Origin of the sequence: Spirochaeta thermophila DSM 6192 (assembly GCF_000147075.1) — a bacterium.
In the GTDB taxonomy this organism is placed as follows: Bacteria; Spirochaetota; Spirochaetia; order Winmispirales; family Winmispiraceae; genus Winmispira; species Winmispira thermophila_A.
Genome location: NC_014484.1, coordinates 2061473 through 2292158, shown reverse-complemented (window position 1 = coordinate 2292158; position 230686 = coordinate 2061473). Strand labels below are relative to the sequence as shown.

Here is a 230686-nt window from a genome sequence, read left to right as displayed (position 1 = left end):
GATCTTCGAGGGCGATGAACGGTGGCGGGGACTCGAGGGAGGGGAGGGGATCCTGTTCTCATGGGACGAGGCCTCGACCTACATCAGAAAGCCGCCTTTCTTTGAACTGGAGGGGCTTCCCGAGAGGATCGAGCGGGCCCGTGTCCTCGGGTTCTTCGGTGATTCCGTGACCACCGATCACATCTCCCCCGCAGGGGCGATCCCTCCCGACTACCCTGCAGGCCGGTACCTCCAGGAACTCGGGGTGCGGCCCGAGGAGTTCAATTCCTACGGATCCCGCAGGGGGAACCACGAGGTGATGATGCGCGGCACCTTTGCCAACATCCGCTTGAAGAACAGGCTCACCCCCGATGTACCGGGCGGCTACACCCTCCTCTTCCCCGAGCGGACGCAGTCCTTCATCTACGATGCCGCGATGGAGTACCGACGAAGGGGGGTGCCGCTCGTCGTGCTCGGAGGACGGGAGTATGGTACCGGTTCCTCCCGCGACTGGGCAGCGAAGGGCACGCGCCTGCTCGGCGTGAGGGCTGTCCTCGCCCGGTCGTTCGAGCGCATACACAGGAGCAACCTCGTGGGGATGGGGGTGCTCCCGCTCTGCTTCCCCGAGGGGAAGTCGGCCGAGGAGCTCGGGCTCACCGGCGAGGAGGAGCTCACCATAGAGATAGGCGCGCTCACTCCCCGGAAGCGGTGCCTGGTGAGGGCAGAGAGAGACGGACGCGAGGTGGCGAGGTTCGAGGCCGAGGCCCAGGTCTTCTCCCAGGTGGAGGTCGCCTACCTCGCCGCAGGTGGCCTCCTGCCGTACGTACTGGGGAAGCTGGGGGGATAACTGTATCGCATAGGTGGCGAAGACAAAGAGAGGCCCGGCGCCAGGTGCCGGGCCTCTTATGTGCAAGAAGAGAACCTACTTACGGAAGCGGGATGATGGCCTGGATGAAGAGTGATCCGAAGTCGAAGAGGTTGCTGCTGACCAGCACGTCCAGCCGGATGTTGTCAGGCAGGTAGAAGTTGAGGATGAAGCTGTTTTGGATACCAAACGACCAGTCCGCCGTGGTTCGGGAGGTGCCGTAGGCGCCTTCTACCTTCGTGGTGATGGTTTCGCTCGTGGTCATACCTGTCCCATCCTTGACAACCACTTTCCTTTCATAAGTATATCGTTTGTCCGACTCGAAGGAGATGGTGGGGGTCATGAACATCCCACTTGCCAGGGTGACGCCGAAAATCCACTCCTTCTGCTTCCACTTGAAGGCCGTAACGAGGCTCACAGGGAAGGAGATCTCCACCGGATCCCCGTCGTTGTTGTTGTAGTAAGTGGTAGTCGTGGTAGTCACGCTGTCTACAGCATCGTTGAAGTCCCCGTCGTTGTTTCCGTCATTCTTTACCGTCTGTTCGGAGGATTTCGAGTAGTAATCACTTGAAGGCCAGTACCGTAGCCCCAGTCCGATTCCTGGATTGAGGGCCAGCTCCGCCCAGTCTCCGAATGGGAAGTAGAGTGGGTGGTTCGCTCCTATATCGAGGCCGTATTTGAATATCCCCGCCCGCTCCGTAGTGAGGTCGGTCTGGGTGTAGCTGTTGATGGTGGCGAGACTCCCGATATTGGGATCCACATCCTTGTCCACATCCTGTTCTGTATACTTCCCGGGCAGGGGAAGCCGCGTATCGAGGGAGAGGGTCACATCCAGCCTGTTCTTTGGATCGCTTCCGAGGAGGGGCTGGAGGGAGAGGGTGGAGTCGATGCCGAGTTCAAGCGCGTTGAGTACGTCCTCAGTGAAGTCGTCGTGGAATACGAAGGAGCCTCCGGGATCGGTGTACTTGGGAGTGGTCATTTCTGTTTTGTAACTCGTGGAGTAGTTGTAATTTTCCCAGCTGAGCCGCACCGAGGCACCGATGCCCTTTATGGGACCTCCCAAGGGCATAAAGAAGGGGACCATGACCGAGAGATTCGTGTAAGTGCTGGGAGCCGTGTATGTCGTTGTCTCCTTGTAGTCCTCCTCCATCTTGGGTGCTTCTGCTGCACCAGCGATGTCATTATAGTAGGTGGTGGTCTGCGTATAGTTTTGGTCGGCGTAATTGTCTGCTGTTCCAAAGGAGCGACCGCTTTCGAACGCAAAATTCAAGGCCGCCGCTAGTACCATTGGTCCCATCTTCTTGAGCCCGCCCAACGTGAGAGAGATGTCTTCCTTTTGAAGCGCAGAGTAGGTCGTTTCGGTTTGGTCGGTGACGTAGGTATAGTTGGTGGTTTTAGTCCCAGACGTGACGGGTTTGGTGGCAGTATTTGCCGTGGTGCCGTTCTCCCTGGTAGAGATCTCGGGGTCCGAGAAGAACTCGAGCCCCGCAGAGAGGCCGAGAGGGTGGAGGTATCCGCCTACGATGAAGGCTGCACTGGCAGAATCCAGTGTTTGCAACCAATAGGGATTTGCAAGTCCTGCGAAGATGTACGATCGATTGAGGTCTTGTATCCCGGGGTCGTTCCGCAGATCATTCGCGTCGAAGGCAGCGTCGATCTCGTTGGTAAAGAGGCCAAAGCTAAAAGAGGACTCGAAGGAGGAGAAGAAGGGCAGCCTCTCCTGGGCGAAGAGAGAACCACTTACTAGAATAAGGGCTAACAGTACGAAGCATACGTTTCGTTTCATGTACAACCTCCTTTTAATAATGAAATGAAAGTGGAGAATACTTAACATATATATTTTATCGATTCTTGAAGAAGAAGTCAAGCAGAGCCTTTTGCGGGCACTGTCAAGGAGGAGTGTTGAAATTGAGCTGGAGCTGATAAGGGGTGCGTCTCCCACACTGCGTGTGTATCTGCATGCCCACCACGTAGAGGCCTACCGCCTCATCCGCATGGGCACGGCTCATATACCCAGGATACCGTCGAAGAAATGTCCTCATGTGCCGAAAGAGGTTCTCCACAAGGGCGTTCGTCCTCACCTTCTCCTTCCACTCATAGGGCAGCTCCAGATAGGAGAACAGTCGGTCCTTCCGCCACAGGAGTGCGGCACTCATCCGCGGCGCACGGGCTCCCCACTCCTTCCAGAACCCCTCAAGGGCCTTCTCCGCCTCCTCCTTCTCTCGTGCCGCCAAAAGCTTCCGGTAGGCATCCCGAAATGCCCGCCGCATCTCCTGTACGTGCCTCTTCTCCTTACCTCTCAGTTCATTGAGGAGCGTCCGCTCAAGGGTCCGCTCAAGGTGCCAGAGGCATACCTGCTTCTTCGCCTCAGGATACACCGTCTCCACGGCCTGCCAGATCCCCTCAGCCTCATCGGCCACCACCAGCTCCACCTCATGAAGCCCCCGCTCATAGAGCCTGGTAAGCAGTCGCTCGTAGCTCGCTCGCTCCTCCCGCTCCGCAACGACCCAGTCGAGGAGCTCATGAGACCCGTCCTCCTTCACCCCCACGGCACTCAAGACCACCAGCCCCCTCCTCCCTTTTCCCCTCAGCTTTCCCCACACCCCATCCAGCACGAGCGCCTTCACCCCACTAAGCGGCCGCCTCCGCCACCGCTCCTTCTCCTCACGAAGACGCTTTATGATCCGTAAGATCGTCTGAGGGTGGGCCTCGCCTATCCCTCACTCCCGTAACAGGATGGCATATCTCCGCGCGCTCATCCCTCCCACATACCCAAGGAGGAGCTGCTCGGTGAGGGCCACGAGCCTCTGCTCATAGGCGACCAACTTCACCTCCTTCCCCCCGCCGGTGCGGATCCGGGGCACGCGTACCTCCTCGATCGGCCCCCATGGGGTCTGCACACTCTTCCACTTCCTGTAGCCGTACCGGTAGTACGGTGGCTTCTCAGCCTCCCCTCGTGCATATCGCGGTCGCCCTACTGCCTCCTCTCTCAGTGCCTCAAGGAGGTGCTCCAGGTACGTCTTGTAGGTGTGGCGTACCTCCTCCCGGAGTTGGGCCTCCACTTGCTTCATGAGGCCAGAGAGGGTATACTGTGTCTCAGTCAGTGCGCGTGTCTTGCCGCGCTTCATGGGGTATCTCCTCCTTGAAATAAAGGATTAGGGTGGTGGGAGATACCCCTTATCTTTTTTTCCCGCGTTTTTCAACACTCGATGTTACAGGCCCCTTTTGCGAGCCTTTTGGGCTGTACTGCTTTTTTTAGTAAGCCAACGGGAATCCTGGGCGACAAGGCTCTGTAATGCCTGCTTAGGGTGTCACCGTTACCGTATTCTTATCCGGAATAGTGCTCAGAACGGTACAATATGCACGATGGTTCACTCGCGTTCTCTCCAGCACGGCGGTTCTGTATTCAAACCGGACACACCTGCCCTCAGGATTCCTCAAGGGAAAGTGGATGCTGGGGATCGGTTTCGGTAAGACCGCTCGTTAGGCCGCAGGCCTGACCAGGGAGCGCATCTGGTTCGGCTGGTTCTCTCGCACTCGTCCCAGGGCAAGGGCACTCATGACAGAGAACACCAGCGTAAGGTGAACCGAGAGTTTCTCCTGCCCCCGGATCGTGTGGAGTTCCAGGCTAAAGCTTCGATCCAGCCGGCTGTGGATCCGCTCCAAGGCCGTTCGCTTGGCATACTCCCGCTTCCACCGATACGAAGATCGGGCGATAGGCGTGAAGACTCTGCGGTCCGTGGAGAGGGGGATCCGGATACAGGAGGCCAGGGGACAGGAGGCTTTGCCTGCACACTCATACCCATAGTGCACCGCAGGACAGCCGTACTTCAACGTTCCCCGCTTTTCTTCAAACCCCCGGTAGGCCATCTCCCGCTGCGTCCCCGTGGCCATACAGACACAACTCACCGTCCCCTGGTAGTCATACACCACGTTCGGTGTCCCTGCCACCAGCTTCGTCTCCTCTCCATCTTTCCATGCATTACGAATATCGATGACCGGTTTGATCCGGTGCTCGTGCCACAACAGATCTATCAACGTGCCATCATCATAGCCCCGGTCGGCCGTGAACACTTCTGCCGCCTTGAGTATATGCGGCCGATGGCGATCCAGGGACCGAATCAGCTTTCGCATCACCGGCACCTCGTGCTTTGAGGCCCGACTCACCGTAAAGGCCACCGGCAGTTCATACTCTGTATCCGCAAGGAGGTGCACCGTAAACCCAAACCATTTCTTTACCGACTTCTGCACCTCCCCCCGTTCATTCTGATACACATACTCATGACACCCCCCAGTCCGCATCGTGCTCCCCTCGCCGGTCTCCGGCACCCTTCCCCCTTCGACGGGCAACACTTGCTATCCCCTTCCCATCGGCTCCCAGCCGCCGCCCGAATCCAGGCAGCTCCCGGTAGCACTGATCCACCAGGGCTGTACACACCTTCACCAGTGCCGTTCGGATCGTCCGCTTCCTCAAGGTGGAAAGAAACCGGCTGTACGCGCTGGCACTGGGTACCGCATCGCTTCCCCGGGTAGGATCAAATCCACACAGGTCCCTCAACTGCCCGTTCCGCAAGAGCTCCCGGCGTAGCTGCTCGATGCTCGGGTGCTGAAACACGATCCCCGCAACGAGCGAGTTCCACATCGCCCGTACCGGATACTCATTCCGGCCTCTCCCTCGCCTCTGTTCAAGCTGCTGCATCAGTTCCTCATCCGGCAGGTTCTCCAACACCAGCCGAAGCCGATGTAAATCCCCCAATTCTTCTACATCGTGCCAGCAAAAAAGTGATTTCTGTGCTATACGTGCCATGGGCCCCTCCGTCGGTCTTTTGCTACCATGATTCTATCATGGAAAAACCGGGGGGCCCTCTTTTTTGGGGTCACTTTTTCAACTCCGACCTCTTTTTCCCCTTCTATCGCACCTGTAGACCGTGTTTTTGGGGTAACATAAATCCCCACCCGCTTGTAATTCCTTTACCTATCGTTGCGTGAAAACAGCGCAAAAGGCTCTAATTGTTTCTGAAATATATAGTTAGAGATTTTAGACGTTCTAGAGTTTTTGGAAGTTACACCATCCCCTTGGGGTCCACGAGCCGGTCGAACTCCTCCTCGGTGAGGTACCCCAGCTCGCGGGCGGCTTGCCTGAGGGTCTTTCCCTCTTCGTAGGCCTTTTTCGCCACCTGCGCGGCCCGCTCGTACCCTATGTGCGGGGTGAGGACGGTGACCAGCATGAGGGTCTTCTCGAGATACTCCTGGATGCGCCGGGTATCCGGCCGCACGCCTTCAAGACACCGGATCCTGAAGCTCTCCATCGCCTCGGAGAGGAGGCGGATCGAGAGGAGGATGTCGTGGATGATGAGGGGCTTGTAGGTGTTGAGTTCGAGGTGGCCTTGGGAGCAGGCAAAGGTGACGGCCTGGGAGAGGCCCATCACCTGGAAGCACACCATGGTGAGGGCTTCTGCCTGGGTGGGATTGACCTTGCCGGGCATGATGGAACTACCCGGTTCGTTGGCGGGCAGGATGAGCTCGCCGATCCCACAACGGGGGCCGGACCCCATGAGCCTGATGTCCGAGGCGAGCTTGTAGAGGGCAGCGGAGAGACGGGAGAGTGAGCCTGCGAGCGAGGCGAAGATGTCGTGGGCCGCGATGAGGGCGTACCGGTTACGCGCAGGTCTCACCAGGAGGTGGGTCTGCTCCCGCAGGTAGGCACAGGCCTTCTCTGCAAACCCCTCCGGCGCATTGAGGCCTGTTCCCACCGCCGTGCCTCCCAGGGGGAGCTCGCACAGTTCCTCGGCCGCGGCAGAGAGGGCCTCGCGCGCGCTCCTCACCTGATGGAGATACCCCGAAAACTCCTGCCCCAGGGTGAGCGGCACCGCGTCCTGCAGATGGGTTCTCCCAACCTTCACCACCTCCTTGAAGGCCTCTACCTTCTGGGAAAGGGTGGTGAGAAGGGCGTCGAGTGCAGGGTAGAGCTGCTCGTTGAGGGCCATGAGGGTGGAGAGGTGCATGGCCGCGGGGAAAGTGTCGTTGGAGGACTGGGACCTGTTCACGTGATCGTTGGGGTGTACGGGGGTCTTGGAACCCCGGGGGGCGCCGAGGATCTCGTTCGCCCTGTTGGCGATGACCTCGTTGAGGTTCATATTGGTCTGGGTGCCGCTCCCTGTCTGCCACACCTTGAGGGGGAACTGGTCTTCCCACTTCCCCTGGATGATCTCGTCGCAGGCCTTGGAGATGGCCCCGGCGAGGGGAGGCTCCAGCACGCCCAGGGCCTGGTTGGCCCGAGCAGCCGCCTTCTTTATGTGCGCATAGGCCCTGATGAAGAGGGGAGGGAAGGACTCCTCCCCTATGGGGAAGTTCTCGAGCGAACGCTGGGTCTGGGCCCCCCAGTAGGCCGAGGCGGGGACCCTCACCTCTCCCATGGTATCGGTCTCGATACGGTAGTCCATGGTCGGAGTGTAGCAGAAACCGTGGAAAAAGAGGAGGGTATGAAAAAAACCCGCCCTACGGCGGGGTTACGCCCAAGAGGATTCGAACCTCTGACCCGCTGCTTAGAAGGCAGCTGCTCTATCCAGCTGAGCTATGGGCGCACGGTCTCGGGATGAGAGGATTCGAACCTCCGATCTCCTGCTCCCAAAGCAGGCGCCTTAGCCACTAGGCTACATCCCGGTGCACAAAAGTATACAAAAACCTTCTTTCTCAGGTCAAGACAATGACTCATAGGCGATCAACCCGAAAGTTTAGCCCCTCACCCTCGAAGTTTATTCTCTTTATCCCGTCCGGATGGTAACATGATACAACAAACCATCGTGGGGAGGTGTTCTATGAGACAGCTCTACTATGGAGGATGCCTAAGTGTCCTCATTCTGAGCCTTCTTGGGTGTTCCCTTGGCCTCGTAGATGTGGCAGGGGAACGCGCAGGTCTCTCTCGAGCAGTGACTACGGTCACCGCCACGAGTAGCAACCGGTATCCCTCGGCCACTATCGATTCCGACGGGGATGGTCAGACGAACTGGGTGATTGAGCCTAACCTCTGGAATGTGGTGGGAGGTTCCGGAAGCGTCACCATGACGTTCGACGATGCGGATGGGTTCGATCTCGACGTGCAGATCGATCTCTCCAACATCCAACAGGAGGATCCGTCCGGTTGGGTCCACGCCTATCCCGAGATATGGTACGGGATCAAGATCTGGAATACCGTGGGTCCTGCACAGGACGGGCCGGTACCTCTGCCCAGGCGGCTCTCCGAGCTCAACGACTTCTACACCACGGTCGACTTTTCGATTCAGCGCCTCGATCCCCAGCTCCCCTTCAATTTCCCGTTCGAGACCTGGCTCACCAGGGATACCAGCCGGGGAAGGGACGTGCGTTCGGACGAGGTCGAGATCATGATCTGGTTCAACTACTACGGCCTCCAAGGAGCAGGTTCCCAGGTTGATACGCTCACAGTACCTATTGAGGTGAACGGTCAGATGCGGGACATGACGTTCGAGGTGTGGCGGTCGGATGCAGTAGGGAACGGAGGATGGGAGTACTTCGCCTTCAGGCCCACCACTCCCATAAGTGAGGGAACGGTGCGCTTCAACTGGGCTCCCTTCATCCAGAAGGCACGATCCCTCTCCAACAGGGCCGACTGGGAGAATCTCTACTTCACCAGTGTGGAGCTGGGGACTGAGTTCGGGACGCCCGACTATCTCAACGCGCAGCTCGCATGGCATGTGTACGACCTCCAGCTCGAGTACACCACCACTCCCATCCTCGGAGGTGGTGGAGGGACGACCCCCACTCCTACGCCGACTCCGACCCCCACCGCCACGCCCACACCGACTCCAACACCTACATCCACGCCGACTGCCACTCCCACGCCTACTCCCACCCCTTCCGGGCAGTACACCGAGATCGCGCTTCCCTTCAGCTACGATGGGGCGGGTGAGTACTACTGGAAGACCGATCAGTTCTCCACGGATCCGAACGACTGGAGCAGGTACGTGAATTCCTGGAACCTGGACCTGCTGGAGATCAACGGGACGGACTATACCAACGTGTGGGTGGCGCAGCACCAGATCACGCCTGCCTCTGACGGGTACTGGTACATCCACTACAAGGGCTCCTATCCGTGGAGCCACGTGGAGATAAAGTAACGCAGACAAGGGGGAAGGGGGTCTTCCCTTCCCCTGATTCTTTCTTAAGGAGGGTTGTATGAAACGGTGTGTCACCGTCATTGGTATGCTGGGGGCCTTCCTCCTCCTCTTTGCCTCCTGTGGGGTGTTCTTTGAGGGGGAGATGGGCTCTTCCGGTGTTCGTTCGCGTGCTGCAGCTTCGTTCAACTATGTGGATGCCTTTGCAAAGTCCATCCTCTTCTACGAGGCGAACTGGTGTGGTCCTGATGCAGGGGAGAATCGCCTCGCGTGGCGTGGCCCCTGTCACTGGGAGGATGGGGCCGATGTGGGGCTCGACCTCACGGGGGGGTTCCACGACGCCGGGGACCACGTAAAGTTCGGACTCCCTCAGGCCTATGCCGCCTCTACCCTTGGCTGGGCCTACTACGAGTTCAAGGATGTCTTCGTTGAGACAGGCCAGGATCAGTACATCCTCAAGATCCTCAAGCACTTCACCGACTATTTCCTCAAGTGTTACCCCAATCCCACGACGTTTTACTATCAGGTGGGTGACGGTACAGTCGATCACAGCTACTGGGGGCCTCCGGAGCTTCAGGACACCGATCGGCCTGCGCTCTATGTGGCTACGCCTGAGACCCCTGCCTCGGATATCGCAGGTGGGACTGCGGCGGCCCTGGCCCTCATGTACCTCAACTACCAGGATGTTGATCCCTCCTATGCCCAGCAGTGCCTCGATGCTGCGCAAAGCCTCTACGAGTTCGGAAAGACCTATCGCGGGTTGAGCGAGAGCGGCGGGTTCTACGGATCTTCCGGCTATCTGGATGAGCTCACCTGGGGGGCGATCTGGCTCTACATCGCCACTGGGGATGAGTCCTACATGCAGGATGTGGAGGGGTTTCTGGAGGAGAAGGGCATAAACGAACAGAATGGATACAACAACAGCTGGACCCACTGCTGGGATGATGTATGGGGTGGGGTATTCGTCAAGCTTTCGGAGATCAGTGACAGACCGCTCTATAGACAGATTGCTGAGTGGAACCTCAACTACTGGATGAACGATATACCGCGCACCCCAGGGGGACTCTGCTACCTCAACTCCTGGGGAGTGCTCCGATATGCCGCGGCCGAGGCGATGCTCGCCCTCGTCTACTATGACAAGGTCTCTCATGACGAGGCCTACCTCGATTTTGCCAAGTCACAGATCGACTACATCCTGGGCGATAACCCCGCAGGGCTCTCCTATGAGGTGGGGTTTGGAGAGAACTACCCCAAGTTCCCGCACCACAGGGCAGCGAGTGGCCGGCTGGAGGCTCCTCCTGCGAACGAGTCCAAGAAGGATCCCGAGAAGCACCTCCTCTATGGGGCCCTTGTGGGTGGACCTGACATGAACGACGAGTATGTCGACGACATAGAGCAGTACGACCACTCCGAGGTGGCAATTGACTACAATGCGGGATTCGTGGGTGCCCTTGCCGGTATAGTCAAGTACTACGGCGCAGGACAGACCCCGGAACCCACGCCCGGCATCGAGCCTGAGGATCATGTCCCCTACTTTGTGAGCGCCTATGTCTACGAGAGCACGAATCAGGCCACGGTCATCAAGGCCTACATCCACAATGACTCGCTCCTTCCTCCTCACTGGGAGACAGGACTCTCCTTCAGGTACTTCTTCGACCTCTCCGAGCTCTACGATGCCGGGTATACCGTGGAGGATGTGACCGCCTCGGTCTACTATGGACCGGCAAATGGGACCCTCTCTGAAATTCAGCCGTGGGACGAGGCCAACCACATCTACTATGTGGAGGCGAGCTGGCCCGGTTCAAAGCTCTATGGAAAGGTGGAGTTCCAGTTCGCCCTCGCCTGCTACAATGCCTCGGTGTGGGATCCTACGAACGACTATTCGTTCCAGGGGCTCCCCTCAGCAGAGCCGGATGTGATGACAGAGTACATCCCCGTCTACAGAAATGGAGAGCTGATCTTTGGTGTGGAACCACCAAAAGGTGGGGCGAGCACGCCGACACCTACTCCCACGGCGACCACGACTCCTACTCCGACTCCCACACCCACTCCAACACCCACGCCCACTCCCACGCCTACTCCCACCCCTTCCGGGGAGTACACCGCGATCGCCCTTCCCTTCACCTACGATGGGGCGGGTGAGTACTACTGGAAGACCGATCAGTTCTCCACGGATCCGAACGACTGGAGCAGGTACGTGAATTCCTGGAACCTGGACCTGCTGGAGATCAACGGGACGGACTATACCAACGTGTGGGTGGCGCAGCACCAGATCCCTGCTGCCTCGGACGGCTACTGGTACATCCACTACAAGAGTAGCGTCTCGTGGGGCCACGTGGAGATACAGTGAGGGCTAAGGAGGGAGGCGGTGCCTCCCTCCTTATATCACCCATTTGGTTTATTTACGACACCAAGCAGCATGCTATAATAAAAGACGCCCTAGGGCAAAGTAGAGATTTTGGAGGTTTTATATGAAGCAGAGATTTTTTAGATTTTTGGGTCTCCTCCTTACGGGGGGAGTACTCCTGCTCGCCTCGTGTGCCTTTTTCTCTCCTGAAGGAGAGGTGAAAGGTGCAAAGGCTGTCTCCCGAGGGGTAGCCCAAGCGGGAGGCCACTTCAACTATGGAGAGGCGCTCCAGAAGGCCATCTACTTCTATGAGGCCCAGCAGGCCGGTCCCCTTCCCGAGTGGAACCGCGTAGAGTGGCGCGGCGATGCCACCATGCAGGATGCGGTACTCGGTGGCTGGTACGATGCCGGTGACCACGTGAAGTTCAACCTTCCCATGGCCTACACCGCGAGCATGCTCCAGTGGGCCATCTATGAGTACGCCGATGCCCTTGCCGATGCGGGCCAGCTGGAGATCCTCAAGCGGAACGTGAAGTTCACCCTCGACTACCTGGCCAACTGCTGGGATGGGAACACCTACATCTACCAGATCGGAGACGGCGGGAACGATCACAGCTGGTGGGGTCCGGTCGAGGTGATCCACCTCGAACAGCAGGCGGGGAACCGTCCGGCCTACTCTGCGAGCCACGGCCTCTCTGCGGTGATGGCGCAGACTGCGGCTGCCCTGGCCCTCGGTTACTACATCTTCGGCGATACTGTGTATCTCCAGAAGGCGGAGCAGCTCTTTGCGCGCGCGGACGAGGACAGGAACGACGACAACTATACCGCAGCTTCGGGTTACTACAATTCCTGGAGCGGTCCCATCGACGAGCTCATGTGGGCTGCGATCTGGCTCTACATCGCCACGGGTGATAGTACATACCTCACCAAGGCTGAGAGCTACGTACCCCTCCTCAACCGACAAGGTCAGACCGAGGATATCGAGTATCAGTGGGGTCACTGCTGGGACGATGTCCACTACGGCGGACTCCTCCTCCTCGCAAAGCTCACAGGAAAACAGGAGTACATCGATTTCATCCACATGCACCTCGACTGGTGGGTGGACGGTGCCAAGGGGTACACTCCCGGTGGTCTTGCCTGGCTCGATCAGTGGGGGAGTTTGCGATACGCCACTACGGCGGCCTTCCTCGCCTTTGTGTATTCCGACTGGTCGGGCGCAGATCCTCAGAAGGCACAGGTGTATCGTGAGTTTGCCGAGAAACAGATCAACTACGCCCTCGGTATGAACGAACGGAACGGGAGCTATGTGGTAGGATTCGGCGAGAATGCGCCTCAGCATCCTCACCACAGAACCTCCCACGGTTCGTGGGCCGACAGCCAGAGTGTTCCTCCCTATCATAGGCACATCCTCTACGGGGCGCTCGTGGGTGGGCCGGATCAGAGCGGGAACTACACCGACGACATAAGCAATTACCAGACGAACGAGGTGGCGTGCGACTACAACGCGGGGTTCGTCGGAGCCCTCGCAAAGATGTACCAGCTCTACGGTGGGCAGCCGCTCGCAGACTTCCCGCCGCCTGAGCCGCGTACCCACTACGAAGATGATGAGTTCTTCACCGAGGCCTGCCTCAATGCTTCAGGGAGCAACTACACCGAGGTGAAGGTCCTGGTGAACAACAGGTCGGCATGGCCTGCAAGGGTGATCGAAGACCTGCGCTTCAGGTACTACATCGATCTCTCCGAGGTCTTTGCAGCAGGGTACACCGTGGACGATATCACCATCAGCACCAACTATGTGGAATTTCCCGCTACCATCACAGGGCCGGTGCACTACAGCGGAGATATCTACTATGTCGAGGTGAAGTTCAACGACGGGACGCAGATCTATCCCGGTGGGCAGAGCGAGTATGCGGGTGAAGTCCAGTTGAGGATCTCCGCTCCCAGCGGGACCAGCTTCTGGGATCCGACGAATGATCCTTCCTACCAGGGACTTCCTCAGAGTTCAAGCGAGATCACCAAGACGCCCAATATCCCGGTCTACGACGGCACCACCCTCATCTTCGGCGTGGAGCCTGATGGGTCCCAGCCTACTCCCACACCCACGCCCACCAGCACGCCGACACCGACGCCCACTCCCACACCGACTCCGACGCCTACTCCGACTCCCACACCCACATCAACTCCTACTCCGACTCCCACACCCACACCAACTCCTACGCCGACACCTACTCCCACGCCCACTCCGACGACTACTCCGACTCCCACGCCGAGTCCCACACCTTCCGGTGAGTACACCGCGATCGCCCTTCCCTTCACCTACGATGGGGCGGGTGAGTACTACTGGAAGACCGACCAGTTCTCCACGGATCCGAACGACTGGAGCAGGTACGTCAACTCGTGGAACCTGGATCTGCTGGAGATTAACGGGACGGACTATACCAACGTGTGGGTGGCACAACACCAGATCACGCCTGCCTCGGACGGGTACTGGTACATCCACTACAAGGGCTCCTATCCGTGGAGCCACGTGGAGATAAAGTAGAGGTTTGACCCCGAGGGGGTGGTGGTCCCCACCGCCCCCTCTTATATGTCCATGTATGGAGGGTTGCGATGAAATACCTACGGACGATCCTTCTTAGCCTTTTGGTGTTCCTCATCACGCTGGGGTGTTCGCTTCCGTTCCTCGATGTGTCGGGGAAGGGAGGGACGGCCGCACGGGCTACGGAGCTCCGGGTAGGGAGACTCACCGGCGTGAACTGGTTCGGGTTCGAGACCGGCAACCATGTGGTGCACGGGCTCTGGGCCAGGGATTACAAGTCCATGCTCAAGCAGATAGCGGATCTCGGGTTCAACTGTATCAGAATCCCGTGGGCCAACGAGATGATAGACAAGGCACCGAACAGCATTCAGATTAATCCCTCGGGTGTGGATCCCTACACCGGGGAGCAGGGACTCAACCTGGATCTCGAAGGGCTTTCCTCCCTTGAGGTCCTTGACAAGATCATAGAGGAGGCCAACCGTCTCGGCCTCTACGTGATCCTCGACAACCACTCCCGTGCCGCTGATGGCTATATGAACGAAACCCTCTGGTATACCGACGAGTATCCTGAGGAGAGGTGGATCTCGGACTGGGTGATGATGGTGCGTCGGTATAAGAACTACCCCAATGTGATAGGGGCCGATCTCAACAACGAGCCGCACGGGAACACTGGGACCGGGATGAAGCCGCCGGCTACGTGGGGATACACCCTCCCCGAGTACGGCGATACCGACTGGAAGGCAGCTGCCGAGCGGTGTGCTGCGGCCATCCTCGCGGAGAACCCGAATCTCTACATCATCGTGGAAGGGGTAGAGGAGTATCAGGGCGATACCTACTGGTGGGGCGGCAATCTCAAAGGCGTGAGGGACTATCCCATCACCTCCATCCCTGCGGAGAACCTCATCTACTCCCCTCATGAGTATGGACCCGAGGTCTACAACCAGTCCTGGTTCAGCGATCCTACCTTTCCTGACAACATGCCTGCGATCTGGGATGAGCACTTCTGGTTCATCTACAAGGAGAACATCGCCCCTGTGCTCATAGGGGAGTTCGGCATCAAAGAGGCGTCTGCGGCTGATCCCTCCTCGGTGGCCTACCAGTGGTTCACGACCTTCATGGCCTATGTGGGGGACAAGGCATCGTGGACGTTTTGGTCCTGGAATCCCAACTCTGGGGATACAGGGGGGATCCTCAAGGACGACTGGGTGACGGTGAACGAGGCGAAGTACAACCTCATCAGGCCCTATCTGGCCAATCCGCCGCAGCCTACGGCCACACCCACGCCCACCGGCACGCCGACACCTACTCCCACGCCCACACCCACTCCTACGCCGACGCCTACTCCAACTCCCACACCAACTCCCACAGCGACGCCCACTCCCACACCGACCCCCACTCCCACGCCGACTCCGACCCCCACCGCCACTCCCACACCTTCCGGGGAGTACACCGAGATCGCGCTTCCCTTCAGCTACGATGGGGCTGGTGAGTACTACTGGAAGACCGACCAGTTCTCCACGGATCCGAACGACTGGAGCAGGTACGTCAACTCGTGGAACCTGGATCTGCTGGAGATTAACGGGACGGACTATACCAACGTGTGGGTGGCACAACACCAGATCCCTGCTGCCTCGGACGGCTACTGGTACATCCACTACAAGAGCGGCGTCTCGTGGGGACATGTGGAGATAAAGTGAGGCGGGGACTCTTAGAGAAAAGAGGCGGAGGGGGCGTACGCCCCCTCCTTTTCTTGCGCTTGTGTGCATTCAGGATCTTTACTATAACAGTTAAGTATGCACGAGAGACGAAAGCGGTTCGAGCGCCTCTATGGGATACTCGAGGAGGAGTATCCCGACACCTCTTCCTTCATCTCGTTCGCCGAGCCTTTCCAGCTCCTCGTGGGGGTGATCCTCTCGGCTCAGTCCACGGACAGGCAGGTGAATCTCATCCTTCCGGAGCTTTTCGCACGATTTCCCACTCCCGGGGATCTCGCCGAGGCACCGGTGGAGGAGATCGAAGCCCTCGTGAGAAGTGTGGGCTTCTTCCGGATGAAGGCCCGAAACATAAAGGAGACCGCGCGGCTCGTGCATGAGCGGTGGGGAGGACGCGTGCCTGAGCGGATGGAGGATCTGCTCCTTCTGCCCGGTGTAGGGAGGAAGAGCGCGAACGTGATCAGGGGCACCATCTATGGAAGACCTGCGATCATCGTGGACACCCACTTCGGCCGCGTGGTGAGGAGGCTCGGCCTCACCGAGGAGCATAGCCCTGAGCGGATCGAGCGGGACCTGGCCTCGTGGATTCCTCCCGAGAAGCAGTACCCCTTCTCCATGCGGGTCAACCGCCACGGCCGGGCGGTCTGCACTGCGAGGAGACCTGCGTGCGCCTCCTGCAGGCTCGCACCGTTCTGTCCGAGGTGTGGGGTTGCCCTGAAGGGTGAGGAAGGGCGGGGCGGTGAAGGAGACGGGCCTACCACTGCGGCCAGAAGCGGTGGAAGTCCTCGAGCGAGGTGAACCCCTCCTGCGCCATGTAGGAGGTGATCCCCTTGAGGATGCGAGAGGGGGTGCGGGGGTCCACGAAGAGGGCCGTGCCCACCTGGACCGCGGTGGCGCCGGCCAGGAGGTATTCGATGGCGTCCTCGGGCTCCATGATGCCCCCGATCCCGATGATGGGGATCCGTACCGCGGTGCGCACCCGATAGACCGCGGCCACCCCGATGGGTTTTATGGCAGGCCCGGAGAGTCCGGCCGTCTTCTGTGGGATGACGGGCCGTTTCTTCCTGATGTCGATCGCCATTCCCACCACGGTGTTGATGCACGAGAGGGCGTCGGCCCCTCCGGCCTCGGCGGCCCGGGCGATCTCGGCGATGTCGGTGACGTTGGGGGTGAGCTTCACGATGAGGGGCTTGGTGGTGAGGTCCCTCAGGGTCCGGGTGAGGCGCTCCACGGTGGTGGGATCGGTCCCTATGGTGATGCCCCCCTTCTTCACGTTGGGACATGAGATGTTGATCTCATACCCCCAGAGATCGGTGTGGGCCTCGAGGAACGAGACGACCTCCGCATATTCCTCCGGATCGCTCCCCGCAATGTTGCCGATGACCGGGCAGGGGAGGGTCTTGAGGTAAGGCCACTTCTCGGTGACAAACCGCTCCATGCCCACGTTGGCGAGCCCTATGGAATTGAGCAGGCCGGCCGTGGTCTCCACGATGCGGGGGATGGGGTTGCCCTCCCTCGGCTCGCGGGTGATGGCCTTGGTGTAGAGGGCGCCGAGGGTGCGATAGTCCACGAGTGCCTCGTACTCACTCCCATACCCGATGGTGCCTGAGGCAGCCCCCACCGGGTTGGGAAGGGCCTTCCCGCCTATCTTCACAGAGAGGTCCATGCGATCTCCTTTGCGTCGAAGACAGGGCCTTCGGTGCACACCCGGGCGTAGCGGGTGCTCCCCGTGGTGGGCACCACGCACGAGAGGCAGGCCCCCACCCCGCACGCCATGGTCTGCTCGACCGAGACCCACAGCTGCGCACCTGCGGCCTCCGCCAGCCGTGCGAGGGCCTTGAGCATGGGGGTAGGCCCGCAGGCATAGACCACTGTGTTCGGGACGAGCCTTTCCGCGGAGGAGAGGTAGTCCACCGTGGTGCCATGGAAGCCCGTGCTCCCGTCGTCGGTGCAGAGGACGAGCTCCGTCCGGGGGCCGGGCCGGTGTGGCGGGAGGAGGTCGGCGCTCCGGGCCCCGAGGAGGAGCAGGTGAGGTCTCCCCTGTGCCTCGAGGACCCTCGAGAGGAAGAGGATGGGACCTATCCCGATGCCCCCAGAGACGAGGACGGGTGGGTGTGGGGAAGGGGCCTCGAGGGGGAAGGGCCTCCCCAGAGGGGCGATGATGTCCAGCACGTCGCCCGGACGGTAGGTGGTGAGCATCGTGGTGGCCCGGCCCCTCCGCTGGTAGATGCACGCCGCCTTGCCGTCGGTGTACGAGGAGAAGGCGAACGGTCTCCTCAGGAGGGGCACCGGGCCGTTGCCTATCCGCATGGTGAAGAACTGGCCGGGGTTCGGTGCCGGTGCGGTGGAAGGATACGAGAACTCGAGGAGATAGTAGCCCCGGGCGATCTCCCGCTGCCCCAGTATCTCAACCGAGGTATATGCTGTGTGAAGAGGGTGGTTCATACCTTTCCTGAGTATAGAGGAGAACGATGCTTCCTCCAAGGGAGGGGGGTTGAGGAAGGGAGGAGGAAAAGGGTATATTTCTTGGAAACCGATTTCTATTCATGGAGGTTCCCATGTATCGCTCGGTGGGATGGGGTGTTGCGCTCATTTGTCTGGGATCGTTGATACTCTCCTCCTGTGTGAGCCCGTCAGGGGGCGGGAAGTGGCCTGAGGGACTGCTGGCCGAGGAGTCCTGGATAGACGTCGCCCGGTGGGAACTCGTACGATCAGGCGGGGTGGAGGAGGCATCCCTCCGTGCCGAAGGAGGGGGACTCGCCGTGTCGTTCGCCCAGCAGGGCGAGGGATTCGTTGAACCGAGGCTTCTGCTCGGAGGGGCGGATTTCTCCTCCTGTGAGGCGCTTGCCCTCAGGTTGGAGAGCCGTATCGAGGCGCGGCTCATGGTCTCGCTGGTCTTGTATGAGGGAGGAAGGGTGTGGGAGACCCCGGGGAAGAGCCTCGAGTCCGGAACCCACCTGGTGGTGTTCGACCTGTGGGGCGAACTCTTCGTTCCGGGAATGGAGCTTCCTGAGGGGAGTAACCCCCTTTCGAGCGTGGAAGCGCTGGGAGTGAGGATCGGCGGCCTCGAGAACCCTGCAGGCACCGTGTTGCTCGAGGGGATTGCGAGTGCGAGGAGCGACGAGCCTCCCCCCTGGACGTTTCTCGTCGGAGGGGACTCCGATGGGAGGGAACTCCTCTCGGAGGTCAGGGTCGTCCACACCCCTTCTCCTGAGGACCCGCTCGTGGAGCTCTCGATTCCTTTAGGGGTGATACCGGATAACCCCTATGACCCCGATGAGGTGGACGTGGAGGCGGTATTCGTCTCGCCGGGAGGAGATTCGTACCGGGTGGCGGGGTTCTACTATGTGCCTTTTCGCAGCATCAGGAGGTCCTTCGGTACCTTGCTCCGCATGGCTGGTCCGGGCGAGTTCAGAGTGCGCTTCATAGCCCCGGAAGAGGGGACATGGGTCGGGTACGTTCGGGTCAACTATCGGGGTCAGGAATCCCGGAAGCCGCTTCCACCCTTTCAGGCCCCCGCTCCCGGAAAGGGGTATGTGGGACGCTCCAAAAGGGATCCGCGATACTTCTCCTTCCAGGATGGGACGCCCTACATCCCCGTCGGTTCCAATGTGGCCTGGTACGATCACCGAGGCATCGCCGCTTACGATGTCTGGTTCTCCGAGATGGCCCGCTATGGCGCGAACTTCGCCCGAGTCTGGATGCCGAGCTGGGGGTTCGGGATCGAGTGGAGTGACACGGGTCTGGGAAATTATCATCGGAGGCAGCGTCAGGCCTGGGAGCTCGATCGGGTGCTGCGACTCGCAGAAGAGAACGATATCTACGTGATGCTCTGTCTCCTCAACCACGGTGCCTTCAGTACGAGTACGAACCCCGAGTGGTCCGAGAACCCCTACAGCAGTACGCTCGGTGGACCGCTCGAGAGCCCGGGAGCGTTCGTGAGCGATGCCGAGGCATGGAAGTATTTCTCTCGACGGCTCCGGTACATCATCGCCCGATGGGGATACAGCACCCACATATTCGCATGGGAGATATGGAACGAGACAGATCTCGCCACCGGGATCTTGCAGAATGAGGCCTTTCCGCGCTGGCTGGAGGAGGTGGCGGAGTACATCAGGAGAGAGGATCTGGGACGACACCTCGTGACCACCAGTTACAGCGTACCGGTGGATGCGGGGGATCCCCTGTGGTACTCCATGGATGTCGTACAGGAGCACCGGTATGGGCTCCAGGAGTGGGCTCCCTACATGGTGGGAAGGGTGCTGAGGGCGAGGGAGAAGACCGACAAACCCTATCTCTTCGGAGAGTTCGGCATATCGGGAGACGTGCCTGATCCGGAGGGGATCCACTGGCTGGACGGTCTGTGGGGAGGTATCTTCTCCGGTGCCGCCGGTAGCGGGATGCTGTGGTGGTGGGACCTCTATCTGGAGCACCACGATCTCTTTCCTCTCTACCGGGGGATCTCGCGATTTCTCGAAGGCGAGACCCTCGAGGGGATGGAGCCCCACGAGGTGGAGTACCTGGGCCCCTACCAGATCCACATGCTCACGAGGGACGGGGAGGTGTGGATCTGGATCAAGGACCGGACGTTCTCCTTCGAGGGCCTCGTCTCCAAGGCCATGGGAGTGGGGCTTGAGAACGTGACGTGGGAGCCGCTCCCATCCACGGTACTCCGCCTTCCCTTGGGGCCGGGAGGCTATCGGGTGGAGTGGTACGATCCGCGGACCGGAGAGCTGATAGGGGAAGATGAGGCCTCGGCCTCGGATGATGTCCTGGAAGTGGTCGTGCCTGAGTTCACGCAACACCTTGCAGGAAAGGTGAGGCGGGTGGAGTGATGCTGGTGGTTTTCACGGTCGCGTGAAAAAAAGTTTGACAACAGGGAAGAGTGGGTGTATACTGGTGTGCGTGTACGATAACGCAGAGGACCAACAGAGAGCACCCGAGGAGCAGGGTCGGGTGACGATCCGCGAGATCGCGCGGCGGGCGGGAGTCTCCATAGGGACCGTCGATCGGGTGCTCCACAATCGCGGGAGGGTTGCGCCCGAGACGCGGAAGCGTGTAGAGGCCCTCATCGAGGAGCTCGGGTACACACCCAATCCCATCGCACGCCACCTCAAGCGGAGGAAGGGGTATCTCTTCTACGTCTTCCTCCCCCGGAAGGACGAGGACTCAGGCTATTGGAGGCTCATCTGTAAAGGGGTGCATCGGGCGGCGGAGGAACTGGGACCGTTCGGAATCCAGGTGCGGTTCGTCGAATACGATCGTTACAGCGGATCCTCCTTCTCCAAGGCCGCCGAGACCATCCCCTTCGAAGGGTGCGACGGGCTCCTCCTCGCGCCCGTCCGTCCTGCCGATTCCCTCGCCCTTCTCCAACGCCTTCCCTCTCACCTTCCGTTCGTGTTCTTCGATGCCACCATCCCCCATGTGCGTCCTCTCACCTCGATCATGCAGGACCCGTTTGCGGGAGGTTTCCTTGCGGGAAAGCTCCTCTATCTGTTCGGGATGGGTCGGCCGGGGACCTACTGTGTGATAGGTCCCCATGGAGAGGATTTCCACATCAGGAGGAGGATCGAGGGCTTCCAGACGTTCTGGCAAGCGAAGGGGAGGGATTTCAGGATCCTGGTGCGTACCTGTGAAGACCTCGACCACAAGAGGACGCGGGAGGCCTTTCTCACGACGTTGTTCGAGGAGATCCCCGACCCGAGGGGGATCTTCGTGGCCAATGCCTCGGTGCACCGCGTGGCGGAGGTGGTGAACAGGAGCGGGGGCCGCCACGTTCCCATCGTGGGATACGATCTCGTTCCGGAGAACGAACGGCTTCTTCGGGAGGGGAAGATAGACGCGCTCATCTCTCAGCGGCCTGCCTATCAGGGATACCAGGCCGTGTACCAGCTCTACCGGAAGGTGGTCCTTCAGCAGCACGTGCCCGCATCGATCCCCGTGCCCCTCCATATCTACATGAAAGAGAACCTTCCGGCAGGAGCGGTGCCCGATCTCGAGTATGAAGGGTTGGCTTTTGCATCGGAATGACTCGAGATGTGAGCGATACGCCCGTTGGGCGTCACAATATTTTATCCCTTGTGAGGAGGGAATATGAAAAGGATTCTTGGTGTCTTGATGCTCCTCGTGCTCGTCACCGGGATGGCCTTCGCCCGTGGTGGACAGGAGGAGTCGGGGAAACCCGTCCTCGTGATGGTGACGAAAGGAGTCCACCCCTACTATGAGCCGTGCTTCGAGGGCTTTAAGGACGCTGCCGAGAAGTATGGCGTCATAGCCGAGAAGGTGGACCCCCAGAAGTTCGAGCTTCCTCTTCAGGTGAAGGTTATCGAAGATCTCATCGCACGTAAAGTGGATGGGATCGCCATCTCCGCGCTCGACGACAAGGGGCTCGTACCGGTGATCGACGAGGCCACCAAGGCGGGGATCAAGGTCATCACCTTCGATGCCCCTGCTCCTTCCAGTGCAGCCCTCACCTACATCGGCACGGACAACGAGAGCGCCGGCTACGAAGCAGGGAAGAAGATGGCCGAGCTCATGGGCGGCGAGGGTGAGATCATCATCCTCCAGGGCGGACTGGGCGCCACCAACCTCAACCTCAGGACCAAGGGCTTCAAGCGTGCCATTGTCGAGGTGGCTCCCAACATCAAGGTGCTCGATGTGGTGGACGTGCAGGGAGACTTCGCCGTGGCCGTGAACAAGACCGAGGCGGTGCTCCAGGCCTACCCGAACCTGAAGGCCATCTTCGCGGTATCGGCCGAGGGTGCCCCTGCAGCCGCGAGCGTGCTCAAGCAGCAGGGTAAGGCGGGTAAGATCATCCTCGGAGGGTTCGACGACCTCAAGGATACCCTGGAAGGGATCAGAGACGGTTCGGTGGCCTTCTGTGTGGTGCAGAAGACCTACAAGATGGGATGGCTCTCGGTGGAGATGCTTCTCAAGGCTCTCAAGGGGGAGGAGATCCCCAAGGTGATCGACACCGGTGTCCTGTTCGTCACCAAGGAGAACGTGGATACCTACATGGAAGAGATGAGAAAGGAATTCGCCGCGCAGTGAGGCGACGGCGCCTCGAGGGTTCCGCCCCAACGGTGGGGTGGAACCCCCTTTACCTTTAGTTGAGGAGGAATGAATGAAAGAGACGCTCGTGGAGAGTCGTACAGGGATCGTGCGGAGGGTGTTCGCCTTGAGGGAGTCAGCCATCTTTCTCGCCCTCATCCTTCTCATGGCGGGGATCTGGTTCTTCGCCCCTACGTTCCTCACCGGGAGCAACCTCTATCTGGTGTTCCGCCAGATATCCTTCGTGGCCATCGTGGCCATGGGTGAACTCTTCGTGATACTGAGCGCAGGGATCGACCTTTCCGTGGGCTCGATCATGGGGTTGTCCGGCATCATCGCCGCGGGGGCCATGGCCATGGGCTTGCCCATCTGGTTGAGCGTGCTCGTGGGCCTCGCGAGCGGTGTGCTCCTCGGTCTCATAAACGGGGTGCTCATCTCGTATGTGGGGATCGCCCCCTTCATCGTGACCCTGGGTATGCTCTCGTTCGCCAGGGGGACCATCCTCATCCTCACCAAGGGGTGGCCCATCACCGAGATACCGAAGCCCTTTCTCGTCGTGGGTCAGGGTGATTTCCTCGGCATCCCGATCCCCGTGTGGGTCATGATCGTCCTTGCGGTGGTGGCTCACTTCGTGCTCCAGTACACCTCCTTCGGGAGACGGCTCTACGCAATCGGAGGAAACGAGGAAGCGGCCTTTCTCTCCGGGGTGAGGGTGAAAAAGATAAAGCTTGCCATTTACATGATCTCGGGGCTCGCCGCTGCCGTGGTGGGCGTGATCCTGGTGGCCCGTTTCAATTCGGCTCAGCCCGACACCGGTACCGGATGGGAGCTCGACGCCATCGCCGCGGCGGTGATAGGTGGTACCTCCCTCTCGGGCGGGAGCGGCACCGTGCTCGGGGTGCTCATCGGTGCGGCGATCATGGGAGTGATCCGCAACGGGCTCGTGCTCATGAAGGTGTCTCCCTACTGGCAGACCGCGATCATCGGTATCATCATCGTGCTCGCCGCGGTGCTCGACAGGATCAAGAACAGGAGGGCTGCATGAGCCGTCCGGTCGTTTCCCTTCGTGGGATAAAGAAATCGTTTCCCGGGGTTCAGGCCCTCAAGGGTGTGGACCTCGAGATCCATCCGGGAGAGGTGGTGGGTCTCCTGGGTGAGAACGGTGCGGGCAAGTCCACGCTCATGAAGATCTTGAGCGGTGTGTACGCACCCGACGAGGGGGAGATACTGTGGGAGGGAAGGCCCGTTCAGTTCCAGAGCGTGTTCGATGCGCAGCGACAGGGTATCTCCATCATCTTCCAGGAGTTCAACCTCTGCCCCAACACGAGTGTGCTCGACAACCTCTTTCTCGGGAGGGAGGTCTCCAGAGGTCTGTTTCTCGACTACCGGAAGATGAGGGAGGAGGCCCGGGGGATATTCTCCTACCTCGACGTGGACATTCCTCTCGACAGGCCGGTGGGCGAACTCTCGGTGGCCCTCCAGCAGATGGTGGAGATCGCGAAGGCCCTTCTCATGAAGGTGAGGGTGCTCATCATGGACGAACCCACCTCGGCCCTCACCGAGAAGGAGATCGCCAAGCTGTTCCAGGTGATAAGGGATCTCAAGGAACAGGGGATCTCGGTGATCTTCATCTCCCACAAGCTGGAGGAGGTGCTCGCCATCACGGATCGGGTCGTGGTGCTCAGGGATGGTGAACGGGTGGGGGAGACGCCCACCCGTGAGGCCACCGAGGAGTCCCTGGTCCGTCTCATGGTCGGGAGGGAACTCTCCGACTTCTTCTCGCACCGGCGGAAGAAGCCGCAGGAAGAGGTGGTGCTCGAGGTGGAGGGACTCTCCGGACCGCCGTACATCGAGGATGTGGGCTTCACCCTGAGGAGAGGGGAGATCCTCGGGGTGGCCGGACTGATCGGAGCGGGACGTACCGAGACGGCGCTCCTGCTGATCGGGGCCGTTCGTCCCACTGCCGGCACGATCCGACTCAACGGCGAAAGGGTGGAGATCCCTTCCCCCGCCGATGCGGTCTCGCGCGGTCTGGTCTATCTTTCGGAGGACAGGAAGAACAAGTCCCTCATCCTCGAGATGTCCGTCCGTGAGAACATGAGTATCAGTGTGCTCGACAGGCTCTCGGAGTTCCTCCACGTGATCAACCGGAAGAAGGAAGACGAGCTGTGCAGGCGGTACATCGATCTTCTCCAGGTCAAGACTTCGGGACCTTCCCAGAGGGTGAAGAATCTCTCGGGCGGGAACCAGCAGAAGGTGGTGATCGCCCGTTGCCTCGCCGCCGAACCCCTCATCCTCATCCTCGACGAGCCCACCCGGGGGATTGACGTGAATGCAAAGGCGGAGGTGCACAGGATCATCACCGAGCTCGCGGACAACGGGGTGTCCATCATGCTCATCTCGTCCGAGCTCCCCGAGATACTCGCCCTCTCCGACAGGGTGCTCGTGATGCACGAAGGGAGGGTGAGAGGCGTCCTGGAGAACGACGGGAGCCTCTCTCAGGAGGACATCATGAACACGATACTCCGAGGAAGGGAGGAAGTACATGACAGGTAGCAACGGCGATCTCGTCCTGGGGATGGATTTCGGTACCGACTCCTGTCGGGCGGTGCTCATCGACCTCTCGAACGGCAGGGAGGTGGGGTCCCATGTCGCCTACTACCGGCGTTGGAAGGAGGGGGCCTTCTGCAATCCCCGGGAGAACCGGTTCCGTCAACACCCCCTCGACTACGTCGAGGCGATGGAGGAGGCGGTGAGGGGTGCGGTGGAGAAGGCGGGATCCGGCGCGGGAGACCGGGTGGTGGGGATCGGCATCGATACCACGGGGTCCACCCCCTGCGCGTGTGACGAGAAAGGCAGGCCGCTCGCCCTGGATCCCTCCTTCGCGGAGGATCCTGATGCGATGTTCATACTCTGGAAGGATCACACCGCGGCGTTCGAGGCGGTGGAGATCACGAAGAAGGCGGGGACGTGGGGAGGGCCGGACTACACGAAGTTCATAGGCGGGATCTACTCCGCGGAGTGGTTCTGGGCGAAGATCCTCCACGTCTTCCGGACGAACGAGCGGATCATGAGGGAGGCCTACACCTTCATCGAACACTGCGACTGGATGCCCGCCCTCCTTACCGGTGTGGAGGAGGCCGCCTCGGTGAAGCGGAGCCGGTGTGCCATGGGGCACAAGGCCATGTGGCACAGGGAGTGGGGCGGCTATCCCTCGGCCGAGTTCCTCTCCCTGTTCCACCCCGAGCTTTCCCGGATCAGAGAGACCCTGGGGACGGAGACATGGACGAGCGATGTGAAGGCGGGCGAGCTCACTCCCGAATGGGCGAAGCGGCTCGGCCTCAGGCCCGGTATCGCGGTCGCGGTGGGTGCCTACGATGCGCATATGGGTGCAGCGGGGGCGGGGGTGAGGCCGGGGGTTCTGGTGAAGGTGGTGGGGACGAGCACGTGCGACATCACCGTGGGGCCCCGACCCGAGGGTCCGGAACACGCCGTGGGAGGGATTTGCGGACAAGTGGACGGGTCGGTGATTCCCGGGCTCATCGGATACGAGGCGGGACAGAGTGCCTTCGGTGATGTCTACGCCTGGTTCAAGAGGATGCTCCTCTGGCCTCTCCAGGTATATGCGGATAAAGGTGTGCTCTCCCGGGATGCCCTCAGCAGGATCGAGGAGTCCCTTCTCGTCGATCTCGAGGCGGCCGCCGCAGCCCTCGATCTTCATCCCGAGGATCCGGTGGCCATCGACTGGTTCAACGGGCGCAGGACCCCCTACGCGAACCAACTCCTCACCGGCGCGGTGGCCGGTCTGGATCTTGGCGTGGATGCCGCCCTGTTCTACAGGATCCTCATAGAGGGGACGGTGTTCGGTTCGAAGGCCATCGTGGACCGCTTCAGGGAAGAAGGGGTGGAGATCGAGAACATCGTGGGGATCGGCGGGGTGGCGAGGAAATCCCCCCTCGTCATGCAGATGATGGCGGATGTGCTCGGAGCGCCGATCGACGTGCTCGCCAACGATCAAACCGTGGCGATCGGGGCGGGGTTGTTCGGCGCAGTGGCTGCGGGCGTCTTCTCCTCGGTGGAGGAGGCGCAGGAGGCCATGGTGCCCCCCGTGGAACGCACGTACGTGCCGGACAAGAGCAAGGCAGATCTGTACGGCCCTCGATATGAGAAGTACCGGATGCTCGGGCGTTTCGTGGAGTCCGAGTTTACCACTTATCCCGAAGAAGGGAGGGAGTCATGATAGACCTTTCCAGGTATCGTTTCTGGTTCCTCACCGGCAGTCAGTACCTCTATGGCATGGAGACACTCGAGAAGGTCGACGAGCACGCGAAGCGGATGGTAGAGGGGCTCAACGCCGATTCACTCCTGCCGTGTCCCATCGAATGGAAACCGGTGTTGAAGAGTCCCGACGAGATACGTCGGGTATTCGAAGAGGCGAACGTCGATCCCTCGTGTGCCGGAGTGATCACGTGGATGCACACCTTCTCCCCGTCCAAGATGTGGGTGGGCGGCCTCTCCATCAACAGGAAACCGCTCCTCCACCTCCACACCCAGTTCAATCGTGACATCCCGTGGGATGCCATCGACATGGACTTCATGAATCTCAACCAGTCGGCGCATGGAGACAGGGAGCACGGTTTCCTCCACGCGCGGATGCGGCTTCCACGAAAGGTGGTGGTGGGCCACTGGGAGGCCCCCCACGTGAGGGAGCGGATCGGGGTGTGGATGCGTGTGGCCTGCGCGGTGGCGGACGGTCGGGAGGGACAGGTGGTCCGTTTCGGAGACAACATGCGTGAGGTGGCCGTCACCGAGGGCGACAAGGTGGCGGCGCAGATCAGGTTCGGATGGTCCGTGAACGGATGGGGGGTGGGGGAACTCGCGAGGCTCCTCCAGGAGATCCCGGAGGGCGAGGTGGAGAGGACGCTCGCTGCCTACAGGGAGCGGTATGAGTTCCCCGAGGACGAGGGCGCCCTGGCCTCCATACGCGAGCAGGCGCGGATCGAATGCGCCCTCAGGAGGTTCCTCGAGGAGCACAGGGGGATCGCCTTCACCACCACCTTCGAGGACCTGCACGGACTCCCCCAGCTCCCGGGGCTCGCCGTGCAGCGCCTCATGGAGGATGGGTACGGTTTCGGTGCGGAAGGAGACTGGAAGACGGCCGCCCTGGTGAGGGCGGTGAAGGTCATGTCGACCGGCCTTCCCGGCGGAACCTCGTTCATGGAGGACTACACGTATCACCTCGAGTCGGGAAAGGAAGCGGTGCTGGGGGCCCACATGCTGGAGGTGTGCCCCTCGATCGCCGGGCGCACGCCCAGGATAGAGGTGCACCCGCTCTCCATCGGGGGGAAGGCCGATCCGGCGCGACTCGTCTTTGAGGCGGCTCCTGGCCCTGCGCTCAACGCCTCCCTCATCGACCTGGGCAACAGGTTCCGCCTCCTCATCAACGAGGTGGAATCCATTCCTATCCCTCAGCCCATGCCGAAGCTCCCGGTGGCACGCGTGCTCTGGCGTCCGAAACCCGACTTCCTCACGGCGGCCGGGGCATGGATCCTCGCCGGAGGCGCACATCACACCGTGTTTTCCACGTCCATCACCAGGGAGTATCTTGAGGACTGGGCGGAGATGATGGGCCTGGAGTACGTGCTCATCGACGAAAGGCTCGACGATCTCGAGACCTTCAAACGGGAGCTCAGGTGGAACGAGGTGTACTGGTCACTCACCTCAATGAACCAGGGGGGATGATGAACTCTTATGAGGAACTGAGAAGGGAGGTGTGGAAGGCCAACCTTCTCCTCTCGGAGCACAAGCTCGCGCTGTTCACGTGGGGGAATGTCTCAGGCTATGACCCCGATGCAGGCGTGGTGGCCATCAAACCGTCCGGGGTGCCCTACGATGCGCTCACTCCCGAGGACATCGTGGTGGTCTCCCTCGAGGGAGAGAAGGTGTGGGGATCGCTCAAGCCCTCCTCGGATACGCCCACGCATCTCGTGCTTTACCGTGAGTTCCCCGGCCTGAGGGGCGTGACCCACACCCACGCTCCTTTCTCCGTCTCCTGGGCCCAGGCGGGTGAAGATGTGCCGCTCTACGGTACCACCCACGCGGATCACTGTGTGGGGCCGGTGCCGTGTACCCCCTATCTGAGCGAGGGCGAGGTGCAGGAGGCCTACGAGGAGGAGACGGGACGACTCATCGTCCGGACCTTCAAGGCACGGGGGGTTCAACCTCTCCATACCCCCATGGTACTTGTCGCGGGCCACGGCCCTTTCACCTGGGGGAGCAGCCCTGAGGAATCGGTCCGGCACGCGGTGATCCTCGAGGAGATATGCAAGATGGCCCTGTGGACGAGGGGGATCAATCCGGAGGCCTCCTCCCTCCCCTCCTACATCGCCCGGAAGCACTGGGAGCGGAAGCACGGGCCTCACGCCTACTACGGGCAGGGTTCCTGATGGGCTGGGAGAGGATCACCCCTCCTCCGTCTGCATGATGAACCCGCTGCAGAGGACCTCGTCGCCCACGTAGGCCGCGAGGAGCTGGCCCGGGGTGACGGCGCGCTGGGGTTCGTGAAACCTCACCCGGATCCGGTCCCCCTCATGGGTGAGTACGGCCGGCGCCGCGCGATGGGCGTATCGGATCTGGGCGAGCACCTCCACCGGACCCGATGGAGGCGGTGCGAACCAGTTCACCCCTGCGGCCTCCACCACCCGATGGAGGAGGGCCTCCTCCCGGTCCGTGACGATCACCGCGTTCCGTTCGGGATCTATGGCCTTCACGTAGACCGGGCGGCCGAGCGCAACCCCGAGCCCTCTCCGCTGGCCTATGGTGAAGACGTGGATCCCTCTGTGGCGCCCCAGGACGTTGCCCCGTTCGTCGAGGATGGGGCCGGGCTCTCCCCCTTCCTCGAAGAACTCCTCAAGGAACTCCCCGAACCTGAGGCCCGTGGTGTTGAAGCACACGTCCTGGCTCTCCGGCCTCTCGGCCGTAGGGATGCCATGGTGCCGGGCGTAGGTCCGTATCTCGTCCTTGGTCTGGTCTCCGAGGGGGAAGTAGGCGTGCCGCAGATCCTCTGGTCTCGTCTGGGCGAGGAAGTAGCTCTGCTCCTTGGTTCCGGCCTTCCCCCTCATGAGATGGACGCCTCCCTCCGCGTCGACGTAGATGCGGGCATAGTGACCGGTGGCGATGCCGTCCGCGCGCAGCACCTCCCGTGCGTATCGTACCAGATGTCCGAATTTGAGGGTGCGGTTGCAGAGCACGCAGGGGTTGGGGGTGCGCCCCGACCGGTATTCCTCCCATGCACGCCGAAGTACCCGCGAGGTGTACAGGTCGTGGAGGTTGAGCACGTGGTGTTCGATCCCCAGGTGTGAGGCCACCTCCCGGGCGGCCCTCGCCTCTTCGGAAAAACCCTCGTGGTCCACCTCTGCAGGGGTGTTCACGCGGATGAAGGTGAGGCCCACCACCTCTATCCCCGCCGAGAGGAGGAGGTGGGCGGTCACGGAGGAGTCGACCCCCCCGCTCATCGCCACTACAAGACGCCGGGGTCTCCGTGTGTCACGAATATCCTGAAACGGTGTGTGATGCTCACTTGTGTGGATCATGATTGGGAAATATACCTCATCTTTTTACTCATGAACAGATGGGACGGAGGGGGCGTACCTCACGAAGAGTCCCACATCGGTGTATTCCTGATGGATGATGACGGCGCGGGAGAGGACTTCGTGGGATTCCCCCAGCCTGTGATAAGGAAGCTCCAGGGTTTCTATGGGGTAGTGGCGTTCCATCTCCCGGACGATGAGGGAGAGGAGTCCCTCGATCCCCTCCCCGGTCTTTGCGGAGACGAGGATCTCCGGATGATCCGAAGGGGGAAGGAGGGGGTGGGGGGAGGATCGATCGGCCTTGTTGTAGACCCTGATTCGTGGGATGTGGTGGGCTCCTATCTCGGTGAGGACCTCCTCGGTGGTGGAGAGGTGGAGGAGGAGGTTCGGGCTCGACAGGTCGACCACCTCGAGGAGGAGGTGGGCGTCGCGCACCTCCTCGAGGGTAGCGTGGAAGGCATCGACCAGGGTGTGGGGCAGATGTTGGATGAAACCCACGGTGTCGCTCACCACCACCCGCCCCCATCCCGGGATCAGGCACGTCCGGGTGGTGGTGTCCAGGGTGACGAACGGTCGGTCCTGTATACGCACGGCTTGGCCGGTGAGGCGGGTGAAGAGGGAGGATTTCCCTGCATTGGTGTAGCCCACGAGCGAGACGCGGGGGATGCCTGCCTCGAGACGCCGGGAACGGGTGGTGGTCTGGTGGCGCTCTATGGCCTCCATCTCCCTTCGTATCCTCGCGAGTCTGGAGAGGATCATCCGTCTGTCGAGTTCGATCTGACGCTCACCCTCACCCCTCGTACCTCGGGCACCGCCCCGTTGTCGGTCGAGGTGTGACCAGGCCCCCCTCAGTCGTGGGAGGAGATACTCGAGACGGGCCTTCTCTGTCTGAAGCTGGGCCTGCTTGGTCCGGGCATGGCGGGAGAATATCTCGATGATCACCTCGGTGCGATCCATCACCCGGCTCTTCACCAGGTGTTCCCAGTTGCGCTGTTGCGCCGGGGTGAGGTCCTCGTCGAAGACCACGAGCTCGATCCCTCGCATACGGGCCTCCCGTGCTACCACCTCTGCCTGCCCGGGCCCGAAGAGGAACTTCCTCTCTGGTGTTCGGAGAGGGAAGGAGAGGATCGTCTCCGGGATATAGCCGAGTTCTTCCACGAGGAGGGAGAGCTCCGGAAGGGAGGATGTCTCCTCCCTTCCGGTTTTGCGTCCTACGAGGATGCAGCGTGGGGCCTCTTGCCCCGTGTCGTACATCGTGCCTCCATTCCTAGATGATGAGAGCCGATTTCGCCCAGTCGTAGTGGTGGCGGCGCAGCTCGTCCATCGATTTCATGGGGTAGAAGACGATCCCGTCCTTGTTCCCTACGTAGACTCCGGTGTTGATGATCTGGTAGGAGAACGACCCGATGTGGGACCGTTCGATGGTCTTGGTGGGTTTCTCTTTGTTCTCCACCACGGTCCTGATACAGTCCTCGAGGTGTTCGATATTTCGGTCGTAGATCGCCCCTATGTTCCCGGTCTCCTCGGGGTGGTCGAAGTCGATGGTCTTGATGTCTGCGAAGGCGATGGTGGGGACGTAGATCTTGCTCGAGCCGTCGGAGATCTTGGCGGCGAAATCTCGAGGGGGAAGGGAGCTCACCACCAGGGGGGTGATGGGACAGAGCTCCTGGTAGAGGTAGTACGACCGGGGTGCACCGGGGCGATAGGGAGCCTGTTCCAGCTTGAGGGTGCGACCATCACGGGTGGTGAGGTAGAGCTCCTTCAGGTTTTCGAGGGGGATGTGCTCGAGCACTCTGTAGACCCCCAGGTACACCGAGTGCTTTGGTTCCCCGTCTGGATGGGGGACACAGCGCGTTCGCGCGTACTCCCAATCGAAGAAGCTGCCGAACCCGCCTTCTACTTCGATGAACATGATCCCCTCGTAGGCCCCTTTCCTCGTCCCGGTGGCCATGTAGGCCCCGAAGTCCTCGGGTGAAAGCTGTGATGCGATGAGTCCCTCCGTGGGGAAGATGGAAAGGTAGTACCGTACCATGCTCGCTCCTTTTTCTTGTGGCTGTTGAAAAGTGTAGATCAATGGAGCCGAAAAGTAAAGTGAGCGTTTTTCGGTTGGGGGTTTGAATAATTATCTCTTTTTTGGGGAATAAAATAAAAAAAGGTGTGGACTATCGATCACCGGATGCCCTTGAAAAGGTTCTTCAAAGGTGCTACAAGGTATGCATAAATATTCATCCTTACGAGGAGCGACGTATGCAGGATCAACTCTTGCTCCTGTTCCCCCTGGGAGCAGGACTGGCGGCACTTGTAGTTGCGTTCTTCCGTTATTTCTGGATAAAGAAACAGGAGACAGGGGCGGATCGCTTGCAGGAGATCGCCGCTGCCATCAGGGCGGGGGCGATGGCCTTCCTGGCCCGTGAGTACAAGGTGATCGTCCTGTTCGCAGCCGCGGTGACGATGGTGCTCGTCCTCGGAGAACAGGGGTACGAACGACTGGTGGCGGTGTCCTTCCTCGTGGGCGCCCTCATGTCGGCCCTCGCGGGCTTCGTGGGTATGCGGGCGGCCACCCAGGCCAATGTCCGTACCGCCCACGCCGCCGAGAGGGGGCTGGTCCCGGCCCTCACGGTGGCGTTCAACGGCGGGAGCGTGATGGGCCTCTCGGTGGTGGGGTTTGGGATCCTGGGACTCTCCGGACTCTTCCTTATCTATTCGAGGGTCTTCGGCTCGGAGGTGCAGGTGCTCAACGGCCTGGTGATCCCCATCATCTCGGGGTACTCGATGGGCGCGAGTTCCATCGCCCTCTTCGCCCGTGTGGGCGGGGGCATCTTCACCAAGGGGGCCGACGTGGGCGCCGACCTCGTGGGAAAGGTGGAGGCGGGTATCCCCGAGGACGATCCCCGCAATCCTGCGGTGATCGCCGACAACGTGGGCGACAACGTGGGCGATGTGGCGGGCCTGGGATCCGATCTCTGCGAGTCGTACATCGGGGCGATCATCGGTTCGGTGGTGCTCGGTGGTGCCCTCGGGTCCTTCCGGCTCGCGATCCTCCCCCTCCTCATAGCAGGCGTCGGTATCATCGCTTCGATCATCGGGACCTTCTTCGTCCGGACGAGGGAAGGGGGGCATCCGCAGAAGGCCCTCAACCTGGGGAGCTTCGTGGCCGCAGGGCTCATGCTCCTCTTCACGTACCCTGCCGTCTTCTGGATCCTCTCTCCGGAACAGGGAGTCGTCGTCACGCCCCTGGGACTCTTCCTCGCCGTGCTCTCGGGGCTCGTGGCCGGGGTGCTCGTGGGGATCATCACTGAGTACTACACCGGTGACGGGAAGAAGCCCGTGCTCGCGGTGGCGCGCTCCTCGCACACCGGGACGGCGACCAACATCATCGCGGGGATAGAGGTGGGGATGCAATCGACCGGTCTCCCGGTGATCGTGCTCGGACTGGCCACGTACCTCGCCTACCTCGCCGCCGGACTCTACGGTATCGCCATCGCGGCGGTGGGCATGCTCTCCACCGTGGGGTACCAGGTTTCGGTGGACGCCTACGGCCCCATCGCCGACAACGCGGGCGGCTTGGCGGAGATGGCCAAGCTCGATCCCGAGGTGCGGATGAGGACCGACAAGCTCGACGCGGTGGGCAACACCACGGCCGCCATCGGGAAGGGGTTTGCGATAGGGTCGGCCACCTTCACCGCCCTCTCGCTCTTCGTGGCCTACGAGGAGGCCGCAGGGCTTCCCGGGATCGACATCACCCAGCCGAAAGTCATCGTGGGCGTGCTCATGGGGGCCATGCTCCCCTACGTGTTCTCCTCGTTCGTGATCGGGGCGGTAGGGCGGGCGGCCTTCGCGATGATCGAGGAGGTGCGCCGGCAGTTCCGCTCCATCAAGGGGCTCCTCGAAGGCAAGGAGAAGCCCGACTACGTGGCGTGTGTGGACATCGCCACCAAGGCAGCGATCCGAGAGATGATCATCCCGGGACTCTCCGCGGTGGTGATACCTCCTCTCGTGGGGTACCTGGGAGGGGCCGAGATGCTCGGAGGCGTGCTCGTGGGGGCCATGGTCTCTGCGGTGATGCTCGCCCTGTTCATGGCGAACGCCGGAGGGGCCTGGGACAACGCCAAGAAATACATCGAGGGCGGCGCCTACGGCGGGAAGGGTTCGGAGTCTCACAAGGCGGCGGTGGTGGGTGACACCGTGGGGGATCCCTTCAAGGATACCGCGGGACCCGCCATGGACATCGTGATCAAGCTCATGAGCGTGGTCGCTTTGGTGATCGCTCCCAACCTGCGCTAGGGGGCTGGGCTTCGGAATCAGCGGGGCGGCCGGGTGGCCGCCCTTTTCGTGTATGGGGCTTGAAGGATACCGTGGTGTCGGGGTATAGAGAAGATATGGCGGGAGCCAGGGTGCCGTACTGTCCCGCGTGCAGGCACTTCAGGGTGAGCTGGGATCCCCGGTTCCCCCGCGCCTGCACGGTCTTCGGGATCAAGAGCAGGGAACTCCCGAGTCTCGAGGTGCTCCGTGCCACGGGCCGGGCATGCCCGGTGTTCGAGGAGTCCCCGAGGATAAGGAGGGAACGTGGACCACGGGCTCGAACAGGGGGGGAGTGAGACCTGCGTCCTGGTGGACGACCAGGACAGGGTGGTTGGCACGGCTCCGAGAGAGGCCTGCCACAGGGATCCGGGACTCATGCACCGCACGGTGCACGTGGTGGTCATGAACCGGAGGGGAGAGGTGCTCCTGCAGCGGCGTTCCATGCGGAAGGACGTGTGCCCGGGGCGGTGGGATACCGCTGTGGGCGGTCACGTCCGGCCTGGAGAGGACCACGAGGAGGCCGCGCGGAGGGAACTCAGGGAGGAGCTCGGTCTGGAGGGGCTCCCCCTCGGATGGGTGGGGCGCATGAAGGTGGAGACCCCCTGGGAGACCGAACTCGTGGGGGTGTTCATCACGGTCCACGATGGGCCATTCTCTCCCGATCCAGAGGAGATAGAGGAGCTCAGATTCTGGAAGAAGGAGGAGGTGGAGACCTCGGTCGGCGACGACCGCGTGACCCCTGGACTCGCCCGGGAGATTTCCCTCCTCAAACGATGCGGATACTGGTGAGGTGCCTATGGTGCCGACGATCTCGTTTGACGTGGACCTCATCGCGGCCCGGCTCTCGGGTCTCGAGGAGACCATCATCGCTCGTTTCCTGGACAGGGCCCAGTTCCACGAGAACAAGGTGGCCTACGAGAAGGGGAAGAGCGGCTTCGAGGGAGGTGGGGAGGCCTCTCTGTTCGAATTGCGCCTCAGATACCAGGAGGAGATGGACGCGGTATTCGGGCGCTTCTGTGTGCCCGAGGAGCGCCCCTTCTACCGGGATCTCCCCGCGCCCAGGAGAAAGGTCATCCTTCCGGACTACGGGCTGGGGGTGGACGACTACGACACCGTCAACCTCATGCCCCGCATCGTGGAGGCCTACCTCGCCGCCATCCCTTCGTTCTGTCCTCCAGGGGATGACGGCCAGTATGGTTCGAGTGTGGAGCATGACGTGATGGTGCTCCAGGCCATCTCACGAAGGGTGCACTTCGGCTCGTACTTCGTGGCCGAGGCCAAGTATCGAAAAGATCCGGCCCTCTATCGGCCCCTTATCGAAAAGGGCGATCGGGAGGCCATCCTCGCCCTCCTCTCCAGGCCCGAAGTGGAACAGCGGATCCTCGCCCGCGTGCGGGAGAAGGCTGAGTGGCTCCAGTCAAAGGTGGACAGGCGGATCCGGAAGGTGGTCGATCCCGAATTCATCCTCTCGTTCTATCGCGACGTGATCATCCCCCTCACCAAGGAAGGACAGGTGCGCTATCTCCTCGCGAGGGGATCTTCCGAGGCGGGCCGAACATGAAACACACCGTCCCGGCCGGGACGGTGTGCGGTTTCCACCACGTGTCTTTCTCCTTCGGCTAGATGAGCCCCATGGCCTTGCCCACCCTCCCTGCGATCTCCAGGGTGGCCTCCAGTTCCTCGTCGGTGTGGGTTGCCATGAACGAGGTACGGATGAGAGCCCGGTTGGGCGGGACCGCCGGTGAGATCACGGGGTTGGTGTAGAGCCCTTCCTGGTACATGGTGTACCAGAACTTGAAGGTCTTCTCGTTGTCGCCGATGATGAGGGGAACGATGGGCGTCTCGGTGTCCCCCACGTCGAACCCGAGGTCCTTGAACCCCTGAATCATCCTCCGGCCGATCTCCTGAAGCCTGTGTACGCGTTCCGGCTCCTTTTCGATGATGTCGAGTGCCGCGAGGGCTGCGGCGATCTGGGCGGGTGGCATGCTCGCGCTGAAGATGAGCGGCCGGGAGTGGTGCTTGATATAGTCGATGACCTCTGCATCCCCGGCGATGAACCCGCCGATGGAGCCGAATGACTTGGAAAAGGTGCACATCACCAGGTCCGCGAGGTTGGGATCTCCGTAGTGCTCGAGGGTCCCCCGTCCGGTCTTTCCCAGCACCCCTATGGCATGCGCCTCGTCGAGGTAGATCCTGGCGCCGAACTCATCGGCGATCTTCTTCATTTCGGGGAGCTTCGCGATGTCCCCCTCCATGCTGAAGACCCCGTCGGTCACGATGAGCACCGGCTCGTCCGGCGGGATGCGGGAGAGCACCTCCCTGAGATCGTCCATGTTGTTGTGCTTGAACCGGTGTATGTTCCGGCAGCGCGTGAAGGCGGAGCCCAACATGATTCCATCCATGATGGAGGCGTGGTTGAGCTTGTCGGTGACGATATGGCCGTTCGTCTCCATGAGGGCCGAAATGGCGCCGAGGTTGGTCTGATACCCGGTAGTAAAGCAGAGTGCCGCCTCTTTCCCGACGAACCTGGCGATGCGGTGTTCGAGTTCCTCGTGGAGGGCGAGGGTGCCGTTCATGAATCGAGAGCCCGAGCAGCTCGTCCCGTAGCGTTCCACGGCCTTCTTCGCAGCCTCTATCACCCTCGGGTCCTGCGACAGACCCAGGTAGTTATTCGATCCCGCCATGATGAACTTCTTCCCCTCGATGATCACTGTGTTGCCGTGGTTCTCGTTGATGGGTCTGAAGTAAGGATACCACCCCTCCTCCCTGGCCTTCTCTGCTTCCTTGAACTCGTAGCACTTTTTGAAGATATCCGTGCGTGTGGTCTGTGCCATGCTCTCCTCCGTTTAGTGATGTGCTGTTCTTTTCACTTGTGCCTGATTGATCGTATAGACGAGGTTCGGGAAGTGACGGTTGATCTTCTCTATGAGTGTGCCCTCGAGCCCCGGAGTGATGAGAAAACGTCGTTTCCTCATCCCCTTGAGGAGTTCCCGGGCCACGAATTCGGGCGGCACGGGTTTCACCGTACCACTCACGGCCTTGGTCTCGGGCGGCTTGGTCTTCTCCTCTTCGTGGAGCTGGGGGGTGTCGGTGTCCGGGGGACAGAGCACCGAGACGGTGATGCCGTGCAATTCCGCCTCACTCCTGAGGCACGAGGCGAAGCCGATGATGCCGAACTTCGAGGCGCTGTAGGCGGTGTACCCGAACACGCCGATGTAGCCTGCCATCGAGGAGACCATCACGATGTAGCCACTCCCCCTCTGCTTCATGGCGGGGTACAGCGAGTGCACCGTGTACCAGGTGCCCTTGAGGTTGGTGTCGATGGTCCGTTCGAACCACTCGTCGGGGATACGTTCGAAGTAGTTGGGATAGGCCACGCCAGCCGAGGTGATGAGCACGTCCGGGCCGGGGTGTTCCCTCATCCACTCCCCGAGGGTCTCACGGATCCGAGCCCCCTGTGAGACGTCGAGGGGGAGCGTGAGTACCTCCTGGTTCGAAGTCCTGCAGGCGGCGGCCACCTCCTCTTGTGCTCGGGCGAGGCGCTCCTGGTTCCGGGCGATGAGCACGATGTGCGCCCCTTCTCCGGCGAAGAGACAGGCGCAGGCTTTCCCTATCCCGCTCGAGCCGCCCGTGATGTAAACCCACCTGTTTTCGAATGATCTCATAGCCTGATCCTAGCACAGGGATGCGTGGTCCATCCAGTACTATCCTCCCAGGAGGTGGAGCAGCCCGAGGGAGAGGGCCGGAACATAGGTGATGAGCAGTACCGCCGTGAAGAGGACGAGGAAGAAGGGGATTACCTGCTTGTATATGGAGAGGAGATGTTCCTCAAACCTGTAGGATGCCAGGAAGAGGTTGAGTCCCACCGGAGGGGTGAGGTATCCCACGGCGAGGTTGGCGAGGAAGAGCACCCCCATGTGGACGGGGTGGATGTCGTAGGCCTCCGAGAGGGGCACGAGGAGCGGGGCGACGATCATGATGGCCGAAAAGGTGTCCATGAGGCACCCAGTGATGAGGAGGATGATCGTCACCAGGAGGAGGAAGAGATACTTCGAACCGACGTGCGCCTTCATCCAGGCGGTGAGCACGAGGGGGAACTGGGTGTCGACGATGTAGTAGGAGAGGGCCTTCGCCGCTCCCAGGAGCAGGAGGATGCCTCCGATGATGGGGAGTCCCCGTTCGATGGTCTTCCAGGCATCCCTGAAGGAGACCTCCCTCGTGATGAATACCTCCACGATGAAGATGTAGACTACCGAAAAGGCCGCGGTCTCCACCAGGGTGAGGATGCCGCTGAAGAAGCCCACTACGATGATGCATGGGAGGAGCACCTCCCATACGACGTCGACCAGCCTTCCCCTGGTTTCGTCCTCTGTCCCGGTCCCGCCTTCGGGAGACGGGTGCCGCAGGCTCCACACGATGCTGTAGACGATGAGGGAGCCCACCAGGATGAGACCGGGGATGAATCCGCCGATGAAGAGGTCCTTGATGCTCACATGGGCCACCGAGCCGTAGATGATGATAGGGAGGCTGGGAGGAAAGAGGAGTCCTATGGTGCCGGAGGCGGTGAGCAACCCGTGGGTGAAGGGCCGCGAATACTGTCTGCTCTGGATCATCACATAGGACAGTACGCCACCGAGGGCGAGGATGGCCACGCCAGAGGCACCGGTGAAGGTGGTGAAGAAGGCCGACACGAGAATCGCCACGATCGCCACGCCTCCCGGGAGGTGGTGGAAGAGGCGTCTGAAGAAGGCGATGAACCTGTCGCCGGCTTTGCTCACCGAGAGGAGGAATCCCACCAGGGTAAAGAGCGGGAGAGGGGGAATGGGGGTGTCGGTGAGGAGGGTGTAGACTTCGTCCGGAACCACTTCGGGGACGCCCCAGCTCCCGAGGAGGAGGAAGAGGCTGATCCCGGCGATGCCCACGAAGAGGGGGAGTCCCAGGAGGATGAGGAGGACGAGGCCGAGGACCACCCAGACCCCGTGGCGCGCCGAGAGGGCCACGATGGCCTCGGAGACGGCGGTGAGAAGCGGGTGTTCCAGGCCCCCCGCGGAGAGGAGGTTGGAAATGGCGGGGGCGCCGAGGGCGAGACCTGCACACAGTCCGGCCCCCATGAGGAGGGTGCGGGCCGAGGGTGAGGAGACGGGTGCCCGAAGGAAGAACCTCGCTGCGATCACCGAGAATCCCAGGGGGATCACCCAGGTGATCGCTCTCAAGGGGACCCCCTCTATGTGGGCATGGGGGTCGAAGGCGAGCACATAATGGGAGACGGCACTGAGGGCGAGCACCGTGGTGAGTACGCCGGCGAACCAGGAGATGAGGACGAGGAGCACGGTCTTCCACCTGCGGGGGAGGATGCTCTCAAAGAAGGCGATGGAGAGATGACTCTTCGTCCTGCTCCCCATCATGGCACCGAAAAAGGTGACCCAGATCACCAGGTGATGGAGGAAGTCGCCGCTCCCCGGGATGCCGGTGGAGAAGAAGACACGGGCTCCCATTTCAAGCAGAGGGAGCGTAGTGAGGAGGAGGAGGGCACCCCCTCCCAGGATGCTCTCTATCCTGCGAAACAGGTCTCGGGGGGAGGTATCATCGATCCTCATGGTCGGCCCTATAGTCTTCTATGTGGCGGATGATCTGTTCATAGATTTCACGGGAGAAGAGCGTCCCGGCGAGTCGGGCGAGCCCTTTCCTGCTTATGGCCTCCCACTGGGCGATCTCCTCTTGGGTGGCCTCGTGTATGACGAGTCCGTGCTGTTTCATGATGGAAAGTGCCTTCTCGTCCACCTCCTTCACCTTGTCGTTCAGGGCCTCCGCCGCCTCGGCGGCCGCCCTCCTGAAGGGATCGCGGTAGCGTTCGGGGATCCGGTTCCAGGTACGTTCCTCTATCACGAGCGCACCCACCACCGGTGCGAATTTGAGCGTGTTGTAGTGGGGTGCGAGCGCGAACCACTGCAGCGTAGCGACCAGCACGGGGGGGGCGTACACCGCCTCCACGATACCGGTCTGGAGTCCTGCGAGCACCTCGTTCTGGGTGAGGGGGACGATGTGGAATCCGAACTCCTTGAACGTCTGGTTCATCTCCGGTTCATCGGGGTAGGTGCGTAACTTGAGTTTTTTCAGTTCGTCAGGAGTATAGGCTGGGATCTTCGTAAAAAAGTTGACCCATCCCGCCACCTGCCACACCACGGGGACGAAGCCCTTCTGGACGAGAAGCCCTTCCCAGCGAGGACCCATCTTCTCGAGGAGATAGGAGACCTCCTCATCGGTTCGAGTGACCAGAGGGAGCGCCATGGTGATCATGTCCGGGTGAATCTTATTGAGACCCACCGAGGTGAGAACCGCGCCCTGCAGCTGGCCGAGCCTCATCTTTCGAATCACGTCGATCTCATCGCCTGCGATCCCTCCCGGATATATCTTCATCTCCACCTCACCGTTCGAGAGCTCCGCCCACTTTTGGGCCACCTCTCTGAGGGCATCGTCCCAAGGTGTTCCTACTGGCGCCAGGCTCGCCACCTTGATGGTGAGAGCCCACAGAGGGATCCCCAGGAAGAGGAAGAAGAGCTTGACCAGGTGTCGCATAGGCACTCCTTTTTCTAGAAGAATCGGTCGTCGAGGGTCTCGAGAAGCCACTCCGCCTTCTCCCGTGCAACGGCGTTCTCCAGGGCGTGCTCCGGTGTGTCGCCGGGAGGTATGGAAAGCGCCCTCTCGAGCAGGTTCCGGTAGGCATCCTTGTCCTGCCTCGGATACACGATGCTCTCCGCGTACGTGATGTAGGGGGAGAGCTTCTTCCCCCCGCTCAAGGCCACCGCCCGCTCGAAGTGGTGGCGGGCCTTTCCCTCGGGAGTCGCGTCGGCCAGACCTTCGCTCTCGTAGTAACGGCGGAGCCCCTCCACGAGGAGCGCCGGAGGGTTCGGTCCCCACCACAGGGCCTCCGGGAGGCCCCCATAGAGGGAGATGAACATCTCGTGGACCGCCCCCTCCTGGGAATCGGGAAAGGAGAGCAGGATCGTCGCAGCCAGGCTCACGGCCTTGGGTATCGAGAGCGAGAGTTCCGGATCCGACGGGTCGAGGGAGATGGCTGAAAGGAGCCCTGCGGCCCCCCAGTAGAGGGCGGCGACGTCCTCCTCTCGTACGGTGCCGAGAAAGGCCGAGAGGTTCCCCCCTTCCCATTCGGTGTAGGCCCGGGGGTGCGCCTCCTCCAGGGCGTGGAGGGCGTAGCGTGTCCCCCGGAGGTAGAGGAGCCTCGCTCTCCGGTAGGCCTTCTTCTGCGCGGCGTACGAGGAGAGGGGGAGTCTACGGGCCGGTTCCTCCACGAAGGCCTTCGCATAGGAGACGTAGCCCCGGGCGAGGGTGAGGAGCAGCTCCCGGTTGTCGGGATCCGACTGGAGGAGGGTCTCGTAGAGTTTGAGGGCGAAGGGCAGGGCCTCTGCTACGAGCTGAGGATCTTCCTCGGTCGAGAAGGGGTCGACTCCTCCCGTGCCGAGAGAAGAGACCACCGCGCGGGTGATCATCTTGTTGAGGGAGCAGGAGGGAAAGACCGCCACCATCACGCACACGAGGAGAAATAGAAAGAAGAGCCTCCGCATAGGTATATGATGTATCAGATTTTCTCTCTGCGCAAGGGTTTTCTCTCGGGTTGCAGGGGCATGTCCGTGGAGATGAAAAGAGGCGCCGGCCGGATTCGAACCGGCGAATAAGGGCTTTGCAGGCCCCTCCCTTACCACTTGGGTACGGCGCCCCGTTCGATATAGAGTATTACTAAAAAAAGAGAGCTTTGTCCACTCCCCGCGTTGTCAGTGATGGCCGTTTTTCGTACTATAACAGGGAGGAGTATATAGTATGGAGTTGCGATATCTTGGAGACGAGATCCTGAGGAAGCGTGCGGTCCTCGTTCCGGAGATAGACGGACGGGTCGCCCGGGTGGTCGAGGGGATGTTCGACCTCATGCACGAGGCCAACGGGATAGGGCTCGCCGCCCCTCAGGTGGGGATCTCGCAGCGTTTCTTCATCTGTCACGTCCCCGAGGGGGAACCTCTCGTCTTCATAAACCCCGAGATCACCGCGACCTCACCGGAGCTCACCACCTTTGAGGAGGGGTGCCTCAGCATCCCCCAGATCTACGCCGACGTGGTGCGGCCTGCCGCGGTGGAGGTGTCTGCCTGGAACCTGCAGGGAAAACCGTTCAGGATGGAGGCCGATGGCATGCTCGCCCGGGTGATCCAGCACGAGTTCGATCACCTCAACGGTGTGCTCTTCCTCGATAGGCTTCCCTCCAAAAAACGTGAGAGACTGGAGCAGCTCTATTGGAGACGAACGCGCGTGGCTCGCTGAGGGTCCTGTTCGCAGGCACCCCTGCGTTCGCCGTCCCTTCGCTCCGGGCGGTGGCCTCACGCTTTCCTGTCGTGGGGGTGCTCACCAATCCCGATGCCCCTCGCGGGAGGGGACGCCGCCTCCAGAGCCCTCCGGTGAAAGAGGAGGCCCTCAGGTTGGGGCTTCGTGTCTTTCAGCCTGAACGACTCGATGCAGCGTTCCGTGAGCAGGTGGCCCGCCTGGCGCCCGACATCCTGGTGGTGGTGGCGTACGGAAAGATCTTCGGCCCGAAGTTTCTCGCGCTCTTCCCCAAAGGGGGCATCAACCTCCATCCCTCCCTGCTTCCCAAGTATCGGGGACCTGCCCCCATCCCCGCAGCCATACTCAACCTGGACCCTGAGACCGGCATCACCGTGCAGAAGCTCGATCTCAGGATGGATGCCGGTGACATCATCCTTCAGGAACGCATATCCCTCACCGGCCGGGAGACCTCGGAGAGCCTCTCTCGCTGGGCCTCGGAGCGGGGGGCCGAGCTCCTCGTGGAAGCCCTCAGCCTCATCGAGGAAGGGAAGGCCTCGCCCGTCCCCCAGGACGAGACTGCGGCCACCTACTGTACGTTGTTGAAGAAAGAAGACGGACTCATCGCCTGGGAGGAAACAGCCGTCAGGATCGATGCGAAGGTGCGGGCCTTCTACCCCTGGCCGCGGGCCTACACCTCCCTCAACCGGCACAGGCTCTATCTTCTGGAAACCGTCCCTCTGGAAGACCGGGAGGCGGATGCATCTCCCGGTACGGTGGCAGGAGTAGACAAGGACTACGGAATTCTGATACAAACCGGGAAGGGCCTCCTCGGGGTCCTCAAGCTCCAGAGAGAGGGTCGCAACCCCCTGGGATGGAAGGAATTCCTCAACGGTATGCCGGATCTTGTCGGGCTGCGGCTGGGAGGAACTGGTGAAACGACTGGTCCGTAAGGTGCGAGAAGCGATTCCCCGTTCTCCTGATGAACCGGCGAAGAAGTGGTTCTCGTTCTTCATCTACGCGAGCATCTTTCTCATGCTCCTCATGGCCCTGGGAGGGGTAGGGGCTTTCATGCTGGCTATCCGAGCGCCGGAAGAGGTGCTCGTGCCCGCCGTGGAAGGCCTGGAGCTCGAAGACGCCCTCCTCGCCCTCCAGAAATACAAGCTCTATCCCTACGTGCAGCTCAGATACAGCTCTGACCCCACCACCAAGGGGAAGGTCGTCGCACAGAGCCCTCCACCCGGTTCTCTCATGAAGGTGGGCAAGGAAGTGACGCTCGTGGTGAGCAGGGGGGCCGTGGTGGAAGAAGTGCAGGACTACAGGGGCAAGCTCGTCGAAGAAGTGTCGCTCGAGCTCAGGAGCCTCTTCGCACCCTATGAACCCCTCATCACCATAAAGCAGCCCCTCATCTACGTGTACAGCGACAAGCCTGTGGGAACCGTGCTCGAACAGAAACCCGAGCCTGGCACCCGGATCACCGGTCCCGTGGAGCTCGAACTGGTGGTGAGCCGTGGGCCTGCGCCGCAGCGGGTGACCGTCCCTCAACTGGTGGGTAAGCTCCCGGATGAGGCACTACAGATCCTCGCCTCCCTCGCCCTTCCCTTCACCTTCTCTCCCGTGGAGGAAGAGGACGGCCCATCCGATCCGGGTGTGATCAGGGAGCAGCTCCCGGAGGCGGGTACGAGGGTCGCTCCCGGCACGAGGGTGGAGCTGAAGTACGTACCCTACCGCAACACCCGGACTGCGATCGCCGGTCTCTTCGACTATGCCCTTCCGACCTATCCCGTGCCGGTCGACCTCTCGGTTGAGGTGATCGTCCCCGGTGGAGAGCGGGAGGTGCTCTTCTCCATGAAACATCCGGGAGGACGGCTGAGCTTCCCTTACCTCCTTCCGGCCAATGCCGAGATAGTGGTGAAGGTGTACAACCGGGAGATCATCCATCACCTCGTGACGCAGCCTCAGTGACCATTCGGCCGGGGGTTCGCAGGACCAGGAGAGGTGCACGACACAAAACGAGAGGGCCGTCCGCGACGGCCCTCTTCTCTTTCCCGGTGGAGGTCCTTTCCCCTAATCCCTCCGGCTCCCCATGATCCTGAGGAGGAAGAGGAAGAGGTTGATGAAGTCCAGGTAGAGCTTGAGTGCGCCCATGATGGAGAACCTCACGTAGACGCTCTCGTCGGACGGATCGATCTGGGTGGCCCACTGTTTGAGGACCTGGGTGTCGTACGCCGTGAGTCCCACGAAGATGAGCACCCCCACGTAGGAGATGACGAGGGAGAACCCTTCGCTTCGCAGGAAGATGTTCACGAGAGAGGCGATGATGAGTCCCCACAAGGCCATCCCCACGATGCTCCCCACCCTGGAGAGATCGCGCTTCGTGAGATAGCCGTAGGCGCTCATCCCCGCGAAGGTGGCTGCGGTGATGAAGAACACCTGGGCGATGCTCGTTCCCGTGTAGACGAGGAAGAGGGGGGCGAGGGTCACCCCGTTGAGCGCCGAATAGGATGCGAACGCCACCGTGGCGGCGAAGGGGCTCATCTTCTGTATCCGGAGAGAGAGGTAGAAGACGAGGGCGAGCTCTCCTCCTATGAGGAGGAAGAAGATGAGGGGATTGCTGAAGAACGCCCTGAGGAGTGCCGGTGAACTTGCCACGCCCAAGGACACCACGCCGGTAAGGGCGAGGCCTCCCGTCATCCAGAGGTAGACATTGGTGAGGATCCTTTGAAGCGCACCGGTCTGAGGCCCGGTGAGTGCCTGTGGTCGTGCGAGCATGGCTCCCTCCCTGATCTGTGGTCTCTCCTTACACTCTACTCAAAAAAGAGAGTGCCGGAAAGGGGCTTGTGTAACTTTCCCCTCCTTCCGATGTTTATAATAACGTAAAAGGAGAGCGCGTCGCGCTCTCCTTCAGCCTCCTTTTTTTCTGGCTTCCGATAGTGTCACCTCCTCGCTATCGGAAGCTTTTCTTTTTTTCGATGTGCTATTGTACCCCGATTCTACGGATTCGTCAAATTTTCAGTCCACCATCTGGCGTCTGAGCCTGCGCATCCCGAACCATCCTGCTGCCGCAATGAGGGCCACACAGTAGACGAGGTCCCACAGCTGGGTGAGGCCCATGTCACCCATGGAGTATGTCCTGAGGAGGCGGACAGGGTGGGTGAGGGGGAAGACCTCCGCCACAGGCTTGAGCCAACTCGGGAGCTGTTCTATGGGGAAGACCACCCCGGAGAGGAAGAACATGGGTTCCATGAATCCGGTGAAGAAGAAGTTGAACTGTTCGAGGTTGTCCACGATGGAAGTGATGATGAAGGCGATGGTGGCGAACATGCTCGCGGTCAGGAATCCCACGAGGGGGGCTATGATCACCTGGAAGGGGTTCAGGATGCCGAAGATGCTCACCACGACGAGCACGCTCAAGGAGAAGAAGAACCCCTTGGTTCCCGCCCAGAGGATCTCCCCGATGAGGAGATCGTGTGCGGTGAGAGGGGCGGCAAGCATGCCGTCGTAGATCTTTTCGTACTTGAGCCTGATGAAGGTGCCGAAGGTGCACTCGTAGGCCGCCGTGAACATGGCGGGTGTCACGATGATCCCGATGGCGAGGTACTGGACGAACGGCTGTCCGTTGATGTCGGGGACGAAGCGGCCCAGTCCCAGGCCGATCCCGATGAGGAAGATGATCGGCTCCACGAAGGGAGGAAAGGCGTTGGCGAGGAGATTCTGGGAGTACACGCGCACGTGCCTGAACCACACGCTGTAGATCCGGTACAAGAACGGGGCGTGAAGGGAGAGGGCTTCATTGACCATCTTTCAGCCTCCTTCCGGTGATCTTGAGAAACAGGTCCTCGAGTGTGGACGGGCGGATGAAGTAGCTCCCGGCCGGGAGCTCCGCGGTCAGGGCTTCGAGTTTCTCTCTCGAGGGGGCGTAGATGAGGGTCCTCTCCTCGGAGTGTTCCACCCTGAGGGAATCACCCGACGGCAGGGTGTAGGAGGGGATGAGCACCTCTACGACGTGAGGTTCTATGTGCTTCTCCACGAGCTCGCGGGGGTTGCCTTCGAGGAGCGACGTGCCGTGGTCCATGATGATGATCCTGTCGGCGATGTGGTAGGCCTCCTCCATGTAGTGAGTGGTGAGGAGCACCGTGACTCCCTGTCTGGTGAGGGCCCGAATCCTGTCCCAGATGAGCTGGCGCACCTGCGGATCGAGCCCCGTGGTGGGTTCGTCCAGGAAGAGAAGCTCGGGCTGATTGAGGAGGGCCCGGGCGATGACGAGTCTCCGCTTCATCCCGCCGGAGAGGGCCTTCACCGGCTGATCCCTCTTCTCCGAAAGCTCCATGAACTCCAGGAGCTCTTCGATGCGCGTCCTGGCGCGGGAGGGTTTCATCCTGTAGAATCGTGCGAAGATCTTGAGGTTCTGCACCACGTTGAGTTCGTCGTCGAGGTTGTTCTCCTGCTGCACCACGCCGGTACGCTGTTTGATGGCGAGCTCGTCCACCTCCGGGTCGAGGCCGAAGACCTCCACCCGGGTCTCGGGATGCGGATCGCGGCGTGCCTTGCCGTAGAGGATCTTGATCATGGTGGTCTTTCCCGCCCCGTTGGGACCGAGGAGTGCCACGCACTCGCCCCGCCCGGCGGAGAAAGAGAGATCGGTGAGGGCCCGGAAGGTTCCATAGGTCTTGTGACAGTGTTCCACCCGTACGATCGTTTCCATGGTATGGAAGATACCGCAAAAACACTGTACTGGAAAGGGTTGACAGGAGAGGGACGTGGATGCACCTTATGAGCCGAGGAGGTGTGCATGCCGCGTCTCTATAAGGTGGAGTGTTACGTGCCTGTGGACCATGCGGAGCAGGTGAAGGAGGCGGTCTTTGCCGCCGGAGCCGGGCGGTACGAGGCCTACGACAGTTGTGCCTGGCAGACCGAGGGAACGGGCCAGTTCCGGCCCCTCGAGGGGAGCGATCCGTTCATCGGCGAAAAGGGAAAGGTGGAGCACGTACGGGAGGTGAAGGTGGAGTGCATCTGCAGGGAAGAGGTGCTGAAGAACGTGTTGCGTGCCCTCGTGGAGGCCCACCCCTACGAGGAACCGGCCTACGGCGCCTTTCCCCTCATCACGCTGGAGGACCTCACGTAGGGTCGGGCCCTCATGACGAGGGGAACATGCGGGAGAGCACCTCGTCGTGGAGGGCTTGGTCCTGGGACCGGTAGAGGACGAAGACGATCCTCTTGGGGTAGGTGAGTCCCCTCTCGATCACCGATTTGATCGTGGCAAAGGCCACCTCGGCCGCTTCCCTCATGGGATAGCCGAAAACCCCGGTGGAGATGGCCGGAAAGCCCACGCTCTCTATCCTGTGCTGCTCGCAGAGACGGAGTGAGTTCTCGTAGCACCGCGAGAGGAGGTCTGCCTCGGGCCTGTCTTTCCCATACACAGGACCGAGGGTGTGGATGACGTAGCGATTGGGGAGGTTGTGACCTCCGGTGATCACCGCCTCACCGGGCTTGATGGGCGCGTATTTGCGACACTCCTCTGCGAGCCCTGGGCCTGCGGCGCGGTGAATGGCACCTGCTACTCCTCCACCCGGCATGAGCATGGCATTGGCCGCGTTCACGATCGCCTCGAGGTCCGGCTGTGAGGCGATGTCCCCCTGTCGTGTCTCTATCACGATGTCCCTGTAGGTGATCCTCGCCATAGTCCCTCCTCTGGATGGAAGGTATGAAAGAAGTCTACCATGTGAAGAGGAATGTGGGGAGTGCTTGACTGTTGAGTCTCTAGAAGATAGCCTATTGTAAAACATTTGGAAAAAGGAGGGTTGAATTTGGATGAACAGATGGGGAAGTTTCTTGGTATTCTTGTCATTCCTCGTCTCACTTGTTTCTTGTGGAGGAGAGGAAGTGTCGTATCGTGAGGAGGTAAAGAGAATCACCTCCACGTCTGAGACCCCGGGAGAAGCGAAGGAACGCCTTCTTGCCATTGACGGCCGATATCCCGAGAAACCGCTTGCCAAGATTCATCTTGGTGTTCTCTATCTCATGGAGGGGAGGCTTGAAGAGGCGGGGGCTTATCTGGAAAGGGCTCTCGCTTTTGAAAAGAAGGAGAAACTCACGGAGGAGGAGTATTACCTCCTCTATGGAGCACTCTCGGACTACTATACCCGTAAAAAGGACTATGCCTCTGCCCGATCCTATGCGGAGAGAGCCTTGGCTCGATCAGCAGAGGATGCACTGGGTATAGGAGTACTTCTTGCCCGAAGCATGGTGCATCTCGATGATACAGAGGGTGCGGGGGCCCAGTATCGAGCGCAGTGGGAAACCAAAAGAGACTTTTTCACACAAGAAGACCTCACCTACTTCATGAGATACCTTCAGGAGAAAGGGGAGTGGAAACCTCTGAGAGAGGTAGCACTCTATTCTGTAGAACGGTACGGGTATAGAAGGGGGGATGGACTCATCCTCTCTTCTATTGCTGAAAAGGAGGGAGACTGGGAAGAGAGTATCCTCTGGGCGTTCCTCGATCTCTGGTTCCTCTATAAAGAAGGCCTATATGATCGGGGTGCAGTAGTATCTCGCCTGAATTCCGTAAGGGAAACCCTTCTTGAGAATCGGGTGAAGGAAACTGAGTTCTCTTCCGCACTCCTCTTCTGCCGTCGAATCATCGAGGAAGAATGGGATCTTGGCGCTTCTTTGCTGGAAGAGTTCAAGACCGATAATCGTACTCTCCCGGTGAGTGAGTTTTTCAGATGTATTGTCGCATTCCATCGGGAGCGGCCTGTGGACATCAGCACGCTTCAGGAGTATGTAGAGCTGGAACCCTTCTTCAAGACACAAGGGATCTTCTATTACTATCTCTGGTGGGCCATGTCGAAGGGAGAGGGAAAGTATACCTTCTCTACTGTGCAGAAGGTATTGGAGAAGGCGATATATCTCCTCCCCGCCGATTCTGAATATCAAAAAGAAAGTCGTAGTGAGATCGTCAGACTCCTTGGCCTTTCTCCTGAGACCACTCGCTACCTCCTCGTCACACCCGAGATAGATCGTACTATAGAAGCCTTTCGTCAGAGCGGAGAGAAAAGCCTCTTGAGACCTCTTGCCTATCTCCTTACCCTCGAGAACAATCCATATGTAGACTATGCGATTCAGCAGCTTAGGCAGTTCTCCTCATTTTACGATGTAAAAGCCTATTTCGAGAAGATCATACCCGATCCTCCTGCACGATATCGGATAAGGCTTCAGGAGATTTTCGGCTCGTGAGCGAGGGGAGAAAAAGAGGGACAAACCAGAAGGTGAAGAGGAACGCGCCTGCGAGGCCGATGAAAAGCGTATAGGCGAGAGAAGTGGAGAAAGGGTTTCTCGTCCAAAACATGGGAATGGCCCCTATCATGCTCGTAGAGGTGGAGAGGAAGAGCGATTCGAACCTGTGGTTGAGACTGAGGAGCAGGGCCTTATAGTGATTCGTGCATCGCTTTTTGAAAAAGAGGAATCTCTCAGAGATGAGGATGAAATTATTCACGCATATTCCCGAGAGGAGAATGAGTCCAAGGAGGATGGGAAACGAGAGAGATCTTCGCGCGAGGAGAAGTCCTAAAAGAGGAAACAAGAGTGAGGGAGGGATGATACTCAACACGAAGAGGGGCTGGACCACACTGTTCGATTGGATAATAAGTACGGCCAAGATAAGGAATGCAGCGAGAATGAGCAGAAGGAGAAGCAGGCTGTAGCTCTTCTGGGTCGTGGCTATGAGGGGATCGGGGTGAAACGCATAGCCAGGAGGAAGCTCAAGGGAGGAGAAAAACCCCTTGAGGAGAGTGGAAAGTCTCTCCAGGGGCATCGGGGGGACGCGAAAGGAGAAGGCAAGGGCGTTCTGTCTGTTGTAGCGATAATACCGGGAGGGGAGAGTAGATGTAGTGGTCGAGAAGAACTGGCGGACTGTGTACGTGTTCTGGGAGGAGGCGGGCAAAGGAAGAAAGGAGAGATCCTGAGGGGAAACCGATTCCGGGGCCATGCCTACCCTGAGATCCAGCTCTTTCCCATTGAAGAGCCACTTGAGTGCTACGGGGCGCTGAATGAACCACCGTAGGGTGTTGCCCATCTCATCGGGAGCCACCCTGTAGAAGGAAGAAGCCATAGAGGGCTTAAGGATGAGGGAGGGAGGAGGATCCTTGAAATGAAGCACCACTTCCGAGACCCAGTGTTGCGCTGAAAGTCTCTTGGCTATCTGGGAGATATGACGCTTCAGCGTGTCGTAATCATCCCCTGTGAGCACGTACTCCAGTTGGATACCCGTCTCTTCTCCACTTTCTTCGGTGAAGACCTTTCCCTTTCCGAGAAGACTCTCCCCTTTTTCGGTGAGGTCCTTCAATTCTTCCGGGTAGATGCGGGAAGGGTCGAATTTGAGCGAGATGTTGGCGCTCGCCCGTTCAGCTCTTGATTCCACCAGGAGGATCCCGGGCTGCTGAGAGAGATACCCGAGATACGGCTGAATGAATCTGTCCACTGCCTCGATGGTCGTGCCCGGAGGGTATTCCACTCTGAGGAAGTACGTATCGCGGAGCTGCGGAGGGGTGATCTCTTTAGGGAGGAGGAGAAGCAGTATGAGGGAAAGAACGGATATGCCCGCATAGCCTCCCCACATGAGAGCCCGCCGTACTCGATTTTCAGGATACGCTCCATGAGCGAGTGAGAGGAAAAACTTTCTCAGAGGGGTGAGTGGCAGGAGAGGTCGAATATTCCTTACCCGAAGGAGGGACTGGGAGAGCGGAGGATCGAGGAAGAAGAAGTGAATAATGAACGAGAGGGAGAAGAGGAATATAAACCCCATGATGAGCGATTCGATCCATACGTACTCGTATCGTAGGTACCACAGGGGCAAGAGAGTGATGAGCGTCGTGAGCGAGGAAGCAATGACCGGGGGAATGAGAGGAGTAAGAGGAGTGTGAAGACTATGTCGGCGGTGCTCGAATATCACGAATGAGGTATCGATGATGAGCCCTACTCCCAGTGCAAGAGACGAAAGGAGATAGGTATGGACGGTGATCCCTAAGAGAGAGAAGAGAGCGAAAGCTACAAGAATGGTGAGGGGGAGGGGTAACGAAAGGGAGAGAGTGAGACGAAGGTTTCTTGTGAAAAGGAACATGAGAACCACGAGAGAGCCGATACTGATCATTACTGCTGTGAAGAGTCTTTTTACCTCTTCCTCTACCTTTGCTCCCTGGTCATATACGACGAGAGGCTGGAGCTCTTCATATCCGTTGACGAAGTTTCTTATATTTTTGGAGAGCAACAGGATATTCGCCTCGCTGGAGGCATGGATGTAAAGCACCACTCGTGTTTCCCCGTTGATACGACTGATTCTCTCAGGTTCTCGGTATCCCTTCTCCACCGAGGCGAGGTCTTTCACTCGGATGAGCGTATCCCTTTCGTAGAGAAGAGGAAACTCGAGCATGTCCTCAAGAGAAGTAAAAGAACTATCGAAAAACACCGGGATCTGGGAGCTTCTTGTCCGGAGTTCTCCCAATGGCTGGCGGAGGTAGGCTTTCTGGAGATTCCTTACCAGTTGGGAGATCGAGATCCCGTAGGTAGCCATTCGATCGGGGTATGTGGAGATCCTTACCTCTTCTACCGCTTCACCCCCGATGATTATCTCCCCAATCCCGCTGAGTTTCTGTAGCTCAGGGACAAGCTTTTCTTTTACGTATTCTGCGAGCCTGGGTAAGGGGAGAGCAGGAGAATAGAAACTCACGATGAACACAGGCTCTCGTGTGGTATCGGAGTAGAAAATTTGGGGTCTCTGTACTGCCCTGGGAAATCTGGAGCTCACAAGGTCCACTTGTTCTCTCAGATCGAGATAGAACTCCTGAGCCTCGGTGGTGGGGTGAAGTGTGACGAAGATGCGGGAAGTGTTCGTCTCACTGATGCTTTTTATCGTTTTTATTCCCGGGAGTATGCTTATAGCGTTCTCCAGAGGAATGGTGATCACCTTCTGGATCTCCTCGGCATCGACCCCGTAGTAATGAGTGGTGATGGTGAATACCTTTTCGACGGAGGGAGGGTTACCGATCTCGAGCCTGCTCACAAAGAGGAGGGAGATGACAATGAGGGAAAGGAGGAGGAGCACATACCGAGTGGGATGCTCTCTTAAGGCTTCCATGGAGGGTTCTTCCTCCTCCTACCGAAGAATCGCATGAAAATCGAGGGGAGGATGAGGAGTGAGAAAAAGGTGGAACACAAGAGACCTACAAGAATAGAAAGAGCCATGCTTCGTTGGGCATTCTTCCCAAAGAGGTCAAGGGCAAGGGGGAGGAGGGCGAGGAGGGAACTCCCTACTGTGAGGAGGATGGCGCGCAGCCTTTGGAGAGAGCCTACATAGGTTCGGGAGATGAGGTGGAGAGGGCTCTTGATTCTCTGTGAGAGAATCTCAAAGAGGATGATACCGTTATTCACCGCGGTACCTATGAGGACGAGGATCCCAAGAAAGGTGTTGAGGGAAAGGGGTGTATGGGTGAGCAGATAGAAGGGGCCTATTCCAGAGAAGCCTACGGGGATCGTAAGCATGATGATGAAGGGAAGAAAGAAAGACTCGAACTGGTAGCCCAGGAGCACGTAGAGGAAAAGGATCGCGAGAAAAAAGAGAAACATGGTCTCCTTGAGCTGTTGCGACCATTGAAGCTTTAAGACATCGATCACCCTGGGTTCTCTCTCCAACATATGAGAGAGGTGGAGGGTCTCCTTTGAACGAGCACATGAGAGGATAAATATATCTTTCCGATCGTGTCTGAGGAGGTAAGGGTAGTCCTCTCTTTGTTCGAATCGAACCAGCTGGGTAAACAGAATAGAGTCTCCCCCCTCGGTGGGTAAAGAAATCCCTTCAATGAGTGCACGTTCTTCCTGGAATTGTGGGGGCGCCTTTATCCGGATCGGAATTCTCCTTCCCTCTTCTTTTACGCTTCCTCCATAGGTACCCCACAGCACTGTTCTGAGTGTGGAGGCCACGGTCTGGACATCAAGTCCGTATTGCAGGACTCTTTCCATAATCGGGGAGACCACCAGGGAAACCCTCTTCTCCGAGGGGAGAACCTGGACGTCGGGGATGGAGTATGTTGAGAGGATGTGCTGGGCGAGAGCCTCTGCTTCCTCTGGTGTCTTACCACTCACATAGAAGAGAGAGCGGCCTGTATCGGGGAGTCCGAGTGCCTCTATGAGGAGGTTCGAGGAGGTGGTGATGTTGATCGTACGGGCGAGAGGTACGGAGAGCGTCGAAAGAAGGGAGCGGGGAGTATATCCATGATGTGGCGGGAGATGGGCTACCACTTTCAACGTGGTAGGAGCATCGGGGTTTTCTGCGATGGCATAGGGATCTTCAGGGTTGTACCCCCCTAGGAAATACGCTTCTATGTCGTGGGCGGTGCAGACTGCTTCCAGCTCTGAGGCTACCTCTTTCAGTGATTCCAATTTCGTGTTCTGCGGGAAGGTGTATTCGAGGAGATATGTCTCACTTTGAGGAGTCTCGAGCCATAAGAAAGGGGTGTGGATGAGACCGAGGATCCCTATACCCATGGAAAGCAAGACTACGATGCTGGTGAGTACCGGTGCCTTTGTGCCGAGGGAAAAGAGGATTTTGAATACCCGTTTGGGTGTGCGAGAAAGAGAAGGGGATGATATCTCCCCGGGAATGAGAAAGAGGAAGAGTGGCACTATTGTAATGGAGACGAGATAGGATGAGAGAAGGGTGAGGCACACAGAAGCAGCGAGGGGAGAGAAGACCTTCCCGATAATTCCGGGGAGAAAAAAGAGAGGGAGAAACACGATTATTGTGGTGGTTGTGGAAGCCAATGTGGAACCTGCCACCTCTGCAGTGGCATGGAGGATATACTCTTTTGTCCTCTTCTGAGGGAGCCGTAGGATGTTTTCGAGGATTACGGCGCTGTTGTCTACCACCATGCCTACTGCGATGGCGAGTCCCCCAAGGGACATTACATTGATAGTGAGTCGGAAGATGGGGAAGAGGAGAAAGCTGAGGGTCATGGAGAGGGGAATGGTGAGGATAAGGAGGAGTGCAGGAAGGAGATGTCTCATTAAAAGGAGAATAAGGAAGAATGCAGCCCCCATTCCCAGGAGTGCGGAGAAGAGGAGGCTGGAGAGGCTTTCTTGGATGAGGATCGAATTATCCTGAACCACCACGATTTCCACGTCATGGCTGTATGATTCCATAAGTGCAGGGATGCGTGTTCTGATCTCCTGCGCAATCTTTATAGGACTATATCCTGCTTGTCTCCTTATGAGGAGGGCGACCCCTTCCTTACCCCGGTAGAAAAAGAAAGACCGTTGTTCTAAGGAGTCTCTGTGTACTTCCCCTATCGAGGTAACAGGCACGGGCTGTAGAGGGGTGGGGATGAAAAGGGTAGGGAGATCCTCCGGTTCCTCCGCAAGGGGTTCCACCTTCACGATGTATTCTGTTGTCTCCTCTTTCATGAATCCTGCCGGTATTTCCATGGTGAATGAGTTGAGAGCCTGAACAAACGAGCTGAAGGAGAGTCCATACGAGGTAAGACGGTGAGGATCAATGATGATATGTACTTCCTCCTCCCTTCCTCCGAGCACCTGGACGGATCCCACCCCTTCTATCTGTTGGAACGCAGTAGAGAGTTCTCTCTCTACGAGATTGGTGAGTCGTTCGAGGGACAATTCCCCTGTCGGGAGGACTCCCAGGATCATCACCGGTTGTTCGCCGGGATCGGCGGGAAGGATCATGGGTTTGGATGCCTCGTGGGGAAGCCGGGTATAGGCCACGTCGATGAGTTCTTTAGTCTGGGCCGCGGCGATCTCCATATTGGTACCCCATGAGAACTCGAGAGTGAGGATCGCGAACCCGTCGCGGGAGGTGGAGGAGATGTGTCGGAGCCCCTGGACTGTAGAGAGGGTATCCTCCAGAGGGAGCGTGATGAGGTCTCTCACTTCCCGGGCGGGGAGACCGGTGTAGGAGCATACTACCGTGAGCCTCGGTACCGTGAGGGGAGGGAGGAAATCCACAGGGAGGAAGAGGACGCTCAACACCCCCAGGAGGAGCAGGAGAAGGGCTATCATGAGGGCGCTTACAGGTCTTTCAAGGGTGAGCCTTGTGAGACGTATTGGCACGTGCTTCCCCTTTTAGTCAGGTTAGTTGGTGGTGTACGTGATGAGCTCCCAGTCTTCCCCCATAGCGTTTCCCAGGGAGTCTTCGAAGTCTCCGGCTATTGTAATCTTGAACTCTCCTCCGGCAGGAGTACTCTCCTGATTATCCACATTGAGGATCACCCGCACGACGTGCACCCGTGGATCAGTGCCGTAGTTTTCATAGTTTTCAGGAGGGAGTTCTGCAGCGAGATGGGAGATGTTCTCGTCGATTTGGATGGCCTGGGGGGTGATGGAGATTTCCTCTGCCGAAAGGAAGAAATTATCGATGAACATGAAGGGATCGATGTGAGCACCTTCGGAGAGTTCAAAGTACACATCCAGTACACTTTTTTTATCATAGAGAGGATCAGCGTATACGTCATGGTATGAGAAGGATCCGAGGGGAAGGATGTGCTCCATCCCGGTGGGAGTTGTTCCCTCGAAGGAGTTGAGAAAGTAGATCCCCAGCACCTTGGGTCTCCGGGAACCAGGTCCATCGGTCATGAGATATCTCCTGAGCGGTTGAAGAAAGGCGTTCCCCTGGAGGTCCTTCCAACCTTCCTCAAGGGTGATCTCGTAGAGAGTCTCAGGTTCGAGGGCTTCCTCATGGGTGAGGACGAGGCATGTATCATCTTCCCATGTATATGAGAGGTCGATGCGAGGGGAAATGTGGAGTCGTGTCTCTATAGAGTTTCGATCCACTGGTTCATTAAATCTGATGTAGATGTTCCATTCTTTTTCCCATTCATGAGTTACTGTCTGTTCATTGTCTTCGGGATCGTCGAAGACCAGTGCCGTAGTGCCGTCTGAGTTCTCAAAGCTCGGCTCTTCGGGAGGGGTGGTGTCGGTTCCTGTGTAGAACACAAGGGTTTCTTCCCTCCCGAGGGTGTTCCCAAAGAGGTCTTTGATATCCTCTTTCAACGTAATGGTGTAGTAGGTCTGCCACATAAGGTCCTCTGTGGGGAAGAACATGATTTCCGTTCCAGTGGCATCGGATTGGAAGTATCCTTTGATGGAAGGGGAGAACTCCACCCCTTCTATCACGGAAGGGAGGTTCACTGCTTCTGAAAAGGTGAAGCGAATAGTGGGGCGTATCGTGTCGATTGCGCTTCCGTCTTCCGGATAGGTGGAGAGAAGTCGGGGCCGGGTTCGATCGGTGCTCGTGTAGAAGGTGTACGAGAAATCTTCTCTTAGGGAATTCCCATGAGTGTCTTCTGCTGTAGTGTCCACAACAATAGTGTACTCGCCATGCTCAGAAGGTGGTTCATAAGGAATGAATCGAAGGGTATTCTCAGCAGGCCACTCGATGCGACCTTCTATAGGATCCCCGTTTCCTGTGAAGGAGAAGGCGGTCTCGGTGAGGGGCTTGTTCACGGGAGCGGAGAATACCACCTCCACTACCGAAAGGTCTTCGAGACTTACCACCTCTTCGGAGGGCTTCCATGAGATGACCTCCAGTGGAGAGATAGTGAAAAATTCACACCCAGTAATGATCGGTACCATCAAAAGCATGAAGAATATAGTGAATCCTCCCATCGGTTTCATGACTTCCTCCTCTACATCTCACGCAGGCTCAACCGGATGGTGAGATCCTCAAGCAGATACGACCCTGTCTCATTGATAAAGTACCGAGGGCCTCCTTTGATCTTTAGTAGATACCAATATTCTAGGTACCCAGGATCATCGGAATCTACCCCCTCTACTTCATGGAATTCGAACGTGACCTGTTTGGAGTCCGGGAGAGATGTCACCCGTACGCATTCCGGATTGGAAAGGTAGTACGGGAAGAATGGTTCAAGTGAGACCGCGTCCACCAGGCGTTGGGCCTCTTCTTCGGTAAAGGGTTGTGAGAACGTGAGTATCACCGTGAGTGTGCTGTCTATTCCTACAACAGCGGGGAGGAATGTTTCTGAGCCCCAGTCCGGTTGGGTGTAGGTGTAGGATTCGTGTTCAGATTGGAGCGTCACGGATTCGAGACGTTGGGCCGGTATGCCCTCGATGGTGAAGGTGTGATGGAACTCTTCCCCCATGGTGTTACCCGAGATGTCCGTGATATCGCCTGATATGGTGAGGGTATAGGTGCCTTCTGGCTCCCACAGCTGCTGGGGAGAGAGGAAGACGGTCGATGGGGTGAGAGGGATGATATCTACATCGAGTGAGGGTTCAAGGGTAATGAGCTGTTCAAGTTTTTCCTGCTGCATGGCCTCTGAGAACCGGATGAGGATCCCTCGCTCATTGTCGAGCATCTCGAGCGGCATCCTAGAAGAGGGGTCAGGGGTTTCCTTCGACGTGGTGTAGAGTCCTTCGACAGAAGGGGGTGTGGTATCCTCGAGGGTCCTGAAAGAGCCCTCGTACTCGTGGGAGATGCTGATTCCCTCCGTATCTGTGACTTCTTTTCCTGTCCGCCAGGTGTACGTGGTAAGACCTTCCCATGTTACCGAGGGCGTTATTGTCACCTCTGTATTGTCTTGGTTGAACGAAATCTCATACTCGCTCGAAGGCGAGAGGGAGAAGTGCGCTTCGAACGAAGTGGGGTTGAGACTCCTGGAGAAGTGAAATACGAGAGGAGTGGTAAGCCCTACCGAGTTACCCTCTTGTGGTGATACCCACAGGAGGGTGAGAGGGAGATCTGAGGAACCTGCAAAAAAGGGAATATTGAGATGAATGGGATGCCGGGTTCCCCTCTCCGATTTTGCCGTCCCCTCTCCTATGAGTCTGTACCGGGCACCTCGTTTCCATGGTTCCCGGGGGATGAGGATGAGGAGAGCGTTTTCCTCTTTCCATTCAGTATCCAGGGCTACCGGTGCATTCTCTTCGTCTTTGACACTGAAGAGCGGTTCTGTGCGATCGGGGTTCATCGGGAGGGAGAAGCGGATCCAGAGGGAATCCTCGCAGTCGATAATCGAATCTGACTGTGCGGGATAGGTTTCAAGGGAAAGAGGCGTGAGATCCACCAAGTCTGTACAGCTGGTGAAAAACCACATCGAGAGGGCAGTAAGGTAAAGACTAGCCTTGGACAAGTTACTCGATTTCCACCACCTCCACCTCCTGGCCTTCGCGGAGGAGGGGAGAGGGGTTGATGACCACCAGTTCCCCTTCATTGAGTCCCTCCAACACTTCTTTTTTGTTCTCCCGGGATACCCCCAGGGTGAGAGTGCGTCGGAAGATATGATTGTTTCGTACCACAAACACCTCCCCTTTATCCCCCTCTTCGTGGAGAAGGGCCTCTTTGGGAAGGAGGATGCGATCCACGGTAGTGCCCGTTTTTACCGACACACGGGCGAACATACCAGGGCGGGCCTCTCTGAGGAAGCGAGGGAGTCTTGCCTTTACCGTAACATTACCCGTCTTAGGGTCGACGAAGGGGGAGATAGCGTCAATCCTTCCGGTGAGCGTCTGGTCGAGTGCTTCGACGTGTATATTCGCCTCCAGGCCTTCTTTGAGGAGAAGGGCCTCCTTCTCCGGAATCGAGAAGACAACCCACGCATCCTCTGATGAGAAGATGGTACAGACGCGGGTGTTTTCCTTCAGGTATTCCCCCGGCTCTACGTACCGCGTACCGAGTACTCCGTCGATAGGGCTTCGGAGGATCGTCTCGTCCGACAAGGCTTCTACCGATTGGATCTCCGCCCTTGCGACTTCAACCTGGGCCTTGGCCACCTCTACTTGGGCCTCTTCCACCCGGGTGTTGAGTCGTATGAGGAGTTTTTTCCTTTCATCGAAGGAGGTTGGTAAAGGAAACCCCGCCGAGAGGATATCCTCGTCCCTCAGGCCAATGGAGGCGGTTTCGATATTTTTCTCCAGTATCTTCAGTTCATTGCGGGCTTTAAGAAGTGCGTTTTCAGCATCTCTGAGCGTGTCCTCTGGAATTCCTCCGGCCTCGAAGAGAATCTTTCTATCTTGGTATTCTTTTTCCAGCGTAGCGATGTCATGGAGGAGAGACTCCCGTTGTACGAGGAGCTTTTCAAGAGAGAGGAACCTGGTCTCGGCTTGAAGGAGTGCATCCCGGTACCTTGCCTCGGCAAGCCGGGCCTGGGCCTCCGCGCTCTTTAGGGCACTCTGGGCCTGGATTTTTCTGATTTCCAGTTGGATATTGGAGAGTCGGGCCACAGGTTCTCCTTCCCTCACTCGTTCGCCTTCTTCTTTGAAAAACCGTTCGAGGGTCCCGTCCACCTGGGTGGTAACATCGGCCTTCTGGGTATAGGTGACGGTTCCGAATGAAGTGATCACCGGTTCTACCTTTTCCATGTGAACACGGCGCACCTCTACTACAGGGACGACTGAGGATCCTGTCCTCTCAGGGGCCCTTTCCCCGCATCCAGCAAGAGAGAGAAGGACTCCCACAAGAAGGAGGAATGTGGTCCGATTCATTCTTCTGCCTCCAAGGAGATGAGGCTTCCGGGGGTGATTCCCAGGATGCGTTCCATGTTCCTCTCCCTCATGAGGAGCTGGAGCACGTAATTGAGCTCCGAGAGCTTTTGTTGCAGAAGATCGTTCTGGGCTTTCACCAGGTCGATTCTGGTGGTTTTCCCCAGTTCTACCTCTGTCTCGAGGATCTCATACTTTCGTTCTTCGAGTGATATCCCTTTTCTCAGGAGATCGATCTGTTTCCTCGCCCAGTGGTATTCCTCGAGCAGCTGGGTGAGGGAGAAGGCGAGATCCTTTTCCTTTTCTTCTTTTTGTTTGAGGAGAAGTGTCTCTTGGAGCGCGACTTCCTGTGGTGAGATGAGGAAATCGAGGGTTCGGGGAGTTGATATCTGGGTGGAGATGGTGCGGCCGTGGGATTGTTGGGGGGTGTGGTCAAAGGAAGTGTCCAGAGCAAAAGGTACCGGAGCGGAGGGGAGGGATATGCTCAACTTCACCGAGAAGCCAGGAAGACTGAGGGGGAAGTCCTCTCCTGATACTCTGATGCTTGTCTGAAGATCCACATCAGGGTACCACTGTGATGAGAGCATCTTCTTCTGAATATCGAGGGAACGCATCTGGAAGTAGAGGGCCTTGAGCTCTTTGTTGTGGGAGAGGGCGATCTGGATGAGAGGCTCAGGGATCTTAGGGAGGTTGAGACCGCTGTAAGAGGGGGGAGCGTGTCTGTGAGCAGTATTTCGGTCTCAGGAGGAACTCCCAGTAGCTTCTTGAGGGTATATTCGCTCTCCCGAAGTGATCTCTCCGCTTCCGAGAGTGAGAGTTCCATCTCCTGGACCTGAAGGGAGATCTCCACGAGGTCGAGTTCCCGTATTGCACCTGTGCGATATTCCACCTCGGCGATACGCTGCTGTTCCCGAGCAAGGGAGACCATGTTCTGGAGAAGTTTCTGCTTTTCCTGGGCGATGAGCACCTGGTAGTAGGCCTGCATGCAGGTAATAGTGGTCTCTGCACGTGTCGTGAGAACTTCTTCCTGGGTGGTGTTGAGGGAAAGGCGCGTGCTTTCCTGCTGCAGTATACGTCGACCTCCCCTATAGAGGGGGATGGAGAGTTGGGCACCGAGCGAAGTTTGGAGGGTGTCGGGATTCGAGTAGTAGACGGTACGCGAGTCCGAGAATGAGAGGGAAAGGAGAGGGGCGTAGGCATAGAAGCCGAGTCTATACGAGAGATGGGCAAGAGCGAGGGTCCGTTCTCGCTGGAAGAGATCGGGGGATGCCTCGAGGGAGAGGGATATGGCCTCCTGGAGGGAGAGGGTGAGAGGTTCGATCCCCACAGTCGAAAGGGTGCAGCTCAGGAAGAGGAGCAGGGAAAAGATCCGTTTCATAGTACTATACGTTGTCCTTTTTGGGGGCGGCCTGGGTTTCCTTTTCTATCAGACGGGCGAGATCCTGGAATCCCTTCTCCATGAGCCGGAACAAGAGGTCCATGGATGCGAAGGATTGGGGTCCCTCGTAGACCACCAGGACGTGCGCGAGACGTTCCCTTTCCGTGAAGAGGTCGAGGAAGAGTGAGATCGAGTAGGTCTCGGAGAACCCTTTTATGTACCGACGCTGTCGGACGTGTATCGAGAGGAAAGTTCGAGGCTCCCCTTTTTCGTCGGGGAGGAGGAGGGGGAGACCCTGTGCCACCGCGAGCGTTTTCACGGCCGAGAGGAGTCGCTCTTCCCTGGTGGTGGTGAACTCGTAGGGTGGATCGAAGGAAAGTTCCTCCAGACGTACTGGATAGAGGGCTGAAGCGTCTATTGTGGTGAAGGATATGGAGGTGGTGTGAAGCAGCACGCATGATGAGAGGAGGAGAGTGGTGGCGAGGAGGGAGAAGATCCTCATGGGGGTGTTCCTCCTGATCGTGAGAGGTTGAGACTTTCCGTGAGTTCCGTGAGGGGTCGGGAGAGGGGGTGTTCGGGGGGAAGGATGCTGTGGGCTTTTTCGATATATTCTCGGGCCTTTTCGTACTGGAGGAAGCGGAAGTACAGTCCTCCTAGGGCAACGTAGGTCTTTGCGAGCTCTGTTTCGAAGAGTGCAGCCCTGTGATAGGAGAGGATGGCATCCTGGAGTCTGCCTTCTTTTTCTGCAATAAGTCCCTCGAGATAGGCGAGGCGGGGGTCTTCTCGATTGAGAGGGAGGAGGGCGAGAAGGAGGTGTTTGGCGGTGGTGAGGTCTCCTCGGGCGATGTGAGCCCGTATGAGCCATATGCGGGCGTCGGTGTGTGAGGGTGAGAGTTTGAGGAGGCGTGTGAGAGGTGGGATTGCAAGATCCGGATGTCCTGCAAGTATGGCGGACTTTGCATAGAGGAGGAGGAGGGGTGGGTGATGCGAAGAGGAGTAGGGTTGGAGGAGTTCCACCACGGAGGTAAACCGACCTTTGGTATAGAGTTCCTCCGCCTGGTGTAAACTTGACAGTTCCTGAGGGGAGGGGGTATAGTTGCAGGAGGTAAGTGATACTACGAGCAGTAAAAGGGGGAGGTATGGGCAAAAAGTGCGGCATATTGGAGAAGTTGGAGATTTTGGAGATACGAGTAGGTCATGTTTTGAAGGTGGTGTTACGTTTAGTAGAATCATGGTGTAGGGAGTGTAGCATGGGAGGGGTATGCTGCAAGTGGTGGTGGTGGGGGGGGGTATGGGGTGTGGGGGGAGGAGGCGTGGGAGGAGGTATGGGGGTGGTACGAGGAGCGGGCGATGATGGCGGGGGATGAGGGGGGGTGGAGGAGGTGGGTGGAGGAGGGGGTGAAGGTGGTGGGGTGGATGTGAGTGGGAGAGTGGAGGAGGCGTGGCGGGAGTGGGTGGTGAGGAAGGTGGTGGGGGGGGTGGGGGGAGTGGGGTGGGTGGAGTGTGTGGCTCTGGTGCGGGAGGTGGTTGGGGGGAGGTATATGAGCGTGGTGAGGATGGGGGGTGGGAGCGGGATGAGGTGGGGGATGTGGTGAAGCGGGAGGGGGTATGGGAGGAGGAGGTAGTGGGTGAGGGTGAGGTGAGAGGGGTGGTGGAGGAGGTGATGGCGAGGTGGAGGAGGGGGTGAGGGAGGGGGTTGAGAGGTATGGGGTTGCGTGGGGGGATGTGGAGGGGGTGGTGGAGGAGATGGAGGGGAGGTATTGGGGGGAGGTGGTGAGGTGGGTGGAGTGGGAGCGGGGGTGGGGGGGAGCGGCTTGCGAAGGAGGATAGGGCGTCGTTGCGGGGGAAGCGGGAGGGGGAGCGAGGGGAGGAGGTGGCGAGGGGGCTTATAGAGGAGGCGAAGGAGGAGGTATGGGGTGCGATAGAGGGGGTGCGGGCGGCGCTGGTGGGGGGAGGGGGGAGTGAGGGGTGGAAGGAGCGGTTTGAGGAGGCGTTTGAGAAGGGTCTTATGAGGTGGGAGGAGGCGGAGGGTGAGTTGTTGAGGAGGCGGATGGCGTGGGAGCGAGAGGCAGGGGAGCGGTGGGAGGAGGGGGAGGAGGAGTGGGAGGCGGTGTGGGAGGAGCTGTATGCGGAGCGGGAGCGGTGGGTGAAGGAGGTGGAGCGGGTGAGGGAGGAGGGGGAAGCGAAGTGGGGTGAGCGGTGGGGTGAGCTTGAGGAGCTGGAGAGGGAGGTGCGGGCGAGGATGGAGGAGGAGGTAGGGGAGCGGGCTGAGGCGTATAGTGATCGGGTGGGGCAGCTGGTGGGGCTGGTGGGAGATGCGGTGGCGATGAGGGAGATGGCGAGGGAGAACTGGGAGTGGTGGATGGAGCGGCTGGGGGTGAGTGAGGAGAAGGTGCGGGTGGTGGAGGAGGGGGTGGAGGCGATGAAGGGGGCGATGGAGGAGGGGTATAAGAGGTGGAAGGGGGAGTTGGTGAAGATGCCATGGAGCACGCTTCCGTTGGGTGAGGTGTGGGAGGCGGTGAGAGGGGAGGCGGGTGCTGCTGGGGTGTGGGCTGGGGTAGAGGAGTGGGGGGTTGGGCGGTATGGGGAGGGGGCGAGGGAGGGGGTGAGGGCGGACATAGAGAGGGCGCTTGAGGGGCGGCTGAGGGAGGTGGAGCGGTGGGAGGTGGTGGTGGAGGTATACGAGGCCTTTGGGGAGTGGGTGGGGGGTCTTCCGGAGGCGCATAAGTATGCCGGAGCGAGGGATGTGCTCGAGGGAGGGAGCAGAGCCCTTGCGGAGGCGGGGTGGTGGTTGGGGAAGTGGGAGATGTGTGCGGGGTATGAGGAGGAGGGGAGGAGGGGGCTTGAGGAGGTGTATGGGGAGGCGGTGGGGGTGGACGAGGTGGGGGCCGAGGTATGGGGTGAGGATGCGGTGGATCGGTGGGAGGACGTGTATCTTTCGCGGTGGGAGCGGGAGGTGGTGAAGGCGGAGCTGGAGGAGGCGTGGTGGGCGCGGGAGGTGGAGGTATGGGAGGCGGTGTGTGCGTATGCGGAGGAGGTGGGGGGAGGGGGAGCTGAGCGAGAGGCCGAGACGCGGGCGGCGTACGATGCGGCGAAGGCGGGGTATGAGGAGGCGCTGGAGGCGTACCGGGTGGCGGAGCGGGTGTTGGTGGAGGCGAAGGCGGCGCGGGCCGAGGCGGGGGCTGAGGTAGGGGGGAAGAAGGCGGCGTACGAGGAGGCGCGGCGTGAGCTTGAGGGGGTGGTGAAGGCGTATGAGGAGTTTTTGGCGACGCTTGAGGTAAAGGATGTGGCGTGGCAGCGTGAGCGGTTTCGGGCCGGGTATAGACGGTTGCTCGAGCTGCGTGGGCTGGTGGAGGGGAAAGGGGTGAAGGAAGCGGGTGATGCGTACTATGAGGCGGCGGCGGAGAGGTGGTGGTGGGAGAAGTGGAAGGGGGTGCACGGGGTGCTGGAGCGGCTTGTGGGTGCGTATGAGGGGTGTGAGGGGGAGGTGGTGTGGGATCCGTTTGGGAAGAAAGTGGAGAAAGTGGAGGAGGTAGGGAAGGGGGACGTAGAGGGAGTGGTGGGGAAGCCGGCGTGGGAGTGGGTGGACGAGGTAGGGGTGGGGTGGGGCATGGAGCGGGGGAGTGGGGAGTGGGAGATGCTTGAGGCGGCGGTGGGGAGGTGGTGGGATGCATGTGACGAGGCGGTGGCGGATGGGGAAGTGACCGATGAGGAGAAGGGGAAGATCGCTGCTGCGATGGAGGGGGTTGCAGCGGTGAGGGAGATGTGGGAGAGGGAGCGGGAGGGTGAGAAGGAGGTGGTGGGAGCGCTTCTGCGGGTGGCGGTGGAGGGTGGGGACGCAGGTGGGGAGGTAGTACCGGGGGTGGAGGAGGCCGAGAGGGCGTACTGGGAGGCACGGCTTGAGGCGGAAGCGGAGCTGCTTGGGGGGCTGGTGGGGGCCTACCGGGCGGCTGTTGGAGGGGGGAAGGGGCCGGAGGATGCCTTTGAGGAGGCGTGTGAGGGGGTAGAGGCGTGGCTTGGGGAGTGGGCGAGGCGGTACTGGGAGGAGGAGAAGGAGGGGTACCGGGACGAGGAGACGGGGAAGTATGAGAGGGATGCCTTCATGGAAGACCTCGAAGCGCACGTGGCGAAGGTGGAGGACCTCTTGGCGATATATCGAGGGGAAGGAGGGGATCGAGGGGAGCTGAGCGAGTGGGCGAAGTGGGAGCGGTATCGGCGAGGGGGGAGCATCCTTGAGGGGGAGGGGGGGGAGGACCTGTTGCTGCTGCATGTGGGAGAGGTTGCGGAGGCGAAGGGGGTGTGGCGTGCGGCTGCGCGGTGGGAGGGGGTGAGGGAGGAAGTGGAGGCGTGGGGAGGGGAGGGGGGAGTGTGGGATGCGGCGAGGGCGAAGGTGAGGGAAGTGGGTGAGGAGGAGGGGCTATGGCACGGAGAGGAGGGGAGGTGGAAGAGGGTGGAGGAGCTGTGGGGTGAGTGGGAGGGAGGGGAGGTGCCGTGGGCGGAGGAAGGGCTTGCGGTGCACCTTGGGAAGCTGCGAGCGGTAGTGGAGGAGGTGGCGGGGGAGCTTCCTGGGTATGAGGAGGAGGGGCTTAGGGAGTGGCTTGAGGGGTATGAGCGGTATGCGGTGGCGTACGAGGCGAGGATGCGGGGAGGTGATGCGGGAGAGGAGCCGGTGTATGGGGAGGGGGATGAGCGGGTTGAGGGGGAGGCTGCGGTTGAGGCATTGCGGGGGGAGGTGGAGGAGCTATGGGAGCGGTATGAGGAGGTGGTGGATGAGGGGGTAGGGGAGGGGGTACGGGCGGCCTATCTGTGGGGTGAGGAGGCGGTCCCGGAAGAGGTGTACGCGTACCTTGCGGGGGAGGTACGTGCGGCAGGCGGGTGGGATGCGTGGGTGGATGAGGAGACGGCGGTAGTTGACGAGGAGGCGCGGGCGTACGTGGAGGGGGTGTGGGAGGGGTGGCGGGAGAAGATCGAGGAAGCGATGGAGGAGCAGGAGGGGGAGGTTGAGGAGGCGAAGGGGGACCTTCGGTGGCTGTTCACGAACGAGGAGTCGCTTGAGGAGTGGGTGAGGGGTGTGGCGGATGAGGTAGGGCGTATGGCTGCGCTTCTACGGCTTGAGGGGTGGGACGGGGAGGAGTCGGTTGAAAAATATGCGACGGGGAATGAGGTGATTGATGAGGCGATAGGAGAGGTAGTGGATGAGTGGGAGGATGTGAAGGGAGCCTACTACGAGAAGGAGAGCGGGACGTACGACGTAGCGGGCTTTCTTGCGGATCGGTGGGAGGAGGTGGTAGGTGAGGTGGAGGAGGCGGTACCGGCGTGGGGGACGGGGCATGAGGCCTTGTGGGAGGCGGCGTGTGGGAAGGCGGTGTGGGACCTGTGTACCGCGGTGGAGGGGTGGAGTAGGTGGGAGGATAAGGTCGCGGAGGCGTGGGGGGTGGGTGATGAGGTGGCGGGGGAGGAGGGGTGGTACGAGGTGTACCGGAAGGGGGGGTATGGGGCGTACTATCTTCTGAGGGAGGTGGTGGTGCGGGGGCGTCGGTGGACTGAGGTGGAGGGAGCGTATAAGGGAGCGGTGGATGAGGTAGGGGAGGGAGGGGTACGTGTGGCGGCGCTTATCGATGCGGTACGGGGGTACGTGCCTGGGGCTGACGGTGCGCTTGGGACGTATCTTAGTGGGCTGGGGTTTGGGGAGGAGGAGGTTGCGGCGGCTGAGGTGTGGTGGGAGGAGGGGGTGTGGCCCGGTGAGGTGGGGCTGTGGTATGCGAGGAGTGAGGGGGAGGTGGAGGAGGTGGTGGGGAAGCGGGTGGAGGTGGCGTACGAGCGTGAGAAAGGAAGGGCGGTGGAGGGTCTTAAGGTGCGGTGTGAGGAGGGGAGGGACCGGCTGAGGGAGGGGGAGAGGTGGGTGGAGGTGGTGAGGAAGCTTGAGGCGGCGGCGGAGGAAGGGAACCTGCGGCAGTATCTGGTGGAAGCCCTTGTGGACGACGATCCTGGGGAGACCCCTGAGGGAGGGGAGGAGGATGAGGCGTACGACGTGACCCCGGATCCGCTCGGCGAGGATCTGAGCGAGCCTGGGGAGGGGCTTGGGTACACCGCGGATGCGGACTGTGGGGTGGTGGCGGAGGCGGCGTGGGCGTATCGGGAGGGGGTGTGGGCGTATGAGGCGGCGAGGGCGCAGGGTGACGGGATAGGAGGGGCCTACTGGGAGGCGGTGAAGGGAGAGGTGGAGGAGGTGAGGAGAGGGGAACGGGAGGGGCTTACCGGGTATGAGGAGCTGGTGGGGGAGGGGTCGGGGTACGTGGTAGCCGAAGAGGAGGCGCAGGGGACGTATCTGGGGATGAGGGGAGAGGAGCGTGCGGTGGTGGAGGATCTGCGGGCGAAGGGGGAGGTGTGTTTTCTTGCGGGAGAGGGCGGGGCGATTGTGGAGGACGATCCTGAGGTGGCAGCGAAGAAGGCCTCGTATGAGGAGGCGATGGAGGGAGCTGAGGCGGAGGTGAGGGATGCGAAGGCGGCGTGGGAGGCTGCGGTGACGGGGTATGTGGCTGCGGTAGAGGACTATGAGAAGGCGTATGAGGGGGCGAAGGCGGCGTATGAGGCGCTTGAGGAGGCGAAGTGGGCGTTGAGGAAGGCGAAGGCGGTGGTGGAGTATGCGGAGAGCCGGTATCTTGAGGAGGGGGTGGCGAGTGGGGATGAAGGTGCGGCAGACCTGTACGGGCTGGTAGATCCCGACGACCGGCTGGCGTATGCGAAGGGGATGGAGGCGCGTGCGGGGGAGGTGGCATCGGCGCTGCGGGAGGGTCTTGAGGGGCAGCGGGAGCAGGATGTGGTGGAGGAGGAGTGGGAGAGGTATGAGGAAGCCTTCAGGATGCAGGTGGCGGCGGTACGGCTTGCCGAGCTGGTGGAGGATGCCTCTACCTACGTGAGGGCGAAGCGGGCCGAGGCTGAGCGGGCGCTGAAGAAGGCCCTTGCAGAGATACAGATACGGGATGTGAACGCAGGTGGGGCGGAGGGGAAGGGGTTTGGACATGTGGGGCTGACGGAAGAGGAGAAGAAGCGGCTTGCTACGGAGGTGGAGGCTGGGGAGATGTTCTCAGAATATGAGGAGACGTTGCGACGGTGGGCCTCGTGGTATGTGGGGAGAGGGGTGGGAGTGAAGGACGTGAGGGGGTATATACGAGCGGTGGTGTGGGAGGAGCTTGCTGGGAGGGTGGAAGGAGGGACATGGGAGTTGTTCTGGGAGTATACCCCTGGAGCATACGAGCAGGCGGTGGCGAAGCTTCGGAGTCTGAAGTATAACAGTGAATACCAGAGCATGAACCCTACGGGCTGGGAAAGCGAGTATGAGGAGACGAAAAGACAAGTGGAGATGCTCAAGCCCTATTATGAGGCCTATAGTGAGGTATGGGAGGAGATGAAGGAGGTCTTTGGTTCGGGCTTCCACGAGAAGAAGGCGGAGCGTTATGGAGATGCGCGAGGTCTGGCAGAGGATCTCAGGGATGCCTACGAGAGAGTTCACGAGGAGGAGTGGTATTGGGTGTTCAAGGCACTTGTGCTTTACAGCGGAGAGCTTGATCTGGAAGGGTATAAACAGTGGGAAACATACGGACATGTGGAGTATCCTGGAGGGAAGAAGGGGGGAGATGAGATCAGAGCGGGTTTTGAAGAGAAGGAGAGGAGAGGTGAGCAGTGGTTCACCGATTCGGTGGCTGGATTGAGGGATGCGCTTGAAGCGATTGTCACGGCGGATAAGGAGTACGAGGGATGGGTTGCGCGGGCGGGGGCGCTCTCTGGAGCGGAGGGGCTCGAGGCGGTCCTGGAGGCCCTGTGGGAGATGGACGAGTATCGGGACGATGTGGAGGCGATGGGGGAGCTTGTGGGTGTGGAGGTGAAGGATGAGAGTTGGTGTGGGGACCTTGTCTCGGTCCTGTTGGAGGGAACCCCTGATGACTGGGAGGCGGACACCTCGCTCGTGGGGAGGCTTCGGAGCTTCTGGGAGGCCGAGGTGGGGGAGGCGAAGGTGGCGTATCGGCAGGCGGTGGGATCTGTTGCCGGGGATGAGGCGGCGGAGTGGGGTGAGGTAGGGGAGGCGTGGCGAGCGTACGTGGCGGGGGGAGGTGATGTGGCGTACGAAGACCTTGAGCTCCTCGAGGTGGTGGAGGAAGGGGCTGAAGGCCAGGCCGTGATGGAGGCGGTGCGGAGCTATCTTGAGGCGAAGGAGGGGGTGTTGGGGATGCGGGAGGGGTATCTTCTCAAGGCATACCTTGAGTGGGAGCGGGCGGGAGGGGAGGTAGAGCGGACGGAAGAGGAGCGGGAGGCCTTTGAGGAGAAGGTGGAGGGGTGGAAGGAGGGTGCGCCGCGGTGGTTGAGGGAGGCGATTGAGCAGTGGGAGGAGGGACAGAAGGCGGGAGGGGACGACGAGGAGCGGCGAGAGATTCGGGCGGGGAAGGAGGCCGAGGTGGTAGGGATCGTGGGAGCGATGCGGCGGGAGGCTGTGGTGAGGGAGGCGTGGGAGGAGGCGAAGGAGAGGGTGAGGGGTATGGGGAAGGGGCAGGAGAAGGTGGCGCTGCTTCGTGAGGCGGCGCTGTACCGGGAGCTGCGGGACGAGGTGGCGGGCATGGGGGGCGAGGTGCACCGAGTGGTGTTGGGGGCCCTTGGTGAAGTGGGGGGTGTGATAGAGCAGGCGCGGATGGGAGGGTTCATGGAGGTATGGGGTGAGCAGTGGGGCCAGCTGGTGCGAGGGGTGGAGGAGGAGCGGAAGGTGGGGGAGAAGCAGATGGAGGCGATCGTGAGTCGAGGGATGATGGCCTTCAGGAAGGGGGCGGCGATGGTGAAGGCGGCGCAACGGGAGTGGGAGGAGGCCTACGAAGCGGCGTATGAGGAGAAGCGGGAGGAGTGGGACCGGCACTATCTTGCCTTTGTGGAGGCGCAGAAGGAGTGGGTGGAGGATGCGGGGAGGAAGGTGGTGCAGGCGGAGAGCGAGGCGGTGTGCATGGCCCTTGGTGAGCGTGCGGAGGAGGCGATAGCGGCGGTGCTCTCGTTCGTGGTGGCCGACATAGGGCTTCCGACCGGGGTGGAGGAGGTACGGGAGGAGCTGTATGGGACCATCATCGACCGGGAGTACCTTGCGGGCCTGGTGGAGCTGGGGCAGCGGTGGACGGAGCGGAGTGGGGAGGAGGCGCTGGTGGTGTGGGCGCACGTAGCCGACGAGTACAGCTCGGGGGAGGTGATGGAGCTGGTGGCGAGGTATGTGGAGGAGAAGTACGAAGGGCTCGAGGAACACCTTGCGACCCTTGCGTACGAGCAGGCGAAGGAGCAGCTTGAGGAGGCGAAGGCGCAGCTTGAGGAGCAGGTGGAGAAGGCGAACGAGCAGGTGGGGGAAGGGATCGAGCGGATGTTCCTGAGTGAGGGATTTCGGAAGGAGGGGAGGAAGTGGGTGAAGAAGACCCTGATAGGGTCTACGTTGTGGGAGGACCTGTACGAGTGGCACCGGGTGGAGGACTACCGGCCGTACCGGACCGAGGTGAAGGACATCGTGGCGGAGTTTGAGCAGATGGTGGAGGGGGGAGGAGTGGATGCGGACGGAGATGGGCGTGTGGGGGCGGGTGCGGTGCAGGTGTACGTGCGGCAGATGATGGACGTGCTGAAAGGGGAGCAGGAGCGGATCTTCGGGACGGGGGCGGTGCGGTACGTGAAGCAGGCAGAGGAGGAGTGGCGGGAGCAGGGTGGACGGCCGTGGTGGGGGCTGCTGATGGGTGGTGGTATGGCAGCGGGGTCACCGTGGACGATGGTGGTGCACCGTGAGGTGGTGGAGGAGGAGGTGGACGAAGGGGCGTACGAAGCGTACCAGGAGCTGGTGGAAGATGGGGATGCGGACGGGAGCTGGCGGGTGCTGGAGATACGTGATGGGGAGTTCAACGAGTACGTGGGGTATGCGCCGGTGATGAAGAGCGGGGAGGAGGTGGACCTTGGGGTGGGGGTAGGGGAGTGGGAGAAGAACGTGCGGCTTCCCGGGGCCGGGGAGATGGGGCGGATCATGGGGTGGTTCAGCATGCACAAGATGCTGGAGGCGAAAGGGGAGGCGGAGGCGCGTGCGCCGTGGTGGGACAAGAAACTGTGGGACGACCGGGGGACGTGGATCAAGGCGCCGAACCTGCGTGCGGTGGTGGACCTTGGGGTGAGCATAGTGGCGAACGCGCTCATGCCTGGAGGGGGGATGGTGTTGGGGCTTCTGGACGACGTGGTGTTTGCGGTGGCGGACATAGGTGCGGGCAAGGACGCGGGCCAGGTGCTGCTGGGGCTGGGGAAGAAGGTGGTGAGCACCGGGGTGAGTGCGGGGATAGGGGCAGTCTACGGGGGTCTTGGGGAGACCCTGGCGACACAGACGACAGGGTTGGGGAGGGTGGTGGGCACGACCGTGCTGAACGTACACCAGGAGGTGGTGACGAACGCAGCCGTAGGGGCGATCAATGCGGTGGAGCTGGGGGAGGGGGGTCTGAGGTGGAACGCAGAGGCCTTCAAGGAGAGCGTGGTAGGCAAGGATGCGCTCATAGGGTATGCGGCGGGAGTGGTACAGACCGCGACGGTGGGGCTTCTCGATCTTGGGACGTACGGGGTATTGGACGATGGGCGTGGTAGGAAGTGGAGGACGTGGAGCAGTCAGCTTCATGGGATCGTGGGAGGTCTTGCGGGGAACCTGACGAGGTACGCGATGGGAGGGGAGATGGTGTTCAACGTGCTTGACTTCTACGACCTGACGGGGCTCAGTGTGGAAGGGGATGATGGGAAGAAGAGGGAGGTGCACATGGGGCTGTTCGAGGTGCACATAGGGAGGGGTGGGGTGTACGGGCAGATAGGGAGTGGGGGAGTGAACGTAGGGTGGGGTCGTGTGGCGCAGGCGGTGAGGGGGCTTGAGGTGTGGCGGCAGAACCTGCGGATTTGGGGGAGCGGGCACTTTGGGGATGAGGCGGTGGGGATGCGGATGAACTGGAGTGCGGGGGATGAGGAAGGGAGGCGGTTGTACGAGGATGTGATTGCAGGGAGGGCGGTGATCGAGTATGTGGAGGGGGTAGGGGAGGGGGAGGTGGCGGAGACGGTGTGGGAGGACGGGGTGCGTGTGATCAAGGTGGCGAAGGGGAAGGTGGAGGGGCTTGGGTTTGGGGTGGTGCTCGCGCACGAGGCGCACCGAGACGGGGTGGTGGGGAGTGCGGAAGCGCAGCAGGAGGAGACGCTGCGGGCTGCGCTTGCGCACATGCGGATGGGGGGATTGGTGCTCTCCCAGTATGGGGAGGGGGCGCTCGAGGGGCGGATGAAGGAGGAGGCGGAGGCCTACCTGGAGGGTGATGTGCTGCGGCTCATGGGGTATGCGAGCCAGTACGAGTGGAGAGGGGACTACTGGCTGTTGAAGCGTGACGGGACGATGGTGAATGATGGCGAGGGATGGCTGAAGGTGGAGGTGGGGGATGGGGACGTGAAGTACGTGACGTGGAGGGACGGGAAGGTGGTGCTCACGGATGAGGTGGTGGAGCGACGATATGACACGAGGCGGATCCGGGAGGGTACGGTGGGGGCGAGGGGAGTGGAGACGGGGCTGTTGAACATCCTGTTTGGGATGACGAGTGGAGGTGGGTATGGAGCGTTTTCGCATGAGCAGAAGGAGCTGGTGCAGAAGGTGATGATAGGGGGAGGGATGCTGCACGACGGGGCGGAGGAGATAGAGGAGCGGCGGTGGACAGGGGAGGTGACGTTGCATGAGCTCTATGGGATACCGGTGTGGGAGACGCTTACCGAGGTGAATCGAGGGAAGGAGATAGGGGTGGATGCGCTGATGGGTGCGTTGAAGGGAGGGTACCTGTGGGTACTGGAGCAGGTGAACGGGGGGGAGGGTGCGTTGGGAGGGTACATAGGGGAGGAGGTGCTGGGGAGGTATGCGGGGGTGAAGGGGGAGGCGGTGCCGGAGGAGTGGTGGCACGACCAGCAGGTGTTGGAGGCGGTGTATGGGTTTCCGCGGCCGAGCCTGTGCAATGCGGTATCCGAGTTGTGGGTGACGGACCAGCTGGTGAGGCTGCTGGATCCTGCAGAGGCGGGGTACAGCTTTGATGAGCTTTCGAGGATCCTGCGGCCTGGGAACGGGGGGATAGATGAGAAGGGTAATGCCTCGCCTAATAAGTTCGTACCGGTGGTACTTCGAGAGGATGGGATCACGTGGCTCACGTATGAGGGGTATACATCCCCCGGAGGAGCATACCTTACCGATCCCTCCCTGGTGTGGGAGAACGGGAAGACATGGCTTCCTGTGATTAAGAAGTGGAAAAATGAAGACTCTGATACTTATCACTTTAACGTGCTCTTTCCGGATGGGGGGGTAGGCGAGCCGTGGATAGGGTGGACAGGGGGAGGGTATGGGTTGGAGGAGCTGAGGGTGATCGAGTTTGGGTTTGATCCGTTGGAGTACGGGAGGAGCCATGCGCCGTATGCGTACTATTACTGAAATACTTAAGAGAGGAGGCATGAAGATGAAGAGAGCAGTGGTGTTCGTGATGATGATGCTGGTGGGGGTGGGAGTGGTGAGTGGGGACGAGTGGAAGAGGGAGTGGGTGGGGGAGTGGGTGAAGGTGATGGAGGGGGTGAGGGAGGTGGCGGCTGATTGGATCAGTTCGGTGGTGCTGAAGGAGGATGGGAGCTTGTGGGGGGTGGGGCGGTTGGCGAAGCGGCTGATGAGGAGGGAGGGGGAGGAGGAGTTACGGAAGTGGGTGAAGATACGGGAGTGGGGTGGGGTGGAGGACGTAGCCATGGGCGGAGGTCACATTCTGGTGTTGAAGGGGGATGGGACTGTGTGGGGGATAGGGTCGAACACGTATGGGCAGCTTGGGCTTGTGGAGGAGGACAGATGGGACAGGGAGAAGTGGGTGAGGATGGAGTGGGTGAAGGTGGCGGAGGGGGTGGTGAAGATCGCAGCGTGTGCGATGCACTCGTTTGTGATCAAGGAGGATGGGAGTCTGTGGGTAGGGGGATGGGAAGAGGATACGGACTTTGGAGTGGAGCCTGCGATGAATTGGAAGGAGGGGATGGGGTGGAAGAAGGTGATGGAGGGGGTGGTGGACGTGGCGACAGGGGAGTCTCACGCGCTGGCGTTGAAGGCGGATGGGAGTGTGTGGGTGGTGGGGACTAACTTTGCGGGGCAGCTTGGGGTGGGGGAGAGGAGGTGGAGAGAGGAGTGGACGAAGGTGATGGAGGGTGCGAAGGCGGTGGGGGCGGGGAAGTGGCACTCGTTTGTGATCAAGGAGGATGGGAGCTTGTGGGGTGCGGGAGACAACCGGGTAGGGCAAGTGGGGTTGAGGGTGAAGGAGAAGGACTATGTGAGGAGCGAGGATTATGTGTGGAGGTGGACAAAGGTATTTGAGGGAGTGAAGGAGGTGAGTTCTGGATACGCTGTGACGCTTGCGTTGAAGGAGGATGGGAGTGTGTGGGTGCCGGAGGAAACGGTGCTTGGGAAGGTGGGGAGGGAACGGGATCCTGAGTATCCATGGGTGAAGGTGATGGAGGGGGTGAAGGCGGTTGAGACAGGGGAGCTGTACGCGTTTGTGCTGAAGGAGGATGGGAGCTTATGGGGGATAGGGGAGAATGGGTATGGGCAGTTGGGGATTGAGGGAGTGGAAGGGGAGTAGGATGCGAGGCACTACGATGCGCAGACATTGAAGGATGTGTTGGAGGTGGACGATGCGGGGGTGGTGGCGATCTACCGAACGGGGTAACTTCCTGGGTGGGTGAGTGAGGAGCAGCTGTTGCGGCTTGGAGGGGAGGCGGTGCTCAAGGGGCTGGGGTTTTCGTGGAATGAGGAGAAGAGGATATGGGAACGGAGTGGTGATGCGGGAGCGGGGGCGGTAGCGATCAATGTGGAGGAGGAGTTGGGGTGGAAGGTGGGGGATAAGATGCTTGCGTTGAGAGTAGATGAGAGAGGGATCATTCAGGAGCGGTTTGTGGTGTGGGAGGAGTGTTCCGGCAGGGAGCGAGCTATTTTTCTAACTTCCATAAGGGGAGGAATCTCGGGCTGGATGAAGTGGTATTGATAAAGCAGAGTATAGAGGGAGAAGAGCTGGATCGTCGCCAGTTCTCACCGGTCCAGAGTGTGGACTCTTTGTGGAAGGATGGGGCTGATGGGACGATACGGAACCAGTCGTACGAGCATCCTGTGTTTGGCACGGTGCAGGGGAATACGATTGTGAGCGATGTGTGGTGGAGGCTGGGGTATAACAAAATAGAGAATTTCAAAGGCACAGGAATGACTTTTGAGAGTGTAGGGATACTCCACGATGCGGTGGTGATGGATGGGGACATCATCGCGTGGAGTGGGTACGACGATGAGGAGGATGCGGCGTGGAATTTCCACACTGCGTACTACACTGACAGGAGGACGGAGGTGTGGTCAGGGAGTGATGGATGCATCATGCCTCCTCCTGATGTGCTTCAGGCCATCAAGGGGACGGTGTATGATGAGTGAGGGCTTAAGGACGGCTACGAGACGTTTCTGAAGCTGTATGATCTCTTTGGCAGGTACTGGAGCTATAGTGAGTATCCACCACTATGGACACAGGAGTAAGGAGGGAACGATGAAGCGGATGTGGGTATGGATGGTCTGTGGGCTATGGATGGTGGGTGTGGTCCAAGGGCACGAGGTGGGAGTAGGAGTGGGGTTTTCCATGTATTTCCCGCTCTGTTTTGTAGGAGAGGCAGGAGGGAGACTCTATTTTGAGGATTGGGGGGCGTTTAAGGATGGAGGGAGTTGGTGGATCTACGAGGAGATGGTGGAGGAAGGTGATGATGGATATCTGTATGTGAGGGTGAACGGGCGTCGGTACATGTTGATATGGGGAGGGGGGTGGTTTGTGTATCACATTGTGGAGCCGTCTGGGTGGTCGGACATGTGTATTTCGAAGCCGATCGATGCGGTATGGGTAGGATAAAGAGACGTTTAGGAAGATGAGGGAGGAACACCTAGAGATATTATGGTGGAGTATATACGAGGAGACGGGGATTGCGTCTGTGGAGCCTTTTTCGTATCTGGTGGAGACGGTGAGGGGGAGGACGATCCGATACACAGGAGAGAAGATGCGGGAGCTCTTTATTTTCATATTTGGCCCTGGGAGAGAGGCGAATTCCCGCGTGTTCAATAGTGCGAGTATCGAGCCGTGGGTGGAGGGGGTGGAGTGGCCTGGGATAGGGGAGAAGATCAGGGTGACGGTGAAGGGGAGGCGGGTGGTGCCCGGTGGGGTGTTGTGGGAGGTAGAGGGGAAGGGTGAGGGGACGAACACGCTGGTGGTGCTGAACGGGTTTGTGGATCCTTTGCGTCCGCACCTGTACAAGATGAACAACCGGGTGAAGCGGGCGGTGATCCGGTCGGTGGATGGGGGTGAGCCGTTTGAGGTAGAGGTGGAGTTTCCTGATGTGGTGAGGTTTCACGTGGTGAAGCTCCCGCGGCTGGCGAAGGAGGTGGAGTGTTGAGATCAGGGAGGTGTACAAGGGGACGAGGTGGGACGACACGTGCGTAACGGGGATATTTCTTGAGCGGGTGAGTCCCTTTGATCCTGAGGAATATGATGACTGGGAGCCTGCAAAGGAGGTTGAGGAGTGGGAGAAGAGGAAGAAGAAGTAAGGGGAAAGTTGGCGGAGACGGTGTGGGAGGACGGGGTGCGTGTGATCATTTGAGATCGAGGAGGAGGTGAGGGGGGCCCCACCTCCTCCTCTTGGATAATGAGGGCTCATCCTCTAGGCCATTGCAGCAGCGAGCATCCGGTCGAGATCATCGCCCACCGTGTCGATGGTCCCGATTTCGAACTCTCTGATGAGGACGTCGCGCACCCCCTCGGAGAGAAAGGCGGGGAGGGTGGGACCGAGGTGGATCCGCTTCACCCCCAGGGCAAGGAGGGCGAGGAGGACGATGACCGCCTTCTGCTCGTACCAGGCGATATTGTAGACGATGGGGAGATCGTTCACCGATGCGACACCCAGGGCCTCCTTGAGGGTGAGGGCGGTCTTGATGAGCGAGTAGCTGTCGTTGCACTGTCCCGCGTCGAGGATCCGTGGTATCCCGTCGATCTCTCCCAGCGGGAGCTTGTGGTATCGATATTTAGCGCACCCTGCGGTGAGGATCACGGTGTCCCGGGGGAGGCGCTGGGCGAACTCGGTGTAGTACGCACGCGAGGGGAATCGGCCGTCACAGCCTGCCATCACGACGAACCGGGTGATCTTGCCGGCCTTTATCGCCTCGAGGACCTTCTCCGCCACTGCCGCTACCTGGTGGTGGGCAAAGCCTCCCACGATGGTGCCTTCCTCCAGCTGAGCAGGAGGCGGACAGGTCTTTGCGTGTTCGATGAGGCGGGAGAAGTCCTTTCGGGCCCCCGGTGTTCTCTCCGGGATGTGGTGCGCGCCGGGGTACCGCACCGGACCGGTGGTGTAGAGCCTGGAAAGGTAGGATGCGTTCGCAGGAGGCGGCACGAGGCAGTTGGTGGTCATGAGGATGGGCCCGCCGAATGCCTCGAATTCCTCCACCTGCTTCCACCATGCGTTTCCGTAGTTGCCGGCGAAATGCGGATACTTCTTGAAGAAAGGATAGTAGTGGGCGGGGAGCATCTCACCGTGGGTGTAGATGTCGATACCCGCATCCTTCGTCTGTTCGAGGAGGTCCTCGAGATCCTTGAGGTCGTGTCCGCTCACCAGGATTCCCGGCCTGTTCCTCACCCCCAGGTTCACGGTGCTCACCTCGGGATTCCCGTAGGTGGAGGTGTTGGCCTTGTCGAGAAGCTCCATGGCGAGCACGCCTGTGCGGCCGCACTCCATGACCAGATCGATGAGTTCCCCGGCAGAGCGCGTGGTATCTTCTGTGGCGATGAGCGCCTCATCGATGAAGGAGATGATCCGCTCGTCCCTGTAGCCGAGGACTGCGGCATGGTGTGTGTAGGCCGCCATGCCTTTGAGACCGTAGAGGAGGAGCTCCTTGAGCGACCGTACGTCCGGATCTTCGGTGCGCCGTGGCCCCAGCTTGTACCCCTCCCGTTTCCAGTCGGCGGGGCCTCCCTCGTGCCATCGGGCGAAGTCGGGCTCCTTCATCTGAACCCCGGCCTCGTGGAGCCTCTTCCTGAGGGATTCGCGCACCTGGAGCGCCTCCTGGATCCTCCTCACGAAGTCATCGGGATCGAAGTTCACGTTGGTGACCGTGGTGAAGAGTCCCTCGATGATGATCCGCTCGGCCTCCCGGTCGTCGATGCCGGCCTCCATGGCCGTGCGGTGGTAGAAGGCGAGGCCTTTGAGCACGTGGACGAGGGTATCCTGCAGGTTGGATACCTCCCCGGTTTTACCGCACACCCCGCGGATCTCGCATCCTGTGCCGCGGGCAGCCTCCTGACACTGGAAGCAGAACATACTCATGCTGCATCCTCCTGTAGGTTGTGGTGTAGGGGAAGATCAGAGGGCGATCTCCTCTCTGGATATGAGTTCGCCGTCTATGCTCACGACGGCGAGGGAAAGGGGCACCTCGGTCCCCGCCCGCTTCAGCGCCTCTTCCACGAGGTAGAGGAGCCCCCTGCAGCAGGGAACCTCCATGATCGCCACCGTGATGCTCGCGGGACGGGCATGTGCGAAGAGGTGGGAGAGCTTCTCGAGGTAGACGTCCTGGCCTTCGTCGAGCTTGGGACAGGCGATGAGGAGCTTTCTCCCTGCGAGGAGCTGGGCGTGGAACCCCCCGAGGGCGAAGGCCGTGCAGTCGGCCGCGACGAGGAGGTGCGCCTCCCTGAAGAAGGGGGCCTCCGGGTGGACGAGGTGGAGCTGGATGGGCCACTGGGAGAGGGCGGAGGGGGTGGAGACCGGGGACGGCGCCTCCGGCCGCTCGATGGTGCGCGCCACGCTCGAGGGACACCCCGTAAAGGCATGGGGTGCGGTGGGCCTGTACTCCGGCACCGGGATGTGGTGCTCTTTGAGGTAGGCAATCGCCTCGGAGAGGTGCTCCTCCTCGCCGTGTTCCGCGAGGTGGGCGAGGTGGGCACGGATCACCTCCGGGCCCTGCCTCACGATGTTCGCGATGACGGCCCGCTCGTCGTAGGGCTCGGCCTCACGTTCCTCGAAGCTGATGGCCCCCACCGGGCAGTGGCCGATGCAGGCCCCCAGCCCATCGCAGAACAGGTCGCTTATGAGCCGCGCCTTTCCGTCGATGATCTGGAGCGCCCCTTCCGGACAATTGGGGATGCACTCCCCGCATCCGGTACACAGGTCCTCGTCTATAGTGATGATCGTCCGCTTCATGATCTCCTCCCGGTATCGTGCTGCCTCGAGTCTACACAGGAGGAGCGCACATGTATGTAACGATTGTTACATTTCTTGAGAAAATGTGTTATATTTTTATCATGAACGCCAGGAAGGATAGCGCAGCCCCCCTCCCCCCCCTCCTCCGCCGCCTCCTCCAGGTCACCCTCTTCTCCCCCCTCTCCCCCCAGGAAGCCCGCACCGCCTTCACGCGCGCCCTCCCCACCCTCCACCCCTTCCGCCGTCATCAGATCCTCCTCCTCCAGGAGGAACCCTACACCGCGCTCTGGGTCATCCTGGAAGGCTCCTGCGCAGGGGAGATCGTCGACCCCGAGGGCAGGACCATCACCGTGGAGCGCTTCGACGCACCATCGGTCCTCGCCCCTGCCGTGCTCTTCGCCCCCGACCCCCGGCTCCCCGTGCAGGTCCGCGCCCTCACCTCGGGGAAGGCCGCGATCTTCCGGAAGGACGACCTCCTGCTGCTCTTCCGCCACTATCCGGCCCTCCTCTCCTCCTTCCTCGCCGACGTCTCCGACAAGCTCCTCGCCCTTTCCCGCCGCCTCTCCTTCCTCACTCTCCTCTCCCTCCGGGAGCGCCTCGCCCGCTACCTCCTCTCCCTCCCCGCCGATCCCGACGGCGCCGTGACCCTCCCTTCCACCGTGGGGCACCTCGCCACCTACCTCGGCACCACGCGCCCCTCGCTCTCCCGACTCTTCTCCCGGTTCCGCCGGGAAGGCCTCGTCGAGAAGACCGGGAGGCGCGTGCGCATCCTCGACCGCGGGGCCCTCACCCGCATCCTCACCGATCGCCGGTAGCCCCCTCCAGGAAGGCCTCCCTCCCCGGGTAGAAGAACCGGCGCCTCGCGATGTGTTCGGGCACCGTGAAGTAGACCATCCGCCCCCTCGCGCACACCCGTCCCTCCCCGTCCTCGATCACCCCCTCCACATGGGCCAGGTGGCCCTCCATGCGCACGAGACGCGCCCGCACCGTGAGGGCCCCCCTGTCCACGTAGACCGGCCGCTCGTAGGAGACCTGGAGCTCCTGTGTGGTTCCGGAGGTCCCCACCAGGGCGAAGACCACCCAGCTCCCCGCCTCGTCGAGGAGCGTCGCCTGGATCCCGCCGTGGAGCACCCGATAGTAGCCCTGCAACTCCTCCCGCGGCTCCCACCTGCACACCACCTCCTCCCCCTCCACCTCGAACGACATCCTGAGCCCCACCGGATTATGGGGAGCACACCCGAAGCACCGGTACCCCTCTATCCCCACATACGGATTTCTGATACGATCTCCCATATGGAACCTCCTGGATTTTCTCATGGTATCTGGAATTGCACCCTATTTCAATTGACTTTTCGGGGATTTTGGATATAATACACTTATCCTATGAATATAATCATAGCGAATAAGAGAAAAAGTATGGCTTGTACGTCGGGAGCTCTCGGATGGCGCAGAGAAAGATGAAAGTGCGTACCTTCTCGGCGCTCGAGGTGGCCAACATCTGCGGTGTGGTCAACCAGACCGCCATCAACTGGATCAAGCAGGGACACCTCAAGGGCTTCACCACCCCCGGAGGACACTACCGCGTGTATCTCGAAGACCTCCTCCACTTCCTCGAGAAGCGCGGCATGAAGATCCCCCTCGAACTCCAGGAGCTCGCGGATCTCAACGCCGGCAGCATCCTCATCATCGACGACGACCGCCAGCTCAACAACCTCCTGCGCCGATATCTCGAGAAACAGTTCCCGGGCTACACCATACTCCAGGCCTTCGACGGCTTCGAGGCGGGCATGCTCCTCGCCCGCGAACGTCCCGACCTCGTGCTCCTCGACCTCGATCTTCCCGGTATCAACGGCCACGAGCTGTGTCGCCGCATCAAGGAGGAATCCGCCTGGGGGGCTCCCGTGGTATTCGCCATCACAGGGCTGGAGGGGGACCGAGAGAAACAGCAGATCCTTCTCGAAGGTGCCGACGCCTTCTTCAGGAAGCCCTTCGAGTTCGAAGCCCTCGCTTCGGAGATACGGAAGGTGTTCGACAATGAGTGAGAAAGACCTCCCCCACATACTCCTTGTGGAAGACGACGACGCCATACGCCTCAGCCTCAGGGACTTCCTCTCCAAAGACGGACGTTTCCACGTCCACGTGGCCTCCGACGGTCTCGGTGCCCTCAGGATCCTCATCGACCATGACATCCAGTGTATCGTCACCGACTACCGGCTCTCCGGGCTCGGCGGGGACTACTGGATCAGATTCCTCAAGAAGTTCTGCGGGCACCTGCCCGTCATCGTCATAAGCGGATTCCTCGAGCCCGGATTCGAGATACCCTTTCCTCTCATCTACAAACCCTTTGATTACGAGGAGATATTGAGGAAGGTGTCGGAGTGTCTGGGGAAATGAAGGCCTTTTTCGCACGAGTGGAAGGGCGCGTACAGGGTGTGGGTTTCAGGTACGCGTGCCTGCAGAAAGCACGTGCCCTCGGCCTGGTGGGATGGGTGAGGAACACCCCCGACGGCGCGGTGGAGGTGTACGCCGAAGGGCCCGAGGCGGCCCTGGAGGAACTCGCCCGGTGGCTCCACAAGGGGCCGCTCTACGCCCAGGTGCTCAAGGTAGACATCCATCCCATGGAACCCACCGGACACCACCACGAGTTCATGATCAGGTACTGAAGAGTCCACCATCCCAGGCGACCCATCGTCAAAAAAGAGGGGCCTGCACCGGCAGGCCCCTCTCATCGCATCGTTGCAGGTTTCTTGATCAGCCTCTCTTCCGGATGGAGTAGAAGGCCTTCTTTCCGGGATACTCGGCCGTATCCCCCAGGAGCTCCTCGATCCTGAGGAGCTGGTTGTACTTGCTGAGCCTGTCGGAACGGCTCAAGGACCCGGTCTTTATCTGACCGGTGCCAAGGGCCACCACCAGATCGGCGATGAAGTTGTCCTCGGTCTCACCGCTCCGGTGGGAGACGATGGCGGTGTAACCGGCGGTCTTCGCCATCTCCACGGCCTCGAAGGTCTCGGTGAGCGTCCCGATCTGGTTCACCTTGATGAGGATGGCGTTCGCCACGCCCTTCTCGATCCCCTGGGCGAGACGCGTGCTGTTGGTGACGAAGAGGTCATCCCCCACGAGCTGGACCCTGTCGCCGATCCTGTCGGTGAGGATCTTCCATCCCTCCCAGTCGTCCTCGGCCATGCCGTCCTCGATGGAGATGATGGGGTACTTCTTCACCCAGGATTCCCACAGATCGGCCATCTGTTCGGAGGTGAGCTCCTGGCCCGTGGACTTCTTGAGCACGTACTTCTTCTTCTCCGGGTCGTAGAGCTCGCTCGTGGCAGGATCGAGGGCGATCATCACGTCATCCCCGGGGGTGTAGCCCGCCTTCTCTATGCTCTTGAGGATGAGCTCCACCGCCTCCTCGTTGGACTTGAGGTTGGGGGCAAAGCCGCCCTCGTCGCCCACCGTGGTGGAGTAGCCGTTCTCCTTGAGGATCCCCTTGAGGGTGTGGAAGACCTCGGTGATCATCCGCAGGCCCTCCTTGAACGAGGGGGCGCCCACGGGCATCACCATGAACTCCTGGAAGTCCACCGAGTTGTCGGCATGGGCCCCGCCGTTGAGGATGTTGGCCATGGGAACCGGGAGGACGTTGGCCTTGTAGGCCCCGAGGTAGCGGAAGAGCGGAATCCCCAGGAAGTCGGCGGCCGCCCTCGCCACGGCCATGGAGACGCCCAGGATGGCGTTTGCCCCGAGCTTGCCCTTGTTCTCGGTGCCGTCGAGCTCGATGAGCGTGCGGTCGATGTCCACCTGGTCGAGGGCGTCGAGCCCTTCGATCTCGGGGGCGATGATGTTGTTCACGTTCTCCACCGCCTTGAGTACACCCTTACCCATGTACCGCTTCTTGTCCCCATCCCGGAGCTCCACCGCTTCGTGTACCCCGGTTGAGGCCCCCGAGGGCACGGCTGCGCGGCCCATGGACCCGTCTTCGAGCACCACGTCCACTTCCACCGTGGGGTTGCCACGGGAGTCGAGGATTTCACGCGCCTCTACGTATTCTATCATGCTCATAGTCCTTCTCCTTTCTCGATAGAGGATTCTCCCTCACCGTACCCGAGCACGGGGGGGGTGTCAAGATCGGCGTACCCCCAGGATCCGGGCGTATGCCGTGAGGGCCGGGTCGGTCGGACTGCCTGCGAGCACCTCTTTGGTGAGCACCTTCCCGAGCTGCACCCCCTCCTGATCGAAGCTGTTGATGTTCCACAGGAATCCCTGGAACATCACCTTGTTCTCGTAGTGTGCGAGGAGGGCCCCCGCGGTCCGGGGAGTGAGCCGCTCACCGTAGAGCAGGCTCGAGGGACGGTCGCCGGGGAAGTGTGTGTTCTGGTCCTCGGCGTCCTTGCCCTTGGCGAAGGCCACGATCTGGGCCGCGAGGTTGGCGTTGAGCTTCTGCTGACTGGTGGAGCCGTCGATCTCTCTGTCGAAGCCCGTCTGGCCTTCGACGAAGCCTATGAACTGGAGGGGCACGATGTCGGTCCCCTGATGGAGGAGCTGGTAGAAGGAATGCTGGCCGTTCGTGCCGGGCTCACCGAAGATGATGGGCCCGGTAGGATAGGCGACGGGCTCCCCATATCGGTTCACCCGCTTCCCGTTGCTCTCCATGTCGAGCTGCTGGAGGTGGGCCGGGAACCGGTGGAGCGCCTGGCTGTAGGGGAGGATGGCCGTCGCGGGATAGCCCAGCACGTTCCGTTCGTACACCCCGATGAGGGCGTCGAGCATGGCCGCATTCTTGAGCGGATCGGGCTCGAGGGCCGCCCGGTCCGCCTCGTGTGCCCCTGCGAGGAGCTCCTCGAAGACCTCCGGCCCCAGGGCGAGCGAGAGAACGACTCCCCCCACCGGGCTCGTGGCCGAGTAGCGGCCGCCGATGAAGTCGTCGATGTAGAACCCCGCGAGGTAGTCGGGATCCTGTGCGAGGGGGCTCGTCTTGCTCGTGACCACGAGCATCTGTTGTTTCGGCTCAGTGATCCCCTTCTCCCGGAGGAAAGAGGAGACGAGGGCCGCATTGGTGAGGGTCTCCTGCGTGGTCCCGCTCTTGGAGACCAGGATGAAGAGGGTGCGCGCAGGGTCGATCGAGGAGAGGACCGCGGCCGCATCGTCTGGATCCACGTTGGAGATGAAGCGCGCCTCCATGGGGAGGGCCCCCTTCGTCGCCCGCACATACCCCTCGAGGGCATAGTAGAGGGCGCGCGGGCCGAGGTCGGAGCCCCCTATCCCTATCTGGACCACGGTGGTGAAGGGTGCGCCCGAGGGGCCTCGCACCGTGCCCTCGTGGACCTTGCGCGCGAACTCGAAGGCCTTCTCGTGTTGCTCCACGTAGAACTCCCTCAGGTTCACCCCTTCGTGGACCACAGGGCCTGCGAGCTCGCCCCGCTGGAGGTGGTGGAGGACCTTCCGCTTCTCTCCGGTGTTCATCACCTCGCCTGCGAGCAGGGCCCGATACTTCTCGAGGATCTGCTGCTCCTTCGCGAGGTCGGAGAGGAGGGAGAGGATGCGCTCGTCCACCGCCTTTGCCGCGTAGTTGTAGAGGAGGCCTCCACCCCCGGGGACCTGGTACGAACCCACCCGCTCGGGTGTGAGCACCTCTCTGAGCGATACTCCTCCCTTCTCCTTGAGGAGGGCGTGAAAGCTCTCACACTGGTCGAGGTTCCTGTAGGAAATCGATCCCATGCATCCTCCTTGTGTCATGTGTGGTGTGGTCGAGGATCCCCGTTCACTTCTCGGAGAAGCGGGCCATCTCCTTCATCTCCTCGGCCGGCCCGCCTTCTGCCTCGAGCTTCTTCTGGACCATGGCGCTGACCCCTACAGGGAGGCCGTAGAGCTTGATGAACCCGGTGGCGTCGCGGTGATCATAGCTGCTCTCGCCGAAAGAGGCGAGGTCCTGGAGATAGAGCGAGTACTCCGAGGATCTCCCGCAGACGATGATGTTACCCTTGTAGAGGGCGAGCCTGATCTTCCCTGTGAGGAACCGGGCCACGCTCTTCATAAAGGCGTCGAGGGCCTCCCTCTGGAGGGTGAACCACTTGCCCTGGTACACGAGTTCCGCATACCTGGCGGCGAGTTGGCGCTTGAGGCTCAGGGTCTCGGCGTCCAGGGTGATCATCTCGAGCTCCCGCAGGGCCGTGAAGAGGATGGTACCGCCCGGGGTCTCGTAGACGCCTCTGCTCTTCATCCCCACCACGCGGGTCTCCACCACGTCGGCCCTCCCTATGCCGTGCGTGCCTCCCACCTCGTTGAGCCGGGTGAGGAGCTCCACCGGACCGAGCCGCTCGCCGTCGAGGGCCACGGGGATGCCCTGTTCGAATTCCACCGTGATCTCCTCCTCCTTGTCGGGGGCGTCCTTGGGGGACCGGCTGAGCATGAACATCTCCTCCTCGGGCCTGTTCCAGAGGTCCTCGAGGACACCTCCCTCGTGGCTTATGTGCCAGATGTTCCAGTCGCGGGAGTAGATATTCTTTTTCGAGATGGTGCCCAGGGGGATGCCGTGCTTCTGTGCGTACTCGATGGCCTGCTCCCGCGAGCGGATATCCCACATCCGCCAGGGCGCGATGATCTCGAGATGGGGTGCGAGGGCCTTGTAGGTGAGTTCGAAGCGCACCTGGTCGTTGCCCTTGCCCGTACAGCCGTGGGCCACGGCGTCGGCACCTTCCTTGAGGGCGATCTCCACCTGCTTCTTGGCCTGGAGGGGACGGGCGATCGAGGTCCCGAGGAGGTACTTCCCCTCGTAGATGGCGCCGGCCCGGAGCATGGGGAAGATATAGTCCCGAACCAGCTCCTCTTTCACGTCGAGCACGTAGATCTTCGAGGCCCCCGAAGCGAGGGCCTTCTCCTTGAGGGCCTCCCAGTCCTCCTTCTGGCCCACGTCGGTACACACGGCCACCACCTCGCAGCCGGGGTACTGCTCCTTGAGCCAGGGGATGATGATGGAGGTGTCGAGCCCTCCCGAGTAGGCGAGCACGATCTTCTTGATCTCCTTCATGTCTCACTCCTTATGAAACGTCCTCTGCGAATATGGCTTCGAGGATGGCGCAGCCTTCCTCGAGTTCCTCACGGCTCACCACCAGGGGCGGGGCGAGGCGGACCACGTTCCTCCCGCTCCTGAGCACGAGGAGCCCCTTCTCCCGCGCGCGGGCGATCACCTCCTTCACCGGTACCTTCTCGGAGAGCTCGAGCCCCTGAAGGAGTCCGAGGCCCTTGCGCCTGAGCACGAAGGGGAAGGTCTCCACCATGGCCTCGAGCTTTCGGGCGAGGAACTCGCCCTTCTCCCGCACCTCTGCGAGGAACTCCGGCCGGGAGACGGTCTCCCAGACGTGGAGCCCCACCGCGCACGCGAGCGGTCCGCCGCCGAAGGTGCTCCCATGGTCGCCCACGGACAGGAGGTTGTTCACCCGCTCGGGGATGAGCGTGGCACCGAGTGGGAGCCCCCCTCCCAGTGGCTTGGCGAGGGTGATGATGTCCGGCTCGAGCCCCACCGCCTCGGACCCGTAGAGGTAGCCCGTGCGGCCCAGCCCCGTCTGCACCTCGTCGGCGATGAGGAGCACGTCGTACTTCCTGCAGAGCCGGTTGAGGACCTCGGCGAACTCACGGCTCATCACCTCCAGGCCCCCCTCTCCCTGCACCGGCTCCACGATCACGGCCGCGTACCGTTCGTCGAGAAGGGCCTCGAGGGCCTCCACGTCGTTGTAGGGTGCGCTCACCACCCCCGGCACGAGGGGGAGGAACTTCTCCTGATAGGCCGGGGTAGGGGTGACCGAGAGGCTCCCCATGGTCCTGCCGTGGAACCCGTGGGTGAAGCAGAGAAACCGGACGGCGTGCTCCCCCTTGGCGGCCCTCGCATAGAGGCGAGCGTACTTGAGGGCCGCCTCGTTGGCCTCGGTGCCGCTGTTGCACAGGTGCGCGGCCGCGAATCCGCCCGAGGCGCAGAGCCGCTCTGCGAGGGTGAGTGTGGGCATGGCGGAGAAGAGGTTGGAGACGTGGATGAGCTTCTCCGCCTGTTCGGCCATGATGCGGGAGATCTCCGGGTCGCCGTAGCCCAGGGCGTTCACCGCGATCCCGGCGGTGAAGTCCAGGTACCGGTTGCCCGCGATGTCGTAGAGATACACTCCCTCGCCCCGCTCGAGCACGAGGAACTCGGTCCCGTACTGACGGGGGAGTGCGGTATTCGTGGCGAACTGGTCTTTGAGCTTCATGGTAAACCCCTTACGTGTGGAGTGTGGTGCCTGTCTTGCCCTCGAGGAGGCGGCGGAGGTCCCCTTCGCCGGTGTACTGCCCGATCACGATGTGCCCCACGCCCGCTCCCAGGGCCTTGAGCGACGAGCGCACCTTGGGGATCATGCCGCCCTGGATCACCCCGTGGGCGATCGCCGCTTCGGCCTCGTGCGGGGTGAGAGAGGAGAGCACCTCTCCCCCCGAGAGGATCCCCGGTATGTCGGAGAGGAAGATCAGTGCGTCGGCCTTCAGCGCCTCTGCCACCGCGAGGGCGGCTTCATCGGCATTGATGTTGAGACCCTCTCCCGAGGAGTCCATGGTGGTGGATGCGAGAACGGGAACGTACCCTGCGGCCATGAGGAGGGAGAGGAGCGAGGGATCGGTGGAGACCACCCTCCCGGTGCGCGTCCCGTCGGAGATCGCTTCGCCTACGAGGATGGGGCCGTCCGCACCCGAGAGCCCCACTGCCCTGATGCCGGCCGCATGGGCGGCCCGCACGAGGGACTTGTTCATCCTGCCTGCGAGGACCATCTCCAGGATCGGGATCTCCTCCGGCCTGGTGATGCGCAGGCCGTCGCGGAAGACCGGCTCTATACCCAACAGCCTGCTGATCCGGGAGACCTCCGCCCCCCCGCCGTGCACCAGCACCCCGTTGCCGCCGAGTCTCAGGAATCCGGAGAGCTCTTCGAGGAACCGGTGGAGGGACGCTTCGTCCTCCACCGCACGGCCGCCTATCTTGACGACGATGGTGTGGGTCTCGTCTTCGTCCATGGGATGTATAGCCTCCTATATCTCGCCTGCGTCGGGCAGCCCCTCGGTTTCGGGGAACCCGAGGCGGATGTTCATGTTCTGCACGGCCTGGCCCGAGGCCCCCTTCACGAGGTTGTCGACCGCCGAGAAGAGGAGGAGATGCCCACCCTCCCGCTTCCAGCTCACGTCGCACCGGTTGGTCCCGCGCACCCACCTCGTCTCGGGAAGCGAGGGATGGATGATGCGTACCCAGGGGCGTGAACCGTAGTACGCCTGGTAGCATGCGCGCAGCTCCTCGTCGGAGACCTCGCGGGTGAGGGTGCAGACCGTGGTGACGAGCATACCCTGCTTGAGCGGGACGAGGTGCGGGGTGAACAGGAGACGCACCCGGGACGAGACGGCGCCCACCTCCTGCTCCATCTCGGGGAGGTGCCTGTGGCTCCTGCCGGGAAGGTAGGGGGTCATGTTTTCGGTACGCTCGGTGAACAGGTACGTATCTGCGAGCTTCCTCCCCGCCCCTGAGATACCCGAGAGGGCGTTCACCGTCACGGTGTCGCGGACCAGCCCTTCCTTCACGAGGGGGAGGAGGGGGAGGAGGGTGGCGGTGGGATAGCAGCCCGGATTCGCCACCAGGTCCGCCTGGGCGATCTTCTCGTGGTTCCACTCCGCGAGCCCGTAGACCGCACGGGGAAGCAGGTGGGGCGCCGGATGCTCCCCGCCATAGGTGGCCTTGAAGAGGTGGGGGTCTTTCAACCGGAAGTCGGCGGACAGGTCGATGACCAGGGCCTTCCCCACGAAGGTGGCACAGGCCTGTGCCGAGGCGAGGTGGGGGAGACAGGAGAAGACCACCTCGGGGGAGAGGGCCTCGGCCTCTTCGAGGGAGACGTACCTGCCGTCTGTGAGTGAGAGCCGGGTGTATGCAGCCCCGCCCAGGCCCCGGTCGACTTCGGCCACCGGGCTGTCCGCTTTCGAGCTCGAGACAGGCACGATCTCACTCACCCGGGGGTGGCGGGAGAGGAGTCTCATCAGCACCATCCCGGTGTAGCCTGTGGCTCCGAGAACAGCTATGCGCATCTATGCTCCTCTGAAGGATGGGATGTAACGGGAGAGGGACTCGAGGAAGGTGTTCCGTGAGGTCCCCTCCTTCAGCACCGCGATGATGGTATCGTCCCCCGCCACGGTGCCGAGCAGGGTCGGGATCTGGAAGGTGTCGAGGGCGAAGGCCACGCTGTTCGCGTGCCCCGGCAGGGTGCGTATGACCACGAGATTCCCAGAGAACTCGAGCGACCTGAAGCCCCGGATGAAGTCCTGGACGAAGTTGTTGCCCACCTCTCCCTCGGCCTCGTTCTCTCCGGGGAGGATGTAGTAGTATCCGTTCTCTCCCTCGGCCACCTTTCCCACCTTGAGCAACTTGAGGTCGCGAGAGAGCGTTGCCTGGGTGATCCTGTGCCCGTAGGCGGCCAGCCGCTCGAGGAGTTCCTCCTGGCTGCGGACCCGCGACGATCGGATGATCTGCCTGATGAGTTTGAGCCGCTCTTCCCTGCCTTTCACACCGTCTCCTGTATATTTATGCTCTCTCACGGTCACGGATGCCGAGAATAATGAATAAAAATACAGAAGACAAGCCCCTTCTGCAAGGGGGTGAGGGCGTACTACGCAGGATTATTCGAGAACTCGTGCGCCCGAAGGGGACCCCGATGGGGAGCTCGCGCGCCTACACCCCCGCGCACCGCAGCGCCTCCCGGTAGAGCGGGTCGCTCACCGGGTTCTCGCACTCCTCGGCCAGTATCGCCGCGTCCTCCGGCAGGTCGGCCGCCCCCGCCCGCACCTCCTCGCGCCCCCCTCCTCGCCCCTCCCACGCCACCCGCACCTCCTCCGCACCCCCTTCCCACTCCAGTGCCACCCCCGGCTCCCTCCCCCCCCATCCCAGCCTGCTGCACACCCACCCCGCGAGGAGCCGCGCTCCCGCCTCGCTTGGCGCCGCCACGCGCAGCCGGACGCCCTCCTCCCTCCACACCCGCCACCGTTCCCCGCAGGCCCGCGCCACCTGCGCCCGTACCGGCCGGTACCGTGCCCACGCCATATCCGCGAGCACCCCCCGCGCCTCGGGCACCGTGCGGCCGAGCCACTCCATGAACCCCTCCAGCCCTGCACCCCGTCGCTCCAGGGCCTCGCTGTCGATGAGCACCTTGTCCACCCGGTCGAGGAGCACGTCCAGGAGCCCCTCCCGACCCTCCAGGGGAGCCGCCCACCAGGCCACCACCGGCAGATCGCGCACCACGAGCGCCCCCCACGTACCCGGCGCACACCCTGCATCGTCCGTTCCGTTCTCCACGATCACCTCCTGGAAGCACACCCCCCGCTTCGCCGCATCCACGCTGCACCGCGCCGAGAGCGAGATCCGCGTGCGCCCGTGGGGGGAGAGGTCGAGCCGTATGATCCGCGCTGCCCGCATCCCCACGAGCCCGTCCAGGGCCTGCTCCACCTGCCCCCGTCCCTCCTCGTCGTGCACCACGATGAGGGTGAACAGGAGCTCCCGGGGCTTCCCCGGCGAGGCCGCCGCCTGCAGCTCTGCGAGCCGTGCCTCCATGGTCTCGGGATCGAAGAGTTCTCTCACAGAATCCGCCATCGTCGACCCTCTCGTGAAAGCAGGTATCGCGCCTCTCGGGGACCCGCGCTTCCCGGGGCGTACTCGTGGATCGGAACACCGGTCTCCTCCCAGCCTCGTCGCACCTCGTCCACGAAGGACCACGAGGCCTCCACCTCGTCCGCCCTGGTGTAGAGCACCGCATCCCCTATGAGGGCATCGAGCAGGAGCCGTTCGTAGGCCTCGGGCAGGTCCTCGGCGAACGACCGCTCGTAGTCGAACTCGAGCCACGCCGGCCGGAGGTCCATACGATAGCCCGGGCGCTTCACGTTCACCCTGAGACTCATCCCCTCGTCCGGCTGGATCCGTACCACGAGCACGTTCTCCCCGGGTTCGAGCGGCGCCTCCCAGAAGAAGGTGTGCGGCACCCGCTTGAAGTGGATCGAGACCTCCGAGACCTTCCTCGCGAGCCGCTTGCCCGTCCGCAGGTACACCGGCACACCCGTCCACCGCCAGGTGCGCACCTCGGTCCTGAGGGCCACGAAGGTCTCGGTGGTGGATGAGGGATCCACCCCCGGCTCCTCCCGGTAGCCGGGCACGAAGGCCCCGTCCAGCACGCCGGCCGTGTACTGGGCCCGCACCACCTCCCGCGGCTGCGGCGGGGCGAGGGCGCGCAGCACCTTCACCTTCTCGTCCCGTATGGCCTCGGCCTCGAACCTGAGCGGCGGCTCCATCATGGTGAGGGCGAGGATCTGCAGGAGGTGGTTCTGCACCATGTCGCGCAGGGCGCCCGACTGCTCGTAGTAGTTGGCCCTGCCCTCCACCCCTATCTTCTCGGCGACCGTGATCTGGACGTGGTCCACGTACCGGTTGTTGAGCACCGGTTCGAAGATGCCGTTGCCGAACCTGAAGGAGAGCAGGTTCTGCACCGTCTCCTTGCCCAGGTAGTGGTCGATGCGGAAGATCTGCTCCTCGCCGAACCACCGCCGGATGAGCCGGTTGAGTTCCCCGGCCGACTCGAGGTCCCTCCCGAAGGGTTTCTCTATCACCAGGCGCACCGGCCTCCCTTCGAACGAGGCGAGCCCGGCCTCGCCGAGCCCCTCGATGATCTCGGGGTAGTTCTGGGGAGGGGTGGCCAGGTAGAAGATCACCTCTCCCCCGGGCAGGAGACGCGAGGCGAGGGTGCGGTACCCCTCGGGATCGTCGAACGTGGCCTGGTGGTAGGTCATGGTTGTGAGGAACGAGGCGGCCCTGTCCTCACGGTAGAGGATCTGGCCCTTGAGGGCCTCCTCCATGGTGCGCTTGAGCGTTGCATCGTCCCACGGCCTTCTCGCGAACCCCACGATCCGTATCTCGGGGAGGAATCCCTTCACGTGGAGGGCGTAGAGGGCGGGTACGAGCTTGATCCGGGCCAGATTGCCGGTGATGCCGAAGATCACCAGGGTACACGGCGGGGCCTCCTTCTTCACCGAGAGCCCCAGCTCGAGGGGGGATGAGCGACTCATGGGAATAATATAGCAAAAAAGGTATCGGCCGGGATACCTGGGGATGCGGAAGAGGTAGGTCGTCATACATCGGGTGCCGGAAGACCCGGAACACGGCAGGCGGTGGGGCGGAGAGGCCGCGGCCGGGTTCCACGTGCGGCCCCATACGGGCAGGGAGCGCACGTGCGGACCGGGGGGGTCCCCCGTACGGTTCCGCCCGGCAGGGGAGCCTCGGTTCCACGCCCTCCGGGGCGCTGTTTTTTCCTGTGCAAAACACCGGTTCTGTACTAGAATGTCTCCATGCTGCCCATAGAGAGAACCAGCCCGTTCCATGGATCCCCCATCTTTCACAAGGACGAGACCACCTCCACCATGGTGGATGCCAAGAACCTCTACCTCCAGAGCCTGCCCTCCGGCACGGTGGTCTGGGCCGATCACCAGGTGGCGGGGAGGGGGCGGGTCCCCGGGAGACGGTGGGTCTCGGAACCGGGTGAGAACCTCCTCTTCACCTTCTTCCTCCGCAAGGACGACGTGCCCGAGCCGTTTCCCTCGCTCCCAGTGCGGGTGGGGCTCGGTGTGGCCCGGTACCTGGAGGAGGTCTGGGATCTCCCCGCCCGGGTGAAGTGGCCCAACGACGTGCTCGTGAAAGACCGGAAGATCTGCGGCATCCTCTGCGAGGTCAAGTACGAGGCGGTGTTCGTGGGTATCGGTCTCAATGTGAACCAGCGTTCGTTCCCCGGGGAGCTCTCGCGGCGGGCCACCTCGATCCGCAGGGAGCGGCACCGTCGCGCCGATCTCGAGGAGGTGCTGGTGGGCGTGCTGGAGGGGGTGAAGGCGGTCTTGGGGGATGGGGAGTGGCGTGAGGGGGTGGACCGCCGGCTCTGGAGGCGGGGTGAGGAGGTGGTGTTCCTGGAAGGGGATCCGGATCGGGGGGTGAGGGTCCGCGGGGTGGTGGAGGGGGTGGGCGGAGCGGGAGAGCTCCTGCTCCGTACCGAGGCGGGGGTCAGGGCCTTCGTGAGCGGGGAGGTGGAGTGGGGCTAGTCCGAGGGGAAGAGGGCGGTGAGGACCTGGGGCGGGAGGTCCCCGGCGGGGAGGGGGGAGGTGAGGGTGGGGGAGACGAGGAGGATGGTGCGGAGGGGGGTGGGAAGGGTGCGGGGTGATGTCGGGCCGGGGATGGGGAGGGGGGTGAGGGAGAGGGTGTGGCTCCGGCTCGAGGACTGGAGGAGGAGGGGACAGGGGACGGGCGCCCAGGGTGAGAGCGGCTGGACGAGGAGGTGGGAGTCGGGAGTCTGGACGAGGAGGGCGGTGGGGGCGCAGAGGAGGGAGGGGGTCTCCAGGGTGGCGGGGCTCTTCAGGGTGTGCTGGAAGAGGGTGAGTTTCGGCGGCGAGGGGGAGGAGGGGAGGGGGAGGGAGAGGGGGTGGAGCCGGCTCATCCAGGGGGCTTCGAGGGCTTCGGGAAAGAGGGCGAGGTCGAGGATGAGGTGGGGGAAGCCTTCCACCAGGAGGAAATCCGCGGTGGCGAGGGGCGTGGTGCCGCCTGCGGACAGGAGGGTCCGGAGCCCTCGTACGTGCTCGCCCTCGAGCGAGAAGGCGCTCTGTACGGCGATGCGGGTCTTCCTGCCTGCGAGTTCCACCTGCGGGGCGGGGAGGCGATGGGCGGGGCCGGGACCGGAGGCCACGAGTACCGGGAGGCCGCCTTCGAACTCCACGTGTATCCCCTCGTCCGACAGGATGGCCCTGCCCTCCATGTGGGCGCCGAGGGTCCGCTCGGCGGGGGGGAGGGGGGCGGCGGGAGCGGGGTGGTAGGCGGAGAGGGTCTGGAGGAGGAGGCGGGTGTGCTCCTCCGAGTCCTCGTCCATGGCGCGGAGGCGGTCGGCGTGGGGAACCGAGGGCAGGGGCACGAGGAGGGGGGTGAGGTGCGGGGTGGGGGGGAGGGGAAGGGGATCGGGGAGTGCTTCGAAGGTGAAGGTGTGGCCCTTGCGGTCGAGGTCGAGGAGGGCGGTGAGGAGGAGGTCGGCCTGCGCGGCGAAGTTGGGGCCGGGGGTCATGAGGATGACGAGGGGGTCGGGGGAGAGGAGGGCGCGGGTGAGGGTGCGGAGGGGTGAGGGGGAGAGGAGAAGGAAGGGGAGGTGGATAAGGGGGAGCGCCCCCTGGGGGAAGGCGAGCCGGCCGTGGAAGGGGCGGGAGGGGGAGAGGAAGGTGGTGAGGGGGGTGAGGGGGAAGGTGGTGGGGAGGGGGGAGAGGGTGCCGGCGGGATGGTGGTAGGCGCGGGGGGTGATGTGCCAGAGGTCGTACGTGCCGCTCCACCAGGGATTGTGGAGGGCCCAGGCGAGCTCGTCCTCCTGTTCCTGTGGGGAGAGGAGGTGGAGAGGTACCCCTGCGTAGCCCATGCTCACGAGCTCGTCGCCCAGAGCCATCCTCTGTTCGAGGAACAGCCTCCACTGTTCATCTTCGAGAAACGGGCACACGGGGATGTTCCATGTCGCCGTGGCCTTCCCCGGGAGAGTCCTCAGGAACTCCTCCAGTTCCCCAAGGGGCACGGCATCGGCCGGAGGATCGGGGATGAACAAGATGGAACGTGCGTTCCGGATCTTTCTCATGCCTACCTTATTACCACAGGACCCTTCCCGCTGCAATGGGCCTCCTTTTTGCGGGAACCAGTTGCCGTTTGAGGGAAAGCTTGTTAATTTACTGACAAAAGAGACTACACATATTCTATTTCCGTTACACACAACACACTCAAAACCTTAAGGAAAGTGAGGGGTAGCTATGGCAAAGCAACTGAAGTTCGATGAGGAAGCTCGAAGGAAGCTGCTCTCCGGAGTCGAGAAGCTGGCCAACGCGGTCAAGGTCACGCTTGGCCCTCGAGGACGCAACGTGCTTCTCGACAAGAAGTTCGGTGCTCCCACGGTGACCAAGGACGGTGTCTCGGTGGCCAAGGAGATCGAGCTGCCCGATCCGTTCGAGAACATGGGCGCGCAGCTCCTCAAGGAGGTCGCCACCAAGACCAACGACGTGGCCGGTGACGGCACCACCACTGCGACGGTCCTCGCCTACAGCATCGTGAAGGAAGGCCTCAAGGCCGTGGCCGCGGGTGCCAACCCCATGGCCCTCAAGCGCGGCATCGACAAGACCGTCGACCTCGTGGTGGAAGAGATCCGCAAGAACGCCAAAGAGATCAAGGACAGGGACGAGATCGCCCACGTGGCCGCCATCTCCGCCAACAACGACATGGAGATCGGTGAAGAGATCGCCAACGCCATGGAGAAGGTGGGCAAGGACGGCGTGATCACGGTGGAGGAGTCCAAGACCATCGAGACCACCACCGAGTTCGTCGAGGGTATGCAGTTCGATCGCGGGTACGTCTCCGCTTACTTCGTGAACAACCGCGATACCATGACCTGCGTGCTCAACGACCCCTACATCCTCATCCACGACAAGAAGATATCCAGCATGAAGGACCTGCTCCCCATCCTCGAGAAGGTGGCGCAGCAGGGTAAGCCCATCCTCATCATCGCCGAGGATGTGGAGGGTGAGGCCCTCGCGACCCTGGTGGTGAACACCGTGCGCGGTACGCTCCAGGCCTGCGCCGTGAAGGCCCCGGGCTTCGGCGACAGGCGGAAGGCCATGCTCGAGGACATCGCCATCCTCACCGGCGGTCAGGTGATCTCCGAGGAGCTCGGGCTCAAGCTCGAGAACGTGGAGCTCTCCCAGCTCGGCAGGGCCGGGAGTGTGAAGGTGACCAAGGACGATACCACCATCGTGAGTGGCGCGGGTGACTCCAAGGCCATCAAGGACAGGATCGCCCAGATCAAGGCCCAGATCGAGGAGACCACCTCCGACTACGACAGGGAGAAGCTCCAGGAGCGGCTCGCCAAGCTCGCCGGCGGTGTGGCGGTGATCAACGTGGGTGCGGCCACCGAGGTGGAGCTCAAGGAGAAGAAGCACCGGGTGGAGGACGCCCTCTCGGCCACCAGGGCGGCCATAGAGGAAGGTATCGTTCCCGGCGGTGGGCTCACCTACATCCTCGCGACCAAGGCCCTCGATCAGGTCGACCTCTCCTCCTGGGAGGAGGACGAGAAGATCGGCTTCAAGATCGTCAAGCGGGCGCTCGAGGAGCCCATGCGGCAGATCGCAGCCAACGCAGGACTCGATGGGTCCATCATCGTCCAGCGGGCCCGCGAGGAGAAGAAGGGCGTGGGCTTCGACGCCGCCAAGATGGAGTGGGTGGACATGATGAAGGTCGGGATCATCGATCCCGCCAAGGTGACCCGCTCCGCCCTCCAGAACGCCGCCTCCGTGGCCGGGCTCCTGCTCACCACCGAGTGTGCCGTCACCGACATCCCGGAGGAGGAGAAGAAGACTCCCGGTACGCCGGATATGGGTATGGACTACTAAGACCCCTCGTAAGGGGATTCGGGAGCCCTCGTTGCAGGGCTCCCTTTTTTCATCTATGCTCATCACAGCGGCACACCACATACCGTGCATCACCAGAGGGAGGATGGCCCATGACGCTCAGCCGAGAGGACTTCATCTTCACCATAGGGTACGAGGGGAGGACCGCCATCGTGGACGGGAAGGCCAAGCGTGAGTACGGGAAGCTCTCCACCATGGAGCTCGCCGAGAAGGGCCTCTTCCGGGCCGCCTTCTGTTCGGCCCTCTACTCGGGGGATCCCGAGGAGATCCAGGCCTTCATCGACTACTACAACCGGGTGAACGGCGTGAGGGAATACACCCTCGAGGGCTGCAAGCGCCTCTTCGGGGTTGACGGGGTCCCCGAGGGCGTGGAGCGCGTGCTCGAGGTACGGTAGGGGATTAGAAAAAAAGAGATTGAAAACCGGAGGAAGGTGGTGTAGAGTAGAGGGTGTGCGCATATATCTTTGTGAAAAGGAGGATTATGTCATGCGTCATCCTCTTCGAATGACGATGCTGGTGGCCCTCGCAGTTCTGATGGCGGGAGTGGTGTTCATCACAGGGTGTGAAGATCTCTTGAAGTCATAGAGCAAGAGGAGGCCACCCCCACGCCGACATCGACACCGACACCGACACCTTTGGGCCCTGACTCATGGGAGCCAGCCGACAACGATATCAGCGGGGCGACGGCCCTCGTGCCCGGTACACCCCAGACCCACACCCTTCACGACTCTTCGGATGTGGACTGGTTCGTGGTGAACACCACCGCGGGCAAGGCCTATCAGGTCTCCCTCTCCACGTCTGATCCTGCCCTGGAGGCGGACCTCTCCATGTCTATCGACTACGAAGGCGATGGATCCGACGACGATTGGGGCAATGTGGAGAATCCGTTCTTCTACGTTCCCGAGGCCGGAGGAAGCTTCTACGTGAGGGTAGAGTCGTACGGCGCCGTGGGAGCGTACACCATCGAGGTGACGGAGTACGATGCGGTCTCCCCGGACGAGTACGAAGATCCGGAGTCCACTGATGGAACCGACTCGGCGAATGTACCTACGGTGACACTTGGTATGCCCGTGGAGCGGACCTTCCATCTCCCGGAGGATCCTGATATGTTCGTCCTCAATGTGACGGCCGGCACCTCGTATACCATAACCCTCTCTTCCGCCGATATCTCTGCCTTTGTCATTATGGTTCTGAACGTCTCTACCGGTGAACCTCAACTGGTAGCGTATGACGAGGGCGTCACCTTCCTCTCCTTTACCGCTACGGTTACTGGCATCCATGTTATCGCAGTCCAATCCTCCACCGGGGAGATGGGCATCTATCAGCTTACCGTCACGAGCCCCTGAAGAGAGGGCCTCGCGATGTATCGTGGCCGCCGCACGGCGGCCACAGTCGAAGAAAACGGGACGAAAGTAGAGAAGTGGGAGTGGAAGCAGTATCCAGTGAGAGAGAAAGAGGCCACCATACGATTTTATGGAGCTGAGGAGACGCACTGGACGTGGCAACTTAATTTTCGAACGCAGGAGACTACTCGACTACATCAGTATGTGATCTTACGGGCGGTGCCCGGGGACCTGTTGGTATGGGGAGGGCATCATGTGATGATCATCCACGATGTGCAGTATGACGAGGGGGATGAGGTGATCAGGCGGTATAATCAGGTGGAGGTGATCCATTCGTATGGAACACCGGACTGGCAAGTACAGAGGGACACCTGGGACGATGTTGCAAATAGAGCGTTATACCAACTGAGAAGATATCATATACAATAAATAACAACGGAGGTTGATAGATGAGGAAATTACTTTTGCCAGCAGTAATGCTCTTGAGTCTTGCGGTGGGGTATACGCAGGAAGTGAGGGTAGAGCTTGTTGGGCGCTTTGAGGATATTAAGTTTAAGGTGATGGAGCCCATGATGATAACTCCCTCCGGTTTTTGGGTGGATGAGAAAAGGCAGCGTATAATAATTGATGACGAGATTGATTACCAGCGGTTTGAGATTGAGTGGGGGGGAGAGAAGGTAAGACTCCTTAAGGAGGAGTTGAAGAAGATTTGCTGGTGGATGGGAGGAGATGTATACCCAATAGGTGAGTATACATTTGGTGTGAGGAATGGGAGTGTGCAGGTGCGTGATGCTCACTATAATAGAATAGTGTGTTTTTCAAGCGCTGATGGCGAAGCGCTTCATGGGCTGCTACCGCTTGGACCTGTATTTTTTCTCAAGGGGAAGGATAGGTTCTATAGTGTGTTTCCATGGAAGAACGGGAGTGCAGGATCTGTGGATACGGATGGGCGGATCTATATGGGTAAGGAGGTTATAGAGCTTCTTAGAGCCCTTGATCCTGAGAAGTACGAGGCGAGTGTGAGGCGGGCTGAGGAGCTGGGGCTTAGGGAGGCCTTTGAAGAAGGGCGGGCGCTGGTATGGGGGAGGACGTACTATGACACGCCAGAGCGGCTGCACGAGTATTGGGGAGAGTGGTTGTTCAGGAGCGAGGCCGATCCAATATATGCGGATGAGCAGGGTAACCTCTACCAACTTTACTTGAACTTTGAGGAAGATGTAGGTTCTGAGTTTGCGGTGGTGGGGCCTGATGGGGAGTATCTGGTGAGGGTCGAGCACGTGGCCAAGGGGTCTGAGATACTGGGGAGGGAATATAGAGCGGAAGGAGTGATGCGGCCGCCGTATCTTGTGTATGGGGTATATGTGGGGTTTGGAGGGAACGTGTACTTTTATGTGGCGGGGTATGAGTACACGGAGGTGTTTCGGATACGGAGGACGTGGGGGGAGCCGAGCATCTATGCGCTTGCGGTGAATGGGTATACGGATGACTGGTATGGGGAATATGTGGATGGTGTACTCGAGAAGATGAGCGATGAGGAGCTGAGGCTGCTTAGGAACTGCGTGTTTGCGCTGTACGGGTATGTGTTCAAGGATGAAAGCTTAAGGGAGTATTTTAGCGAGCAGGTGTGGTATGAGCCCGATCCCGGGGTGGATCCTGGGAGGCTGGAGCTTCCTCCCGAGCGGAGGCGCCTGGTGGAGCGGGTGGTACAAGAGGAGCGGAAGAGGGGATTGAGGAAGTAGGCTTTCAAGGGAGGGGATGCGCATTGACAAGAGGACGAGGGTGGTACAGAATAGGATAACCTCCCAGAAGAAGGCTGGTGTCCTATGGAAAAGAAAAAGATCCTTATCGTGGACGATGAAGAGATCAACCTCGAGTTCTTCGAGATCATGCTGAGCAAGCTGGGGTTCGAGGTCTACAAGGCGAGGGACGGAGAAGAGGCCTTGCTGGTAATGAAGGAGCAGCGACCCGACCTCGTCCTCCTCGACAACATCATGCCGAAACTCTCGGGCTGGGAGGTGACGCGCATCGTGAAGCAGGAGCCCGACTACAGGGACGTGGCGCACATTCCCATCGTGATGTTCTCGGCCATGGACGACGTGAGGGACAAGATCGAGGGATTCGAGCTGGGGGTGGAAGACTACATCACCAAGCCGTTCAACTTCTCGGAGGTGCTCGCGCGGATCAACTCGGTGCTCAGGCATCAGGACATGGCCCGTCAGCTCGTGCAGCGGGAGCGGAGGCTTGCCGTGCTGGAGTCGCTCAACAAGTCGCTCGCCTACTTTGCCCGCCACATGAGGGAGCCGCTCTCCGTGCTCCTCGATGAGAGCAGAGAGGTGGGTGTCTCCGACCCCAAGACAGTGGAGGCCTTCCTTGGTAAGGTGAGGGAGGTGGCCGAGAAGAGCCTCGCGGCCCTCGACGCTCTCGAGGAAGAGGTGGAAGAGCTTTCCCGGCAGGATTCTTCCCTCAAGGAAGGTGAGATCTCGCTCGATGATCTGGAAGAGCGCTATCAACGACACTTCAAGGTGTGGAAAGAGCGGGAGATCGTATAGGAGGCAGCCGTGATCTCCGAGACCAAGAAAAAGGTCCTGGAGTACTTCGCCCGGGGGCGCAACTACTACAAGATGATGGAGTTTGAGAAAGCCAGGGAGGAGTTCGCCAAGGCCCTGGCCCTCGATCCCGAGGATGGACCTTCAAAGGTCTACTACGCGCGCTGTCTTCACTACATGAAGAACCCGCCGCCCGAGGATTGGGACGGCGTGTTCGAGATGACCACGAAGTAGGGGTCTGCATGGATATACTTTCGGTTGTCGGTGTACCGCAGCCCGCCCACAGGATAGGGCCTGAGGCCAGGGTGACGGGTACGCTCAGGGTGAAAGAGCCGCTGGTGATAGAGGGTCGTTTCGAAGGAAGGATAGAGGGGGGTAGCGTGGTGGCGGTGGCCTCCGGCGCAATGGTGAGGGCCGACATCGTGGCCGATGCGGTGGTGCTCGCGGGTAGGGTGGAAGGCGATGTTGAGGCCTCCTCGAAGGTGTATCTGCTCTCGGGGTGCGAGATGTACGGCTCCATCCGTACTGCGCGTATCAGCATCGCCGACGATGCGGTCTTCGAAGGTTCGTGTGAGATGCTTCGTGCGCCTGACGAGATCGATATCTTCGCCTACACGGTGGATCAGCTTCGATACTCGCTCAAGAAGGTGAAGTAGCACGTCCCATGCACGCATCCATCATCGTCTTCGGTACAGAGCTTCTCAGTGGAAGGGTGAGGGACAGTCACGTGCAGTACCTCTCCCGCGAGCTCAGGCTCCTGGGTGTGGAGGTGAGGGAGGCGCTCGTACTCCCCGATGATCCTGTGCTCGGGCGCGAGGAGCTTTCCCGCATGATCGAGCGGGGTGGAGTGGTGGTGGTCTGTGGGGGGCTTGGGCCCACGAGCGACGATCACGGGAGAGAGCTTCTGGCCTCGTGTGCGGGTGTGCCGCTCGTCTTCAGAGAGGATGTGTGGCAGGCCCTCGTCGAGCGGTATCCCCACTTGAGCGAGGTTCCCTCCAACCGTCGGCAGGCCTACGTGCCCGAAGGGTTCGAGGCCCTGCCCAACCCTGCGGGGACCGCGCCGGGACTCTGGGGCAGGGTGGGGAAGACGTGGGTGGCCGCGCTTCCAGGCCCTCCTGTGGAGCTCGCCCGGGTATTCGGGGATGAGGTTGCGCCTCGCATCAGGGCGATCTCCGGGAGGGGGAGCGATAACGGCGAGCGGATGTACACCACCTACCTCATCCCCGAGTCGGCCCTGGAAGACGCCCTCGCACCCTGGGAGGGGAGGCTCACCTGGGCCACGCAGGCCCAGCCGGGGAGGGTGTTCCTGGTGCTCTCGGGTGGGGACGAGGAGACCATCCGCGCGTGCGTGGCCTCGCTCGAGGAGCGGTTCCTCCCCGTGCTCGTCTTCGAGGGGGAGAAGGACCTGTTCGTGCTTCTCAAGGAGGCCCTTGCCCGGCGTGGGCTCACGGTGGGTTTCGCCGAGTCGTGTACCGGGGGGAGGATCGCCTCTTCGCTCACAAAGGTGCCTGGTGCCTCTGAGGTCTTTTGGGGAGGGGTTGTCGTCTATAGCAACGAGGCGAAGGAGCGGCTCCTGGGGGTGCGGCCCGAGACCTTGCGGACCTTCGGGGCGGTGTCCCGACAGACCGTGGAGGAGATGGTGCGGGGGGTGTTCGAGCACATGCCGGTGGACGTGGCTGCCGCGGTCTCCGGGATCGCCGGACCTTCGGGGGGGAGCCCCGAGAAGCCGGTGGGCACCGTGTGTGTGGGAGTGGGCAGGAGAGACGGCCGGAGCCGTACCTTTAGGGCCCTCCTTCGCGGTGACCGGGAGCGGATACAACACAAGAGCGCGCTCCTCGCGGGGCTGCTCACGTACATCCTGGTGGAGGAGGAAGACTGGCTTGACAGGAGGGAACTTGCGGACTATATTGAAAATAAACTGACGTGAGGCACACCCCGATCGTTCTCCCCCTGATAGCGGGATGAAATTCCATGAACAGAGTGATGTAGTGAGGAGTTCACGCCTATAATCCCTTCGCATACTGGAGTTTTTCATGGCATTATTGCGCAGAAGACGAAACGAATCCACTGACGAGACGACATCCATCGCAGGAGAAGGGGATCTCTTCGGGGATCTCGCACCTGCCGGAGAAGAGAAGCCGCCTTCCGATCCCTCGGAGACCGGAGAGACGGAAGCCTCTGAGAAGACCGAAACCGCCGAGAAGGAAGCAGCCGCTCAAGGAGAGGAGCGTCCGGGAGATGAGGCCCACGACCGGTCCGAACCTCCTTCCGGGGAATCCGTGGGCGCCGAGGATGCGGCTCCTGCGGACCCCGAAGAAGTAGCAGGAGAGGCGGAGGCGGAAGAGGAACCGCAGAGCGCACCACAGAAGGTGCAGAGGCGGGGCAGGAGGCGGAAGATCAAGGTGGCCATCGTGAAGGACGGCGAACGCCAGAACGGCAACGGCCATACGCGAAAGCCCGTCTCCCAGGCTTTCGTCCCGCCGATCTCGCCTCCTCCCAATGCAGAAGGGGTGGGCGAAGAGCACACGCCCCCCATGCCTTCCGTGGACGCGCGCGGGCCTTCGAGGATAGAGCGGCTCGCCACCTGGATCCACGAACTGGTGAAGCCCTACCGGCCGTATCGCATGATCCTCCCGAACGATCCTGCGGGTATCACCATCAACGAGCTCATCCTCCTCGACATGAAGGAGATACGGGGAATCGCCGAGTATCTTGGTGTGAAGCACGACGATCTGGTGGCCTTCAGGAAGCAGGAGCTCATCTACGAGATCCTCAAGCAGTACACCCACAGGGGTGGGAACATCTACGCATACGGTGCCCTCGAGATACTTCCCGACGGGTACGGGTTCCTCAGATCCCCTCAGAACAACTTCCTCAATGGGACCGACGACATCTATCTCTCGCCTTCGCAGATACGGCTCTTCAACCTGAAGACCGGAGATACGGTCTTCGGTCAGATACGCCTCCCCAACAAGGAGGGGGAGCGGTATTTCGCGATGCTCCGGGTGGAGAGCATCAACTTCACCGATCCTTCGGTGGCCCAGCAGCGGATTCCGTTCGAGAACCTCATCCCGGTCTATCCGAACGAGCGGCTCGATCTCGAGACCAGGGATGGGAACATCTCCACCCGAATGATCAATCTCTTCTGTCCCATAGGAAAGGGGCAGAGGGGCCTCATCGTTTCCCCACCGCGTACCGGTAAGACGATCCTCCTCCAGCAGATCGCCAATGCGATCACCGAGAACCATCCCGAGGTCTACCTCATCGTCCTCCTCATCGACGAGCGGCCGGAGGAGGTGACCGACATGCAGCGGAACGTGGAGGCCGAGGTGATCTCCTCCACGTTCGACGAGCAGGCGAAGAACCACGTACAGGTGGCGGAGATGGTGCTGGAGAAGGCCAAGCGTCTCGTGGAGCACGGCCACGACGTGGTGATCCTGCTCGACTCCATCACGCGACTCGCCCGGGCCTACAACCAGACCGTGCCCACGTCCGGGAAGATCCTCTCCGGTGGTGTCGACTCCAATGCCCTGCACCGTCCCAAGCGGTTCTTCGGGGCGGCGCGGAACATAGAGAACGGCGGGAGCCTCACCATCGTGGCGACGGCGCTCATCGACACGGGGAGCCGCATGGACGAGGTGATCTTCGAGGAGTTCAAGGGTACGGGTAACATGGAGGTGCATCTCGACAGGCGGCTCGCGGACAGGAGGCTCTTCCCTGCCATCAATATCAAGAAGTCGGGTACGCGGAAGGAGGAGCTCCTCCTCGCTCCCATGGAGCTCCAGCGGATCTGGATACTGCGTAAGTTCCTCAACCCGCTCGACGACGTGGAGATCATAGAGTTCCTCATTGACAAAATGTCGAAAACCAAGAATAATGAGGTGTTCCTCAATTCCATGAATACACCGCTTGTCCCCAACGAGGGGATGTAGAGATAGGAGTGAGCTATGAAAAAGGGTATCCATCCCGAGTACAGGCTTGTGGCGTTCAGGGATGCCTCGACGGGTACGATCTTCCTCGCCCACTCGACCGTCAAGACCAAGGAGACGGTGACCTACGAGGGCAAGGAATATCCCCTCTACAACCTGGAGATCTCCAGTGCCTCGCATCCGTTCTTCACGGGGAAGCAGAAGCTGGTGGACACGGCGGGGCGGATCGAGCGCTTCAGGAAGAAGTACAACATCAAGGAATAGCGGAGTGTGGTACTGCACATCCCACCCCGGAAGGGGTGGGATTTTTTTGTGCGTGTGGACTATGCTGGTGGTATGAGGACGAAGGACGGACGACTGTGTGGGGTGCTCCCTCCTCTTAGGACCGAGGGTCGGTGGATCGTGGATGGGGCGGGGAGGGTGGTGCTCCTCAGGGGGATCAACCTGGGGGGAGATTCGAAGGTGCCTGCGCGGCCGGACGGGCGCACCCACGTGCGGGAGGGGTTCTATGAACGGCGGGATGTCTCGTTCGTGGGGAGGCCGGTGCCGCTCGGGGAGGCGGAGGACCACCTGGAGCGGCTTCGCGCCTATGGGTGCTCCCTCATACGGCTGGTGATCACCTGGGAGGCGGTGGAGCACGCAGGACCGGGGGTGTACGACAGGGAGTTCCTGGACTACCTGAAGGCGTTGGTGGAGATTGCGGGGGAGAGGGGGCTCCTCATGTGGGTGGATCCGCACCAGGATGTGTGGTCGAGGTGGACGGGGGGCGATGGGGCGCCGGTGTGGACCTTGGAGGCGGTGGGGATGGTTCCCGAGCGGATGCACGCCTCGGGTGCGGCCTTCCTCCACCAGGAGGCGGGGGAGGCCTTCCCCTACATGGCCTGGCCCACCAACTACTCCCGCTACGGCGCGGCCACGATGTTCACCCTGTTCTTCGGCGGACGGGTCTTCGCCCCGCACTGCAGGGTGGAGGGCCGGAACGTCCAGGATTGGCTCCAGGAGCGGTACCTGGGGATGCTGCGGGAGGTGGGAAGGAGCCTGCGGGGGCTTCGGAACGTGGTGGGGGTGGGGACCATGAACGAGCCGCATCCGGGGTTCATCGGGCTCAAGGACCTCAGACGGCTCGGGAACCACATGCTCGCCCTGGGGCCCATGCCCACGGGGTTCGAGGCCATGGCAGCGGCGAGCGGCTTCCCCACCCGGGTGGGGGTGTACCGGCCGGGGCTCGGGGGTGAGAGGCGGGTGGGGGAGGCGGTGCTCAACCCGGAGGGGGTCTCGGTGTTTCAGGAGGGGAGGGAGTGTCCGTGGCGCATGGAGGGGGTGTGGGCGGTGGAGGGGGGAAGACCGGTGCTCAGGATGCCCGACTACTTCGCGCGGGTGGGGGGACGTCCTGTCTCGTTCGAGGAGGATTTCCTGGCGCCGTTCGTGGAACGGGTGGCGGAGGCGGTGCGCGGGGTGCTCCCGGAGGTGCTCGTGATGGCGGAGGGGGTGCCGAACGGCAGGCCGCCGCGGTTCCGGAGGGGGGTGCCGGAGGGGCTCGTGCACGCCTTCCACTGGTACGACGGGTTCACGCTCTTCACCCGGAGGTTCGTGCCCTGGTTCTCGGTGCAGCAGGGGCGGATGTGGCCTGTGCTGGGGAGGAGGGCGGTGCGGGCCTCGTTCCGGAGACAGCTTGAGGCACGGGTCGAGGAGACGCGGGAGGCCATGGGCGAGGTGCCGTGCCTGGTGGGGGAGTTCGGCGTGCCGTTCGAACCCGCGCGGTCCGGCTCGTACACACGGCAGGAGGAGGCCCTCTCGATGTACTACGATGCCATGGACGAGCTCCTCCTGGGGTGCACGCTGTGGAACTACACGGCCTCGAACACGCACGCCCATGGCGATGGGTGGAACAGGGAGGACCTCTCGGTGTGGTCGAGGGACGATGCCCCGGAGGGGAGGGCCTCGAGGGGGTTCGTGAGGCCGTACCTCCTGGCGGTGGCGGGTGTGCCCCTGCGTGAGCGCTTTGCGAGGGGCGTGTTCACGTGCGCCTTCAGGGCCGATCCCTCCGTGAGGGCGCCCACGGTGATACGCCTTCCCCGCCTCGGGTTCGGGGGTGCGTGGAGGGTGGAGGTGAGCGGGGAGGGGGTGCGGTGTGAGGAGGTGCCGGATGAGGGGGTGCTGCTCGTGTGGTGTGAGCGGGAGGGCGAGGTGAGGGTGAGGGCCGCCGCCGTGTAGACCGGCGGAGATGGGTGTATTATATTTTTGCCATGAACGACGAGACGATCCTGCGAGAGATCAGGGAACGGAGGGCCTACCGCGCCCTCTCCCCGCGTCCTGTGCCGAGGGAGGTGCTGGAGCGCCTCCTGCACGCCGCTACCCTTGCCCCCTCCTGCATGAACAAGCAGCCCTGGCGGTTCCTCGTGGCCCTCTCCGAGGAGGCGAGGGGGAAGGTGGCCGCCCACCTCTCCCCGGGCAACTACTGGGCCAAGGAGGCCCCGGCCTACATCCTGGTGGTGACCGCACCCGAGCTCGACTGCAGGCTCGATGACAGGAGGGAGTACGCCCTCTTCGATACCGGGATGGCGGTGATGGGCCTGCTCCTCCAGGCCACCCATGAGGGGCTCTACGCCCACCCCATGGCGGGCTTCGACTCACCGGGTCTGCGGAAGGCCTTCGGGATCTCCGAGCGGGCGGTGCCGGTGACCGTGATCGCCCTCGGGTATCCGGGTGATGCCTCCACGCTCAACGAGAAGCACCGGGAGCTCGAGACCGGTCCACGCGTGAGGCGGCCGCTCTCCGAGGTGGTCTTCTGGGATACCTGGGACGAGGCTGCGGCCCTGGGCTAGGGCATGCCGTACGCCGCTTCTTGAGGTTCGAGATCTTCTGGAAGGAGGAACCGAGTCGATGGAGATGATTCGTCACGCACTCGAGGTGTTTTTCTCGTTCAAGGCCTACGTGATGCTTCCCTTCATCATGCTGGCCTTGGGGTTGTTGGTGGGGATGAGGGTGAAGGATGCCCTTCTCTCGGCCCTGCGGATGGGGGTGGGGTTCGCATCGATCTTCGTGGTGTTCTCGTTCTTCGTGGACAACATACGGCCTGCGGTCGAGGCCATCGTGTCGGTGCGGGGGCTGGAGTACACGGTGCTCGACGTGGGGTGGCCGCCGCTCGCGGCCATCACCTGGGCCTCGGTGATCGCACCGCTCTCGATCCTCCTCGTGCTGGGTCTCAACACCCTGATGATCGCCCTCAACCTCACCCGCACGGTCTACCTCGATATCTGGAACTACTGGCACTTCGCCCTGCTGGGCGCACTGGTCCAGGCGGTCACCGGGAGCATGTGGCTCGCCCTCGCCGCTACCCTGGTCATCGCCGTGCTCACCATAAAGCTCGCCGATTGGGCCTCGGTGTACGTGGAGAAGGAGACCGCGCTCGAAGGGGTGACCATCTCGCCGATTTCGGTGGTGGGACTCCTGCCCTTCACCGCGGCGATGGACTTCCTGTTCGAGCGGATACCCGGGTTCCGCAGGTGGCGGGTGGATCCCCAGGAGCGGGGGGCCGGCTCCGGGGCGCGTTCGCTCCTGTCCGAGCCCATGGTGATAGGGCTCCTCCTGGGGGTGGTGCTCGGCCTGCTTGCCGCCTATTCGGTGAAGGAGATGCTCGAGCTTTCGATACACCTGGCGGCGGTGATGTTCCTGCTCCCGCTCGCAGGTGAGCTCATAGGGAAGGGGATCTCGCCGATCTCATCGACGCTCAAGGAGAGGATCCAGCGGCGTTTCCCTTCGAAGCAGGGACTCTATGTGGCGGTGGACACCGGGGTGCTCATGCAGCACCGCTCGGTGATCGTCACCGGGTTGCTGCTCATGCCGATCTCGCTCCTCCTGGCCTTCTTCATCCCCGGGAACAAGGTGCTCCCGCTCGGCGATCTTCCCAACCTCATCTCCGTGATGTCGATCTCGGTGCTCCTCTTCCGGGGAAACGTGGTACGGTCGGTGCTCGCGGGGATCCCGGTGGTGGTGACCTACCTGCTCATCGCCACGAGACTGGCCCCGCTCTACACCTCGCTCGCGGCCGAGGTGGGGGTCTCCGTGCCTGAGGGCCAGCTCATCACGGCCTTCACCGACGGCGGCCACCACCTCAGGTTCTACCTGCTGGGACTCTTCTCCGGAGAGGGGTGGGCCTTCTGGCTCCTTCCGGGGGTGGTGCTCCTCTTCGTGGCGATCGCCGCCCACGCCCGGCGGAGGGCGAGGGAGTAGGAGGGCGGTGTCCGGGTCGTTACGGCACGAGGACGATCTGGATGTCGCAGACGTTGGTGCCGGTGGGCCCGGTGATGAGGAGGGCGTCCAGTGAGGCGAGGGCGTGGTAGGCGTCGTTGTCGGCGAGGGCCGCCCGGAGGCGGGACAGGTGGGGCCGGGCGCGTTCGAGGATGCGGGGGGTGATGAGGCCGCCGGCCGCGTCGGTGGGGCCGTCGGTGCCGTCGGTGCCGCCGGAGAGGAAGCCTGCGGGGCGGGAGGGGGGGCGGGTGAGGAGGGAGAGGAGCACGGCGAGGGTCATCTCCTGGTTGCGGCCGCCCGTGCCGTTGCCGGTGACGGTCACGGTGGTCTCGCCGCCTGCGAGGATGCAGCAGGGTGGGGAGAGGGGGATGCCGCGGAGGATGTCTCGGATGAGGGCGGCGAAGAGGTGGGCGAGCTGGCGGGCCTCGCCCTCGAGGCCTGCGGTGAGGATGAGGGGGGTGTAGCCCCGGCGGCGGGCCTCGGCGGCTGCGGCCTCGAGGGCGGTGAGGTTGTTCCCTATGATGAGGGTGGAGGCCTGTTCGAAGACGGGGTCGCCGGGCTTGGGGGTGTCGGGCACCTCGCCGCGGGCCCCGGCCTCCAGGAGGGTTCTCACCCGAGGCGGGAGGCGGTCTGCTATGCCGTAGCGGTCGACGATGGCGAGGGCGTCGGCGAAGGTGGTGGGGTCGGGGACGGTGGGGCCCGAGGCGATGGCGGACAGGTCGTCGCCGATCACGTCGGAGAGGACCAGGGTGTAGGAGCGGGCCGGAAAGAGGGCGCGGGCGAGGCGGCCGCCCTTGAGGCCGGAGAGGTGCTTTCTCAGGCAGTTCACCTCCTGGATGGGGGCGCCGCAGGCGAGGAGGGTCTGTGTGGCGGCGGTGAGGTCCTCCGGGGTGAGGGCGATGCGGTCGTCGCGGTAGGGGTGGGCGAGGAGGCTGGAGGCGCCGCCCGAGAGGAGGATGAGGACGAGGGCGTGGTCGTCGGCCCGGGAGGCGAGGCGGAGGAAGGCCTCGCCCGCCTCGAGGCTCCGCTCGTCGGGCACGGGGTGGCCGGCCTCCTTCACCGGGAGGCGCCTCAGGTGGGAGGCGTGGCCGTACTTGGTGACCACGAGTCCGTCCGTGATGCGGTCGCCGAGGATCTCCTCTGCCGCACGGGCCATGGGGCAGGCGGCCTTGCCTGCGGCGAGCACCCACACCTCTCGGAACGAGGAGAGGTCGCATCGGAGGTGGGTGTCTTTGGCCCGGATGGTGAGGCGGTCCCCTTCGAGGGAGAGGGCGCCTCGTACGAGGGATGCGGGATCCACCGCCGCCACGGCGGTCGTGAAGAGTCGGGTGAGGTCGGCTTCCAAGGGTTCCATGGAACAAGTATAGGGAAAAAACTTCGGGAATTGAAGGGAATCCTTTCTCCTGTGATCCACATTTATAGATAATTTCTGAGCATTTCTTGACAAAGGCCCCGACGTGGAGTAGTCTCTGGATATAGTTTCATCCGTATATTCCCCGGAGGACTTCGAATGGAGACGAGGCGAATTGTCATCATAGGCGGCGGGTATGCCGGTGTGCATGCGGCCAAGATCCTGGAGAAGCGGTTCAGGAAGCGGGAGGACGTGGAGATCCTGCTCATCGATAAGAATCCCTACCACACGCTCATGACCGACCTCCACGAGGTGGCAGGCGGGCGGGTGGTGCCCGATGCCACGAGGGTGAGTTTCCACGTGATCTTCGGGGGGAGGAAGGTGCGTTGGGTCACCGACAGGGTGGAGACCGTGGACGTGGAGGAGAAGGTGGTGATAGGGGAGGAGGGACGCTACCCCTACACCTACCTGGTGATGGCGGCTGGCGGGGCGCCCGAGTTCTTCAACATACCGGGTGTGCAGGAGAACTGTTTCACCCTCTGGAGCTGGGACGATGCGGTGAGGCTGCGGAGGCACGTGGAGAACTGCTTCGACGAGGCCTCGAAGACTCAGGATCCCCGGAAGAGGCGGCGCTACCTCACCTTTGTGATCGCAGGGGGTGGGTTCACCGGGGTCGAGCTCGCAGGAGAGCTGCTCGAACACAGGAAGGTGCTCTGCAGGAAGTACCACATTCCGAAGGATGAGGTGAGGGTCGTCATGGTGGAGGCCCTCCCGCGGATCCTTCCGAACTTCACCGAGCGTCTCGCCCGGAAGGCGCACCGGAGGCTCGAACGGATGGGGGCGGAGATCCTCACGAGCTCGCCCATCACCGGCGCGCGCAAGAGGGAGGTGCTCATAGGCGAGAAGACCATAGAGACCGAGACCTTCATCTGGACCGCTGGGGTACACGGCGGTGAGCTGAGTGCCCGGGTGCCGCTCACCATGGGACAGGCGGCCAGGGGGCAGTGCTCGGTGGTGACGTCGGACGGGATCCACGGCATGGCGGCCTGCTACATCGACGAGGAGGACCGCGATATGGTGGGGGTGCGGGGCCGGTTCCTGGTGAACGACCAGATGCAGGCCCACGATCACCCCGATGTCTACGTGGTGGGCGATATCACCTGGTACGTGGAGGGGAAGAAGGTCCTCCCCCAGGTGGTGGAGACGGCGCTCCAGACCGCCGAGACTGCGGCGCACAACATCATCGCCGATATAGAGGGCAAGGAGAAAAAGCCCTTCCGGAGCAACTACCACGGGTTCATGGTGTCGGTGGGGAGCACGTACGCGGTTGCCCACGTGATGGGGGTGCAGATGTCCGGGATCCTGGCCATGGCCCTCAAGCACATGGTGAACCTGCACTACCTGTGGGGGCTCGCGGGGTTCAATGCGGTCTGGAGGTACCTCCAGGAGGAGTTCTTCCACATCAAGGACAGGCGTTCGATCGTGCACGATCACCTCGCGTGGCGGATCCCTGTGTACTGGGCCCTCCCCTTGCGGCTCTTCCTGGGGGCGAAGTGGCTCGTGGAGGGGATCAAGAAGGTCCTGGAGGGGTGGCTCAACCCCGGTGCAGGCGGGGTGTTCAACCCCGATCCTTCGGCGATCCACCTTCCCGGTGTGGTGCTGGGTGATGCGGTGAGCGCGGCTTCGGCCCAGGCGGCAGCGGATGCGGCCACTGCAGCGAGCGCGGCGGCGGAGGCTGCAGCGGGTGGTGGCTACGGCGAGGCGCTCATGCCGGCTTTGGGGATCTACACCTGGTTCGCCGAGCACGTGCTCTCGGCCGTGCCTGCGCTCGCCTTCCTGGCGCAGGCGGGGGTGGTGCTCGCGGAGATCTTGATAGGGCTCGCCTTCATCGGAGGGCTCTTCGTATTCCCGGCTGCGGTGGCGACGATCGGTCTTGCGGTGATGTTCATCATCTCCGGATGGGGTTCCCCCGAACTGTTGTGGTACATCGCAGCGGCGGTGGTGATGATGGGTGGTGCGGGTCGTGGGTTCGGTCTGGATCACTACGTGATGCCCTGGGTCAAGGACCGCTGGAACGGGTTCGGTCTCGCCAAGAGGAGCTATTTCTACAGCGGAGAGCCTCGTCCCTGATGTTCTGGGAGAAGTTTCCTTCCATAGCACCCGACGTGGTGCGGGTGAGGGATCTCATCCGTGAGGAGCTCGGCTCCCCTTCGGGGGAGCTTTCTTCTGCGCTCGTGGACCTCGCCTCGCGCGATGCGAAGCTCCTCCGGCCGGGGTGTATGGTCCTCTCGGCGCGGTTCGGCGTGGGCGAGGGTGAGATCCCCGAGAGGGTGGTGCGGCTCGCCGCGGCCCTCGAGATGCTCCACATGGCGACCCTGGTGCACGACGATATCGTGGACGATGCGGCGACGAGACGGGGTGGGGCGGCCTTGCATCGGGCGTACGGGGTGAAGGAGGCGGTGCTCATGGGGGATCTCCTGTTCGCGAAGGCCCTCGAACTGGTGGCCGAGTACGCGAGCAGGGACCATGCGGTCTTCCTCTCCCGTGGGGTCCGGCACATCCTCGACGGCGAGATAGAGGAGGTGGAGGTGCGACGGGCGCTGGGGAGGGATGCCTTCAGCCTCAGGAGGTACCTGAGGCGCATCCTGAGGAAGACGGGGCTTCTGTTCGTGGTGGCGTTCCACCTGGGGGCGTCGGAGGCCGGGGCGGAGGAGGAGGTGGTGCGCAGGCTCAGGCGTATCGGCTACAACGTGGGGATGGCCTTCCAGGTGATCGACGATGTGCTCGATGTGGCGGGAAGGGGGTTGGGGAAGCCGGTGGGGCGGGATGTGGAGCAGGGGGTGGTGGGGGCGCCGGCGGTGATGCTCGCGCGGCGGGAGGGGGAGCGTCTGGGGGTCTGGATGCGACGGGCGTGCGCGGGAGGGGTGGCTAGCCGTGTGTGGGCGGGAAAGGTCCGGAGGCGGCTCGTGGCCTCGGGGGCGGTGGAGGAGGCGAGGGGGTTCGCGCAGGGGTTCACGGCGCGGGCGCTTCGGGAGGCGGGTGGGCTGCCGGCGGGGAGGTGGCGGCGGGTGCTGGAGGAGGTGCTGGCGGAGCTGGTGGTGCGGAGGGTGTAGGGGGTGTCAGGGGACGGGGAGGAAGAGGCGGAGGGTGAGGGGGAGGACGGCGGCGAGGGTGAAGACGAGAAAGACGGCGAGGATGTCCTGCATGGAGGGGCCCTTGGTGGCGTGGGCATAGCCCCGCCGGTGCATGCGCCGGTAGGTGAGGAGGGCCTGGGTGAGGCCGAGGGCGGCGGTGAGGAGGGTGAGGCGGGGGAGGATGTCGAGGAGGCCGCAGAGGGCGAGGACGAGATAGGCCAGGATCCCCTGGGCGTAGACGAGGATGCGGCTGGCGGGGAGGCCCACGAGGATGGAGAGGGTGCGGCGTCCTGCCACGCGGTCCCCTTCCATGTCGCAGGTGTTGTTCACGGTGAGGATGGAGGCCACGAGGAGGGTGGAGGGGACGGCGAGGAGGAGGGACGGGGGGGTGATACGGCCTGTCTGGACGAAGATGGAGAGGAGGACGAGGATGCCTCCCAGGAACCCGCCTGCGAAGAGCTCCCCGAACGGGGTGAAGGAGAGGGGTCTCGGCCCACCGTTGTAGAAGAAGCCCACGGCCATGCAGGCCGCACCGGTGGCGAGGAGCCCAAGGGCTGCCGCGAGGCCGAAGGCCTCGGCCACGAGCACTGCGAGCACGAGCCCCAGCAGGGCGGCGAGGAGGAAGAGCCCTCCCGCGATGATGAGGGCGTATCCCGGCGGCACGTCCTGATGCACGAGTACCTTGTCCTCTTCCCTGTTGAGCTCCTTGCGGTCGACTCCCTTCCAGTAGTCGAAGAAGGTGTTGAAGGCCGTGGTCCCCATGTCCACCGCGAACACGGCGAGGAACATCACCACCAGGCGTACGGGGTCCCATTCCCCCACTATGGCGATGGCGTAGAGCGTGCCTATGGCGAACGAGGAGACACTCACGATCTTGGTACGGATCTCCACGATGCGGGCGAACTGATAGGGTGTGATCACACGATCCTCCTCGGTGCGAACGATAGCAGGAAGATGGGCATGAAGAAAAGGCCTCCCCGGCCGGGGAGGCCTTGCGGTGTGGCGAAGGGTTTACCTTCGGGCGTCCTTGAGGGCCTCCTGGGCGAGCTGGAAGAAGGAGCTCACGTGGATGGAGACGCCCGAGATAGCGTCGGTGTGGCCCTCGTCGTCGGTGTAGGTGATCTTGGTGGGATCCTGGGTCTGCATCAGGTACTTCTCCACCGCCTCGGCCTGCTGCCACCAGGGTGCCTGTGCCCCACCGTTCTCGTACATGCCGTACTCGCCATTGCGGGAGCGAGTGTCCTTGGGATCGCCGCCGTCCTTGTGGAGGGCATCCCAGCGCACGGCCACGATCCTTCCGCCCAGCACCGTGATGTCCACGAACTCCTTCCACCCCTGCGGGCTGAAGTCGGCCTGCTCGGCGTGATAGGTGCCATCCTTGTAGGGGCCGTAGCCGACGGGGCCGCGCTCCAGGGCCTCCTTCGCGAGCTCGAAGAGCTCCTTCACGTGGATGGAGACGCCCGAGATAGCGTCGGTGTGGCCCTCGTCGTCGGTGTAGGTGATCTTGGTGGGATCCTGGGTCTTAAGAAGGTACTCCACCGCCTTCTGTGCCTGCTCATGCCAGGGAGCCTTGGCACCGCCACGCTCCACTATGGGATACTGTCCGTTCATGGAGCGTGTGATCTTGTCGGGACCCGCATCCCTGTGCACGGCGTTCCAGACCACGGAGGCGATCTTCCCATCCTTCACCTCGAGGATCACCACGTCCTTCCAACCGCTCTCGGGGTCGAAGTCGGGAAGCTGGGCGAAGTACACCCCATCCTTCCATGTACTGGCCGCGGCTTCTTCCTTCTTCGCGCAGCCGGAGAGGATGAGGAACACGCCCATGAGTATGACGAGCATGGACCTAATGGCCTTTCGCATATAGCCTCCTCGTGATATTATGATAATTTATTATATATTTCCTTAGGGAAAAGTGCAAGAGTGTCATTCATTTTTTGACGGAATCACCACATCATCGGCCCTGATCACCACGTCCGGGCTCTCATGTCCGAGGATTTCCTTCACCTGCGAGGAGTGCCTGCCTCTCACGAGAAGGATTTCCTCGCTGCTCAAGGCGGCGATGGCCTTGATGGTACGGTTCACCGTGACCACATCGCCCGCGGCGAAGTGTCCCTCCACCTCGCGGACACCGGAGGGCAGGAGGCTCTTGCGTGAGAGGATGGCCCGGTAGGCGCCTTCGTCGACCACGATGTTGCCGCGGGGGCGTGCCTGGAGGATCCACCGCTCCCGCTGGCTCCTCCTCGCCTGGGGGAGGAAGAGGGTGCCCTCCTCCTCGCCTAAGAGGATGCGCTCGAGGATCCGCTCTTTCCTCCCATGGGCGATGACCACCATGCACCCCGCTTCGCCCGCGATACGGGCCGCCTGGAGCTTGGTCCGCATCCCGCCGGTGGCATGGGTGGTGCCTGCATCACCTGCGAGGGCGAGGATCTCGGGGGTGATCTCTTCCACCTGGGGGATGAGGGTCGCCGAGGGGGCTTCCCTCGGGTCGGCGGTGTAGAGGCCGTCGATGTCGGTGAGGATGACGAGAAGCTGGGCGTCGATCTTGCTCGCGATGTGGGCGCTCAAGGTGTCGTTGTCGCCAAAGGCCGTGCCGATCTCGGCGGTGGAGACCGAGTCGTTCTCGTTGAAGATGGGGATGGCGCCGAGCTCCAGGATGGTCTCGACCGCCTGCCTGAGGTTGAGGTAGGCCCGCCGGTTGTCGAAGACCTCCCGGGTGAGGAGCACCTGGGCCACGGGGATGCCGTGGGCGAGGAAGGCCTCGCGGTACGTGTACATGAGGACCGGCTGACCTATGGCCGCGAGGGCCTGCCTGAGGCGTATCTTCTTCACCTTGCCGGTGATGCCGAGCTCCCGCGCCCCCATACCGATGGCACCCGAGGTGACGATGAGCGGACTGTAGCCGCGCTCCTTGAGCCGGGCGATCTGGGATGCGATGTCGTGGATGAAGGCCTCGTCGATCCCGTTGGGCCCGGTGAGGCAGTTGGTCCCTATCTTGATCACGATACGGCGGACCGAGGAAAAGTCGCGCATGCTCATCCACCCCGGGAGAAGGGATAGGCCTTCGAAAGCCTCTTGTGTGTGAAGGGGCGGGCGGAAGGGCCGGTGTAGTCGGCCACCACGTGACCGTTCCCCAGGAGCAGGTACTTGTAGATGACCAGGCCCTCGAGGCCCACGGGACCCCGGGCGTGGAGCTTGTTGGTGCTTATCCCCACCTCGGCGCCGAGGCCGTAGCGGTAGCCGTCGGAGAAGCGGGTGCTGCAGTTCCAGAACACGTCGGCCGAATCCACGAGGGAGAGGAAGCTGCGGGCGGTATCGGGGGATGAGGTGATGACGGTGTCGGTGTGGCCCGATCCATAGGTGTTGATGTGATCCACCGCCTCTTCGAGACTGTCGACCACCTTGATGGAGAGGATGTAGTCGAGGTACTCGGTGCCCCAGTCGGCCTCGGTGGCGGGGTGGCACTCGATGATCCCCCTGGTCCGATCGCAGCCCCGCAGTTCCACTCCCTTTTCCTGGAGTGCCGCTGCGAGAGGAGGAAGGACCCGGGGCGCGATCTGTTCGTGCACGAGGAGGGTCTCGAGGGCGTTGCAGACGGCCACGTACTGGGTCTTGGCATCGACCACCACGCGCACGGCCATCTCCAGATCGGCGTCCTCGTGGATGTAGGCGTGGCAGATCCCGTCGGCATGGCCGAGGACCGGGATGCGGGTGTTGTCCATGATGTAGCGGACGAACTGGTTGGAGCCGCGGGGGATGATGAGGTCGATGTACTCGTCGAGCTCGAGCATGGCCTTCACGTCCTCACGGGTGTGGAGGAGCTGGATCCACCCCTCCGGGAGGCCGGCCCCTGTCGAGGCCTCTCCGACGATGCGGGCGAGCACCGTGTTGGTGCGTTCGGCCTCGCTCCCGCCTTTGAGCAGGGCCGCGTTCCCGCTCTTGAGACAGAGGGTGGAGATCTGCACCAGGGCATCGGGCCTGGATTCGAAGATCACCCCGATCACGCCGATGGGACAGGAGACCTTGTAGAGCTCGAGCCCCTCGTCGAGTTCGGTGGCCTCGAGGGTCCTGCCCACGGGGTCTTCGAGCGAGATGAGGGTCTCTATGCCTTTGCAGACCTCGGCGATCTTCTCCTCGGTGAAGGCGAGCCGCTTCTTGAGCGGCATAGGGAGGCCGCTCTCCTCGGCCCGTGCGAGATCCTCCCTGTTGGCCGCCACGATCTCCTCTGTGTGGGAGATGAGGGCCTCCCGGACCGCCGAGAGGGCCCGATTCTTGAGCTCGGTGGAGGCGGCCTGGAGCCGTTGTGCCGCCTTCCTCGCCTCACGCGCCTGGTCGAGTACCGACATGGTTCCTCCTTGGAGCCTTGGCACTGTGCTCTCCATAAGGATAGAGGATGCAGGCCTGTACTTCAATCGGGAGGGTATGTACACCCCCCCTCTCCGAGGGTTCCCTTCGATTCACGGAATTCGTGCGAGTCCGTCGTGAATTCCTCCGTGCACTGCGCTATGTTGAGAGTATGCCATAGTAATCCCATATGGAAGGGGGATGCCATGAAACGACTGATCATGGGTATGGCGGGGATCATCGTCCTGGTGCTCGCAGGGTGTGATCTCACGGGGACGGAGGGGGGAGGGAACGAGGACTCCCTCATCATCGCCGATGGCGTCATCGATGAGAACGTGACCTGGGAGTCCGGCAAGGTCTACGTGGTCGAAGACTCGGTGTCTGTGGAGGGTGACGGACGACTCGTGATCGAGCCGGGGGTGGTGGTGAAGTTCTATCCGGATGCATACCTGTGGGTGAGTGATCAGGCGGCGGTCATCGCAGAGGGGACCCAGGATGCGCCCATCGTCTTCACCTCGATACGGGACGACGCCCACGGCGGGGATTCCAACGGTGACGGGGACCTCACCCGGCCTGCGCGCGGCGACTGGGACCAGGTCTACATCGAGGCGAGCGGGAGCAGGTTCGTGTACTGCGAGTTCCTGTACGGCGGGGGAGGGTCGTACGACAGCACACTGGAAGTCTACGGTTCCTATGTGACCGTGGATCACTGCACCTTCGCCCACAACGAGGGACAGGACTACGGGGCCTTCGATGCCGCGGAGGCCCTCTCGCAGACCATCATCACCAACAACGTGTTCTACGACAGCGAGAAGCCACTCCTGGTGGGGCTGCGCTACAGCCTCGACGACTCGAACACCTTCCACGATCCCGACAATCCCGCGGTGACCAACGACTACAACGGGATCTTCGTGGACTCCTACGCCCTTGCCATCGGGGAGGACGGACCGAGCATCACCTGGGAGGAGACCGAGGTGGCCTATGTCCTCGACTCGACGCTCACGGTATCGACAGGCTACACCCTCACGCTGGGGGATGACGTGGTGCTGAAGCTGTGGGGTACTGACACTGGGATCTATCTCGAGACCAGCGAGGATCAGATCGTGAACCACGACGGAAGCGGGGTGGCCTTCACCTCGTACCGGGACGACATGCGGAAGGGCGACACCAACGGAGACGGGACTACCACCTCACCTTCAGACGGGGACTGGGAGGGGATCTACGTGGATGCTACGAGCAGCTGGGCTTCTTGGTCCAACATCTACTACGCCCTTTACTAGATGAGCGCCTGCGGGCACCCACGGCCCGGCCACGTGCCGGGCCGTTTTTGTTGACATATGGAGGGGAGTAAAGGGTGCGGTTCCCGCAGGATCGAGGAGGGACTGAGGGGAAGTGCCTCCTGCGCACACCCAGGGGATTACCGCTTCTCCTGTTGACACCCCGTGGAGGGCGGGGTACCATGTTTTCGACCATCGGCCGAGAAAGGGGGACCCATGGCACGTCTCAACGAATCCGAGAGAGCGCTTTTTCTCGACCTCTACCGATACATGTTCTCCGCCAGGGAGATAGATCGCCTGGAAGAGGACTACACCAAGCGGGGCGAGGCCTTCTTCACGGTCTCCGGTGCAGGCCACGAGGCCTCCGCGGTGCTCGCCCCGCTCCTTACCGAGCACGACTGGCTTCACTGCCACTACCGCGACAAGGCCCTCATGCTCGCGAGGGGGCTCGATCCTGCGCAGTTCTTCCACTCGCTCTTCACCAACCGGGAGTCGCACTCCGCAGGGAGACAGATGAGCGCGCACATCAGCGCCCCGCACCTCAAGATCCTCTCCATCGTGGGGCCGGTCGGCAATTCCGCCCTCCAGGCGGTGGGTGTGGCCAAGGCGGTGCGCGACGATGAGGGGGCGCCCGTGGTCCTCTGCTCCCTGGGCGACGGCATGACCCAGCAGGGGGAGGTGCTCGAGGCTGTCGCCCATGCGGTGAGGGACCGGCTCCCCGTGCTCTTCTTCATCGAGGACAACAAGTACGCCATCTCCACCAGGACCGAGGGCAAGACCTTCTACGAGCTTCCAGGGGGGAGGGTGGACTCCTTCTACGGCATCCCCATCACCTATGTGGACGGCACCGATGCGGTGACGGCATACCACACCCTCAGGGACGTGGTGGCGAGGATGCGGGATGACCGGGAGCCCCGGATCGTGGTCTTCGATGTGGAGCGGCTGTGCAACCACACGAATGCGGACGACGAGTCGATCTACCGGCCCGAGGACGAACGGCGGAGGGTGCGGGAGGCCGCGGATCCGATCAAGAAGCTCAGGGCCGCCCTCATAGAGAGCGGCTTCTCCGAGGCCGAGCTCTTGGAGAAGGAGGCCGCCTGGAGGGCCGAGCTCGAAGGCCTCGCCGCGAGGTGCCAGCTCGTGCCCGACCCCGAGCCCATCTTCACCGCGAAGAAGCCCCTCCCGCCGGAGCTGGAGGACCCATCGATCGAGGACGAGGCACCTCCCCTCTCCGAGGAGGAGGTCCTCGTGATGCGGGATGCGATCAACCGGGTGCTGGAGAAGCACCTCGCCGGGAACCCGGGCGTCTTCCTCTTCGGAGAGGACATAGAGGATCCCAAGGGGGATGTCTTCGGGGTGACGAGGGGGCTCACCCGGAAGTTCCCCGGCAGGGTCCAGAACTCACCCCTCGCCGAGTCGAGCATCCTGGGGATCTCCATCGGGATGGCCCTCGCAGGGAAGCGGCCTGTGGCCTTCCTCCAGTTTGCCGACTTCCTCCCCATCGCCTTCAACCAGATCATCAGCGAGCTGGGGAGTATGTGGTGGCGCACGAACGGGGGGTGGGAGTGTCCTGTCATCGTGATGATCTCGTGTGGGGGGTATAAGCCCGGCCTCGGGCCCTTCCACGCGAGCACCATGGAGGGGATTGCGGCCCACATACCGGGCGTGGATGTGTTCATGCCGAGCTCGGCCGACGACGCCGCAGGCCTCCTCAACGCCGCCTTTGCCTCGGGGAGGCCCACCCTCTTCTTCTATCCCAAGAGCATGCTCAACAACAGGCAGTTCGCCGCCACACGTGATGTCCGCCGCCACCTGGTGCCCATAGGCAAGGCGAAGATCCTTCGACGGGGGGAGGACCTCACCATGGTGACGTGGGGGAACAACATCCTCCACTGCCTCAGGGCAGCCGAGACCCTCTCCCGGTACGGGGTGGAGGCGGAGGTGATCGACCTGCGGAGCATCGTGCCGTGGGACAAGGAGGCGGTGCTCGCCTCGGTGCGCAAGACCGGCAGGCTCATCGTGGTGCACGAGGACACCCACACCGCGGGTATGGGGGCGGAGATCGTGGCCACCGTGGCCGAGGAGGCCGGCGTTCCGGTGGAGGCGGTCCGTGTGACGCGGGCCGACACCTACGTGCCGTGCAACTTCCCCTGTCAGCTCGAGGTGCTCCCCTCGTACAAGCGGGTGCTCACCACGGCGGTGCGGATGCTCGGCGGCACCGTACGGTGGCAGGAGAAGCCCAAGGCCGAGGCCGGCTACTACTTCCTGGAGGCGGTGGGCTCGAGCCCGTCGGACGAGCGGATCACCATCCTCGAGTGGAAGGTGAAGGAGGGCGATGCCATCAAGGCAGGCGAGATCGTGGCCGAGGCAGAGGCCGACAAGGCGGCGGTGGAGATACGGGCCTCGGTCGATGGGGTGGTGGAGGAGCTCATGGTGAAGGAAGGGGAGTCGGCGCCGGTGGGGAGCGCCATCGCCCGGATAAGGCTCCCCGAGGGGGCTGCATCCAAGGAGAAGCCGATCACCCAGGAGGAGCCTGGTGCGCCCATCATCGAGGGGCTCGGCGGGGCGAAGAAGAAGCCCGGGGTGAGGATCGATGCGGCGCGTGAGGAGCGTCCGCAGGAGGAGGGAAGGGATGCGGCCCTCCCCGTGATCGTGGACGTGGCCGGCAGGCCCGGCTCGAGGGTGGTGACCAACGAGGAGATCTCGAAGATGTGTCCCACCTGGACCCCCGAGGACATCGTGCGTCGTACCGGGATCCATGAACGGCGGTGGGCCTCCGAGGATGAGGATATCCTCTCGCTCTCGGTGGATGCGGTACAGAGGCTCTTCGAGCGCACGGGCGCGGGGATCGAGGACGTGGATCTCATCCTCTGTGCGACCACCACGCCGCCCCACAACAGCCCGGCCCTTGCCACCCTGCTCCAGCACAGGCTGGGCCGGGGGAAGCAGGGGATCACCTGCCCGGCCTACGACATCAACGCAGCCTGCTCCGGCTATCTCTATGCCCTCCAGATCGCCTACGATTATCTCGCCTCCCGACCCGAGGATACCGTGCTCGTGGTGACCGCCGATGTGCTCTCGAGGAGGCTCGATGTCTCCGATCCCTCCACCGCACCGGTCTTTGCCGATGGGGCGAGCGCCACGCTCGTGGCAGGTGCGAAGGCGGGGGCCGGGGGTAAGGGCTTCCTCTACCGGCCTGTGCTCTCGGCCGAAGGGGAGGATGGGTCCATCCTCAGGATCCCCTACGAGGAGCCCATCTTCATGGACGGGCCTGCGGTCTACCAGCGTGCGGTGAAGGCCCTCATCCACATCCTCAGGAGGGCCCTGGATGAGGCAGGATTCAGTCTGGAGGAGATGGATCTGCTGGTGCCGCACCAGGCGAACCAGCGGATCATCGATGCGGTGCGGAAGCGTATGGGGGTGCCGGAGGAGAAGGTGTTCTCCAACATCGCCCGGCTGGGCAACACCTCGGCTACGACCATTCCCCTCTGCTTCGAGGAGATCTTCCCCACGGCACGGTCCGGGATGGTCCTGGGGCTCACGGCCTTCGGGGCAGGGTTCACCTTTGCCGGAGGGGTGGTGAAGACCCTGTGAGTCTCTCTTTCCGCCTGTCAAGGAGGGATGGGATTACGTGGCCGCCGGGGTGCCGGCGGCCGTTTTTGTGTCCTGTTGCCAAACCGGCTGATATGGTGTAGAGGAAGGGATACAGGAGCGAGTCGAGGAGGAGCACATGCAGCACCTTACGCCTGGTACGCGAGTGGGCGGGTTTCTCATAAAGGAGGTGGAGGCGGTTCCGGATTTCCGCGGGGTGGGGATCCGGGCGGTCCACGAGCCCACGGGGGCGGAGGTCTACCACCTCTTCAACGACGACGAGGAGAACTTCTTCGCCTTTGTCTTCAAGACCCTTCCCGAGGACGACAAGGGTACGCCCCACATCCTCGAGCACACGGTGCTCTGCGGGTCACAGCGGTTCCCGCTGAAGGATCCGTTCGCCGTGCTCATGAAGGGGAGTCTCGCCACGTTCCTCAATGCCATGACCTATCCTGACCGCACGATCTATCCTGCGGGGAGCACGGTGAAGGAGGACTACTTCAACCTCATGCGGGTCTACGGGGATGCGGTGTTCTTTCCGCTCCTCAAGGAGGAGGCCTTTCTTCAGGAGGGGCACAGGCTCGAGTTTACCCCGGATGGGAGGCTCGTGCGGGTAGGGGTGGTCTACAACGAGATGAAGGGGGCCTACTCGGATCCCGAGGCGGTCTCGGGAGAGTGGTCGCTCAGGGGGCTGTTCTCCGAGAGTGCGTACCGCTTCGAGAGCGGGGGGGATCCTTCCGCGATTCCGCACCTGAGCTACGAGGAGTTCGTGCGCTTCCACGGGGAGTACTACCACCCCTCGCGGTGCAGGATCATGCTCTACGGGAACATCCCCACCGAGGAGCAGCTCGCCTTCCTCGAGCGGGAGTTTCTCTCGCGGTTCGAGGGGAGGAGGTCGCCGGATACGAGGGTGCCGTTCCAGGTGCGGTGGGAGGCCCCCAGGAGGATGGAGAAGACGTACGGGATCGGCGAGGGGGAGCCGGTTGGGGGCAGGTCGATCGTGACGGTGAACTGGCTGCTTACCACCCTGTGGGACCGGTTCACCACCTTGAGCCTGGAGGTGCTCAGCGAGGTGCTCGTGGGGCACGACGGCTCGCCCCTGCGCAAGGCCTTGCTGGAGTCGGGGCTGGGGGAGGACGTGGCCTCCACCACGGGGATCGAGAGCGAGATCTTTCATCCGGTGTTCTCGGCAGGGCTCAAGGGGACCGATCCCGAGAGGGCGGGTGAGATCGAGGAGTGCATCTTCTCCACCCTGGAGGAGCTTGCGGAGAAGGGGATCGATGACGAGGTGGTGGAGAGCGTGCTCCGCCGGGTGGAGTTCCGGTTCCGGGAGCTTCCCGGGAAGAGGAATGCGGGGCTCTCGCTCATCCGGAGGGTGGTGAGGGGGTGGATCTACGATATACCGCCGGGGTTCATGCTGGAGTTCCTCCCTGTCTTCGAGGCCCTCAAGGTGCGGCTCTCCGAGGAGCCGGGGTTCTTCCCGTGTCTCATCCGGGAGTACCTGTTGGAGAATCCCCACCGTCTCATCCTGGTGGTGCGGCCGGAGCCGGGTAAGCTCGCGCGTGAGGAGGAGGCGGAGCGGAGGGCCCTCGAGGAGCTCAGGGTGCGGCTCTCCGAGGAGGAGCGGAGGGCGGTGGAGGAGAAGGCGGCGAGGGTGCGGGCCTTCCAGCAGGCGGAAGAGGATGCGGGGGTGATCCCGCTCTTGCGGCGTGAGGATCTGCCGCGCGAGGTGGAGCGGATTCCCCAGGAGGAGCGGGTGTGTGCCGGGGTGCCGGTGTATGTGCACCCACTTGCGACCAATGGGATCGTGTACGTGGATCTCCTCTTCCCGCTTGGGGGGGTCGGTCCTGAGGATCTCCCGTACGTGCCGTTGCTGGTGGATATGGTGGAGGGGGCCGGGCTTCCGGATATGTCGTACGACAGGGTGGCGGTGCGGCTCTCGCTCACCACGGGTGGGTTCTCGGTGGAGGAGGATGCGACCTCGCACCTGGTGAGGCGCGAGCCGGTGCCTCAGGTGGTGGTGCGGGTGAAGATGCTCGAGCAGTACGTGGAGGAGGGGCTTTTCCTGGTGCGTCGGCTCCTGGAGGAGCCGGATCTGTGGGATGAGAGGCGGCTCAGGATGCGGTTCCTGGAGCTGAAGCAGGACTTCGTCTCCTCGATCGTGCCTTCCGGGCACAGCTTCATGAGTCTGCGTGCCGAGGCGGCGTTCTCGAGGGCGATGCGGCTCGAGGAGGTCTGGGGCGGGGTGAGTCAGTTCTTCTTCCTCCGGGATCTGGAGCGGAGGGGGCTTGAGGGGGTGGGTGAGGTGCTTGAGCGGATGCGGAGGCGTGTGGTGGTGCGGAGGGGGTTGGTGGTGGGGATCACGGGGAGGGGGGAGGGGGTGGAGCGGGCGCAGCGGGTGCTGGAGGGGTGGTTCGCAGGGATGGCTGAGGGGGATGGGGTGGGTGTGGTGGAGGGGCCCGAGGTGGGGCGTGAGGCGGAGGCCTTCGTGGCGCCGAGCAAGGTGGCGTACGTGGCGCAGGCGGTGCCGGCCCTTCGTCTGGGTGAGGAGGGGTTTGCGGCCATGGTGGTGGTGGCCCACCTCCTCAAGGGCGGGCCGCTGTGGGAGCGGGTGCGGATGGAGGGGGGGGCGTACGGGGCGTTTGCCGGGGCGTCTGCCATGGAGGGGCTGTTCACGGTGACGAGCTACCGCGACCCGCACGTGAAGAGGACGATCCAGGTGGTGCGCGAGGTGCTGGAGGGGGTGGCGGAGAGGGGGGTGCCGAAGGAGGCGGTGGAGCAGGCGGTGCGGGGTGTGGTGGGGCGCGAGATCGCGCCGGACGGGCCGGGGGTGAAGGGGTTCCGGGCCTTGCGGAGGCGGGTGTTGGGGATAGGGGACGAGGTGCGGCAGGCGCACAGGGAGGGGGTGTTGGGGTGCGGGGTGCGGGAGGTGCAGGAGGCGGCGCGGCGGCTGGTGGAGAGGTGGGGTGAGGGGCGGGTGGCGGTGCTGGGGGATGAGGAGCGGGTGGCCGAGCTGGAGGGAGTGCCGCACCGGAAGGTGGTGCTCCCCCTGTAGGAGGGGGCCATGGCCGGTGGCATGGGGCGCACCCGAGAGAGGTTTTCATTGCGTTTTAACAGAGATGCGGTACAATGGGGGAAATCGGTGCAAGGAGGTGGGTGGTGAAAGGCATGACGACCCAGGAGCGCAGCTGGGTGCTCTACGACTGGGCGAACTCTGCGCACACCATGATCGTGATGACGGTGATCTTTCCCATGTTCTTCAAGGGGGTGCTCGCCTCGGGGATGGAGGCGCACCGGTCCACGGCCCTGCTCGGGTATGCGAACAGCTTCGCCTCCCTGGTGGTGGCCTTCCTGGCCCCGATCCTGGGGGCCCTGGCCGATTACCGCAACTCCAAGAAGCGGTTTTTCTCGGTCTTCTTCCTGTTGGGGGTGCTCGCCACCGCGGGGATCGCCTTCGTGGTGGAGGGGCAGTGGGCCACGGGGCTCGTGCTCTTCATAGCCTCGGTGATCGGCTTCTCGGGGGCGAACATCTTCTACGATTCGTTCGTAGTGGACGTGACCTCCTCCGAGCGCATGGACTGGGTGTCGGCGAGCGGGTATGGGTGGGGCTACATCGGGGGGAGCATCCCGTTCCTCCTCGCCATGGTGCTCATCCTCTTCCACTCGCAGTTGGGGCTCGAGAGCCAGGTGCCCATGGTGCGGGCCTCGTTCCTCATCGCGGCGGCGTGGTGGGCGGTCTTCAGCATCCCGTTCTTCCTCTTTGTGAGACAAAACTACTTTGTGGAACACTCTGGCCGGCCGGTGCGCGAGGCCTTCGGGAGGCTCTACCACACCTTCAAGAACGTGGCCCGGTACAAGGCCCTCTTCGTCTTCCTCCTGGCCTACTTCTTCTACATCGATGGCGTGGTGACGATCATCAAGATGGCGATTCCCATAGGGATGGACATAGGGCTGGGCCAGACCACCCTGCTGGTCGTGCTCCTCGTGGTGCAGTTCGTGGCCTTTCCGTGCTCGCTCCTCTACGGGAGGCTCGCGGACCGGTTCTCCACCCGTACCATGCTCTTCGTGGGGATCGCCACGTACTTCGTGATCACCCTGCTCGCCACGTCGTTGCCGTTCATCCCTTCGTTGGGGGTGAAGACTGCGGTCTTCTGGGTGATCGCGGTGCTGGTGGGGACGGCGCAGGGCGGGGTGCAGTCGCTGAGTCGTTCGTACTACGGGAGGCTCGTGCCCAAGGAGAAGTCGGCGGAGTTCTTCGGGTTCTTCGACGTGATGGGGAAGTTCGCGGCGATCATGGGGCCGGCGTTGGTGGGGTTCTTCACCGATCTCACGCGCCACACGGCGGCGGGGATCTTCAGCGTGAACCTGCTGTTCCTCATAGGGCTTGTCCTCCTCCTGGTGGAGCGGGGGTTGGAGCGGAAGGGGGCCTAGGTGCCGAAGGAGGTGATGCACTGGGCGATCGCCCGGAGGGTGGCGGAGGGGCTCCATCGGGGGAGGGTGCGGAGGGCGGTCGAGGCACACCCGGGGCTCTTCCTGTACGGCGCGGTGGCGCCCGACTCGCTCTTCTACGTGCCTGCGCCGTCGAGGGAGGTGCGTGAGGCGGGGGAGCGGGTGCACGGGAAGGGGGGGATGGAGAGCTTCGCGGGGCTGCGGTGTGCGATGGAGGGGGAGGGGGGTGCGGTGCGGGATGCCCTGGTGGCGGGGTGGCTCACGCACGTGGCGGCCGATGTGGTCTTCCACCCCATGGTCTTCCACCTTACGGGGTGCCGGGAGGCGGGGGAGGAGCGGGTGAGGGAGGGGAGCACGTATCGGCACTACGTCCTGGAGACGGTGCTCGACCTGTACGTGATGGAGCGGCACGAGGTGCCGTTCGGGGGGCGGGTGGCGAGGATGGTGGGGCCGTACCGGGGGGAGAGGGGGGTGCTGGAGGTGCTCGGGCGGGCGTGGTTCCTGGATGGAGGCCGGGTGGGGCCGGTCCGGCGGGCGGTGTGGGGGCACGGGGCGCTGCAGGGGCTGTTCTTCTCGGAGCGTGCGGCCCGGTGGGTGGATGCGGCATCGGCCGTGGTGCCGGCCCTGCGGAGCTTCCGCGGGCTCTTCTACCGGGAGCGGTTCGCCCGGATGCGTGGGGTGTGGGGGCGGCCGGTGGAGTGGCGGCACCCGGTGACGGGCGAGGTGCGGCGGACGAGGGTGGAGGAGTTGATGGAGGAGGCGGTGGAGCGGGGGAGGGGGTACGTGCGGATGCTGGAGGAGGAGGGGCCGGAGGGGTGGCCCCCCGGGCCGTGCCTTGAGACGGGGCTTCCGGTGGACGACGGGAGGCCCATGCAGTACTTCGACGTGGAGAAGGAGCCTCTATGCAGTATCTGGAGATGAGGGCCGCAGACGACATGCACCTCCACCTGCGTCAGGGGGCACAGCTCGTCGCCTATGCCCGGGATGCGGCGCGATCGTTCGCGCGGGGCCTTGTGATGCCCAACACCCTCCCCCCGCTCGCCTCGCCCGAGTCCGTGCGCGCGTATGGAAGGCAGATCGAGGAGGCGGCTCCGGGCTTCACCCCCCTGCTCACGTTCAAGATACTCCCCCACATGGATGCGGGCCTCGTGCGTTCCCTCAAGGAGGCAGGGGCGGTGGCGGGCAAGCTCTACCCCGAGGGGGTCACCACCCATGCCGAGGACGGGGTGCGCGACGTGGAGGGGCTCTTCCCGGTCTTCGAGGCCATGGCGGAGGAGGGGCTGGTCCTGTGCATCCACGCCGAGTCGCCCGGTGCGCCCGTCCTGGAGCGGGAGGCGGCGTTCCACGAGACCTTTCTCCGCATCCACCACGCCGTTCCCTCGCTGAGGATCGTCTTCGAGCACGTCTCGGACGCCCGCACGGTGGCGTTGATCAGGACCCTCCCCCCCGACAAGGTGGCGGGGACTATCACTCTCCACCACCTCCTCTTCACCCTCGATGACCTGTTGGGCGGAAGGCTCAACCCTCACCTGTTCTGCAAGCCCGTGGTGAAGACGTCGGCAGACAGGGATGCCCTTCGCGAGGCCGCCTTCTCGGGCGATCCGCACTTCTTCTTCGGCTCCGACAGCGCGCCTCACCCCCGCGAGAAGAAGGAGCGGGAGGGTGCGGCGGGGTGCTACACTGCGCCGTACGCCCTTGAGGCCCTGGCCTCGCTCTTCGAGGCACACGGCGTGCTCGGGGTGCTCGAGGGGTTTGTGAGCGAGCGTGGGGCGCGGTTCTACGGCCTCCTGCTCAACGAGGAGAGGGTGGTGCTCCGGAAGGAGGAGTGGGTCGTGCCGGCCGAGTATCACGGGGTGGTGCCCGCCTGCGCCGGGATGCGCCTCGGTTGGAGGGTGGTAGAAAAGGGGAGGTGAGGGTAGACGAGGAGGGGCGTCTGTTCATACGGGGTGAGCTTGCGACGAGGGACTATGCGACGTGGTTTGAGTATCGGACGGGGAAGAAGATCCTACCGGAAAGGGATACGTATCTTGGTAAGGACAAGGATGGGAATGAGTACTGGGAGTATATGGGGGTGGTGTATGCGTATCGTCCTAAGGAGTGGAAGCCTGCAGCTACGATTTTTCTCGACCTTTCGAAGACGTTAGGATCCGTTGCGTGGTTTCTCAGGAAGCCGAGCGTACCGGTGTAGTATCTCATGAAGTGGCGGGGCACGGCCACGCGCCTGTCCTTCTGGCCGATTTTGCTTGATTAGACGTCTAATATTTAGTATCGTTCACTCGTATCATTCATACGATTCGGAGGAACTCTCGTGCAGCAGGTGCGCAACTCTCGGTTTCAGGATCAGATGTTCTCCGGTCCGGTTCTGCCGCTCCTCGTTCGTCTCTCTCTCCCCATCTTCGCGGGGATGTTCTTTCAGCTCCTCTACAACATCACCGACACGGTGTGGATAAGCTGGATCGATCTGGAAGACCCCTCGCTCGTGGGGGGGATCGGTATCATCTTCCCGCTGCTCTTTTTCTTCATGGCTTTGGGGAATGGGCTCATGGTGGGTACGGCCTCACTCGTCGCCCGGGCCGTGGGTGAGGAGAACGAAGAAAAACTCGACGCGGCAGCCGATTCGGGGATATTCATGGCTGTCCTCATCTCTGTGGCGATGCTCGCAGGGGGGTATCTGCTCAAGGAGCAGCTCGTCGGTGCATTGGGAGCCGAAGGCGACTACTACATGCGGGCCCTGGAGTATTTCACCTACATCCTCCCCGGTGCTGCGTTCATCTTCATGCAGAACACCCTCATCGGGGTGCTCCAGGGTGAGGGGCTCGTGAACTACGTGATGCGATCGATGATCATCGGGACGGTTCTCAACATCGTCCTCGATCCTGTGTTCATCTTCCTCTTCGGATGGGGGATAAAGGGCGCGGCCCTCGCCACGGTGCTCGCCCAGGGGATCGGCTTCCTCTATGTGGTGTACGTCTTTCTCGCAGGAAAGACGAGGGTTCCCATCCACATACGGCTCTCGGGGATACGGGGCAAGGTGATGGCCGAGATCTTCTCGGTGGGCTTCCCCCAGACCCTGGGACAGGCGATCATGTCCTTGAGCTTTCTCATCTTCAACCGGATCGTGATCGCCATAGATCCCCTCGCGCTCACGGCCTTCACCCTCTGCGGGCGGTTCGATCAGGCCATCCTCATGCCCATCTTCGCCGTGGCTTCGGCCCTTGTGACCATGATGGGGCAGAACTTCGGGAGGAGACTCTACGATCGGATGCTCAGCATCTGGCACGTGGCGCTCAGGGTCTCGGTGGCCACGGTGACGGTGATCGTGCTCGCCATCGTGGTGTTCGCGCCGAGGATCTTCTCGCTTTTCACCGATGTACCCGAGGTCCTCTCCTATGCGGTGGCCCAGGTCCGCACCATGGAGTACGCCTTCATCTTCGCTTCGTTCGGGATCCTGGGCAGATCGTTCTTTCAGGCCATAGGAAAGGGATGGGCGGGGCTCCTCCTCGTGCTCCTGCGGCTCGTACTCCTCGCCGTGCCTGCGGTGCTCTTCTTCGTCTATGTGCTCCACCTGGGGATACGGGGTGTCTGGTTCGGGCTCATCTTCGCCAACCTCTCTACCGCGCTCACCGCTGCCTTGTGGGTGCCTCGTACCATACGGTCGATGATGGAGAGGGAGCCGATGCCGGCCCTCCGGTAAAGGGTGGTCAAAACCGACCCGATGGAGTATGGTAGATCGATATCTACCCAAGGGGATGACATGAAAACAAGAACCATCGTATGTGTGTTAGCGGCATTGGTGCTCGCCGTGTTTCCGGCGTGCGCCGGTGGGAAGGGAGAGGCGAAGGGAGGGGAGGCGGCGGAGGTGCAGGCGGCGGCTCCCGCTTCCGGGGAGGTGGCGGCAAGGGTGAACGGGGAGGAGGTGCCTTCGAAGGAGGTGGAGAGGGAGGTCCAGAGGTACGTCGCGCAGTATCAGCAGTACGGCATGGAGGTGTCGCCGGAAGAGGAGCAGAAGCTGAGGGAACAGGTCCTGGACGTGCTCATAGGGAGACTCCTCCTCCTCCAGGAGGCGAAGAGGATGGGGTTGTCGGTCGATCAGGCCCAGGTGGAGGCCCAGATAGAGCAGTACAAGCTCCAGTCGGGATCCGAGGAGACCTTCAAGAACATCCTTGCACAGGCGGGCTATACCGAGGAGGAATTCCGTGAGGAGCTCTCCCGGGCCTTCCTCCTCCAGCAGGTGGTGGATGAGAAGGTGACCAAACATCTCTCGGTGAGCGACGAGGAGGCGAGGGCGTACTACGACGAGAATCCGGAACAGTTCGAGCAGCCCGAACAGATCAGGGCGCGTCACATCCTCATCCGCCTTGATCCGGATGCTTCCAAGGAAGAGGAAGAGGCCGCGTATGCGAAGATCCATGAAGTACAGGAGAAGTTGAAGCAGGGAGCCGACTTCGCCGAGCTCGCGAGGACCTACTCCGAGGGACCTTCCGCCCCCAACGGTGGTGACCTTGGATTCTTCGGCAGGGGCCAGATGGTTCCCGCGTTTGAGGAGGCCGCTTTCGCCCTCGAGGTGAACCAGGTGAGCGACGTGGTGCGTACCGAGTACGGGCTCCACCTCATCCAGGTCACCGACAAACAGGAAGCAGGCAAGGCGTCCTTCGAAGAGGTGAAGGATCAGCTCAAGGAGATGCTCCTCCAACAGAAGAGTTCAGAAGCCATCAACGCCTTGGTTGAGGAACTCAAGGGGAAGGCGGAGATAGAGATCTACTGAAGAGGAAATGTGTCGAGGCGGCACACAGGGGAGGGCCACGGGCCCTCCCCTATTTCTCTTTCTTTTCGTTCAGGATCAGACCAGCGAGAGTCTCGATGGTGCGTGGTACGGCCTCGCGTGATGTGCCCCACGGACGGCCCGCGTTCCGGTAGTCGTACTGGTCGATGAAGTAGGAGAGGGTTTCCTCGAGGGTGCGGAATCGGTCCTCCTGACGTGCTGTTATCATGGAGAGAAACGATGAGAGGTGTTTCCCTCCGAGGAGGAGGGGAGCTTCCCGGAGGAGGAGATCTTCATGGGGGAGGCAGAAGCCTGCACACCGGGCCGCGGTTTCCCTGAAGTCCTCCTCTTTTTTCCAGAGGGTGAAGATGATGTGTATGTTGAGGGAGGTGCCTTCTTCGAGTTCGTCACAGATGAGGCAGGTCTCGTCCTCGATCTGAGATCGTTTCTTCAGTAGCCTGATGAGGCGGGGGACTCGTTCCGCGTGTCTTCGCACTTCGTCATACCGCTTCCGTCTGCGGCCGACCCGGTAGACGAGGATGTCCTTGAGCTGGATGGCGAGGGGGAGGAGGTCGTTGCGTTCGTAGAGGAGCCGGAGGTGGCGGCCGCAGTAGCCTTTCTCCTCTATGAGGGTACGGGTCGCGGGATCCATGATGTTCTCGAGGTGCGAGGTGACGAGCTGGTGTTCCTGCTTCCGCTCGAGGAGGCAGAGAGGACACGTGCCGTCCTGGCGGAAGGCGTCCCAGACGGCGAGCGTGGCTATATTGTGTTTCATGGTGAAACTCTAGTAGGATTTTCCGATTATTGCTATATACTGGTAGGGGGAGGAGTATATATGAGAAAGCGACTGTGTGTGCTCATCCTGCTCGCAGGGGCCGGCATGCTCCACGCCCAGATGTTTTCTGCAGGGATCGGGACTTCGTTCTTCCAGTACGAACGGACCTTCCTCGACCTGGAGGGGGCGTACCACCAGAAGGTGGCCGACACCATGGAGATGGTGGTCGGTGCACACGTGGCGATCGCCACCGAGGAGCGGGGGGGACAGGTGACGGCCGACTTCCTCATCGCAGGGGAGCTCGGGCTCGAGTTCCTTTTCCCCACTTCTCCGGTCTTCGTCCCCTACTTCGGCGCCGGGCTCTCTCCCCAGTTTTCCCTCGCGGAGGAGACCTCCTTCTTCCTGGGACCCTATGGGGAAGCGGGCTTCAGGCTCAACGTACATCCCTATATGGACTGGTTCCTGGAGCTGCAGCAGGAGCTCACTATAGGTCCGCCGCGATGGATCAACAACAGTACGAGGATTTCCACCGGGATACTCTTCCACTTCTAGCACCTCCTCAGGTCGTGTGGGCGTAGGCGGGCCGGGATGGATCCCCGGCCTTTCCGTTTCGTGATAACATTATTATTTTTAGCGTATCCATTTATTATAGACACATCGGTGGCATGCCACTGCATCTCGAGTAGATCGTCAGGGTGGGAGGTGTCATGGCTCGACATGAATTCCAGACCGAAGTGCACAGGCTCCTCGATATCATCATCCACTCGCTCTATTCGCACCGGGAGATCTTCCTCCGGGAGCTCGTCTCCAATGCTTCGGACGCCCTCGACAAGCTCAGATTCCTCGTGCTCACCGACGAGGCCTACAAGGGGGTTCCCTTCACTCCCAGGATCGACATCCGGTTCGACGAGGAAGGACGGTCGTACCTCCAGGTGGAGGATACCGGCATCGGGATGAACGAGCAGGACCTCATCGAGAACCTGGGGACCATCGCCAAGTCGGGTACGAGCGAGTTCCTCTCGCGTCTCACAGGGGATGCGAAGAAGGATGCGACCCTCATCGGACAGTTCGGGGTGGGCTTCTACAGCGCCTTCATGGTGGCCGATAGGGTAGAGGTGCTCACCAGAAAGGCCGGAGAAGAGAAGGCCTTTCTCTGGGTGAGCGATGGAAAGGGGGAATACGAGATCCTTCCGGCCGAACGGGCGGGTCACGGGACCACGGTGAAGCTCTATCTCAACGAGCAGGGCAAGGAGTTCGCCTCTCGGTGGCGGATCGAGGAGATCGTACGACGGTACTCGAACCACATCCAGTTCCCCATCTACCTCCACTACACCGAAGAAAAGGAAGGAACGCGGACCGAGGTGGAGAAGCAGCTCAATGCTGCGGTGGCCCTCTGGCGTCGCCCGAAGGGCGAGATCTCCGAACAGGAGTACAAGGATTTCTACAAGACGCTCACCCACGACGAGGAGGATCCGCTCTTCTGGCTCCACTTCAAGGCAGAGGGGACCCTGGAGTACACCGTGCTCCTCTACGTGCCCTCGAGCGCTCCTTTCGACATGTTCTCCCCCCACTATCGGGCGGGGGTGAAGCTCTACGTGAAGCGGGTCTTCATCACCGAGGACGACAAGGAGCTCCTCCCCACGTACCTCAGGTTCGTGAGAGGGGTGATCGACTCGGAGGATCTCCCGCTCAACGTGAGCCGCGAGATGCTCCAGGAACACCGGATACTCGCCACCATCCGGAATGCGGCGGTGAAACGTTTCCTGCAGGAATGCAAGCGGATCGCAGAGGAGGATCCGGCCACGTACGAGCGGTTCATCAGGGAGTACAACAAGCCGCTCAAGGAGGGGCTCTACCTCGATCACCAGCACCGGGACGTGCTCATCGAGCTGGTGCGGTTCAAGTCCACGAAGGTGGAGGGCTACACGAGCCTCGCGGCCTACAAGGAGCGGATGAAGCCGGATCAGAAGGCGGTGTACTACATCGCGGGCGGGGACGAGGGGCTCCTCCGGAACGCGCCGATACTCGAGGCGTACAAGAGGCGGGATATCGAGGTGCTCATCATGGACGACGAGATAGACGAGCTCCTCGCCCCTGTGATCGGTTCGTACCAGGGGGTGCCGCTCAAGGCGGTGCATACCAGGGATGCGGCCGAGGAGCTGGGTGAGAGTGAGGAGGAGAAGAGGCGTCGGGAGGAGAAGAAGGATGTGCTCGAGAAGATGAAGGCGGTGCTCAAAGACCGGGTGAAGGACGTGGTGGCATCGAGCAGGCTTTCGGACGTACCTGCGGCGGCCGTGCTGGACGAACGCGATCTCTCCCCACAGATGCAGGCGATTCTCAAGGCCATGGGCCAGGCGGATCTACCCGAGACGAAGCCCGTGCTCGAGGTGAATCTCGACCACCCGGTGATCGAGCGGATACGCGCGGCCGAGGGGCAGGAGCTGGAAGACATGGTGTTGCTCGTGTACGATCAGGCCGTGCTCACCGCAGGGCTCAAGCCGGAGGACGGCCCGGAGTTCGCGCGGAGGATCGTGCGGATGCTCGAGCGGGCGTAGGGGGCGGCGTCCTTCGTGGGTCCCTCCGAGGGCGGCCGCGCACCGGGGTCCCGTGGAAGGGGGGCGTGGGGGATGGGGTGGGCCAGGTGCGCCTCTTGGGGTGCTATTTCCCTTTATTCCGGCTTCCCGACGACCGACAAGAAAAGAGAGGCCCCTTTGGGCCGGGAGATCACCTTGATGAGGAGCGTCGGGATGCACACTGAGTTTTTCAGGGTAAAGGGCGCACATCCCGTGTATGCGGAGATCGTGAGGGATGCGGGCGATTCCCTCCTCATGAGGATTCTCAAGTATCTCGAGGGTGATGTCTACGAGGAGGAGTCCTGGATCTCGCGGGATCTCTTCGAGGCGTGTATGAGGACGGGGTATCTGAGTCCCGCCGAGAGACCCGAGATAGAACGGTTGCGGGCGTGAAGGAATCCCTCCCGAACGGGAGGGTTTTTTCGTCTTTCAGTGGACACCTGTCAGGGACATACTATAATAAAGGTATGAGAACCCCTCTCGTGTACGTAAAGGTGTGCGTAGGAGACGGGGAGGGGTTTCACGGTTTGCACTTTTCTTACAAAAATAGTAATATATACATCGGATGAATGCCGATGAAAGGGGATGATCGTGAAACGAGAAGAAATCCTCACGAGACTTGAGGAGGTGGTGGACACCACCAGATTCGGGCTCCTGGTGACCGTGGGTGAGTCTCAGGTCCCCAATGCCCGCTGGATGACCGCCGGGTTCCTCAAGGGACAGCACAGGGACCTCTACACCGTCTCCTCTCCCCATGACCGCAAGGTGAAGGAGGTGAGGACGAATCCAGAGGTGCTCTGGGTCTTCAGCCGCAAGGACTACCGGGAGGTCTTCAGGGTCTGGGGCCGCGCCCAGGTGATCGAGAACCCTGCGCTCCTCGGTGAGCTCCTCGAGGGGATCGCGGAGGCCTTGGAGCTCTTCTGGAAGGTGCACGGCGAGCTCAAGGAGTTCGTGGTGATCGAGACGGTGATCACCAGGTTGGAGTACGAGAGGCCCCGCGAAGGGGTGAGGGAGGTGGTCTCATGGGAGTGAAACGCCCTCGCACACAGAGAGGGGAGAGGTCCGACCGGGATCTCTACATGAAGTTCCTGAGGGAGATGCTCCTCATCCGCCTCTTCGAGGAGAAGGCGGCCCAGATGTACGGGCTCAGGAAGATCGGGGGGTTCTGCCACCTCTACATCGGGCAGGAGGCGGTGGCCGTGGGTTCCATCGCCGCGATCGATCTTTCGAAGGACTACGTGGTCACGGCCTACCGGGATCACGGCCATGCCCTCGCCTGCGGCATGGATCCGAAGGTGGTGATGGCCGAGCTCTTCGGGAAGGTGACGGGGTGTAGCAGGGGGAAGGGAGGGTCCATGCACATGTTCGACGTGGAGAAGCACTTCCTCGGCGGCAACGGGATCGTGGGTGCCCAGATCCCGGTGGGGACCGGGGTGGCGTTCGCGCAGAAGTACCAGGGCACGGGGGGGGTGACGCTCGTGTACTTCGGGGACGGCGCCATCCACCAGGGGGCCTTCCACGAGGCGCTCAACATGGCGAAGATCTGGGAGCTGCCGGTGGTCTACGTCTGCGAGAACAACCAGTGGGGTATGGGGACCTTCTGGAAGAAGGTCTCGGCCGTGGCCGACCTCTACAAGCTCGGTGCGGCGTACGACATCCCCGGCGTCCAGGTGGATGGGATGGACGTGCGGGCGGTGTACGAGGCCACGGGCGAGGCGGTCTCCCGCGCGAGGGAGGGGCAACCGGTGCTCATCGAGGCCCGGACCTACCGGTACAAGGGCCACTCCATGAGCGATCCTGCGAAGTATCGTACGAGGGAGGAGCTCGAGGAGTACAAGCGTCAGGATCCCATCGGCAGGCTCAAGACCTTCATGGAGGAGGAGGGGCTCCTCGACGAGGAGACCTTCCGCAGCCTCTACGACGAGATCCAGAGGGAGGTGGAGGAGGCGGTGGCGTTCGCGGAGCAGAGCGAGGAGCCTGCCCTCCACACCATGTACGAAGACGTATACGCAGGGGAGGATGCGATATGGCGGTCATGACCTACAGGGAGGCGCTCAACCGGGCCCTCGAGGAGGAGATGGCGAGGGACGAACGGGTGTTCCTCATGGGTGAGGAGGTGGGGGAGTACGACGGGGCCTACAAGGTGAGCAGGGGGCTGCTCGTCAAGTACGGGCCGAAACGGGTGATCGACACCCCCATATCGGAGCTGGGGTTCACGGGGATAGGGATAGGGGCGGCGATCGCAGGGCTCAGGCCGGTGGTGGAGTGGATGACCCACAACTTCGCCATCCTGGCGATGGACCAGGTGATCAACAATGCGGCCAAGATGCGTCACATGTCGGGCGGTCAGCTCAAGGTGCCGATCGTCTTCAGGGGTCCCAACGGGCCTGCGGAGTATCTCTCGTCCCAGCACTCCCAGTCGCTCGCGGCCTTCTGGATGCATGTGCCGGGCCTCAAGGTGGTGGCGCCGGCCACGCCCTATGATGCGAAGGGGCTCCTCAAGTCGGCCATAAGGGACGACGACCCGGTGGTGATGCTCGAGGCGGAGCTGATGTACGCCTGGGAGGGGGAGGTGCCCGAGGAGGAGTACCTCGTCCCCATCGGGAAGGCCGATATCAAGCGGCCGGGGAAGGATGTCTCGGTGATCACCTACTCCAAACCGCTCAAGGTGGTGATGGAGGCGGCGAAGGTCCTCGAGGAGCGGGGGGTGGATGTGGAGGTGGTGGACCTCAGGTCGCTCAGGCCGCTCGATACCGAGACGATCTTCTCCTCGGTGCGCAAGACCCACCGGGCCGTGGTGGTGGACGAGGCCTGGCCCATGTGCGGTCCTGCCTCGTTCGTGGCCTGGGCCGTCGGCAAGGCCTGTTTCGACGACCTGGACGCCCAGGTGGAGATCGTGACGTCCGAGGACGTCCCCATGCCCTACAACCACACGCTGGAGCTCGCGGTGCAGTCTTCCGTGGAGAAGGTGGTGGCGGCGGTCTCCAGGGTGCTCTATCTGGAGTAGACTATGGCGGAAAAGGTGCTCATGATAGCCCTCTCTCCCACGATGGAGGAGGGGACGATCGTCGCCTGGCACAAGAAGAAGGGCGAGAGGGTGGAGAGCGGGGACGTGCTCTGCGAGGTGGAGACGGACAAGGCCACGATGGACTACGAGTCCACCCAGAGTGGCGTGCTCCTGGAGATCCTCAAGAAGGAAGGGGAGAAGGCCCGGGTGGGTGAGGTGATCGCGGTGCTCGGGGAGGAGGGGGAGGATATCTCCTCGCTCCTCTCCGAGATCAGCGCGGCGGCTGAGGAGACGCCGAAGGCCGGGTCGGAGCCCGACCGGCCGCCTGCGGTGGAGGCGCCTTCCCCGAAGGAGGAGCCCGGGCCGCAGGGGGCGCAGGGGCGCGTGGCGGGAGGGGGGGTGGAGGACCTCCGGGGAAGGGCGGCGCTGGAGGTGCCTCCTCCTGCAGGGAGGGTGAAGGCGAGTCCGCTCGCGCGGAAGCGGGCGAGGGAACTGGGGGTGGACCTGCGGCTGGTGCGCGGCTCCGGACCGGGCGGCAGGGTGACGGTGCGTGACGTGGAGGAGGCCGCGAAGGCCGGACCCGCCGCTTCCCCCGCGGCCTCAGGTGGGCCGCGGCGGCTTGCGGGCGGGCGGGAGCCCGTGACGCCCATGCGGGCGGCCATCGCGCGGCGGCTCTCCGAGTCGAAGCGCACCGCCCCCCACTTCACCCTCACGGTGAAGGTCCGCGCCGACAGACTCCTTACCCTGCGGGAGCAGGTGAACGAAGGCCGGCAGGAGCGGCTCTCCTTCAACGCCTTCCTCATGAAGCTCGCTGCCGAGGCCCTCGTGCGGCATCCGCAGATCCTCTCCTCATGGGAGGGTGAGGCCATCCGCTACTTCGATACCGTGGACATAGGGCTCGCCGTGGCGCTCCCCGGCGGCCTCATCACCCCCGTGGTCCGCTCGTGCGAGTACAAGACCGTGGAGGAGATCGATCGGGAGCTCAAGGACCTCATCGCTAGGGCCCGTGAGGGGGGACTCTCCCCTGAGGAGTACACCGGAGCGGGCTTCACCATCAGCAACCTGGGGTCGTATGGGATCACGGAGTTCACGGCCATCATCAATCCTCCGGCCTCGGCCATACTCGCCGTGGGGGCGGTGACCACCGAACCTGTGTGGGAGGGAGGAGGCGTGGTGCCGGCGCGCGTGGTGCGCCTCACCCTCTCCTGCGACCACAGGACCATAGACGGCGCAGTGGGGGCTGCCTTCATGGCCGGGCTCGCGAGGTACGTGGAGGAGCCTGGGCGTGCCCTGGTGTAGGCTCAGGCGCCGCTTCGTCCGAAGCGGGCTGCTGCGACGCCCATGACGAGGATGCCGAGCCCTCCGAGTGCGAGCACCTCTCTCCAGAGCGCGGAGAGGGGTGCTCCTTTTATGTAGAGCTCCCGCACCACGGTCATCATGTACCGCAGGGGGTTGAGGAGGGTGAGGGTCTTGAGCCACTGCGGCATGTTCGCCACGGGGATGAGGAACCCGCTCAGGAGGATGAGGACCACCATGGCGAACCAGGCGAAGAAGAGGGCCTGTGTCTGGGTGTGGGAGATCGTGGAGATGAGGAGGGCGAGCCCCAGGGTGGTGAAGAGGTAGAGAGTGACCACGAGGAAGAGGGGGAGGATGCCCCCTCGCGGGAGGGTGCCGAAGATGGCCCACGCCGCGGTCATGGCGAGGGAGAGCTCGACGAGGGAGTAGAGGAGGAAGGGGAAGAGCGTGCCCGTGAGGATCTGGAGCGGGGAGAGGGGGCTCACCAGGAGCTGGTCGAGCGTGCCCTGTTCCTTCTCCCTCACGAGGGAGAGCGCGCCGAGGAGGAGCGAGACCATGGTGACGATGAGGATCACGAGCCCCGGGATCATGTACACCTGGCTCTTGAGGAGCGGGTTGTACCAGTAGTGGACCGTGGCGGTTCCCTCACGGACCACGGGCCGGGTGCCGACCTGCGGGAACGTCTGTGCCGCCAGGGCCTCGAAGTAGGTGTAGGCCGTGAAGGCCTGGGTGCCGTCCACGGCGTCGAGGAGGCAGAGGACCCGGGCCTGTCCCCGTTGGAGGTCTCGGGAGAAGTCCGGGGGGATGTAGATCCCCAGCTTCACCTCCCACTCCTCTATGAGTTCCTCGAGCTCATCGAGGGATGTGGCGCGGGCTGCAAGGTCGAACCTGTCGCTCGCCTCGAGGGCGGCTTCAAGGGCACGGGAGGCCGGAGATCGGTCCAGATCGAGGATCGCGGTCTTCACGTGCGCAGTCTCGAAGGTGAGGGCGTACCCGAGCACCAGGAGCTGGAGGATCGGGGCTGCGATCATGAGACGGGGAAGGAGCGGATCGGCCTTGAGGAGGAGGAATTCCTTCCTGAGAAAGGCGAGGAGTCGTTTCATGGCGAGAGCTCCATGAGTGTTTTGGCGCGCACCGTGCCCACCAGGAGAAAGAACAAGGTGAATCCTCCCAGAGCCGAGAGCTGGGGTATGAGCTGGGATACGGTGTTCCCCTTGAGCATGATGCCTCGCAGGCACTGGAGGAAGTAGGTGGCGGGCAGGGCGTGACCTATCACCCTCAGGACCAGGGGCATGGACTCGAGGGGGAAGATGAAACCCGAGAGGAGGAGGGTGGGGAAGAGGGTGATGAGAAGGGAGGCGAGCATGGCCGACTGCTGGGTGGGGGCCACGCTCGAGATCAGGATACCCATGCTGATCCCGGTGAGGGTGTAGAGGAGGAGCACTCCCACGAGGAGGAGCGCGTTCCCCTTGAGCGGCACACCGAAGAGGAGCATGCCCGCAACCAGGACCACGAGGGAGAGGAGTCCCGCGAGGATGAAGTAGGGTATGAGCTTGCCTCCCACGACGTCGACGGCCGAGAGTCGGGAGAGCCTGAGGAGGGTGAAGGTTCCCGACTCCTTTTCCCTTGTGATGGTGAGGCTGGAGAGCAGGGCGGAGGCCATGAGAATGAGGAGGGCCGTGATCCCGGGTACGAAGAAGAAGGCGCTCTCCCGCGTGGGGTTGTAGAGGAAGATAGGGGTGGCGGCCACGGGGGAGGGGAGGGATGGGAGGGACGAGGAGAGGGCGTGGAGGATGTAGGCGGCCACGGTCTGCGCCCGCTGCGGATCAGAGGCGTCCACTGCGAGGTGTGGCAGGACCCCGCCTCCCCGGATGAGGCTCCGGGTAGTACCGGGAAGGAGGGTGAGCACGGCCTCCGCTTCCCTCCGTGCGAAGATCTCCGAGGCAGGGAGCTCGGAGCGTTTCACGACGAAGAGCGGGGTGCCCGAGAGACGGTCCACGAGGGCCCGGGTGAGGAATGTCCGATCGAAGTCGTGGATCACGAGGAGGATCTGTTTCGGTTCCGTTTCCATGGCATACCCGAGGAGGATGAGCTGGAGGAGAGGGAGGATGAAGAGTACGAGGAGCGTGCGGTAGTCACGCGAGAGGTGCCACCATTCTTTGCGGAGGAGGGCCCAGAGTCTCATGGTGTTCCTCCTGACGAGACGAGGTGGATGAAGGCCTCCTGAAGGGTGCGGGTGCCTGAGCTGGCCATGATCTCCTGCGGCGGTCCTTCGACGAGGACCTTCCCCTGGTGCATGATCGCTACCCTGTGGCAGTATTCGGCCTCTTCCATGTAGTGGGTGGTCACCAGGATGGTCTTTCCTTTCGAGCTCTGGCGGTAGATCTCCTCCCAGAACTCCTGCCGTCCGACGGGATCGACCCCCGAGGTGGGTTCGTCGAGGATGAGGAGGGGCGGGTCGTGGAGGAGTGCGCACATGAGGCCGACGCGCTGTCTGAACCCCAGAGGGAGGGTGCGTACCGGACGGCGAGCCCCCTCCCCGAGCCATGAGGAGAGCCGTGCGAGGTAGTGCGCTGTACGTGTGTCCTCTACCCGGTAGAGGGCCGAGAAGAACCGGACGTTTTCCTCGGGAGAGAGGTCCTCGTAGAGGGAGAATCGCTGGGAGAGGTAGCCGATGCGGGTGCGGGCGAGCCTGGGCTGGCGGTGTACGGGTATGCCGTCGACGAAGATGCGGCCGGCAGTGGGGGGCAGGAGGCCGCAGATCATCCGTATGGTGGTGGTCTTCCCCGCCCCGTTGGCACCGAGGAGGCCGAAGACCTCTCCCCTGGCTACCGAAAACGAGATGCGATTCACCGCGGTGAAGCTGCCGAAACGTCTCACGAGTCCTTCCACTTCGATCATGGGTGAGGTGGACTGGTCCCGTCCGGTCATACCGCCTCCCGGTCGCTTATGCCGAGGAAGGTGGAGAGGAAGGCGTCCTCCAGCCTGGGGGGGAGCGGGCCTTCGAGGTGGTAGCTGGCCGAGAGGAGGGGGGCGAGTTCCTCACGGGTGCCTGTGATGCGGATCCCGTCGGGTCCGAGGTAGCATGGGATGTGGGGGGCCGTCCTGCGCACCTCCTCCCGGAGTGCCCGGGGGTCGGCCTCGGTCTCGATCCGGAAGAGGCGGCCCTCCAGCCTCCTGCTGAGCTGTTGGGGGGAGCCCTGGAGCACGATCTTGCCCTCATGGAGGAAGAGCACGGTGTCGCAGTGTTCGGCCTCGCCGAGGTTGGGGGTGGAGATGAGGATGCCCATCCCCTCTCTCCGGAGGGCGTCGAGCATATCCCAGAACTCCTTCCGGGAGAGCGGATCCACGCCGGTGGTGGGTTCGTCGAGGATGAGGAGGCGGGGGTTATGGAGGAGGGCACACGAGAGGGCGAGTTTCTGCTTCATCCCGCCCGAGAGGGCACCGGCCCTCCGCGTCCTGAATGGTGCGAGCCTGCTGAAGCGGTAGAGCCATGCGGCCTTCTCTTTGAAGTGTGCCTCGGAGAGGCCGTGGACCGTGGCGAAGAACCAGAGGTTTTCCTCCACCGTGAGGTCTTCGTAGAGGGAGAAGCGTTCGGGCATGTAGCCCACATGGCGCTTGATCCAGTGAGAGTGGTCTTCGTCGGGGAGCTGGATGATACCCTCTTCTGGGTGGTCGAGGCCGAGGATGAGGCGCATGGTGGTGGTCTTGCCCGCACCATCCGGGCCTATAAGCCCCACGATGCGGCCTTCGTCCACCGAGAAGGTGATCCCGTCCACCGCAGGCCTGCCCTGATAGGTGCGTCTGAGGCCTTCTACGTGTACGATGGTCATTGGAACGAGACCTCCACCGGCATGCCTATCTTGAGGACGAGGTCCTCGTTGGGGATGGCCACCTTCACCGCGTAGACCAGGGCCTCCCGGGTCTCGGGGGTGCGGACCTCCTTGGGGGAGAACTCCGCCCTGGTGGGGAGCTTGACGACCGTGCCCGTGCGCTCGTCCAGGGCGGTGCGGACGCGCACCTCATCTCCGGGCCGTATCAGGGCGAGGGTCCGCTCTTCCACGTAGACGGTGGTGGAGACGTGGGCGAGATCCGCCACCTCCACCACGGGAGAGAAGGCCGGGACCATCTCCCCCACGTCATAGAAGACTTCTTCCACGATCCCCGAGCTGGGGGCGGTGATGAGGGTGCGCGTGCGCTGGAGCTGGAGGCCTTCGAGCTCTGCCCGGAGGGCCTTCCTCTGTGCGCCCAGAGCCTTTCGCCGGGCCTGGAGTGCGGCGAGCTCTGCCTCCTGGTTGGAGAGGCGCGAGGCGAGTTCGTCCACGGTCTGGGGTGAGACTGCCTGTGCCTCGAGCAGGGTCTTGTTGCGTTCGTAGGTGGTACGCAGGTAGTCCCGCATCTCTTGTGCCTGTCGGATGCGGGCTTCGAGCTCCTCGGCCTGGTAGGTGAGCTGTTCGAGTTGGGCCTGGAGTGCGGCGATCTTGAGGTCAAGGGCGGCCTGATCGAGTCGGGCGAGGATCTGGTCTGTCTCTACCTGGTCGCCTTCGTGGACCTCGAGGGCGACGAGTCGTTCGGCGATGGGGCTGGAGAGGAGGTACTGGGTGCCCTCCACGATGCCGGTGTACCAGTGCTGGTCCGCGCTGCAGGCGGCGAGAAGCAGGGTGAGGGGGATGATGAGTCGTCTCATGGGGTCTCCTCCTGTGGCAAGAGTGGTGATCCGGCGAAGAGGCGGGTCTGGTGGTAGGCGAGGAGGTAGGCGTAGCGTGCCTGTTGGACTCCGAGTTCGGCTTCGCGGAGCCGTTGCTCGGCCTCGAGGAGCGCGGCGAGGGGTGTCTGGCCCTGGCGCCACTCCTCCTGGACGATGGCGTGTCGTCGCTGTTCGAGCGTCAGGACGTCACGGGCCGCCTCGTAGGTGGTGTAGCGGGTGTGTGCCTCCTCGAGGAGCCGGTCGAAGGCGAGGGTGAGGTCCTCCAGGGTCTGGGTGTAGGTAGCGCGGGCTGCCTCGAGGCGGGCCTTCTGTTCGTCGATCCGCGCGGTGCGGGCTCCGGAGGTGAAGAGGGGCCAGGTGAGGCCGATGCGCCCGGTGAAGAGGATGTCGGCTTCGTCCTCGGTGAGAGAGAGCCCGGGGTACTGGAGGGTGGCGCCTGCCTGGATCTGGAGGCTCGGCCACCACGAGGCCTGTGCGGCGTTGAGGAGGGCTTCCCGGATAAGTGTCTGGGTGCGGGCCGTGAGGGCGGCGGGGAGGGTGGGGAGGCGGTCGCGGAGGGATTCGAGGCTGGAGGGGGGGAGGACGGCGAGGAGTTGCTGGGGAAGGGTGAGGCCGTCGAGGCGGTCGAGTCCACAGCGGAGGGCGAGTTCCCGGAGGATGAGACGGGAGTCGGCCTCGGATGCCTCGATGCGGGCGGCGGTCTGGGTGAGCTGGATACGCAGGTCGAGTTCGTCCTTTTCCGAGGCGAGACCTCCGGCCTTGAGTGCGGCGAGGCGTTCGTGGTGGGCCTTAAGTCGGGCGAGGGCGGCTTGGAGGGACTGGGTGGAGGCGAGGGAGAGCTGGTACCGGAAGGCGAGGGTGAGGATGGTGCGGGTGAGCTCCTGTTCCCGGGCGGCGATGTGGAGTCGGGCGGCGGTGAGGGTCTGGGAGGCGGCTTCGAGGCGTGAGGGGCCTTCCATACCGAGCTGCCACTCCCAGGTGGCGAGGAGACCGGCTTGGTAGGTGGTGGTCTCGCCCAGTTCGATGTCGAGGGAGCCGAGGGGTGGGGGGAGGGTGAGGGTGGCGTGGGGGACGTCGGACTGGAAGGCGGTGGAGGCGGAGATGCCGAGCGAGGGGAGGAGGGATGCGAGGGCCTGGCGGCGGGATGCGTCGGCGGCGGAGGCCTCGGCGGAGAGGGCGTGGAGGAGGGGGTCGTGGGTGAGGGCGAGGGAGAGGAGAGTGGGGAGGTCCAGGGTGTGGGCGTGGAGGAGGGTGGTGAGGAGGAGGGGGATGAGGCGGGCAACTGGTTTCATGGTCTACTCCTTCTTGATGGCGTCCCAGAGGAGACGGGCGACGTGCTCGGCCCGTTCTTCGAGGACCTGCTCGAGGTCGAACGTAAGGTCCGACCTCTCTGCGATAAGCGGGAGGAGCGCGGGGGCGACGAGGAGGGGGAATATGTTGAGGGAGAGGACATCGAGGATGAGCTGGAGAGGATCCACCTCTTTGATGCGCCCCTCTTTGCGGGCCTCCTCGATCTTCTCGAGGAAGTAGCTCCACACGTGCCGGTCCCCCAGTGTGAGCTGACGGGCGAAGATGGCGAGGAATTCGGCCCTGTTGGAGGCGAGTTCGCCGATGAGGAACCTGAAGAGCTGCGGATGTGCCCGCATGGTCTCGATGTGCCGCTTGATGAGGACCGGGAGGAGCTCTTCGAGTGAGAGGTCCTCGTCCCCGGGCCGGAAGACCAGCCTGAGGGCGAGTCGGGCCATCTCCTCGGCGATGGTCTCGTAGAGCCTGTCCTTGGTTCTGAAGTAGTAGTGCACCAGGGCCTTGTTCACGCCGGCACGCCGGGCGATCTCCTTTATGGTCGTGCCGGCCTTGCCTTTCTCGCTGAAGACCTCGAAGGCGGCCTTCCGTATGCGTTCCTCGGTACTGATATCCACGTCTCGCATCTGTTATCTCTATGGTTTAACTCTATGGTTAAACCATGCGTCAAAAAAGGCCCCCCGTCAAGGGGGCATGCGATCATCCCTTCCGGTGGTCGGTCAGTACCCGGGTGTACACCTCCAGGAGGCGCTCGGCGTGTCGGTCTATGGAGTACTCGTCCGCCACGCTGCGGGATGCAGCGGCCATCCGGTCCCGCAGCGCCGTGTCCTCGAGGAGGAGGGCGACCTTCTCCGCAAGGTCCGCGTCCTCGTCCACCTGGAACCCGTTCTCTCCCTCGCGTACCACCCCTTCGTAGCTCACGTCGCGCCTGCAGACCAGGGGCAGGCCTGCCGCCGCGGCCTCGAGGGTGGTGATGGGGTGCACTTCGCTGAGCGATGCCGAGACGAAGACCTCCGCGATGGAGTAGAAGGCGGCGATCTTCTCCCAGTCCACGAACCCGGTGAGGATCACCCGATCCTCCATGCCCTCCGCCTTCACCCTTTGCGCGAGCGGGTCGAACCCGGGGCCGTCGCCCACATACACGAGCCGCACCTCCTCTCTCCTGCGGAGGAGGGGCTTCATCGCCTCGTAGAGCTCCTCGATGCGCTTCTCGGGTCCCATCCGGCCCACGAAGAGCACCACACGGTGACCGGGAGAGAGGCGGTACCGTTCCCTGATCTCCCTCACCACCTCTTCCCGGATGTTGTCCTTGAACCGCTGGATGTCGATGCCGTTGGGTACCACCACTGTCTCCATCCAAGGGGTGATCTCCCGGAAGTAGAGGGCCGATTTTGGCGAGGGGGCGATGAGGAGCGAGGCCCCCTTGAGGTACCGCCTGAAGTAGGTCCTCACCACGGGCTTCATCTTGAGGAGGGGGAAGTAGTGGGCGTAGTCCTCCCACATGGTGTGGGCGGTACACACCCGGGGGATCCCCAGGGCGCGGGCGGCCTTGCCCGCGGCGAATCCCGTGGCGAACTCGGTGTGGCTGTGCACGATCTCGATCCGGTGGCTCTTGAGGAACTCTATCACACGTTTCTTCCTCGTGAGGGCGTAGCCGTAGCCCTGCTTGGAACCGAAGTCGAGGGAGATCTGCGGGAAGAGGAGGAAGTCCTCATGACCGGTGTACGGATGGTGACTCGTGTCCACGGAGACGATCACCACGTGGTGTCCCCGGCGTACGAGGGCATCCCTGGCCTGGAGTACCACGGTGACCACCCCGTTCTTCATCGGGGGGAAACAGTCCATGAAAAAGGCGATGTTCATATCGGGTCTCACTCCTCATCGATGGGCCTTGATCGGGGAATCGATTATCACATGGAAACGCATAATAGTCCACCTCCGTGTAATCTTCTGCAAAGACGGGATATAGTCCAAGCTTGACTTCTTTTCACCTGCGTGGTAGCTTGTGTGCACCATATTCTCCAGAGAAGGGAAGTATTTATGGCATACAGTGCAGCTCTTTTCCCGCTCCTGGCCGCCGCACCCGAGGGTGCGCAAGGGGCGAGTACCTCCGGACAGATGATGGTGACGCTCATCACCTTCGGTCTCATCTTCCTCATCTTTTATTTTCTCATCATCAGGCCGCAGAACAAGCGGCAGAAAGAGGTGCAGCAGATGCTCGCCTCTCTCGACAAGGGGGACGAGGTGGTGACCATCGGAGGCATCCACGGTGTGGTGCAGTCCGTGAAGGAGGATTCCGTGGTGATCAAGGTGGACGACCACACCACCCTCCTCATGGAGAAATCGGCCATCGCCCGCAAGAAGGAACGAAGCCTCAAGCCGGTGTCCGACAAGTAACGCTGCAAAATCCCATCGAGTGGAGTGTTCGCTATGAGTAAGAGAGCCCGACTGCTGCTTGTGCTCTTCTTTATGGTCATCGCCGGGGTGTTCATCTACCCCACCGTCAAGTGGTACTTCTTCGTCCCCGAGGAGGAGAAGACGGTCGCCCAGGCGTCCGTGGAGGAAGTGCGGCGCTACAGCCAGACGAAGGCGCTGGAGGTCCTCGAGCGCCTCAAACAAGGGGTGCGCGAGAATCCGGATGCCGAGCTCCCGGAGGATCTCTCGTTTCTCGTCCCCTATGCGAAGCGGAACTATCGCATCGCGAAGGAGTCCCTTCCCGGCACGTGGACCTACCAGGCCGTGCTCTCGAGTTTCGTGGATGAGAAGGAAGCCCTCGAGACCATCGAGGACTACTTCAGGGCCCGTATCATCTCGCTCAAGGAGCTGAGGAACAGGACGCTCCAGCTCGGCCTCGACCTCTCCGGGGGGCTCACGGTCACGCTCGCCCCGGATTTCTCGTCCCTGGCCGAGCGGCTGGGTCACGAGCCCACGGATGTCGAGAGACGGGATGCGGTGGACAGGGCCCTCGAGGTGCTCAACAACCGCATCGATCGCTTCGGTGTCACCGAGCCCCAGATCCGCAAGCTCGAGGGGAACAAGATCCTCATCGAGATTCCCGGAGATCCCGATCCCACGCGGGTGAACTCCTTCCTCATGGGGAAAGGGCGACTCACCTTCCACATCGTGGACGACGAGACCACGCAGAAGCTCATCGAATATCAGCGGCAGACGGGTATCACCGATCCTGCGATCCTCGCCGAGCGGGTGGACTTCGTGCCGGCGGGTACTAAGATCGCAGGCTACTATACCAAGGACAAGTACGGGGTGGACAAGCTGGTGCGCTCCATCGCCATCTACGAGGAGGTGGGCCTGGACGGCACGTACCTCACGAGCGCCCAGGTCTCGCGTGATCCGCTCACGGGAAAACCCGTGGTCCTCTTCTCCCTCAACAGCGAGGGGAGCGACATCTTCTACAAGCTCACGAGCGCCAACGTGGACAGGAGCCTCGCCATCGTGCTCGACGACAAGGTGAAGGCCTACGCGACCATCCAGGAGCCCATCAGGGGCAACGTACAGATCACCGGCTTCTCCACCGAGGAGGCGCAGAACATCTCCCTCATACTCAGGACCGCGGCCCTTCCCGTGGACCTCGTGATAGAGGACTACGAGGCGGTGGGCGCCTCCCTTGGTGAAGACTCCATCCGCAGGGGGGTGCAGGCCATCGTGCTCGGCTTCGCCCTGGTGGTGCTCTTCATGATCCTCTACTACAAGGGGGCGGGGATCGTCGCCGACATCGCCCTCCTCCTCAATCTCTTCTTCATGACCGCCCTGCTCTCGGTCTTCAACTTCACTCTCACCCTCACGAGCATCGCGGGGGTCATCCTCACCGTGGGTATGGCGGTGGACGCCAACGTGATCATCTACGAGCGTATCAAGGAGGAGCTCCGGCTCGGAAAGACCCCGGCGAGCGCGGTGAAGGCGGGATTCTCCAAGGCCTTCTGGACCATCGTGGACGCGAACGTCACGACCTTCATCGCGGCCATCTTCCTCTCCCAGGTGGGGCGGGGGCCCATCCAGGGATTTGCGGTGACCCTGGCGATAGGTATCGTGAGCTCCATGTTCACGGCCCTGGTGGTCTCGCGGCTCATCTTCGACTACCTGGTGGACCAGCGTAAGGTGAAGAAGCTCAGTATCAGCTGGAGGCTGTAGTGATGAAAGTCATACGCTTTACCCGATATCGTGCCCTTGCCATCACGCTCTCTCTCCTGGTGATCGTCGCCGGCGGGGTGGCCACGTTCTTCCAGGGTGGTTTCAACCTGGGGATCGATTTCCGGGCAGGACTCACCGAACGGGTGGCGGTAGCCCCGTCGGTGTCGGCGTCGATAGAGGATGTGCGCCGGGCGCTCGCCGGGATTCCGGGGGTGCAGGTACAGACCATAGGAGATCCCGAGGCGCAGGAGTTTCTCATCAAGGTGAAGGAGGAGGAGGGGGCCGAGAACTTTAGGGAGACCACGCGTACGGCCATCCTGTCGGCCCTCTCAGCGGCGTTCGGTGAGGGGAACGTGGAGGAGCGTTCCTCCCAGTACATCGGACCGCGCTTCTCCGAGAGCATCGCCTCGCAATCCTTCCTCCTGGTGCTGGTGGCGATCTTCTTCATGTTGGTGTACATCTGGTTTAGGTTCCAGTTGGCCTATGCGGTGGGTGCCATCACGGCCCTTTTTCACGATGTGTTCGTACTCCTTGGGGTGATCGGGGCCTTCCAGCTCGAGGTGAGCACAGCCACCATCGCGGCCATCCTCACCATCGTGGGGTACTCCATCAACGACACCATCGTGGTCTTCGATCGTATCAGGGAGAACACGCAACTCCTCAAGGAGAGGCCTTTCAGGGAGATCGTGGATGGCTCCATCACCCAGACCCTGAGCCGTACCCTCATCACCTCGCTCACCACCCTGCTCGCGGTGCTCGCGATCTACATCTTCACCACGGGCGACATCAAGCTCTTCGCCTTCAACCTCATCGTGGGTATCCTGGTGGGTACGTATTCCTCGATCTTCATCGCCTCCCCGGTGATGATGTGGATCAGGAACGCACGGCACAGGGAAGAGGAGGAGATGAAGGAACAGCGGCAGCAGGTCCTCTCCGTGAAGGAGGAGACGGGGCCTCCCGCCGAGGAGACTGGAGGAGGAGAGCCGGAGGAGAAGGGTGAGGGAGGCGGGGTCCAGATCGTCCAGGGGCGCCGTAGACTCCCCCGGAGCAAGCGCAAGAAGAAGAGATAGGGTATACTGAGAGGATGTCGAGGGCCGCCCCCAGGGGGCGGCCCTCTTGTGTGTGGAGACGCGGGGGCACTATACTCGGCTCGGAGGTGTGGGATGCAGAAGAAGTTCGGTACATTCCGGGGGGTGTTCATCCCCTCGTACGAGGCGATCTTCGGCACCGTGCTCTTCCTGGTCCTTCCCATGCTCACCGGAGCCGTGGGATTCTGGAGGATGGCGTTCATCGTGCTCCTCTCAAACACGGTGACGATTGCCACGGCCTTTTCCCTCTCGGACTGCGTGACCAATCTGCGCCACGTGGGGTCGGGTGGGATGTACGCCCTCGCCCGCCGGTCGTTCGGCCGTGCGTTCGGGGGATCCATAGGGATTCAGCTCTTTCTCGCCCAGTCGGTTTCCATAGGGTTCTACGTGATAGGGTTCGCCGAACCGCTCCAGGGGCTGCTCTCGAACCTGCCCGGATACGAGGGACTCGCGGCCTCCTTGGGGCTCTCTGTGCTCCGGCAGAAGCAGGTGCTCGCGTCGATCCTCGCGGTGGTGGGGTTCATCAGCGCCCTCATAGGGGCGGATTTCACCTCGAGGATCCAGATGGTGATCTTCTTCGTCCTCACCGCTTCGGTGGGATCGATCCTCCTCTCGCCCCTCTTCGGGGCCTCGACCGGCGAGGGGGGGCTCTTCACCTATACGCCGAACCTGGAGGGGGTTCCGGGGATGTTCGGGTTCTGGGTCGCGTTCGCCGCGTTCTTCCCCGCGGTGACCGGGATCGATGCCGGGGTGGGGATGAGCGGGGAGCTCAAGGATGCGCGGCGTTCCCTCCCCATGGGGACGTTCCTCGCGATAGGGGTGACGCTCCTGGGGTATCTGGGGGTGACGTACGTCTACAGCCTCATGGACCCAAATCTCCTCCTGCCGGGTGAGCGGGGGGAGGTGCCTTCTCTCGTGTCGCTTTTCGGTCGCAACCTGCCTGCCGTCTCGTTCCTGGTGCTCCTGGGTATCCTCTTCGCCACGGGTTCGTCGGCTCTCGCCTACTTTCTCACCGCGCCCAGGACCCTCAAGACCCTCGCCGAGGACGGGATCCTCCCGGGCTTCCTCTCGTTCGTGAGAAAGGATTTCGTGAAGGGGGGGACGGAGCCCCGCTGGGCTTCGGTGCTGACGTTCCTCATCGTGCTCGGGACGGTGTGGTCGGGCGATATCACCTTTGTCTCCACGGTGGTTGGTATCTGCTTCCTGGTGGTGTATGGCTGGATCAATGTGGCGGCCTTCTTCGAGCGGATGAGCGGGAATCCGAGCTTCAGGCCCACGTTCAGGGGTCACTGGGCGATCTCCCTCTACGGGGCTTTGCTCTCGCTCGCGGTGATCGGTCTCTTCAACGTGTGGGTGGGCCTGGGGGTCCTGGCGTCACAGCTCCTCCTCTTCTGGCTGCTCCTCAAGTATCGGGCGGGTGGTCGGCTCGAGGGGGTGTGGTGGGGGCTCATCTTCTCGGTGCTCCAGTGGGCCTTCGGTCGTATGCGCAGGATCATCCAGGGGACCAAGAACTGGCGGCCGGTCATGGGGGTGTTCGCCTTCGCCGACAGGCCCGAGCAGATCGAGCAGGGGGTGCGGGTGGCCTCGATGATCACGGCGTTCAAGGGCCTTTCGGTCTTCAACCTCCTCGGTCCGGACGATTTCGAGGGGGAGATCGACTCCGGCGGGGATACGGCGGTGATCTTTCAGCGGAAGGATCCCTTTTCGGCCCTCATACGGGGGGCGGCATTGGCCGCGGTGCCCGGGGGGCTCGTGCTCAATACCGTGCTCCTGCCGCTCGACAGGCGCCTCAACCTCATCGAACTGGTCGAGGAGCTCGCGGGCGAGGGACGACACGTGCTCCTCTACAAGCATGGGGTGCCGAGGGGAGAGGAGGACGAGAGGATCGATGTGTGGTGGAAGGGGCAGGAGAACGGCAACCTGATGGCGCTGCTCGCCTACATCATACGGGAGACGGATGCAGAGAGGGGGCTCCCCCGGAAGCGGATCCGTCTCATACGGGTGCTCGGGGAGCGGATGGAACGGGTGAGGGAGGAGGCCGAGTTGCGGGCCTTGCTTCAGGCGGCGCGGCTGGAGGGGGAGGTGCTGCTGCTCGATCCGGACGAGCGGCCGTTCGACGAGGTGGTGGAGGAGCACTCGAGGGATGCCTCTCTCGTGCTCATGGGGATGCCGGGCCAGCGGGCTTCGGGGCTCGCGAGGGTCTTCTCGCTCGACCGGAGGGAGTTCGACCGGCAGATCGCCCGGTTCGACGAGCTTCCGCCGGTGCTCTTCGTGAAGAGCGCCTACCGGGTGGCGTTGTTCGACGAGGAGTAGTCCGAGGGGGGGGCTTGTGGCGGGTACGGTGCGGGTGGTGCCGGTGTGGTCGTGTGGGAGGTGGGTGAGGGAGCGGGTGGGTGAGGGGGGGTGGGTGGTGCGGTGTGGGAGCGGGGTGGAGGCGCGACGGCTGGGGGTGGAGGTGCGGGTGCTGCGGGAGGGGGTGCGATGGCGCGGGAGGGAGGTGCGGGTGGGGAGGGGTGGGCGGCGGCTCGTGTGTGTGGGGTTCGGAGCGGGGGTGGTACCGGGGAGGGGGGAGCGGTGGGAGGAGGTGTGGGTGTTGGTGGGGGGGAGGGGGCTCGCGGGGACGGTGGGGGGACGGGTGGCGAGGGTGGAGGGGTGGGAGTGGGAGCCGGGGCCGGAGGGAGGGGTGTGGGAGGCGGTGGGATGGCGTGGGTGGCGGGAGAGGGGGGAGGTGGTGCGGGCGCTGGGGGAGGGGGTGTGCAGGGAGTGGCGGTGGGGGGAGGTGGAGGAGGCGGTCGATACGCTCCTCCTGCTGGGCTACTTGGTGCGGCGGCGGTGGGCGGAGGGGGTGGTGGGGCGGGTGTTGGGGATGGAGGCGCTCGTGCCGGCGCGCGACGGACGGTCGTTCAGGGAGCGGGTGTGCGGGTTCATCACACCCAGTGGACGGTGGTCTGGACCCCTTCTGGAGTGAGGATGATCTCCCGCCAGCCTCTGGTGTGCACGGCGACGAGATCCTCGCTGTGGGGGTCGATCTGGAAGAACGTGGAGGGGGTGAGGAAGGCGGTGATGCCCTCCCTGACGACCACGCGATCGTTGTGGTAGTGCCCGCAGAAGACGAGGGCGCCTTCACCGAGGATCCCGATCGCCTCCCGGGGGTTGGCGAGGGCGTAGTTCCTGTCCATGTGGGGTACGCCGCAGGGGAAGGGCGGGTAGTGGGTGAAGAGGATGGAGGAGGGGGATCGCTCTCGATGTGTGAGATACCAGGCGGCCACCTCAGACGTGATTCGGCCCTCCGAGGTGTCGAGACCGCCGATCTCCCATCCCCCGATCCGGATCCACCAGGAGTAGCCGGGGCCGCGCGCGAGGTCGGGGGCGGTGAGGGGAAAGACCGCTTCGAGGAGGCGCGAGTCGTCGTGGTTGCCCGCGAGCACGAGGAACCTGTGCCCCGGACGTTCCAGGGCCTCTCTCACCCAGTGGTACACCTGGGCAGAGGCGTCCCTGAAGCAGAGGTCTCCAGTGACCACGATGAGGTCGCATCCTGTGGCATGGACGTGGTCGAGCACGTCGAGGAAGTTTTTCTTCACATCCACCCCGTACGGCATCTCCTCCGTGAGGCTTATGTGGGGGTCGCTCACGTGGGCGATGGTGAGGCGTTCCATCATTCCTCCTGTGCTCGATACTACCTGCGGATGTGAGCGTGCGCAAGGAGTACTGACACGTCTTGTCGAAGCTGCTAGTATGAACGTATGGAACCCAAAGATGATGTGATCCACTGGATACTCTCCCGCAGGAGCGTGCGGAGGTACCGCCCCGAAGAAGTGCCGGCGGAGACCATACGGCTCCTCCTCAAGGCCGCCATGGCGGCCCCTTCGGCCGTGGGGAAGGATCCCTGGCGTTTCATCGTGATGCGGGACGAGGAGGTGAGGACGCAGGTTTCCGAGGGCCTTCCCAATGGAAAGTTCCTGGCCGAGGCCCCGCTCGGGATCGCGGTGTGCGGGGATCTGCAGGCAGCCCATGCCGGGATGGAGGGATATCTGGTGCTGGACTGCGCCGCGGCTATAGAGAATCTCCTGCTCGCAGCCTCGGGCCTGGGGCTCGGTGCCTGCTGGTTGGGGGTGTATCCTCGAAAGGAGCGGATGGACTACCTGCGGGAAGTCTTCTCCCTCCCGGGCCACATCGTCCCTGTGGCGTGTATCGCCTTGGGGTATCCTGCGGAGGAGAAGGAACCCCGGACCCGTTACAGGGAAGAGTACGTTCACTGGGACAGGTGGTGAGGTGCGCTGGGAATTCCTTCTCGCCTGTGACCTCGACGACACCCTCCTTTCGGGTGACGGCGTACTGCCCGAGGAGGACCTCCGGCTCCTCCGGCGGGCCGTGCGGTGCGGTATCCTCCCCGTGGTAGCCTCGGGCCGGCCGTTCGCCTCTGTGAGGCGGGTGGTGGAGGCGTTCTGGCCGGATGTCTCTCTTCCGTTCATCGCCTTCAACGGCGCCCTCGTGGGTCTCTCGGGTACGGGTACGGTCCTCTTCTCCCGACGCGTCCCCCGCGTCGATGCCTGCAGGTTCCTGGAATGGGCGGAACGTCACGGCCTCTTCGCCCAGACCTATGACGAGGAGTACTTCTATGTCCCCTCCGAGGATGATCGGGCCGAACGCTACGCACGGAATGTGGGTATCCCCTACCGTGTGGTGGGACCGCTCTCCAGGTTCCTTTCGTTCGATCCTCCGAAGGTGCTCCTCCACGACGATCCCATCCGTCTCGAGGAACACTACCCCGAGGCCCTCAGGCTCTTCGGCGACAGGCTCTCCCTCTTCTTCTCCAAGCCCCAGTACCTCGAGGTGGTACATCCCGAGGTGGACAAAGGGATGGCGCTCGCATGGGTGGCCGAGCGCTACGGGGTGCCTCGGGCACGGGTGGTGGCGATGGGGGACAGCGGCAACGATGTGGAAATGGTACGGTGGGCGGGGACCGGAGTGGCGGTGGCGAACGCGAGGCAGGAGGTGAAGGAGGTCGCCTCTGTCGTCACCGGAGCCCCGGGAGGAGAGGGGGCACTGAGGGAGGTCTTCGAGCGGTGTTTCCCCGAATGTCTCTCTAGGCCCTGAACGTGAGGGTGAAGACGTTCTTTCCGTCCTCGTGGCGATAGGTGATGTCTCCGCGGAGCTGCCTGGCGAGTTCCTTCACGAGTTGAAAGCCGAGTGAGTTCTTCTCCGCCAGGAGCCTCTCGAAGTCGAAGCTCGGGCCCGGGTCGGTGTAGACGAGGGTGTAGCTGCGTTCCTCCCCGGAGAGGAGGATCTCTATCACGAGAGGCGCCCCCGCCGGAGCCGCGTACTTGATGCTGTTGGTGATGAGCTCGTTGAGGATGAGCCCCAAGGGGATGACGGTGTCGGGCGGGAGTTCCATGCCCGCGGCCGAGATCTTCCACTCGATGGGGAGAGGCCCTTCGATGAGGGAAGAGGCGATCTGCGAGGCGATGGTGGAGAGGTAGATGTCCACCCGGATGCGCTCGGACCCGTCGGCCCTGTGGAGGAGTTCGTGGAGGGCTGCGAGGGCCGAGAGCCTGCTCTGGGTCTGGGAGAGCTCACGGACGGCTTCGAGCGGGAGGTCTTTGGTCTTCTGAAGCTGGATCAGGCTCCGCATGATCTGGAGGTTGTTCTTCACCCTGTGGTGCACCTCCTTGAGGAGGATCTCCTTCTCTCTAATCGAACGTTCGAGTTCCTGGTGCGTCTTCTGCCAGTCGGTCATGTCCCGTACGATGGCGAGCACCGCCGGGGTTCCGTGGAAGGAGACGGGAAGCGAGACGATCTCCACGAATTTCGGTCCGTCCTCGCCGGCGAGGTCCCGCTGCATCGTGTGAAGGGGCTCCTCCCGTTGGCGGGAGAGGAGTGCTGCGACCTCACTCCGGGAGAGAGCGAGGAGACCCGGGAGGCCGTGTTTCTTGATGTCGAGCTCGGATCGCCCGAAGATCCGCTCGGCGGCCCTGTTGTGGATCAGGATGTTGCCATGGGTATCGTAGAGAAGGGCGCCGTCGGGGAGGCACTGGAAAAGGGAGCGGAAGAGACGTTCGGTCCTACGCTGGCGTATGAAGAGGAAGAGGATGAGGCCGAGGAGGGAGAGGAGGATCGCTCCAAGGAGGATGGCGCTCCAGAAGAATCCCGGGAACCGGTACTGTACGGATTCCGGGAGCCCCTCGACCTCTGCATCCTGAGGCAGGAGGGCGAGGGGGATTCCGAAGATCTGCAGGGCCTCGAATCGGAAGAGGGGCGCCACGAGCGGCCGCTCCACCACACCCAGGGAGGCGGGATCCTCTCCCTCGAGGAGTCGGGAGAGGAGGATGGCGAGTTCCCTGCCCTGGAGCGCCCCGCGCTGCACCATGCCGCCCACCACCTTCTCCCCCACCATGAAGAAGTCCCAGCAGGTGTAGACGGGCCGAGAGGAGACGTCCGAGATGAGCGAGAGACTCTGGAGCGGGGTGAAGTGGGTTCCCTCCCGATCTCGGACGAAGGTGAGGTAGAGGAGCGCGCTGTGTTCGGGGAGGTCCCTCACGTCATCGAGGAGTTCCTCCATGGTGCGGTTCTCCAGGATGACGAAGGAGAGCCTGTTCTCGTAGGGAGGGATGGCCTGAAGAAAGAGTTCCTTGTTGATCCTTCCCGTGATGGTGCCGTCGACGACGACCGCTACCAGCGAGAGGTCGGGATGGAGACGGAGCATGAGGTCGAGGGTGCCGCGGATGTCTATGCGTTCGGCCACGCCGGCCACGTTGGGATGCGAGGCGAGATCGTAGGACTCCACGTCGTTGATCCCGCAGAAGAGTACGGGGATGTCGGGTCGATAGGGAAAGAGCTCGGCCCTGTGGGAGAGCACGAACCTGAGGGCGTTGTCGTCGGAGGCGAGGACCGCGGAAAACCTGACCCCTGCATACTTGGAGAGGAGGTACGAGAGGAAAGGCTGCTCGAGATCCTCCGGTGCGAAATGCTTGGTGTCGTAGAACTCGGTGTAGAGGGTCACCTCGGGATGCCGGGAGGAGAGCTCCTCCCTCACCCCCCGGTCGATGTCCATGGTCCACTGGTAGCTCGGATCATAGGAATGGATGAAGAGGATGTTCGGTTCGGCCTGGAGGGAGGATATCCCGACGCCGAAGACCACGAGGAAGACGAGAGGCAGTGTCCGGAACCGCATGGAAAGGCCTCCTTTGTTTCCACTATAACCCGGAAAAGGAAAGAACGGAAGCCTCGATCGCCGCATCAGGGGAGGAGATCCTCCCACCGCAGCCCCTCTCCCTCCTCCACGTCACGCGCCACACGTCTGCCCACCACCACCGGCAGGAACACCGGCGGCAGTCCGGGCCGCAGCACGCGCTCGGTCCGTACCACCACGAGGTCCTCCTCCCGCAGCACGCTCCCCGCCTCCACGGTGCGGCGCACGTGGATCGACCGGTTCGACCTGCCGTAGTTGCCGCGCTCCGCCGGCGCGAGCCGCTTCGCCCCGCTCCCCAGCACCCCCTCCACGCGCGCCCCGTACGCCTCGCGCACCACCCTGAGCCCCTCCCCCCCCTCCTGCTCCACCGCCCGCACCGCCCGCACCATCCGCGCGAACTCGTCAGGCTCGAGCGCCACCGGATCGTCGAGCCCTCCCCCCTCGTGGGAGAGGCACAGGTGCTTCTCGATCATCCGCGCGCCCAACGCCGCCGCCGTCGCCGGTATCAGTTCCGGGTCCCTGCTGTGGTCCGAGACACCCACCGACACGCCGAAGAGCCCTGCGAGCAAGGGCAGGACCCGGAGGTTGTAGTCCTCCTCGGGCGCAGGATATGCCGTCACGCAGTGGAGCAACGTCACCGGCACCCCCTTCCCGTCGCCCTCCACACGCCCCCACCCCGGCACCATCCAGCCCTCCCCGCGCAGCACCCCGAGCGCCGTCTCGATGTCGCCCAACAGGGACACCCCAGACGAAAGCACCACCGGCATCCCAAGACGCCGGACCGCATCGAGGAGCTGCACGTACACGAGCTCGGGCGAGGCGATCTTCACCGCAGGGATCTCCCCGCCGAAGACGGCGAGAAGCCTCCCCATGAGGGCCGCGCTCCGCATCCCGAACACCGAGAAGAGCGGCCGCATCCCTGCCTCGAGCACCCGTGCGGCGAACCACTCGTAGAACTCCTCCGGTACCTCGAGGCCCCGGAACCGCTCGTAGAGCGGCACGGGACCGCCCGGCAACGGTACCACCCCGCATCGCGGGTGGAGGATCTCGTCCGCCCACACCACCTGCGTCTTCACCCAGTCGGCGCCCGCCTCCCGTGCCGCCTCGATGAGCTCCTCCGCCTTCCCCATCTGCCCGTGGTGACCCGTGCCCACCTCGGCCACGATGATCGTCCCGTGGTGTCGCTCGTCCATGGCCTCCTCTCCCCGGGGGCCGCCTTTAGCCCCCTGCCTTCGGACGTATCACGTTGAAACCGGTATAGGGCACGAGCGCCTCCGGGATGCGCACCGATCCGTCCCGCTCCTGGAAGTTCTCCAGGATCGCGATGATTACCCTCGGCACGGCGAGTGCCGTCCCATTGAGCATGTGCACGAACCTGGGTTTCCCGCCCTCGGCCTCCTTGAACCGCACCCCGAGCCTACGGGCCTGGTAGTCGGTGCAGTTGGACGTGCTCGTGATCTCACCCCATCCCTCCCGGCCCGGCATCCAGGCCTCGAGGTCGAACTTACGGTAGGCCGGCGCACCGAGGTCGCCGGTGCACGTATCCACCACCCGGTAGGGTATCCCGAGACCCGCGTGGATCTCCTCCTCGATCGCGAGCAGCTCCCGGTGTATCCCCTCGGATTCCTCTGGCCTGCAGTACACGAACATCTCCACCTTGGTGAACTGGTGCACCCGATAGAGTCCCTTGGAGTACTGTCCGGCGGCCCCCGCCTCCTTTCTGAAGCAGTGGGAGACCCCCGCGAACCTCAAGGGGAGCGTCTCCCCCGGGATGATCTCGTCCGCGTACATCCCTCCCAGGGTGATCTCCGCCGTCCCCACCAGGCAGAGGTCGGTCTCCTCCACGGTGTAGATGTTGCTCTCGGCTCCCCTCGGCTGGAACCCTATCCCCTCCACGATGGATTCCCTCGCGAGGTCGGGTGTGGTGAAGAGGTCGAAACCCTTCTCCCTGAGCACGTCGAGGGCGTAGCGTACCAGGGCCAGCTCGAGGAGTGCACCCTCGTTCTTGAGGTAGTAGAACTTCGCCCCGCTCACCTTTGCGGCCCGATCGAAGTCCACGATGTCGAGCAGACGTCCGAGCTCGAGGTGATCCCTCGGTTCGAAGTCGAACGAGGGGACCTTGCCCCACCGTCGGATCTCCAGGTTGTCTTTCTCCTCCTTGCCCACCGGGGCCTCGGGGTGGCTCAGGTTGGGTATGCGGAGCGCCTCCCGGCGGAGTTCCTCCTCCACCGCGGCGAGCTCCTCCTCGAGCCGGGCGATCTCCTCCTTGAGACGCCGTCCCTCCTCCACCCGGGCAGGCCGCTCGTCGGGCGAGGCGCTCTTCATGAGGCGGGCGTGCTCGTTGCGCCGCGCCCTCAGTTCGTCCACCCGTGCCTTGAGGTCGTTGCGCCTGTCGTAGAGGGCCACCACCCCCTCCACATCCACCTCCATGAACCTGTTCCTCACGTTCTCCTTCACCAGCTCCACGTGTTCCTTCACGAACCTGAGATCAAGCATCGTCCGCTCCTTTCCCTGTGAGATGACGTTCCTTCGACGCGGTCGAAGAGCACGAAGCGGTCTAGCCCTCGAACTCCTGGGCCCGGTCGGCCGCCCGCTTCACCGCATCCATGAGAAGGGCCTTGAACCCCCCTCGTTCGAGTGTGTGCACGCCCTGGATGGTGGTCCCCGCGGGCGAGGTCACCCAGGTGAGCATCTCCTCGGGGTGCCGATCCGTCTCCCTCCGGAGGGCCACCGTGCCTTCCACCAGGGCCTCCACGATCCGGAGCGACTCGGTGTACGGAATGCCCGTCATGGTCCCGGCCAGGGCCATGCCGTGGAGGAACGAGAGCACGTAGGCGATCCCCGATCCCGAGAGCCCGGTGAAGGCCGGCATGAGACGTTCAGGTATCTCGAACGGCGTGCCCACCGCGCGCGCCACGGCGAGGGCCTGTGTGCGGGTCCCCTCGGATGCGAGGGGGTGGAAACTCATCCCCATGGGGGCCTTCTGGACCATGGCCGCGATGTTGGGCATGACCCGCACGATCTCCCGGGTCCCGAAGGTCTCCTCGAAGAAACGTATGGGCGTGCCTGCGATGATCGAGAAGATCGCGGCCCGGGTGGCATCCGGAGCCATCCCCTTCAGTGCCTCCCGATCCTGGGGCTTCACGGCCAGGATCACGAGGTCCGCCTCGGTGAAGACCCGCGCGGGGGTCGCCGTCGTATCCTCTGCGCCGTACTCCTCGCATGCCCTCTGCACCCGTTCCCCCACCTTCTCCACCACCATGAGCCGTACCTCCGGGAAGGCCCTCCGTATCCCCTTCACGAGTGTCTCGCCCATCACGCCGAAGCCCACACACCCCACGGTCCGTATCTCCATGGTGCCTCCTCGTGCGACATGAAGGTTCCCGCCTGCGTCATACGAGGCCGGGAAACCCCTGACCCCTGAGGGCCGCGTACACAAGGATAGCAACGGCGTTCGAAAGATTCAATGACCGCGCCCCTTCGCGCATGGGGATCCTGACCACCCGGTCGGGGAAGGCCTCGAGGATGCGGGCGGGCAGCCCCGCCGTCTCCTTGCCGAAGACGAGGTACGTCTCGTCCGGAAACTCGCAGACGTGGTAGGGCCTCGTCCCCCTCGTGGAGAGGAGGAAGAGCGAAGAAGGTCGTTCCTCCTCCAGGAAGGCCTCCCACGAGGAATGGACTCGCAGATCCACCATGGGCCAGTAGTCGAGCCCTGCCCGGCGGAGGTAGCGGTCCTCGAGCGAGAACCCGAGCGGCTCTATGAGGTGGAGGATCGCCCCCGTGGCCGCGCAGGTGCGGGCGATGTTCCCTGTGTTCTGGGGGATCTCGGGCTCGTGGAGCACCACGTGGATGCTCATGAGGCCTCGTGTTTCACGGGCAGGTAGACATCGACCCGGGTGCCTTCCCCCGGCGTCGAGGCGATGTCCACCACGCCCTGGGCCCCCTTGACCAGGTGGAAGACCACCGAGAGCCCGGTGCCCGAGGCCTGCCTCGCCTTCCTAGTGGTGAAGAAGGGTTCCGGCGCACGTGCGAGGGTCTCCTCGTCCATCCCCACGCCGTGGTCTTCCACCCCGATCCTCACGTAGGGGGTTCCCACGGGAAGGAGGGGGGTGAGATGCTCGGGGAGGGCACCCCCCACCACGGCGGTGGAGAGTATCACCCGGTCCTTGCCCCGGCCCGCCTCGGCCACCGCCTCCTTGGCGTTGAGCAGGAGGTTGGTGACGATGTGCTCAATATGCGAGGGGCTCATGCCCACGGCCACGTCCGGCGCCGAGAGGGAGAGGACGAGCTCGGCCTCGGGCGCGAGGAGCCTCCGCCACATCTCCTCCCGGGAGGAGAGGGCCTGATCCACGAGTGTGGCGCCCTCTATCACCATACTCCGGCTCGAGAAGGCCAGAATGTGCCGGGTGAGGTCCTTCCCCCGTCGTGCGGCTGCGAGGATCTCCTGGGCGTCCTCGACGTCCTGGGGGGTCCCGTGCTCCCTGAGACTCTCGAGGAGGAGCTCGGTGTTCCCTATGATCGCGGTGAGGACGTTGTTGAAGTCGTGGGCGATGGTGGACGTCACCCGACCCACGGCCTCGAGTTTCTGCATCTGGAGGAGCACTCTCGTCGCGCGCTCGCGTTCCTCCTGGAGGAAGAGCTTCTCCCTGCATCGGGACAGCAGGTTGAGGAGTTCGGGCCTGCTTATGGGTTTGGGAAGGTAGTCGTAGGCCCCCTCCTGAAGGGCGCGGATGGCCGACTCCATGCTCGCATGACCGCTCACCACCACGGGGATGGTGAGGGGGTGGCGTTCCTTGAGAACCGGGAGGAGGGCCAGGCCGTCCTCCTCGCCCAGCACGATGTCGATGAGCGCCACGTCGATGCGTTCTTCCTCGAGGATGCGACGCGCCGCTTCCGTATCGGGCGCCCAGAGGAGGGTGTCCGGTTGTCCCTCCAGCATGGTCTCCACGAGCCGCACGAACACCTCTTCGTCGTCCACGAGAAGGATCTTCACCGTATGCCTCCGGCCCCATTATAGCGGGAGACCACCCGTTCGTCCACGGAAATATCAGAGGGAGAACCGGCAGGGGATGGGCTAGATACGGGGGTGGTAGATCTCCCTGGGCACGTGGATCTCCCAGGTGAGGCCGGGGGGGCCGTGCCAGTCGATGGATCCTCGGAGCTGGTTCCGAATGAGCTCGTGGACCGTGATGAGGCCGAGTCCCCCCTCCATGGATGGGGAGAACCCTTCGGGGGGCCCCTTGCCGGAGTCCGCCACCGTGAGGCGGAGCCCCTCCCCCTCCTTGGAGAGCGTGATGCGGATGGTACCGCCCTCCGGGCCGAAGGCGTGTGTGGCCGCGTTGAGGACGAGCTCGTGGACCGCGAGCCCCAGGGGTACGGCCGTGTCGAGGAGTACGGAAACCGACTCCCCGGAGTAGTCGAGCTTCACCTGGCGGGGGAGGATCCCGGAGAGCAGGGGGAGGAGCTCCTTGAAGAAGGCATCCAGGTCGAGGCAGGAGGGATCCCCCGACTCGTAGAGCTTCTGGTGGAGCAGGGCCATGGTCCGCACCCTGGTCTCCAGGTCGTGGAGGATGCGCCGGAAGGTGCGGTCCTCCACCTTCTCCAGGGAGAGGTGGATGAAGGAGGCGATGATCTGGAGGTGGTTCTTCGTGCGGTGCTGGAGTTCCCGGAGGAGGGCTTCACGCTCCCTGAGGCGGCGGGCGAGCTCTTCCTCCAGTTCCTTGAGAGGGGTGATGTCCCGTGTGATGGAGAGGATGTGGGGCTCGCCGTTCAGGTCCATGAGCGCAGCGGACATGAGGCCTTGGCGTACCGACCCGTCCTTCATGGTGAAGGGTGCCTGGAAGGTGCGGACGATGCCCTCCTTCTGGAGCTGCTCCACGAGCCGGGCACGGTCCGCGGGCTCCTTCCATATGGAGAGTTCGAGCGAGGACTTCCCTATGAGCTCCTCCCGGGTGTAGCCGGTGATGGAGGTGAAACCTTGGTTCACGTCCACGTAGCGTCCGTCGCTCGCCCGGTTGATGGCCACGGCCTCGGGGAAGGTGTCGAAGACCAGGCGGAGCCTCTCCTCGCTCTGTGTGAGCGCCGCGATGAAGGCACGCTCCGCACTCTGGTCCTTGAAGACCAGGACCACGCCCAGGATCGTTCCCTCTTCGGTGCGGATGGGTGCCCCGCTGTCGGCGATGGGGATGGTGGTGCCGTCCCGGGAGAGGAGCACGGTGTGGTTGGCGAGCCCCACCACCACTCCCTCTTCGAGCACACGCTTCACGGGCGACGGGGCGGCCTCGCCCGTCTCCTCGTTCACGATGACGAAGACCTCGTCGATGGGTCTCCCCACGGCCTCCCCGGTGGACCAGCCCGTGAGACGTTCGGCCACAGGGTTGAGGAAGAGGACCCTCCCCTCCGGATCGGTGACGATCACCGCATCCCCTATGCTCTTGAGGGTGGTGAGCTGGAGGGTGAGTGCCGCCTTCGCCTCGTGTGTGGACTTTCGGACCAGGAGGTGGTCGAGGAGGATGGCGCCCGTTGCGAGTTCCGCGAGCGGATAGGCGAGGAGCACCGCCTCCCAGATGGCGCCGATGGTGGGGTACACGAGCGGTTTCGGGAGGGTGAACATGAGGAGGAGCATCACCACGTGCACGGCCAGGGCCAGGATACCTATGGAGGCGAGGGAGTAGGGGAAGTGGTACCTCCTGACGAGACCCCGTCCCAGTGTGCCCAGGAGGTAGGAGGAGAGGATGACGAGCACGCCGGTGGGGGCTCCCGGCCCTCCGAGGATGACTCGATAGACCGCGGCGGGCACGGCGGCGAGGGCGCCGGAGAGGGGGCCCATGAGGAAGGCGCAGAGGCTGATGAGGACCGAGCGGCCGTCGAAGATGACACCGGGGGCGAGGTGCGCGGGAAAGGTCATGCCCACCAGGGTGACGGCGCCGAAGAGGAGGCCCTGGACGACCTTCCCCGAGGGGTGTCGGGGAAGCCAGCGGCGGGCGAGGAGCTCGGAGAGCCCCGTGAGGCCAAGGATGAGGGCGAGGTTGAAGATCACCTCCTGGAGGAAGGACACGGAGGCCTCCTTTAGTACAAGCATAGTGCACCTGGAGGTCCCTGACAAGGGAAGTTGACAGGATCACCCAACGGGAAGAGACTAGTGCCGATCCCTTGACGGGACGGCGTTCCCGTGGTAGATTTGATATACTGTCATAGCTTGGTAGAACACAAAAGGAGCGGACCATGTGGAAGACGTGGAAACAGGTGCTCTTCGATCCCTTCAACGGATTCAAGGACGTCTCGGTCGGGACAAAGGTGGGGATGCCCACCCTGATGTGTGCCCTCCTCGCCATGGTGATCACGGCGCTCCTGGTGCCGGTGATGACGCACCCCGCCTACCAGGAGGCCCTGGTGAGGATGCAGGTGCAGACCCTCGAGGCCATGGGTCAGGAGCTTTCCGAGGCCCAGGTCTCGCAGATGGAGCAGCAGCTCTCCTCCCCGGGGATACGCACGTGGTCCATCGTCTCGAGCGTGGTGGGGAGCGGAATCAGCGTGGTCGTAGGGCTCCTCCTCGTGGGGGTCCTCGTCTGGGTGGGGGCGCGCGTGGGGGGAGTGGCGGTTCGGTTCAGGCACGCCTATGCGGTGGGGGTCTTCGCCTATCCCGTGCTCCTCCTGGGGAGCCTCATCAGGGAGATCCTGGTGGTGAGCGCCGATCCGTATGCCCTTTTCCGGAACGTGCGCACCTCGCTCGATCTCGGGTACGCCCTCCAGCCCCCACTGAGTCTGGCCGCGGTCCTCACGCCTTCCGACCTGGGGCACGTGGGGTACGCCCTCGTCAATGCGGCCACGGACATCTTTTCCATCCTCTACCTGGTGCTCCTCTACGCAGGACTCGTCTCAAGTGTGGGAGTGCCCCGGAGAAAGGCCGTGCTCGTGACGGTGCTCTTCTACGTGGTCTTCGTGGCCTTCTCGGTGGTGCCGGTGTTGTTCGTGCCGGGCGCGGTATGAGGAGAGGGGTTCCCTTTCTCCTGCTCCTGCTCCTCCCGGGGGCTGTCCGGGCGGACGGGTTCCGGTCCTTTCTCGAGGCCGCCCTCGCTTCGTCCCAGGGTGAGGCACTCGAGGCTGCGCAGGCGGCCCGGGAAGCGGCCTTGAGGGAGCAGCGGGCCTCGCTCCTGCCCGGCGTGGGGCTTTCGGTGCCGCTCGAGGTGCAGGACGAGGTGGTGGCACACTCCGAGATGGAGGAACTGGGTCCGGTGGATGTTCGTCACCGGGTTTCGGTGGTGCCAGGGGTGGGACTCACGGCTTCCCAGCTCCTCCCCACGGGTGGGACGCTCGCAGGCTCGCTTCAGGGGAGCTCCTCTTACAGTGACGTGGGGGAGGTGGAGCCCGAGGCCGCGGCTTCGCTCCCCGGCTATTCGATCGAGCCTGCCCGTTCCCTCTCGTTCACCGCGGGTCTTTCCCTCTCCCAGCCCCTCGTGACCGGGGTCTTCAGGGCGGTGCAGGATCAGCTCAGGCTCCGAGAGGAGGAAGCGGCCCTCTCCTCGCTCTCGGCCCGCAACGAGCTCGTACGTGCTGCGGCCGAAGACTACTTCCACCTCCTCGTGCTCGCCTACCAGCGGCAGCTGGCCGAAGAACGGATGAAGGCGACGGTGGCTCGGGCCGAGCGGATCGAGCGGGAGTCGGCCCTCGGGCTGTGGACCCGTACGGCCCTCCTCCAGAGCAGGGCAGAGGCCGAGCGCGAGAAGCTCGCCTTCGAGGAGGCCGAGGCCGTCTACCGGGAGTTCGCCTCGTACGTGCAGGAGGCCTATGGTCTCACGGCGTTCCCCGGGGAGGGAGAGCTCGCCCCCTTCCCCGCCCCCGGGCTCACGGTCGAGGAGGTGGTGGCCCGATCCCCCGAGGTGCGGAGGGCATCCGTGGCTGCGGGGCTCGAGCGGGCCGGGGTGGTGCTCGTGCGGAGGGATGCCGCCCCTTCGATCGAGGTGAGTCTCGGTGCCTCGCACTCACGGAGCCTGGACGAGGATGAGTACACCACCGGGCTCCAGGGGTCGGTCTCGCTTTCCCTCAGGCTCGCCGATGGAGGGGCGGCGGCGGGCAGGATCGAGGCCGCGGAGGCACGGGCCCGCCGGGCCGAGGCCGAGTGTGCGACCGTCCAGGCGGGGGTGCGTATGCGGGCCGCCTCCCTGCTGGGGAAGATCGCCAGATACGAACGCCAGCGGGAGGTGGATGCCATGCTCGTGGAGGCGGCCCGGATGGAGTTGGAGGTGGCGGAGCGCGACCTCGAGGCAGGCCGCACCACGGTGCACGCGGTACAGGAGAAGAAGCTGGCCCTCGATAGGGCCCTGCTCGAGGCCTTTCAGCACACCGTGGACTACAACCTCGCGGTGCTCGAGGTCTGGTCGCTGGCCGGGTACGACCTGGTGGACCTGGTGCGGAGCGGATTCACGGGCCGTGGCGAGGCCCGGCGGTAGGATGTGTGCAACCGATCACGTGATGAGATGAGGAGGAGAGATGAAACGACACATCGTGGTGGGAGTTCTCGTGGTGCTCCTCGTGGCCCTCATCGGGGTGAACATCGCGCGGATGCGGCGTGGAGGAGGCCTCCCCGAGGTCGAGGCAGTGCGCGTACGGCTGGAAGCGGTGGTGGACGAGGTGGCCGCCCGGGGGGAGATCCGGGCGAAGGAGGAGATGCAGGTGGTGGCCCAGGCGTCGGGTGTGGTGAAGGACGTGTTGGTGGAGGAGGGCGAGAGGGTGCGTAAGGGGGAGATCCTGGTGCGGCTCGATACCTCGGAGGTGGAGGGCGCCCTCCTCCAGGCCGAGGCCCAGAGGGCTGCGGCCGAGCTGGCGGTGCGGCGCGAGGTGGTGAACCTGAGGATCGCCTATCGCGATGCCTCGACCGCGCTCGAGGAGGCACGGAAGAACCTCGAGCGGGTGAGGGAACTGCACGGGATAGGATCCGCGAGTGACGAGGAGCTCCGCCAGGCCGAGGACCAGGTGGCGCGAGCGGGGGAGCAGCTCGCCGCGGCGAGGCAGCAGCTCAACCTCAGGGAGGGGCGTGAGCCCGATGCCCCTGTCCCGGAGGTGCTCCCGCCGGTGGACCTGGTGGTGGCCTCCTCGCCTGAGGTGCGGCAGGCCGAAGCTCAGCTGGCGGCGGCGAGGGAGCAGGTGGAGCGGTACGTGGTGCGGGCCGGGATCACGGGCGTGGTCTCACGGGTGCTCGTGAAGCGGGGGGCGGTGGTGGCGGCCGGCACGCCGGTGGCGCAGCTGCACGACGATTCCCAGCTCGAGGTGGTGGCCCAGGTGGACGAGGTGGACCTCCCCAAGGTGCGGGAGGGGGCGCGGGTGAGGGTAGAGGCCGACGTGGCCCCCGACAGGGAGCTCGAAGGCGAGGTGGTGTGGATCTCGCCCGTGTTGGAGCAGACTGGCGAAGGGCGGATGGCGCGGGTGCGGATCCGTCTGGATGAGCGGGAGGGTGTGTGGATAGGGGCGAGCTGCTCGGTCTTCATAGAAGGAGACCGCCGGACTTCACCCGTCGTCCCGCTCGACGCCTACTGGATCGAGAAGGACGCGGCCTACGTCTGGCGGGTGGAGGAGGACGAAGAAGGGTTCGTGGTGAGGAGGACGGAGGTGAAGGTGGGGAGCCTCTTGCCGGGCAAGGTGGAGGTGCGTGAGGGGCTCTCGGAGGGCGACCTCGTGGTTCCGGGGAGACGCAGGGACCTCGAGGAGGGGATGCGCGTGAAGGTGAAGGTGAAGGACGGCGAAGAGGGAGAGGGATGATGGACGAGGTCATCCGCCTCGAGGGCGTCACCAAGACGTACACCATGGGCGAAGTGGAGGTGCAGGCCCTCAGGGGCATATGGCTCACCGTCCGGCGCAACGAGTTCGTGGCCATCATGGGGGCGAGCGGGTCGGGCAAGTCCACGCTCATGAACATCGTGGGTTGTCTCGACAGGCCTACCTCGGGGACCTACTACCTTGAAGGGGAGGATGTCTCCACCCTCACGGACGACCAGCTCGCCGACGTGAGGGGAAGGAAGGTGGGGTTCGTGTTCCAGACCTTCAACCTCCTTCCCCGGATGACGGCGCTCAAGAACGTGGAGCTCCCTCTGGTATACGCCGGCATCCCCGAGCGGGAGCGGCGCAGGCGGGCCGAGGAGGCCCTCGCCCGCGTGGATCTCGCTGACCGCATGCACCATCGCCCCAACGAGCTCTCGGGCGGCCAGCGTCAGCGGGTGGCCATTGCGCGGGCCCTCGTGGTGGAGCCGGCCATCATCCTCGCCGATGAGCCCACGGGGAACCTCGACTCGCGCACCGGGCTCTCCATCATGGCCCTCTTCCAGCAGCTCCACAGGGAGGGGGCCACCATCCTCATGGTCACCCACGAGATGGATATCGCGCTCCACGCCGAGCGCATCGTGTACCTCAGGGACGGCCTCATCCGGGGCGACGAGCGCGTCCAGCGGCGCAAGGTCGCTGAGGAGGAGCTCGCTCGCGTGGCGAACCTCGACGAAGAGGAGCTCTCCTCCGCCATCGAGAAGCATGGGGGGACCCATGGACCTCCGTGAGGCCCTGCTCCAGGCGGGCGATGTCATAAAGGAGAACAAGATCCGTTCGTTCTTCACCATGCTCGCCATCAACATAGGGGTGGCGGCCCTCATCGCGATCTCCATCGTGGGACTCGCCTTCCGCTCCTCCATAGGCGAGGTGGTGGGGAAGTACGGCACCACGCTCGTGTGGGCCCAGGTGAACTGGCGGGCCTATGTGGCGGGCGAGTCGAGGCGGTTCCTCGACGAGCGGGATGTTTTCTACTTCCGGAGCCTCCCGGGATTCCGCAGGGGGGAGCCGCTCATCGTCGGCGCCACCATGGAGGTGGCCTTCAGGGGAAGGCGGGAGGTCACCGGCGTGGTGGGTGTGAGCGAGCACCACTTCGACCTCTTCTCCATAGGGATCGCCGATGGGAGGGGCTTCACCCACGAGGAGGTGGAGACCGGGCAGCGGGTGTGCGTGATCGGCCCCGAGCTCGCCCTGCGTCTCTTCGAGGATGAGCCTGCGGTGGGGCAGCGCATCCAGGTGGGCGGCTCGCTCTACACAGTGGTGGGGGTGACCGTGGAGCGGAACCCCCAGACCGAGTTCCTCTCGGACGGGAGCGGCAATCTCTCGGTGTTCGTGCCCCATACCCTGCTCGAGGGGGTGGTCTGGCCCGGGATTCCGGGGCGGTACTGGGTCTACCTCCTCGACTTCGACACCCCCGAGGCGGCCGAGCGAGCGGCCCGCCTGGTGGACGAGCACTTGAGGATCCGTTACGGGTTCCTCCGGGACGAACCGCGGTTCCGCGTGGAGCGGCTCTCCACCTACGTGGAGATGGTGGACCGGATCCTCTCCATCGTCTCCCTCATCGTCACGGTGATCGCTGCCGTGTCCCTCCTCGTGGGGGGGCTGGGGATCATGAACATCATGCTCGTGGCCGTCACCGAACGTACGAGGGAGATCGGTGTCCGCATGGCCGTGGGTGCGAAGCGGAGGGACATCCTCCTCCAGTTCCTGGTGGAGGCCGTGGTCCTCTGTCTCCTGGGCGGCGGCACCGGCCTGCTCCTGGGGGTGCTCATCGCCCTTGCGGTGTGTGCGGCCCTCTCGTGGCAGTTCATGCTCTCTGCAGGCGTGGTGGTGCTCACCATCATGGGAGCCCTGGTCCTGGGGATGGCGTTCGGGCTCTATCCTGCCTATCTCGCCTCGCGGCTCATGCCCGTCGAGGCCCTCAGGTACGAGGTGTAACATGGGACGGCTCCTCCTGGTGGAAGCCCTGCAGTCGCTCTGGGCGCATCCTTCGCGGACGATCCTCATCCTCCTGGGGGTGGTGGTGGGGCTGTCGGCCGTGATCGTGGTGATGGCGGCGGGTGAAGGCGGAAAGGCCATCATCATGGAGGAATTCCAGGGGATGGGACCCGACACCCTCATCGTGCAGCCCAACTGGGCCGCCAGGTCGGAGGGGGGAAGCTTCCGGGTGGAGTTCCTCACCCCCGAGGATGTGGCCGATCTGGAGCGTTACGGCCGGTTCATACGCGACGTGACACCGGTGGTGCAGCTACGCACCGTCCTCGAGACGAGGTACGCGGAGAAGCAGCTCACGGTCACCGGCACCACCCTGAGCTTCATCAACTTCTGGGAGTTCAGCCTCGCCGAGGGGAGGCTCATCACCGAAGAGGAGGTGAGGACCAAGGAGAAGGTCGCCATCGTGGGCTCGCTCGTGGCCGAGGAGCTGTTTCCCGGAGGGAACGCGGTGGGAGAGTATGTGAGGATCGCGGGAGAGCCGGTGCGGGTGGTGGGGGTGCTCGCCCGCAAGGAAAAGACCTACGGCGTGAGCCTCTCGGATCCGGACGAGACCTTCAACAACTCGGTCATCCTCCCGGTGTACGCCTTCGAACGCATCTTCTCACGGCGGACACAGGACTACGAGGTGGTATTCTGCAAGGCGGTGAGCCTCGAGCGGGTGCTGGAGGCCAAGCGGGAGATCCTCGAGATCCTGGAGAAGCGGCACGGTCGGACCGCGGACGGGCTCCACAAGTTCATGGTGGTCGACATGAAGACGCAGATCCAGATGATCGACCAGGTGATCGGCACCATCACCACTGCGGTGGCGATCCTCGCGGGGATCGCCCTCCTCGTAGCGGCCATAGGGATCATGAACGTGATGCTCGTCTCGGTGAAGGAGCGCACCAGGGAGATAGGGATCCGAAAGGCCATCGGGGCCAAGCGGCGGCACGTGGTCGTCCAGTTCCTGCTCGAGTCCCTCCTCGTCTGCGGAGGCGGAGGCCTTTTGGGGATCGGCGTCTCCTACCTGGTCGCCTATCTCGTGGGAGAGTGGGCGGGCTGGCCTGTGCTCATCGACCTCAAGGTGGTCTTCTTCGCCTTTTTCCTCGCCCTCGCCACCGGGATGCTCTCCGGGGTCTACCCGGCCGGCAAGGCAGGCTCCCTCATGCCGCACGAGGCCCTGCGGTACGAGTGAAGCCCGTACCTACACGTGTCTGAGGGCCTCGTCGTAGTTGGGTTCTCGCGTAATTTCTGGAACGAGTTCTGTGTAGACCACGGTGTCGTGCTCGTTGAGGACCACCACGGCGCGGGCGAGGAGGCCTGCGAGCGGCCCGTCGGCGATCTCCACACCGTAGGCCTTGCCGAACTCCTTGTTGCGGAGCTGGGAGAGGGTGATCACGTTGTCGATCCCCTCGGCCTTGCAGAAGCGGTCCTGGGCGAAGGGAAGGTCGCAGCTTATCGTGAGGACCACCAGATCGGCCCGGCCTCGTACCTTTTCGTTGAAGCGCTTGGCCGAGGTGGCGCACACCCCGGTGTCGAGACTGGGGACGATGTTGAGGATCTTCTTCTTCCCCCGAAAGTCTGCGAGGGTGACGTCCGTGAGGTTGACGGTGGTGAGGAGGAAGTCCGGAGCCTTCTGCCCGGGAGCCGGGAGTTCCCCTACGGTGTGGATGGGTTCGCCTTTCAGTGTCACGGTGGCCATGTCGCCTCCTGTATCGTATGATCCTTAAAATATTACTAAATAAATAAGAAAAGGCAACACCCTCTCCGATGCTTCACTCGACAAGGCTCACGCTCTTCACCGAGGGGATGGCGCGGATTGCCTTGAGTACCCGGCGGACCTGTTCCTTGCGGTCGATCTCGAGGGTGAAATAGGCGTCCAGTTCGTCGAGGCGTTGTTCGGTGATCTTGCCCTCGATGAGGTGGCCCCCGAGCTTGCGGATGGCCCCTTCCACCTCAGAGAAGAGGTCGCCGGTGTGTCGGGAACGGACCCGCACGTGCCAGGTGGTGCGCGGCGAGACACTCTCCCACTCCACCTCTATCTGCCTCCTCGCGAAGTCCTCGATGTTCGAGAGGTTGGGGCAGTCCCGGCGGTGGATGATGATCCCCCTTCCCCTGGAGACGTAGCCTACGATGTCGTCACCCGTCACGGGGTGGCAGCAGCGGGCGAAGCGTACGAGGAGGTTGCGCTCGGTGCCTACCCGTATGCCGATCTTCTTCTCCTCCCTGAGTGCCTCTCCGGGGCGTGCGCGAGGCGGGGAGGGGGGCGGGGAGGGTTCGGACGGTTTCTTCACCACCACGTTCTTCTCGACGAGGTAGGTGGTGTCGTGGCGGTTGATCCAGGCCCTGATCTTGGACCTCGCCCGTGCGGTTTTCACGGCGCGCAACCAGCCGATGTGTGGATGCGCATGGGGTGAGGTGATGATCTCGACCACCTGGGTGTTCTGGAGTTCGGCGGTGATGGGGATGATGATGCCGTTCGCCTTGGCTCCCGCCAGGTGATCGCCTATGTCGGTGTGGATGTGGTAGGCGAAGTCGATGGGTGTGGCGCCCTTGGGGAGTTCTATCACGTCCCCTTTGGGGGTGAAGACGTAGATGGAGTCGCGGAGGATCTCCTGTTTTATCTCTTCGAGGAACTGACCGGAGGTGGCCTTGAGGGAACTCCACTCCCTGAGACGGTTGATGATGGAGAGCTCGCCCACGTCGACCCGGTGGGGGGTGATGCCCTCCTTGTAGAGCCAGTGGGCCGCGATACCGTACTCGGCGGTACGGTGCATCTGGTGGGTGCGGATCTGGACTTCCACCAGTGTGCCTCCGGGGACCATGACCGTGGTGTGGAGGCTCTGGTAGCGGTTGGCCTTGGGCATGGCGATGTAGTCCTTGAAGCGGCCCTCGAGGGGCTTGTAGAGGCGATGGACGATGCCGAGGAGGGTGTAACACTCGGTCTCGGTGTTGCAGAGGAGGCGGATGCCCAGTACATCGTAGATCTCTTCGAGCGGACGGGCCTTGCGTTTCATCTTCTGGTAGATGGAGTAGAGGTGTTTCCGCCTCATCTGGATCTCCACCGCGATCCCCTCCCGTTCAGCCGCCTTCTTCGTGTTCAGAGCGATCTCCTCGAGGAGAGCGGTGCGGGCTTCGATCCGTTCGTTCACGTAGTGCTCGATCTCTGCGTACACCTCGGGCTGGAGGTGCTTGAGGGCCAGGTCTTCCAGCTCGTCCTTGAGCGAGGACATGCCGAGGCGCTCGGCGAGGGGGGCATAGATCTCGAGGCATTCGGTGGCGATGGCTTTCTGCTTTGCGGGCGGGAGGTACTGCAGGGTGCGCATGTTGTGGAGCTTGTCGGCCAGCTTGATGAGGATGACGCGGATGTCTTTCGCCATGGCGAGGAGCATCTTGCGTATGCTCTCGGCGGCCTGGATCTTGCGGTTGCGCGCCCTGAGGGAGGAGATCTTGGTCACGCCCTCCACGAGGAGGGCCACTTCCTCTCCGAAGCGTGAGGCGATCTCGTCCCTGGTGGTGCCGGTATCCTCTATGGTGTCGTGCAGGAGGGCGGCGATGAGGGTGCCGGTGTCCATGCCGAGGTCGGCGAGGATGCGGGCCACCTCGAGGGGATGGCTGATGTAGGGCTCGCCGCTCGCCCGCAGCTGCCCTTCGTGGAGCTGGGCGGCCCACCTCGCGGCCTCCTGTACGCGGGCCTTCTCCTCGTCAGTGTAGCGGCCGAGCGAGGGGGTGAGCGTCCGGTCGATGAGAAGCGCAGGGCTCATAGGGGTTTCCGCGCGAGGGTCGCGCGCCTCCTTCCTGCAAGGTCGGGGAGGTGCCGGACGTGGGTGTATCCGGCCTCCCGGTAGAGCTCGGCCACGGCGTCGGCTTGGGCGTCGTGATGCTCACATATAAGATACCCACCGGGAACGAGATGATCCAGTGCCTGGGGGATGAGACGACGGATGTGGGAGAGCCCGTCGGGGCCCGAGGCGAGGGCGAGGGCCGGTTCGGGCCAGCCCGAGGCCTTCATGACGGCGACTTCCTCCTCGGTGAGGTAGGGGGGGTTGGCGGTGATGAGGTGGAAGCGGCCGGGGACGGAGGAGAGGAGGTCGGATCGGTGGTGGGGGGGGACGGTGCCGAGGAGGCGGGAGGCGTTCTCCCTGAAGACGTCGAGTGCTTCCTCGCTCACGTCGGAGGCCGAGGCGGTGAGGGGGCGGGGGGTGTGGGCGAGGATGGCGATGAGGATGCAGCCGGTGCCGGTGCAGGCGTCGTGGATGTGGGTGATGGCGGGGTCGCGGCGGATGAGGGTGAGGGCGGCGTCCACCAGGACCTCGGTGTCGGGGCGGGGGACGAGGACGCGGCGGTCCACGTGGAAGGTGAGTCCGTAGAACTCTTTGAGGCCCCGGATGTAGGAGACTGGTTCGCCTGCGAGGCGGCGGGCGAGGAGGGACTCGAAGGTGCGGCCGGTCTCGGGGGGTACGGGCTCGGGGTAGGAGGCGAGGAGGGCCTCCTTGGAGAGCCCGGAGGCCTGGGAGAGGATGAGGAGGGCATCCAAGAAGGGGGTGGGGATGCCGGCACGGGTGAGGGTGCGGGTGGCCTCGGTGAGGAGTTCACGGTAGGTGGACATACTAGGTCATGGTGCTGAGGGCTTCTTCCTGGACCGCGAGCCTGAGGGCGTCGATGATCTCGTCGAGATCGCCGTCCATCACGGCTTCGAGCTTGTAGAGGGTGAGGTTGATGCGATGATCGGTGACCCTGTTCTGGGGGAAGTTGTAGGTCCGGATCCGTTCCGAGCGGTCGCCGCTCCCTATCTGACTCCGCCTCATGGCGGCGCGTTCGGACTCCTGTCTCTGCTTCTCCATTTCGTAGAGTCGGGCCCTGAGGATCTTGAGGGCCTTGGCCTTGTTCTTGTGCTGCGACTTCTCGTCCTGACAGGTGACGACGAGCCCGGTGGGAAGATGGGTGATGCGGACCGCTGAGTCAGTGGTGTTCACGCTCTGCCCGCCCGGGCCCGAAGAGCGGAAGACGTCCACCCGGATGTCCTCGGGCCGTATCTCCACCTCTGTCTCCTCGGGCTCGGGGAGCACGGCCACCGTGACCGCCGAGGTGTGGATGCGGCCTCCCGACTCGGTCACTGGTATCCGCTGCACCCTGTGTCCACCGCTCTCGAACCTGAGGTGGCCGTAGACCTCTTTCCCACTTATGGCACACACGAGCTCCCTGAACCCGCCGAGCTCGGTCTCGCTCGCTTCCATGATCTCCATCTTCCAGCCTTTGCGCTCGGCGTAGCGTGCGTACATGCGGTAGAGATCGGCGGCGAAGAGGGCGGCTTCCTCGCCTCCCGTGCCGGCCCTGATCTCCAGGATGATGTTCTTGCCGTCGAGGGGATCGGGGGGGACGAGGAGGAGCTTGAGCCGCTGCTCGGTGTGGAGGATCTGGTCTTCGAGGGCCTTTATCTCCTCGCGGGCCATCTCCTTGAGTTCGTGATCGTCCTCTTCCTCGAGTACGGTCTTCGCCTCTTCGAGCCTCGCCTCGAGCCTGCGGTACTCCTCGGCCGTGCGGACCACCTGGGAGAGGTGGGCGTGTTCCTGGGCGAGCTCGCGGTACCGTTTCTGGTCGTTGAAAATCGAAGGGTCGGCGAGGGCCTCCTCGAGCTCCTTGAAGCGCGTGATAAGTTCCTCGATACGTCGTTCGGGTATCATGGGGTGCTCCGGATCACGATCTACCCTTGGTGCGCAGGAAGCCGAAGACGCTTCCGCACAGGCCGCCTATGAGGTGGGCGAACTCGCTCACGTTGTTCTGCTGGAAGGCTGCGCTTATCTCCCGGCCCAGGTAGATGATGACCACCAGGATGAAGGTGAGGGGGATCTCGTTGCCTCTCCTGTTGGCGAACGAGGAGAGGATGATCATCATGAAGACCACGCTGCTCGCGCCCAGGAGCCCTGTGGGAAACAGGAGGATGTTGGCGATCCCGGTCGCGAGGGCGGTGACGAGGATCATCCCGAGGAGCCTCCCGCTCCCGTACTTCTCCTCGAGCATGGGGCCGAGGAGCAGTATGAGCGCCACATTGCCCAGGAGGTGGGCCCATGAGGCGTGTCCCAGTACATGGGTGAAGAGGCGCAGCCAGTGCACGAGGGACGAGGGTTCGAAGGCGCTCCTTCCCGGCACCGAGAAGAGGCGAAGGGTGAGGTTGGTGCCGGCGTAGAGGTCGAGCATGAGGATGACCGTGGACAAGAGACCAAACGTGAGCACCACCGGGGCATTGTAGCGGATCTTCATGTGTATAAACGTATCACGGGAGGGCCAAAAAGAAAAGCCCGGCTCACACCGCCACGTCGAGGGTGATCTTGACGGGACAGTGGTCGGAACCCATCACGTCCTTGAGGATGACCGATTCCTTCACCTTGTCCTTGAACCTCTCGTCCACGCAGTGGTAGTCGATGCGCCACCCTATGTCCTTCTCCCTGGCCTTGAAGCGGTACGTCCACCACGTGTAGTGTCCGCCCTCCTTGGTGAACATGCGGAAGGTGTCCACATAGCCCGAGGAGAGGAAGTACGTCATCCACTCCCGTTCCTCGGGGAGATAGCCGGGGTTCTTCTCGTTGGCCTCGGGACGCGCGAGGTCGAGGGGGGTGTGGGCGATGTTGAAGTCGCCGCTTATGAGTACGTGCCGCCCCGCCGCCACGTAGGCATCGGCCCGCTCCTTCACCGCGTTGCAGTAGGCGAGCTTGTAGTCGAGACGGGCTCCCGCCTCCTGGCTGTTGGGGAAGTAGCAGTCGAAGAGCACGAAGCTCCTGAAGTCGGCGATGAGGGTACGCCCTTCCCGGTCGAACTCGTCCACGCCCAGCGGTTCCACGCTCGCAGGCTCGTGGAGGGTGAAGAGGGCCACCCCGCTGTAGCCGGGTTTGTCGGCCTCGGCCCAGTAGGTGTGATAGCCGTCGGGCCGGGCGAGCTCAGAGGGGAGCTGATCTTTCCGGGCCTTCGTCTCCTGGAGACAGAGGATCTCTGGACGCTCCTTCTCGATCCATTCGAGGAGGCCTTTCTTCGCCGCGGCGCGGATGCCGTTCACGTTCCATGAGTAGACCGATATCATGTCCTTATACTAGAGGAAAGGCCCGGGATGGGCAAGCGAAACCGGCTCAATTCTCGAGATCCCTCTTGAGTGCCTCGATCTCGTGGGCCACCTCTTCCCAGCGGCCTTGGAGGCGGATCTGCTCCTCCTCGAGGGTGGCGAGGCGTTCCTTGAGGGTGCGGGTTCGCTCCCCGTCGGTGTAGACCTCGGGTCGGGCCATCTCCCGGTGGATCCGGGCGAGATCTTCTTCGATGGCCTCCAGACGGAGGAGGAGCTCCTCCTCTTCCCGTTCGCACTGGCGGAGTCTCCGTTGGAGGGCCTTTCGCTCCGTCCGCCGTCTCTGGGCCTCGCTCTCGGTACGACTCGGCGGGGAGGGATGGGGGGTGTCCCTTCGGGAGGGAATGAGGGTCTCCTCCCACCAGCGGAGGAACTCGTCGTAGGGTCCCGGGAACTCCCGGAGGGTGCCCTCGTGGAGGTAGAGGACCCTGGTGGCGAGGGTGCGGTTGAAGTGCGCATCGTGAGAGACGAAGACGATGCCGCCTTCGAAGGAGGAGAGGGCATCGCAGAGGGCGTCCTTGGTGTGGAGATCGAGGTGGTTGGTGGGTTCGTCCAGGATGAGGAGGTTCGCGCCGGAGAAGAAGAGGCGCGCGAGGGCGAGGCGCGACCGCTCACCGCCGCTGAGGACCGCAAGGGGTTTGTCCACCTCCTCCCCCCGGAAGAGGAAGGCCCCCAACACGTCCCGTGCCTCCTGCTCCTTCCCCGCCGCAACCCGGAGGGCTTCCTCCAGCACGGTCTGCGGTCCCGAGAGGCGTTCCGCCACGTCCTGCGCGAAGTAGCCGGGGACCACGCCGGTGCCGTAGCGGAGGGTGCCGGTGTAGGCCAGATCCTCGCCCGCGAGGATGCGCAGGAGCGTGGTCTTCCCCGCACCGTTCGGCCCTGCGATCACTACCCGTTCCTCCCGGCTCACCTCCAGCCGCACCTCTCTCAGGACCTGGCGGGATCCGTAGGCCTTGCCGAGGCCTTCGGTCTGGACCAGCACCCTGCTCGAGGGCGGCGCAGAGGGGAAGCGGACGTGTACCGGGACCAGGTGAGGGGGAAGCGCCACCTCTTCCATCTTCTCGAGCCGGAGGATCCGGGCCTGGACCTGGGAGGCCCTGTTGGCGTTGGCCCTGAACCGGTCGATGAAGGCCTGGAGGCGTTCCCGTTCCTTCTGCTGTGCCTCGTAGGCCTTGATGAGCCGGGCGATCTCCTGTGTGCGCTGTGCCTCGTAGCGCGAGTAGGTACCCCGGTACCGCTTCACCCCGCCTGCGAAGATCTCCACCACCTCGTCGATGAGCGCGTCGAGGAAGTCGCGGTCGTGGGAGACGGTCACCACGGCTCCCTCCCAGCCCTTGAGGAAGGAACGGAGCCAGATCCGGGCCTCAAGATCGAGGTAGTTGGTGGGCTCGTCGAGGAGGAGGACGTGGGGCCGCTCGAGGAGGAGTCGGGCGAGGGCGATGCGCATCTGCCAGCCGCCCGAGAAGGTGCCGCAGGGCCTGGAGAAGTCGGCCTCGTCGAAGCCCAGCCCCTTGAGCACCCGGTGGATCTCTCCCTCCCGCTCGTAGTAACCTGAGAAGAGGATCGCCTCCTGGAGGGAGGCCATCTCCTCCGCGATCCTGAGGGCTTGCGGCCCATCGACCCGTGCCGCCTCCTCCCCCAGGGCGTGGACCCTCCTCTCCATCTCGCGGAAGCGATCAAAGGCCCGCTCCGCCTCCTCCCAGACCGTGCCGTCCGGGGTGGTGATGCCCCACTGGGGCAGGTACCCCACCCGGGCCCCGCCCGAGTAGACGACCCGACCCTCGTCGGGTTCGCGCAGGCCCGCCATGATCCTGAGGAGGGTGGACTTGCCGCTCCCGTTGGGACCCACCACCGCAGCCCGCACCCCTTCCTGTACCGTCCAGGAGAGATCCGTGAAGAGCACACGTTCTCCGACGCGTGCCCCCACGCCCTCGAGCACCACGCCCGGCATGACTACTCCATGTACGAGAAGTAGAGGACCACGGGGACCCTCGGCTCGCTCACGGCGACATTGCGCACCACCGAGGAGGCGGGGAGGTAGAAGAGCCTGATGCTTCCCGGCTCCTTCTTGTAGAGGAAGTAGACCTTCTCCTCCGAGGAGGTGTTGTCGAACCGGAAGACGAGCACCCCGTCGTACCTGGACTCGAGTTCCTCCCCCAGGAGCACCGAGAGTTCTATCGTCCCCGTGGGGGCCGCCGAGGCGGGTATGTACCTGCCCTTGAGGGTGCCGGGCCGCTCCCAGCGGAAGGTCTTGTCGGGATTGAGGGTGAGGATACCGTACGAGCTGCTCACCAGCCTCGAGCCGGGGGCGATGAGCTCCCGGTAGGCGCTCTCCCTCCGCGCCATCTCCTCGGAGATGAGCAGGTTCACATCGTCGGGGAAGAGGCAGAAGAGATCGGTGTAGGTCCTCGTGCCGTAGGGATACTGGACCGCGATCGTCTCCTGATCGCGGAAGAAGATGCGCACCGGGGCCCCTTCGGGGACGAACTCCGAGTCGGAGATGGGGAGGAACCGCTCGTACGAGAACCGCGTGCTCCTGCCGGGCACGGAGACGGTGATGGTGCGCGTCTCGGTATCGACGAAGAAGCCGTAGGCAGGGCTCACCCGGTAGAGGTCGATCCTCCCCCGCTCCTTCATCTCCTTGAAGTAGAGAGGGCGCCAGGGCCCCTTCTGGAGGAGGGTGAGCCTCTCGGCCCCCCCCGCCGGCGGGGACCGGTCCTGCCTCTCCCCCGTGCCCACCTTGAGGAGCGAGGCCTCACAGAAGCCCGTGATCCCGCCCGTTGTGTACACCTTGAACCACAGACGGCCGCTCTCTTCCTCCACCACGGGCGGGGCGAGGATCTTCACCCGCTCGCCCTCCGCGAGTTTGTAGACCACCTCCTGGTCGGTCCCCGGGCCTTTGCGCACCCGTGCGGCGTTCACCACGGCGGTGGCGAACGAGGTCCGGTACTCCCCCATCTCCTGCACGGCCTTCTCGGCCTCTTCTCGCGAGGGATGGAGGGCGAGCTGCCACCGCGGCACGTCGACGAGCTCCTCACCCATCATCACCGTGTAGGTGTCGTAGACCTGCGACTCCTTGAACACGGGGATGATCGTCCCGGTAGGGAGTTTCGTCTCATCGGGCGACCAGAGGACCACCGCGTAGCCTATGGTGCGGGATCCGCAGGAGGATACGAACCATGCCACGCTCAGCGCAAGGAAGAACAAAGCGGCTCGTCGCATCATGAAAAGGATTATGGGCCTGTTTCCCCGCAACGTCAACACGGGGTGGAGAGTGGAGAAAATGGAGATTTTGGAGGTTTTTGGTATTTTCTTTTTTACAAAAAATTTACACGAATCCACTTGACAAGACGATGTGAACAGCATAGCATGTCGCTATACCATAACCCTCACCATGGAGGTGTAAGATGAAGAAAGGATTGGTTCTGTTGTGTCTGATCCTCGTCGCGGGTTCGCTCGTAGCCCTCGACATCAGTGCAGGTGCCAGCTTCGTGGTCGGTCCTGCATGGCAGACCCTCTCTGCCTCGAATAGTTATTATGATGAGGAAATGAAAAGATCGTTCAATCTGCTCGGACTGGGCGGAAAAGTATTTGGCGATTTTACGTATGGACAGGTAGGGGTCGGGTATCTTGTTACCTCCTATAACGGCGGGAAGTATGAGTACACTGTGTCGGGTGTGTCTTTAGATATGGATCTGGATGATACCGATGCTGCGTGGCACTACATCACTCTGGAAGCGTTGGGTAAGTATCCCTTCGATCTTGGAGGCGTGGTTCTCGCTCCGGTGGGAGGTCTCGCATACGATATATGTATTAATTTCTATGATGATGACGGGGAAAAAGTCGATCCTGATACGATAACCAACAACGACGGCGATACGGTGGGCTACAGTTATTTCAACAATCTCCGCCTCCTCCTGGGTGGCGCTGTGGACGTGCCCTTCGATAAGCTCTATCTCAGAAGTCAGCTCCTCTTTAGCATGGTCCTCAGCCAGCCCTATATGTCCGACTGGGTGTCATATATGAAGGATGATGGAGGGGCCACTTCGGCTTCTTCCTCCCTCACTGCCCTTGAGTTCTCTGTAGGGATAGGATACAAGTTCTAACCATGTCCGGTACCCCAAAGGGCCGCTTCGGCGGCTCTTTTTCCTTTACGTGTGAGGCAAAAGACCGTGTAGGATGGTGAGACGATGAATCGTCGAGGTGTGTGGGTCTCCCTCTTGATCCTTCTCTCCAGCATGTCCCTCGGTTCCCTCTCCCTCGATGTGTCTGCTGCAGGTGGAACAGGAGGATGGGGTGGTTCCTGGGCAAAGACCGAGGTCTTGCGTGCCGAGAGCCTGGGGCAGGAGGCTGCTCCCGCCTTTTCCCCTGTGTGGTGTGGGGCCGTGGGCATGGAATGGCGGGTCCTCCCGAGGCTCTCCATGGGCGGACTTCTGGGGGTGGGGGTGTGGTCCGGTTCCCTCTTCCTGAGGGACGATGAGCTGCCCTCCTCGCTCTCCACGGTAGAGTCAGTCGCGGTGGAGGCGGGCCTCAGGACGGCCTACTACTTCTCGTCCCGGGGGGAGGGATGGTTCTTCGGAGGGGCCCTGGGGGCGGGCATCCTCCCCGGCTCCGTCGTGACCACCTCCCGATGGGAGGACGTGGAGGTGGCGGCCTCGCACGTGGTCGAGGGTTCTCGCCTCTTTCCCTGGGGAGGGGTGGAGACCGGTTGGAGGTTTTCGCTCCCCGGCCGGTGGTCGCTGGAGGCCTTCTTCGCAGGTCATCTCGCGCTCCTCTGGTGGGATGAGGGAGGCGGGATGAGTGTTGCCTGGCGGGCCCTGGGTGGCGCCCGCATCTCCGTGGCACTCGAATCGGGAGGTGGGTCATGAAGAAGGTGCTCTGGTCCTCGGCGGGGGTGCTCCTGGGGCTCACCCTCTCCTGCTCCTTCTTCTTCCCCGAGACCGAGCCGCTGGCTGAGCACGCAGGCATCGTGCGGCTCTCTTCGTCTGGGGAGTTCGACTACGCGGTGGAGCTCCAGGAACCGAAGGACGTCTACTTCGTCTTCTCCTCGTCCCCTTCCTACTCCGGCACGCAGGTGGTGAGTGTGGCTCCGCTCGCGGTGGATGGGGTTCGGCTCCCCCATCCCGGGGCGTTGCGGCTTCCTGTGGTGTTCCCCGAGCCGGCCTCCGGCGAGGCTCGCATCGCCAACGAGAATGCCCGCCTCGCCCAGCTCCTCCTCTCCCGGGGTACGAGGCGGACGCTCCCCCGTGCGGCCCTCACCCCTTCCGAGGTGCGGGCCGATACCGTGGGCGATGTGGGCCCCTTCTACGAGGTGGCGGACACGATCCGCTCGGTGAACGCCACCTGCCGCTTTGTAGGGACGGAGGATACACCACAGGGACCCCGCACCCTCTCCATCTGGGTGGCCGACGACCAGTGGGGCACCATCACCCCACAGATGGTGGACGAGCTCGCCGCACGTTTCCTCTCGTCGGGGTTCTATAACGACATCTACGACTGGCTCACGACCATACTGGGGCCTGAGTGGGGGGATCACCCTTACGTGGATCTCATTCCCTTCGACGGGAGTATCACCATCTTCCTCACCGACATAGGGGGTGACGGGAGTACCGAGGGAGGGATCGTGGGCTACTTCGCCGCGATCCACCAGTTCGACAACTCCTATCTCCAGTACTACGGCGAGGATCCTGTCTCGAACGAGCGGGTCATGTTCACCATCGACGCCCCGATGTACGCGAACGACGGCGGCGACGGGGTGTGGGATCCTTCCGACGAGTGGCCGAAGATCGTCTTCTCCACCCTGGTGCACGAGTTCCAGCACATGGTCAACTTCTACCAGAAGACCGTGCTCCGTGGGGGGATCTCAGAGGTGTGGCTCGACGAGATGTGCAGTCAGGTGGCGGAGGACCTCCTCGCGGACAAGGTGGGGGTGGAGGGGCCCCGGGGGGTCGATTCCCAGGTGGGAGGACCCGGCGATCCCGGCAACACCGAGGGTCGGATACCCTACTACAACCAGTACACCTCCCTGCCCCTCATGAAGACCGAGGGGTTCGACCTGCTCGACTATGCGACCACCTACGCCTTCGGAGCCTGGGGGGCGCGCAACTTCGGTGGGGCCTCCTTCCTCCGGCGGGTGGTCCAGAGCCCTTACGGGGGAAAAGACGCGGTGGAGAAGGCCGTACGAGAGGCGGGTGGCGTGTATACCTCCATGGAGGACCTGGTGGCCCAGTGGGCGGTGGCCGTGCTCACCTCCGACCGTACGGACATGCCGGAGGGGTACCGCTACAATACAGGTACGTGGTTCACCTCGACCATCGACGGTATCGTCTACCGTCTGGGATCCATCGACTTTTTCAGGTACTACCGGAGGACCGAGGACGGCGATGTGATCCAGGAGCCGGGGCCTGTGGTGTATGAGAGCAAAGACTCCCTGGGCGAGCTCTCCGCCGCCTCCAATGTCTTCTACGCGGCCGCGCGGTCCTTCAGGGGGAAGAAGACCTTCCACCTCACCGTGCCTGAAGGGGTGATCACCCACGTGCTCCTCCTCCCGCCCCGGTAGGCGGCGTACCTTGAAGGGGCCTCCTCTGTCTGCTATGCTTGGGGTATGGTCAGGGTAGGGTTCATCGGGTGGCGCGGCATGGTGGGCTCGGTCCTCATGCAGCGCATGAAGGAAGAGCACGACTTCTCGGGTCGCTTCGAGCCTGTGTTTTTCTCCACGTCGCAGGCCGGGCAGAAGGGTCCCGATCTCGGGTTCGACACCGGCATCCTCAAGGATGCCTACGATACCACGACCCTCGCCTCCTGTGACATCCTCGTCTCGTGCCAGGGAGGCGACTACACCAAAGAGGTGTACCCCAGGCTCCGCGCAGAGGGATGGAAGGGCTACTGGATCGATGCCGCCTCCACCCTCCGTATGGAGGAGGATGCGGTCATCGTGCTCGATCCCGTGAACCGGCATGTGATCGACGAGGCCCTCTCCAGGGGGATCAAGAACTACATCGGCGGCAACTGCACGGTGAGCCTCATGCTCATGGCGATAGGAGGGCTCTTCAGGGAAGACCTGGTGGAGTGGCTCTCCTCCATGACCTATCAGGCGGCCTCAGGGGCGGGGGCCCGGCACATGCGCGAGCTCCTCGCTCAGATGAAGGTCCTGGGCGATGCGGCCCACGACCTCCTCCAGGACCCTGCCTCGAGCATCCTGGAGATCGACCGCAGGGTGGCGGAGCGGATGCGGAGCCCGGAGTTCCCGGTACAGGAGTTCGGGGTGCCCCTCGCAGGGAGCCTCATCCCGTGGATCGACCGGCCTGTGGAGGACGGGCAGACGCGGGAGGAGTGGAAGGGGTATGCCGAGACGAACAAGATCCTGGGACGACAGGATGATCCTGTGCCGGTGGACGGCATCTGCGTGCGGATCGGGGCCATGCGAAGCCACAGCCAGGCCCTCACCATAAAGCTGAAGAAGCGCATCTCGCTCAAGGAGGCCGAGGAGCTCATCGCCTCCTCGAGCCGGTGGACCAAGCTCGTCCCCAATGAACGCGAGGCCACCTGCAGGGAACTCACTCCTGCGGCGGTCTCCGGCACCCTCACCGTGGCCGTGGGCCGGGTGCGCTTCATGAAGATGGGACCGGAGTTTCTCACCGCCTTCACGGTGGGCGATCAGCTCCTCTGGGGGGCTGCCGAGCCGGTGAGGAGGGCCCTCCTCATCGTGCTCGATCACCTGGGGGCCTAGGGCCCCTCCTTTTTCGGCCTAGGGCTCTCCCTTTTCCCCCAGGTGCGCCCTGAGGAGCGGGAGGACCTGCTCTGCAGGAAGCCTGCCGTGGACGGCGGGGCCTGCGGCCAGGTCGGCTCCCAGCCCCCATACCCAGGAGAGACCTCCCTCGTCGCCCACTCCTTCCACCACCACCTTCTGGTTCCTGTACCGCAACAGGTGCATGAGGGCCGTGAGGGAGGACTCGTTCCCTTCCACCTCATGCCTGAAGGCGAGGAGGCGCGGATAGGGCAGGATGACGAAGGGGAGGTGGATGGCGTCGTCCCTCGGTTCGAGAGGGATCCACGGCCCAGGGGGACCCACGGTGATCCCCATGCTCCGTACCTCCTCCACCGCGCGTACGAGATGTTCGGGGAGCATGCCTGACCGGAAGGGGAGGAGGAGGATGAGGTGGCCGGGAGGAAGGTGGTAGGCCTCCCCCATGTCCCTCAGCGTGGAGAGGAACGACTGATCGAAGAGGAGGGAGGGTGGGATCCGGGCGACCAGGGGCGGAATGGCGTCCGGGGGGATGGCCCCTTCCCCGGCACCGTGGAGGAGGGTGGCCATGCCCTCCAGGATGAGTTCCCCCACGGTTCCCCCAAGGTTCACCTCTTCGGCCATGGTGAGTATCGCGCCGGGGTTGAGGGAGGGGTCCTTCTCGCAGGAGAGGAGGGCCTCGAGGTAGGCGATGCGTCCGGTTCGGTCCTCCCAGGGTTCCCAGTCGACCTTCACCGTTCTTCCGGCGAGTGCCGTCCTGAGAAGGTCGTACCGGCCGAGCTGTTCCTCGAGGACCTTCTGGTCTTCCCTCTGGAAGACTGCGTACTGGTTCTTGCCCTGTCGCTTCGCCCGATAGAGGGCAATGTCGGCCCTCGAGAGGATCTCCGAGACGCTCCCACCGTCGTCCGGGAAGAAGGCGAGGCCTGCACTGAGCGAGACCTCCAGGGTGGTGTTCCCGTGCTGGAAGGGTTGCTCCCGAAGGACCCTGAATATGCGTTCGAGCACCGAGAGGGCGAAGGCCTTCTGGGAGAGCCCTGGGAGCATGATGACGAACTCGTCACCGGCGATTCGTGCCACCGTGTCCACCTCGCGGCATGCCTCTCTGAGGAGGCGGGCCACGTGTACCAGGTAGAGGTCGCCGGTGCGGTGACCGAAGGTGTCGTTCACCTGTTTGAAGTTGTCCAGGTCGACGAAGATGAGGCCCACCTTCTTCCCTTCCCTCCGTGCACGGGCGCACTCCCGGTCGAGCCTGTCTTCGAGGAGGAACCGGTTGGGGAGATCGGTGAGGGCATCATGATAGGCGAGGTACCGTAACCTCTCCTCCAGCTCCTTCTGCTTGGAGATCTCGTGGAAGATGCCCACGTAGTGGACCTTCCCCTCGGTATCGGTGAACCGGGAGATGGAGAGCCACTCGGGATACACCTCACCCGACTTCCTCCGGTTCCATATCTCGTCGGCCCACCACCCCTTTGTGGTGAGGTCGTGCCACATCCTCTCAAAGAATTCGGGAGGGTGATGATCGGATTTGAGGATGCGGAGATTCTTTCCTATCACTTCTTCCTCGGAGTAGCCGGTGATCTCGGTGAAGGCGGGGTTCACCATCTCGATGTTCCCCTCTTTGTCGGTGACGACCATGCCCTCATAGGCGTGTTCGAAGATCCACCGGAAGAGGAGGAGGGAGGTGCGGTACTCCCGCTCCCGCGTGGTCTCCCTGCCGAAGTAGAAGGTGCCCCGGGGACTGGTGCTGGGGGAGGCGATGAACGAGTACCACCGGTCGCCCACCTTGATGTCCTGGAGTTCGGGTCCCGCCTGGTGGATGATCCCCTTAAGGGGAGGCGGGGGCCCTTCGTCGCAGAAGCCTTCGGGGAGCCCGAAGATGCGGGCGGCGCTCCGGTTGGCGTAGGTGATCCTGCCCTGTTCGTTCACGAAGACCACGGGGTTGGGGTTCTCCTGGGGGAACCGGGCGAGGAAGGCGGCCCGTTCCACCAGGGAGTCCTTCTCCTCCATGGTACGCTGGAGCGAGTCCATGAGGGTGTTGAAGTAGGCCCCGAGGAGGCCGAGTTCGTTCGAAGGCAGGTCCGTGAGCCTGAGGTCGAGCTTGCCCGCGGTGGCGAGGCGGAGCACGGGGATGGCCCTCAGAATGGGCCTGGTGAGGGAGAAGTAGAAGTAGATGGAGAGTCCAAGGGAGAGGATGAAGGCGAGACCCAGGATACCGAGCGAGAAGAGGAGGAACGAGGAGTAGATCCGCTCCTGGAGGAGGGGGCGTTGGAGCACCACCACCTTCCAGCCGAAGTCGGGGATGATCCTCCAGGCCAGGGCCCATTGCACCCCCTGGTACGTCCTCCAGGAGAATCCCCCATCTTCTTCAAGAGAGGTGAGTTCCTGGAGGAGCCCTTTTTCCGGGGCGGGGTCCGTGGATGCGAGGGGGAGCGGAGATCCGTCCAGGATGAAGACCTGCATACCGGTATCGCCGGAGAGGGTGGAGATGAGGGTGGACAGGAGGGTGAGGTTGACGAGTTCGCCGAACTCTTCTTTATACGCGGTGGCGGTCACGATCCAGTCCCAGGGGGCGTAGTAGTCCATGTAGAGGACCTTCTTCCTGGGGCCAGGCTCTCCGGGATTCTGGCGGTCGTATTCGAGATACCCGCGCTTCACCCGGGTCTGATACGCAGTGACCCAGTAGGAGAGCTGGTTGGTCCCCTCCACCTCGGGGGAAGGGTGGAGCAGGATATTCCCCTCCGAGTCGAGGATCACGAAGTAGCCTTCACGGGCGATCTTCCACGAGCGGAGGGCCGAGCGTACCGTCCTCTGTGCCTCTCCTTCGGAGACGATGCCCTCTTCCACGTGGCGGGCCGTCTGCCGTACGAGGAGGAGGGCGCGGTCCACCTCCTCTTTGAGCGCATTGAGTATGAGTGTCTTTCCCACCTGCTCTACGGTTTCCACGAGGCGCCGGCTCTCCTCGAGGGCCTCCTCCTCGGCCATCCGGGTGGTGAAGTTTTTGAAGAAGAGGGAGCTGAGGAATATCATCAACCCCAGTACCAGGAGTACGCTCACCACGTGGGTGGTGAATATCCTGAAGGTGAGGGAGCGTGAGAGGGGGATGCCTCGTGCGGAAGGTGCCTCCGGTTGTCGTATCGTGTACATGTCGTCTATAGTATAGGACGCGGGGAGGGTGTTTTCAAACAACGGAGACGGTCCACGTGCGGCCCTCTGGACTAAATCCGACAAAACAAGTAATATTTGGGTGCCTATGGCGAACGCACATGTGAGTCTTCAGATACTCCCCATGGTGGAACAGGATCGGCTCTACCGGGTGGTGGACCGGGTGATCGAGTACATCCGGGCCTCGGGGGTGCGGTACGTGGTGGGGCCCATGGAGACCACGATGGAGGGCGAGCTCGACGAGCTCCTCGAGATCGTGAAGGAGGCGCACCGGATCTGCGAGCAGGAGGGTGCGTGGCGGGTGGCCGCGGTGATCAAGACCGACTATGTGCCCGAGGGAGTGAGCTTTGAGGAGAAGTTGGAGAAGTACCGCTAGCCCCTTCCTCACCGGCGTGGGACTCCTCGCCGTGTGGGAGGCCGCCTCCCGGCTCGGCGCCGTCTCCCCCTTCCTCCTCCCCGCCCCCAGCGCCGTCCTCGCCGAGCTCGTCCGCCAGGCCCCGCTCCTCCTCCCGCACCTGGGCGCCACCCTGCTCTCCGGTCTCGGCGGCTTCCTGGTGGGCGTCTTCCTGGGCGTGGGACTCGCCCTCGTGCTGGACGCCTTCCCCCGTCTCCGCGCCGCCCTCTACCCCTTCCTGGTGATCTCCCAGACCATCCCCATCATCTTCCTCTATCCCCTCTTCCTCATCTGGTTCGGCTACGGACTTACGAGCAAGCTCATGGTGGTGGTGCTTGTCTGCTTCTTCCCGGTGATCGTGAGCCTCCTCGACGGCCTCGCCTCGGTGGACCCCGAGCTCCTCGACCTCTTCGCCTCCATGAGGGCCGGGTGGTGGCAGACCTTTTGGCTCGTGCGCTTCCCCGCCGCCCTCCCTTCCCTCTTCTCGGGCCTCACGGTCTCGGCCACCTACAGCATCATGGGCGCGGTGATCGGGGAGTGGCTCGGTGCCCCCCGGGGGCTCGGGGTCTACATGCTCCGTGCCTACAAGACCTTCTCCACTGCCCGGGTCTTCGCCGCCATACTCGTGGTCGTGGTGGCGAGCCTCGTGGTGGTGTACCTGGTGAAGCTCGTATCCCGTCTCGCCATGCCCTGGAGGGCGCGGCGGGAGACCGTCACAGGCCCCTCGCGGAACGCGGGGGATCGTACTCACATGAGGAGTGTACCATGAGGACGTTCCGGATCGTGAGCGTGTGCGCAGGCCTCATCCTGATAGCAGGAATCCTTCCTGCAGCGGGAGGGGGGGAGAGACCTTCCCTCACTCCGATCACTGTGGTCCTTGATTGGACCGTGAACACCAACCACACCGGACTCTACGTGGCCCTCGAGGAGGGCTACTACCGTGAGGAGGGCCTCGCTGTCTCGATCATCACCCCTCCTGAGACCGGTGGGGTCTCGCTCCTCCTGGCCGGCAAGGCCCAGTTCGCCGTGAGCTATCAGGAGGAGGTCACCTATGCGCGGGCTGCGGGACGGCCCGTCAAGGCCATCGCCGCCGTGATCCAGCACAACACCTCGGGGTTCGCGGCCCGCGTGGAGGAGGGGATCAGGACCCCCAAGGACTTCGAGGGCAAGACCTACGGCGGATGGGGCTCGCCCATCGAGGAGGCGGTGCTCAAGGCTGTGATGCAGGCCTATGGCGCCGACTACGCCAAGGTGCGCAACGTCACGGTAAGGGCGGTGGACTTCTTCGCCGCCACCGAAGGAGAGGTGGACTTCATGTGGATCTTCGAAGGGTGGGATGGGGTGGCCGCCCGGCTCAAGGGGATTCCCATCACCTACATCCCCATCGCCGAGATAGAGCCCGCCCTCGACTACTACACCCCGGTCCTCGTCACCACCGACGGGTACATCGAGCAGCATCCCGAGGTGGTGCGCGCCTTCCTCAGGGCCACGAGCCGGGGGTACCGGTTCGCCATCGAACACCCGGACGAGGGGGCGGAGATCCTCCTCTCCTATGCGCCCGAGCTCGATCCCGATCTGGTTCGGGAGAGCCAGCGGTATCTCGCAGGCCAGTACGCGAGGGGGGCGGCCCGCTGGGGCGAGATGAAGCTGGAGGTGTGGCGGCGGTTTGCCGACTGGCTCACACGCCATGGACTGCTCGAAGGCGCCTTCGTGCCCGAGGAGGCCTTCACCAACGAGTTCCTGCCGTAACGTAAGGACTACGGCGCGTGATGTGGATGCAGGGGAGCACGCCTCACGCGTGGAGGCCGGTCTTCCCCCGCTCACACGTGATACGGACGCAGGGGCGGCGCGGTATCCGGTGCCGCCCCCTCATCCGTCCTGAGGAGGGACCCGCATGAACAAAAAGGAGATAGAGCCTTCTCGCGAGGGAGTCTCCTCCCCTGTGCCCCGCCCGGCCAAGCTGCAGGCGGAGGGGATCTCCATGCGCTTCGGCGACCTCGCGGTGCTGGAAGGGATCTCCTTCTCCCTTGCAGAGGGCGAGTTCCTCTGCCTTCTCGGCCCTTCGGGGTGCGGGAAGAGCACCCTCCTCAGGATCCTCTCCGGCCTCCTCCTGCCGGTCTCTGGGAGGGCCCTCCTTGACGGTGAGGAGATCACCGGCCAGACCAGCAAGGTGAGCTACATGCACCAACGGGACCTCCTCCTCCCCTGGAAGACCGTGCTCGACAATGTGGCGGTTCCCCTCGTCCTCAAGGGGTACGGCTGGAGAGAGGCGCGGAGGAAGGCGCGTGCCCATCTGGAGGTCTTTGGCCTTAGCGGCTTTGAGGACTACTATCCCTCCCAGCTCTCGGGTGGGATGCGTCAGAGGGCGGCCCTCCTTCGCACCTACCTCTACCGAAGCGACGTCATGCTCCTGGACGAGCCCTTTGGTGCACTCGACGCCATCACGAGAGAGCGCCTTCAGGAGTGGCTCCTGGGGGTGGTGGACCGCCTCTCCACCTCGGTGCTCCTGGTCACCCACGACGTGGACGAGGCCATCCTCCTCGCCGATCGCATCCTGGTGCTCTCACCCCGGCCGGGGCGCGTGGTGGCAGCTCACCCGGTTCCCTTCTCCCGTCCGAGGACCAGGGAGCATCTCCTCACCACTGAGTACCTCTCCCTCAAAGCGAACATACTGGAAGAACTCAGAACCTGGTCCGGGTGAGCTCGATCTGACCGCCTGAAGACAGTCACGCCCTCTGCCGATAATGGGAGTGACACCAGGTAAGGAGGCCCCATGAGAGCCCTTGGCGTCGCGGTCCTTGTGGTGTGTGTGCTCTTCCCCCTCGGAGCAGGAGATGGCTCCCCCGTGGAGATCAGCCCCTATCCCACGCTCTGGGGAGCGGGGGCGACGATCACGTGGCGGCTCTTTCCTTTCTATAAACCTCCGCTCCATCCTTCCCTTTTCCTGGGAGCCGATGTGGCGTGGGCCACGGACGGTGCCTACTACCGTCTTCCGGACGGGAGGATCTACACCGGGGATGGGGCCTCGCCCCCATCCGGGGATACAGGATACCACTACCTGAAGAGCCGGTGGCGGTTCGGGATCACCCAGGCCTTCCTCGCCACGAGAACCCATGACTATGTGGGTGTCACCCTGGAATATGCCGGACTGTGGCGGGACCACCTCGATCGCAGGGACACCGAGGAGCTCCTCTTCCTCTCCCGGCTCCCGGAGAGGGATGGGGCTCTCCAGCATGAGCTACGGGCAAGAGTCTTCGTGGACTATGTGGAGGTCCACCCTGTCCACGGCTACGAGCAGGGAGTGTGGGCGGGGCTCTGGTACAGGACGGTCCCTCCGGGCTGGGGTTCCACGCCCTCGGGAGAGCCTCTCTCGTTCTCGGGGGTCGGAGGGGAGGTGCGGGGGTATCTCCCCCTCTGGGACAGGGATCCACAGGTGAACGCGACGTCTCTCCTCGCGGCCTTCCTCCTGACGGGGGAGAAGGTGTGGGGTGATGCGGTGCCGTTCTATGAGAAGGGTACGAGGCTGGGGTATCTGAGAGGCGTCGACGGAGCCGGACTCGACACCCTCACCTCGTGGGCCGCCGACGTGGAACTCAGGTGGTACCTCCCTCCTGTGGGCGAGCTCCTCGGGGGGATCCTCTGGCCGGTGGTGGTGGCCTTCGTGGATACAGGCTGCTTTTGGGACGAAACCCCGTCTGAATCAACACTCGTGGCGGATACTGGAATGGGGTTCTTCTTCGATTTTACCCCCTATTTCCAGCTCGGTGTGACCACCCAGTGGCGCCTCCTGGGCACGAATGTCGACGGCTCCGTGTGCACACCCTTCAGGATGAGCTTCGGCTATCTCTACTGAATCCCCGTTGGCGGCCGTGGGCCCCGTTTTCTTGTGGCGCGATTCCCTGTTCCCGTGTATACTGTGAGGTGATCACGGGCAGGATGGGCCATGGAAAAGAGCCTCCCGTACGACGAGTTCTGGAGAGAGTATGAGGAGTATCTCGTCTTCCACAGGGTGTGGCACCCACAGCACGCCCCGCGAGCCGGTGTGCTCCTCCTCCACGAGGCGGGCCTCCACTCCGGTTTCTACGTGAGGGTGGGAGGATTCCTCTCATCTCACGGGTTCGGCGTGGCGGCGCCCGACCTTCCGGGCCAGGGGGTCTCCTGTCCTCGGCGGACCCCTCCCCTCTCCCCCGAGGGACTCCTCGACCTTGTGGAGGACCTCCTCCATATGTGCGACGGTCTCTTCGAGGACGTGCCTCTCTTCCTCGCAGGGGAGGGGGCGGGTGCGAGCCTCGCCCTCGCCTTCGGGCTCATGAGCCCCGGCCGATGCGCGGGCCTGGTCCTCTCGTCGCCCTTTCCCACCTCCGAGAGCCTCCCGCGTCGCCTGTGGGGCACCCGCTTCCCCTCGCTCGGAGGACCGGGGCCCGAAGTCCACGGAGTAGTCGACCCGCTCCTCTCCCTCCGCATCCTGCGGGATCCCCTCTGTAGCGGGAAGGTACCGTCTTCGTTCCACACCGCTCTGAGGAAGCTCCTCGCCCTCTCCCGGGAGCGGAGGAGGAGACTCGCCCTCCCGGTCTTCATCGCCTGCGGGGATCACGACCCCCTCGTCCCCCGCGGAGGGATCGATTCCCTCTACGACGAAGTGCCGGCTGATGAGCGGGTCCTCCGGAGGTACCGCCGCGGAGGACACTTCCTCCTCCTCGATCTCACCGAGGAGGAGGTGTTCCACGACCTGCTCCTCTGGATGGAGGAACGTATCCTCTGAGGAAGTCCTCGGAACCCTTCCACACGTCCGAAGCCCGAGCCCTCGCCGGGCCTGGTTGACCGGAGGTGAGCTCTTTCTCCATAATGACGTACACGTTCGGGCATCTTTCATGTACCTGCGCCACACTTCTCGAGATGAAAGGAGTACGATCGATGAAACGAGGTCTCTCGCTTCTTGCAGTGGGTCTCGCGATGGCTCTCATCCTCACGGGATGCGCGAGGAAAGAGGAAGGGGCCGTCGGGGAGAAGACCCTGAAGGCGGGTTTCGTCTACGTGGGACCCGTGGGTGACTACGGGTGGTCCCATGCCCACGACCAGGGGCGGAAGTACGTGGAAGAGAAGTTCCCCTGGCTGAAGACGGTGTACGTGGAGTCCGTGGCCCCCGGCGATGCCGGGAGGATCATCGACCGGCTCGTGAACGAGGAGCAGTGCGATGTGGTCTTCACCACGAGCTTCGATTACATGGACGAGACGGTGAAGGCCGCCCAGCGGTATCCGGATACCATCCTCATGCATTGCTCGGGCTTCAAGCGGGCCGAGAACCTGGGGACTTACTTCGCCGAGCTCTACCAGATCTACTACCTCAACGGCCTCATGGCCGGCGCCCTCACCGCATCGGGCAAGGTGGGATACGTAGGGGCCTATCCCATCCCCGAGGTGGTCCGCCACATCAACGCCTACGCCCTGGGGGTGAAGGCGGTCAATCCCGACGCCGAGGTGCACGTACGCTGGATCTACAGCTGGTACGATCCCAACAAGGCGCGCGAGGCGGCCGAGGCCCTCGTGGCGGAGGGGGTGGATGTCCTCGCCTTCACCGAGGATTCCCCGGCGGTGATCGAGGTGGCCCAGGAGTACACCGAGAAGGGGAAGCCGGTCTATGCCTTCAGCCACTACAGCCCCATGCAGCGCTTCGGAGAGGATGCCGTGGTCTCGGGCCAGCTGGTGGACTGGGGCATCATGTACGAGAAGATCCTGAAGGACATCCACGACGGTACCTGGAAGAGCGAGGACCTCTGGTGGAGGGCCGGGGAGGGGGCTGCGCTCCTCGGTGGGGAGTTCGACGAACCCATCAACGAGAAGTTCGTACCCCGCCTCAAGGAGCTCACGGTGGAGACCCCCGATCTTGGGAAGATCTCTGTCTACGATCTGGTGATGAAGCGGTACGAGCAGATGAAGACCCTGGAGTTCGAACCCTTCACCGGACCCGTCTACGATCAAAAGGGCGCGCTGCGGATCCCGGAGGGAGTCCGCGCCACCAAGGATGAGCTCCTCTCCATGGACTACCACGTGGACAACGTGGTCACTCCGCTTCCCCGGGACTGATGCACGGAATCGCCGCCCCGCTCCCGCGGGGCGGCTTCCCCTCTCGTGTCTGGGCGTCCTCCGGATACCGGAAGCAGGAAGGAGCGGTCGATGCCGAAGGTCCAATCCCTCGAGCTCAAGGCGATCACCAAGGTCTTCCCCCAGGTGGTGGCCAACAGTGATGTCTCGTTCTCCGTGAGGGCGGGCGAGATCGTGGGCCTCCTCGGAGAGAACGGGGCAGGGAAGACCACGCTCATGAACATCCTCTACGGCCTCTACCAACCCACCTCGGGTTCCATCCTCGTGGACGGCCGTGAAGTCCGCTTCCGCTCCCCTGCGGACGCGATACGGGCGGGCATCGGCATGGTGCCCCAGCACTCCATGCTGGTGGAGAACCACACCGTGCTCGAGAACCTCGTCCTGGCGGACCCATCCCTTCCGTTCTTGTTCCCCCACAGGGCGATGAGGCGGAAGGTGGAGGCGATCCTCGCACGGTATGGGTTCCCTCTCGATCTCGATGCCTTCGTGTGGGAGCTCTCGGCCGGGCAGCGACAGCGCGTGGAGATCGTGAAGGCCTTGATTCAGGGGTCCGACGTGCTCATACTGGACGAGCCCACCTCGGTCCTCACCCCCCAGGAGACGCAGGAGCTCTTCTCGGTGTTGCGGGAGTTCGCGGCCCAGGGACACGCGGTGATCCTCATCTCGCACAAGCTGGAGGAGATCTTCCAGGTGTGCGGCCGTGTGGTGGTCCTGCGGAAGGGCCGGGTGGTGGGCGAGGCCTCTACGGCCTCGATCGACAAGCGGGAGCTCGCCCGCATGATGGTGGGCCGGGAGGTGATCTTCTCGGTGGATCGGCGTCCCGTGGAACCGGGGGAGGTGGTGCTCGAGGTGGAGGACCTGGTGGTCCGGGGTGACAGGGGTGAGACCGCGGTGGAGGGGGTGAGCTTCACGATAAGGCGGCATCAGGTGTTGGGCGTCGCAGGCGTGTCGGGGAACGGGCAGAAGGAGCTCGTGGAGGCCATCACCGGCCTGAGGAGGCCTGTCTCGGGAGTGATACGGCTGAAGGGACACGGTGTCACCGGGGCGACCCCCCGGGTGCTCCATGCCCTGGGGGTGGGCCACATCCCCGAAGAGCGACTCCGGTTCGGGACCGTGCCCAACCTCCTCATCTATGAGAACGCGGTTCTCAAGCACCACCACATGAGACCGTTCTCAGATGTCGTCTTCCTCAACGTCCGTTCCATGGAGGAGCACGCCCGTAGGATCGTGGACGACTTCGGGGTGGAGGCCCCTTCGATCTATGCCCGCACCGGAAACCTCTCCGGGGGTAACATCCAGAAACTCATCCTGGGGAGGGAGATGAGTCGGAAGCCGGACCTCCTGGTGGCCTCGCACCCCACGTATGGGCTCGACGTGGGGGCCACGGAGTACATACGCAGGCAGATCCTCAGGCAGCGCGACGAGGGGGCGGCGGTCCTCCTCGTCTCCGAGGACCTCGAGGAAATCCTGGAGCTCTCTGACCTCATCGGCGTCATGTACCGTGGGAGGATGGTCTTCCTCGCCCCGGCAGAGGAGGTGGACGTGGAGGAGATCGGCTATCACATGGCAGGCGTGGAGGCCCGCGTATGAGGGTGCAGATCGAACGGAGACTCGAGGCGGGGATGGCCTTCTCCGCCGCCGTCATCGGCCTCGCTCTGGCGGGAGGGGTGCTGGTGGTGGGGTTCCTCTTCCTCCTCAAGGGGGCAGACCCCCTGCAGGTGATCGTCGAGGTGTTTTCCGGATCCTTCGGCAGTGTGTACGGCCTCAAGGAGACCCTCGCGAAGGCCATCCCCCTCGTGCTCATCGGTGTGGGGTTGTGCATCCCCTTCCAGGCGAAGTTCTGGAACATCGGCGCCGAGGGCCAACTCCTCGCCGGCGCCGTGGCCGCCACGTGGTACGCCCTCAACGTGGCCCATGCCCTTCCGCTGTGGGTGAACCTCCCCCTCATGATGCTCTCAGGGGCACTCGGAGGGGCCCTCTGGTCTTCGATCCCGGTGCTCCTCAAGGAGCGCTTCGGGGTCAACGAGGTGATCGCCACCCTCATGCTCAACTACATCGCGTTCGAGCTGGTCACCCTGCTCGTGGTGGGTCCGTGGAGGGGGGCGACCCAGCAGGGGTACCCCTACACGGACGATTTTCCCCTCTCGGCGCGCATCCCCCTCCTCCCGGGTACCCGCATTCACCTCTTCACCCTCGTAGTGGCCCTGGTGGCCGTGGGAGCGGCATGGATCATCCTCTACCGGACGAGGTTGGGCTACGAAGTGCGCGTGGTGGGAGAGAGCCGGGATGCCGCGCGCTACGCCGGGATCCATACCGGCCCGGTGCTCCTCTTCGCCATGGCCCTCTCCGGGGCCCTCGCGGGTCTCGCGGGTGTGGGTGAGGTGGCCGCGATCCACTACCACCTCTCGTATCCCGCGAATATCTCGGCCGGATACGGGTTCACCGGGATCATCGTCGCATGGCTCGCCCGGCGGAATCCGGTCCTCGTGCCGCTCACCGCCTTTTTCTTCGCCGGTATCGCGGTGGGAGGGGATGCGCTTCAGATCTCGGTGGGGCTTCCCGCCTCCACCGTCCAGGTCTTCAACGGCATCCTCCTCCTCTCGCTCGTTGCAGCGGAGTTCTTCCTCAACTATCGCATCGTGATCCGATCCGGGAGGATCTGATGGACATGACCCTGCTTCATTCGCTCCTCCAGAGGACCCTCGTCGCCGGGACCCCCCTCCTTCTCGGCATCCTGGGCGAAGTGCTCACCGAACGGGCCGGTATCCTCAACCTGGGTATCGAGGGACTCATGTCGGTGGGAGCGGTGGTGGCCTTCATGGTGGGGTTCTCCACGGGAAGCGCCCTCCTCGCGGTGCTCGCGGCCATGGCGGCCGCAGCCCTGCTCGCCGGAGTGCACGCCTTCTTCTCGGTGAGCCTCCGAGGCAATCAAGTGGTGTCCGGTCTCGCCCTCGCCATGGTGGGTACCGGTATCGCGAGCGTGTGGGGCAAGTCCTACATCGGCATGCGTCAGCCGGTACGGGTCGCTCCCCTCGATGTGCCCTTCCTCTCTGAGATCCCCGTCGTCGGGGTGCTCTTTTCTCAGAGCGCCTTCTTCTACCTGGGGCTCGTGCTCGCAGTGCTCCTCTGGTTCTTCTTCTATCATACCCGAGGCGGGGTGATCCTACGATCGGTGGGTGAGCATCCGCGGGCAGCCGAGAGCGAAGGAGTGCCGGTACAACGGGTGAGAATCCTCGCCACGGTGACAGGGGGGGCGTTTTCGGGGCTCGCGGGGGCCCAGCTCGTGCTCTCGTACACGGCCTCGTGGACCGAGGGCGTGGTGGGAGGTCGTGGGTGGATCGTGGTGGCGCTCACCATCTTCTCGCTGTGGCATCCCCTGCGGGCGGTCTGGGGAGCCTTCCTCTTCGGCGGGATCTTCGTGCTGCAGTACGTGCTCCAGCCGTGGGGGTTCTCCCCCAACCTCCTTGCGATGCTCCCCTATCTCGCCACCCTCCTCATCCTCACGACCGAAGGGCTGCGGAGGGAGCGGCGGAGAGGACGTGAACCCGCCATGCTGGGAGAGCCCTACGCTCCAGGGGAGCGCTGAGCCCTCGCCTTCCTGTAGTGTTCCTCTATGTCGAGGGCGTCCCAGGGGTAATAGACCCAGTAGTCCTCGAGATCCTCTCCCACGAACACCTGTGATATACCGGGGGGAAACTCCGCCTTCTTGGGCTTCCGTTTGTTGTGGAGCACCATCACGGAGATGGCCGCGGGCTCGTTGCGGAGGAGCTCCGAGAGGCAGTAGGCGAGGGTGGAGCGTGTGTCGTCCACCTCGTCCACGAGGAGGATGCGTCTGCCCTTGAGCTTTTTCTCCACCTCGTCGATCCACTGGATCTTCTGAGGCACCTCCATGGGTCTGTTGTTCACGTCGTAGTAGGCGATACCCACGGTGAGAATGGGTTTCTCGATGTATGTGCGGAGGATGCGGGCGGGTATGAACCCTCCCGTTCCTATGGCGACGATGACATCGGGATCGAACCGGGACTCCTGTATACGCCGGGCGAGGCGTTCCACGGTCCGATGGATGTCCTCATAGGTGAAGTAGTAGGCCGAACTCTCCATGGACAATACTCTACCTGTTTTCGGAAAAAAGGCAAGGTATCCTCGAGACACGAACGGGAAAGCGGACCCAAAAGGAGGGGGGAGGGGTTTATTGGAGTGGTTTTTGTCGTGTTTTGGCGGTTTTTGATCTATAGAAATGGCATATGAACAAAAAAGATTGAAAATTTCTGCACATTCTACTGCTAAAATGGGGGTATGCTGATATATCAAGCCTCGGCTGGTTTTCTTTATTCTCCATATAGACACAAAAAGAAAATGGGTGTAATCTAATGTCACCCTAAACTCAGGAGGAGGTAAGACGCATGAAGAGACTGCTCTCCATTGTGCTGGTAGTGTTGACGGTCTCCACGTTCGTGTTCGCGCAGGGTGGCGGAGAAAAGACGATCAAGGTCGGCGTCATCATGCCCACGAGCGGCACCCTCTCCACCTACGGCGTGGATACCACCAACGCCATCAAGCTCGCGGCGGAGGAGATCAATGCCGCAGGCGGGGTGAACGGTGTGCCCATCGAGGTCATCGTGGAGGACGACGAGGGTAATCCCGAGAAGACCAAGGCGGCCTACCTCAAGCTCGTCACCCAGGACAACGTGGCTGCCATCGTGGGACCCCTCACCTCGAACTGCACGCTCGCAGTGGTCGACTCCGCGCAGTCCGATCAGGTGCCCCTCATCACCCCCACCGCCACCAACGACCAGGTGACGCTCGCAGGCGATTACATCTTCCGGGCCTGCTTCATCGACTCGTTCCAGGGGACCGTGGTGGCGAAGTTCGCCTATGAGAACCTCGGCGCCCGTACGGCAGCCGTGCTCTTCGACGTGGCGAACGACTATTCCTCCGGTATCGCCAACAACTTCAAAGATGCCTTCACCGCCCTCGGCGGCGAGGTGGTGGCCTTCGAGTCCTATCAGACCGGTGACAAGGACTTCAATGCCCAGCTCACCAAGATAAAGGCACAGGATCCCGACGTCCTCTTCCTGCCCGACTACTACAACACCGTGGCCCTCATCGCAAAGCAGGCTCGGGCCCAGGGGATGGATATCCCGCTCCTGGGTGCCGACGGCTGGGACGGGATCACCGACGTGGCCGGTCTCGAGGTGGCCAACTCCTACTTCTCCAACCACTACTCGCCCGAGTCCGACGACAAGGACGTACAGGAATTCGTGAAGAAGTACTCCGAGAAGTTCGGCAAGACCCCGAGCGCCCTCGCGGCCCTGGGCTACGATGCCATGAAGATCCTGGGCGAGGCCCTCAAGAAGGGAGTACGGGTTGAGGAGAAGGAGAACGAAGAAAAGGTAGCAATTATTGATCCGAAGGCGATCCGCGACGCCCTCGCCCAGGTCGAAGGCAAGTTCGTCACCGGGTACATCAGGTTCGACGAGAACCGCAATCCGGTGAAGTCCGCGGTGGTGAACGCCATCACGCAAGAGGGCGGAAGCCTCGTGGTGAAGTACGCCGCCACGGTCAACCCGTGAGATTCGTGACAAATCGTCAAAGGGGGGCTCGAGCCCCCCTTTATCCTGTGTGTCATTGAGAGGAGTTCGCTGTGAACCTGCTGGGGGAAGTCCTGCAACAGACCGTCAATGGGATCGCGCTGGGAGGGATCTACGCCCTCATCGCCATCGGCTACACCATGATCTACGGGATCATAAAGCTCATCAACTTCGCCCACGGCGACATCCTCATGCTCGGCACCTTCATGGCCTACTTCGTGCTCATGGTGACCGGCCCCACCCCCCTCGGCCTGGTGCTCGCCTTCCTGGTGGCCATGCCTGGGAGCGCCATCCTCGGCATGATCATCGAGCGCTTCGCCTACAAGCCTCTGAGGAACGCGCCCCGTATCAACGCCCTCATCACCGCGATCGGGGTGAGCCTCTTCCTCGAGAACCTCGCCCGCGTCCTCCCCTTCATCGGGCCCAATCCGAGGCAGTTCCCGACTCCCCCCTCGGTCTTCCTCAGCTACGGGGGAGTGGGTATCAGCAACATCCAGCTCCTCATCATCGTGGTCTCGGTGGTGCTCATGCTCGTGCTCTCCTATATCGTGGAACGCACCAAGGTGGGGAAGGCCATGCGGGCCGTCTCCTACGACAAGCCCGCGAGTGCCCTCATGGGGATCGACGTCAACCGGGTGATCTCCTTCACCTTCGCCCTCGGGTCGGCCCTCGCCGCGGCCGCGGGGATCCTCTTCGCCTCGGCCTACCCCCTCATCGAGCCGTACATGGGCATCATGCCCGGGCTCAAAGCCTTCGTGGCGGCCGTACTGGGTGGTATCGGGAGCATCCCCGGCGCCATGGTGGGAGGGTTCATCATGGGGCTTGCGGAGACCTACACGAAGGGCTTCATCAACTCGCAGCTCGCCGATGCGATCGCCTTCGGCATCCTCATCCTCATCCTGCTCGTGAAGCCCTCGGGACTCTTCGGGAAAGAAACCAGCGAGAAGGTGTAGACATGAGAAAAGAATACAGAGACGGGCTCGTGCTCGCGGGACTCTCCATCGTCGTGGTTGCCGCAGTCACCGCCCTCGTGCGGTCGGGGCTCACCACACTCTACACGGCCCAGGTGATCACCCTCTCCGGGATCAACGTGATCGTGGCGCTCGGGCTCAACCTCATCACCGGGTTCACCGGGCAGCTGGCCATCGGCCATGCGGGATTCATGGCGGTAGGGGCCTACACGAGCGCCCTCACCATGATGCTCCTGGGATTCCCCCCTGTGCTCGGCGTGATCTCGGGAGGGCTCCTCGCCGCCGTGGTGGGGATGCTCATCGGGTTCCCCACGTTCCGGCTCAGGGGCGACTATCTCGCCATCGTGACCCTCGCCTTCGGTGAGGTGATCCGTGTGATCATCATCAACCTCCCTTCCCTCACGGGTGGGGCGGCGGGGCTCAAAGGGGTGCCGCCTTTCGCCGAGGGGAGGATGCTCAAGCAGATCGTGGCCATGGATGTGGTGCTCGTCTTCATGTTCCTCGTGATCGCACTCATGTACACCGTGGTGCGTTCTTCCTACGGCAGGGCCCTCATCGCGATACGTGACGACGAGATCGCTGCCCACACCATGGGTATCGATGTCTTCGGCTACAAGATGTTCTCGTTCACCCTCTCGGCCTTCATCGCAGGCTTGGGAGGAGGGTTGTATGCCCCCTTCTTCGGTTACCTCACCCCCCAGACGTTCACCTTCCTCAAATCCGTGGAGATACTCATCATCGTGGTCTTCGGCGGCATGGGGAGCATCACGGGCACCGTGGTGGCGGGCTTCCTTCTCACCTCCCTCCAGGAGTTCCTCAGATTCCTCAAGGACTACCGGATGGTCATCTATCCGCTCATCCTCATCGTGATGATGCTCTTCAGACCTCAAGGCCTCTTCGGGGAGAGGGAGATCTCCATCTCGTCTCTCTTCCGCAAGGCCGGCGGGAAGCGTGCATCCGAGGAAGGAGATCCGACATGAAGTCCATACTCGAGGTACGGGATCTTTCGATTTCATTCGGCGGTCTCAGGGCCGTGGACCACTTCCGCCTCACCCTCGGTGAGGGCGAGCTCGTGGGCCTCATCGGTCCGAACGGCGCGGGCAAGACCACGGTCTTCAATATGCTCACCGGCATCTACCGGCCCACCTCCGGGAGGATCCTCTTCAGGGGGAGGCGGGACGAGGAGCCGAGGGACATCACCGACCTCAAGCCCCATCAGATCACGAGCAGGGGTATCGCCCGTACGTTCCAGAACATCCGGCTCCTCAAAGGGAGGAGTGTGCTCGAGAACGTCCTCATCGCCTACCACTACAGGGTTCCCTACTCGCTCCTCGATGCGGTGTTCCGTACCGGGCGGTACTACCACGGTGAGCGGGCCCTCGTGGATGAGGCCATGGAGTTCCTTTCCATTTTCGGCATCGAAGGGAAGGCCCGTGAACTCGCCCAGAACCTCCCCTACGGCGAACAGCGGAAGCTCGAGATCGTGCGGGCTCTCGCCACGCATCCCGTGCTCCTCCTGCTCGACGAGCCTGCCGCCGGGATGAATCCAAAGGAGACCAGGGCGCTCATGGACCTCATACGGTTCATCAGGGAGCGCTTCTCCCTCACGATCCTGCTCATCGAGCACGACATGAGTCTGGTGATGAACGTGTGCGAGCGCATCGTGGTTCTGGACTACGGCAGGATCATCGCGGAAGGGGATCCCGAGAGCATCCGTCGGAACCCCGAGGTGATAAAGGCGTATCTCGGAGAGGAGGTGGAGATTGCTTAAGGTAGAAGAGCTCCGTGTGAACTACGATGCCATCGAGGCCCTCCACGGCATCTCCTTCGAGGTCCGGGAGGGCGAGATCGTGACCCTCATCGGCGCCAATGGAGCGGGAAAGAGTACCACGCTCAATGCGATCTGCGGCCTCGTGCCGGTCTCCCGGGGGAGGATCACCTTCATGGAAGAAGACCTCGTCGGCCTCTCCCCTCATGGGATCGTGCAGCGGGGTATCTCCCAGGTCCCCGAAGGGAGGCGGGTGTTCGCCAACCTCACGGTGGAGGACAACCTCCTCATGGGGGCTTATACCCGCAAGGATGCGAAGGCCGTTCGGAGGGACATGGAGCAGGTCTACGAGCGGTTCCCCAGGCTCAAGGAGCGGTATCGACAGCTCGCAGGGACGTTGAGCGGGGGGGAACAGCAGATGCTCGCGCTGGGGAGGGCCCTCATGTCGAGGCCGAGGCTCCTCCTGATGGACGAGCCTTCGATGGGTCTCGCCCCCCTCCTGGTGCGGGAGATCTTCTCCATCATCCAGGACCTCAACCGTGAGGGTGTCACCATCCTCCTGGTGGAGCAGAACGCGCACATGGCCCTCAAGATCGCCCATAGAGGCTATGTACTCGAGACGGGGAACATCATCCTCTCGGGTACGGTGGCCGAGCTTCTCGAGAACGAAGAGGTGAAGCGCGCCTACCTGGGCGGCTAGTTTTGACAGATCCGGATTTCGGGTACTATGCTGAAGAGAGGAGGTGATGCATGAAAGTAGCCCAGGTGATGACACACAACCCCGTGACCGTGACTCCTGCGACGACGCTCTCCGATGCACAGGAGCTGATGCGGAGGGAGAAGATCCATCGCCTTCCCGTGATAGACGAGAAGGGGAGAGTGGTGGGGATCGTCTCGGAGAAGGACCTGCTCTACGCCTCACCGTCTCCCGCCACCACGCTCAACGTCTACGAAATGGCGCAGCTCCTCTCGAAGGTGAGGATCAAGGAGGTGATGCGCACGCCGGTGATCACGGTGACGGAGGACACCTACATCGAGGATGCGGCCCGGATCATGGTGGACAACAACATCGGAGGGCTCCCCGTGGTTCGGGGGGAGAAGCTCGTGGGGATCATCACCGAGAGCGACATCTTCAAGCGGTTCGTGGAACTCTTCGGTACCAGGAAGAAAGGGGTGCGGCTCACCCTTCTCATCCCCGAGAGGCGGGGCGAGATCGCGGACATCGCCTCCGCCATCGCCCGGGCCGGGGGGAACATCGTCTCCCTGGGGACCTTCCTCGGTGAGGATCCGACCAGCGCCCTCTTCATCGTCAAGGTGGAGGGTCTTTCCAAGGAGGAAGCCTGCTCCATCGTGGAACCGCTCGTGGAGAAGGTGGTGGATGCGGCGATGGTGTAGCGAGGGGTGATTGATCTTTTTCCGAAAATGTTCTATCCTCAGGCGACTCGGGCAGTGATTTCATAACAAGGTTGACGCGCACGTCGTTTTTTTCGATTGTGTAGTACGCACATCATTGGGGGATCAATCCTCGACAATGGAGCCATACAACTCTCAGGAGGAGAGAAGGAAGGAGCTATGAACGATTTCCAGAAACACATGCGCAACATAGGGATCAGCGCACACATCGACTCGGGGAAGACCACTCTCACCGAGCGGATCCTCTACTACTGCAACCGCATCCACCAGATCCACGAGGTGAAGGGGAAGGATGGGGCGGGCGCTACCATGGACTACATGGAGCTCGAGAAGGAGCGGGGTATCACCATCACCTCGGCGGCCACCCATGTGACCTGGAAGGATCACATGATCAACATCATCGATACGCCGGGGCACGTGGATTTCACCATCGAGGTGGAACGGGCGCTCAGGGTGCTCGACGGCGCCGTGCTCGTGCTCTGTGCGGTCGGCGGGGTGCAGTCGCAGACGCTCACGGTGGACAGACAGCTCAAGCGCTACCGGGTCCCCCGGCTCGCCTTCATCAACAAGTGCGACCGCGTGGGGGCCAACCCCTACAAGGTGCGCGATCAGATAGAGGAGAAGCTGGGACTCGATGCAGTCCTGGTCCAGATCCCCATCGGGCTCGAGGATCAGCACAAGGGAGTGGTGGATCTCATTACCATGAAGGCCCTCTATTTCGAGGGCGCCAACGGTGAACACGTGGTGGAAGCCGAGATCCCCGGCGAACTCGTGGCCGAGGCGGAGGCAAAACGGGAGGAGATGCTCGACGCCCTCTCCATGTACTCCGACGATCTCGCGGAGGCCATTCTGGAAGGCGAGGACATCCCCGAAGACCTCATTCACGATGCGATCCGCAAGGGGACCCTCTCGCTGAAGCTCTGTCCCATCTTCATGGGGGCGGCCTACAAGAACAAGGGGGTGCAGCCCCTCCTCGACGGAGTAGTGCGGTATCTCCCTTCGCCTTACGACATCAGGAACGTGGCGCTCGATCTTTCGAACGACGAGGCCGAGGTGGAGCTCTCGTCCGTGGACGATGCACCCACGGTGGCCTATGCGTTCAAGCTCGAGGACGGACAGTACGGCCAGCTCACCTACATCAGGATCTACCAGGGCACGGTGAAGAAGGGCATGGAGCTCTTGAACACCCGGAGCAGGAAGAAATTCAAGATCGGGCGGCTCGTGCGTATGCACGCGAACCACATGGAGGACATCTCGGAGGCCCGCTGTGGGGACATCGTGGCCCTCTTCGGGATCGACTGCGTCTCGGGCGACACCTTCTGTGATCCTTCGCTCAACTACGCCATGACCTCCATGTATGTCCCGGAACCGGTGATCTCGCTCGCCATAAAGCCCAAGGACAAGAAGTCCGAGGACGCTGTGGCCAAGGCGCTCAACCGCTTCGCCAAGGAGGACCCCACCTTCAGGGTGTACATCGATCCGGAGACCAATGAGACCATCATCCAGGGGATGGGCGAGCTTCACCTCGATGTGTATATCGAACGGATGCGGCGTGAGTACAAGGCCGACGTGGAGACCGGCATGCCCCAGGTGGCATATCGTGAGACCATCACGAAGCGGGCCGACTTCGACTATCTCCACAAGAAGCAGACGGGCGGATCCGGACAGTACGGACGGGTGGCCGGATACATCGAACCGATCCCCCTGGAAGAGGGGAAGACCTACGAGTTCGTGGATCAGATCAAAGGCGGGGTGATCCCCAACGAGTACATCCCCTCCTGTGACAAGGGGTTCCAGAAGGCCATGGAGAAGGGGAGCCTCATCGGGTTCCCTGTGGTGGGTGTGAGGGTAGTCATCAACGATGGCCAGTACCATCCGGTGGACTCCTCCGACATCGCCTTCCAGCTCGCCGCGATCGGCGCCTTCAGAGAGGCGTACGAGAAGGCCGACCCGGTCATACTCGAACCCATCATGAAGGTCACCGTGGAAGGGCCTACCGAGTTCCAGGGAAACATCTTCGCTAGCATCAACCAGCGTCGAGGTATTATACTGAGTAGTACAGAGGACGGGATGATGTGCCGGGTGGAGGCGGAGGTGCCGCTCAGCGAGATGTTCGGCTACTCGACGGTGCTCAGGTCCCTCACCCAAGGGAAGGCGGAGTTCAGCATGGAGTTCGCCCGGTACGCGAAGGTTCCCGTGAATATCGCCGAGGAACTGAAACAGAAGTTCCAGAAAAAAGCAAAGGTGGAAGGGTAAGAGGAGGCCTTCGTATGGTAAAGACAGAGCTGATCAAGAGGAGTCCGCTCCGTATCCTCGAACGTTCCCTCCATGGCGGGCTCAAGCCCGGAGAGATAGGAGTCCTCACCGGCAAGAAGGGGATAGGAAAGACGGCCTGTCTCGTCCATGTCGCGACGGACAAGCTCTTCCGAGGCAAACACGTGATCCACATCTCCTACGCCCCCAACGTCCATCACCTCATCGACTGGTACGAGGACATCTTCAAGGAGATCGCGAGGAAGCGGAACCTCGAGAACGCTATGGATGTGCACGAGGAGATCATCCGAAACCGCGTGATCCTCAACTTTCACAAGGAGGGGGCGAAGACCTCCCACGTGGTGGCTACCCTCAGGGCCCTCAAGGAGGGTGGGGCCTTCGACGTGGATCAGGTGATCGTGGATGGTTATGAGTTCACCACGGTCGATCCTCATGAGTTCGCCCTTTTCAAAGAGGTCGCCGAGGACCTGGGGATCTCGTTCTGGTTCTCCGCCTCCACCGGCGAGGAGGCCCCGGAAGTGGACGAGGGGAGTTTCCCGGTGCTCCTGGATCCGGTGAAGGACATGCTGGATGTGGTCCTTCTCCTCCTCCCCGGAAAGGACGGAGTGACCCTCCACTTGGTGAAGGACAGGGACAGACTGGGGGATACCGATCTCCATCTGGTGCTCGATCCCAAGACGCTCCTCATCTCCGAGGAGGACTGAGTCTCACACCCTCGCTTCGAGCAGGAGCACTGCAAAGGCCTCGATCGCCTTGCCTCGCCCGGCGGCGTCGAGGCCTTCCTTTGTCTTGGCTTTTATGGAGACGGCATCGGGGGGGAGGGAGAGGAGCGCCGAGAGAGAGGCGCGGATGGCCTCCCTGTGGGGGGCGAGCCTGGGACGTTCGAGGATCACCGTACAGTCCAGGTTGACGATACGCAAACCGCGGGACTCCATGAGATCGAGTGCGTGCGAGAGGAAGAACCTGCTGGGCTTGTCCTTGTGGCGAGGATCGGAAGGGGGAAAGTGCGTGCCTATATCTCCCTCCGCGAGGGCGCCGTAGATGGCGTCGGTGATGGCATGGAGGAGTACGTCCCCGTCCGAGTGTCCTGCCTCCCCACGAGGGGAGGGTATCTGCACACCGCCCAGCACGAGGGGGCGCCCTTTCTTGAGTCTGTGGCTGTCGTAACCCATTCCGATTCTCATGGTAGATCCCAGGGAAAGGTGATCTTCCTGTTGACCGGATCTCCCTCCACCGTATGGACAGGGATACCTGCCGCGTGACAGAGGGCGGCATCGTCCGGAAAGAGGTGGAGACGATCGTGGAACCGCCTGTGGGCCTCATAGATGAGGGAGAAGCGGAAACCTTGCGGGGTCTGGGCCCCCACGAGGTGGTGCTTGTCGAGGTGTTCCACGACTTCCCCGGTGGGGCCTATCCTCTTTGGGGCGTCCACGAGGGCGACCACCGGGATGCAGGCTCCCTTCTCTCTCGCCTTTCGGTACACCCTCCCGATGAGGGCCGGGCTCACCCAGGGGCGGGCGCCGTCATGGATGAGGACGATCTCCGGGGGTTCTCCCGAGAGGGCCTCGAGGGCGTGGAAGACCGACTCCTGACGTGAGGTCCCACCCGGTGCAAGGGTGACGAGATCTCGACATGGGCTGTCGAGGAGCGGGAGCAACTCATCGTACCAGACCGCCTCGTCCCCTGGAGGGAGCACTACCACATAGCGGTCGAAGAGTCCGGTTTGGAAGGCTGCCTGGATGCTGTGGAGGAGTACGGGGAGGCCATCGAGGAGGCGGTATTCTTTCTTCCGGGCTCCGCCCATCCGGACGCTCGCTCCCGCTGCGGTGACCACGAAACCGGCATCGGCGCTCATTCCTCGGAATCGTCCTCTTCGTCCAGGTCTGCGTCCTCCATGTCGTCCCCGTCCTCTTCCTCGTCTTCTTCGAAATTCAGATCTTCGTCCTCTTCCTCGAATAGGTCCTCTTCTTCTTCCTCGAGGGGCTCGCTCTCCTGTTCGAGTTGCTGGAAGATGCGGGCCTCCACTTCTTTCGCGGAGATCTCGAGGGCAAAGGATATCTCGTCCACCAGAATGCGGAGGGCGTTGTCGAAGAGCTTGCGTTCCAGGATGGGCAGCTCCTTTATCTTGCTTCGGTAGTAGAGGGCCCGGACCACGCGGGCGATGTCCATCACGCTTCCCTTCTTGAGGAGATCCAGGTTCATCTGGTAGCGGGTCTTCCAGTCGGTGGGGCCTGCCTGGGGGTTCTCGGAGATGAAGTCGAGGGCTTCGAGAGCTTCCTCCCTGGATACGATGGGTCTGATGCCTATCTCCGCGGCCTTGTGGACAGGAACCATCACCGTCATGTCGGAGACCGGGATGTAGATCACGTAGTAGAGGAGTCCCTCTCCCTTGAACTCCCTTTCCTCGATCCGTACCACCTCACCCACTCCCTGGAGTGGGTAAACCACGTGATCGTGCACCTTGAACTGGGGTTCGGGTTGGGCGGACGTGTTCCTGCTGGTCATGGTGTCCCAAGTATATAGAAATCCTCCCCGGTAGTCAAATAGTGAGGAAGTCGTCTATCATGCCCCTGTGATGAGAGACTTCAGGTGGAAGGACCTCCTCTTTCCGGGGTTCTTCCTCGTATCGCTTGCGCTGGTGTTCTTCCTCGTTCCCTCCCTCTGGGAGATGTTCACGGATCCCGAGAGGATCGTCCGCCTGGTCCGCTCCTGGGGCCTCTACGGTGCGCTAGGTTTCCTCGGGCTCCAGGTGCTCCAGGTGGTGATCTTCGTCCTCCCCGGTGAGGTGGTCCAGGTGGCGGCGGGATTCCTCTTCGGGAAGTGGGAGGGCTTCCTCCTGAGCGTGGTGGGGATCGGCCTGGGATCGTGTTTCAACTTCTTTCTCGCCCGCCTCTCGGGGAGGGGCTTCGTCTCTTCCCTCGTCGGTGAGGGGGAGCTGAGACGGTTCGACCGGTTCCTCTCTTCCTCCCGGGGAGAGGGCGCGCTCTTCCTCCTCTTCCTGATCCCCGGCATCCCCAAGGACGTCCTCTGCTATGTGGCGGGTGTGGGGAACCTCCCGTTCTCCCTCTTCTTCCTCCTCTCCATGACGGCCCGTCTCCCCGGCATCGTCGGGAGCGTATGGCTCGGACATGCCCTCTTCGAGCAGGAGTGGCTGGTGGCGGGGGTCATCGGGGCGGCTGCCTTCGTGTTATTCCTGTTGGGAGTTCTCTTCAGGGATCAGCTTCACTCCTTCCTCGATCGTGTGAGGAAGAGGAGACGCTGAGGGATCCCTTCCCGCTCTTCCGATCGGACCACTCCCGGGCCGAGCTCGGTGGGAAGGAACTCGAGGGTATGGAAGGGGTGGATGTCGAGGGGGTTCGGGTACCATCCGCCTATCCAGTCGAGGTCCACGAGGTTGAGGGCGGGGCTGTGGGCTATGGGAAGGATCACCGCGCTCTCCGAGATGAGGAACTCCTCGGCCCGCGCGAGGAGGGAGTAGCGCTCTTTCCCCTGTGTGGTGTTGGCCTCCCGCAGGAGTTCATCGTATTCGGGGGAGGAGAAGCGGGCGTAGTTGAGAGAGCCGCCCGATTCCCAGAGTGACAGGAAGGTGAGCGGATCCGGGAAATCACCCAGCCAGGTGATGGAGGCGAGGTGGAACGAGGGGTCCTGCTCCATGGCGTTGAAGTAGGCCTGCATGGAGGTGAAGGCCTTCACCTGCACCTGGAGGCCGAGCCTCTCCCTCCAGAGCCGCGTCAGTATGTCGATCTCCTCCTGCCCGCCCTCCATGGCATAGCACGTGATGACCGGGAGGCCTTTGCCTTCGGGGAATCCCGCCTCCTGGAGGAGTGAGAGGGCGGTCTTCTCGTCGGGTTCGGTGATGCCCTCGACCTCGGGGTATCCCGGGATCTGGGGGACGAGGTGTGAGGTGGGGAAGAAGTAGCGATCGGAAGAGCGGAGTTCGTCCCAGGGTACGAGGAGGGCCAGGGCCCTGCGCACGCGGGGATCGTCGAAGGGGGGGGTGGATGCGTTGAAGAAGTAGAAGGTGGTGGCGAAGAGCGGGTTGAGGACGAGTGCCTTCCTGTTGTTGAGGAGTGACAGGTCGTATCCATCGGCCACCCAGTGGAGGGCGTCTCCGTTGAAGAGGCGCATCACACGCTCCGGATCGTCGTATGAGGTGATCACGAGGCGAGGGATCTTCACCGACTCCTGGTCCCAATACTGGGGGTTCTTTTCCAGTACCAGACGGTCTTTTTCCACCTTCAGAATGCGATATGGACCGTTCCCGACGAGGTCTCGTGAGGGTGCCCAGGTCCGTGAGAGATCCATGCCCGAGGCGGTGGGTGCAAAGGCGGTGTGGGGGAGGAACTTGAGGATGTAGGGGGCGGGATTGGTGAGGGTAAGGACGAGCGTGTGGGGGTCTTTTACCACAATACCCACCTTTTCAGGTGACCCCTTCCCCTCTCGGAGTGCGCGGGCACCGGTGATCACGTCGAGGAGCGAGGCGTACGGCAGGTTGTGGGCGATGAGGTAGAGCCAGCTTTCCCTGAAGTGGGCTGCGGTGATGGGGGTGCCGTCCGAGAAGCGTGCGTTCTCTCTCAGGTAGAAGGTGATGCGGGTGTAGTCTTTGTTCCACTCCCATTTCCGGGCCACACCCGGCATGGGGGCGAGTGTGGAAGGGTGGTAGGTGAGGAGCCCTTCGAAGAGGGCGAGTGCAATCTGGGCCTCGTTGGTGGTGCTGATGCGCTGGGGGTTGAGGTTGGAGGGAAAGGGGAGGATGTTCACGACGAACTCCTGGTCCCGAGCCTCTTCCCCCGCCGTGGTGAGAGGAGCGAAAAGGGAGAGGATGAGCAGTATGACAGGTACTCGTTTCATATTCCTTCCTTAATAACTATCTTCGTGGGAGGGGCCGCAGTATCGCCTCAGGATCCTCTGGTAGTCTTCCCTGTGGAGCGGTTTGATGAAGACCTCGGTGACGCCCGCTTCCCTGAGTCTCGGGATCTCCGCCTCGTCGCTCGTGATCACGACGATGGGTACCTCTCTGTTCTTCTCTCGTATCTTCCGGGCCACCACGTCTCCACGGTGACCCGGCATGTACTGATCGAGGATGATGAGATCATACTCCTCGGTGAGGGCTTTTTCCAGGGCCCTGATTCCGTCCGCCACGAGGTCGCAGTGTACTCCTGCGGAGGTGAAGAGGACCTCCACGATCCTTCGGTTGGTGAACTCGTCCTCTGCGTAGAGTATGCGTCTCATCACCCCTACTGTTATATCCCTTTTCCCGAGGCTTTGCAATTTGGTCCGGCTGTGTGCAAGCGATGGATGGGGATCTAGGGGGAGGGGACGCGGATCCCACGCCCCCTCTCGATGCTCTAGTTCCTGTCGGGGTGGTACGATTTCAGGATCTCCTGCATGGCGAAGTACACCGGTTTGGGAGTGAGCTTTTCGTCGAAGATGTGGGCGCTGCCGTAGCCGGGGAAACTCCCGGGGATCCAGCTGTTGGCGTCGGTGTATCCCCACATGACGAAGCAGGACACGTCCTCCTCGAGGGCGATCCTGAGGAGGCTCTCGTAGATCGCCTTCTGGGCGGCTTCTTTCTCGGGGGTGACGGGGAGCTTGATGCGGACGTCCACCTCGGTGAAGGAGACGGAGAGGCCGAGTTCCCTGAACCTCTGGATGTTCGCCCGGAGGGCCTCCTCGTTCAGCGGGTGTTCGGCCATGAGGTGGAGCTGGAAACCCACGCCGTCGATCGGCACCCCTCGTTCCACCATGCCCTTCACCAGGGTGTAGAAGGCGTCCCCCTTGATCGTTCCCTTGTACTCATTGTTGTAGTCGTTGAGGATGAGCTTCACGTTCGGATCCGCCTTGCGGGCCGTGTGGAAGGCCATGTCTATGTATTCTGGGCCGATGGCCCGGTACCACGGGGAGTTCTCCCGGAATCTTCCCTCATCGTCTATCACTTCGTTGCACACGTCGTACTCGTAGAAGACTCCTTTGTAGCGGGTGAGGACGCCGGTGATGGTCTCCTCGAGGATCGTGATGGCCCGATCTCTGTCGTTCCTGCCCAGTCTGTTGATGAAGGGCGGGTTCTGGTTGTGCCAGAGAAAGGTGTGACCCCTGAGCTTCATCCTGTGCTCTTTCGCGAAGTTCACGAGGTCGTCGACAGGGCGCCAGTTCCAGAGCGTGGGGCTCGGGCGGAGATACTGGAGCTTCATGATGTTCTCCGCCACCAGGAGGTTGAAGTTCTCTTGCAGGATCTTCGATGCCGTGGGGTCGAGGAGATCGGTGGAGGCGACGGCCACTCCGAAGAGGAAGTCCCGTCTGTCGGCCAGTCCACGCATGGTCCCCGGCTGACACGAGGTGAAGAGGACCAGGGCCGCCAGCCCCAGGAAGAAGATGGATCGTGCGGTTTTCATCGTTTTTCTCCCGATTTAAGTATAATGCCTTTATAAAGGCATTATACCATGTGCTTCGTGATACCGCCAGTGTAAATTCGTCGCCCCGGGAGGTGGGCCCGTCGGGATGTCCGACAGGTGGAGAGGGGCGTCCGGGATGATTTTTCGTCAAGTTTTCTTCAGGGCGGCCGTTAATAGGAGAGACCTTCCTCCATGAATGGTGTGTAAACCGGATGTGAGCCCGCGGGATGCGGGCTCCTTCTCTCCCTCAGGCCGAAACGTCCTCTGCAAAAATCTTTAAAATCTCTCATATCTCCAGAATCTCCATGCTTGATCTTTTCGGGGAATAGGGGCATACTCGCTTTACCTCACGGCCGCTTTTAGTATCTTTAACAGTGCAAAACGTTCGATTGCAGTGTGTGCTGTGTGACACGATCACCCCGGATGACACGCAGGGAGAGGATGCAGAACAATGAGACAGATACTCTTGCGTTGGATGGTGCTTGGGGGAGGGATTCTGCTCTTGAGTTGTACCGAGGTTCCCTATGTCCAGTCTCCAGGGGAATGGATGCCGCTCCCTCAGAGGGATGTGGTTTCCCCGGAGGATAGGCCGGTGATCCTCTCGCTCCTGGAGGAGGCCCATGAGGAGAGAGCGCCGGCGCTCTTCCTCTACCGGGAGGAGCTCACCCGACCTCTGGTGGAAGACTTCTTCATCAACCTGACCGGCGACCCGGAGGTGGCGCTTCCGATCCTCCGGTATGCCGACAAGTTCGACGTCCCCCTTTTCCTTGCGTTCTCCCTCGCCTATGTGGAGAGCGAGTTCTATCCCTTCGCCGTGAACGAGAATCCCTCGTCGGTGGACAGGGGGCTCTTCCAGCTCAATTCCCGCACCTTCCCCTTCCTCACCGAGGAGGAGTTCTTCGATCCCGAGATCAATGCCCGCTATGGGATCTCCTACCTCAAGTACTGTCTGGAAGAGGGGGGGAGCGAGGTCCTGGCCCTGGCGATGTACAATGCGGGGAAACATCGGGTCTTCACCAGAGGGGCCCCGGCCATGACGTTGCGGTACATCGACAAGTTCTTCGCCTATAGAACGCGCCTCGAAAAGGAGTTCTTCTCCTATCTCTCCTCTGTGATTCGCCCCACCGATCTCGAACGTTTCTTCAAGACCGAGGTGGGGAGACTCCAGCCGGTTGACATGAGGAAACCTTCGCACTAACCTCTGGTGCATGGTCATCGTGCTGGAACGGGGGGTCTCCCCGGAGAAGAAGGCCCGCATAAGGGCGTTCCTGGAGAGCAGGAACCTGAAGGTCCGTGAGATCGTGGGTGAGGAGGAGACCATCCTCGGAGCGGTGGGACAGGTGACGGTGGACCTCAGGGAGGTGGAACTCCTTCCGGGTGTGGCCCGCGTGATCCCCATCACCAAGCCCTACAAGCTCGCCTCGAGGGAGTTCAAGAAAACGGATACCGTGGTGACCCTGCGAAACGGGGTGCGGATAGGGGGCAATCGGATCACGGTGATCGCAGGCCCGTGCGCTGTCGAGGGCAGGGACCAGATCCTCGAGGCGGCCCACCGGGTGAAGGAGTCGGGGGCCGTGATCCTCCGCGGCGGGGCCTTCAAACCGAGGACCTCCCCGTACTCGTTCCAGGGGTTGGGGGAGAAGGGGCTCGAGTACCTCAAGGAGGCGTCCGAGGAGACGGGGCTCCCCGTGGTCTCGGAGGTGGTGGCCACCGAACATGTGGACCTCCTGTGCCGGTATGTGGACGTGCTCCAGATAGGGGCGCGTAACATGCAGAACTTCGAACTCCTCAAACGCGTGGGCGCCACGGGGAAGCCCGTGCTCTTGAAGCGCGGGCTCGCCGCCACCATAGAGGAGTGGCTCATGGCCGCGGAATACCTCCTCGCCCACGGTGCCGAAGACGTGATCCTCTGCGAGCGGGGGATACGCACCTTCGAGACGTACACCCGGAACACCCTCGATCTCTCTGCCATCCCCGTGGTGAAGAAGCTGAGTCACCTCCCGGTGATCGTGGACCCGAGCCATGCGACCGGGATCCGCACCAAGGTCCCTCCCATGGCCCTTGCCGCAGTGGCGGCGGGCGCGGACGGGCTCATGGTGGAGGTGCACGTGGATCCCGACCGGGCGCTCTCGGACGGCGCCCAGTCGCTCTATCCCGAGCAGTTCGAGAAGCTCATGAGGGATCTCGAGGCCCTCGCCCCGGTCCTCGGCAAGGAGGTGGAGCGCGTGCCTGAACGTCGGCCCATCCCTGTGGCGGCGGCTCCACATCCGGACCGTGAGGGGGGATCACTCCTGGTGGCCTTCCAGGGGGAGCATGGGGCCTTTTCGGAGAAGGCGCTCGCCCTCTATTTCGCGGATCGGAAGGTCTCGGGGGTGCCGACTCCTTCCTTTTCTGCGGTGTTCGATGCAGTGCTCGAGGGAAAGGTGGACTATGGGATCATCCCCATCGAGAACTCGCTCTCTGGGTCCATTCTGGAGAACTACGACCTCCTCCTCCAGTATCCCGACGTGAAGATCGTGGGTGAGACCCAGATACGGGTGGAGCACAGTCTCATAGGGCTGCCTTCGGCGAGACTCGAGGACATAAAAAAGGTGTATTCACACCCCCAGGGGTTCGCCCAGTGCGCCCGATTCCTCGATCAGTTCCCCTCCTGGGAGCGGGTACCCTTCTATGATACCGCGGGTGCCGTGGCCTTCATCGCCCGGGAAGGCGACCCTTCTCTGGCCGCGATCGCCAACGAGGTGGCGGCCGGCTACTACGGGATGAAGGTGCTCAAACAGGGCATCGAGACGAATCCGAGGAACTATACACGCTTCTTCATCATCGCCCGGCTCGAACACCCTGAGGTGCCCCGGCCGACCAAGGCCTCGATCAGTTTCCAGACGCCCGACCAGCCGGGTGCCCTCTTCAGGTGTCTCGGGGTGATCGCCGATGCGCGACTCAACCTCAAGAAGCTCGAGTCGCGTCCCATACTGGGTAAGCCCTGGAACTACATGTTCTTCCTCGACATGGAGTTGCCAGAGGATCTCTCGGTCTTCCACCGGACCATGGAAGCGCTGGACGGGGTGGCGGAGAACCTGAAGGTGTTGGGGCTCTATCGGAGCAGGATCTAGCCCTCACTCCTCTTCTATGCCGAGTCGTCTGAGCTGTTCCTCTTCCTCTTTCCGGGCGATGTACTCATGGCGTTTCTGATTCGAGCGCTGCATGAGGGTCTGAATCTGTGAGACCTCGTTCTTGAAGGGGAGGATCTTCTCTCGTTCGGTCCGTTGGAGCTCGGTCTTGAGATATGTCTCGGTGGCCTTCAGCCTTCGAATGGTACGGATCAGATGCTCGAGGGTGCGGGCGAGGTACTCGAGGGCTTCGTCCTCCTGCCCCCTCAGGAGTTCGAGTCCCCTCTGCTGGAGTTTCCTCCGGTAGGTGTCCATGGAAGTGGCGAGGCGTGAGAGGAAGGCGCCGAATTCCCCCATGTCGAGGGATTCGGTGGTCTGTCTGCCTGTGGTGATGTCCACGTAGTCCAGCTCGAACACAGGGCCCTTTCTGTCGGAGTGGGTGAGGGAGATGATCCAGTCCTTGAACTTCTCCCAGAGGGTTCTCTTCCTGCCTGTATAGAGGGCGAGGTTCGCGTTGAGGATGCGCAAGGCTTCCCTGAGGGGGGTGGAGGTGGAGAGGAGGGTGGTGAGGGACTCGAGGAGGAGCAGGAGGAGCGCGTCTTCCTTACGCCGCCTCTCCCGGTCTCTGTCTTCCCTGGGGCTTGCGAGGCGGGCGAGGACCTCGGCCCGCTTCTGTTCCGAGTGCGGTCCGAGGTCCTCTTCATAGATCTCCTGGACGAGGTCACGGTAATAGGGCTGATCACCCATGGTCGCCCGGAAGTGGCGTTTTACGTGGGAGGCGAACTCTTGGGGCCCTGCGCCCGCCGGGGCGGGGTGCTGCAGGAGGAGAAGCTGACGGACGCGGAACTTGTAGGCCTCCCGATGGAAGAGGGAGAGCTCCCTGAGGAGGGAGAGGATGCGTTGTTTCGTCTGGGTGAGGGCGTTGAGGGAGGAGCCTGCGATCTTGCCCGAGAGGGTGTCGTTCCCTTGGCGCAGTTTCTGGACGAGGACGGCGGCATGACGTGTGGTGATGTCGGTCGAGGTTGGGGTGAAGGCGTCCCATTGGATGTAGTTCACGAGTTGGAGGATCCTCCGGATCCGTTCCAGGGAGAGGAACTCGATGGTGAACTGGTAGTAGGTGAGGAGGAAGTTGAGCTGTGTGTCGAAGGCGGCGAGCCTGATGCTCATCTGGTCTGCCGCTTCGTGTTCGGGGAAGGGGTCGCTCGGGGGGATCTCGATTTCCGCGGATCGCTGTTCGTACTGGTAAGGGTCCTCGTGCACCAGGCCCTTCTTGAGGAGCAGCTCGTAGACGGTCTTGTAGGCGGTGTGGAAGCTTCGCAGCTCGTCCTTCAGCCTGGGGAGGGTGGTGGTGTTGAGGTAGTGGGTGCGTTCGGTGAGAAGGTGTTCGAGCTGCTCGGTGAATTCCTGGAAGGAGACCTGATAGTCGGACATAGTGTATAGTATGTAAGAAAAGCGCGCAGGATGCAACAAAGGCGCCGCGCGGGTGCGTGGCGTGTGTGGGATCGATGATCTCGTCAGCGCGGCCCCCCTTCAGGGAGGGGGGTCTTTTTCGAACCTGAACCAACCGAGGTCGAACGAGGAGCCGGGGAGGAAGACGAACGAGACATCCATGCGGCCTGGAGGGAGGGGAGGGAGGGGGTAGGTGCGTTCCACGGAGCCCTCGGAGCAGGGGAACTCTATGAGGTGGACGATCCGTCGGTCTTCTTGCTCGAAACGGATCTGGATGCTGTTGTTGTCGGTGCGTGAACGGCCGTAGATGGTGAGGTGCTTCGGTGGTTCGTCGCCGAAATCGAGGTTTTTGAACGTGAGGGTGACGTTGTTTCCTATGCGTTCCACACCCTGTGAGGTGATCTCGTAGTCGTCTCCGTAGATCATGTCGTACTCGTCGGCGTGGATGGTGGAGTAGGCCCTCACTTGGCGTTCGAAGACGAAACCCTTCACGTGCATCTTGGCTTCGGTGAGGAAGTAGAGCGACTGCACGCCCCGGAGCCTTCGTCTGAGCCGATAGCGGGCCTCCTGATACACGTTCCAGACGGGGTCTTTCCGATAGATCACGTCTGCGAGAAGCTCGCTCTCCGGGGCTTCGGGACGGCCCCGCCAGATCTGGAGCCGGTAGGGGTCGGCACTCAGGGCGAAGATGGGGATGGTGATGGTGTCCGACCCGTCGGGTCCGAAGTCGAGGTCGGTGAATCCCACTATGGTGATCCCGTCCCGGGCGGTGGCGATGCCTTTCTCGTTCCCCGGCGTGACTTTCCCGTTGCTGTCGTCGTAGAGCCCTGCGGAGATGAAGGAGTACGGATCCTTGTGGAGTCGGCCGAATCCCTCGGCCGTGCACTCGATCTGGGAGATGAGACGTACCGTGTCGGTGCCGTTTCTGCTGGTACACCGTACGAGGAAACTCCCGTCGCCGCGGGCGGTGACGACGGCCTCGAGACCTTCCGGCCGGACGAGGGCGAGGGGGGTCTCGATGCCGTTGGGGGTGACCGCCTTCCATTCCACCTCGCGGTACGAGGTGTTCTCCGGAAGGAGTCGCGCCTCGATGCGTACCGAGGGGGAGTCGGGGGTGAGCGTCCGCGCCCCCTCGATCACCGTGAGTTCGATCTTTCTCACCGGGATCTCGTCTTCCCGGCCGGTGCGGCAGGGTTTCTCCTCCGCCCGATGGATCACCGAGATGCAGTCGAGGTCGGTCCTCTCCGAGGGGACGGCGGTGAGGATGAGACGCGCGGGGGGGAGGTCCTTGGAGTGGACGACCATCTCGACGGGGCCCGTCTCCGTGGTGGCGCCGATGAGGGCCATGAGTTTCCCGTTGAAGAGACGCCTGCTCGTGGCATGGTACGAATCGTAGTCGGTGCTGTCGCCGTTGTCGAGCCCGAGGAGGCGTCCCGCCCCCCGAACCTCCACCCGCACCCGGCTGGAGGCATTCTCCACGAGGTTCCCCTCCGCATCGAGGATCTCTATGGTCACGAAGACGACGTCCCGGCCGTCGGCTTCGATAAACTCCCGTGAGGGGGTGAGCCTGAGCCGGGCGGGATCCCCGAAGGACCTGCGGACCGCTCGTGCCACGCACCTGCCCTCGTCGTCGTAGGCGAGGGCCACGAGCTCGCCGGGTTCGTAGGGGATCTTCCACCACCCTGTCTGCTCGGTGCCGTGCTGATGGTCTATGTCTTTGGTCCCGATGAGGCGGCCGTTGAGGTAGAGGGCGATCCGGGGGGCGTTGGAACACACCCTCACGTCGATCAGTTGCCCGGGGTTCCAGTCCCAGTAGGGGAAGATGTGGACGAAGGGATCACGTCGGTAGTCGGTCCATGCCGCTTTGTATATATAGAAGGAATCCTTAGGGAACCCCGCAGTGTCGATCTGACCGAAATACGAGTTCTTGGTATGATAGGGCGTGGGTTCCCCCAGGTAGTCGAACCCGCTCCAGATGAAGTGTCCCAGGGAGAAGGGTGCGTCCCTGTCGGCGGCGATACACGCCTCATGCGAAGGAGCCCCCCAGCTCGTAGAGCTGTTGCCCAGTGCCGAGCACTGCTCGTCTTCCTCCGCCAGGATCGTGCAGTCGAAGGGGAAGTGGTATACCCCCCGGCTCTGGACCACCGAGGCGGTCTCGCTCCCGTAGATGACCCAATCGGGGTGGGCCTCATGGTGTTCGTGGTAGTAGGCCTCACCGTAGTTGTAACCTATCACCTTGAGGATATCGGCGCAGCGCTGGGCCCCCTCCCAGGGCATGTAGTTCGACCCCATGGTGACGGGGGCGTTCCCCTTGGGGTCGTGCTTCCGCACCTCGGCGGCGAGGAGGCGGGTGAGTTCCTCTCCCCGCTCGCTCACGTGGGTGTCGTAGATTTCGTTGCCGATGCTCCACATGAGGAGGGAGGGATGGTTCCTGTCCCTCCGCACCCAGCTCGCCACGTCCCTTTCGTACCACTCGGGGAAGAATCGTGCGTAGTCGTATCGCGTCTTGGGCCGTTCCCACATGTCGAAGGCCTCGGACACCACGAAGAATCCCATCTCGTCGGCGAGATGCATGAGATCGGGTGCCGGCATGTTGTGGGCCGTCCGGAGGGCGTTCACCCCCATCGACTTGAGGAGGGAGAGCCGGTGGCGCATCGCCGCCCGATTGAAGACCGCGCCCAGGGCGCCGAGGTCGTGGTGTTCGCAGGTGCCGTGGAGCTTGGTGGGCACCCCGTTCACCAGCAGGCCGCGATGGGGATGAAAGACGAGGTGGCGGAACCCCACGGGGGTGGGAATTTCCTCGATGATGGTTCCTTCGCCGTCGTAGAGGCGGGTGAGAAGGGTGTAGAGGTGAGGCCCCTCGGGGCTCCACAGGAGAGGATCTCGTACCTCGAGAGAGGAGGCGTCGAGGGAGGTGTCCCTTGAGACCATCTTCCGGCAGGAGGAGACCGGTTTCCTCCGGTACCACAGGGTGTGCTCGAGGACCGCCTCCTGCGTGAGGTGGAGCTCGGTCTCGATCTCCACGCTCCACGTCTCTTCGCCTTTTCGCACTGTCACGTACACCCCATGGGTGGGGATGTAGCTCGTTCCCCGGAGGATGAGCCACACGTTCCGATAGATTCCCGCTCCCGAGTACCATCTGCTGTTGGGGGCCCGGTGCACCACCTTCACCACGAGCTCGTTCTCACCCTCCCTGAGAAAGGGGGTGATCTCGTGCTCGAACGAGGAGTACCCGTATTTCCAGTTGCCGGCCTCCCTCCCGTTCACGTAGAGGGTGCTGTCCATGTACACTCCCTCGAAGTAGAGGGACGCGTGCGTCGCTCGCCCCTCCCAGACGAGGATCTTCCTGTACCAGCCTGTCGAGTCCTCGTAGAGACGCGTACTGTCAGCGATGAGCCAGTCGTGGGGGATCTCCACCGGGCGGAAGGAAAGCCCGTGCCACTCCTCGGTGCCGGGCGGTGTCACGGCGAACTCCCAGTCGTTGTTGAAAAGTTGCATCCGGTTCATGGGTGGTATATACTCCCTTTGTGGACCTTCGTGGATGGGGGATATTACACCAGAAAGGAGATGTCCGCACAACCCTGCAGGCACCTCGCAGGCGGGCCGGGCCCCCACAAGGGTTACACGGTCATCGGGTTGTCCTATTGTCAGTCGATCCTCTTTCCGGGAAGGCGGCCGTGTCCTTCCCACGCCCGGAGAGCCGGAGCGTTAGATTTTTATAGTGGATGAAGTTGCACACGAGGGACGTCCCCTGTCCGCGTGCCCGGCAGGGCGAGGGACGGAGAGGAGGAGGGAGAGGGAGAAGCCGGTATTGTTTCGACAGACTTGTTAAAGGTATTTTAAAAAATTTTTTATTGACAGGATCGAAAACCTGGTACTATACTGGTGACATGAACAGAACGCCGAGTATAGCACTGAAGACGAGGGATCTGCGGACCTATCTGAGCAAGTACTGGACGCTCTATCTCATGCTCCTCTTGCCGATGCTGTACTTCTTCATCTTCAAGTACATCCCTATGACCTATATCCAGATCGCCTTCAAGAAGTACAGCATAGTGAAGAGCCCCTGGGAGATGCCCTGGGCCGACAACCACGGGTTCGAGTACTTCATAAAGGCCTTCAAGAACAGGGACTTCCTCCTCGCGCTCCGCAACACCCTCATGCTCAACTCCCTCGATCTCCTCTTCGGGTTCCCGGCGCCCATCATCCTGGCCCTCATCCTGAACGAGCTCCCGTACCACCGCTTCAAGAGGGTCACCCAGACCATCGCCTACATGCCCCACTTCCTTTCATGGGTGATCATCGCCGGGATGGCCCTCCAGCTCCTCGCCCCCAATACGGGTCTCCTCAACATCTGGCTGAAGAAGCTGGGAGCCGGGCCGATACCCTTCCTCAACGACCCGAACTACTGGGTCGGCACCTATGTGGTCCTCGGGATCTGGCAGAGCGTGGGATGGAACACCATCATCTATCTCGCGGCCATGACGAGCATCAACCCCGAGCTCTACGAGGCCGCGGCCATAGACGGGGCCGGGCGGCTCCGCCGTATCTGGCACGTCACCCTGCCCGGAATACGTCCCACCATAGTGATCCTGCTCATCCTCTCCCTGGGACATCTCATGGGGAGCTACTTCGACAGACCCTATGCGCTCCGCAATCCGTTGGTGAAGGACGTCTCGGATGTGATTGCCATCTTCGTGTACAACTACGGCATCCGGGGACTCCAGTTCTCCCTCACCACCGCGGTGGGTCTGTTCCAGTCCGTCATCAACGTGATGCTCCTGGTGCTGGCCGATCGTCTGGCCAAGCGGTTCGGTGAGCGCGGTATTCTCTGAGGGGAGGTGTGAAGATGAGAACGTCACGGGATTCGAGATGGCTCGACTACTTTGCCGTGGCAGTGAGCATCCTGGTCATCGTCGTGTGTCTCCTGCCCATGGTCAATCTGCTCGCAAGGTCTCTGAGCGATTCGGAATATCTGGTGAGGGGAGAGGTAGGGCTCTGGCCGAAGGGGCTCAACTTCGAAGCCTACCGCCTCGTACTCGAGGATACGAAGTACACGTGGGCCTTCGTCTGGACGGTCATCATCACCGCGGCCGGGACCATGCTCTCGCTCTTCATGACGGCGATCTGCGCCTACCCGCTCACCTACGATCATCTCAAGGGACGGAGCGTGATCATGTCCCTCATCCTGTTCACCATGTACTTCAATGCGGGTACCATCCCCATGTACCTGCTGCTCAAGGACATCGGGCTCCTGAATCACCCCCTCGTGCTCATCGTCCCCTACTGCCTGAGCGTCTTCAACATCATCCTCATGAGGAACTACTTCTATACGATACCGACGAGCCTCCGGGAGTCGGCGGAGATGGACGGTGCGAACCCGGTGCGCATACTCGTGAGCATCTACCTGCCGCTCTCCCTGCCGATCATCGCCACCCTCGCGCTCTTCTACGCGGTAGGGAGGTGGAACACCTATTCCGATGCCCTCATGTTCATGAACAAGCGCGAGTTCTATCCCATCTCCCTCCTCCTCTACTTCCTCATCCAGTCGGTGAGCGAGGTGGAGACCTACTCCCTCGAGGGGAACATCCCGCTCGGCCTCAGCGAGAGTCTCAAGGCGGCCGCAGTCATGTTCGCCACGGTCCCGATACTCCTGGTGTATCCGTGGCTCCAGCGTTACTTCATCCAGGGGGTGACACTGGGGTCCATCAAGGAATAGGAGGGGCGTTCCACCGCACCGTTGTGTGCGGTTTATATCATCTTATATAGGAGGATACCATGAAAAAGGCATTGATCGTGCTTCTGTGCCTCCTCACGGCGGTCTCCTTCGCCTTCGCGGAAGGACAAGGGGAGAAGGGCGGCAAGGCCGCGCCGACGGCGGGCACGGATGAGCTGGTGAACGGCCGGTTCACCACGACGCGGACGATCACGGTGGAGATCTGGGATCGTGGTGGTACCCCCGCCGACGACAACATCTGGACCGACTACATCAAGGAAGGGATGCTCCGGGATCACAACGTGGAAGTGATCTTCAAGCCCGTACCGCGCTGGCAGGAGGTGCAGGTGCTCAACAACCTGCTCGCTGCGGGTGAGGCCCCTGACGTGTGTTACACCTATGACTATCCCACCATCCAGACCTATGCGAACATGGGTGGTGTGTTGGATCTGGCTCCGCTGCTCGACCAGTACAAGCCCCAGTTGAAGGCTCTCTGGGATCTCCTGGGTGACGAGTTCATCTACTTCGATCAGGATCCGGTCACCGGCACCCTGTGGGCCATCGAGGGGATCCGTAAGCCGATCACCGGCACCGTGACCTTCATCCGCCAGGACTGGCTCAAGAAGCTCGGTCTCAAGGAACCCACGACCCGTCAGGAGTTCGAGAGGACGATCAGGGCCTTCCGCGACAATGCGGAGACGCTCCTGGGCAAGGATGCGGACAAGATGATCCCCTTCCTCCTCACGGTGGACGTGGCCTGGTATGCGCGGAACCTCATCTGGTCGTTCATCCCGGACAAGATCTCCGACGAGGAGTACTACATCTATGGATTCGACGACAGGAACCTCCTCCACCCGGGAACCAAGGAGGCCATCCGGCTCCTCAACAAGTGGTACAACGAGGGCCTCATCTGGAAGGACTTCCCGCTCTATCCCGTGGGTGATCCGACCGCTGACAACCTCGCGAAGGCCGGGTACGTGGGGTCGTTCATACAGAACCACGACTACCCCTACCGAGGTGGTGAGGACTCGATCCACGCGAACCTGAAGAGGATCGTGGGGCCCGATGCGGCGTTCGTGGCGATCGACACCTTCAAGAACGACGCCGGCAAGTACAGGAAGTACTCCGGAATCCCGGTTGACCGCAAGATCTTCTTCCCCGCTTCCAACAAGGAACCGCTCGCATCGCTCCTGTACGTGAACTGGATCAGCGATCCCGCGAAGCGGCGCTTCCTCCAGATCGGACAGGAGGGCGTGCACCACGAGGTGCTGGCCGATGGGAGCATCCGGATGCTCAAGGTCGAGGGTGAGCTTGCGATGCACGGCCCCTTCAACTACGACTACACCATCACCCTCAACGGTCTCGATCTCGGCGATCCGGAGATCACCAGGAAGTCCATGGCCCTCGGGTATCCCGAGGTGGAGCCCGAGTTCATCGTGCGCTCCCTCGATCTCTGGTCGAAAGATCTTCGCCTGATCAAGCGGTTCAACGTGGGAGAGATCAAGGCGGAAGAGGGGATGGGTCCCGCCCTCTCCGAGAAGCGCAACAACCTCCTGGTCCAGTCCGTCATCGCCAAGCCGTCGGACTTCGACAGGGTGTTCGATCAGGGTATGAGGGATTATCTCAGCTCCGGAGGGCAGGCCATCATCGACGAGCGTAAGGCCAAACTGGAGCAGTTCTACGGCTACAAGGGGAAGTAGGCCCCTGTACATGCACTACAGAGAGAGGGGAGCGAACGCTCCCCTCTCTTCTTCTGCGGTGATCTCAGGCCGAGAAGGACTTGAGCATCCAGAGCTCCTTCTCGTAGCGCTGGAGCGATCCGGTCAGCAGGTCCACCGTGCCCGGGTCACCTTCCTTTTCGGCCACGGCGATCCCCCGATGCAGGGCCTCCACCAGGGTGGAGAAGTCCTGCACCAGGTGTCCCACGATCTCCTCGGCTCGGTACGCCTTTGCGGGGGCCTCCTTGAGGGATGCCCTCTCGAGGTACTCCTTGAGCGTGGAGACGGGCCTGGAGCCGATCATGAGGATGCGCTCCGCCACCTCGTCTATCTCCTCGGCGACCTCGTCGTAGTACTCCTCGGTCTTTGCGTGGAGGGTGAAGAAGACCGGGCCCTCCACGTTCCAGTGGAAGGATCTGAGTTTCTGGTAGAGCACCGAGAGATCGGCGAGGTACTCGTTGAGAAACCGTGCGGTTTCGGGATAGGATACGGTAGCCATGTGGCACCTCCAAAATTGAATTTTATACTAACTTGTAATTAGTACAATTTGAGTATACCAAAAACCACCTCTCCCGTCTACCCCTTGGATTCCCGTCGCTCAATTCGTGCGTGTGCAGGAGGGACAGAGTCCCTTGAGGTAGAGGTGCGATTCCTCGAGTCTGAAACCGGGAGGAACCGTGAGCGCTGCGGAGAGTTCCTGAGGGAGGGGGAGGTCGTAGAGGGCGCCACAGCGCACACACTTGAAATGGGCATGGGATGGGTCGGCGATGTCGTAGCGGAATTCCGTCCCCTCTATGGTGAGCTCCTGGGCGATGCCCTTCTCGACGAAGAGCCTCACCGTATTGTAGACGGTGGTCTTGGAGAGTCCGGGGACGTGGGGGAGGAGGTCCTGATAGATGGTATCCACCGTAGGATGCGTGTCGTGCTCGAGCAGGTACTCGAGGATGAGGACCCTCTGGTGGGAGACCTTTATCCCGTGTTCCCTGAGGACGGCCACTGCATCTTTTTCCCGTAAGGCCTCTGCTTTTCTGTTCATATACACTCTGTAATGATTCCAATATCGACTGTAGTGTAAATATACTACGCTTTGGAATCGCTGTCCACCCGCCGTGGACCGACGTAGAGCGCAGAGACGGGTATGCCCCCGTGGTTGAATCGGGCCACGAGGCGCATCGAGAGCCCCGGAGGGAAGGCCGACCCGAGGCGTGAGGGAAGGAGGAAGAGCCCCCGCCAGCCGGGGAAGGCCTGCACGAAGTGGCGGAGCACGTGTGAGTGAAGGTCCCGGGGAAGGGGGAGGCGTCCGCCGTACGGCAGGTTGCTCACGAGGAGGCCCCGCTCGCTCCCCAGTTGCCCCGCGTCCAGGGCGAAGAAGTCCCTCTGGAGGAAGCGGATCCCGCTTTCGACTCCCGCCCGGCGTGCATTCGCCCGCGCCGCCTCCACCGCCTCGCCGTCCACATCCCCCGCGATCACCCGACCCCCTTTCGCCTCCCCTCCCGCCATCCTCCGTACGAAGCCCCACGCGCCCTCCCTGTGCCAGGGCATCCGCTCGAACAGGAACCCCCTTCCCCTCCCCGGCGCCACCCCGTACACCACGAAGGCCGCCTCCACCGCGAGCGTGCCGGACCCGCAGAACGGATCCGCCACCACCAGGTCATCCGGCACCCGCGGCCATGCGCCGCACACCCTCAGCGCCCGCCGCACCACCCCGGCCGCCAGGTGCTCCCTGAGCGGCGCCTCGCCCTGCACCACCCGGTAGCCGCGGAACGAGAGGGCAGGCCCCGTCGTATCCAGGAGGATGCGGCACCGGTTGCGCACCCCCACCAGCCGCACCCGCTGCACCCACGCTCCCCCGGTCCCCTCGTCCCAGCGCACCGCGGTCCCCACCGCCTCCCTGAACCGGTGCGCCACCGCATCCCGCACCGCCCCCGCCGCCCGACCCTCGTGGCCGATCGGACTGTGTACGAGCCGTGCCTCCACGCGTATCGGGAGGAGCGGGTTGAGGAAGACCTCCCACGGCACCCGCGCCGCCCCTCGGAAGACCCCCTCCGTGGCCGTCGCGTGGAACGAAGCCGTCTCGATCCAGACCCGGGAGGCCACCGCGAGGTGGAGGTTGAGGCGGTACACATCCTCCTGCCGTCCCCGCACCCCGAATCCCCCCTGCTCCCGTACGGGCGCATACCCCAGGGCTACCAGCTCCGCCTCGAGCTCGGGGAGAAACGCCTCCACCCCCTCCACGAAGATGCGGTGCTCCTGTGCCTTCACGTGACGCCTTACCCGCCGCTCGAAGGCCGGGGTGCGCGTATAGTCGGGAAGTCCCTCCATGGACGGAAAGCCTACCAGACGGACGCGTGAAAGATAAAGTACTGCTTGACATGAGGAGAAACCATGTCGTATTATTGAACATGTGTTCGTTTTTGAGAGGGACTCATCCCCCGATGGCATCATCCCTCTCGCCGCACCAAGGACCCGAGAGGAGCGCCGTGCAGTATAAAAAGGACGATGTGCGCATGCGTATCCTGAGGGCGGCGCAGGAGGAGTTCATGGAACACGGGTTTTCGGGCGCATCGATGCGCCGCATCGCCCGTCTCGCCGGCACCTCGACCTCCAACCTCTACACCTACTTCCCCTCGAAGGAGGCCCTCTTCGAGGCCCTCGTGGGAGACCTCTACGCCTCGCTCCTCGACCTCTTCCGCCATCACCATGAGGAGGGGTGGCACGGCCCCGCATGGGCCGAGGGTGAGAAGCTCGAGGGCTTCCGATCCTTCTTCGACTTCATCGTGGACCAACGGATCCCGCTCGTCCTCCTGTGCAAGAAGAGCGAAGGCAGCCCCTTCGCAGGCACGCTCCCTCGCTTCGTCCAGGCCATGGCGGGCAACATCCTCCACCACCTTGCGGAGGACGGGACCCTCGACCGGACGCTCCACGAGCCCCTCGCATGGGCGCTCTCCCGCGCCTTCTGGGAGGGGCTCCTCTCCCTCCTCGAGACGGAACTCGACGAACACGTGCTCACACCCCTCGTCTTCACCTATGTGGTGAGGAGCACGGTGGGGGGCTGGTTCAGGGGGGACGAGGCACTCTCGTTCCTCTCCCGCCTCGAGGAGCCACACATCGACGCCGAGGAGGAACCATGACTGACCTGGTGAACGCCCGGGGACTCGGGAAGCGGTTCCGCGATGTCTGGGCCGTCCGGGACCTCGATCTCGTCCTCGAGCCGGGGACGATCTTCGGATTCGTCGGCCTCAACGGCGCCGGCAAGACCACCACCATCCGTATGCTCCTCGGGATGATCCGACCCACCACCGGGAGCGTCTCCCTCTTCGGGAAGCCCCTCGGCGCCGACCCCTCGGTCTTCCAGAGAGTGGGTGCCCTCGTGGAGCAGGCCGCGGCCTATCCGCTCCTCACCGCCGAGGAAAACCTGCGTCACGCCGCCCTCCTCAAAGGCCTCGACCCCTCCCGTGCGGTGCCCGAGGTGATGGAGGAGCTCGGCCTCCTGCCCTATGCCCGCGTCCAGGCCCGTCACCTCTCCCAGGGAAACCGCCAGCGTCTCGCACTCGCCAAGGCCTTCCTTGGGGATCCCCGACTCCTCCTCCTGGACGAGCCGGGCAATGGACTCGACCCGGCCGGGATCGTGGAGCTGCGCGCCATGCTCCGGAAGAGGGCGGATGAGGGCGCGGCGGTCCTCGTCTCGAGCCACATGCTCGACGAACTCTCGCGGGTGGCCGACCACATAGGCATCATCCATCGGGGAAGGATGGTCGCGCAGTTCTCCGGAAAGGAACTCGACACACAGGTGACACGCTCGCTGGTGATCACCACCGTGGACGACGGGCGTGCCCTCGCGGTGCTCCGGTCGGCAGGCTACGAGGCGGTCCTGGATCACGGGAGGATCGTGTGTACCGGGGAAGCGGCCCTCGGTGCCCCGGAGCGCATCGCCGCCCTCCTCGTACACGAGGGCGTGCCTCCCAGGACCATGGAGCTCCGACAGGAGAGCCTCGAGGCCCTCTTCATGCGACTCATCGGCCAGGAGGTTCCAGTATGACCTACGGACGCATGGTTCGGGCAGAACTCCTCTCCCTCCGGAGATCGCCCCTGGTGTGGCTCAGCCTTCTCGCCATGGGGTTCGGTACCACGGTGGTGGTGCTCCTCATGTACCTCATGCAGCACCCCGATCTCATCCCTTCCTCGGGACTCCTGCGGACCAAGATGGCCCTCTTTTCCACCGTCACCACCTGGGAGGGATACCTCGCCGTCCTCACGCAGATGACGGCCGTCGCCGGCATGGTGGTGGGAGGGTTCGTCGCGAGTTTTGTGTTCGGCAGGGACTTCACCTACGGGACCTACCGGGACCTCCTCGTGGCCCCCGGGGGGAGGGGGCTCCTCGTCCACGCCCGGCACACGGTCTACTTTCTCTGGAGCGCGGTGCTCC

The 230686-nt window shown here is 62.6% G+C and carries 193 protein-coding genes, 3 tRNA genes and 5 pseudogenes (2 of these 201 cut by a window edge); 113 read left to right on the top strand and 88 right to left on the bottom strand.

Annotation, left to right across the window (positions count from 1 at the left end; all coding sequences use genetic code 11):
• Positions 1–826 carry the end of an aconitate hydratase AcnA gene (gene acnA, locus STHERM_RS10365; protein ID WP_013314844.1) on the top strand. It extends 1790 nt beyond the left edge of the window, so the window shows 826 of its 2616 coding nt (coding positions 1791–2616); its start codon lies off the left edge, out of view; the stop codon is at positions 824–826.
• Between the two features lie 79 nt (positions 827–905).
• On the opposite strand, the gene STHERM_RS10360 is transcribed toward acnA, so the two are convergent.
• From STHERM_RS10360 to STHERM_RS10335, 7 genes and pseudogenes are all read right to left on the bottom strand, one after another.
• On the bottom strand, positions 906–2630 hold the full coding sequence (locus STHERM_RS10360; protein WP_013314843.1) for a hypothetical protein: 1725 nt from the start codon (positions 2628–2630) through the stop codon (positions 906–908).
• 103 nt (positions 2631–2733) lie between these two features.
• Positions 2734–3972 (bottom strand): annotated as a pseudogene (locus tag STHERM_RS10355) (IS256 family transposase).
• A gap of 355 nt (positions 3973–4327) precedes the next feature.
• Positions 4328–5146, bottom strand: coding sequence for a transposase (locus STHERM_RS12415; protein ID WP_013314841.1), 819 nt, complete (start codon positions 5144–5146; stop codon positions 4328–4330).
• Complete coding sequence (locus tag STHERM_RS12410) at positions 5124–5543, bottom strand: transposase (RefSeq protein WP_237223276.1); 420 nt, start codon at positions 5541–5543, stop codon at positions 5124–5126. The genes STHERM_RS12415 and STHERM_RS12410 overlap by 23 nt, the downstream gene beginning before the upstream one ends.
• A gap of 364 nt (positions 5544–5907) precedes the next feature.
• Positions 5908–7287 (bottom strand): class II fumarate hydratase, encoded by a 1380-nt coding sequence (fumC, locus tag STHERM_RS10345; RefSeq protein WP_013314839.1) that lies wholly within the window; start codon positions 7285–7287, stop codon positions 5908–5910.
• Between the two features lie 67 nt (positions 7288–7354).
• A tRNA-Arg gene (locus STHERM_RS10340) sits at positions 7355–7428 on the bottom strand.
• 6 nt (positions 7429–7434) lie between these two features.
• Positions 7435–7507 (bottom strand) — tRNA-Pro (locus tag STHERM_RS10335).
• A 155-nt stretch (positions 7508–7662) separates the two neighbouring features.
• Here STHERM_RS10335 and STHERM_RS10330 point away from each other — a divergent pair.
• From STHERM_RS10330 to STHERM_RS10310, 6 genes and pseudogenes are all read left to right on the top strand, one after another.
• Positions 7663–8979 carry a GH12 family glycosyl hydrolase domain-containing protein gene (locus STHERM_RS10330; RefSeq protein WP_013314838.1) on the top strand — a complete coding sequence of 439 codons (1317 nt, stop codon included), beginning with the start codon at positions 7663–7665 and terminating at the stop codon, positions 8977–8979.
• A 58-nt stretch (positions 8980–9037) separates the two neighbouring features.
• The gene (locus STHERM_RS10325) at positions 9038–11326 is read left to right on the top strand and encodes a glycoside hydrolase family 9 protein (protein ID WP_013314837.1); all 2289 of its coding nucleotides are present in this window, start codon (positions 9038–9040) and stop codon (positions 11324–11326) included.
• 121 nt (positions 11327–11447) lie between these two features.
• A pseudogene (locus tag STHERM_RS10320) lies at positions 11448–13172 on the top strand (glycoside hydrolase family 9 protein); the annotation flags it as partial.
• 327 nt (positions 13173–13499) lie between these two features.
• Positions 13500–13865 (top strand): annotated as a pseudogene (locus STHERM_RS12760) (endoglucanase); the annotation flags it as partial.
• A gap of 68 nt (positions 13866–13933) precedes the next feature.
• A complete protein-coding gene (locus STHERM_RS10315) occupies positions 13934–15559 on the top strand; it encodes a cellulase family glycosylhydrolase (protein ID WP_013314835.1) in 1626 nt (541 codons plus the stop codon).
• A 96-nt stretch (positions 15560–15655) separates the two neighbouring features.
• Positions 15656–16372 carry an endonuclease III domain-containing protein gene (locus tag STHERM_RS10310; protein WP_013314834.1) on the top strand — a complete coding sequence of 239 codons (717 nt, stop codon included), beginning with the start codon at positions 15656–15658 and terminating at the stop codon, positions 16370–16372.
• Here the strand turns inward: STHERM_RS10310 and STHERM_RS10305 are convergent.
• Positions 16329–17240, bottom strand: coding sequence for a dihydroorotate dehydrogenase (locus STHERM_RS10305; RefSeq protein WP_013314833.1), 912 nt, complete (start codon positions 17238–17240; stop codon positions 16329–16331). The genes STHERM_RS10310 and STHERM_RS10305 overlap by 44 nt on opposite strands.
• On the bottom strand, positions 17225–18019 hold the full coding sequence (locus STHERM_RS10300; protein WP_013314832.1) for a dihydroorotate dehydrogenase electron transfer subunit: 795 nt from the start codon (positions 18017–18019) through the stop codon (positions 17225–17227). The genes STHERM_RS10305 and STHERM_RS10300 overlap by 16 nt, the downstream gene beginning before the upstream one ends.
• Positions 18020–18132: 113 nt before the next feature.
• On the opposite strand from STHERM_RS10300, the gene STHERM_RS10295 reads away from it, so the two are divergent.
• From STHERM_RS10295 to araD, 8 genes are all read left to right on the top strand, one after another.
• Complete coding sequence (locus tag STHERM_RS10295; RefSeq protein WP_013314831.1) at positions 18133–20409, top strand: DUF5060 domain-containing protein; 2277 nt, start codon at positions 18133–18135, stop codon at positions 20407–20409.
• Between the two features lie 70 nt (positions 20410–20479).
• A complete protein-coding gene (locus tag STHERM_RS10290) occupies positions 20480–21604 on the top strand; it encodes a LacI family DNA-binding transcriptional regulator (protein WP_237223274.1) in 1125 nt (374 codons plus the stop codon).
• 63 nt (positions 21605–21667) lie between these two features.
• The gene (locus STHERM_RS10285; RefSeq protein ID WP_013314829.1) at positions 21668–22624 is read left to right on the top strand and encodes a sugar-binding protein; all 957 of its coding nucleotides are present in this window, start codon (positions 21668–21670) and stop codon (positions 22622–22624) included.
• Between the two features lie 73 nt (positions 22625–22697).
• Positions 22698–23669, top strand: a complete 972-nt coding sequence (locus STHERM_RS10280) for an ABC transporter permease (RefSeq protein ID WP_013314828.1) — start codon at positions 22698–22700, stop codon at positions 23667–23669.
• A complete protein-coding gene (locus tag STHERM_RS10275) occupies positions 23666–25180 on the top strand; it encodes a sugar ABC transporter ATP-binding protein (protein ID WP_013314827.1) in 1515 nt (504 codons plus the stop codon). Before STHERM_RS10280 ends, STHERM_RS10275 begins: the two co-directional genes overlap by 4 nt.
• Positions 25170–26864 (top strand): ribulokinase, encoded by a 1695-nt coding sequence (locus STHERM_RS10270; protein WP_013314826.1) that lies wholly within the window; start codon positions 25170–25172, stop codon positions 26862–26864. The genes STHERM_RS10275 and STHERM_RS10270 overlap by 11 nt, the downstream gene beginning before the upstream one ends.
• On the top strand, positions 26861–28366 hold the full coding sequence (gene araA / locus STHERM_RS10265; RefSeq protein ID WP_013314825.1) for an L-arabinose isomerase: 1506 nt from the start codon (positions 26861–26863) through the stop codon (positions 28364–28366). Before STHERM_RS10270 ends, araA begins: the two co-directional genes overlap by 4 nt.
• Positions 28366–29070 carry an L-ribulose-5-phosphate 4-epimerase AraD gene (gene araD / locus STHERM_RS10260; RefSeq protein WP_013314824.1) on the top strand — a complete coding sequence of 235 codons (705 nt, stop codon included), beginning with the start codon at positions 28366–28368 and terminating at the stop codon, positions 29068–29070. The genes araA and araD overlap by 1 nt, the downstream gene beginning before the upstream one ends.
• Before the next feature lie 15 nt (positions 29071–29085).
• Here araD and mnmA read toward each other — a convergent pair whose 3' ends face one another.
• Genes mnmA through STHERM_RS10245 form a run of 3 tightly spaced genes read right to left on the bottom strand, consistent with a single transcriptional unit; the run spans position 29086 to position 32245 of the window.
• Complete coding sequence (mnmA, locus tag STHERM_RS10255) at positions 29086–30216, bottom strand: tRNA 2-thiouridine(34) synthase MnmA (protein ID WP_081439523.1); 1131 nt, start codon at positions 30214–30216, stop codon at positions 29086–29088.
• Positions 30217–30240: 24 nt separating this feature from the next.
• A complete protein-coding gene (hflX, locus tag STHERM_RS10250; RefSeq protein ID WP_013314822.1) occupies positions 30241–31467 on the bottom strand; it encodes a GTPase HflX in 1227 nt (408 codons plus the stop codon).
• 13 nt (positions 31468–31480) lie between these two features.
• The gene (locus STHERM_RS10245; RefSeq protein ID WP_013314821.1) at positions 31481–32245 is read right to left on the bottom strand and encodes a hypothetical protein; all 765 of its coding nucleotides are present in this window, start codon (positions 32243–32245) and stop codon (positions 31481–31483) included.
• Positions 32246–32460: 215 nt separating this feature from the next.
• Here STHERM_RS10245 and STHERM_RS10240 point away from each other — a divergent pair, with 215 nt between their 5' ends.
• The 4 genes from STHERM_RS10240 (at position 32461) to STHERM_RS10225 (ending at position 36076) form a co-directional block, all read left to right on the top strand.
• Positions 32461–34497, top strand: coding sequence for a sodium-translocating pyrophosphatase (locus tag STHERM_RS10240; protein WP_013314820.1), 2037 nt, complete (start codon positions 32461–32463; stop codon positions 34495–34497).
• A 95-nt stretch (positions 34498–34592) separates the two neighbouring features.
• A complete protein-coding gene (locus tag STHERM_RS10235) occupies positions 34593–34811 on the top strand; it encodes a hypothetical protein (protein WP_041623619.1) in 219 nt (72 codons plus the stop codon).
• Positions 34780–35304, top strand: a complete 525-nt coding sequence (locus tag STHERM_RS10230; protein ID WP_013314819.1) for an NUDIX hydrolase — start codon at positions 34780–34782, stop codon at positions 35302–35304. The genes STHERM_RS10235 and STHERM_RS10230 overlap by 32 nt, the downstream gene beginning before the upstream one ends.
• A gap of 7 nt (positions 35305–35311) precedes the next feature.
• Positions 35312–36076, top strand: coding sequence for a chorismate mutase (locus STHERM_RS10225; RefSeq protein WP_013314818.1), 765 nt, complete (start codon positions 35312–35314; stop codon positions 36074–36076).
• A gap of 58 nt (positions 36077–36134) precedes the next feature.
• Here the strand turns inward: STHERM_RS10225 and STHERM_RS10220 are convergent, their stop codons facing one another.
• From STHERM_RS10220 to STHERM_RS10195, 6 genes are all read right to left on the bottom strand, one after another.
• The gene (locus STHERM_RS10220; protein WP_013314817.1) at positions 36135–37349 is read right to left on the bottom strand and encodes an aminotransferase class I/II-fold pyridoxal phosphate-dependent enzyme; all 1215 of its coding nucleotides are present in this window, start codon (positions 37347–37349) and stop codon (positions 36135–36137) included.
• 12 nt (positions 37350–37361) lie between these two features.
• Positions 37362–38180, bottom strand: coding sequence for an SDR family oxidoreductase (locus tag STHERM_RS10215; protein WP_013314816.1), 819 nt, complete (start codon positions 38178–38180; stop codon positions 37362–37364).
• A 39-nt stretch (positions 38181–38219) separates the two neighbouring features.
• Positions 38220–40112 (bottom strand): TRAP transporter large permease subunit, encoded by a 1893-nt coding sequence (locus STHERM_RS10210; protein ID WP_013314815.1) that lies wholly within the window; start codon positions 40110–40112, stop codon positions 38220–38222.
• On the bottom strand, positions 40099–41091 hold the full coding sequence (gene dctP, locus STHERM_RS10205) for a TRAP transporter substrate-binding protein DctP (protein ID WP_013314814.1): 993 nt from the start codon (positions 41089–41091) through the stop codon (positions 40099–40101). The genes STHERM_RS10210 and dctP overlap by 14 nt, the downstream gene beginning before the upstream one ends.
• 14 nt (positions 41092–41105) lie before the next feature.
• Positions 41106–42098 (bottom strand): TRAP transporter TatT component family protein, encoded by a 993-nt coding sequence (locus STHERM_RS10200; protein ID WP_071650347.1) that lies wholly within the window; start codon positions 42096–42098, stop codon positions 41106–41108.
• 80 nt (positions 42099–42178) lie between these two features.
• A tRNA-Cys gene (locus tag STHERM_RS10195) sits at positions 42179–42250 on the bottom strand.
• 101 nt (positions 42251–42351) lie between these two features.
• On the opposite strand from STHERM_RS10195, the gene def reads away from it, so the two are divergent.
• The 3 genes from def to STHERM_RS10180 are packed head-to-tail and all read left to right on the top strand — an operon-like array spanning position 42352 to position 44805.
• Complete coding sequence (def, locus tag STHERM_RS10190; RefSeq protein WP_013314812.1) at positions 42352–42843, top strand: peptide deformylase; 492 nt, start codon at positions 42352–42354, stop codon at positions 42841–42843.
• Entirely contained in the window at positions 42816–43793 is a 978-nt protein-coding gene (gene fmt, locus STHERM_RS10185; RefSeq protein ID WP_081439522.1) for a methionyl-tRNA formyltransferase, read from the top strand. The genes def and fmt overlap by 28 nt, the downstream gene beginning before the upstream one ends.
• Positions 43774–44805, top strand: coding sequence for a PASTA domain-containing protein (locus tag STHERM_RS10180; RefSeq protein ID WP_041623617.1), 1032 nt, complete (start codon positions 43774–43776; stop codon positions 44803–44805). The genes fmt and STHERM_RS10180 overlap by 20 nt, the downstream gene beginning before the upstream one ends.
• Before the next feature lie 102 nt (positions 44806–44907).
• Here the strand turns inward: STHERM_RS10180 and STHERM_RS10175 are convergent, their stop codons facing one another.
• The 3 genes from STHERM_RS10175 to STHERM_RS10165 all read right to left on the bottom strand — a co-directional run bounded on the left by STHERM_RS10175 (position 44908) and on the right by STHERM_RS10165 (position 47545).
• Complete coding sequence (locus STHERM_RS10175; RefSeq protein ID WP_013314809.1) at positions 44908–45612, bottom strand: Bax inhibitor-1/YccA family protein; 705 nt, start codon at positions 45610–45612, stop codon at positions 44908–44910.
• Between the two features lie 240 nt (positions 45613–45852).
• Positions 45853–46641 (bottom strand): ABC transporter permease, encoded by a 789-nt coding sequence (locus STHERM_RS10170; protein WP_013314808.1) that lies wholly within the window; start codon positions 46639–46641, stop codon positions 45853–45855.
• Positions 46631–47545: an ABC transporter ATP-binding protein gene (locus STHERM_RS10165; protein ID WP_013314807.1), complete on the bottom strand. Its 915-nt coding sequence runs from the start codon at positions 47543–47545 to the stop codon at positions 46631–46633. Before STHERM_RS10165 ends, STHERM_RS10170 begins: the two co-directional genes overlap by 11 nt.
• Before the next feature lie 87 nt (positions 47546–47632).
• Between STHERM_RS10165 and STHERM_RS10160 the strand changes: the two genes are divergently transcribed.
• A complete protein-coding gene (locus tag STHERM_RS10160; protein WP_013314806.1) occupies positions 47633–47965 on the top strand; it encodes an NIF3 1 in 333 nt (110 codons plus the stop codon).
• Between the two features lie 10 nt (positions 47966–47975).
• Here the strand turns inward: STHERM_RS10160 and STHERM_RS10155 are convergent, their stop codons facing one another.
• Entirely contained in the window at positions 47976–48521 is a 546-nt protein-coding gene (locus STHERM_RS10155; protein WP_013314805.1) for a macro domain-containing protein, read from the bottom strand.
• A gap of 130 nt (positions 48522–48651) precedes the next feature.
• Here STHERM_RS10155 and STHERM_RS10150 point away from each other — a divergent pair, with 130 nt between their 5' ends.
• Positions 48652–50079, top strand: coding sequence for a tetratricopeptide repeat protein (locus STHERM_RS10150; protein WP_013314804.1), 1428 nt, complete (start codon positions 48652–48654; stop codon positions 50077–50079).
• Here the strand turns inward: STHERM_RS10150 and STHERM_RS10145 are convergent.
• From STHERM_RS10145 to STHERM_RS10110, 10 genes and pseudogenes are all read right to left on the bottom strand, one after another.
• The gene (locus tag STHERM_RS10145; RefSeq protein WP_013314803.1) at positions 50021–52975 is read right to left on the bottom strand and encodes an efflux RND transporter permease subunit; all 2955 of its coding nucleotides are present in this window, start codon (positions 52973–52975) and stop codon (positions 50021–50023) included. The genes STHERM_RS10150 and STHERM_RS10145 overlap by 59 nt on opposite strands.
• Positions 52963–55959 (bottom strand): efflux RND transporter permease subunit, encoded by a 2997-nt coding sequence (locus STHERM_RS10140; protein WP_071650346.1) that lies wholly within the window; start codon positions 55957–55959, stop codon positions 52963–52965. The genes STHERM_RS10145 and STHERM_RS10140 overlap by 13 nt, the downstream gene beginning before the upstream one ends.
• Before the next feature lie 21 nt (positions 55960–55980).
• Positions 55981–57522 (bottom strand): Ig-like domain-containing protein, encoded by a 1542-nt coding sequence (locus STHERM_RS10135; protein ID WP_013314801.1) that lies wholly within the window; start codon positions 57520–57522, stop codon positions 55981–55983.
• Between the two features lie 11 nt (positions 57523–57533).
• Entirely contained in the window at positions 57534–59078 is a 1545-nt protein-coding gene (locus STHERM_RS10130; protein WP_013314800.1) for an Ig-like domain-containing protein, read from the bottom strand.
• On the bottom strand, positions 58999–60348 hold the full coding sequence (locus STHERM_RS10125; protein ID WP_013314799.1) for an efflux RND transporter periplasmic adaptor subunit: 1350 nt from the start codon (positions 60346–60348) through the stop codon (positions 58999–59001). The genes STHERM_RS10130 and STHERM_RS10125 overlap by 80 nt, the downstream gene beginning before the upstream one ends.
• The gene (locus STHERM_RS11365; RefSeq protein WP_052295683.1) at positions 60345–60839 is read right to left on the bottom strand and encodes a TolC family protein; all 495 of its coding nucleotides are present in this window, start codon (positions 60837–60839) and stop codon (positions 60345–60347) included. Before STHERM_RS11365 ends, STHERM_RS10125 begins: the two co-directional genes overlap by 4 nt.
• A 39-nt stretch (positions 60840–60878) precedes the next feature.
• A pseudogene (locus tag STHERM_RS12755) lies at positions 60879–60959 on the bottom strand (hypothetical protein); the annotation flags it as partial.
• Positions 60960–61108: 149 nt separating this feature from the next.
• Positions 61109–61723, bottom strand: a pseudogene (locus tag STHERM_RS10120) (TolC family protein); the annotation flags it as partial.
• Between the two features lie 4 nt (positions 61724–61727).
• Positions 61728–62225 carry a hypothetical protein gene (locus tag STHERM_RS10115; RefSeq protein ID WP_013314797.1) on the bottom strand — a complete coding sequence of 166 codons (498 nt, stop codon included), beginning with the start codon at positions 62223–62225 and terminating at the stop codon, positions 61728–61730.
• A complete protein-coding gene (locus tag STHERM_RS10110; RefSeq protein ID WP_041623610.1) occupies positions 62222–62743 on the bottom strand; it encodes a tetratricopeptide repeat protein in 522 nt (173 codons plus the stop codon). The genes STHERM_RS10115 and STHERM_RS10110 overlap by 4 nt, the downstream gene beginning before the upstream one ends.
• Before the next feature lie 276 nt (positions 62744–63019).
• On the opposite strand from STHERM_RS10110, the gene STHERM_RS12585 reads away from it, so the two are divergent.
• From STHERM_RS12585 to STHERM_RS11925, 9 genes are all read left to right on the top strand, one after another.
• A complete protein-coding gene (locus STHERM_RS12585) occupies positions 63020–63145 on the top strand; it encodes a hypothetical protein (protein ID WP_257719904.1) in 126 nt (41 codons plus the stop codon).
• Positions 63142–63318 (top strand): hypothetical protein, encoded by a 177-nt coding sequence (locus STHERM_RS11940; RefSeq protein ID WP_158304559.1) that lies wholly within the window; start codon positions 63142–63144, stop codon positions 63316–63318. Before STHERM_RS12585 ends, STHERM_RS11940 begins: the two co-directional genes overlap by 4 nt.
• Positions 63319–63394: 76 nt before the next feature.
• Entirely contained in the window at positions 63395–63553 is a 159-nt protein-coding gene (locus STHERM_RS11935; RefSeq protein WP_158304558.1) for a hypothetical protein, read from the top strand.
• 7 nt (positions 63554–63560) lie between these two features.
• Positions 63561–74207, top strand: a complete 10647-nt coding sequence (locus STHERM_RS11970) for a hypothetical protein (RefSeq protein ID WP_041623606.1) — start codon at positions 63561–63563, stop codon at positions 74205–74207.
• A gap of 25 nt (positions 74208–74232) precedes the next feature.
• Positions 74233–75384 (top strand): RCC1 domain-containing protein, encoded by a 1152-nt coding sequence (locus tag STHERM_RS10095; RefSeq protein WP_148223911.1) that lies wholly within the window; start codon positions 74233–74235, stop codon positions 75382–75384.
• 138 nt (positions 75385–75522) lie between these two features.
• Entirely contained in the window at positions 75523–75786 is a 264-nt protein-coding gene (locus tag STHERM_RS10090) for a hypothetical protein (protein WP_148223910.1), read from the top strand.
• Entirely contained in the window at positions 75702–76217 is a 516-nt protein-coding gene (locus STHERM_RS11930; protein WP_013314792.1) for a hypothetical protein, read from the top strand. The genes STHERM_RS10090 and STHERM_RS11930 overlap by 85 nt, the downstream gene beginning before the upstream one ends.
• 542 nt (positions 76218–76759) lie before the next feature.
• Positions 76760–77218 carry a hypothetical protein gene (locus STHERM_RS10075; RefSeq protein WP_052295682.1) on the top strand — a complete coding sequence of 153 codons (459 nt, stop codon included), beginning with the start codon at positions 76760–76762 and terminating at the stop codon, positions 77216–77218.
• 10 nt (positions 77219–77228) lie between these two features.
• Complete coding sequence (locus STHERM_RS11925) at positions 77229–77369, top strand: hypothetical protein (RefSeq protein WP_158304557.1); 141 nt, start codon at positions 77229–77231, stop codon at positions 77367–77369.
• 113 nt (positions 77370–77482) lie between these two features.
• Here STHERM_RS11925 and hcp read toward each other — a convergent pair whose 3' ends face one another.
• Complete coding sequence (gene hcp, locus STHERM_RS10070) at positions 77483–79141, bottom strand: hydroxylamine reductase (protein WP_041623595.1); 1659 nt, start codon at positions 79139–79141, stop codon at positions 77483–77485.
• 36 nt (positions 79142–79177) lie between these two features.
• The gene (locus STHERM_RS10065; protein ID WP_013314788.1) at positions 79178–80011 is read right to left on the bottom strand and encodes an ATP-binding protein; all 834 of its coding nucleotides are present in this window, start codon (positions 80009–80011) and stop codon (positions 79178–79180) included.
• Positions 80012–80112: 101 nt separating this feature from the next.
• Here STHERM_RS10065 and STHERM_RS11360 point away from each other — a divergent pair, with 101 nt between their 5' ends.
• Positions 80113–80826, top strand: coding sequence for a Crp/Fnr family transcriptional regulator (locus STHERM_RS11360; protein ID WP_052295681.1), 714 nt, complete (start codon positions 80113–80115; stop codon positions 80824–80826).
• Here the strand turns inward: STHERM_RS11360 and STHERM_RS10055 are convergent.
• Complete coding sequence (locus STHERM_RS10055) at positions 80810–81304, bottom strand: PaaI family thioesterase (RefSeq protein ID WP_013314786.1); 495 nt, start codon at positions 81302–81304, stop codon at positions 80810–80812. The two genes, STHERM_RS11360 and STHERM_RS10055, sit on opposite strands and share 17 nt — an antisense overlap.
• Positions 81305–81453: 149 nt before the next feature.
• Between STHERM_RS10055 and STHERM_RS10050 the strand changes: the two genes are divergently transcribed.
• Genes STHERM_RS10050 through STHERM_RS10040 form a run of 3 tightly spaced genes read left to right on the top strand, consistent with a single transcriptional unit; the run spans position 81454 to position 82674 of the window.
• Positions 81454–82053 carry a response regulator gene (locus tag STHERM_RS10050; protein WP_013314785.1) on the top strand — a complete coding sequence of 200 codons (600 nt, stop codon included), beginning with the start codon at positions 81454–81456 and terminating at the stop codon, positions 82051–82053.
• Positions 82046–82405 carry a response regulator gene (locus tag STHERM_RS10045; protein WP_013314784.1) on the top strand — a complete coding sequence of 120 codons (360 nt, stop codon included), beginning with the start codon at positions 82046–82048 and terminating at the stop codon, positions 82403–82405. The genes STHERM_RS10050 and STHERM_RS10045 overlap by 8 nt, the downstream gene beginning before the upstream one ends.
• Entirely contained in the window at positions 82402–82674 is a 273-nt protein-coding gene (locus tag STHERM_RS10040; protein WP_013314783.1) for an acylphosphatase, read from the top strand. The genes STHERM_RS10045 and STHERM_RS10040 overlap by 4 nt, the downstream gene beginning before the upstream one ends.
• Positions 82675–82762: 88 nt before the next feature.
• On the opposite strand, the gene eno is transcribed toward STHERM_RS10040, so the two are convergent.
• From eno to zwf, 9 genes are all read right to left on the bottom strand, one after another.
• Entirely contained in the window at positions 82763–84064 is a 1302-nt protein-coding gene (eno, locus tag STHERM_RS10035) for a phosphopyruvate hydratase (RefSeq protein WP_041623593.1), read from the bottom strand.
• 60 nt (positions 84065–84124) lie between these two features.
• Positions 84125–85720 (bottom strand): glucose-6-phosphate isomerase, encoded by a 1596-nt coding sequence (locus STHERM_RS10030; protein WP_013314781.1) that lies wholly within the window; start codon positions 85718–85720, stop codon positions 84125–84127.
• Positions 85721–85763: 43 nt separating this feature from the next.
• Positions 85764–87029: an argininosuccinate synthase gene (locus STHERM_RS10025; RefSeq protein WP_013314780.1), complete on the bottom strand. Its 1266-nt coding sequence runs from the start codon at positions 87027–87029 to the stop codon at positions 85764–85766.
• 10 nt (positions 87030–87039) lie between these two features.
• Complete coding sequence (locus tag STHERM_RS10020) at positions 87040–88239, bottom strand: aspartate aminotransferase family protein (RefSeq protein ID WP_013314779.1); 1200 nt, start codon at positions 88237–88239, stop codon at positions 87040–87042.
• Positions 88240–88249: 10 nt separating this feature from the next.
• Positions 88250–89029, bottom strand: coding sequence for an acetylglutamate kinase (gene argB / locus STHERM_RS10015; protein ID WP_013314778.1), 780 nt, complete (start codon positions 89027–89029; stop codon positions 88250–88252).
• 15 nt (positions 89030–89044) lie between these two features.
• On the bottom strand, positions 89045–90082 hold the full coding sequence (gene argC, locus STHERM_RS10010; protein WP_013314777.1) for an N-acetyl-gamma-glutamyl-phosphate reductase: 1038 nt from the start codon (positions 90080–90082) through the stop codon (positions 89045–89047).
• Positions 90083–90559, bottom strand: coding sequence for an arginine repressor (locus tag STHERM_RS10005; protein WP_013314776.1), 477 nt, complete (start codon positions 90557–90559; stop codon positions 90083–90085).
• A 163-nt stretch (positions 90560–90722) separates the two neighbouring features.
• Complete coding sequence (locus STHERM_RS10000) at positions 90723–91637, bottom strand: glucose-6-phosphate dehydrogenase assembly protein OpcA (protein WP_041623591.1); 915 nt, start codon at positions 91635–91637, stop codon at positions 90723–90725.
• The gene (gene zwf, locus STHERM_RS09995; protein ID WP_013314774.1) at positions 91622–93100 is read right to left on the bottom strand and encodes a glucose-6-phosphate dehydrogenase; all 1479 of its coding nucleotides are present in this window, start codon (positions 93098–93100) and stop codon (positions 91622–91624) included. Before zwf ends, STHERM_RS10000 begins: the two co-directional genes overlap by 16 nt.
• A gap of 279 nt (positions 93101–93379) precedes the next feature.
• Here zwf and STHERM_RS09990 point away from each other — a divergent pair, with 279 nt between their 5' ends.
• On the top strand, positions 93380–94120 hold the full coding sequence (locus tag STHERM_RS09990) for a biotin--[acetyl-CoA-carboxylase] ligase (RefSeq protein ID WP_013314773.1): 741 nt from the start codon (positions 93380–93382) through the stop codon (positions 94118–94120).
• Here the strand turns inward: STHERM_RS09990 and STHERM_RS11920 are convergent.
• Positions 94117–95679, bottom strand: coding sequence for a hypothetical protein (locus tag STHERM_RS11920; protein ID WP_013314772.1), 1563 nt, complete (start codon positions 95677–95679; stop codon positions 94117–94119). The genes STHERM_RS09990 and STHERM_RS11920 overlap by 4 nt on opposite strands.
• 169 nt (positions 95680–95848) lie before the next feature.
• Between STHERM_RS11920 and groL the strand changes: the two genes are divergently transcribed.
• From groL to STHERM_RS09915, 13 genes are all read left to right on the top strand, one after another.
• The gene (gene groL, locus STHERM_RS09980) at positions 95849–97477 is read left to right on the top strand and encodes a chaperonin GroEL (RefSeq protein WP_013314771.1); all 1629 of its coding nucleotides are present in this window, start codon (positions 95849–95851) and stop codon (positions 97475–97477) included.
• Positions 97478–97587: 110 nt separating this feature from the next.
• Entirely contained in the window at positions 97588–97890 is a 303-nt protein-coding gene (locus tag STHERM_RS09975; RefSeq protein ID WP_013314770.1) for a hypothetical protein, read from the top strand.
• 240 nt (positions 97891–98130) lie between these two features.
• Complete coding sequence (locus STHERM_RS09970; RefSeq protein ID WP_013314769.1) at positions 98131–98841, top strand: hypothetical protein; 711 nt, start codon at positions 98131–98133, stop codon at positions 98839–98841.
• A 446-nt stretch (positions 98842–99287) separates the two neighbouring features.
• Complete coding sequence (locus tag STHERM_RS09960; protein ID WP_013314768.1) at positions 99288–100577, top strand: YARHG domain-containing protein; 1290 nt, start codon at positions 99288–99290, stop codon at positions 100575–100577.
• 84 nt (positions 100578–100661) lie between these two features.
• Positions 100662–101387 carry a response regulator transcription factor gene (locus tag STHERM_RS09955; RefSeq protein WP_013314767.1) on the top strand — a complete coding sequence of 242 codons (726 nt, stop codon included), beginning with the start codon at positions 100662–100664 and terminating at the stop codon, positions 101385–101387.
• A gap of 9 nt (positions 101388–101396) precedes the next feature.
• The gene (locus STHERM_RS09950; protein WP_013314766.1) at positions 101397–101618 is read left to right on the top strand and encodes a tetratricopeptide repeat protein; all 222 of its coding nucleotides are present in this window, start codon (positions 101397–101399) and stop codon (positions 101616–101618) included.
• Between the two features lie 8 nt (positions 101619–101626).
• Positions 101627–102040 carry a bactofilin family protein gene (locus STHERM_RS09945; protein ID WP_013314765.1) on the top strand — a complete coding sequence of 138 codons (414 nt, stop codon included), beginning with the start codon at positions 101627–101629 and terminating at the stop codon, positions 102038–102040.
• A gap of 8 nt (positions 102041–102048) precedes the next feature.
• On the top strand, positions 102049–103311 hold the full coding sequence (locus STHERM_RS09940; protein ID WP_013314764.1) for a nicotinamide-nucleotide amidohydrolase family protein: 1263 nt from the start codon (positions 102049–102051) through the stop codon (positions 103309–103311).
• 106 nt (positions 103312–103417) lie between these two features.
• A complete protein-coding gene (rho, locus tag STHERM_RS09935; RefSeq protein ID WP_013314763.1) occupies positions 103418–105316 on the top strand; it encodes a transcription termination factor Rho in 1899 nt (632 codons plus the stop codon).
• A 15-nt stretch (positions 105317–105331) separates the two neighbouring features.
• On the top strand, positions 105332–105577 hold the full coding sequence (locus tag STHERM_RS09930) for a type B 50S ribosomal protein L31 (protein ID WP_013314762.1): 246 nt from the start codon (positions 105332–105334) through the stop codon (positions 105575–105577).
• A 72-nt stretch (positions 105578–105649) separates the two neighbouring features.
• Positions 105650–107527: a cellulase family glycosylhydrolase gene (locus STHERM_RS09925; protein ID WP_013314761.1), complete on the top strand. Its 1878-nt coding sequence runs from the start codon at positions 105650–105652 to the stop codon at positions 107525–107527.
• Between the two features lie 32 nt (positions 107528–107559).
• A complete protein-coding gene (locus STHERM_RS09920) occupies positions 107560–108138 on the top strand; it encodes a nitroreductase family protein (protein WP_041623583.1) in 579 nt (192 codons plus the stop codon).
• Between the two features lie 58 nt (positions 108139–108196).
• The gene (locus STHERM_RS09915; protein WP_013314759.1) at positions 108197–109546 is read left to right on the top strand and encodes a PTS transporter subunit IIC; all 1350 of its coding nucleotides are present in this window, start codon (positions 108197–108199) and stop codon (positions 109544–109546) included.
• Positions 109547–109565: 19 nt separating this feature from the next.
• Here the strand turns inward: STHERM_RS09915 and STHERM_RS09910 are convergent, their stop codons facing one another.
• Complete coding sequence (locus STHERM_RS09910; protein WP_041623797.1) at positions 109566–110918, bottom strand: glycerate kinase type-2 family protein; 1353 nt, start codon at positions 110916–110918, stop codon at positions 109566–109568.
• Positions 110919–111074: 156 nt separating this feature from the next.
• Here STHERM_RS09910 and STHERM_RS09905 point away from each other — a divergent pair, with 156 nt between their 5' ends.
• Both STHERM_RS09905 and STHERM_RS09900 read left to right on the top strand, forming a co-directional pair.
• Positions 111075–113045 carry an FAD-dependent oxidoreductase gene (locus tag STHERM_RS09905; RefSeq protein ID WP_013314758.1) on the top strand — a complete coding sequence of 657 codons (1971 nt, stop codon included), beginning with the start codon at positions 111075–111077 and terminating at the stop codon, positions 113043–113045.
• Entirely contained in the window at positions 113045–114028 is a 984-nt protein-coding gene (locus tag STHERM_RS09900; RefSeq protein WP_013314756.1) for a polyprenyl synthetase family protein, read from the top strand. Before STHERM_RS09905 ends, STHERM_RS09900 begins: the two co-directional genes overlap by 1 nt.
• Positions 114029–114034: 6 nt before the next feature.
• Here STHERM_RS09900 and STHERM_RS09895 read toward each other — a convergent pair whose 3' ends face one another.
• The 4 genes from STHERM_RS09895 to STHERM_RS09880 form a co-directional block, all read right to left on the bottom strand.
• Entirely contained in the window at positions 114035–114970 is a 936-nt protein-coding gene (locus STHERM_RS09895; RefSeq protein WP_013314755.1) for a prenyltransferase, read from the bottom strand.
• Positions 114971–115060: 90 nt separating this feature from the next.
• Positions 115061–115912, bottom strand: coding sequence for a hypothetical protein (locus STHERM_RS09890; RefSeq protein ID WP_013314754.1), 852 nt, complete (start codon positions 115910–115912; stop codon positions 115061–115063).
• 63 nt (positions 115913–115975) lie between these two features.
• Positions 115976–117082 carry a glutamate 5-kinase gene (gene proB, locus STHERM_RS09885; RefSeq protein ID WP_013314753.1) on the bottom strand — a complete coding sequence of 369 codons (1107 nt, stop codon included), beginning with the start codon at positions 117080–117082 and terminating at the stop codon, positions 115976–115978.
• Positions 117083–117084: 2 nt separating this feature from the next.
• Complete coding sequence (locus STHERM_RS09880; RefSeq protein WP_013314752.1) at positions 117085–118395, bottom strand: glutamate-5-semialdehyde dehydrogenase; 1311 nt, start codon at positions 118393–118395, stop codon at positions 117085–117087.
• A gap of 204 nt (positions 118396–118599) precedes the next feature.
• On the opposite strand from STHERM_RS09880, the gene STHERM_RS09875 reads away from it, so the two are divergent.
• The 9 genes from STHERM_RS09875 (at position 118600) to STHERM_RS09835 (ending at position 132475) form a co-directional block, all read left to right on the top strand.
• Positions 118600–119673, top strand: coding sequence for a hypothetical protein (locus STHERM_RS09875; RefSeq protein WP_013314751.1), 1074 nt, complete (start codon positions 118600–118602; stop codon positions 119671–119673).
• Positions 119674–119886: 213 nt separating this feature from the next.
• Complete coding sequence (locus STHERM_RS09870; RefSeq protein WP_013314750.1) at positions 119887–123264, top strand: beta-ketoacyl-ACP synthase 3; 3378 nt, start codon at positions 119887–119889, stop codon at positions 123262–123264.
• Positions 123265–123400: 136 nt separating this feature from the next.
• On the top strand, positions 123401–126316 hold the full coding sequence (locus STHERM_RS09865) for an insulinase family protein (RefSeq protein WP_013314749.1): 2916 nt from the start codon (positions 123401–123403) through the stop codon (positions 126314–126316).
• Positions 126317–126429: 113 nt separating this feature from the next.
• Entirely contained in the window at positions 126430–127692 is a 1263-nt protein-coding gene (locus tag STHERM_RS09860; protein WP_237223487.1) for an MFS transporter, read from the top strand.
• Complete coding sequence (locus STHERM_RS11620; protein WP_041623581.1) at positions 127693–128631, top strand: zinc dependent phospholipase C family protein; 939 nt, start codon at positions 127693–127695, stop codon at positions 128629–128631.
• Complete coding sequence (gene pyrC, locus STHERM_RS09850) at positions 128613–129623, top strand: dihydroorotase (RefSeq protein ID WP_041623579.1); 1011 nt, start codon at positions 128613–128615, stop codon at positions 129621–129623. The genes STHERM_RS11620 and pyrC overlap by 19 nt, the downstream gene beginning before the upstream one ends.
• Positions 129620–129898 carry a hypothetical protein gene (locus STHERM_RS09845; RefSeq protein ID WP_041623577.1) on the top strand — a complete coding sequence of 93 codons (279 nt, stop codon included), beginning with the start codon at positions 129620–129622 and terminating at the stop codon, positions 129896–129898. Before pyrC ends, STHERM_RS09845 begins: the two co-directional genes overlap by 4 nt.
• A 120-nt stretch (positions 129899–130018) precedes the next feature.
• Positions 130019–131404, top strand: a complete 1386-nt coding sequence (locus STHERM_RS09840) for an MATE family efflux transporter (RefSeq protein WP_041623575.1) — start codon at positions 130019–130021, stop codon at positions 131402–131404.
• A gap of 60 nt (positions 131405–131464) precedes the next feature.
• On the top strand, positions 131465–132475 hold the full coding sequence (locus STHERM_RS09835; RefSeq protein WP_013314743.1) for a peptidylprolyl isomerase: 1011 nt from the start codon (positions 131465–131467) through the stop codon (positions 132473–132475).
• Between the two features lie 49 nt (positions 132476–132524).
• On the opposite strand, the gene STHERM_RS09830 is transcribed toward STHERM_RS09835, so the two are convergent.
• Positions 132525–133247: a DUF6062 family protein gene (locus STHERM_RS09830; RefSeq protein WP_013314742.1), complete on the bottom strand. Its 723-nt coding sequence runs from the start codon at positions 133245–133247 to the stop codon at positions 132525–132527.
• Positions 133248–133307: 60 nt separating this feature from the next.
• Here STHERM_RS09830 and STHERM_RS09825 point away from each other — a divergent pair, with 60 nt between their 5' ends.
• The 7 genes from STHERM_RS09825 to STHERM_RS09795 all read left to right on the top strand — a co-directional run bounded on the left by STHERM_RS09825 (position 133308) and on the right by STHERM_RS09795 (position 140126).
• A complete protein-coding gene (locus tag STHERM_RS09825; protein ID WP_013314741.1) occupies positions 133308–133799 on the top strand; it encodes a hypothetical protein in 492 nt (163 codons plus the stop codon).
• 155 nt (positions 133800–133954) lie between these two features.
• On the top strand, positions 133955–135802 hold the full coding sequence (gene htpG / locus STHERM_RS09820; protein ID WP_013314740.1) for a molecular chaperone HtpG: 1848 nt from the start codon (positions 133955–133957) through the stop codon (positions 135800–135802).
• A 192-nt stretch (positions 135803–135994) separates the two neighbouring features.
• Positions 135995–136213, top strand: a complete 219-nt coding sequence (locus STHERM_RS09815) for a hypothetical protein (RefSeq protein ID WP_013314739.1) — start codon at positions 135995–135997, stop codon at positions 136211–136213.
• 192 nt (positions 136214–136405) lie between these two features.
• Entirely contained in the window at positions 136406–136852 is a 447-nt protein-coding gene (locus tag STHERM_RS09810) for a pyridoxamine 5'-phosphate oxidase family protein (protein WP_013314737.1), read from the top strand.
• Positions 136843–137859: a pyruvate dehydrogenase (acetyl-transferring) E1 component subunit alpha gene (gene pdhA / locus STHERM_RS09805; protein WP_013314736.1), complete on the top strand. Its 1017-nt coding sequence runs from the start codon at positions 136843–136845 to the stop codon at positions 137857–137859. Before STHERM_RS09810 ends, pdhA begins: the two co-directional genes overlap by 10 nt.
• A 38-nt stretch (positions 137860–137897) precedes the next feature.
• Positions 137898–138827, top strand: coding sequence for an alpha-ketoacid dehydrogenase subunit beta (locus STHERM_RS09800; protein WP_013314735.1), 930 nt, complete (start codon positions 137898–137900; stop codon positions 138825–138827).
• Between the two features lie 3 nt (positions 138828–138830).
• The gene (locus tag STHERM_RS09795) at positions 138831–140126 is read left to right on the top strand and encodes a dihydrolipoamide acetyltransferase family protein (protein WP_041623571.1); all 1296 of its coding nucleotides are present in this window, start codon (positions 138831–138833) and stop codon (positions 140124–140126) included.
• Between the two features lie 2 nt (positions 140127–140128).
• Here STHERM_RS09795 and STHERM_RS09790 read toward each other — a convergent pair whose 3' ends face one another.
• From STHERM_RS09790 to STHERM_RS09755, 8 genes are all read right to left on the bottom strand, one after another.
• Positions 140129–141226 carry an ABC transporter permease gene (locus tag STHERM_RS09790; protein ID WP_013314733.1) on the bottom strand — a complete coding sequence of 366 codons (1098 nt, stop codon included), beginning with the start codon at positions 141224–141226 and terminating at the stop codon, positions 140129–140131.
• Positions 141223–142308: an ABC transporter permease gene (locus tag STHERM_RS09785; protein ID WP_013314732.1), complete on the bottom strand. Its 1086-nt coding sequence runs from the start codon at positions 142306–142308 to the stop codon at positions 141223–141225. The genes STHERM_RS09790 and STHERM_RS09785 overlap by 4 nt, the downstream gene beginning before the upstream one ends.
• On the bottom strand, positions 142305–143054 hold the full coding sequence (locus STHERM_RS09780; protein ID WP_013314731.1) for an ABC transporter ATP-binding protein: 750 nt from the start codon (positions 143052–143054) through the stop codon (positions 142305–142307). Before STHERM_RS09780 ends, STHERM_RS09785 begins: the two co-directional genes overlap by 4 nt.
• The gene (locus tag STHERM_RS09775; RefSeq protein ID WP_013314730.1) at positions 143051–143956 is read right to left on the bottom strand and encodes an ABC transporter ATP-binding protein; all 906 of its coding nucleotides are present in this window, start codon (positions 143954–143956) and stop codon (positions 143051–143053) included. Before STHERM_RS09775 ends, STHERM_RS09780 begins: the two co-directional genes overlap by 4 nt.
• Positions 143953–144810: an HlyD family secretion protein gene (locus STHERM_RS09770; RefSeq protein WP_013314729.1), complete on the bottom strand. Its 858-nt coding sequence runs from the start codon at positions 144808–144810 to the stop codon at positions 143953–143955. The genes STHERM_RS09775 and STHERM_RS09770 overlap by 4 nt, the downstream gene beginning before the upstream one ends.
• Positions 144807–146123, bottom strand: a complete 1317-nt coding sequence (locus tag STHERM_RS09765; RefSeq protein ID WP_013314728.1) for a TolC family protein — start codon at positions 146121–146123, stop codon at positions 144807–144809. Before STHERM_RS09765 ends, STHERM_RS09770 begins: the two co-directional genes overlap by 4 nt.
• A gap of 3 nt (positions 146124–146126) precedes the next feature.
• On the bottom strand, positions 146127–146759 hold the full coding sequence (locus STHERM_RS09760) for a TetR/AcrR family transcriptional regulator (RefSeq protein ID WP_013314727.1): 633 nt from the start codon (positions 146757–146759) through the stop codon (positions 146127–146129).
• A 73-nt stretch (positions 146760–146832) separates the two neighbouring features.
• On the bottom strand, positions 146833–147996 hold the full coding sequence (locus tag STHERM_RS09755; RefSeq protein WP_013314726.1) for a glycosyltransferase: 1164 nt from the start codon (positions 147994–147996) through the stop codon (positions 146833–146835).
• 177 nt (positions 147997–148173) lie between these two features.
• On the opposite strand from STHERM_RS09755, the gene yajC reads away from it, so the two are divergent.
• From yajC to STHERM_RS09730, 5 genes are all read left to right on the top strand, one after another.
• Positions 148174–148530, top strand: coding sequence for a preprotein translocase subunit YajC (gene yajC, locus STHERM_RS09750; RefSeq protein ID WP_013314725.1), 357 nt, complete (start codon positions 148174–148176; stop codon positions 148528–148530).
• A 33-nt stretch (positions 148531–148563) separates the two neighbouring features.
• Positions 148564–150282, top strand: a complete 1719-nt coding sequence (gene secD, locus STHERM_RS09745) for a protein translocase subunit SecD (protein ID WP_013314724.1) — start codon at positions 148564–148566, stop codon at positions 150280–150282.
• A 2-nt stretch (positions 150283–150284) separates the two neighbouring features.
• The gene (gene secF, locus STHERM_RS09740; RefSeq protein ID WP_013314723.1) at positions 150285–151352 is read left to right on the top strand and encodes a protein translocase subunit SecF; all 1068 of its coding nucleotides are present in this window, start codon (positions 150285–150287) and stop codon (positions 151350–151352) included.
• A 93-nt stretch (positions 151353–151445) separates the two neighbouring features.
• Positions 151446–153683 carry an amino acid permease gene (locus STHERM_RS09735; RefSeq protein ID WP_013314722.1) on the top strand — a complete coding sequence of 746 codons (2238 nt, stop codon included), beginning with the start codon at positions 151446–151448 and terminating at the stop codon, positions 153681–153683.
• 16 nt (positions 153684–153699) lie between these two features.
• Positions 153700–154338, top strand: coding sequence for a hypothetical protein (locus STHERM_RS09730; protein WP_013314721.1), 639 nt, complete (start codon positions 153700–153702; stop codon positions 154336–154338).
• On the opposite strand, the gene STHERM_RS09725 is transcribed toward STHERM_RS09730, so the two are convergent.
• Positions 154298–155026 carry a metallophosphoesterase family protein gene (locus tag STHERM_RS09725; protein WP_013314720.1) on the bottom strand — a complete coding sequence of 243 codons (729 nt, stop codon included), beginning with the start codon at positions 155024–155026 and terminating at the stop codon, positions 154298–154300. The genes STHERM_RS09730 and STHERM_RS09725 overlap by 41 nt on opposite strands.
• Positions 155027–155113: 87 nt before the next feature.
• Between STHERM_RS09725 and STHERM_RS09720 the strand changes: the two genes are divergently transcribed.
• Positions 155114–155641: a nitroreductase family protein gene (locus STHERM_RS09720; RefSeq protein ID WP_041623569.1), complete on the top strand. Its 528-nt coding sequence runs from the start codon at positions 155114–155116 to the stop codon at positions 155639–155641.
• Between the two features lies 1 nt (position 155642).
• Positions 155643–156467, top strand: coding sequence for a Cof-type HAD-IIB family hydrolase (locus STHERM_RS09715; protein ID WP_041623567.1), 825 nt, complete (start codon positions 155643–155645; stop codon positions 156465–156467).
• Here STHERM_RS09715 and STHERM_RS09710 read toward each other — a convergent pair.
• From STHERM_RS09710 to STHERM_RS09680, 7 genes are all read right to left on the bottom strand, one after another.
• Complete coding sequence (locus tag STHERM_RS09710; RefSeq protein WP_041623565.1) at positions 156457–158541, bottom strand: histidine kinase dimerization/phosphoacceptor domain -containing protein; 2085 nt, start codon at positions 158539–158541, stop codon at positions 156457–156459. The genes STHERM_RS09715 and STHERM_RS09710 overlap by 11 nt on opposite strands.
• A 65-nt stretch (positions 158542–158606) precedes the next feature.
• Positions 158607–159752: an N-acetylneuraminate synthase family protein gene (locus tag STHERM_RS09705; RefSeq protein WP_013314717.1), complete on the bottom strand. Its 1146-nt coding sequence runs from the start codon at positions 159750–159752 to the stop codon at positions 158607–158609.
• A gap of 25 nt (positions 159753–159777) precedes the next feature.
• Entirely contained in the window at positions 159778–161055 is a 1278-nt protein-coding gene (gene serS, locus STHERM_RS09700) for a serine--tRNA ligase (RefSeq protein WP_013314716.1), read from the bottom strand.
• Positions 161056–161116: 61 nt separating this feature from the next.
• Positions 161117–161914, bottom strand: a complete 798-nt coding sequence (gene proC, locus STHERM_RS09695) for a pyrroline-5-carboxylate reductase (RefSeq protein ID WP_013314715.1) — start codon at positions 161912–161914, stop codon at positions 161117–161119.
• A 37-nt stretch (positions 161915–161951) separates the two neighbouring features.
• On the bottom strand, positions 161952–162416 hold the full coding sequence (gene trmL, locus STHERM_RS09690) for a tRNA (uridine(34)/cytosine(34)/5-carboxymethylaminomethyluridine(34)-2'-O)-methyltransferase TrmL (RefSeq protein WP_013314714.1): 465 nt from the start codon (positions 162414–162416) through the stop codon (positions 161952–161954).
• A complete protein-coding gene (locus STHERM_RS09685) occupies positions 162413–163552 on the bottom strand; it encodes a sensor histidine kinase (protein ID WP_013314713.1) in 1140 nt (379 codons plus the stop codon). Before STHERM_RS09685 ends, trmL begins: the two co-directional genes overlap by 4 nt.
• 81 nt (positions 163553–163633) lie before the next feature.
• On the bottom strand, positions 163634–165616 hold the full coding sequence (locus STHERM_RS09680) for a PAS domain S-box protein (RefSeq protein WP_237223271.1): 1983 nt from the start codon (positions 165614–165616) through the stop codon (positions 163634–163636).
• 167 nt (positions 165617–165783) lie between these two features.
• On the opposite strand from STHERM_RS09680, the gene STHERM_RS09675 reads away from it, so the two are divergent.
• From STHERM_RS09675 to STHERM_RS09650, 6 genes are read left to right on the top strand one after another with little or no spacing between them, the layout of a single operon-like run.
• A complete protein-coding gene (locus tag STHERM_RS09675; RefSeq protein ID WP_013314711.1) occupies positions 165784–166548 on the top strand; it encodes a YIP1 family protein in 765 nt (254 codons plus the stop codon).
• The gene (locus tag STHERM_RS09670; RefSeq protein WP_041623563.1) at positions 166545–168008 is read left to right on the top strand and encodes a TolC family protein; all 1464 of its coding nucleotides are present in this window, start codon (positions 166545–166547) and stop codon (positions 168006–168008) included. Before STHERM_RS09675 ends, STHERM_RS09670 begins: the two co-directional genes overlap by 4 nt.
• Positions 168009–168048: 40 nt before the next feature.
• Positions 168049–169314 carry an efflux RND transporter periplasmic adaptor subunit gene (locus STHERM_RS09665; protein WP_013314709.1) on the top strand — a complete coding sequence of 422 codons (1266 nt, stop codon included), beginning with the start codon at positions 168049–168051 and terminating at the stop codon, positions 169312–169314.
• Positions 169311–170102 (top strand): ABC transporter ATP-binding protein, encoded by a 792-nt coding sequence (locus tag STHERM_RS09660; protein ID WP_013314708.1) that lies wholly within the window; start codon positions 169311–169313, stop codon positions 170100–170102. Before STHERM_RS09665 ends, STHERM_RS09660 begins: the two co-directional genes overlap by 4 nt.
• Entirely contained in the window at positions 170089–171309 is a 1221-nt protein-coding gene (locus tag STHERM_RS09655; RefSeq protein ID WP_013314707.1) for an ABC transporter permease, read from the top strand. Before STHERM_RS09660 ends, STHERM_RS09655 begins: the two co-directional genes overlap by 14 nt.
• 1 nt (position 171310) lies before the next feature.
• Complete coding sequence (locus tag STHERM_RS09650) at positions 171311–172540, top strand: ABC transporter permease (protein ID WP_013314706.1); 1230 nt, start codon at positions 171311–171313, stop codon at positions 172538–172540.
• A gap of 9 nt (positions 172541–172549) precedes the next feature.
• Here STHERM_RS09650 and tpx read toward each other — a convergent pair whose 3' ends face one another.
• From tpx to STHERM_RS09610, 8 genes are all read right to left on the bottom strand, one after another.
• Positions 172550–173047: a thiol peroxidase gene (tpx, locus tag STHERM_RS09645; protein WP_013314705.1), complete on the bottom strand. Its 498-nt coding sequence runs from the start codon at positions 173045–173047 to the stop codon at positions 172550–172552.
• Between the two features lie 73 nt (positions 173048–173120).
• The gene (locus STHERM_RS09640; protein ID WP_013314704.1) at positions 173121–175109 is read right to left on the bottom strand and encodes a RelA/SpoT family protein; all 1989 of its coding nucleotides are present in this window, start codon (positions 175107–175109) and stop codon (positions 173121–173123) included.
• Positions 175106–175954, bottom strand: a complete 849-nt coding sequence (gene prmC, locus STHERM_RS09635; RefSeq protein WP_013314703.1) for a peptide chain release factor N(5)-glutamine methyltransferase — start codon at positions 175952–175954, stop codon at positions 175106–175108. The genes STHERM_RS09640 and prmC overlap by 4 nt, the downstream gene beginning before the upstream one ends.
• Before the next feature lies 1 nt (position 175955).
• Positions 175956–177029, bottom strand: coding sequence for a peptide chain release factor 1 (gene prfA, locus STHERM_RS09630; protein WP_013314702.1), 1074 nt, complete (start codon positions 177027–177029; stop codon positions 175956–175958).
• A gap of 13 nt (positions 177030–177042) precedes the next feature.
• Entirely contained in the window at positions 177043–177606 is a 564-nt protein-coding gene (locus tag STHERM_RS09625; protein WP_013314701.1) for a rhomboid family intramembrane serine protease, read from the bottom strand.
• Between the two features lie 43 nt (positions 177607–177649).
• Positions 177650–178420, bottom strand: a complete 771-nt coding sequence (locus STHERM_RS09620; protein WP_013314700.1) for an exodeoxyribonuclease III — start codon at positions 178418–178420, stop codon at positions 177650–177652.
• Between the two features lie 46 nt (positions 178421–178466).
• Positions 178467–180407, bottom strand: a complete 1941-nt coding sequence (locus STHERM_RS09615; protein ID WP_013314699.1) for an ABC-F family ATP-binding cassette domain-containing protein — start codon at positions 180405–180407, stop codon at positions 178467–178469.
• Between the two features lie 2 nt (positions 180408–180409).
• Positions 180410–181681 (bottom strand): SH3 domain-containing protein, encoded by a 1272-nt coding sequence (locus STHERM_RS09610; protein ID WP_237223269.1) that lies wholly within the window; start codon positions 181679–181681, stop codon positions 180410–180412.
• Between the two features lie 182 nt (positions 181682–181863).
• On the opposite strand from STHERM_RS09610, the gene STHERM_RS09605 reads away from it, so the two are divergent.
• The 4 genes from STHERM_RS09605 to asd all read left to right on the top strand — a co-directional run bounded on the left by STHERM_RS09605 (position 181864) and on the right by asd (position 186185).
• Positions 181864–182562 (top strand): hypothetical protein, encoded by a 699-nt coding sequence (locus tag STHERM_RS09605; protein WP_013314697.1) that lies wholly within the window; start codon positions 181864–181866, stop codon positions 182560–182562.
• Between the two features lie 84 nt (positions 182563–182646).
• Entirely contained in the window at positions 182647–183324 is a 678-nt protein-coding gene (locus STHERM_RS09600; protein ID WP_013314696.1) for a hypothetical protein, read from the top strand.
• Positions 183321–185015: a M30 family zinc metallopeptidase gene (locus tag STHERM_RS09595; protein WP_013314695.1), complete on the top strand. Its 1695-nt coding sequence runs from the start codon at positions 183321–183323 to the stop codon at positions 185013–185015. Before STHERM_RS09600 ends, STHERM_RS09595 begins: the two co-directional genes overlap by 4 nt.
• A gap of 45 nt (positions 185016–185060) precedes the next feature.
• Entirely contained in the window at positions 185061–186185 is a 1125-nt protein-coding gene (gene asd, locus STHERM_RS09590; protein WP_013314694.1) for an aspartate-semialdehyde dehydrogenase, read from the top strand.
• 18 nt (positions 186186–186203) lie between these two features.
• On the opposite strand, the gene STHERM_RS09585 is transcribed toward asd, so the two are convergent.
• Entirely contained in the window at positions 186204–189344 is a 3141-nt protein-coding gene (locus STHERM_RS09585) for a diguanylate cyclase domain-containing protein (protein ID WP_013314693.1), read from the bottom strand.
• 106 nt (positions 189345–189450) lie between these two features.
• Here STHERM_RS09585 and STHERM_RS09580 point away from each other — a divergent pair, with 106 nt between their 5' ends.
• The 10 genes from STHERM_RS09580 to STHERM_RS09535 all read left to right on the top strand — a co-directional run bounded on the left by STHERM_RS09580 (position 189451) and on the right by STHERM_RS09535 (position 199444).
• Positions 189451–189738, top strand: coding sequence for a thiamine-binding protein (locus STHERM_RS09580; RefSeq protein ID WP_041623561.1), 288 nt, complete (start codon positions 189451–189453; stop codon positions 189736–189738).
• Complete coding sequence (locus STHERM_RS09575; protein WP_013314692.1) at positions 189710–190525, top strand: ABC transporter permease; 816 nt, start codon at positions 189710–189712, stop codon at positions 190523–190525. Before STHERM_RS09580 ends, STHERM_RS09575 begins: the two co-directional genes overlap by 29 nt.
• A complete protein-coding gene (locus STHERM_RS09570) occupies positions 190522–191505 on the top strand; it encodes an ABC transporter substrate-binding protein (RefSeq protein WP_013314690.1) in 984 nt (327 codons plus the stop codon). Before STHERM_RS09575 ends, STHERM_RS09570 begins: the two co-directional genes overlap by 4 nt.
• 145 nt (positions 191506–191650) lie before the next feature.
• Positions 191651–192457 (top strand): ABC transporter ATP-binding protein, encoded by an 807-nt coding sequence (locus STHERM_RS09565; RefSeq protein WP_013314689.1) that lies wholly within the window; start codon positions 191651–191653, stop codon positions 192455–192457.
• 72 nt (positions 192458–192529) lie between these two features.
• On the top strand, positions 192530–193609 hold the full coding sequence (locus tag STHERM_RS09560) for a hypothetical protein (protein WP_013314688.1): 1080 nt from the start codon (positions 192530–192532) through the stop codon (positions 193607–193609).
• A 90-nt stretch (positions 193610–193699) separates the two neighbouring features.
• A complete protein-coding gene (locus tag STHERM_RS09555) occupies positions 193700–194518 on the top strand; it encodes an alpha/beta fold hydrolase (protein ID WP_013314687.1) in 819 nt (272 codons plus the stop codon).
• 152 nt (positions 194519–194670) lie between these two features.
• Positions 194671–195840 carry a BMP family ABC transporter substrate-binding protein gene (locus tag STHERM_RS09550; protein WP_041623559.1) on the top strand — a complete coding sequence of 390 codons (1170 nt, stop codon included), beginning with the start codon at positions 194671–194673 and terminating at the stop codon, positions 195838–195840.
• A 90-nt stretch (positions 195841–195930) separates the two neighbouring features.
• Positions 195931–197448, top strand: coding sequence for an ABC transporter ATP-binding protein (locus tag STHERM_RS09545; protein ID WP_013314685.1), 1518 nt, complete (start codon positions 195931–195933; stop codon positions 197446–197448).
• Entirely contained in the window at positions 197445–198521 is a 1077-nt protein-coding gene (locus STHERM_RS09540) for an ABC transporter permease (RefSeq protein WP_013314684.1), read from the top strand. Before STHERM_RS09545 ends, STHERM_RS09540 begins: the two co-directional genes overlap by 4 nt.
• Positions 198521–199444 (top strand): ABC transporter permease, encoded by a 924-nt coding sequence (locus tag STHERM_RS09535; protein ID WP_041623557.1) that lies wholly within the window; start codon positions 198521–198523, stop codon positions 199442–199444. Before STHERM_RS09540 ends, STHERM_RS09535 begins: the two co-directional genes overlap by 1 nt.
• Here STHERM_RS09535 and STHERM_RS09530 read toward each other — a convergent pair.
• The gene (locus STHERM_RS09530; protein WP_013314682.1) at positions 199423–199959 is read right to left on the bottom strand and encodes a phosphoribosyltransferase; all 537 of its coding nucleotides are present in this window, start codon (positions 199957–199959) and stop codon (positions 199423–199425) included. The two genes, STHERM_RS09535 and STHERM_RS09530, sit on opposite strands and share 22 nt — an antisense overlap.
• Positions 199960–200261: 302 nt before the next feature.
• Between STHERM_RS09530 and STHERM_RS09525 the strand changes: the two genes are divergently transcribed.
• The 8 genes from STHERM_RS09525 to STHERM_RS09490 all read left to right on the top strand — a co-directional run bounded on the left by STHERM_RS09525 (position 200262) and on the right by STHERM_RS09490 (position 208579).
• Complete coding sequence (locus STHERM_RS09525; protein WP_013314681.1) at positions 200262–201431, top strand: ABC transporter substrate-binding protein; 1170 nt, start codon at positions 200262–200264, stop codon at positions 201429–201431.
• Between the two features lie 71 nt (positions 201432–201502).
• The gene (locus STHERM_RS09520) at positions 201503–202402 is read left to right on the top strand and encodes a branched-chain amino acid ABC transporter permease (RefSeq protein ID WP_013314680.1); all 900 of its coding nucleotides are present in this window, start codon (positions 201503–201505) and stop codon (positions 202400–202402) included.
• Positions 202403–202404: 2 nt separating this feature from the next.
• Positions 202405–203400 carry a branched-chain amino acid ABC transporter permease gene (locus STHERM_RS09515; protein ID WP_013314679.1) on the top strand — a complete coding sequence of 332 codons (996 nt, stop codon included), beginning with the start codon at positions 202405–202407 and terminating at the stop codon, positions 203398–203400.
• Positions 203397–204191, top strand: coding sequence for an ABC transporter ATP-binding protein (locus tag STHERM_RS09510; RefSeq protein ID WP_013314678.1), 795 nt, complete (start codon positions 203397–203399; stop codon positions 204189–204191). Before STHERM_RS09515 ends, STHERM_RS09510 begins: the two co-directional genes overlap by 4 nt.
• Positions 204184–204888, top strand: coding sequence for an ABC transporter ATP-binding protein (locus tag STHERM_RS09505; RefSeq protein ID WP_148223904.1), 705 nt, complete (start codon positions 204184–204186; stop codon positions 204886–204888). The genes STHERM_RS09510 and STHERM_RS09505 overlap by 8 nt, the downstream gene beginning before the upstream one ends.
• 50 nt (positions 204889–204938) lie before the next feature.
• The gene (locus STHERM_RS09500) at positions 204939–205583 is read left to right on the top strand and encodes a CBS and ACT domain-containing protein (RefSeq protein ID WP_013314676.1); all 645 of its coding nucleotides are present in this window, start codon (positions 204939–204941) and stop codon (positions 205581–205583) included.
• Positions 205584–205760: 177 nt separating this feature from the next.
• Positions 205761–207857 carry an elongation factor G gene (gene fusA / locus STHERM_RS09495; RefSeq protein WP_013314675.1) on the top strand — a complete coding sequence of 699 codons (2097 nt, stop codon included), beginning with the start codon at positions 205761–205763 and terminating at the stop codon, positions 207855–207857.
• 14 nt (positions 207858–207871) lie between these two features.
• Complete coding sequence (locus tag STHERM_RS09490) at positions 207872–208579, top strand: hypothetical protein (RefSeq protein ID WP_013314674.1); 708 nt, start codon at positions 207872–207874, stop codon at positions 208577–208579.
• A 3-nt stretch (positions 208580–208582) separates the two neighbouring features.
• Here the strand turns inward: STHERM_RS09490 and ispF are convergent, their stop codons facing one another.
• From ispF to STHERM_RS09475, 3 genes are read right to left on the bottom strand one after another with little or no spacing between them, the layout of a single operon-like run.
• The gene (gene ispF, locus STHERM_RS09485) at positions 208583–209059 is read right to left on the bottom strand and encodes a 2-C-methyl-D-erythritol 2,4-cyclodiphosphate synthase (protein ID WP_013314673.1); all 477 of its coding nucleotides are present in this window, start codon (positions 209057–209059) and stop codon (positions 208583–208585) included.
• Positions 209056–209730: an IspD/TarI family cytidylyltransferase gene (locus STHERM_RS09480; protein ID WP_013314672.1), complete on the bottom strand. Its 675-nt coding sequence runs from the start codon at positions 209728–209730 to the stop codon at positions 209056–209058. The genes ispF and STHERM_RS09480 overlap by 4 nt, the downstream gene beginning before the upstream one ends.
• On the bottom strand, positions 209727–210380 hold the full coding sequence (locus STHERM_RS09475) for a CarD family transcriptional regulator (RefSeq protein ID WP_013314671.1): 654 nt from the start codon (positions 210378–210380) through the stop codon (positions 209727–209729). The genes STHERM_RS09480 and STHERM_RS09475 overlap by 4 nt, the downstream gene beginning before the upstream one ends.
• A gap of 70 nt (positions 210381–210450) precedes the next feature.
• On the opposite strand from STHERM_RS09475, the gene STHERM_RS09470 reads away from it, so the two are divergent.
• Positions 210451–211137: a TVP38/TMEM64 family protein gene (locus tag STHERM_RS09470; protein ID WP_013314670.1), complete on the top strand. Its 687-nt coding sequence runs from the start codon at positions 210451–210453 to the stop codon at positions 211135–211137.
• On the opposite strand, the gene STHERM_RS09465 is transcribed toward STHERM_RS09470, so the two are convergent.
• From STHERM_RS09465 to STHERM_RS09455, 3 genes are all read right to left on the bottom strand, one after another.
• Positions 211098–212726 carry a peptide ABC transporter substrate-binding protein gene (locus tag STHERM_RS09465; protein ID WP_013314669.1) on the bottom strand — a complete coding sequence of 543 codons (1629 nt, stop codon included), beginning with the start codon at positions 212724–212726 and terminating at the stop codon, positions 211098–211100. The two genes, STHERM_RS09470 and STHERM_RS09465, sit on opposite strands and share 40 nt — an antisense overlap.
• 9 nt (positions 212727–212735) lie before the next feature.
• Positions 212736–213107, bottom strand: a complete 372-nt coding sequence (locus STHERM_RS09460) for a response regulator (RefSeq protein ID WP_013314668.1) — start codon at positions 213105–213107, stop codon at positions 212736–212738.
• A gap of 116 nt (positions 213108–213223) precedes the next feature.
• Positions 213224–214267, bottom strand: a complete 1044-nt coding sequence (locus STHERM_RS09455) for an endo-1,4-beta-xylanase (protein WP_013314667.1) — start codon at positions 214265–214267, stop codon at positions 213224–213226.
• 451 nt (positions 214268–214718) lie between these two features.
• Between STHERM_RS09455 and STHERM_RS09450 the strand changes: the two genes are divergently transcribed.
• Together STHERM_RS09450 and aroF are read left to right on the top strand one after the other, a co-directional pair.
• Positions 214719–215465, top strand: coding sequence for a transglycosylase SLT domain-containing protein (locus tag STHERM_RS09450; protein ID WP_013314666.1), 747 nt, complete (start codon positions 214719–214721; stop codon positions 215463–215465).
• Between the two features lie 10 nt (positions 215466–215475).
• Positions 215476–217380: a 3-deoxy-7-phosphoheptulonate synthase gene (aroF, locus tag STHERM_RS09445; protein ID WP_013314665.1), complete on the top strand. Its 1905-nt coding sequence runs from the start codon at positions 215476–215478 to the stop codon at positions 217378–217380.
• 3 nt (positions 217381–217383) lie between these two features.
• Here aroF and STHERM_RS09440 read toward each other — a convergent pair whose 3' ends face one another.
• Complete coding sequence (locus tag STHERM_RS09440; protein ID WP_013314664.1) at positions 217384–218808, bottom strand: hypothetical protein; 1425 nt, start codon at positions 218806–218808, stop codon at positions 217384–217386.
• 99 nt (positions 218809–218907) lie between these two features.
• Complete coding sequence (locus STHERM_RS09435; protein ID WP_013314663.1) at positions 218908–222333, bottom strand: glycoside hydrolase family 2 TIM barrel-domain containing protein; 3426 nt, start codon at positions 222331–222333, stop codon at positions 218908–218910.
• 383 nt (positions 222334–222716) lie between these two features.
• On the opposite strand from STHERM_RS09435, the gene STHERM_RS09430 reads away from it, so the two are divergent.
• From STHERM_RS09430 to STHERM_RS09420, 3 genes are read left to right on the top strand one after another with little or no spacing between them, the layout of a single operon-like run.
• The gene (locus STHERM_RS09430) at positions 222717–223661 is read left to right on the top strand and encodes an ABC transporter permease (RefSeq protein ID WP_052295680.1); all 945 of its coding nucleotides are present in this window, start codon (positions 222717–222719) and stop codon (positions 223659–223661) included.
• Between the two features lie 14 nt (positions 223662–223675).
• The gene (locus STHERM_RS09425) at positions 223676–224545 is read left to right on the top strand and encodes a carbohydrate ABC transporter permease (protein WP_013314661.1); all 870 of its coding nucleotides are present in this window, start codon (positions 223676–223678) and stop codon (positions 224543–224545) included.
• A gap of 59 nt (positions 224546–224604) precedes the next feature.
• Positions 224605–226242: an extracellular solute-binding protein gene (locus STHERM_RS09420; protein ID WP_013314660.1), complete on the top strand. Its 1638-nt coding sequence runs from the start codon at positions 224605–224607 to the stop codon at positions 226240–226242.
• A 64-nt stretch (positions 226243–226306) separates the two neighbouring features.
• Here STHERM_RS09420 and STHERM_RS09415 read toward each other — a convergent pair whose 3' ends face one another.
• The 3 genes from STHERM_RS09415 to STHERM_RS09405 form a co-directional block, all read right to left on the bottom strand.
• Positions 226307–226759, bottom strand: coding sequence for a Dps family protein (locus STHERM_RS09415; RefSeq protein WP_013314659.1), 453 nt, complete (start codon positions 226757–226759; stop codon positions 226307–226309).
• A 99-nt stretch (positions 226760–226858) separates the two neighbouring features.
• Positions 226859–227296: a Fur family transcriptional regulator gene (locus STHERM_RS09410; RefSeq protein WP_041623552.1), complete on the bottom strand. Its 438-nt coding sequence runs from the start codon at positions 227294–227296 to the stop codon at positions 226859–226861.
• 44 nt (positions 227297–227340) lie between these two features.
• Complete coding sequence (locus STHERM_RS09405) at positions 227341–228582, bottom strand: THUMP domain-containing class I SAM-dependent RNA methyltransferase (RefSeq protein WP_013314658.1); 1242 nt, start codon at positions 228580–228582, stop codon at positions 227341–227343.
• Between the two features lie 158 nt (positions 228583–228740).
• Here STHERM_RS09405 and STHERM_RS09400 point away from each other — a divergent pair, with 158 nt between their 5' ends.
• The 3 genes in view from STHERM_RS09400 to STHERM_RS09390 are tightly spaced (each overlapping or abutting the next) and all read left to right on the top strand, a layout consistent with a single transcriptional unit that may run on beyond the window.
• Positions 228741–229391 (top strand): TetR/AcrR family transcriptional regulator, encoded by a 651-nt coding sequence (locus STHERM_RS09400; protein ID WP_237223268.1) that lies wholly within the window; start codon positions 228741–228743, stop codon positions 229389–229391.
• Complete coding sequence (locus STHERM_RS09395; protein WP_013314656.1) at positions 229388–230299, top strand: ABC transporter ATP-binding protein; 912 nt, start codon at positions 229388–229390, stop codon at positions 230297–230299. Before STHERM_RS09400 ends, STHERM_RS09395 begins: the two co-directional genes overlap by 4 nt.
• Positions 230296–230686, top strand: partial view of an ABC transporter permease gene (locus STHERM_RS09390; protein WP_013314655.1) — the start only. Its footprint extends 395 nt past the window's final position; 391 of the gene's 786 nt are visible here — the first part of the coding sequence; it begins with the start codon at positions 230296–230298; the stop codon falls past the right edge of the window. Before STHERM_RS09395 ends, STHERM_RS09390 begins: the two co-directional genes overlap by 4 nt.

Coding starts and splice junctions, on each gene's coding strand:
- STHERM_RS10360 (WP_013314843.1), bottom strand. CDS start 2,630: ATGAAACGAAACGTATGCTTCGTACTGTTAGCCCTTATTCTAGTAAGT.
- STHERM_RS12415 (WP_013314841.1), bottom strand. CDS start 5,146: ATGCGGACTGGGGGGTGTCATGAGTATGTGTATCAGAATGAACGGGGG.
- STHERM_RS12410 (WP_237223276.1), bottom strand. CDS start 5,543: ATGCAGCAGCTTGAACAGAGGCGAGGGAGAGGCCGGAATGAGTATCCG.
- fumC (WP_013314839.1), bottom strand. CDS start 7,287: ATGGACTACCGTATCGAGACCGATACCATGGGAGAGGTGAGGGTCCCC.
- STHERM_RS10330 (WP_013314838.1), top strand. CDS start 7,663: ATGAGACAGCTCTACTATGGAGGATGCCTAAGTGTCCTCATTCTGAGC.
- STHERM_RS10325 (WP_013314837.1), top strand. CDS start 9,038: ATGAAACGGTGTGTCACCGTCATTGGTATGCTGGGGGCCTTCCTCCTC.
- STHERM_RS10315 (WP_013314835.1), top strand. CDS start 13,934: ATGAAATACCTACGGACGATCCTTCTTAGCCTTTTGGTGTTCCTCATC.
- STHERM_RS10310 (WP_013314834.1), top strand. CDS start 15,656: ATGCACGAGAGACGAAAGCGGTTCGAGCGCCTCTATGGGATACTCGAG.
- STHERM_RS10305 (WP_013314833.1), bottom strand. CDS start 17,240: ATGGACCTCTCTGTGAAGATAGGCGGGAAGGCCCTTCCCAACCCGGTG.
- STHERM_RS10300 (WP_013314832.1), bottom strand. CDS start 18,019: ATGAACCACCCTCTTCACACAGCATATACCTCGGTTGAGATACTGGGG.
- STHERM_RS10295 (WP_013314831.1), top strand. CDS start 18,133: ATGTATCGCTCGGTGGGATGGGGTGTTGCGCTCATTTGTCTGGGATCG.
- STHERM_RS10285 (WP_013314829.1), top strand. CDS start 21,668: ATGAAAAGGATTCTTGGTGTCTTGATGCTCCTCGTGCTCGTCACCGGG.
- STHERM_RS10280 (WP_013314828.1), top strand. CDS start 22,698: ATGAAAGAGACGCTCGTGGAGAGTCGTACAGGGATCGTGCGGAGGGTG.
- STHERM_RS10275 (WP_013314827.1), top strand. CDS start 23,666: ATGAGCCGTCCGGTCGTTTCCCTTCGTGGGATAAAGAAATCGTTTCCC.
- STHERM_RS10270 (WP_013314826.1), top strand. CDS start 25,170: ATGACAGGTAGCAACGGCGATCTCGTCCTGGGGATGGATTTCGGTACC.
- araA (WP_013314825.1), top strand. CDS start 26,861: ATGATAGACCTTTCCAGGTATCGTTTCTGGTTCCTCACCGGCAGTCAG.
- araD (WP_013314824.1), top strand. CDS start 28,366: ATGAACTCTTATGAGGAACTGAGAAGGGAGGTGTGGAAGGCCAACCTT.
- mnmA (WP_081439523.1), bottom strand. CDS start 30,216: ATGATCCACACAAGTGAGCATCACACACCGTTTCAGGATATTCGTGAC.
- hflX (WP_013314822.1), bottom strand. CDS start 31,467: ATGTACGACACGGGGCAAGAGGCCCCACGCTGCATCCTCGTAGGACGC.
- STHERM_RS10245 (WP_013314821.1), bottom strand. CDS start 32,245: ATGGTACGGTACTACCTTTCCATCTTCCCCACGGAGGGACTCATCGCA.
- STHERM_RS10240 (WP_013314820.1), top strand. CDS start 32,461: ATGCAGGATCAACTCTTGCTCCTGTTCCCCCTGGGAGCAGGACTGGCG.
- STHERM_RS10235 (WP_041623619.1), top strand. CDS start 34,593: ATGGCGGGAGCCAGGGTGCCGTACTGTCCCGCGTGCAGGCACTTCAGG.
- STHERM_RS10225 (WP_013314818.1), top strand. CDS start 35,312: ATGGTGCCGACGATCTCGTTTGACGTGGACCTCATCGCGGCCCGGCTC.
- STHERM_RS10220 (WP_013314817.1), bottom strand. CDS start 37,349: ATGGCACAGACCACACGCACGGATATCTTCAAAAAGTGCTACGAGTTC.
- STHERM_RS10215 (WP_013314816.1), bottom strand. CDS start 38,180: ATGAGATCATTCGAAAACAGGTGGGTTTACATCACGGGCGGCTCGAGC.
- STHERM_RS10210 (WP_013314815.1), bottom strand. CDS start 40,112: ATGAGGATCGATGATACCTCCCCCCGAGACCTGTTTCGCAGGATAGAG.
- dctP (WP_013314814.1), bottom strand. CDS start 41,091: ATGCGACACCTGGTCAAGCTCTTCTTCCTCTTCCTGGGGATCCCTCTG.
- STHERM_RS10200 (WP_071650347.1), bottom strand. CDS start 42,098: ATGCGGAGGCTCTTCTTTCTATTTCTCCTCGTGTGCGTGATGGTGGCG.
- def (WP_013314812.1), top strand. CDS start 42,352: ATGGAGTTGCGATATCTTGGAGACGAGATCCTGAGGAAGCGTGCGGTC.
- STHERM_RS10175 (WP_013314809.1), bottom strand. CDS start 45,612: ATGCTCGCACGACCACAGGCACTCACCGGGCCTCAGACCGGTGCGCTT.
- STHERM_RS10170 (WP_013314808.1), bottom strand. CDS start 46,641: ATGGTCAATGAAGCCCTCTCCCTTCACGCCCCGTTCTTGTACCGGATC.
- STHERM_RS10165 (WP_013314807.1), bottom strand. CDS start 47,545: ATGGAAACGATCGTACGGGTGGAACACTGTCACAAGACCTATGGAACC.
- STHERM_RS10160 (WP_013314806.1), top strand. CDS start 47,633: ATGCCGCGTCTCTATAAGGTGGAGTGTTACGTGCCTGTGGACCATGCG.
- STHERM_RS10155 (WP_013314805.1), bottom strand. CDS start 48,521: ATGGCGAGGATCACCTACAGGGACATCGTGATAGAGACACGACAGGGG.
- STHERM_RS10150 (WP_013314804.1), top strand. CDS start 48,652: ATGAACAGATGGGGAAGTTTCTTGGTATTCTTGTCATTCCTCGTCTCA.
- STHERM_RS10145 (WP_013314803.1), bottom strand. CDS start 52,975: ATGGAAGCCTTAAGAGAGCATCCCACTCGGTATGTGCTCCTCCTCCTT.
- STHERM_RS10135 (WP_013314801.1), bottom strand. CDS start 57,522: ATGAAACCGATGGGAGGATTCACTATATTCTTCATGCTTTTGATGGTA.
- STHERM_RS10130 (WP_013314800.1), bottom strand. CDS start 59,078: ATGAAGGGGAACTGGTGGTCATCAACCCCTCTCCCCTCCTCCGCGAAG.
- STHERM_RS10125 (WP_013314799.1), bottom strand. CDS start 60,348: ATGAATCGGACCACATTCCTCCTTCTTGTGGGAGTCCTTCTCTCTCTT.
- STHERM_RS10115 (WP_013314797.1), bottom strand. CDS start 62,225: ATGAGGATCTTCTCCCTCCTCGCCACCACTCTCCTCCTCTCATCATGC.
- STHERM_RS10095 (WP_148223911.1), top strand. CDS start 74,233: ATGAAGAGAGCAGTGGTGTTCGTGATGATGATGCTGGTGGGGGTGGGA.
- hcp (WP_041623595.1), bottom strand. CDS start 79,141: ATGAGTATGTTCTGCTTCCAGTGTCAGGAGGCTGCCCGCGGCACAGGA.
- STHERM_RS10065 (WP_013314788.1), bottom strand. CDS start 80,011: ATGAAGCGGACGATCATCACTATAGACGAGGACCTGTGTACCGGATGC.
- STHERM_RS11360 (WP_052295681.1), top strand. CDS start 80,113: ATGAACGCCAGGAAGGATAGCGCAGCCCCCCTCCCCCCCCTCCTCCGC.
- STHERM_RS10055 (WP_013314786.1), bottom strand. CDS start 81,304: ATGGGAGATCGTATCAGAAATCCGTATGTGGGGATAGAGGGGTACCGG.
- STHERM_RS10050 (WP_013314785.1), top strand. CDS start 81,454: ATGGCGCAGAGAAAGATGAAAGTGCGTACCTTCTCGGCGCTCGAGGTG.
- STHERM_RS10045 (WP_013314784.1), top strand. CDS start 82,046: ATGAGTGAGAAAGACCTCCCCCACATACTCCTTGTGGAAGACGACGAC.
- STHERM_RS10040 (WP_013314783.1), top strand. CDS start 82,402: ATGAAGGCCTTTTTCGCACGAGTGGAAGGGCGCGTACAGGGTGTGGGT.
- eno (WP_041623593.1), bottom strand. CDS start 84,064: ATGAGCATGATAGAATACGTAGAGGCGCGTGAAATCCTCGACTCCCGT.
- STHERM_RS10030 (WP_013314781.1), bottom strand. CDS start 85,720: ATGGGATCGATTTCCTACAGGAACCTCGACCAGTGTGAGAGCTTTCAC.
- STHERM_RS10025 (WP_013314780.1), bottom strand. CDS start 87,029: ATGAAGGAGATCAAGAAGATCGTGCTCGCCTACTCGGGAGGGCTCGAC.
- STHERM_RS10020 (WP_013314779.1), bottom strand. CDS start 88,239: ATGAAGCTCAAAGACCAGTTCGCCACGAATACCGCACTCCCCCGTCAG.
- argB (WP_013314778.1), bottom strand. CDS start 89,029: ATGGACGAAGACGAGACCCACACCATCGTCGTCAAGATAGGCGGCCGT.
- argC (WP_013314777.1), bottom strand. CDS start 90,082: ATGCGCATAGCTGTTCTCGGAGCCACAGGCTACACCGGGATGGTGCTG.
- STHERM_RS10000 (WP_041623591.1), bottom strand. CDS start 91,637: ATGGCGGATTCTGTGAGAGAACTCTTCGATCCCGAGACCATGGAGGCA.
- zwf (WP_013314774.1), bottom strand. CDS start 93,100: ATGAGTCGCTCATCCCCCCTCGAGCTGGGGCTCTCGGTGAAGAAGGAG.
- STHERM_RS09990 (WP_013314773.1), top strand. CDS start 93,380: ATGCTGCCCATAGAGAGAACCAGCCCGTTCCATGGATCCCCCATCTTT.
- STHERM_RS11920 (WP_013314772.1), bottom strand. CDS start 95,679: ATGAGAAAGATCCGGAACGCACGTTCCATCTTGTTCATCCCCGATCCT.
- groL (WP_013314771.1), top strand. CDS start 95,849: ATGGCAAAGCAACTGAAGTTCGATGAGGAAGCTCGAAGGAAGCTGCTC.
- STHERM_RS09975 (WP_013314770.1), top strand. CDS start 97,588: ATGACGCTCAGCCGAGAGGACTTCATCTTCACCATAGGGTACGAGGGG.
- STHERM_RS09960 (WP_013314768.1), top strand. CDS start 99,288: ATGAGGAAATTACTTTTGCCAGCAGTAATGCTCTTGAGTCTTGCGGTG.
- STHERM_RS09955 (WP_013314767.1), top strand. CDS start 100,662: ATGGAAAAGAAAAAGATCCTTATCGTGGACGATGAAGAGATCAACCTC.
- STHERM_RS09945 (WP_013314765.1), top strand. CDS start 101,627: ATGGATATACTTTCGGTTGTCGGTGTACCGCAGCCCGCCCACAGGATA.
- STHERM_RS09940 (WP_013314764.1), top strand. CDS start 102,049: ATGCACGCATCCATCATCGTCTTCGGTACAGAGCTTCTCAGTGGAAGG.
- rho (WP_013314763.1), top strand. CDS start 103,418: ATGGCATTATTGCGCAGAAGACGAAACGAATCCACTGACGAGACGACA.
- STHERM_RS09930 (WP_013314762.1), top strand. CDS start 105,332: ATGAAAAAGGGTATCCATCCCGAGTACAGGCTTGTGGCGTTCAGGGAT.
- STHERM_RS09925 (WP_013314761.1), top strand. CDS start 105,650: ATGAGGACGAAGGACGGACGACTGTGTGGGGTGCTCCCTCCTCTTAGG.
- STHERM_RS09920 (WP_041623583.1), top strand. CDS start 107,560: ATGAACGACGAGACGATCCTGCGAGAGATCAGGGAACGGAGGGCCTAC.
- STHERM_RS09915 (WP_013314759.1), top strand. CDS start 108,197: ATGGAGATGATTCGTCACGCACTCGAGGTGTTTTTCTCGTTCAAGGCC.
- STHERM_RS09910 (WP_041623797.1), bottom strand. CDS start 110,918: ATGGAACCCTTGGAAGCCGACCTCACCCGACTCTTCACGACCGCCGTG.
- STHERM_RS09905 (WP_013314758.1), top strand. CDS start 111,075: ATGGAGACGAGGCGAATTGTCATCATAGGCGGCGGGTATGCCGGTGTG.
- STHERM_RS09900 (WP_013314756.1), top strand. CDS start 113,045: ATGTTCTGGGAGAAGTTTCCTTCCATAGCACCCGACGTGGTGCGGGTG.
- STHERM_RS09890 (WP_013314754.1), bottom strand. CDS start 115,912: ATGCGAAAGGCCATTAGGTCCATGCTCGTCATACTCATGGGCGTGTTC.
- proB (WP_013314753.1), bottom strand. CDS start 117,082: ATGCGCGACTTTTCCTCGGTCCGCCGTATCGTGATCAAGATAGGGACC.
- STHERM_RS09880 (WP_013314752.1), bottom strand. CDS start 118,395: ATGTCGGTACTCGACCAGGCGCGTGAGGCGAGGAAGGCGGCACAACGG.
- STHERM_RS09875 (WP_013314751.1), top strand. CDS start 118,600: ATGAAACGACTGATCATGGGTATGGCGGGGATCATCGTCCTGGTGCTC.
- STHERM_RS09870 (WP_013314750.1), top strand. CDS start 119,887: ATGGCACGTCTCAACGAATCCGAGAGAGCGCTTTTTCTCGACCTCTAC.
- STHERM_RS09865 (WP_013314749.1), top strand. CDS start 123,401: ATGCAGCACCTTACGCCTGGTACGCGAGTGGGCGGGTTTCTCATAAAG.
- STHERM_RS09860 (WP_237223487.1), top strand. CDS start 126,430: ATGACGACCCAGGAGCGCAGCTGGGTGCTCTACGACTGGGCGAACTCT.
- pyrC (WP_041623579.1), top strand. CDS start 128,613: ATGCAGTATCTGGAGATGAGGGCCGCAGACGACATGCACCTCCACCTG.
- STHERM_RS09835 (WP_013314743.1), top strand. CDS start 131,465: ATGAAAACAAGAACCATCGTATGTGTGTTAGCGGCATTGGTGCTCGCC.
- STHERM_RS09830 (WP_013314742.1), bottom strand. CDS start 133,247: ATGAAACACAATATAGCCACGCTCGCCGTCTGGGACGCCTTCCGCCAG.
- STHERM_RS09825 (WP_013314741.1), top strand. CDS start 133,308: ATGAGAAAGCGACTGTGTGTGCTCATCCTGCTCGCAGGGGCCGGCATG.
- htpG (WP_013314740.1), top strand. CDS start 133,955: ATGGCTCGACATGAATTCCAGACCGAAGTGCACAGGCTCCTCGATATC.
- STHERM_RS09815 (WP_013314739.1), top strand. CDS start 135,995: ATGCACACTGAGTTTTTCAGGGTAAAGGGCGCACATCCCGTGTATGCG.
- STHERM_RS09810 (WP_013314737.1), top strand. CDS start 136,406: ATGATCGTGAAACGAGAAGAAATCCTCACGAGACTTGAGGAGGTGGTG.
- pdhA (WP_013314736.1), top strand. CDS start 136,843: ATGGGAGTGAAACGCCCTCGCACACAGAGAGGGGAGAGGTCCGACCGG.
- STHERM_RS09800 (WP_013314735.1), top strand. CDS start 137,898: ATGGCGAGGGACGAACGGGTGTTCCTCATGGGTGAGGAGGTGGGGGAG.
- STHERM_RS09795 (WP_041623571.1), top strand. CDS start 138,831: ATGGCGGAAAAGGTGCTCATGATAGCCCTCTCTCCCACGATGGAGGAG.
- STHERM_RS09790 (WP_013314733.1), bottom strand. CDS start 141,226: ATGAAACGACTCCTCGCCTTTCTCAGGAAGGAATTCCTCCTCCTCAAG.
- STHERM_RS09785 (WP_013314732.1), bottom strand. CDS start 142,308: ATGAGACTCTGGGCCCTCCTCCGCAAAGAATGGTGGCACCTCTCGCGT.
- STHERM_RS09780 (WP_013314731.1), bottom strand. CDS start 143,054: ATGACCGGACGGGACCAGTCCACCTCACCCATGATCGAAGTGGAAGGA.
- STHERM_RS09775 (WP_013314730.1), bottom strand. CDS start 143,956: ATGACCATCGTACACGTAGAAGGCCTCAGACGCACCTATCAGGGCAGG.
- STHERM_RS09770 (WP_013314729.1), bottom strand. CDS start 144,810: ATGAGACGACTCATCATCCCCCTCACCCTGCTTCTCGCCGCCTGCAGC.
- STHERM_RS09765 (WP_013314728.1), bottom strand. CDS start 146,123: ATGAAACCAGTTGCCCGCCTCATCCCCCTCCTCCTCACCACCCTCCTC.
- STHERM_RS09760 (WP_013314727.1), bottom strand. CDS start 146,759: ATGCGAGACGTGGATATCAGTACCGAGGAACGCATACGGAAGGCCGCC.
- STHERM_RS09755 (WP_013314726.1), bottom strand. CDS start 147,996: ATGAACATCGCCTTTTTCATGGACTGTTTCCCCCCGATGAAGAACGGG.
- yajC (WP_013314725.1), top strand. CDS start 148,174: ATGGCATACAGTGCAGCTCTTTTCCCGCTCCTGGCCGCCGCACCCGAG.
- secD (WP_013314724.1), top strand. CDS start 148,564: ATGAGTAAGAGAGCCCGACTGCTGCTTGTGCTCTTCTTTATGGTCATC.
- secF (WP_013314723.1), top strand. CDS start 150,285: ATGAAAGTCATACGCTTTACCCGATATCGTGCCCTTGCCATCACGCTC.
- STHERM_RS09735 (WP_013314722.1), top strand. CDS start 151,446: ATGCAGAAGAAGTTCGGTACATTCCGGGGGGTGTTCATCCCCTCGTAC.
- STHERM_RS09725 (WP_013314720.1), bottom strand. CDS start 155,026: ATGGAACGCCTCACCATCGCCCACGTGAGCGACCCCCACATAAGCCTC.
- STHERM_RS09720 (WP_041623569.1), top strand. CDS start 155,114: ATGGAACCCAAAGATGATGTGATCCACTGGATACTCTCCCGCAGGAGC.
- STHERM_RS09710 (WP_041623565.1), bottom strand. CDS start 158,541: ATGCGGTTCCGGACACTGCCTCTCGTCTTCCTCGTGGTCTTCGGCGTC.
- STHERM_RS09705 (WP_013314717.1), bottom strand. CDS start 159,752: ATGGACGAGCGACACCACGGGACGATCATCGTGGCCGAGGTGGGCACG.
- serS (WP_013314716.1), bottom strand. CDS start 161,055: ATGCTTGATCTCAGGTTCGTGAAGGAACACGTGGAGCTGGTGAAGGAG.
- proC (WP_013314715.1), bottom strand. CDS start 161,914: ATGGAGATACGGACCGTGGGGTGTGTGGGCTTCGGCGTGATGGGCGAG.
- trmL (WP_013314714.1), bottom strand. CDS start 162,416: ATGAGCATCCACGTGGTGCTCCACGAGCCCGAGATCCCCCAGAACACA.
- STHERM_RS09675 (WP_013314711.1), top strand. CDS start 165,784: ATGTGGAAGACGTGGAAACAGGTGCTCTTCGATCCCTTCAACGGATTC.
- STHERM_RS09670 (WP_041623563.1), top strand. CDS start 166,545: ATGAGGAGAGGGGTTCCCTTTCTCCTGCTCCTGCTCCTCCCGGGGGCT.
- STHERM_RS09665 (WP_013314709.1), top strand. CDS start 168,049: ATGAAACGACACATCGTGGTGGGAGTTCTCGTGGTGCTCCTCGTGGCC.
- STHERM_RS09660 (WP_013314708.1), top strand. CDS start 169,311: ATGATGGACGAGGTCATCCGCCTCGAGGGCGTCACCAAGACGTACACC.
- STHERM_RS09655 (WP_013314707.1), top strand. CDS start 170,089: ATGGACCTCCGTGAGGCCCTGCTCCAGGCGGGCGATGTCATAAAGGAG.
- STHERM_RS09650 (WP_013314706.1), top strand. CDS start 171,311: ATGGGACGGCTCCTCCTGGTGGAAGCCCTGCAGTCGCTCTGGGCGCAT.
- tpx (WP_013314705.1), bottom strand. CDS start 173,047: ATGGCCACCGTGACACTGAAAGGCGAACCCATCCACACCGTAGGGGAA.
- STHERM_RS09640 (WP_013314704.1), bottom strand. CDS start 175,109: ATGAGCCCTGCGCTTCTCATCGACCGGACGCTCACCCCCTCGCTCGGC.
- prmC (WP_013314703.1), bottom strand. CDS start 175,954: ATGTCCACCTACCGTGAACTCCTCACCGAGGCCACCCGCACCCTCACC.
- prfA (WP_013314702.1), bottom strand. CDS start 177,029: ATGATACCCGAACGACGTATCGAGGAACTTATCACGCGCTTCAAGGAG.
- STHERM_RS09625 (WP_013314701.1), bottom strand. CDS start 177,606: ATGAAGATCCGCTACAATGCCCCGGTGGTGCTCACGTTTGGTCTCTTG.
- STHERM_RS09620 (WP_013314700.1), bottom strand. CDS start 178,420: ATGATATCGGTCTACTCATGGAACGTGAACGGCATCCGCGCCGCGGCG.
- STHERM_RS09615 (WP_013314699.1), bottom strand. CDS start 180,407: ATGCCGGGCGTGGTGCTCGAGGGCGTGGGGGCACGCGTCGGAGAACGT.
- STHERM_RS09610 (WP_237223269.1), bottom strand. CDS start 181,681: ATGATGCGACGAGCCGCTTTGTTCTTCCTTGCGCTGAGCGTGGCATGG.
- STHERM_RS09605 (WP_013314697.1), top strand. CDS start 181,864: ATGAAGAAAGGATTGGTTCTGTTGTGTCTGATCCTCGTCGCGGGTTCG.
- STHERM_RS09600 (WP_013314696.1), top strand. CDS start 182,647: ATGAATCGTCGAGGTGTGTGGGTCTCCCTCTTGATCCTTCTCTCCAGC.
- STHERM_RS09595 (WP_013314695.1), top strand. CDS start 183,321: ATGAAGAAGGTGCTCTGGTCCTCGGCGGGGGTGCTCCTGGGGCTCACC.
- asd (WP_013314694.1), top strand. CDS start 185,061: ATGGTCAGGGTAGGGTTCATCGGGTGGCGCGGCATGGTGGGCTCGGTC.
- STHERM_RS09585 (WP_013314693.1), bottom strand. CDS start 189,344: ATGTACACGATACGACAACCGGAGGCACCTTCCGCACGAGGCATCCCC.
- STHERM_RS09580 (WP_041623561.1), top strand. CDS start 189,451: ATGGCGAACGCACATGTGAGTCTTCAGATACTCCCCATGGTGGAACAG.
- STHERM_RS09570 (WP_013314690.1), top strand. CDS start 190,522: ATGAGGACGTTCCGGATCGTGAGCGTGTGCGCAGGCCTCATCCTGATA.
- STHERM_RS09565 (WP_013314689.1), top strand. CDS start 191,651: ATGAACAAAAAGGAGATAGAGCCTTCTCGCGAGGGAGTCTCCTCCCCT.
- STHERM_RS09560 (WP_013314688.1), top strand. CDS start 192,530: ATGAGAGCCCTTGGCGTCGCGGTCCTTGTGGTGTGTGTGCTCTTCCCC.
- STHERM_RS09555 (WP_013314687.1), top strand. CDS start 193,700: ATGGAAAAGAGCCTCCCGTACGACGAGTTCTGGAGAGAGTATGAGGAG.
- STHERM_RS09550 (WP_041623559.1), top strand. CDS start 194,671: ATGAAACGAGGTCTCTCGCTTCTTGCAGTGGGTCTCGCGATGGCTCTC.
- STHERM_RS09545 (WP_013314685.1), top strand. CDS start 195,931: ATGCCGAAGGTCCAATCCCTCGAGCTCAAGGCGATCACCAAGGTCTTC.
- STHERM_RS09540 (WP_013314684.1), top strand. CDS start 197,445: ATGAGGGTGCAGATCGAACGGAGACTCGAGGCGGGGATGGCCTTCTCC.
- STHERM_RS09535 (WP_041623557.1), top strand. CDS start 198,521: ATGGACATGACCCTGCTTCATTCGCTCCTCCAGAGGACCCTCGTCGCC.
- STHERM_RS09530 (WP_013314682.1), bottom strand. CDS start 199,959: ATGGAGAGTTCGGCCTACTACTTCACCTATGAGGACATCCATCGGACC.
- STHERM_RS09525 (WP_013314681.1), top strand. CDS start 200,262: ATGAAGAGACTGCTCTCCATTGTGCTGGTAGTGTTGACGGTCTCCACG.
- STHERM_RS09515 (WP_013314679.1), top strand. CDS start 202,405: ATGAGAAAAGAATACAGAGACGGGCTCGTGCTCGCGGGACTCTCCATC.
- STHERM_RS09510 (WP_013314678.1), top strand. CDS start 203,397: ATGAAGTCCATACTCGAGGTACGGGATCTTTCGATTTCATTCGGCGGT.
- STHERM_RS09500 (WP_013314676.1), top strand. CDS start 204,939: ATGAAAGTAGCCCAGGTGATGACACACAACCCCGTGACCGTGACTCCT.
- fusA (WP_013314675.1), top strand. CDS start 205,761: ATGAACGATTTCCAGAAACACATGCGCAACATAGGGATCAGCGCACAC.
- STHERM_RS09490 (WP_013314674.1), top strand. CDS start 207,872: ATGGTAAAGACAGAGCTGATCAAGAGGAGTCCGCTCCGTATCCTCGAA.
- ispF (WP_013314673.1), bottom strand. CDS start 209,059: ATGAGAATCGGAATGGGTTACGACAGCCACAGACTCAAGAAAGGGCGC.
- STHERM_RS09480 (WP_013314672.1), bottom strand. CDS start 209,730: ATGAGCGCCGATGCCGGTTTCGTGGTCACCGCAGCGGGAGCGAGCGTC.
- STHERM_RS09475 (WP_013314671.1), bottom strand. CDS start 210,380: ATGACCAGCAGGAACACGTCCGCCCAACCCGAACCCCAGTTCAAGGTG.
- STHERM_RS09470 (WP_013314670.1), top strand. CDS start 210,451: ATGAGAGACTTCAGGTGGAAGGACCTCCTCTTTCCGGGGTTCTTCCTC.
- STHERM_RS09465 (WP_013314669.1), bottom strand. CDS start 212,726: ATGAAACGAGTACCTGTCATACTGCTCATCCTCTCCCTTTTCGCTCCT.
- STHERM_RS09460 (WP_013314668.1), bottom strand. CDS start 213,107: ATGAGACGCATACTCTACGCAGAGGACGAGTTCACCAACCGAAGGATC.
- STHERM_RS09455 (WP_013314667.1), bottom strand. CDS start 214,267: ATGAAAACCGCACGATCCATCTTCTTCCTGGGGCTGGCGGCCCTGGTC.
- STHERM_RS09450 (WP_013314666.1), top strand. CDS start 214,719: ATGAGACAGATACTCTTGCGTTGGATGGTGCTTGGGGGAGGGATTCTG.
- aroF (WP_013314665.1), top strand. CDS start 215,476: ATGGTCATCGTGCTGGAACGGGGGGTCTCCCCGGAGAAGAAGGCCCGC.
- STHERM_RS09440 (WP_013314664.1), bottom strand. CDS start 218,808: ATGTCCGACTATCAGGTCTCCTTCCAGGAATTCACCGAGCAGCTCGAA.
- STHERM_RS09435 (WP_013314663.1), bottom strand. CDS start 222,333: ATGAACCGGATGCAACTTTTCAACAACGACTGGGAGTTCGCCGTGACA.
- STHERM_RS09430 (WP_052295680.1), top strand. CDS start 222,717: ATGAACAGAACGCCGAGTATAGCACTGAAGACGAGGGATCTGCGGACC.
- STHERM_RS09425 (WP_013314661.1), top strand. CDS start 223,676: ATGAGAACGTCACGGGATTCGAGATGGCTCGACTACTTTGCCGTGGCA.
- STHERM_RS09420 (WP_013314660.1), top strand. CDS start 224,605: ATGAAAAAGGCATTGATCGTGCTTCTGTGCCTCCTCACGGCGGTCTCC.
- STHERM_RS09415 (WP_013314659.1), bottom strand. CDS start 226,759: ATGGCTACCGTATCCTATCCCGAAACCGCACGGTTTCTCAACGAGTAC.
- STHERM_RS09410 (WP_041623552.1), bottom strand. CDS start 227,296: ATGAACAGAAAAGCAGAGGCCTTACGGGAAAAAGATGCAGTGGCCGTC.
- STHERM_RS09405 (WP_013314658.1), bottom strand. CDS start 228,582: ATGGAGGGACTTCCCGACTATACGCGCACCCCGGCCTTCGAGCGGCGG.
- STHERM_RS09395 (WP_013314656.1), top strand. CDS start 229,388: ATGACTGACCTGGTGAACGCCCGGGGACTCGGGAAGCGGTTCCGCGAT.